Genomic DNA, 230686 nt, shown 5'->3' with positions numbered 1-230686 from the left:
TGGTGTTTTAATTACAGGTCAAAGTGGTGTTGGTAAAAGTGAGACAGCTCTTGAGCTTGTAAAGCGTGGTCATCGCCTTGTTGCGGATGATAGTGTAGAAATTCGTCAAGAAGATGAAGACATGTTAGTCGGAAGTTCACCAGATTTAATTGAGCATTTATTAGAAATTCGTGGTCTAGGTATTATTAACGTTATGACGTTATTCGGTGCAGGGGCAGTACGAAATTACAAGCGTATTACACTTGTTATTAATCTTGAAATTTGGGATCAAAAGAAAAATTACGATCGCTTAGGTCTTGATGAAGAGAAAATGAAAATTATTGATACAGAGCTTACGAAGATTACACTTCCAGTTCGTCCTGGTCGAAACTTGGCTGTTATTATTGAAGTAGCAGCGATGAACTTCCGTTTAAAACGTATGGGAGTCAATGCAGCACAGCAGTTCTCTGAACGATTAATGAGTGCAATTGAGTTAGGAAATCAGGAGTAAACTTTGGAGAGGGAGGTCATATACATATGCTGTTAGCTTCTGTACCACAGCTTGACCGTGTAGCTATCCAACTTGGGCCATTTCCTGTGTATTGGTACGGGATTATTATCGGTACAGGTGTGCTATTAGGTCTTTGGCTGGCAACTCGCGAGGGAGAAGGGCTAGGTATTCCAAAAGATACATTTGTTGACCTTGTATTAATTGCAGTACCGATCGCTATTCTTTTTGCGAGAATGTACTATGTTATTTTTGAATGGGAATATTACGCACAAAATCCGAGTCAAATTATTAATATTCGTCAAGGTGGTTTGGCGATTCATGGTGGTTTAATCGGGGCTGTTATTACAGGCGTTCTTTTTGCGAAACGACGCGGACTTTCTTTCTGGAAGTTGGCTGATATTGCTGCACCAAGTATTTTACTAGGACAAGCAATTGGCCGATGGGGAAACTTTATGAACCAAGAGGCGCATGGTGATGAAGTAACGAGACAGTTTTTAGAAGGTCTTCATTTACCGGATTTTATTATTAATCAAATGTATATTGAGGGTGTGTACTATCATCCGACGTTTTTATATGAATCATTATGGAATTTTGCAGGCGTAATTTTACTACTTGCATTAAGAAAAGTGAATTTACGTCGCGGGGAATTATTCTTCACATATTTAATTTGGTATTCAGTAGGACGCTTCTTCGTAGAAGGCTTACGTACAGATAGTTTAATGCTAGGACCACTTCGTATTGCACAAGTAATGTCAATTGGACTTGTTGTTATTTCTATTATTTTCATTATTGTGAGACGAAAAATGGGGCAAGCTGATAAAAGATATTTAGAAAATTAGAGACAAGTAGCATCTTATTATAAGATGCTGCTTCTTTCATATTCAGGAAGGCGAAAGGACTAAGGCGATGAGAATAAATACAGTGTTATTTGATTTAGATGGAACTTTAATTAATACAAACGAACTTATTATTTCTTCTTTTTTACATACTTTAAATACATATTATCCAAATCAATATAAGCGTGAAGATGTGTTGCCATTTATCGGTCCATCTTTGCATGATACTTTCAGTAAAATTGATGAAAGTAAGGTTGAAGAGATGATTACAAGTTATCGCGAATTTAACCATGATCATCATGATGAATTAGTAGAAGAATATGAAACTGTATATGAAACAGTTCGAGAGTTGAAGAAGCAAGGTTATAAAGTTGGTATTGTTACAACGAAAGCGAGACAAACCGTTGAGATGGGATTACAGTTGTCAAAGCTTGATGAATTTTTTGATGTTGTCGTGACAATTGATGATGTAGAGCATGTGAAACCACATCCAGAGCCACTTCAAAAAGCGCTTGAATTATTAGATGCAAAACCAGAAGAAGCATTGATGGTTGGGGATAATCATCATGATATTGTCGGTGGTCAAAATGCGGGGACGAAAACAGCTGCGGTTTCATGGACGTTGAAAGGTAGAGCGTATTTAGAGGCTTACAAGCCGGACTTTATGCTAGATAAAATGAGTGATTTGCTACCGATTTTGTCTAATATGAACCGTTCATAAAGGTCCAAGTAAGTTAGTAGAGGAGCGAGCTAAGTGCGACGGACAACGCGCTATCCTGTTTCAGGAGAAAATTCATTATGGAATGTGTATAAAACAGTGTCTTTTTGGAAGGTAATGAAAAACTTTATTATTATCCAAATTGCACGTTACACGCCATTTTTATCTGTGAAGAATTGGTTGTACCGCACTTTTTTACGGATGAAAGTAGGAAAGAAAACATCATTTGCGCTTATGGTAATGCCGGATATTATGTTCCCAGAAAAGATAACTGTGGGAGAGAATTCGATTATTGGCTATAACACAACGCTTTTAGCACATGAATATTTAATTCGTGAATATCGACTTGGGGAAATCGTCATTGGAAATGAAGTGATGATTGGAGCGAATGTAACAATATTACCAGGTGTGAAAATTGGAGACGGTGCGACTGTCTCAGCTGGCACACTTGTTCATAGAGATGTACCGAGCGGTGCTTTCGTAGGTGGAAATCCAATGCGTATTATTTATACGAAAGAGCAAATGACCGCCAGAGAAGGTTCATGGTGAAAATGTAACATTTCTCCTCTTTTTTTATGAATAAAAAGGAAATAATTGAGTATAATATACTGTTTTGTTTTTTACGGAATCGTTTATACTTATAGATAGAAGAATGTGTGAACGAAGAAAACAAAAAACTGGAGGATATATGGGGAAAAATCAAAGGATATATAAGGAGAACGGACAAGTTATCTCTTTTAATCAATTAGCGGACTTCTTTTATAAAAAAGGGATGAGAGCTTACAAAGGACAAAAATTGCAAGATGCAATTAAATATTTTCGAAGAGCGGCACAAAGTGAGAAGGAGCCGTTTATTTTATGTCAATTAGCAACAGTATTATCTGAGGCTGGTGAATATCAAGAGTCGAATCAAACCTTCTTAAAGTTAGTTAGATCTAATCCTGAACTTGAACAGTGCTATTATTTTATTGCAAATAATTATGCATATATGGGGTTATTTCAACAGGCGAAGAAATATGCGGATCGCTATTTAGAAGTTGCAAAAGAGAAGGAATTCGTAGAAGATACATTAGAACTTCTAGAGATTATGGAAGAAGAAGCAATGGGTGCGGAAGAGATTGAAGATGAAGATGATTTAATTGTTATGCAGGAAGAAGCGAATCGTTATATTCGTAATGGACAATTAGAAGAAGCAATTGCTACATTAGAAATTGTTACGAAAGATTATCCGGAATTTTGGTCAGGTCATAATAATTTAGCCATTGCACATTTTCAATCGGGTAATGTAGACAAAGCGCTGAAGTTAACAGAAATGATTTTAGAGAAAAATCCTGGTAATATACATGCGCTTTGTAATACACTTATTTTTCTATATTCAATTGGAGAGCATAAACAAGTAGAAGCATTAGCGGGACAGCTAGTTTCAGTATATCCAATTTCATTTGAACATCGTTTGAAACTGGGAACTACACTTGCAACAATTGGTTATTTCGAGCATGCATATAAATGGTTCAAACTATTAAAGCGTCAAGGATATGAGGGAGACGTTAGTTTTTATTATTGGTTTGCATATTCTGCTTATATGGTGAAAGATCAGCAACTAGCTGAAAAAATGTGGCAATATGTCGTGGAATTGCATCCTGATAAAAAGGGAAAAGAACCGTGGAATGCGCTGAATTTAGCAGATGAAGGACAAAACGTGTTATTTGAAGAATTACGAAAATCATTTCAGCAAAGTGCGACGCTAGAAGAACAAATGCTAGCTTTATATTTAATGAATGAATTGTCAACGCCGGAGAAGGTGGGATTCTTCTTTGATATAACGCAAGCGAAGAACGGTGTTCCCATCGTATCACAACTTGCAAAGTACTTCTTTTTACTTAATAGTCATAAGAGTATTCCAGCTGATTTACAGCAATTTGAGCAGTGCGCGAGAATCGCGGATGCATTATACAATTATACGAAAAAAGATGATGAATTAATTGAAGAGTGTTTACACTTTTGGTTTTGTACGTTCATACGTTTATATACATCTGGAGACATATTTACAAATGTGTACGGCTGGTCAGCTGCGATTGAATACATTGTACGCGGCGAACAAGGAAATAAAATGACACAGTCGGAGCTTGGAGATGTATATAATGTATCTGTAGCGACTGTCCGAAAGTATGTGCAAGCTGTTAAGCGTACGCACACATAAGATAAGCAAATCATTGGGAAAAAAATGATGCTAACAGTATAATGAGGGTAACTTAATTGTGTAGGAATGGATAGGAGTGAATAGTGTGTCAGAAGAAAAAATTTATGATGTCGTTATTATTGGTGCAGGACCAGCTGGTATGACAGCTGCAGTATATACATCTCGTGCAAATTTAAGCACATTAATGCTTGAGCGTGGTATTCCAGGTGGCCAAATGGCAAACACGGAAGATGTAGAAAACTACCCAGGTTATGAGTCTATTTTAGGACCAGATTTATCAAATAAAATGTTCGAGCATGCGAAGAAATTTGGTGCTGAATATGCATACGGTGATGTGAAAGAAGTCATCGATGGTAAGGAATACAAAACAATTATTGCTGGTAAAAAAGAATATAAAGCACGTGCAATTATCGTTGCAAGCGGTGCAGAGTATAAAAAAATTGGTGTACCGGGTGAAACAGAACTTGGCGGCCGCGGTGTATCATATTGTGCAGTATGTGACGGAGCATTCTTTAAAGGAAAAGAACTTATCGTAATTGGCGGCGGAGATTCTGCTGTTGAAGAGGGTGTGTTCTTAACGCGCTTCGCATCAAAAGTAACGATCGTTCACCGTCGTGACACGCTTCGTGCACAGAAAATTTTACAAGACCGTGCTTTCCAAAACGAAAAAGTAGATTTCATTTGGAACCACACGATAAAAGAAATCAACGAAGCAAGTGGTAAAGTAGGAAGTGTAACACTTGTGGACGTAAATAGTGGAGAAGAGAAAGAAGTCAAAACTGACGGCGTATTCGTATACATCGGTATGTTACCTTTATCAAAACCATTTGTTGAACTAGGTATTACAAATGAAAATGGTTACCTTGAAACGAACGAGCGTATGGAAACGAAAATTCCTGGTATTTTCGCAGCTGGTGATGTTCGTGAAAAAATGCTTCGTCAAATTGTAACTGCAACAGGTGACGGTAGTATTGCAGCGCAAAGTGCACAACATTACGTAGAAGAATTATTAGAGGAATTAAAAACTGTATCAGAAAAATAAGGGATAATATACCTTGTGAGAAGAAAGCTACCGACAGGAGCTTTCTTCTTTTTTTGTGTGAAAATGTCAAAGTTTTGTCAAAAAATATAAGGATTATAAGCTTTCTTATTGATATACTGGACTTTACGGAAAAAATCACTATAAGAAATGAGGAATTTATTCAGTATGGAATGGCGTAATATATATCGTGGATTTTGTATGGGCGTTAGTGATTTAATTCCTGGTGTGAGCGGCGGTACAATCGCTGTTGTGTTAGGGATTTATGAACAATTGCTTGCGGCAATTAGTGGATTCTTTAGTCGTGAATGGAAAAAACATTTAGGATTTTTAATTCCACTTGCAGCTGGTGTGGCAGCGGCATTTTTAACGTTAAGTCACGTTATTAAATATTTACTTGCAAATCATTATGAACCGACTCAATTTTTCTTCCTCGGTTTAATTATTAGTATATTACCGATGTTAATGAGGGAAGCTGATGCAAAGTCGTCGTTTAAAGGTAAGCACATCGTTTTATTAATAGTTGCAACAATTCTTGTTGCGATTACAGCTTTCTTTAAACCAGATAAGGCAGCAGATCCAATTACGACGTTAACAATTTTAAATGCAATTGGTTTATTTTTCGCAGGATGGATGGCTAGTATGGCCATGCTGCTTCCTGGAATTAGTGGATCGTTTATTTTATTAATTATTGGTGTGTATCCAACAGCAATTAACGCTTTAACTACACTTAACTTACCTTTAATCGTGGTTATCGGTGCTGGTGTTATGGTTGGATTTGTTGTAAGTAGTAAAGGCATTAGTTTTTTATTAGATCGTTATAAAAGTATGACATTTGCGGCAATTATTGGACTTGTAATCGGTTCGATTGTAATTGTATTCCCTGGGATTCCGACTGGCGGATTTTCAATTATAAGTTCAATTATTACCTTTGTTTTAGGATTTGCGATTGTTACTTATTTCGGTAAGAAATAAGTACTTTAATCCCCTTGGCGATAAAAAGCGTTAAGGGGATTTTTCATGCTATTCATTCAAAGGATAAGCATTTACATTGCTTGTTATAGAAAGCTTTTTTAAAATTGCTGAGTAGCATATGCTTAGCGAAAGAGGACTGGCTCCTTCGTTGTAGCAAACTGTTTTTGATAGTATAATGAAAGAAGTATGCAGTGAGGAATTTTACTGCAAGTAGCTGAGGTGAAGAAACATGCAAAGAGTGACAAACTGTGTGTTAATTAGAGATAATGAAGTACTCTTACTCCAAAAACCTCGCCGAAATTGGTGGGTTGCACCAGGCGGGAAAATGGAGCGTGGTGAGACTGTAAGAGATTCCGTTGTTCGCGAGTATCGTGAAGAAACAGGTATTTATTTGAAAAACCCAGCGTTAAAGGGGGTCTTCACCTTTGTCATCCAAGAAGGTGATAAAGTTGTTTCTGAATGGATGATGTTCTCCTTTTTAGCGACAGATTTTGCAGGAGAAAACAAACTAGAGAGCGAAGAAGGCATCATTGGTTGGCATACATTTGATAAAATTGATGATTTAGCAATGGCGCCAGGAGATTATCACATTATTGATTATTTAATTAAAGGAAATGGCATAATCTACGGTACATTTGTATATACCCCAGATTTTGAGTTGCTTTCATATCGATTAGATCCGAGTTAAACCGTCAAGGAGAGGATACAATGACAGAGAATAATGATATAAAAATGGTAATTATTACAGGGATGTCTGGAGCTGGAAAAACAGTAGCTTTACAAAGTTTTGAAGATTTAGGATATTTTTGTGTGGATAATTTACCACCGATGTTATTGCCAAAGTTTATTGAGCTTATGGCGGATTCAAAAGGGAAAATGAATAAAGTGGCACTTGGTATTGATTTACGTGGCCGCGAGTTTTTCGAACATTTATGGGGAGCACTTGATGATTTATCAGAACGTACATGGATTATTCCTCATATTTTATTTTTAGATGCGAAAGATAGTACGCTTGTAACTCGTTATAAAGAAACGAGACGTTCGCATCCACTTGCACCAACTGGTTTGCCGTTAAAGGGAATCGAAGCAGAGCGTAATTTATTAACAGATATGAAGGCACGAGCGAATATTGTGCTTGATACATCGGATTTAAAACCGAAAGAATTACGTGAAAAAATTGTTCACTTGTTCTCAACAGAAACTGAGCAAGCATTTCGTGTAAATGTTATGTCATTTGGATTTAAGTACGGTATTCCAATTGATGCAGATTTAGTATTTGATGTTCGTTTTTTACCAAATCCATATTACATTCCACACATGAAGCCATTAACAGGACTAGATGAAGAAGTTTCTTCGTATGTACTGAAATTTAATGAGACACATAAGTTTTTAGAGAAGTTGACGGATCTGATTACTTTCATGCTGCCTCATTATAAAAGAGAAGGCAAAAGTCAACTTGTAATTGCAATTGGATGTACAGGTGGACAGCATCGTTCTGTTACGCTTACAGAATACCTTGGGAAACATTTGAAACCAGAGTATAGTGTTCATGTATCTCATCGTGATGTGGAGAAGAGAAAGGGCCATTAAGGGATGAAAAAAGAGAGAAAGCCTAAAATTGTCATCATGGGAGGCGGAACTGGACTCTCTGTTTTATTAAGAGGATTAAAGCAATATCCTGTTGATATTACAGCAGTTGTTACAATTGCTGATGATGGTGGCAGTTCGGGTAGATTACGTGATGAGCTAGAAATTCCACCTCCAGGTGACATCCGTAACGTACTTGTTGCGTTATCGGATGTAGAGCCACTGGTGGAAGCTTTATTTCAGCACCGTTTCACAACAGGAGACGGACTGAAAGGTCATGCGTTAGGAAATCTATTGTTGGCAGGTATGACCTCGATTACAGGAGACTTTTTCCATGCAATTACAGAAACAAGTAAAGTATTAAATGTCAGAGGACGTGTATTACCAGCAGCGAATCAAAGTGCGGTACTTCATGCGGAACTTGAAGATGGGGAAATTGTAACAGGTGAATCAAAGATTCCTTATTACGGAAAGAAGATTAATCGTGTCTTTTTAACTCCAGAAGATGTAGAGCCATTGCATGAAACGTTGGCTGAGATTAAACGAGCTGATTTACTTGTTTTCGGTCCTGGAAGTTTGTATACGAGTATATTGCCCAATTTAGTTGTTAACAAAATTGGAGACGCTGTTCTTGCTGCAAAGGCGAAGAAGGTATATGTATGTAACGTTATGACACAAGCGGGTGAAACGATGGGATATACTGCTTTTGATCATGTGCAGGCGTTACACGATCATTTAGGGCAACCATTTATCAATACTGCAATTGTAAATAACCGTGAGATTCCTTGTGAATTACGCAAGTCATATGAGGAAGAAATGTCTACACCAGTTGTAGTGGATGAAGAACGTTTTGTTGAAAATAATATTGATGTTATTCAAGAGGGATTAGCGAAGTATGATGATCATGTTGTAAGGCATGATACGTTAAAGTTAGCGTCCATTTTATATTCATTGTTATAAATATGCGTTGCCTCGTTTGAGGTAGCGCTCCTCATTCATATAGGACAAGAATTTTGTTCCATAATAATCGTATAAGGAGGTGTTGACTGTGTCATTTGCATCAGAAACAAAGAAAGAGTTGACGAATCTTGAGATGAAGGAATGCTGTGAGAAAGCAGAATTATCAGCGTTACTTCGAATGAACGGGTCGCTTTCTTTTTCAAACCGTCGTCTATCTATCGATATTCAAACGGAAAATGCGGCAATTGCAAGAAGGATTTATACGCTTTTGAAAAAAGGATATGACGTGACGGTAGAATTGCTTGTCCGTAAAAAAATGCGCTTGAAGAAAAATAATGTATATATTGTGCGGCTTGTTGAGAAGTCTCGCGAAATATTAGCTGATCTTCATATCGTTCGAGATGACTTTTCATTTATTCGAAATATATCACAAGAATTGATTGAGAAGAAATGTTGTAAACGATCGTACTTACGTGGCGCATTTTTAGCAGGTGGTTCAGTAAATAACCCAGAAACATCATCTTATCATTTAGAAATCTTTTCGTTATATAAGGAACATAATGATGCTATATGTGAACTGATGAACGGATTTGATTTAAATAGTAAGACGTTGGAAAGAAGAAAAGGGTACATTACGTATTTGAAAGAAGCAGAAAAAATTACAGAGTTTTTAAATATTATAGGTGCTCATAATGCACTTTTAAGATTTGAAGATATTCGAATCGTACGTGATATGCGTAATTCTGTAAATCGTTTAGTGAACTGCGAAACAGCTAATTTAAATAAAACAATTGGTGCAGCACTAAGACAGATTGAAAATATTCGTTATATTGATGAGACAGTTGGTCTTGATATTTTGCCGGATAAATTACAAGAGATTGCACAATTACGAAGAGATTATCAAGATGTAACATTGAAAGAGTTAGGTGAGATGGTATCCGGGGGGAAGATTAGTAAGTCGGGTATTAATCATCGTTTGCGTAAAATCGATGAAATCGCAGAGAAATTACGCGCGGGGGAAACGTTAGTAAAAAAATAAGAGGTTAAAGGGGAAATGGAGCTGTGGTTCAAAAACGAGTTCAGGTTTCATTAAAAAACGGTTTACAAGCACGTCCGGCTGCGTTGTTTGTACAAGAGGCAAATCGCTTTCATGCAGATATCTTCATCGAGAAAGATGGAAAGACAGTAAATGCAAAGAGCATAATGGGGATTATGAGCTTAGCAATTGGAACTGGAAGCATGATAACAATTACAACAGAAGGTTCAGATGCAGAAGAGGCTTTAGAAGCATTAGCTGCATATGTACAATAAAAAGCTATCGCGTATATGCGATAGCTTTTTGTTTTTGCAGTTTACTTAAAGGGAGTTTTCGGGGTAGGGGGTATGTAGGTGGTTTGTCCTTGTCGTAGATTGTCGGTAAATCGATATGTTGTGTCGAACCGTTGATATATTAAAAAAATCGTTGATATAATTTAAGTTTTGTTCGATATAATTGAAAAATCGTTGATATATTTAGGTAAATACCAGGGTGGGTATCCAGACGGAGGTGCATGATAATAAAAAAGCGCCCTGTAATAGGGCGCTTTTTTTTATGTATCCAGCTCCAGCGGCTAGAATCTCCGGTCGCTTCGCCCCTTCATTCGAGGCAAAAAGCGCCTCGGAATCAGGTGCTCCATCGCCCTGCGATTCTAAACGAGCCGCTTCTGCTTTTAGTTATTAACGATTTGTAAAGATCTTATCGATTAAACCGTATTCTAAAGCTTTTTCTGCTGTCATGAAGTTGTCGCGGTCTGTGTCGCGTTGTAGTACTTCAAGTGGTTGACCAGTGCGGTCAGCAAGAATTTGGTTTAGTTTTTCACGTAAGAATAGGATACGTTTTGCAGCGATTTCGATTTCAGTCGCTTGACCTTGTGCTCCACCAAGTGGTTGGTGAATCATTACTTCACTGTTTGGAAGTGCATAACGTTTTCCTTTTTCACCTGCTGCAAGTAAGAATGCACCCATAGATGCAGCCATACCGATACAGATTGTTGATACTTGTGGTTTAATAAACTGCATTGTATCATAGATTGCCATACCCGCTGTGATAGAACCACCAGGGCTGTTGATGTAGATGTGAATATCTTTTTCTGGATCTTGAGATTCCAAGAATAAAAGCTGGGAAACGATTGAGTTAGCTACGTTGTCATCAATTGCACTACCAAGCATAATGATGCGGTCTTTTAATAGTCGAGAGTAAATATCGTAAGCGCGTTCTCCACGATTTGTTTGTTCAATTACTGTAGGAATTAAATTCATCTGTTATTTCCTCCTTATAAAGCTTTCTTAGTCTTATAATACAATTATGGTCAATAAAGGTCAAACGAAACCACTTTAAATCAAAAAAATATGTAGTTGTACCATGAAATATTCGCTATGTTTTCGAAATTCCCTGCTTATGTATCTTCAACATCATAACCGAATTACATAAATTTAAACGTTATGAAAACTGGAGAAAAAAGAAAAGAACGCCTTTTAACTGAAGCGTTCTTTCGATAATTAGTCTTTTAAAAGATAGGTTACTTTATTTAAAATCTTTTCGATTTGTTTCGCGTTTTTACTATACATTTCGCTTGCTGATTTCGACTTTGTTTCTAAGGAAAATAGTTCAAGATCAGCATGACATTTTTTTAAAGATGCTAATAATAAAGGTTTGTTTTGAGGAGAAGGCATCTGGAGTTTGTCATTGTAAATGTCGATAGTAAGTTGTCCGTATGAATCCACTTGACCGAGGAAGACATTTTCAATAACAACACCGAGTTTTTCTAATTCTGAATGTAGCCAAGCGCGGTTATGTCCGCTTGCTGAAAGAGGTTCATCTAGTACATTTCCATCCATAATAACAGTTTGTGGTTCTTTCTCGTTTGGTACTTTTAAACCGATGTCTTTTGCTGTAAGTGGCTGGGAATCTTTCTTTAATAATACATTTAATTCTCCGCTTGGTTCTAAGACAGCAAATTCGACTTCAGCTACGCTGAACGCACTTTTTCCACGGAGAAGTTCCAGTAATTCGTCACTCGTATATTTTTCTTTCTTCAAGTTATCTTCGAGTATCTTTCCGTCTTTTATTAATACGGTAGATTTCCCTTCAAAGAAGTCCCGAGCTGTTTTGTTCTTTAAAGAGAGGATTCCTGTTAAAAAAGGTACCACAGCGAAAATGAGTATCGCAAAGACGCCGTGAAAAAATTTTGAATCGAGCCCTGTAGATACTTGGGCAGCGATGTCACCAATCGTCATTCCGGCTATGTATTCAAAAAAGGAAAGCTGAGAGATTTGTCTTTTCCCTAACCATTTCGTAATAGCGAATAAAATAATTAATATGAATACAGAGCGAAGAATGACAAGTGTCCATTCCGGCAGGTGAGACATAGTCGTTTCCTCCAGTCTACTTAAAACCCTTTATATTGAGGTTCTTCACGTTCTAATACTGAAATTCTATCCTTTAAATCAGCGATGACGCTGTCCATTTCTAACATACATTCATGAAATACGCGTTTTGATTCTTCGTCTTGTGAATTTAATGAAAGGGAGCTTAAACTTGCTTGGGCGCCCCTTACACTAGCAAGGCAAGTTTTTACGCTAGCGATAACAGTCATATAAATACCTCTTATCCTTTCGGTTTGAATAATAATGCTCCAATGAAGCCGAAAATAATAGCTGCTGATACACCAGCGCTCGTTACTTTAAACATGCCGGTAATAACGCCAACGATGCCATGTTTTGCAGCTTCTTCCATTGCGCCATGAACGAGGGCATTACCAAAGCTTGTAATAGGTACAGTTGCCCCGGCTCCAGCGAAATCAATTAATGGCTCATACAAATTAAATCCATCTAATATAGCTCCAGCAACAACGAGTGTTGCCATTGTATGAGCGGGTGTTAGTTTGCCGACATCAAACATAAGTTGGCCGATTACACATATGAGTCCGCCAATGACGAAAGCCCAGAAAAAAATCATTGCGTTGCACCTCCAAATTCAATCGAAACGGCATGAGCGATACACGGAATCGTTTCTTCTTGTTGGAATGTAAGTGGAGATAGTAAAGCGCCTGTCGCAACGACAAGTATTTTTTTGAACTCTCCTCTTTTCATTCGGTTTAATAAATGACCGTACACGACTGTTGCGGAACATCCAGGCCCACTAGCACCAGCTATGACAGGTTGTCCTTCTCTATAAATGATAATTCCGCAATCTTGAAATTGTTCGCTCGTTACTTTCGTTCCGTGTTTATGTAGTAAGTCATAAGCAATTTCGCGTCCTACATGTCCGAGATCGCCTGTTACGATTAAATCGTAGTAAGAGGCATCAATTTGGCGTTCACGTAAATGGGCTTCAATTGTATCAACTGCAGCTGGAGCCATTGCGCCTCCCATATTAAACGGATCCGTTAATCCCATATCAACAACTCGCCCAATCGTTGCAGATGTTACTCTTGGACCATGGCCAGTATCGCTTAAAATAGCGGCTCCTGCTCCGGTTACTGTCCACTGTGCAGTAGGCGGCTTTTGTCCACCGTATTCGGTAGGGTAGCGGAATTGTTTTTCTACAGCAGTATTATGGCTTGAAGCTCCAGTTAATAAATATTTTGCACCTTTTGCATTTACGATACTTGCTCCAAGTGCTAAACCTTCCATAGAAGTAGAGCAAGCCCCGAATAATCCGAGATAAGGAGTGCCCAGTGTGCGGCAAGCAAAGCTTGTTGGAGTAATTTGATTAATTAAATCTCCTGCGAGTACGAATTGAATATCATCTTTACGAAGCTCTGCTTTTTCAGTAGCGCGACTACAAGCTTCTTCGAATAAAATTTTATGTGCTTTTTCATAGGAATCTTGTCCGAGCCATAAATCTTCATGAAGGATATCGAAGTCTTCTGGGATGTTCCCCTTTGCTTCAAATGGTCCACCGACAACCCCTGTTGAGATAATGACTGGTTTGTTTTCAAATACCCACGTTCGGTGTCCTTGTAACATTTATAGCCCTCCCCATTGAACGAGAATAGTTTTAATAAGTGCGATGACGAAAGCGGAAAATACACCAAATAAAATAACAGAACCAGCTAGTTTAAACATATTGCCGCCAACGCCAAGGACAAATCCTTCCGTTCGATGCTCAATACATGCGGCAATAACAGAGTTACCAAATCCAGTAACAGGTACAGCTGTACCTGCTCCGGCAAACTGTCCAAAACGATCGTATATACCAAATCCAGTTAGTAACATGGAGATGAAAATGAGAGTTGCGACTGTTGGATTGCCTGCTGAGCGTTCAGTGAAATCAAAATATGTGATGTAAAAAGTAGAAATGAGTTGTCCGATGAAGCAAATAAAACCACCGACGAAAAAGGCTTTTATACAATTTTTTAAGACAGGTCGTTTCGGTTCGCGTTCTTGTTCGAATTTTTTATACTCCTGTTGTACAGGGGTTAAGTTTTTATCTTTACTAGCCATTGCAATCCTTCCTTTTCTTTTAAAAAGCGTTAAGTGTTAGACTCCATTTTTTTACCAATGAATTTTAATTGTTTATTAATTTCATCTTTAGATACTTCTTTTTCCTTAATTTTTCTTTCGAGTTTTTCGAGTAACCTAAAGATTTTTTTATCTGTACTGACACGAACATCGAAAGTAGGGTGCTCATCACTTAGTTGCTTTTGAAGCTTTTTACGCAGCGGCTTTAATCCAAACCTTTCGTGATGCTCAGGTGTAACTGCTATGTAGAGATCTAAATTTGAATTCACTGCTGTGCTTTTTATAATTTCATCCATAGCGAGAGCTCTTTTTTTCGCTCCTTGTGATATAGATTGATTAAAGGATTCCGTACTCGTCTTTGTTAACTTTGGACCTTTTTCTTTCTCCGTTCGTTTTGCTTCTTCTTTCACTTTTTTATCTAAAGGACTATTATCACATCCGGTAAAAGAGCTAAATAGAAGTGCAAATAATGCGGTTATGAGGCCGAGTTTTCGCATAATTATCATTCCATTTCTATTGCAATATGTAATGTGATAGAAAAAGGATGACTGCATATCATCCTTTTTCTATTTCACAGCAAGACCGATTCGTTATTGCTGTGAGTATTGTGGTTCTTCTTGTTGGACTTCTTCAACGCGTGGGTTTAAAGAATCGATAATCGTTTGTGTTTGCTGCGCAGCTGTTTGGAAAAGTTGCTTCGCTTGTTGGTTATCCGTATCAAGAGCGAATCCCTCTAAGCTAGCTTGTGCACTTTTTAATCCAGAAACAGTTTGCTTTAATTTTGTAATTACAGTCATTGAATGAAGCCCCCTTTGGAATATCAATTCAAAGATTATAATTTGTGAGTTGGGGTGAATTTATGATTGGAAAATTTAGGGGTGGAATAGATTTTATATGCTTTTAGCTAAGGTGCATAAGGTATTATGGGGATATTTTTATTGATTTAGATGGATTTTATTGCTATTATTATGAGAAGAAAATGAAGTGTTTTCTATAATCATGCGCCCATAGCTCAGTCGGATAGAGCGGTGGTTTCCGGTACCACGTCTGCCGGGGGTTCGAATCCCTCTGGGCGCGTCAAAAAGTCCTAACTTACGTTTTGTAGGTTAGGACTTTTTTATTTATCTCATTATTTGAGGGTTAAACAAAACAAACTGATGGAAGTCTCATTTTATATGTGTACTTTCAAAATGCCTTGTCTCATTGCTTCTGTTAAAGCTTCGGAGCGTGATCCTACTTTTAATTTTTTGAAGATTTTTGTTAGGTTGTATTCTACAGCTCTTGAACTCATGTACAGTTCATCAGCAATTTGTTTATTGCTACTTCCTTTAGAGACGGATTCTAAGATTTCTAATTCTTTTTGTGTAAGAAGAGCGGTTTTATTTTCAAGTTGTTGAGTCGTTATATCGTCTGTACGTAGTTGACGTAATAACGAAATAGGAAGTAAAGTATATCCGTTTACAGCTGCACGAATTGCCATTAATAGCTCTTGCTGAGAAGCTGATTTACTAATAATTCCGCTGATACCAGAGTTTATTAATAAATTGAATTGGGATACGTATTCAAAACCTGTATATAAAATGATTTTCGCATCTGTTTGAATATGTAATATTTTCTGGGCGAGTTCAATACCACTACAATTGGGCATATTCATATCCAAGAGGTATACGTCAAAAGGTGTAGCATCACTTTTTATAAGTGCTTCCTGTTCATTTAAAATATATTCTGCTTGCATATCTTCTTCTAATTCAATCATGCTCTTTGTTCCTTCGCCTACAATTTGATGATCATCTACAATTAATACTCGAATCATTATTTACCACCTCGGAACTGTAATGTTTATTTGAAGTCCTTTTTTAGCTTCGGATACTATATGTATTTCTCCACCAATTGATTGAAGCCTTCCTTTTATACCGGAAAGCCCCATATGCTGCTTAGGAGAGTAGGGAGTGTCTATATTAAAACCTTTGCCGTTGTCTCGGTAGTCTAGGAAAATACAGTTATTCTCTTCCCATAAAAAAATCGATACGATGGTTGCCTCGGAATGTTTATCTGCGTTTGTTAGTAGTTCTTGAATGATACGATATAAAGATAAAATTTTGTCAAAATCGTAATGATGCTCTTGAATTGATTCATGATCAAATTGAATTTGAAACTGCACACGTAATTGTGTTTGGGCTAGCAATTCTCTTAATGCACCAATTAAACCAGCATCTGATAAAAGTGATGGACGCAATTCATTACATGTGTCGCGAATTTGTTGTATTACATCGTGCATACCGAAGTGGATTTTTTTTAGTTCATTTTTTAATTCTAGTGGAACGGATTTGTTTTTTAGTAAAGAGTCTAGTTTGCGGTACCATACAATTTGATCTTGTAATGCAGAGTCGTGTAAATCTGAAGCAAGTCGGCGCCTTTCTTGTTCAGAAATTTGAAAGAGTAGGCGTGATAAGCTTGCAGAATTTGTTTTGGATTCTAAACTCTCCTGCTCTAGAGAATGAATAATTTCATTAATGGTATACAAGTTTTCGTAAATAAGACGGACGTATGTCGTGACAGTGATGAACCATGATTTTTCATGCGTATTATATTTAATATTATTCACTTTTCTTCCAATCCAGATGTAGTGTTTTATATGTTTAGTAGAGTATAAGTAAATACCGATGCATCCATCATCCTCTAATAAATCATTAATTAGTAATGCTGCCATACTCCATTTTTTCTTTTTAGAAAGTGTGAAATCTTTCGTTTGTCCATATCCGTTGCATTGTGTATATGTGTTGTCTTTCATATCATATTGAACAAATTGAACAAAAGAAGGTTTCAACATCGAAACGATTTCATTAGTGAATTTTTTCTCTAACTCTTCTGTTTTCATAATAGATGATAGCTGTGCGGTAAACTGTTCAATGTTTACGTATAAGTTTGTTTTAGTCCGAAAGAGGTGATTACGGAATGTAAAATCTAATCTTTCTTTTAATATGAGAAATAGAATGTTTAACGGGAAAATAATAATAAAACTTTGCAGCAGTCGAGAGAGAAAATTGTCTTTGTAATAAATGCTCCAGCTCGTAATGATTGCAATTAATAGAGTTGGGATTAGTGACAGAAATGCGTAATATCGTAAACGATCAAATACAAAATCTATATCAAAAATCTGCTTAGTCGCTACTAAATAAAAATAACCGATTGGAAGAGCGATTAGGAACATAGCTCCAATATCTGCTGAGAGAATCGGTGTACTGAATATTGCATCTGGAAGAGCATAGAGTGTAACGAACGGAAAGAAGGCAATGGAATGGATCGTGAGCATTAATTTTAAAAATGGTTTATGTACTGTATTGTGATATTTGATATAGGCACGGATTAAAAAGTATATGCAAAAGATAATATTTATTGAAAGATAAATTAGTTCTAATCCATCGGTATTAACTACGGGAAATGGAATGAACATCATTAAAATAGAGAGTGATAGTAAAATGATGCCAATTGCAATGTCGATTTTTAGAAATCTCATAGAAATGACGTATAGTTGTTTTTTCTTGAATAATTCATTCAATAATAAAATGAGAGACATAGGTGTACCTTGAAATACAATACTTAAAATAATGAGGGCGATAAAATCACCTTTACCAGATTCAACTGCAATTAGAAGACTTGAGGAAGTCATGAATAGAAACGTGATCAAAAAGAATGTTTCTCGGTTCAAAGGCTTCTTGGTATAAAGAAAAATAGATAACCCTAAACAAATAAAAGCGAGTAGGAAGGGGAAGTATACAGAAATGATTTTGTCACGATAATCAATGAAATGTTCTGTTCCTTTATAAGTTTGAGTGATATCGTCTTTTTTAACTTGTATTTCAGATGCATTTAGTGATTGGTTTTGATATCCAGGAAGTATTCCTAAATGAGGTTTCTCTTTATTAATTGAATAGATTATATCTCCTTCTTTTAAGTCTGTATGAAAAGCCCAACCGGAGGATTTAATTTTTGCTATTGTGTATGTAGCTGAGTCTGTTTTAGAAATAAGAACGCCGCTATATGGTTGGTTTATTTTATATAAGATATAGCCTTGTAAACAAAAATACAGGATAGTTACACATGAAATGAAAACGAAGTTACGTTGTATCTGCAACGGTTTGGACACCTCTCTTTGTAGGTACATCATTTAATTTCTGAATATTTTTATAATAACATTTAAGAAGTTTTCATACAATCAACTTCATCTGTTGAAATTGCGGTGAACCACATAAGAGTGTTTCGCTTTTTTTACGGTAAATACAGTACGGATTGCGGGCAATAGCATCAGAAAGAAGTCTATGATAAAGATACAACTTAACAAGTCAATGAAGGAGGAAATAGTTATGAAAAAGTTTTTGTTGATGGTAGGCGGGATTGTATTAGGAATGGCGGTTATTTATTTCGTAAAAAGCTAAAAGGAGCTGTTATGGATGGCATTTGAAATTCAAGGATTAAATAAAACATTTGGTGAATATAAAGCCGTTAATGATTTAAATATACGTGTAGAAGAAGGTGGAATTTTAGGGATGCTGGGCCGAAATGGTGCTGGTAAGACGACAACGATTCGTATGATCTTAGATTTAATCAAACCGGATAGCGGCCAAATTCTATGGAATAATCGCCCTTTTTCAAAGAAAGACCTATCTATTGGCTATTTACCAGAAGAGCGTGGATTATACCCGAAAATGAATGTAGTGGAGCAATTGGTGTATTTCGGCAAGTTAGAAGGAATGCCAGCTAATCTTGCAAAAAGGCATGCGTTACAATGGCTAGAAAAATTAGAAATGACACCACATTTAAAGAAGAAAACAGAGGAATTGTCAAAGGGAAATCAACAAAAAATACAATTGATTTCAGCGATATTGCATAATCCGGAATTCATCATACTAGATGAACCATTTAGTGGATTGGATCCTGTAAATGCAGAGATGTTAAAAAATGTTGTGCTCGAGTTAATTGCGCAAAGAAAAACGATTATTTTTTGTAGTCATCAAATGGACAGTGTAGAAACGTTCTGTGAGGAAATTTGTATTATGAAAAACGGTCAACTTGTATTATCGGGTGCCTTGTCAGATATTAAGAAAAGTTATCAATATAAATATATGACGTTGCAAACGGAAGGGGATATTGAACCTATTCTTAAGGAGAAGAATTTCAATTTTGAAAAAGTTAATCGTACGTTCATGATTAAAGTTAATGATGGAGAGGATGCATTTTCGCTGCTTGAAGATATTAAAACTAAACAATATATCCGAGATGTTTCTATTAAAGAACCTTCTTTACATCAAATCTTTGTTGAAAAGGCGGGTGCATAAGTAATGAGGAATTTCTGGATTGTTTTAGGGCAAACGTACTGGGACCGTGTGAGAACGAAAATATTTATTGGGATGACATTGCTATTAATAGGAGGAGGGATATTCTTATTCTCTTTTCCAACTTTAGTACAAAAGTTTTCTGGAGAGAAAGAAAAAGCAAAGGTTGTATTTATTTCTGAAGTACCTAATGTTACGGTGGATCAATCTAATCTTAGTAAAGCTCTTCCAGAATGGGATTGGTCTTTGGGAGATAAAACAAAATTAAATCAATATAAGCAAGAATTGTTAGATAAGAAAGTCGAAGCGCTCTTTATATTAAAAGAGGGTGCGGGTGCTGAACCAGTATTAGATTACTTTATGAAGCTAGATAATCCTAAGTTGATTCAAAGTGCACAGGTATTTGTACAAAATCAGTATTTTCAAAGTGCGGTAGTTAAGCAGCAGTTATCAGAAGAGGCTGTGAAATCACTGACGATGAACGTGCAAGCGACAAAACAAAACTTAAATAATGAAGAAACAAGTTCATTTTTACTAGTATATTTATTAGTAGCGATTATGTACTTAGCAATCACTTCATATGGAAATGCTATCGCGACAGCAGTTGCATCAGAGAAGGCCTCACGTGTTATGGAAGTGATGGTCACAAAAGTATCTCCTGTCCATATGGTTTTCGGGAAAATTTTAGGAGTCGGTCTTGCTAGTTTGACACAGTTATTTATCTTCTTCTTTAGTATGGCGCTATATATTAAATCTGGAATTTTTAAAGTATCGGATTCGTTTTTTGGAGTGAATATTGATGTAAATATGATTACAGGTGAGCACGCTGCATATTTCTTGTTATATTTTGTTCTCGGTTACTTCGTTTATGCGGCACTTTTCGCAGTGTTTGGTTCTATGGTAAGCAGGCCAGAAGAATTATCTGGAACAACGATGCCAATTACTCTTATATTGATGGGGAGCTTAGTGGTGGAGTTATTAGTAGTGCTTGATAACCCTGAAGGGCTAGTATCAAGGGTGACATCATATGTACCGTTTACAGCTCCAATTAGTATGATAGTTAGGATTATTAATGGGTCTGTGAGTGGTATGGAAATTGCAGCGTCTATATTGGTTCTGTTAAGTAGTATTAGCCTGATTTCTTTATTTGCTGCGAAAGTATATCCAAAGGGTATTTTGCGAAGCGGTAAGAGCTTGAAGTTATTTCAGCTTTTGAAAAATAGTTGATTAGTGGAAGAGAAGATGGGATCTTCTCTTTTTTTATTGCCCATTTTAATATCTTGTATTAATATTTACTATTAGTACTTAGTGTTAAAAATAAACGTTATTATTTTCTTTCAATATTATTCAAATTTCGGTTGTAAGTTGTAAATCTCATTAATACATATAAATTAATAATATTTTGGAATGGGTGTCTGTGATAGCATTCTCCTTTTACCAAACTTATTGTACAATAGAAACAAGGGGGAGATTAGTTTGAAGGCAAGTCTTTTACAAGAACAAAGCTTACGTTTGGCAATGACACAAGAGTTAAGGCAAGCGATTACAATGCTCCAGTATAATGTACAAGAATTATCGGAGTTTTTGTATGAGCAATCGTTAGAGAATCCCCTTATTGAGTTAGGTGGTTTTGAGAGGGAGAAGAAAAAGAGCTCTAACAACAGTAAAAGTACCAGCAAACAAGTCGAGAATCAGATGGAGATCTACAGTGTGGATTCTACAACGATTCAGCAACATTTATTAAATCAAATACAGTATTATAAAATAGATGAAGAAGAGCGAAAAGTAGCTTCTTTCATTATTATGAACATGGATGGAAATGGATATTTACAAGAAACGAATGAAGAGTTAGCAGAGCTCCTTTCTGCACATATTCATGTAGTCGACCGTTCTGTAGAGCTTGTCCAATCACTGGAGCCAGCAGGGGTAGGGGCGCGTAATATTCAGGAATGTTTAACTTTGCAATTGAAGCGCTTACAAAGACGTAATGGATTAGCAGAAGAGGTTGTAGAAGATCATTTCGCTTATTTCGTGAAGAAAGATTGGCGAAAGCTCGTTCAAGTGTTGAAGTGTAGTAATGAGGAATTGCAGAGTGCGGTAAATTGTATAACGTCATTACAACCAAAACCAGGTCTTGCGTTTTCTTCAGATAAACCACTTTACATTGTACCTGATATGGCGGTGAAAAAAGATGGCGATCGCCTCGTCTTACAAATGAACGAGAGAAATATGCCGAGAATTGAAATTCATTCTGAATATAGTGCGCTTCTTAATAATAGTGAAAGTGAAGTAGCATCTTACGTATCAGAAAAGTATCAGCATGTGCAGTGGATTATGCGCAGTTTGAAGCAGAGAAAACAGACGCTGCTGCAAGTAATGACTATTATTATGGAAAAACAACGTGATTTCTTCTGGAAAGGTCCAGAGTATTTAAGACCTCTCGCTTTAAAAGAGGTAGCGGAAGAGTTAAGTGTGCATGAATCGACAATTAGTCGTGCGACGCGAAATAAATATGTGCAAACACCACACGGTTTATTTGAGATGAAATCGTTCTTTAGCAATGCCGTTTCGACGACTGAAGATGAAGCAGTTTCTACAAAACGTGTAAAACAATTTATTCAAACGCTAATTGGGGCAGAGGATAAGAAAAAGCCACTTTCAGATCAAAAGATTTCAAAATTATTAGAAGAAGAGCATGAAATTGTTATTTCTCGAAGAACAGTGGCGAAGTATAGAGAACAAATGCATATCCCAGCTTCGTCATTACGAAAAACGATCGGATAGGTGAAGAAGATGAAAGTTGTACTGTATACTAAAAAAGATTGTGGCCTTTGCGTGAAGGCGAAACAAGTTTTAAAGGAAGTACAATGTGAATATTCTTTTCAAATCGAGGAAATAGATATATATGAAGATAATGACCTTTTAGAAAAATATCACTTAATGATTCCGGTTGTAGAAATGGACGGAAAACAAGTAGAATATGGTAACATTCACAAAGGTGTCATAATAAACTATATAAAGAATGCAGTTAAGAGTTGAATAAGTTTCTATCTCCTGTTACAATAATACACGTAGCAGGGATTATTTTTTTAACCTATGTGGGACACAAAATGTCACTACGGGACGTAAAGTGACCATGAAGGAAAAATGAACCGATGTAGTGAGGAGAAAAGATATGCGCTCATGGATTCAGAACACAAAAAAATTATTACCTGATCTGCTACCTGTTATGCAAACGAGAATGCAAATTCTTCAATACATTAGGCTCATGCAGCCGATTGGAAGAAGAAACTTATCAGCAAGTCTCGGTATGACAGAACGAGTATTGCGAAGTGAAGTTCAAGTTTTGAAAGAACAAAACTTAGTTCACGTCGCTTCTTCTGGAATGACTTTGACAGAAGAAGGAACAGCTTTAGTTCTTGCTTTGGAAGACTTTATGAAAGAAATTTCCGGGTTAAAGGTTTTAGAAAAGCAACTTAAGGAAACATTAGACTTGGATGAAGTTTTCGTTGTCCCTGGTGATAGTGATGAATCACCTTGGGTCAAACTGGAGATGGGCCGTGCTTGTGTGACTTGTATAAAAGACCGTCTGACAGCGAATAATATCGTTGCTGTGGCTGGAGGAACTACGCTAGCTGCTGCTGCGGACATGATGCAACTTGATTGCAAAGATTTACATATGCTATTTGTCCCAGCACGTGGTGGAATTGGAGAAGGCGTCGAATTAGAAGCCAATACCATTTGTGCCAAGATGGCACAAAATACGATGAGTAATTATCGCTTATTGTATGTTCCAGACCATGTTAGTAGCGAAGCATATGCGTCTATTGTGACAGAGCCTTCCGTGAAAGAAGTTCTTGAGTTGATTCGATCTTCCAATATCGTCATTCATGGAATAGGTGATGCGTTAACAATGGCACGTCGCAGAAGTACTTCAGAAGCAGATTGGTTAAAGATTCAGGCAAGCGAAGCAGTTGGCGAAGCTTTCGGTTACTACTTTAATGAAGAAGGAAATGTTGTTCATAAAGTAAGAACAGTTGGTATGCAACTAGAGGATTTACAAAATGTATCTCACGTTGTTGCAGTCGCTGGAGGTTCTTCAAAGGCAAAAGCAATACAGGCTGTAATTAAACAAGGGCACACTTCAATTCTAATTACAGATGAAGGTGCAGCAAAACAGTTAACAAAGGGTTTTACCCTTTAATATAATCCCCCAAGGAGGAAATTCAAATGACTAAAATTGGTATTAATGGATTTGGACGTATCGGACGTAACGTATTCCGCGCAGCTCTTAACAACTCTGAGGTAGAAGTAGTAGCAATCAACGACTTAACAGATGCTAAAACATTAGCTCACCTTTTAAAATATGACACAGTTCACGGAACTTTAAATGCAGAAGTATCTGCTAACGAAAACAGCATCGTTGTTAACGGTAAAGAAATTAAAGTTATCGCTGAGCGTGACCCAGCTCAATTACCATGGAGCGACTACGGAGTAGAAGTAGTAGTAGAATCTACTGGCCGTTTCACTAAAAAATCAGACGCTGAGAAACACTTAGGTGGATCAGTTAAGAAAGTTATCATCTCAGCTCCAGCTTCTGACGAAGATATCACTGTAGTTATGGGTGTTAACCACGAACAATACGATGCAGCTAACCACAACGTAGTATCTAACGCTTCTTGTACTACAAACTGTCTAGCTCCATTCGCTAAAGTATTAAACGAAAAATTCGGCGTAAAACGCGGAATGATGACAACAATTCACTCTTACACTAACGACCAACAAATCTTAGACTTACCACACAAAGATTTACGTCGTGCTCGTGCAGCAGCTGAAAACATGATCCCAACATCTACTGGTGCAGCTAAAGCTGTAGCATTAGTATTACCAGAACTTAAAGGTAAATTAAACGGTGGCGCTGTACGTGTTCCAACTGCTAACGTTTCTCTAGTTGACCTAGTTGTTGAACTTGACAAAGAAGTAACAGTTGAAGAAGTAAATGCAGCATTCAAAGCAGCAGCTGAAGGCGAATTAAAAGGTATCCTTGGATACAGCGAAGAGCCATTAGTATCTATCGACTATAACGGATGTACAGCTTCTTCTACAATCGATGCATTATCTACAATGGTAATGGAAGGTAACATGGTTAAAGTACTTTCTTGGTACGATAACGAAACTGGTTACTCTAACCGCGTAGTAGACCTAGCAGCTTACATGACTTCAAAAGGTCTTTAATTCTTAATTATATAAGTTATCAATGACAAAACGAGGGAGAGGGTTTGTTCCCTCTCTCTCTTCTTTCGTTTTAAAAGCAAATGTGTTAAGCTTTTGAGTGGGTTTTGTCAATCCTAACTAGTAGTCGGAGGGAAATCCAATGAACAAAAAATCAATTCGTGACGTAGATTTAAAAGGTAAGCGTGTATTTTGCCGCGTTGATTTCAACGTACCTATGAAAGAAGGCAAAATTACAGATGAAACTCGTATCCGTGCAGCTCTTCCTACAATTCAATATTTAGTAGAGCAAGGTGCGAAAGTTATTTTAGCAAGTCACTTAGGCCGTCCAAAAGGTCAAGTAGTAGAAGAAATGCGTTTAACTCCAGTAGCAGCACGTTTAGGTGAGCTTCTTGGTAAAGACGTTAAAAAAGCGGACGAAGCATTCGGACCAGTTGCACAAGAAATGGTTGCAGCAATGAACGAAGGCGACGTATTAGTTCTTGAAAACGTACGTTTCTATGCGGGCGAAGAAAAGAACGATGCAGAACTTGCGAAAGAATTTGCAGCACTTGCTGACATCTTCGTAAACGATGCATTCGGTGCAGCTCACCGTGCTCACGCTTCTACAGCAGGTATCGCAGACTACCTACCAGCAGTATCTGGTCTATTAATGGAAAAAGAGTTAGATGTACTTGGTAAAGCACTTTCTAACCCAGAACGTCCATTTACAGCTATTATCGGTGGTGCGAAAGTAAAAGATAAAATCGGTGTAATTCGTCATCTATTAGACAAAGTAGATAACTTAATCATCGGTGGTGGACTTGCTTACACATTCGTTAAAGCTTTAGGTCATGAAATTGGTCTATCTCTATGTGAAGACGACAAGATCGAACTAGCTAAAGAATTTATGCAACTTGCAAAAGAAAAAGGCGTAAACTTCTACATGCCAGTTGATGTTGTAATCACTGAGGAATTCTCTGAAACTGCAACAACTAAAATCGTTGGTATCGACTCTATCCCTTCTAACTGGGAAGGCGTGGACATCGGTCCTAAAACACGTGAAATTTATGCAGATGTAATTAAAAATTCTAAGCTTGTTGTATGGAATGGACCAATGGGTGTATTCGAAATGACTCCATTCGCAGAAGGTACAAAAGCAGTAGGACAAGCATTAGCAGATGCAGAAGATACATACTCTGTTATCGGCGGTGGTGACTCTGCAGCAGCTGTTGAAAAATTCGGTATGGCTGATAAAATGAGCCACATTTCTACTGGCGGCGGTGCGTCATTAGAATTCATGGAAGGTAAAGAGCTTCCAGGTGTAGTTTGTCTTAACGACAAATAAGTAGCAGCCAAAGAAAAAGGACGGTGCAAAGCATGCGTAAACCAATTATCGCAGGTAACTGGAAAATGAATAAAACTCTATCAGAAGCAGTTAGCTTCGTAGAGGAAGTTAAAGGTCAAATCCCAGCAGCTTCAGCTGTTGATGCAGTAGTTTGCTCTCCAGCTCTATTCTTAGAGCGCCTTGTAGCAGCAACTGAAGGAACTGACTTACAAGTAGGTGCACAAAACATGCACTTCGAAAAAAATGGTGCATTCACTGGCGAAATTAGCCCAGTAGCACTTAGCGACTTAAAAGTTGGCTATGTAGTACTTGGCCACTCTGAGCGTCGTGAAATGTTTGCTGAAACAGATGAGTCAGTAAACAAAAAGACTATCGCAGCATTTGAACATGGTTTAACACCAATCGTATGTTGTGGTGAGACTTTAGAAGAGCGCGAAAGCGGAAAAACATTTGATTTAGTAGCAGGTCAAGTGACAAAAGCACTTGCAGGTTTAACAGAAGAGCAAGTTAAAGCAACTGTTATCGCTTATGAGCCAATCTGGGCTATCGGTACAGGTAAATCTTCTTCTTCTGCAGATGCAAACGAAGTATGTGCGCACATCCGTAAAGTTGTTGCAGAAGCTGTTTCTCCAGAAGCTGCAGAAGCTGTTCGTATCCAATACGGCGGTAGCGTAAAACCAGAAAACATTAAAGAGTATATGGCACAATCTGACATCGACGGCGCTTTAGTTGGCGGTGCTAGCTTAGAGCCAGCTTCGTTCTTAGGTCTTCTGGGGGCGGTAAAATGAGAAAGCCAACAGCTTTAATCATTCTTGACGGTTTCGGACTTCGTGAAGAAACTTACGGGAATGCTGTAGCACAAGCTAAGAAACCTAATTTTGATGGTTACTGGAACAAATTCCCTCACACAACGCTTACAGCTTGTGGCGAGGCAGTAGGTCTTCCAGAAGGTCAAATGGGTAACTCTGAGGTTGGTCACTTAAATATCGGTGCTGGCCGCATTGTATATCAAAGCTTAACACGCGTTAACGTTGCAATTCGTGAAGGTGAGTTCGATAAGAACGAAACGTTCCAAAGTGCAATTAAAAGCGTAAAAGAAAAAGGTACTGCACTTCATTTATTCGGTTTACTTTCTGACGGTGGTGTGCACAGTCACATGAATCACATGTTTGCTCTTCTTCGCTTAGCAGCTAAAGAAGGCGTTGAGAAAGTATACATTCATGCATTCTTAGATGGCCGCGATGTTGGACCAAAAACAGCACAAAGCTATATCGATGCAACAAATGAAGTAATTAAAGAAACAGGAGTAGGACAATTCGCGACTATCTCTGGTCGTTATTACTCCATGGACCGTGACAAGCGTTGGGATCGCGTAGAAAAATGTTACCGTGCTATGGTGAATGGTGAAGGCCCTACTTATAAATCAGCAGAAGAGTGTGTAGAAGACTCTTATGCGAACGGTATCTATGATGAATTCGTATTGCCGTCTGTAATTGTTAACGAAGATAACACGCCAGTTGCAACAATCAATGATGATGATGCAGTTATCTTCTATAACTTCCGTCCAGACCGTGCAATTCAAATTGCTCGTGTATTTACAAACGAAGACTTCCGTGAGTTCGATCGTGGTGAAAAAGTACCTCACATTCCAGAATTCGTATGTATGACACACTTCAGTGAAACTGTAGATGGTTACGTGGCATTCAAGCCAATGAACCTTGATAACACTTTAGGTGAAGTTGTTGCGCAAGCGGGATTAAAGCAACTTCGCATCGCGGAAACTGAAAAGTATCCGCACGTTACATTCTTCTTTAGCGGTGGTCGTGAGGCTGAATTCCCAGGAGAAGAGCGTATCTTAATTAACTCACCAAAGGTTGCAACGTATGACTTGAAACCTGAAATGAGCATTTACGAAGTAACGGACGCTTTAGTAAATGAAATCGAAAATGATAAACATGATGTTATCATTCTTAACTTTGCGAACTGTGATATGGTTGGCCATTCTGGGATGATGGAACCAACAATTAAAGCAGTAGAAGCAACTGACGAATGTTTAGGAAAAGTTGTAGAAGCGATTCTTGCAAAAGATGGTGTAGCACTTATTACTGCTGACCATGGTAATGCGGATGAAGAATTAACTTCTGAAGGAGAGCCAATGACAGCTCATACAACTAACCCGGTTCCTTTCATCGTTACTAAGAACGACGTAGAATTACGTGAAGATGGTATCTTAGGAGATATCGCTCCAACAATGCTTACACTTCTTGGTGTTGAGCAACCGAAAGAAATGACAGGTAAAACAATTATTAAATAATTTGCTTATATAAAAAGGAGAGAATTTATTATGTCAACAATTATTGATGTTTATGCTCGCGAAGTCCTTGACTCTCGTGGTAACCCAACTGTAGAAGTAGAAGTTTACACAGAAAGCGGCGCTTTCGGACGCGCTATCGTACCAAGTGGTGCATCTACTGGTGAGCACGAAGCAGTAGAATTACGTGACGGTGACAAATCTCGTTACCTTGGTAAAGGTGTTGTTAACGCAGTAAACAACGTTAACGAAATTATCGCTCCAGAAATCGCTGGTTTCGATGTAACTGACCAAGCTGGTATCGACCGTGCTATGATCGAATTAGATGGCACTCCAAACAAAGGTAAACTAGGCGCTAACGCTATCCTTGGTGTATCTATGGCAGTAGCTCACGCAGCAGCTGACTTCGTAGGTCTTCCATTATACCGTTACCTTGGTGGATTCAATGCAAAACAATTACCAACTCCAATGATGAACATCATCAACGGTGGTTCTCACGCTGATAACAACGTTGACTTCCAAGAGTTCATGATCTTACCAGTTGGTGCTCCAACATTCAAAGAATCAATCCGTATGGGTGCTGAAGTATTCCATGCACTTAAAGCTGTATTACATGACAAAGGTCTTAACACTGCAGTAGGTGACGAAGGTGGATTCGCTCCAAACCTTGGTTCTAACCGTGAAGCTTTAGAAGTAATCATCGAAGCTATCGAAAAAGCTGGTTACAAAGCTGGCGAGAACGTATTCTTAGGAATGGACGTTGCTTCTTCTGAGTTCTACAACAAAGAAACTGGTAAATATGACCTTGCAGGCGAAGGCCGTACTGGCTTAACTTCTGCAGAAATGGTTGATTTCTATGAAGAGCTTTGCAAAGACTTCCCAATCATCTCTATCGAAGATGGTTTAGACGAAAACGACTGGGATGGTCACAAATTATTAACTGAGCGTATCGGTGATAAAGTACAATTAGTTGGTGATGATTTATTCGTAACTAACACTCAAAAACTTGCTGAAGGTATCGAAAAAGGTATCTCTAACTCAATCTTAATTAAAGTTAACCAAATCGGTACTTTAACTGAGACTTTCGAAGCTATCGAAATGGCTAAACGTGCTGGTTACACAGCAGTTGTATCTCACCGTTCTGGTGAAACTGAAGATGCTACAATCGCTGACATCGCAGTTGCAACTAACGCTGGCCAAATCAAAACTGGTTCTATGAGCCGTACTGACCGTATTGCTAAGTACAACCAATTATTACGTATCGAAGACGAGCTAGGCGAAGTAGCTGTTTACGATGGTGTAAAATCTTTCTATAACATCAAACGATAATTGTAGAAAATAAACGACAGACCGTGAGAAATCACGGTCTGTTTTTTTATGCTAAAATTGTTCACCCGTCATAAGTGACATGAAATGTTTGAAGAAGCGGTTATAATCAAAATCAATTGCTATTTGATGACTCGGCCAATCAATAAATGGTTTAGATTCTCCTAAAGAGCGAAATTCTCCAATGCTTGCCCCCTGTGCATAAGATTCTGTCATGACAACGATAGGTGATTTGTGATAGGTAAACATAGAGTTATCAAGTAAAGCGAGTATTGGTATTGTGTCATGGAAGGGGCTCCCCTTTAAATGTGGTAGGGCGTCTTTATAATATCCGTAGTAATAATGATCGAATAAAGGTTTGAGAAGTGGGGCTTTTCCTTTTGCTTCAATATATTCTGCCATTTCTGGTGTAATGATGGAGTATTGAGTGACGTTTAATGGGTATATGTACATGTTAGCTGTGGATTGAAGGACTATATTAGCGGCAGTAGGATCGCCATAAAAGTTTGCTTCGGAAATAGGGGTAACATTACCAGGATGTAAAAAGGCACCGCCCATTACGTAGTAAGATTTAATTTGTTTCATTAACTGTTTGCACATGATAAACAAAATTGCTAGGGAGGTAAGTCTTCCTAAACTCACAATAATTAATTCATCCTTATACTGTTCAATAAGAGGAATAACTTCAAAAAAATTCTCCATTTCTCCGTTAGTCACATTCACCTTTGGAATAATTGGACCGAGCCCCTGTTTTCCATGTACATCCGTAAAAAACGCAGGTGGGGCACCAGTAAGGGGCCGTTCTGAACCACCGAATATCTTGATATTTCTATTCTTTGTTTCGTTATTAAAAAAATGAGCATTTTCTACGGCCATTTTTTTTGGAACATTGCCGTAATCAGCAACGATACCGACGATTTCTACTTCATCGATAAAGAATGCTAAGAGGAGAGCCATCGTATCATCAATCCCAGGATCACAAAAAATGAGAACTTTTTTGGGCATATGTTCACCACCTATCTTGTTTATCCCGTACAAACCAGCTTGGTGAGGGCTAATAATCAATAAGGATGAGGGGAATCTCATGGATTAAAGTTTCACTTTATATATATGTAAGTTTAAGAATAAAAAGATTATTTTATTGAAATAATAGTCTTTTAAATTCAGAAAATAAAAACTTTTTATATTAGGTCAAGGTTTTTGACGTAATTTTCGTTTAGAAATGCAGTCGTATCAAGGTTGTAAGCGTATAACATAGGCTGTTTTTGCTGTCAAGTTGATAAATTGCAGCTTTTTACAATTTATACTATGATAAAGATATTAACAGAAGATCGTATAAACATGAGGGATGATGAACATGAAATTTACAAAGATTCTTGTCCAAATTGCTGCTCTTTACGTGTTTTATATGGTTGGAACTTGGGTGCAAGAAATGTTAAATATTCCGATTCCAGGAAGTTTGATTGGAATGTTCCTCTTACTTGTTTTACTTAGCCTAAAAGTTCTTCCAGTGAAATGGTTCGATTTAGGAGCAGAAACACTCGTTGCTATTATGCCGTTTTTATTAATTCCGCCAACGCTTGGCCTAATGAATTACGGTGCTTTTTTTATGAGTAAAGGAATTTCTCTTTTCATTACAGTTGTAGCGAGTACATTTTTAATTATTATTGTCGCAGGACATACAGGACAATATCTTGCGAATAGGAAGGAAAGAGAGTCGCGATGAGCCAAATATTAATCGGAGTCGGTTGGGTTCTTTTTACGGTGCTATTATATCAATTATCTAAAAAAATCTATAAATTATTTCCAACACCATTCACCATTCCAATGCTTGTAGCAACTGGATTAATGGCTTTCCTATTTATCGTGCTTGATATACCATATCAACATTATATGGAAAGTGGTGGTGGCTGGATTGCAAAGCTACTTGGACCCGGTGTTGTAGCATTTGCAATTCCTCTTTATAAACAACGTCATGTTCTGCAAAAATATGTTGTACCGATTGCTGGTGGCGTATTAGTAGGTACAACAGTTGCAATCGCTAGTGATTTTGCGATTGCTTCACTTATGGGAACGGATAAAAGCTTAATCTTATCGTCTTTACCAAAATCGGTGACAATGCCAGTTGCGATGAGTGTTTCAGAGCAAGTTGGTGGTGTACCTTCCTTAACAGCAGCTTTCGTTGTTATCGCAGGTATTACTGGAACGATTACAGGACCCCTTTTATTAAAATGGAGCCGTGTTACAAACTCAGTTGGTAAAGGTATAGGATTTGGATGTGCTTCTCATATTATGGGTGTTATGAGAGCAATGAAAAATAATGAGCATGAAGGTGTTATTGGATCGGTAACAATGACATTAACAGCAATTTTGACATGTTTACTTGGACCGTTATTTGCGATGATGTTTATGTAATAGAAGAAAAGCGAGAGCGCCTCTATAGCTCTCGCTTTTCTATAGAATTTATGCTACAGTTACAATAACTGAATCTTTGTAGGAGGTACGCCAAGTGCATACGTTATTATCAGTTTTACTTATTATTGTATCGATTTTAATGATTGTTATGGTACTTATGCAGTCTAGTAATAGCTCAGGCCTTTCAGGTGCAATTTCAGGCGGTGCAGAGCAATTATTTGGTAAGCAAAAGGCACGTGGAATTGAAGCGGTATTAAACCGTATTACAATTGTTTTAGCTGTATTGTTCTTTGTATTAACAATTGGTGTTACGTACTTCAATTTATAGAATTGAAAGAAGAAGCGTTAGTGAATGGTACTAATGGTTCTTCTTTTTTTGTTTTGCTATTTGAAAGATGTTTCTAATTAGATTATAGAAATACAAATATGGTACACTAGATATAGAAAGAATACGACTAGATTACAGAAGAGAAAGAGGAGAAATACATGATGAAATTAGCATCTCCGAAACCATTTACATTTGAGGGTGGAGACCGCGCTGTTTTATTACTACATGGATTCACAGGGAACTCAGCTGATGTACGTATGTTAGGGCGTTTCTTAGAAAAGAAGGGCTATACTTGTCATGCGCCAATTTATAAAGGGCACGGTGTACCACCAGAAGAGCTTGTTCATACAGGGCCTACAGATTGGTGGCAAGATGTAACGGAGGCATATCAGCTTTTAAAAGATAAAGGTTTTGAGAAAATTGCTGTTGTTGGATTGTCACTTGGCGGCGTATTTTCTTTAAAATTAGGTTATACAGTACCGGTTTTAGGTGTAGTACCAATGTGTGCACCGATGTATATTAAGAGCGAAGAAACGATGTACCAAGGTATATTGGCATATGCCCGCGAATATAAAAAACGTGAGCAAAAATCACCTGAACAAATTGAACAAGAAATGTTGGAATTCCAAAAGACACCGATGAATACATTAAAAGCATTACAACAATTAATTGCTGACGTACGTAACAATGTGGATATGATTTATGCACCAACATTTGTTGTACAAGCACGTCATGACGAAATGATTAATACAGATAGTGCTAACATTATTTATAACGGTGTAGAATCTACGTTAAAAGACATTAAATGGTATGAAGACTCTACGCATGTCATTACACTTGATAAACAACGTGACGAGCTACATGAGGATGTATATAACTTCTTGGAGCAACTAGATTGGTAAGATCTAGTTGCCTCTTTTTTTCATAAGGAATTTTTTGTGAAAACTGTAAAAATCATAAGGGGAGTATTGAAGTTTCACTTTATACATCCCCTATCTTTCGGATACACTAAATAATATAAGGTTTTAAAGGAGGTATTTTTGCTTGGAAGAAATCATACAAGAACATATTGATAAGTTGTTATTATTTATGAGAGAAGAAGCGTATAAACCGCTAACGATACAAGAGTTAGAAGAGGCATTTGGGATTGAAGGTTCTGAGGGCTTTAAAGATTTCGTAAAGGCACTTGTAACGATGGAAGAAAAGGGACTTGTTATTCGTACTCGTAGCAACCGTTACGGTCTTCCTGAAAAGATGAATTTAATACGCGGTAAGTTAATTGGACATGCACGTGGTTTTGCATTCGTTGTACCAGACGAGAAGAAAACTGGAGATGATGATCTTTTCATCCCGCCTACAGAGTTAAACGGTGCACTTCATGGCGATACGGTATTAGCACGCCTTAGTTCCCAATCGAGTGGTTCACGTCAAGAAGGGTCTATTGTACGCATTTTAGAACGTGGAACGAAAGAACTAGTTGGTACATATACAGAATCGAAAAACTTTGGATTTGTTATACCTGACAATAAACGCTGGACAAGTGACATTTTCGTATTGAAAAGCGCATCAATGGGTGCTGTAGAAGGCCATAAAGTAGTTGTAAAAATTACGAGCTATCCAGAGAATCGTTTAAGTGCGGAAGGTGAAGTTATTCAAATTCTAGGTCATAAAAATGATCCAGGAGTAGATATTTTATCTGTCATCCATAAACATCACTTGCCTTTAGCGTTCCCTGAAGAAGTGATGGAACATGCCAACAGTGTACCAGAAACGATTTCAGAAGAAGATTTAAAAGATCGCCGTGATCTACGTGACCAAATGATCGTAACGATTGACGGTGCAGACGCAAAAGATTTAGATGATGCTGTTACAGTAACGAAACTTGAGAACGGTAACTACAAGCTAGGCGTTCACATTGCGGATGTAAGTCATTACGTTCAAGAAGGTTCTCCAATTGATGTAGAAGCAGCGGAAAGAGCGACGAGTGTGTATCTTGTTGACCGTGTAATTCCGATGATTCCACACCGTCTATCTAACGGTATTTGTTCATTAAATCCGAAAGTAGACCGTCTGACATTATCTTGTGAAATGGAAATCAACAACTTAGGTGATGTTGTTAAACACGAGATTTTCCAAAGTGTAATTAAAACGACAGAGCGTATGACTTATGCTGACGTAAGAAGCATTTTAGAAGATGAGGACGAAGAGTTAATTAAGCGTTATGAGCCGCTCGTACCGATGTTTAAAGAGATGGGTCAATTGGCACAAATTTTACGTGAAAAACGTATGCGCCGTGGTGCAATTGACTTTGACTTTAAAGAAGCGAAAGTATTAGTGGATGAAGAAGGAAAACCGACAGACGTTGTCATGCGCGATCGTTCTGTATCAGAGAAGTTAATTGAAGAATTTATGCTTGTTGCGAATGAAACAGTAGCAGAGCACTTCCACTGGATGAACGTACCATTCATGTACCGTGTCCATGAAGATCCGAAAGAAGATAAGTTAGAGCGTTTCTTCGAGTTTGTAACGAACTTCGGATATGCGGTAAAAGGACGTGCGAATGAAGTACATCCTCGTGCGCTGCAACAAATTCTTGAAATGGTTCAAGGGCAGCCAGAAGAAGTAGTTATTTCAACAGTAATGCTTCGTTCTATGAAGCAAGCGCGTTACGATGCGGATAGCTTAGGACATTTCGGTTTATCAACTGAGTTCTACACGCATTTCACATCACCAATTCGTCGTTACCCGGATACAATCGTTCATAGATTAATTCGTGAATACATTATTAACGGTAAAGTCGACAACGAAACGCAAGCAAAATGGCGTGAAAAATTACCTGAGATTGCAGAGCATTCTTCTAATATGGAACGTCGTGCTGTTGAAGCAGAGCGTGAAACAGATGAGATGAAAAAAGCAGAGTATATGGTTGATAAGATCGGTGAAGAGTATGACGGTATGATTAGCTCTGTAACAAACTTCGGTTTATTCGTAGAGCTTCCAAATACAATTGAAGGTCTTGTACACGTTAGTTATTTAACGGATGATTACTACCGTTATGACGAGCAACATTTCGCTATGATCGGAGAACGTACAGGAAACGTATTCCGCATCGGTGACGAAATTACAATTCGCGTTATTAACGTAAACAAAGACGAGCGTGCAATCGACTTTGAAATCGTTGGCATGAAAGGCACACCTCGCCGTAAGTTCAAAGATCGTCCAGTCGTTATCGAGCAGCCAAGAACAGGCAGAAAGAAACGCGGTGGACGTAGCGAGCGCAGTAATGAGCGCGGCGGTGAACGTGGCACAGGTAGAAAATTTGACCGTGGTGGTAAAGGAAAAGGAAGAGGATCTGCATCTGCATCCGCTTCTGCTAGCCAGCCGGGAAAAAAAGATGGTAACGGTAAGAAGAAAAAAGCATTCTTCGAAAACGTACCAGGATTCAAGAAGAAAAAGAAAAAGCGTAAGTAAGAAAAGGATGGCTTCGCTTTGATGAAAAGCGAGGCTTTTTCTTTTTTATTGGTGGCTCGAGAGCGAGCCACTTTCGCTTTTTGTATAATCCAGCTACAGTGGCTAGAATCTGTTGGCCATTTCAATCCCTCGGACGAAGCAAAAAGCGCTTCTCTGTCGGGAGTTCCAATGTCCAAAGATTCTGAGCGAGCCACTTTCGCTTTTTATTAACATTTGTTACAATAATAAAAATAGAGGAGGGACGTTATATGCCAAAGGGTACAGGTAAGGTTATTGCACAGAACAAAAAAGCATTTCATGATTATTTCATCGAAGAAACATACGAAGCAGGGCTTGTCCTTCAAGGAACGGAAATTAAGTCGATTCGCGCTGGACGCGTAAACTTGAAAGATGCGTTTGCACGTGTACATAATGGTGAAGTATGGGTTCATAATATGCACATTAATACGTACGAACAAGGGAATCGTTTCAACCATGATCCACTTCGTACGAGAAAATTACTTCTGCATAAAAAAGAAATTGATAAACTAGCGGGCGCTGCAAAAGAAACAGGTTACGCATTAGTTCCACTTAGAATTTATTTGAAAAATGGATTTGCAAAGATGGCACTTGGTTTAGCAAAAGGTAAAAAGCAATACGATAAACGTCACGATTTAAAAGAGAAAGAAGCTAAACGTGAAATTGCACGCGCGTTCCGTGATCGCCAAAAGATGTAATACAGATATTTACATTTGTAAAATGGAGCGCGTATGTTATAATAACTTATGTAAGATTGTTGCACATTGAAAAACAGCTCTTAGTAGCTATCACGATATTTTCTTCGTATGCTCCATTTTTATCATGGGGACGTTACGGATTCGACAGGGATAGTTCGAGCTTAGGTTGCGAGTCGAGGGGATCGGCCTCGTTAAAACGTCAAAGCCTATAATTGGCAAACAAAACAATCTTTCTTTAGCTGCTTAATTGCACTAAAGGTTCCTCCCTCCATCGTCCATGTGGTAGGGTAAGGGACTCAAACTAAGTGGACTACGCCGGAGTTCGCCGTCTGAGGACAAAGGAAGAGAACAACCAGACTAGCAACTTGGAAGCCTGTCGATAGGCCGAAGAGTTCGCGAAATGCTAATATATCGACTACACTCGTAGAAGCTTAAGTGCCGATATTTTTGGACGTGGGTTCGACTCCCACCGTCTCCACCAATACATATTTGGTGGTTTTTTATTTTGTATGATATGAACCATAACTTTGCCAGGTTGGCGAGGTTATGGTTCTTTTTGTTTGTGGTTTTATAGAATGCTGAAGTTGATGGGACGATATCTCTGAAATAGAAAATAAAGAAATGGTTATTGACGATAAGCAGGTAGATAATATAGCTGCTAGTAAACGCCCAATTGTTGAGTTCTTATTATTTTTTCACTTTATTCGAATCTTCATATGTTTTGTGTTTTTATCCATACCTATTGTAAGATTATATAGAGTTCTCCTAATAAACTGTTTTAATGGATTATTTAGGAGTTTTAAATTTATAAATCTTAAATTGTTTTTTGGGGATAATTTTTTATCTAACTAAGTTATATTGAAGTAGAGGTGAACCATCGGTGAAGCAGGTTTTAGTAATTAAGAATGAACGGTCTTTAGCGAAGAAAATCGTAAGCGGTCTAACGCAAGAAGGCTATTTCATTTTAAAACTTCACAATGAAAACGAAGGTTTAAATATAATATATGAACAAGATTGGGATATTATCATATTGGATTGGGATTCATTAAGTATATCCGGACCAGAAATTTGTAGACAAATACGATTAGTTAAAACGACACCGATCATTATTGTGACCGACAATGTTTCTAGCAAGGATTGCGTAGCAGGGTTACAAGCAGGAGCAGATGATTATATCAGAAAACCATTTGCGAAAGAAGAATTAGTAGCAAGGGTTCAAGCAATTTTAAGGAGAAGTGATTGTAACCAGCAAAAGGAGATAAACTTTTTTCAGTTTAAAGATCTCTTTGTTGATGCATCAAGCAATGTTGTGAAAAAAGGTAGCGAAAACCTGTCGCTTACTAAGCGAGAGTACGATTTACTTGTATTTTTAATCAAGAATAAAAACACAATATTGAGCCGTGAAATGCTTTTGAATCAAGTATGGGGATATAACGTAGTAGTAAATCCAAATGTAGTAGACTTATATATTGGGTATGTAAGAAAAAAGTTAAAGTGCGAGAAGAAAGACAGATATATTCAAACGATACATGGCAGAGGCTATTCAATGATTGACTGATAAAAATAAGATAATAAAAAATGAGTAAAATTATTTCATTCGGTTTTACTCATTTTTTTATTAAATATGATAATCAAATAGTTTCTTAGAAGTATTAAAAGACGTGAAAAAATGGATTACGAAAATATTAGCTATTAATGAGCGTGTTTTGTAGAGGAAATCATGGTTAATCAACACGCCTGACGTCACATATTACTTTTTATGCCTGATTTTATGAATTCGCACCATTCACAAGATTTTCACAGAATTAATGACTATACTAATTAACAGGATGTTCAAATGAAAATGATTATCAATAGCGATTCAATTGAATAAAAGTTACCTTCTAATTCAATCTATGGATGTCATCATTTTCGAAATAAATCACACTATAAGGAGTATACATATGAAAAAATCTATGCTTTTAAAATTAGTGAGTATTCTAGCAGTTTTCACTTTAATGTTAGTAGCTTGCTCAGATTCAAGTAAAGAAACTTCGAAGGCTAATAATAAAGATAATGGTAGTGATAAGCCAAAAACGGTTGAAATCACTGATGCTCATGGAACTGTTAAAGTACCTGTAAACCCAAAGAATGTAGTTGCTTTGGATAACAGAACTTTTGAAACTTTATCTGATTGGGGAATTAAATTAGCGGCTGCTCCAAAGGATATCATGCCTGCTGATTCAGCATATAAAAAGGATGAAAAAGTTCAAAATATTGGGAATCACCGTGAACCAAATCTAGAAATTATTGCAGCGGCAAACCCTGACCTTGTAATCGTTGGTCAAAGATTTGCTGACCATTACGAAGAAATCAAAAAATTAGTACCAAATGCAGCAGTTATTGATCTTAATTTTGATGTTTCTGAGAAAGCTACTAAGCCTGGCGAAAACTTAGTAAAAGGACTTAAAGATTCTACAATTACTTTAGGAAAAATCTTTAATAAAGATAAAGAAGCTAAACAATTAGTAGCTGATTTTGATAAATCTATTGAAAAAGCAAAATCTGCTTATAACGGAAAAGATAAAGTTATGAGTGTTATTGTTACTGGTGGTAATATTGGCTTTGCTGCGCCGCACTCTGGTCGCGTTTGGGGACCAATGTATGAAATTTTCGGTTGGACTCCAGCATTAGAAGTTTCGAATTCTACTGCAGGTCATAAAGGTGATGACGTTTCTGTTGAAGCTATTGCACAAACAAATCCTGATTGGCTTTTCGTATTAGATCGTGATGCTGCAACATCTGATGCAGCTAAGTCAACACCTGCTAAGGATGTTATTTCTAAATCACCTGCTCTTCAAAACACAACTGCTGTTTCTAAAAAACAAGTTATTTATGCACCAGAAGATACTTACACAAATGAATCAATTCAAACTTATATAGAGTTATTTGGAAATATGGCAAAAACTTTAGCTAAGTAGTGTAAAGGGGTACGAAACAGTGTCAAAAAATATGATTTCTAGGGTTGAGAATATTTCTCAACCCCAGTTTTATAATCGAAATAAAATATGGACAAAACCTTTTATAATAGCAGTTATAGTTGTTATAATTTTAGGGATTATATCACTGTTTACTGGAGTTTATGATATACGTGGACAAGAGGACGGGACAGAGATGTTTTTCATAACTCGTGTTCCGAGAACAGCTGCATTAATGCTTACTGGAGCTGCGATGGCGATGGCAGGGCTCGTAATGCAACTCATTACACAGAATCGCTTTGTTGAACCTACTACAACGGGGACTATTGAATGGTCAGGCTTAGGCCTGCTTTTTGTGTATTTATTATTTCCTGCCCCGACTTTAGTTCAAAGAATGACTGGTGCAATCATTTTTTCTTTTATAGGAACTATGATTTTCTTTCTATTTTTAAGAAGAGTTAAGCTTCGTTCGTCTTTAATTGTTCCGATTATTGGATTGATGCTTGGAGCAGTAATTTCTGCAGTGTCTACTTTTTTAGGACTCCTTTTTCAAAAGACGCAAAGTATTGAAACTTGGTTTGTAGGTTCATTTGCTAACATTCAGGTGGGAAGATATGAATATTTATGGCTGATTGTTATCATTACTTTTCTTATTTTTATGTATGCTAATAGATTGACTTTAGCTGGACTAGGAGAAGATGTCGCAACAAGTCTTGGAGTTAATTACAATAGAATTGTTCTTTTTGGGACTGCTCTTATCTCTGTTGCAGTTGGAATTGTTGCAGCAGTTATTGGACACTTACCTTTCTTAGGATTAATTGTGCCAAATATCGTTTCAATGTTTAAAGGTGATGATCTTAGGAGTAATTTACCTTGGGTTTGTGTGATCGGAATGGGATCAATAACTGCCTGTGACATCATTTCTCGAACAATTATACAGCCTTTTGAATTACCTGTTTCTTTAATACTTGCAACAGTGGGAGCAGTCGTGTTTATTACTATTTTATTGAGACAAAGAAAACCAAGGAGGCTACGATGATCACATTAGAATATAGAAAAAAAGAAAATGTCGAAATCGATTCTAGCCTTCATAATGAAAGTAGATCAGCTAGCGCTTTTCGGTCTAAGAAGGAAGCAAGACGTTATTGGATTTTACTGATAACATTGATTGCTTTAGGTCTTCTTTCTTCATATGGACTTTTAGTGTATAACAATCCAGTTCCGATAGATTCACCTTCTTTTATCCCAGTTGTTAAGAGAAGGATAGTAGCTATTGTTGCAATGATTATTGCTGCGGTTTGCCATAGCTTGTCGACAGTTGCTTTCCAATCTATTACGAATAATAAAATTATTACTCCTTCACTTTTAGGTTTCGAATCACTTTATTCAGCAATTCAAACGAGTACAGTATTCTTCTTTGGTGCTAGTGCGTTAATAAATTTTAATGGAATTGGCTCATTTTTATTCCAAGTTGTTGTTATGGTCTTCATGAGTTTGATACTTTATGGATGGTTACTTTCCGGTAAATACGGGAATTTACAACTTATGCTTTTAGTTGGAATTATTATTGGTACCGGGCTAAATTCTGTGTCAACTTTCATGAGAAAACTACTTGCGCCTTCAGAATTTGATATTTTACAAGCAAGACTATTTGGTTCTGTTAATCATGCAGATCCTGCATATTTTCCTATTGTAATTCCTATGATCATAATTGTAGCGGTATTAATTTTTGCTCATTCTAAGAATTTGAATGTTTTATCACTAGGAAAAGATGTCGCTACTTCTTTTGGAGTTAAATACCAACCTAGTGTAATTTATACGCTTGTATTAGTAGCTATTTTAATGTCCATTTCAACAGCTCTAATTGGGCCACTTACTTTCTACGGCTTTTTAGTGGCAACTTTGAGTTATCAGGCAGCGTCAACTTATGATCATAGATATATTTTTCCGATGGCTTTTGCTATAGGATTTTTAATAATGACGAGTGCATACTTTTTAATGTATCATGTATTCCATGCTCAAGGTGTAGTTTCAGTTATTATTGAATTATTTGGTGGAATCATATTCTTAACTATAGTTTTAAGGAAGAGGGCTTTATGATAAAAATTGATAATGTTAAAAAGTTCTATACTGATAAGGTAAAAATAGGACCTTTGGATATTGAAATACCAAAAGCAGGCTTTACTTCTTTAATTGGACCAAATGGTGCTGGAAAGTCAACGACACTTTTGATGATTGGCAGACTTTTAGATATGGATGAAGGCCAAATTCAGGTAGCAAATATGGATGTTTCTGAATCCAAATCAAAAGACTTAGCAAAAGTTTTGACTATATTGCGACAAGAAAATCATTTTGTAACTAGGCTTACAGTTAGACAATTAGTTGGATTTGGGCGCTTTCCTTATTCAAAGGGAAGGTTGACTAAAGAAGATGAGGTTATCATTTCTAAATATATCGATTTCTTAGATTTAACTAGTTTAGAGAATAGATATTTAGATGAGCTTTCTGGTGGTCAAAGACAAAGGGCATATGTAGCGATGGTACTGTGCCAAGAGACGGAATATGTACTTTTGGACGAACCTTTGAACAACCTTGATGTTGCTCGTTCTGTTCAAATGATGGAGCATTTAAGACGTGCAGCTAATGAATTTGGAAGAACAATTTTGACTGTTATGCATGACATAAATTTTGCAGCTAAATACTCGGATAAAATTTGTGCTATGAAAGATGGACAAATTGCTGCTTTTGGAACAGTAGAAGAGGTTATGGACTCAACACTTTTGACAGATATTTTTGAAACAAAAATAGAAATTATTAATGGTCCTTATGGGCCAATAGCAGTTTATTAGTTATAAAATGTCTTGCGTAGATTATGCAAGACACTCTAGTTGAAGTTGCTGTCTGTATTTTATAGGCAGCAGCTTTTTTTATGTGATTACTCATAAAATGCAAAAGAATGCTTCACCTTTTCAAGTATGTACCAAACGAAAAAATATCTCTGTATAATTTTTCAAAAGAATTCAGCTTGTTTTTTTATATGTAATATTGCATATCAGAGTGTATTGATAAAAGTGTAAGGGGTCACTATAATGAGGGCATAAAGATAAATCATATTTTCGTAGCAATAAAAAGGAGGAAATAATATGGAAATCGCAATGGCAGTTTTAAAATTTGTAGGTGGCGTAATCCCGTTAATTCAAGAACTTTTAAAAGCATTTATGTAAATTTATTAGTTAGCAATCATTTATCAATCATTATCATATTTTACTAAAAAAAGAACGGGGTGATTTTTCTGAATATTAAGAAAAACACTAAAAGAAGAAAGTTCCTTGCATGTTTATTAGTTAGTCTATGCACTATTAATTATTCATCTATTTCCTTCGCAGAAACACAAGCAAGTAATGCAACTGATGTAACCAAAAATGCTAGTGGCATTGATACTGGTATAGCAAATCTTAAATATAATAATCAAGAGGTTTTAGCTGTAAATGGTGATAAAGTAGAAAGTTTTGTTCCGAAAGAAAGTATCAATTCAAATGGTAAATTTGTAGTAGTGGAACGCGAGAAAAAATCACTTACAACGTCACCAGTCGATATTTCAATTATTGATTCTGTAGTGAATCGCACGTATCCAGGAGCTGTACAACTTGCAAATAAAGCTTTTGCAGACAATCAACCAAGTTTATTAGTGGCTAAGAGAAAGCCTTTGAATATTAGTATAGACTTACCGGGCATGAGAAAAGAAAATACAATCACTGTCCAAAATCCGACATATGGTAATGTAGCTGGAGCAGTAGACGATTTAGTATCTACTTGGAATGAAAAGTATTCTACAACACATACGTTACCTGCAAGAATGCAGTATACGGAATCTATGGTTTATAGTAAATCACAAATAGCAAGTGCTCTTAATGTTAACGCTAAATATCTTGATAACAGTCTAAACATTGATTTTAATGCGGTTGCAAATGGAGAGAAAAAAGTGATGGTAGCGGCGTATAAGCAAATATTTTATACGGTAAGTGCTGAACTACCTAACAATCCATCCGACCTTTTTGATAATAGCGTTACTTTTGACGAGTTAACTCGAAAAGGCGTAAGTAATTCGGCTCCACCTGTTATGGTTTCAAATGTAGCTTATGGTAGAACGATTTATGTAAAATTAGAAACAACATCTAAGAGCAAAGATGTACAAGCTGCTTTTAAAGCCTTACTTAAGAATAACAGCGTTGAAACAAGTGGACAGTATAAAGATATTTTTGAAGAAAGTACCTTTACTGCTGTAGTATTAGGCGGAGATGCGAAAGAGCATAACAAGGTTGTTACTAAAGATTTCAATGAAATCCGAAATATCATTAAAGATAATGCTGAATTAAGTCTTAAAAATCCAGCATACCCAATTTCATATACAAGCACTTTCTTAAAAGATAATGCAACTGCTGCTGTTCATAACAATACAGATTATATTGAGACGACAACTACAGAATATTCAAGTGCTAAAATGACACTTGATCATTACGGTGCTTACGTTGCTCAATTTGATGTATCTTGGGATGAATTCACATTTGACCAAAAGGGTAACGAAGTATTAACACATAAAACATGGGATGGTAGCGGAAAAGACAAAACGGCTCATTACTCTACAGTTATCCCTCTTCCACCGAACTCAAAAAATATAAAAATTGTAGCAAGAGAATGTACAGGTCTTGCATGGGAATGGTGGAGAACAATTATTAATGAACAAAATGTTCCATTAACAAATGAAATAAAAGTTTCAATTGGAGGAACAACATTATACCCAACAGCTAGTATTAGTCATTAAGTATAAAACAAGCGCCCTATAAGTAGGGCGCTTTTTACTCTTTCCAAAATTGTTCTAATAGAATGACAAGTATGGTACCCACAAGTAAGCCATTACTTAAAACATATTGTAAGGAAGAAGTAATACCGCTAAATGCACTTTCTGGAAGAAACATTATTCCTAAACTGATTAGTAATGAAATTCCTAATATAGTTAATCGGCGTTGATTTACTTCTTCGCGTAAAATGGATTGAAATGAAATTCCTATTACTTGGACAAGTGTTGCTAAAAGTGCAGCATTAGCAATAGGTCCTGGTAGCAAGGATATAAAGTTTACAATTGAGGGAATAAAAGAAATTCCTGCTAATATAAGACTTGCTATAAGGAACGACTTCACTTTTCTTTGTCCTGTTAGTTGGATAAATCCTGCTGATGCAGGTAATGGTACAATTCCAATTGTAGAGAACAACGACGAGATAATATGTGATATACCTCCGACCCAGACACCACGGTTCAGTGTTTGCCTTTCATTTTCTTTAGATAATGGGGCCACTTGTTTTACAGCCGAAATAGCAGCAATTGTATTTGCAACTAAAAGAAATGTAAATAAAGTTGCAGTTAGAGTCATTCCAATATCGAATCTAGGTGTGCCCCAAGCAAATATTTCTGGTAACTTAACTAGCGTTGTGTGCGAAGGCATATGAGATGATTTTCCTAATACTGCATACAAAAGCCAACCGCATGAAATTCCAAGTAATACAGCGTAACTTTTCATCCATCCTCTCCCTTTAATTGATAAGAAAGTAATAAGGGCAAAAATAAAGAGAGCAATAGTAGCTGTTGTATAGTCAGGATGAGTTGCAGATCCTTGTAATCCCATCATTCCTTTTAGTAACACACCACTAAGCTGAAGTGCTAAGATTAAAAGAAAAGTTCCTGTAACTAAAGGGGTAAATAAACGTAAGATTCGATGAACAAGCCCTGTTATACCAAGAACGAAGAGTAATATGCCTGAAATAATTAATCCACCTTCTAAAAGTTGCAAAACGTCTTTTGCACTTTGTCCCTGATGCATAGCGACTTGTCCCAATATGACAAATATACTTACCCATGAACCGGCTGGCCCATCCGCAATGGGATAGCGATGCCCAAACCATGATTGTATAAATGAACTTACTCCTACAACTAAAAAAGTTCGCTGCATTAATGTTGAGACATCTTCTATTGGTAAATGAAATATGCCACCAATAATTATAGGTAATGCAATTGCATTTGCTAATAGAAACACAAACCATTGTAGAATATTAAAGCTCGTATTAAAGTATTTTTTATTCATATTATTCTCCTTTGCCGAAAAAGAATTTCATAGTAAAAATCCATCCTTTCTACACAGTTAGATTAAAAAGGATGGATTTTGTAAATCTATAAAATTAATTTAATTATATAGATAGATTTTAAATTAATTACCATGCACGGAATGGTAAGAATTTACCGTTAAGTGTAATCACGATACGAGGATCGCCACCTTTTGGATCTTCTTGTGTATCTACACCCAAGTTGAAGTTAATTGCACTCATTACACCTTCGCCAGCTTTTTCTAAGATTAATTCTCTAATAGTTGGTGCATATTGTAACATCATTTCATATAAACGATATGCAATCGGGTCCGTAGGAGGCATCTCCATTATTTGGCCACGAAGTGGAACTACTGTTAATGCTTGAACTACTTCTTCATCTAATTCTAATAGTTTACCGATTTTTTCTGCTTCTGGACGTGTCATTGTAGCTTGTCCTAATAATGCTGTTACAACCCAAGTCTCAGAGTTTTCACTTACTTTTGCAATTTCTTCCCAAGTTAACCCTTTTTTAATTTTTGCCGCTAGAATTTTTTGCGTAGCTTCTTGTCTATTCATATCTAATACTTGTTTTTTCATATCTCATAACTTCCTTTCATATACGTGATAATTATTATTTTGTTTCACTATTTAACGCTTTATAGCCATCAACCACTACATCTAATTTACCTGTGTGAGGGTCAATAACTAAACCATGTACAGGAACATCTTTTGGGATAAGTGGATGATTTCTTACTAAATCAACATTAGCTTGCGTTGAGTCGCAAACATCATCAAATCCGAATAACCATTTTTCAAGATCAATACCAGCATATTCAATCGCTGATAAAATTTCTGGTGAAACTACTCCGCGATCTAATATTTTTTGAAGTGTTCCTTTTGGATTCGTTTGGCTCGCGCCACATCTATGGTGTCCAATAAGGAAAATCTCATCTGCATTTAAATCGTATACTGACGCTACAACACCTTGCATAACACTATCAAAAGCAGAAGCAATTTTACCACCTGCATTTCTGATAACTTTTGCATCACCATCGTGTATATCTAAAGCTTTTGGAAGTAGCTCAATTAAACGAGCATCCATGCAAGAAACAACAACCATACGTTTTTTAGGCATCTTTGTCGCTTCACGATGAGCGTATTCCTTATTTTCTACAAAGTGTTCATTGAACGCTAGAATTTCTTGTAATAACATATTTGTAACCTCCTTTAAATCTAGATGTATTTTTTTGTTGTGTCCTCTGTGTTATAAGTAAATATAGCTGATAAATAATGTGATGTAAGAGGATAAACTAAGTATAGTGAATTGTATCGATAAGCAGAATAAGTTGGCGAAATACTTTCGGGCTTTCTACTTTCACGGTGAAAGGATTGGTTTATATCATTGATCAAACAGATTTTGAGATACTGAAATTATTAGGAGAAAACTCAAGAATACAATGGAAAGAACTTGGCCAAAAAATACATATGACGGGGCAAGCTGTGGGAAATCGAATTCGAAGATTAGAGGATCTAGGGATTATTGAACAGTATACAATTGCAATAAACCGAATTAAATTAGGGCAAGTAGTGACTGCATTTGTTACTTTGTTCGTAACAACAGCCAATCACCAAGAGTTTATGAATTTCTTTCAAGGAGAAGAAGGGGTTTCTGAAGTACACCGTATAAGTGGTGAGGGGTGTTATTTATTAAAAACACATTTTGCTTCCAATGAAGACTTAGATAACTTTCTAGGACGACTATTAAAATACGGGAATTATCGTGTTAACTTATCAATAGGAAAGTTGAAATAAGGTTTCTTTTCCTTGGAGGGGATGATAATATCAGTTGTTAAACTTTATTTGTATAGATGGAATGAAGTCTTTTAATTTTTATCTTAAATAGTCAGAGCCTTACTACAATTTATGTGTAGTAAGGCTTTTTAAAGTTTTCATATTCAACAATCAAGCTGAAGTGTTGAGGGTGGATATGAGATGATTTTTTAAAGAGAATCAAACGTTTTTAAAAGCTAAATTGTGGTTTCATATCACCTTTATAAGGTTCATGTTCAACGAATATAGTTATATCGTTACCAGCTTGGTCTTTACCAGTTCTTTTATACGTAAATTTATTTTTATTTAGTTCAGTAAGTTCAAGAGCAGCACCGTATTTGTTATTTCCAATTGAAACATGGGCTCTTATTTTATTTTCGTGTACAACATCGAAGTAGCCATAATCACCGCGGCTTTGACCTGTTTCGCTATTGAAGAACTCATATTTATTAGATTTGTCATCAAATTTTGCTAGACTTATAAAATTCGAATTAAACTGTGTTACATCGTTACCAGTTTCGTCTAATACCTTTGTTCCGTGCCAAAGGGTACCGCCTAAAATTTTATCTCCATCAACGTTTTTAACAATATCTCCTGTAGTCGTGTTCAGCTGCTTGTCCGGATCAGTGAAAGAAAGTTCTTTTTCTTTATATGGAACATGTTCAACGAAAACTTCTACATCTTTACCGTTAGCGTCTTTCCCCATTCGTTTATAAGTAAATAGATTTTTATTTAGTTTTGTCATGTCAACGACAGCTTGATACTTCATTGATTCTGAAATTAATATTCTCTTTTTCCCATCATTTGTGATAAAGAAAGTTCCTTTATCGCCACGACTTGCACCTGTTTTAGCATCAAAAAATTCATATCTGCCTGACTTCGCATCATATTTTGCAAGACCGATGAAGTTTGCATTCTCTTTTGTTAAGTCATTCTTATCTTTGTCATACACTCGTGTACCTTGCCAATTTGTCTCGCTAAGAATATTAGCCATTTTTTGCCCTTTAGTTAATTTATTTTCCTTTTTTGTTTCTTTAGCAACTTGTTCTTGCTTTTGTTTCCCATGATTTTCTTCAGCTTTAGTACCAGCACACCCTGTTAATGCTAATGTGAATCCGAGCAGTATGGATGATAGTGTTTTTGTTTTTTTGTTCATGTTTTATCGTCTCCTTATTTTATGATTTTAGGTAGTACGGTTAGCGATTATAGTAGCAGTGCGTCATATACGAGCTTAGTTGCTACGTTTCTTATGTTAATACTCGACTATAAACTGCCTCTAAATAAAACATTAAAAAAAGATAAACTAATTCCTAAATTTTTTTCATACTTATAAAAAGGTTTTTTACATGGGGTGAATGTGAATTTCTTATTTTGAAACTGGCGTAATCACATTGGGGTATACACATTATGCTTACATTGCGATTTTAGATGTGATGTTATACTGTGTATAAAATTTTATGTGTGTATGTTGTGTCGTTTTTTGTCGATAAGTCGATATATTTCGAAAATCGCTGATATATTTGGAGTTGCGCCGATATATTTCGAAAATCGCCGATATATTTGGAGTTGCGCTGATATATTTGAAAAATCGCTGATATATTTTGGAGGGGGATAAAAATGATTGTGAAAGAGCGGAAAATGCCCGTATATTTGCTGCAATTAGAAGCTTTACTTAGAAGATTGCCTGCTCATCATCCAAAAAGGAATGTGGTGGTTGAAAGTCTAGCGAAATTTATGGCCGGCTATAAAGGAGAGCAGGCGATTGAGTATCCACTTAGTTTTTTACCCGAAACAGAATACAGTATTTTACATGATATTAGGTTATTTGATCAAAAACATTATTTCCAAATTGATACCCTCATAGTTTCATCTTATTTTCTTCTTTTTCTTGAAATAAAAAATATTATTGGTACATTAATTTTTGATACAAAGTTCAATCAACTTATTCGAATAGTAGATGGTAATACGGAAGAAGGATTCCCAGATCCGCTTTTACAACTGAAACGGCAAGAGATGCAACTGAGAAAATGGCTGAATCTACATGATTTACATAATATTCCGATTGAAGCCCTCGTTGTAATTAGTTCCCCTCGTACAATTATTAAAACTTCAGATGAAATACTGTCTAGTAAAATTATCCACAGTGCAAATTTACCTAATAGAATAAAACAGATTAAAAATCAATATAAAGAAAAAGTGATTGATAATATAAATGGACTTATAGGCCAGATTATGAATGAGCACATTCCGCAACGTCAAAATGTTCTTGCGCAATATAAAATTAAAAAAGAGGAATTGCTAAAGGGTGTACAGTGTGAGGAATGTTTTACAATGGCAATGTTAAAAGAAAGACAGGGATGGCGTTGTTCAAATTGCAATAGTATGTCTAAACATGCTCATTTACGTGCTGTACAAGATTACACACTTCTGTTTAGTATGATAACTACTAATAGCGAATTGAGGGAATTTCTTAATATGGAATCTAGTTCTGCGGTTAAAAGACTCCTCCAAACAATGAATATCCCCTACACTGGCAACAACAAAGGACGAATATATGATTTAACTTCTTTCCAATCGTAATTTTGCTATAATAAATAAGTACTTATACGAAGGGGAGTCTAAAGAGAAAATGAAGTCATTTAATATCGATCATGTTATAGCTAGTGTTTTGCAATGGATATTAAATATAGCCTTAATTATATTATCCATTGTGTTATCAATTTTCTTAGTGAATGAGACAATTACGTTCGTGCAGTATATTTTTTCGGCAAAAGAGTATACGTCTTATAAATTGGTTGAAAGTATCATCGTCTATTTCTTATACTTCGAGTTCATTGCATTAATTATTAAGTATTTTAAATCGAATTATCATTTCCCGTTACGCTATTTTATTTATATCGGAATTACGGCCTTAATTCGATTAATTATTGTGTCTCATGAGGAACCGATGGAGACGTTATTATACGCAGGAGCAATTCTTGTTTTAGTTATTGCTTTATACATATCAAATATGAGAGATTTGAGAAAAGAGTAGTAGTGCAGACATAAGTCAGCACTACTTTTTTACATCTTGACCTTCAAGTTGCTTGAAAGTTTACAATGAAATTAGGGCGTTTGAAATCGAAAAAAATTGAGAAATTAAGTGAAGAGGTTTCTTTTACTTGGAGGTTATAGAAATGAATCAAGAATTGAAGTTACGTCCATTAGAACGAGAAGATTTAAAGTTTGTACACGAACTGAATAATAATGCGCATATTATGTCGTATTGGTTTGAAGAGCCGTATGAGGCATTTGTGGAGCTGCAAGACTTATATGATAAACATATACATGATCAAAGCGAACGCCGATTTATCGTTGAGAAAGACAATGAAATGGTTGGATTAGTTGAGTTAGTAGAAATCGATTATATTCACCGTAGAACAGAATTCCAAATCATTATTGATCCGAATTATCAAGGATATGGTTATGCAGTGGATGCGACGCGTTTAGCGATGGATTACGCTTTTTCCGTACTAAATATGCATAAGATTTATTTAGTTGTGGATAAGGAAAATGAAAAGGCAGTACATGTTTATAAAAAAGTTGGGTTTATGGTAGAAGGTGAGCTTATCGATGAGTTTTTCGTTGATGGTAACTATCATAATGCGATAAGAATGTGTATGTTTCAGAAGCAATATTTTGAAAACAAGTAGTTGAAAGATTCGGAAGTAATGTTGACGCTTCGTAAAACCGTATGCTAAAATCCTTTTTAAGTATTAAGGAAGGTGCATAATATGCTTTATATAAAATTTGTAAAACTCATTAGAAAACTTTGCTCCGCACAAATGTATACGGTGAAGCGTTGTACGGAGCTTAATCAAGGGGGATAAATCCCCTATATTCATCGGCTGAATAACTTTTCTAAAAAAGTATAGTTTATCTATGCTTATTTCGTTATGGTTTTTCAGCTGGTGTATAAAATAGATTAAGGGGCCATAGACAATGCTTTGTCTATGGCCCTTTGTGTATATTATTCCGATGAGTCTTTACTATAAATTGGAGTAGTATAGGAAAAACCACGAAGCAGAGGGCTAGTGTCGAATGACGCTATCTCTCTGCTTTTTTTAATTTCAGGAAAAGAGGAATAAAAATGAGTTTACTTAAAGTGGAAAGTTTATCACATAGTTTTATAGATAAAGTATTATACGAAAATGCTTCTTTTGATTTGCATAAAGGAGAGCATATGGGAATTGTTGGACAGAATGGTGCAGGAAAAAGCACATTAATGAAAATATTGGTGGGGGAAATTATTCCTGATAAGGGAGACATAAAGTGGCAACCTAATATTCAAATTGGACATCTTGATCAATACGCAGAAATTGATGAGGGTTACACCATTTCACAATATTTAAAGAGAGCCTTTTATGATTTGTATGAAATGGAAAAGAGAATGAACAAGTTATATGAAGAAAGTGCGATGACTGGAGATGAAAATCAACTATTGAAAGCGGCAGAAATTCAAGGACTGCTCGAGGCTCATGATTTTTATTCAGTAGATAGTATTACGAATAAGGTGGCAGCCGGTTTAGGTATTGATGTGATTGGGATGAATCGTGTGATTGGTGAATTAAGCGGAGGGCAGCGTGCAAAGGTAATTTTAGCGAAGCTCTTATTAGAAGAGCCTAATATTTTATTGCTAGATGAACCGACGAATTTTCTCGATAAGGAGCATGTGGAGTGGCTTGCTAATTATTTAATGAATTTTGAAGGAGCATTTATTGTCGTATCACATGATTTTGATTTTCTGGAAAAGGTAACTTCTTGCATATGTGATGTAGAGTTCGGGACAGTTAAGAAGTATTACGGCAAATACTCAGATTTTGTAAGGCAGAAGGAGCATTTGCGAAAAGATTATATTCGCCAATATTATGCACAGCAAAAGAAAATTGAAAAAACGGAAGAGTATATTCGTAGAAATATTGCTGGGGTGAATTCAAAAATAGCGCAAGGTCGTAGAAAACAATTACAGCGTATGGAAAGAATTGCGCCACCAAGTTTTACTCATAAACCTTCTATTCATTTTCAGGAACTTCCCATTTCAGTTCAGACAGTTCTTGAAGTAAATAACCTTGAAGTTGGTTACGACTTCGCTCTCTTACCAAAGTTGAATTTTTCAGTAATGGGTAGGCAAAAACTTGTTATTACAGGTTTCAATGGAGTAGGAAAATCTACTTTATTAAAAACAATCGTTGGAAATATTGCTAGTATTTCTGGAGAGTTTCACTTTTCAGAGCAAATAAAGATTGGATATTATGAGCAAGATTTAAATTGGAGCAATGATTCTTTAACGCCGCTTCAAATTATTTCAGAACAGTTTCCTAAACTGAATATGAAGGAAATACGCCATCATTTAGCTGCGTGTGGAGTGAAGGATACGCACGTTTCGCAAGAAATTCGTACGTTAAGTGGTGGTGAACAATCGAAGGTGAAACTGTGCGGATTATTATTATCACCTTGTAACTTATTAATTTTAGATGAGCCGACAAATCATTTGGATGCAGAAGCGAAGGAAGCTTTGCAAAAGGCGTTAATTAAGTTTAAGGGCAGTATTATACTCGTATCTCACGAAGCAAGTTTTTATCTTGATTGGGCAGATAGCATCTTTCATATAGAGACGGGATTAGTTAAGGGGGTGTGAAACATATGAGTGAAAACAATTGGAAAACGAAAATTATATTATTTTTGACCGCTCAAACTATTTCGTTGTTCGGCTCCTCTCTCGTGCAATACGCGATTATATGGTATATCACCCTTACAACATCATCAGGAGTGATGTTGACTATTTCAACTGTTTGCGGTTTTCTACCACAAATTGCGATATCTTTGTTTGCAGGTGTTTGGATTGATCGTTATGACCGTAAAAAGATGATTATGTTATCGGATGGAATTATAGCGATTGCGACGTTAGTTTTAGCAATTTTATTTTTAACAGGATATAAAAGTATTTGGTTACTTTTTATTGTGTTACTCATTCGTTCAGCCGGAACAGGAGTACAAACGCCAGCTGTGAATGCATTAATTCCGCAAATCGTTCCGAAAGAGTATCTTATGAAAGTAAATGGAATAAATAGCAGTATTACATCTTTAATTATGTTTCTTTCTCCAGCAGCAAGTGCTGCGATTCTTTCTATTGCCAGCATTGAAACAACATTTTTTATTGATGTTATTACAGCTATGATTGGAATTAGTATTATGTTTGTCATTCATGTGGAAGGACATGTGAATGTAGAAAGTAAGCAAAAATCTAATCTACAAGGAATTAAAGAAGGGTTCACTTATTTAAAAGAAAATGTATTTATTAAAAGGCTAATCGTTTTATTGATTATCGTCATGATTTTAATAAGTCCAGCTGCTTTTTTAACACCTTTAATGGTAACTCGTTCTTTCGGGGCCGAAATGTGGAGACTTACTGCTAGTGAGATGACCTTTAGTGCGGGTGCGGCAGCTGGTGGCGTATTGATTGCAGCGTGGGGTGGTTTTCGTAATCGTATGCATACAACAGCGCTAGCTTGTGCATTATATGGACTGCTTATGATTGGACTCGGAATAGCACCGATATTTATTATGTATTTAGTCTTTAATTTTTTAATTGGTATAACAATGCCGTGCTTCAATACACCAGTTACTGTGTTATTGCAGGAGAAAGTAGAACCATCAATGCACGGACGGATGTTTAGCCTTGTACAAATTGCGAATTCATGCGCGCTTCCTTTAGGAATGATAATATTTGGTCCGTTGTCGGATATGTTTAGTGTAGAGATTTTGTTAATTTATGCTGGGATATTCGTGCTATTTTGCGCAATGTATATTGTATTAAGCAAGAGGTTTGAAGTGTAAATATTTATAATTTAGAAGGTTTGCGAAGTGATTTAAGATGCTTTGCAAACCTTTTTGTTGTTTGTTTAGTCAATAATTATTTATTGTTTAACAATAAATAATTATTGACTGTTAATTCTTTTTTAGATAATATGATGGTAAGAATCTAAGGGGAATTACATAAGTAGAGGAGAATGTGAAATGAAAAATAAATACGTAGTAGCTATTTCTTTCATGATTTTAGCGATTATTTCTTTAACTATACATGCTTCAAACAGTAAAGTAGGAGCGGATGGATTCCTTGAAGAACCTTTCTTTTTCCTAGTACCGATAAGTTATGTATTATTCCTTAGTGGTATTGGTGTATTATTATTTGGATTTATTACTTCAAAGTTGAAAAAGGGCAATAAATAGGGGTTACCAATAGGGACGAAACACTCACTATGAAATAGAAACATACCATATGGAAGAAAAAGAATAAGTGAGATGAATCATGATGAACCATCATTTTTATAATGGAAGACAAGTAGGAGCAGCTATTACGCTGGCTGGGGCACAGGGAACAATTCATGCTATGAATCAAGCTATTCAAATGCAACAACAAGTATATTTTGCACAAATGATGCAAAATCAGTATATGCCGTATTCACAGCTTCCGATGCAAATTGTACATTACGATGTACATCCAGCCGGTATATTTTCCATTCCATATGGCGGAACATACTTCTTATGAAAAAAAGCGACTCAATAGAGTCGCTTTTTTTTTTATATTCCGCCTAGCTTTATTCCAAGGAATGCGAAGAGGATACCAATTATGTAAGTAGCGCTTAAGTATAAAAGGAAAGTGCTAATATTTTTTCGATTGAGAAGTTGAACGGCTTCTAGTTTAAACGTAGAAAATGTAGTGAATGCGCCCATAAATCCAGTACCTAATAATAGTTGCCAGCCTGTAGTAACTCCGTTGCCGATTATATATCCAAGTAAAAATGCTCCTGTTATATTAATAAGGAATGTAGCAATTGGAAATTGTGTTTTATTTCTTTTCTTAAACCAATTGCTAATTGCAAATCGTGTAATCGCACCGAAAAATCCTCCTGTTGCGACTAATAAAGCTTCTATCATGAGTAATCACCTTCTGTAAGAGATTTCTTAATTAAGAAATCTCCAAGTGTATAGCCAAGGCCAGACATAATGAGGCCACCAAGTATGCTGCATGATACATATAAGAAGGCTATGCTCCACTCAGAATGATTGATCAATTGCACAGTTTCTACACTAAATGTTGAAAAAGTCGTAAAGGAACCGATGAATCCAGTTCCGATGCCTGTGATAACCTCTGAAGGTAAGATGTTTAGCCGAGCGATATAAGTAGTTAGCCACGCTAAGAAAAAGCAACCGATTAAGTTAATGAGTAATGTTGCCAATGGAAATGAATGATGCCAAAATGTGTTGATATTAAGACCTAAATAATAACGAGAAAGAGCTCCTAATATACCAGCAATGCCAACGATAATATAAATCAATTTTCTCACCTCTTTAAATAGCTTGCTCAAAAAAATAGACTCCTACCAGTATCCATACTGGTAGGAGTCATTAGCTAAGCAGCGTTTATGGCGAACTCCATCGCCTATGATTATTACATATAGTGTACTAAATATACCGTTTAATTTCCAGTGAGGAGGAGGGTGTAACTTTTCTTTTTTTGATGTCTGAAGGTTTTTCAAGTAATTAAAATGGGATCGATTACTTATCAACTAAATATAGTGATATAAGGTTTTAATTATGATAAAATGTTTCTTATGTGTGTCGTTTTGTTTTATTTGACTGAAAATAAAGAAAAATAAATTTGCGTGAAAAGGAGTCATTTATTTGAAGAAATTTTTAAAAATCGTATTTACATGTGTTTTAGTAGTAGCGGGCATTGTAGGAGGATTTCTAGCTTATATGACACTTACTAAAGAACAGCCTGCTGATGTTATAAGCTTGAAGGTAGAGAATAATAAGGAGCGCGTATTAGCGACTGGAAATGAGTTTAAAGTTACAACATTTAATATTGGATATGCTGGGTTAGATAAGGATCAAGATTTCTTTATGGATGGTGGAAAGGGATCTGGTTCAAGTAGTAAAGAGCAAACGGAAACTAATTTAAAGAATATGCTTTCGTTTTTACAAAATGAGAATAGTGATTTTGCGCTATTACAAGAAGTTGATATAAAGTCACTTCGTTCATTTGATGTAAATGAACATGAATTTTTGAAAAAAGGATTACCTGATTATGTTTCGTCATTTGGCAAGAACTACGATACGAAATGGGTTCCAGTGCCAATAACAAATCCAATGGGATATGCGGAGGCTGGATTAAGTACGTTTTCTAAATACACTGTTCAAGAAGCGAAGAGGTTCCAGCTGCCTGGAATGGAGCCTTGGCCAAAGCGTTTGTTTGATTTAGATCGAGCAATTGTGGAATATAAAATTCCTGTTAATAATGGGAAACATGTTAGACTCGTAAATTTACATTTGTCTGCTTATGATGAAGGCGGGAAAATTAGAAAACAGCAAGTAGAGTACTTAAAAGAATATATGAACAAGCATTATGAAAATGGTGATTACGTAATAATGGGCGGAGATTGGAATCAATTAGTTTCAAACGCTCAATTAAGTGATCCGAAGTTCGTGAAAGAGCGTCCTGAGTGGTTAGTAGAGTTACCGAAGGACTTTACAGACGGTGGCTTTAAGTGGGCTGTAGATCCGTCTGTTATGACTGTGAGAGATGATGTAAAGAAATATGTAGAAGGTGAAAATTTCGTCACTATTATTGATGGCTTTATCGTTTCACCGAATGTAGAGATTGTAAATGTACAAGGGAAAGATTTAAAGTTTGAAAATAGCGATCATAACCCAGTAAGTGCGGTATTTAAACTGAAGTAATTGATATGTATAAGTAGAAGGTGGGGCTTCATATGGATTGGTTAAAGAGGACTTGTTTTTCTAACCTTGAGAAAGAATCACAGAAAAATCATTTATTACTGTTTATAACGATTTGTAGTTTCTTTCTTGGGATAATCGCAATTGGGTATTATGGATATATTTTTACAGAGAGAGCCATAGCGTTTTGGATTTGTGGTATTTCTGTCGTTGCATTTGGAACGCTGTTTACTTTTATAAAAAGTATGGAATCAGCGTATAAATATATCATGACATTTATGTTGCTTACAATGTCTTACATTATGGTACAAGCTTTTAATGAAAGCCCGGCTGTATTTCAAATGGTCTATTTTACATTAGCTGTTTCACTTATTTACTTAAGTGAGCGCCTCATTTTAATTCTTGGCGGGGTAGCTGTTGTGATCACATTTATCCTTTGTAGCTATTGGCCGGAGCAATTTTTTGCTTATACAGCCTCGTCTGAAGCTGCTAATTTCGCAAGTTTGTTAGCGATTGTAACAATCGCTATGTGGGGCGTCACGAAAATCGGTTCTAATCTGCTCCTTCGTTTAAGTGATGAGAAGCAAGAAGTAATGAGAAAAGCTCAGGAGTTAGAAGAGACGCAAAGACTTATTGAAGAAACAGTTGTGAAACTAGATAGTAATTTCAATCATTTAAGACAAAATATGAACACGTCGATGGAATCGATGAGTGAAATTAATTTTGCCTTTGAAGAGGTGGCAGTTGGTACGCAATCACAATCAGAGATGATGTATCGTTCGGTAGAAGTATTGAATGATATGGAGGGAAATATTGAACAAATCATCTCTCAAGTAAGAACTGCATCGGCTCGTGTGGATGAAAGCTTAGAAATTTCAAAAGGTAGTGTACATACTCTAAGAAATTTTGAAACTAACATGAGAAGTTTAAATGATGTTGTTTCACAGTCTGGAATTATATTTAGAGATTTAATGATGCAATCGAAACAAATTAATGAAATTGTAGATGTAATAACGAATATTTCAAGTCAGACGAGTTTGCTAGCTTTAAATGCAAATATTGAAGCTGCGAGGGCAGGCGAGCATGGAAAAGGTTTTGCTATTGTAGCGAGTGAAGTGTTAAAGCTTGCTGAAGAATCAAATCGTTCTGCGGGAAGAATTCAAGGGATTTTGAAGGAGTTTAGTAATCAAGCAAGTAAGGTAGAAGTGCAGGTAGAGAAGTCAGAAAGAGTACAAGAAGAATGTAACGAGATGTTAGCAAGCGTTTTAACAAATGTAACTGATTTAGGGAAGTTTATTGATGCGATTAATGGAGTAATGCGAGAGGTTGTTGTTCATCAAGAAAGTTTCCAAGTTAAAACCACGAATATCGTAAAGGATGTTACGCATGCTTCTAACGTAATTCAGCAAACTTCTACAGCTACAGAAGAAGTGCTAGCGAGTGTGGAAGAAGAAAAACATCGAAATGATACGTCAGTGAAGACGTTACAAACTGTTAGCGAGCAAGTGAAGTTGTTAGAAGATATTTTAGAAAAGTAATATTACTTGGAAAGAGCACGAATGATGTGCTCTTTTTTCATTGAAACGAATACTTGATAGGAATTTAATTGCTTTTCTGCGCGTTTTCTGCCAAGCTTAAGGAGATAAAATTCAGCTAATAGCGGAATTAAAATACTTCAAAGAAAGAATTAAATAGGTGACGCATATGATCGAAGTTAAGACTTCTGAACTTAGTGATGGAGAATTTAATAGAGGTGTATTTGCAACTCGTGATATTAAAAAAGGTGAGTTGATACACGCAGCACCAGTTATCTCTTATCCGAATGAACAGCATGAACACATTGAGAAAACATTACTTGCTGACTACGCATTTGAGTATGGAATCAATCATACGGCAATCCTTTTAGGATACGGTATGTTATTCAATCATTCATATACACCGAATGCAACGTATGATATTGTCTTCGAGAACCATACGTTTAACTTCTATGCTTATAAGGATATAAAAGCAGGAGAAGAAATTTTAATCAATTATAATGGTGAAGTTGATAACGATGAGCTGTTATGGTTTGATAAAGAAAAAGAAGAGAACGAAAAGTAATATAAAGAGTATAGAAAGAGCGCATTCTGTGGGATGTGCTCTTTTTTTATTGATGTAAATAAAGTAAAAAGTACAAAAAAATACCACTTTCTTTTTGTGTGGTATAGTAAGATACTGAGGGATAGTGTTTTGAAAAAGTCACATATTTTACAAATTGTTGTCTTTCTGATGACATGTCAAGTTTAGTAGTCCATTTGGGTTGCTTTATTATGCAATATATATTTTAATATGAGTGGCACCTCTTATAAATTAAGAGGTTTATAGGTGTCTCGAATTGATTTTGGGTACACTGTATCCACCACTTTAGGTTCTTTCATGTACGTGGGGATATTATGGGCCCGTATAACGGGATAAAATGAATATAGAAATAGAGGAATCGTAAAATGAATATGCAAGAGGTTTATAAATATTTAAGTACGGTATTGCCTGAAGGACATGTTAAACAAGATGAAATGTTAAAGAATCATACGCATATTAAAGTTGGCGGAAAAGCAGATGTTTTTGTTGCGCCTACAAATTATGATGAAATTCAAGAAGTTATCAAATATGCGAACGAATATAATATTCCAGTTACGTTTTTAGGAAATGGATCGAATGTCATTATTAAAGATGGTGGAATTCGCGGGATTACAGTAAGTTTAATTCATATTACAGGTGTTACTGTAACAGGAACGACGATTGTAGCACAGTGTGGTGCAGCAATTATTGACGTATCACGTATTGCCTTAGACCATAACTTAACGGGTCTTGAGTTTGCTTGTGGTATTCCAGGTTCAGTTGGCGGAGCATTATATATGAATGCTGGTGCATACGGCGGTGAAATTTCGTTTGTATTAACAGAAGCTGTCGTAATGACAGGTGATGGAGAGCTACGTACTTTGACGAAAGAAGCATTTGAATTTGGATATCGTAAGAGTGTATTTGCGAACAACCATTACATTATTCTTGAAGCGAGATTTGAACTTGAAGAAGGTGTACATGAAGAAATTAAAGCAAAAATGGATGATTTAACGTTTAAACGTGAGTCAAAACAGCCTCTAGAATATCCTTCATGTGGTAGCGTATTTAAGCGCCCACCAAATAACTTTGCTGGTAAGTTAATTCAAGACTCAGGACTACAAGGTAAGCGAATTGGTGGAGTAGAAGTTTCTTTAAAACACGCTGGGTTTATGGTGAATGTTGATAACGGAACAGCACAAGATTACATCGATTTAATTCACTTCGTACAAAAGACAGTTGAAGAGAAATTTGGCGTGAAGTTGGAGCGAGAAGTAAGGATTATTGGAGAAGATAAGGAATAACAAAATACGTATGAAGATATGAATTATTTCAAAATAATATTTGGGTATTGTTGACAATTTGTTTTCAATTCAATATAATGGCTAATAATTTAACAAATAACATACGTTGAAAGAGCCCAGTAGCAGTTTGTCACTGTTAACGAGAGAGCTAGGGGTTGCTGGAACCTAGCACAAACAAACTTGCGAATTACACTCTGGAGTATCTTAGGTAATGCTAAGCGGACTAGCAATCGATATTATTGCTAAGAGTGGTATGAGTAGCTATGCTATTTATGCAAACTGGGTGGTAACACGGTGAATAATCGTCCCTATGTCTATCGTAGACATAGGGGCTTTTTGTTTTTAAAAAATAAAGGGGATGACAAAAGATGAATATTATTGATGAATTAGAATGGCGCGGCGCCGTTAATCAGCAGACTGACGAAGAAGGTTTACGTAAGCTAGTAGAAGAGAAAAAGATTTCGCTATACTGCGGAGTTGATCCGACTGGTGATAGTATGCATATTGGACATTTGATTCCGTTTATGATGATGAAGAGATTCCAATTAGCTGGTCATCATCCTGTTATTTTAATTGGCGGGGCAACAGGAACAATTGGTGATCCGAGTGGACGACAATCAGAGCGTCAACTTCAAACGTTAGAAGTGGTTCAGCATAATGTAGATGCGTTAACAGCACAAATGAAAAAGCTATTTGATTTTGGTGGAAATAGCGAAGTGAAGATGGTAAATAACTATGATTGGACACATGAAATAAATATTATTGAGTTTTTACGTGATTACGGGAAAAACTTTAGCATCAATAGCATGTTAGCGAAGGATATTGTAGCAAGCCGTTTAGATACAGGTATTTCTTTCACGGAATTCACGTACCAAATTTTGCAAGCGATGGACTTCCATCATTTATACACGAAAGAGGATGTTCAACTTCAAATTGGTGGTAGTGACCAATGGGGAAATATTACGAGTGGTTTAGATTTAATTCGTAAGTTAGAAGGTCATGAGGCGAAAGTATTCGGATTAACGATTCCGTTATTATTAAAATCGGACGGTACGAAGTTTGGTAAATCAGCAGGTGGTGCGGTTTGGCTTGATCCTGAAAAAACGACACCGTTTGAATTTTACCAGTTCTGGGTAAATACAGATGACCGTGACGTAATTAAATACTTGAAATACTTTACGTTCTTAACGAAAGAGCGTATTGATGAATTAGCAACGAAGGTAGAAGCGGAACCTCATAAACGTGAAGCGCAAAAAGTGTTAGCAGAAGAAATGACGAAATTTGTTCATGGAGAAGAGGCGTTCCTGCAAGCTGAGAAAATTACAGCAGCGTTATTTAGCGGAGATATTAAATCGTTAACAGCTGATGAAATTGAACAAGGCTTTAAAGAAATGCCAACATTCCAGTCTTCAAAAGAGACGAAAAACATCGTAGAGTGGCTAGTCGATTTAGGAATTGAACCATCTAGACGACAAGCACGTGAAGACATTAATAATGGTGCGATTTCTATGAATGGTGAGAAAGTAACAGATGTGGGTACGGATGTTACTGTAGAAAATTCATTTGATGGAAGATTTATTATTATTCGTAAAGGGAAGAAGAACTACAGCCTTGTGAAGTTAGGCGAATAGTTTGTGTGAAAGGATGGGAGTAGGAAGAATACTTCCATCTTTTCGTATACACAATTTGGACATAAAATAATCAGTAAATTTAGATAATTAAAAGGGTTATATTATTCTTCTGACGAATAAATAAGTTAGAGAAAATTACGGATAAAAATAGCCCGAACCATGCAGGGCATGATTCGGGCTTATATTCAGATTAGTAAGCTAAGCTGAATAGACCTTTAATGTGTGATAAGTAACGAACGTTACTTGCTTCTTTCATTAATGATGCTGGTAAGCCTTTAAGTGGAGTATTGCTTGCTCCGATTGTAGCAACCGCATCTTTACGTCCTAGACTAGCAAGTGTTCCAGAGTTTACAGGTGCGAACTCTTCTAATGCTTTGCCTTCTAGTGCTGCGTATAAGTTGTATCCAATTAACTCACCCATTTGCCAAGCAATTTGTGCAGTTGGTGGGTATGGACGTCCGTCTGGAGCGAAGACAACAGCGCTGTCTCCAGCAACGAATACGTCTTTGTGAGAAGTAGATTGTAGGTATGCATCAACTGTTGCACGTCCACGGTTAACTTCAAGACCTGATTCACCGATTAATGGGTTACCTTGTACGCCGCCCGTCCAAACGAATGTGTTAGCAACAAGTTTTTGACCGTCTTTTAAGTCGATTTCGTTGCCAGCAACGTTTGTTACAGGAAGACCAGTTAAGAATGTAACGCCGCGCGCTTCTAGGCTAGTAGTTGCACGTTCGATTAAGTGGTCTGGTAATACTGGAAGGATTTTTGGACCTGCTTCAACAAGAAGAAGTTTCACTTCTTTTGGATTTACGCCGTGGCTTTTTGCAAGTTTAGGCATAATGTCAGCAAGCTCACCAACTAGCTCAACGCCAGTTAATCCGCCACCACCGATTACGATTGTAGCATCAGCTTCGTTTTTCGTTTTCGCGTATTCACGAATACGGTCTTCAACGTGTTTGTAGATTTTATTTGCATCAGCAGCAGATTTTAATACCATGCTGTTTTCTTCTAGTCCTGGAATACCGAAGTAAGCAGTTTTACTTCCTAAAGCAACTACAAGTGCATCGTAAGATAAAGTAGTGCCGCCAGCTAATTTGATTTCTTTGCTATCAACTGAGAATGACTCAACTGTTGCAATTTTAAGGTCGATGTCTTGTCCTTTGAAAAGCTTTGTAAGTGGCATTGCAACTGCTTGCTCAGACACGTTACCAGCTGCAAGGCGGTGTAGTTCAGTGATGATTTGGTGTGTTGGGTATTGGTTAATCACTGTAACTTGTGCTTCTGATTTGCTGTAATATTTACGTACGTTTAAAGCGGCAAGAAGACCGCCATAACCAGCGCCTAAGATGACAATTTGTTTTGACATAGTATGATATCCCCCGTCTTTACTAATTGTTGTTATAAGTTAAATTATTTATTGTTACGTTCTGCACTAATTTGAAGATATGCGTTCACAAAGCGGAACATTTTTTGTGCTTGTGGATCTTTTAGTAATTTTAACAGACCGAATAGGCCGATAACTTCGTTGCTTTCTTCAGCACGATCTTTCGCTTCGATTGCAGTTGCAGCCATGCTTTTCACTGTATCTTTTACAGGTTCTACAAGCTCTGTAATTGCACCAACAGTGTCGCTTTTTAATACTTCATCAGTAGCAACAGTTTGAGCGAAGTCATAAGACTTAGTTAAAATGTTAACAAGCTCAGTTAATTTTGGAAGCTGTTCTACTAGTGTTGTTAATGATTCTTGTACCTCAGGTTTTAACAACTGATCAAGTACATCAAGTTGTCCTTGGCTAGCAGAAATTTGTACAGTTTCTTGTTCTGGCTTTGTTTGAGTCATAGTTTCTGGCATCTCCAATTCTCCTTTACGATAGCAATACTCTTATTTTTTATAAGTAAGATAGTAAACGTTTACGAAACTTTATACAAAGTTTCACAAAACACAATAAAATGCCTTTAAATTTATGACAGCAAGTAAGCTGCAAACATAAATCTAAAACCATAACGTCTTACTTATTATTTATGAACTGTCCGATACATGGCTTGTCCGCATAATGGAAAAGCTCCGTTACCGGAAAGTGTATATAATATATATCCTATATTATATACTATATACACCTATGTTAACATAAAAATGATTCCTAATTATTTGATATTGAGTGTATAACGTAGTGCTGACAAGGTATGAAAGCGTATAAAATATTTTGTTCCAGTTAGAAATGTATATACATATAAAGAAAAAAAGGAAAAAATGAACAAATTCATGTTCGTTTTTTCCTTTTTCCTATTATTCACCTTCTACAATTAGCATCGATGTGTTACCGCTTTTTTCAAGATGGCATTCGCCCCAAGTACAAAGAGAATCAAGAATGGACTCTAAAGACCAACCGTATTCTGTAAGTGAATATTCTACTTTTGGTGGTACTTGATTGTATACCTTTCTTTGAATAACCCCATCGTCTTCTAATTCACGTAATTGCTGAGTTAACATTTTTTGTGTAATCCCAGGCATTAAACGTTTTAGTTCACTCGTTCTTTTTGTGCCTTTCGTTAGATGACAAAGGATAACAACCTTCCATTTTCCACCGATAACCTCTAAAGTCGCTTCAACGGGAATATTATATTTCTTCATATAAAAATCTCCTTTGATGAATGTAGATTTAAGTTCTCCAACAAAAGAAGCTAAATAATTAAATGTTACTAAAAAGTGCCTATAGCACTTTAAAGTACGTACTTTTTATCATGTTGAATATGTTCCATAATAGCATACGTAAGAGGGAAATGAGTAGTACGGTACTAAAAAGTGCCTATGTTACTTTTAGGTACCTATCGTACTTTTAAGTGCGTTCTTCAAAAAAAGAGTAAAGCCATTCATAATAGCATATATCAACAGTAAAGTTATTTTTGTAGAAGATAAAAAGGCCTTTTTATCATACTATTATGATTGGATTTCTCGCATTAAGGAGGAGTTCAATTGAATTCATATACAGTATCTTCTTCGGTTATGCAGACGAATCGGAGAAGTATGTTTGCTTTATTAGCACTAGCAATTAGTGCGTTTGGAATTGGTACAACTGAATTTATTAGTGTCGGCTTATTACCATCTATCTCAGAGGATTTACATGTTTCTGTTACAACAGCGGGGTTAACTGTTTCTTTATATGCATTAGGAGTAGCGTTTGGTGCTCCAGTATTAACGTCATTAACAGCTAGTATGTCGCGAAAGACGTTATTAATGTGGATTATGATTATTTTCATTATTGGTAATGGAATTGCGGCGGTAGCAACAAGTTTTACTGTGTTACTTATTGCGAGGGTTGTATCTGCATTTGCGCATGGTGTTTTTATGTCAATTGGAGCTACAATTGCGGCTGCGCTTGTACCTGAGAATAAACGTGCAAGTGCAATAGCATTTATGTTTACTGGTTTAACGGTTGCGACTATTACAGGTGTACCAATTGGAACATTTATCGGTCAACAATTTGGCTGGAGGGCCTCGTTTATTGTTATTGTGGCCATTGGAATCGTTGCTTTAATCGCCAATAGTATGCTAATTCCTTCTAATTTAAAAAAAGGTACGTCTGTATCATTTCGCGATCAATTTAAGCTGATTACGAATGGAAGACTGTTACTTGTATTTATTATTACTGCATTAGGATACGGGGGAACGTTCGTAACATTTACGTATTTATCTCCGTTATTACAAGAAGTAACAGGATTTAAAGCAAGTACCGTTACAATTATTTTGTTAGTATACGGAATTGCAATTGCGATTGGGAATATGGTCGGGGGAAAATTATCAAATCATAATCCGATTCGAGCGTTATTTTACATGTTCTTTATTCAAGCGATTGTATTATTTGTTTTAACATTTACAGCGCCATTTAAAGTCGCTGGATTCATCACAATTATTTTCATGGGACTATTCGCATTTATGAATGTTCCAGGGCTACAAGTGTATGTTGTTATATTAGCTGAGAGGTTTGTACCTAGCGCTGTTGATGTAGCATCGGCGATTAACATTGCAGCATTTAACGCAGGAATTGCTCTTGGTGCTTACTTGGGCGGTATTGTAACGAACTCGTTAGGATTAATTCATACGGCTTGGGTAGGTGGAATTATGGTAGTAGGTGCTGTTGTTTTAACTGCGTGGAGTATGACATTAGAAAAAAGAGATCAAGTAAAATAAAAGGAGAGAAAATAAAATGAAAAACTTACAAAGTAAAACAGTATTAAATAATGGTGTAGAAATGCCTTGGTTCGGTTTAGGTGTATTTAAAGTAGAGGATGGACCAGAACTTGTAGAAGCAGTGAAATCGGCGATTAAAGCAGGATACCGCAGCATTGATACAGCTGCAATTTACGGAAATGAAAAAGCTGTAGGTGAAGGAATTCGCGCGGGTATAAAAGAAGCAGGCATTTCTCGTGAAGATTTATTCATTACTTCAAAAGTGTGGAATTCGGATCAAGGATATGAAACGACACTTGCTGCATATGAAGAAAGCTTAAAAAAATTAGAGCTGGATTATTTAGATTTATACCTTGTTCATTGGCCTGTAGAAGGGAAATACAAAGATACGTGGAGAGCGTTAGAAACACTTTATAAAGAAAAACGCGTACGTGCAATTGGGGTAAGTAATTTCCAAATTCATCACTTACAAGATGTAATGAAAGATGCAGAAATTAAACCAATGATTAACCAAGTAGAATACCACCCTCGTTTAACACAAAAAGAATTACAAGCTTTCTGTAAAGAACAAGGTATTCAAATGGAAGCATGGTCACCACTAATGCAAGGTCAATTATTAGATAACGAAACATTACAAGAGATTGCTGAGAAACACGGTAAAACAACAGCTCAAGTTATTTTACGTTGGGATCTTCAAAATGGAGTAATCACAATTCCAAAATCAACGAAAGAACACCGTATTATTGCAAACGCTGATGTATTTAACTTTGAATTAACAAAAGAAGATATGGAAAAAATCGATGCGTTAAATCAAAATCATCGCGTTGGTCCAGATCCTGATAACTTCGATTTCTAAGATTAAAGTAAGAAAAAAGAGTGCGTAAAAGCACTCTTTTTTTGTGCATAAAAATAGTTTCTAAATAAATACTACTTAGTATTAAGTTTGTGATAAGGGGCTGTAAACATGAATATAAAGCAATCGTTCAAGATTTTAGCTATGTTTTTAAGTGTTTTATTTGTGTTATTCCCGCTTCAAAAAGCATTTGCAGAAGTTATGGATCATACAAAGTATGAAATGAATTGGAGTTATAGTAAGTCAAAGAAGAAACCAATTCGAACAGAGCTTATTAAAACCGCAGATGGCAAAATTGCTTTTTGCTTAAATGTAGATTTGAAATCTCCAAGCGGTCAAGATTTACCGGAAATGGGGAAAGTGGATATTAACGTATACCGTGTACTATTGAATGGATATCCACAAAAGAGTCCGCAAGAATTAGGTGTTTCTGATTGGAGAGAAGCACATTACGCAACGCAGCTTGCAGTGTGGAATGCGTTAAAACAAATCGATATTAATGATTTAGATTTCCGCAATAAAAATGTAGAGAAAGTAACGAAAGACATCGTTGCAAAAGCAAGCGCTAGTGAAGAGTTACAAGAAATTACAATGAGTGTAACTCCTACAGAAGAACAAGAAGCAGTATTAAAAAATGATTTCTTTGAAACAGGTTTATATACAGTAGAAACAAATGCAAAAAGCGGAACGTATAAAGTGCAAGCAACAGGTGCACCAGCGGGCGTGAAATTTGCAAATGAAAAAGGCGAAACAAAAACAGAATTTAATGTAGGAGAAAAGTTCCGCATTTTAATTCCGAAACAAACACCAGCTGGTGGATTTAGCTTTAAAGTATCAGGAAATTTAACGAAATTACAAGGGATTGCGCATAAAGGTACACCGACTATTCAAAATGCAGTAGTATTACTTGAGCGTAGTGAAGAAAAAACAAGTCCAGAGTTAGCGGTAAGTTGGAAAAAGGCCGAGGCTCCAAATAAACCAAATAAGCCATATACTCCAAATGAACCGCATAAACCGAATCAAAAGAGATAATGAAAAAGCATTGGCGTATGCCAATGCTTTTTTATATGAATTCTTTAAAAGTATATCAAGATAATAATTAATCAAGTGAAACACTATTTTAACGTTTGAAGAAGTATTTAAAAATAATAAAATATGTAGAAATCTAAACGTTACAATAAATGGGTTTTATTCACGGAATTGTAACATTATTCTAATTAGAGAGGCTATCAAACAAAGTGTAAAGCGTGTACAATTCAGTTGGAAAAACTACCTATAGATGGTCATATATGAAGAAAATGTAAGGTTTTATTTTTAGATGTATAGATGACGAGACTAAAATATATCTTTTACTATGTTCCTTTTATGTAAGAAGAGAACTCATCACAAGTAGAGTGAAGTGAGGAGGGCATAATACATGAAAAATTTTACAATATAAGAAAGCGAATACATTTAGAGAAATGCGGAAGTAATTGATATAGGTGCGAGAGGCGTTAGTCTATTCGTTAAATGTTTTTATAAAAATAATAGGATTTCTTATTAAATGAATATATAGGATGGTTTGTCTAAAAAAAGGACAGGGGACACAGATTATGTCAAAGCAGAAAAAGAGTAGGGTATTAGTAGCTGGTATTTGTATATCTACATTATTATCACCAGTAGCTTTCGAAGCATCGAAAGGATATGCAGCACCTTTGGAAGAAAATAAAGGTGGGAAATTAGAAGAGGTAAAAGAGAATAAGTTTGAGCAGAGAGTATTTCAGTTGCCGGGGAAAGGTAGCGTAGAAGAAGAAAATAATCGTTTAAGAGTTACTTGGAAACTTTCCGCTAATGAACCGACTGGAATTTATGCAGAGCCAAATGAAGAGATTACAATTGACATAAAAGGAACGCAGTCTATCCAAGCTTTTATTGGAACGAGATCTTATGATGAAAAGGACCCAGAGGAGTTTGATTTAAAACCAGGGAAAAATGTTATTTCATCTTCAAGAGGCGGTATTTTATATTTTTATAATATGAATAACAAAGGAGAAGTAACAGCTTCCGTTACAAATGGTGGTAGTCACTTTCCTTTATTTATTTTAGGTAAGCATACAAAAAAAGATTGGGATGAAATGTTAAAAAAATATAAGGATCCTTATGCAGTTGAATTAAAAGGTGAGAGAAGCTTAATTACTACTACTTACGATTCTGTGCAGAAATATATGAAGAATACGGATCCAACAGATTTAATGAAATTGCATGATAAGATTATCCGTTTAGAAAACGCAGTGGCAGGATTATCTGAGGACAGTGTTGGGGTTGCAAAATCTCCAACTCATTATGTTCAGTTTGTTGAAAAACGGAAGCCTGCTAAAGGGGACTTTATGTTTGCAAAACATTATCATACAGGATATATTCCAACTGCAATGAATAGAGTTTTAGATATAGAGGTACTTGAGAAGGATGGATGGGGACCGTGGCATGAAGTTGGTCATTTACATCAGCAAGAACCGTGGAAGTGGTCTAAAGTAAGGGAAGTAACAGTAAATATTTACTCATTAGCTGTTCAAAAGGCGTTAGGGAATCAATTAGAAATGGATGAGCACTATAAAAACTCATTTGAGTATTTAGAGAAGCCTAAAGCAGAAAGATTCATTGATGACATTAATCCTCTTACAATGTTTTGGCAATTAAATGTAGTGTATGGAGAACATTTTTATCCTAGGTTACATCAAGCTTATCGTTTGTTACCTCAGAGTGAAATGCCTCATTCTGATGAAGAGAAAAAGCAGCTATTTATTTATATGACATCGCAAGTGGCAGGGCAAAATTTAATTCCTTTCTTTGAGGAATGGGGATTAACACCAAATGATGATATTAGAGAGAAAATAGAAAAATCAAAGTTACCTAAATTAGAAAAGGAAATCTGGAAAGCTACAGATAGTAATGATATTCGTGAGAAGCAAGTTGAACCGTATAAGGTTCCATATGGTGAACCTGCTAATGAAGTACAAAATCTTTTAGTTGGTACAGATTCTGACGAGAATGAAGCAAGTAAACTTGTTCGAAATTTAGGTGAGAATGTAAAAGTAACAGGAAAGATTGTATGGCCTAAACTAGAGAATGGTAAACAGGAAGTGTTAGTAGAAATTGGGGATGAGAAAGGAAATAAAAATTCAATTCCTGTCCAAGTTAACGGATTTTATGATGACAGTATAGTTTTTCAAGGACTTTCAGATGATGTAATGTCGACAGTGACACTTCACCACAATAAGAAGAAATTAAATGTAAACTTTACTAATAATGAAATACATTACCGTTTTGAAAAAGAAGAATATATGGGCTTAACGCTATATGATCGAAATGGGATTGAAAAGAAACGCGTATCTGCAGAAGGACAAGAAACGGGAAAAAGATTTGCGATGGAACTAAATGAATTGGATTTTGAATATGGTGATGTAGTAAAAGTATTCCATGCAGAACCGGATCGTCTGAAGTGGTACCAAAATAATACACTTGTAGATCAAGGGAAGGCTAAAAATAAAAAAGAGAAATTATTCCAAATCACTGAGCAAGGGTTCGAATTAAAAGATAGTTTACAAGAAGTGACGGCGAAACCGCAAAAAGTAGTAGTCGGAATGGATGTAGACAAACTAGATCCGAAAGAATTTGTACAAGTAAAAAATGGAGAAGTGGTTGGTTTTGCAGAAAAACCAAATACATCAAAAATCGGAGAACAAAAAGTAAAAGTAGAAACGAAAGATCGATTTGGAAATAAGAAAGTGACAGAAGTTCCTCTAACAGTAACATATGGAGATAGCCTACTTGTATATGGGCTAAGCTATAGAGATGGTGACTTAAAATCAATTGTAACTTTGCATCATGATACGAAAAAACTGAGTGCGACAGATACAAAGAACCTAATTCATGATTACTTTAAAGATGAAAAGTATTTTGAATTCACATTGTACGATAAAGAAGGAAGAGTGAAGAAAAATATAGCAGTAAAAGGTTTAGAGAATACGCAAGAATTTGCTAAGGAAGTAAATGGAATTGCATTTGAGTATGGAGATGTAGTGAAAGTATATCATGCGGAATCTTCTCGTTTACATTGGTATCAAAAAGATGTATATGTGGGCGAAGGAAAAAGTAAAGAGATAAAGGAATTAGTCTTCAAAATAACTGAAAATGGATTTGAAAGATTAGACGGTGAGCAAACAGTAAAAGCAAATCCGCAGCAAGTAGTAATCGGAACAAATAGCGAAACGCTAGACGTGAAGAACTTTGTTGAAGTACAGGGTGGAGAAGTAGTAGATTTTGTAGGGAAAATAGATATGACAAAAATTGGTCAGCAAACAGTGAAAGTAGAAACGAAAGATCGTTTTGGAAATAAGAAAGTGACGGAAGTTCCTGTAGAAGTGACATATGGGGATAGTCTAGTCTATCAAGGTGTGTCCGATGTTACACGTTCAATTATTACGTTAAACCACGCTGAAAAGAAATTACATGCAACATTTACAAATGATGAGATTCATTATCGCTTTGTAAATGAACAGTATATAGGCCTTACGATTTATGATCAAAATGGAACTGAGAAAAAGCATGTAACCGCAGAAGGACAAGAAACTTCAAAGAATTTTGCTGAGCAAGTAAATGGTATGATGTTCGAGTATGGTGATGTAGTAAAAGTGTATCATGCAGAATCTGATCGTTTAAGTTGGTATAAAACTGGTGAGTTAATTGGAAAAGGGGATGCGAAAAAATTTAAAGAGATTTCCTTCAAGATTACTCAAAATGGCTTAGAGCAAGTACAATAATAAGAAAAAGCTCGTAAAACATTATGTTTTACGAGCTTTTTCTTATTATTCAGCTTCAGAAACTACTGTGAAGCGTTCGTTTACATGTTTTGGATTTTCGATTTCATCAAGTGCTGCAACTGCGAAATCTTCGTAACTTACGTAGCTATCACCTTTTGCGTTAACAAGAAGGTTGTCTTTACCAGCTTTGTAAGAACCAGTACGTTTTCCTAATGCAAATAGTGCAGAAGGGCTGATGAATGTCCAAGTGATGTCATTTGTTTGTTGCAGAATTTCTAAGTTTTTACCTTGGTTTTGAGCTGTTGCAAGGTATTCTTTCGGGAAACCTGGTGTCTCAAATACACGTGTTGTTTTCTCTTCGTCTACAAATAAGCTTCCAGCGCCTCCAACTACAAGTAATTTTGTATTTGGTGCACCTTTCATCGCTTCAATAAGTACGTTTCCTGCATCTACGTGAAGGTGTTCTTCGCCTGCTGGAGCACCGAATGCATTTACAACTACGTCAAATGCCTGCAAGTCGTTAGATGTAAGAGAAAATACGTCTTTCTCTAAAACTTTTACATTGTCTTCTGTAATTTTTGCAGCGTTTCTTACGATTGCAGTTACTTCATGTCCGCGATCCAATGCTTCTTTTAAAATACGACTTCCTGCTTTACCAGTTGCTCCGATAATTCCGATTTTCATAATAAATCCCTCCAAAGTGTTTTGTTAAAGTGTATATCTGAAAGTAAATGAATTCGTTGTAATTAGGTTTGTTACAACCTGTTGTAATCATTATAGTTACAGGTTGGTATTTTTGTCAATAGGGTTGTTTGTGAATTTATTTTTTGTTTTAGTATGCACAGTTAGAGGGAGGGTAGTCAGTCATAAAGATATTGTTACTGTGAACCTGGCTAATATTTGGAAATTGCAAATTGTCGAAAAATGTTGATTTTTGAATGTTTTTTAAATATAATTCGTTTTATGGAGAAAAGGAGGGGTTAATTGTATGAATATTTTAGAGCAATTTATTTCATCAACAAATACGATTCTTTGGTCATATATTCTTATTGCAATGTTAATTGGTTTAGGGCTTTATTTTTCTATTAAATTAAAATTCGTACAACTTACTCATTTAGGGGAAATGATTCGTTTAATGAGTGATGGACTAACTGGCAAGACACGTAAAAAGGGCAGCGTATCATCGTTCCAAGCATTTTGTATGAGTTCTGCAGCTCGTATTGGTATCGGGAACTTAGCTGGTGTAGCGTTAGCTATTTCTATGGGAGGACCTGGGGCTGTATTTTGGATGTGGGTTATTGCGATTATCGGTGCGTCTTCAAGTTTCGTAGAAAGTACGCTTGCGCAAATTTATAAAATAAAAGATGGCAGTGGCTTCCGTGGTGGTCCTGCTTATTATATGGAAAAAGGTTTAAATAAACGTTGGATGGGGATTTGGTTCTCTATTCTGATTACAATTAGTTACGGTTTAATTTTCAACTCAGTACAAGCAAATACAGTAACATTAGCGTTTGAAAATGCATTTGGCTTAGAGCGTTATATTGTTGGTATTGTATTAGCTGCATTAGTTGGGGTTATTATTTTTGGTGGTGTAAAAAGTATTGCACGTATGTCGGAAATGATTGTTCCGCCAATGGCACTTATTTATATTGCAGTAGCTATTTTTGTTGTCATTAAAAACTTCTATTTAATACCAGATGTGTTTACGGAAATCTTTAAAGGTGCATTCGGTTTAGATTCAGCTGTAGGTGGTGGTATCGGTGCTGCGATGAAATATGGTATCCAGCGCGGATTATTTGCGAACGAAGCAGGTATGGGTAGTGCGCCGAACGCGGCAGCAACAGCTGATGTAACGCATCCAGCAAAACAAGGTTTTATTCAAACGATTGGAGTATTAGTAGATACATTCTTAGTATGTACATCAACAGCATTTATCGTACTATGTTCTGGTGCGTATAAAGCAACGAATTTAGAAGGTATTGAATTAACACAAAATGCATTAAGTTCACAAATTGGCCCATGGGCGAGCAGTTTCTTAGCGATTATTATTTTCTTATTTGCATTTAGTTCACTTCTAGGAAACTACTATTATGGTGAAACAAATATTGAATTCATTAAGCAAAGCAAAACGTGGTTAACAATTTACCGTATTGCGGTAGTTGGAATGGTATTATTCGGTTCTGTTGCGACGCTTCAAGTTGTATGGAATATGGCAGACTTATTTATGGGTCTAATGGTAATCACGAACTTAATTGCGATTACACTTCTTGGCCGATTTGCGTATGCAGCATTAGCAGACTATGTAAGGCAAAAGAAACAAGGGAAAGATCCAGTCTTCAGTGCAGATTCTATTCCTGGTTTAACGAATACAGAGTGTTGGGATAAGTCAGCGGTAACAGATAAAGAAAAAGCAGTGTAAATGAAAAGGCGAGCATCGAGTTGAATTCGATGCTCGCCTTTTTTGTTATAGTAAATGATGAAAAGGGTGAGAGGTAGTTATTAATATAACTTTTTTTATTTGTTCCTCTCGTTATTTTTGGGGAACGTGCTGTTTTAAAAGTATGACTGGTTGAAGAGGATAAGTGATTGAGTATTGGATAAATGCATGTAATAGCTATATTTTTATGAAAAAAAACACGTATGTTAAGATAGTTAACATACTGATGTCATAAAACCTTACATAAAGTTCTTGATTACTTAAAGTTTTTAGAATATAATTTTCTTATTGTTAGGAAGAGGGGGCAATACAAATATGGATTTTTTAGCTAGGGTAATTGGGGATGTAAATAATATCCTTTGGTCATATGTCATTATTGCGATGTTAATTGGGTTAGGGCTCTATTTTTCATTTCGTGTGAAATTTGTCCAAGTTCGTTACTTCGGTGAAATGATTCGTTTGCTTGGGGATGGAGCAAGCTCGAAAACGAGGAAAGCGCAAAAAGAGAAGAGCGGCGTATCATCATTCCAAGCGTTTTGTATGAGTACAGCTTCTCGTGTAGGTACTGGTAACTTAGCTGGTGTAGCTATTGCGATTTCAGCAGGTGGTCCAGGAGCAGTATTTTGGATGTGGTTAATTGCGGTAATTGGGGGTGCTTCTGCATTTGTAGAGAGCACATTAGCGCAAATTTATAAAGTAAAAGATGGGAATGCATTCCGTGGGGGCCCAGCGTATTATATGGAAAAGGGTTTAAATAAACGCTGGTTAGGTGTTGTGTTCTCTGTTCTAATAACAGTAAGTTTCGGATTGATTTTTAACGCTGTACAGTCTAATACTGTAGCAGCTGCCTTTGATGGTGCATTTAAAACAGATAGCAGATTAGTAGGTCTTGTTATGGCTGGTTTACTTGCGGTTATTATTTTCGGCGGAGTAAAACGAATTGCTCGCGCGGTTGAAATGATAGTTCCAGTAATGGCAATTATTTATGTAGCAGTGGCATTATTCGTTGTTGTAACAAACATTACGGCAATTCCATATGTATTTAAAGAAATTTTCTTACATGCTTTCGGAATTAAAGAAGTAGTAGGCGGAGGATTAGGAGCTGCGATTTTATTAGGGGTAAAACGTGGGTTATTCTCAAATGAAGCAGGTATGGGTAGTGCGCCGAACGCAGCAGCGACTGCAAACGTAACGCACCCAGTTAAACAAGGTTTCATTCAAACTTTAGGGGTATTTACTGATACATTATTAATTTGTAGTTGTACAGCATTTATTATTCTTTTATCAGATGTGCATAATGCAGCTGATTTAAATGGAATTCAATTAACGCAGCAGGCGTTAAGTCAACATATCGGTCCATGGGCTTCTATATTTGTAGCAGTTGCGATCTTCTTGTTTGCGTTCAGTTCATTAGTAGGTAACTACTACTATGGTGAAACAAATATTGAATTCTTAAATGGAAGTAAAGTGCTATTAAATGCATACCGCATTGCTGTACTTGGTATGGTTATGCTAGGGTCTGTAGCGACAATTCAAATCGTTTGGGATTTAGCAGATTTATTTATGGGAATTATGGCTGTTATTAACTTAGTAGCAATTGTATTCCTTTCTAAGTACGCTTTCGCAGCGTTATCAGATTATATTAAGCAAAAGAAACAAGGGAAAGATCCAGTCTTTTATGTGGAGTCTATTCCAGGTTTGAACAATACAGAGTGTTGGGATAAGCCAGCGGTAGCTGATAAAGAAAAAGCAGTATAATGAGGTGAGCATCAAGTGAAACTTGATGCTCATTTTTTGTTGGTTCAGCTATTTGTGTGAAGTGAAACTCCTGCTCATTAAAGTTTCGCTTTATAATGAAAAAGACGAACATTCATGAATGGTTCATAATAAAATGTATTTTTTTAAGAAAAGTGCGGATATGAGTTGTGATTTATGTTAGAATGGAAAATGCCTTTGAAATAAGAGGTTTTATGATCTTTTCTATCCGATTGAAGATTTTGGAGGAGAAATGGAAAGTTCGGATTATTTCTTGTTTTGAATGGTCAGACGTTCAACGTTAATGAAGAGTTAAATGGAGGATTTTATTAATGAAGTTTGTTATGTTCCTTGTAGGATTACTCGTTGTATTTGTACTCGGTTTTCTTATAAGTGCCGATCGAAAGAAGATTAAGTATAAACCAATCGCAATTATGCTTATTATTCAGCTAGCATTATCTTATTTCTTATTAAATACGCAAGTTGGTTATATTTTAGTAAAAGGAATTTCAGATGGATTTGGCGCACTTCTTGGATATGCGGAAGCTGGAATCGTTTTCGTATTTGGTGGTCTTGTTAATAAAGGAGAGGTTTCATTTTTCTTAACAGCGTTATTACCAATCGTATTCTTTGCGGTTTTAATCGGAATTCTGCAACACTTTAAAATTTTACCGATATTTATTCGTGCTATTGGTACGTTGTTAAGTAAAGTGAATGGTCTAGGAAAACTAGAATCATATAACGCAGTAGCAGCTGCTATTGTTGGACAAGCAGAAGTATTTATTACAGTAAAAGATCAATTAAGTAAAATCCCAAAACATCGTTTATATACATTATGTGCATCTTCTATGTCGACAGTATCGATGTCAATTGTCGGTTCTTACATGAAAATGATCGAACCAAAATATGTAGTAACAGCACTTGTATTAAATTTATTTAGTGGTTTCATTATTATTCATATTATTAACCCGTATGATATTACAGAAGAAGAAGATACACTGAAATTAGAAAATAAGAAAAAACAATCATTCTTTGAAATGCTGAGCGAGTACATTATGCTTGGTTTCACGATTGCGATTACAGTAGCAGCTATGTTACTCGGTTTCGTAGCATTAATTACAGCAATCAATAGCTTGTTTGATTCCATGTTCGGTATTACATTCCAAGCTATTTTAGGATATATTTTCTCACCATTAGCATTCGTAATGGGAATCCCGCAAGCTGAGATGGTAACAGCGGGACAAATTATGGCAACAAAATTAGTATCAAACGAGTTTGTTGCGATGCTTGATCTTGGAAAAGTAGCTGGTGATTTATCGGCTCGTACAGTTGGTATTCTTTCTGTATTCCTTGTATCATTTGCGAACTTCTCATCTATCGGAATTATCGCAGGTGCAACGAAAGGTATCGATGAAAATCAATCAAATGTTGTATCATCATTCGGTCTACGCCTTGTGTACGGTGCGACATTAGTAAGTATTCTATCAGCGATTATCGTTGGTGTTATGTTATAAAGTGAAACTTTAATCAGTGGGGGCTTTATTCCCGCTCATTATTAGCCCTCACCAATCGGGGTAAAAAGGATGGTCCTAGCTCATAGCTAGGGCTATTTTTATGGTAAATTTACATGAAAAAACCAATTAATTAGGAATATATTAACATATAAAAATCTTTTAAAATTTATATTGCATTTCATCTAGATAACGCTTACAATTTGATTTGTAGGTGGTATCAATTTCAGACTTTCAAGTATGGTAGGAGAGAAGAAGCTACCTTTTATAAATTGCAATTTATGTAAACGCTTACTGATTTTAGATGACAGTTGAATAGTTCTAGGGGTTTTAAATTTTTTTAACAACAATGGTCAGACGTCATTCGTTATACGTTATACGACCAATAACTCGTGGGAGAAGTGGAGGATTCACATATGAAGTTCGTAATGTTTCTAGTCGGTTTACTTGTAGTGTTTGTACTAGGTTTCCTTATTAGTTCAGATCGTAAGAAAATTAAATATAAACCAATTGCACTTATGCTTGTCATTCAATTGGTACTTGCGTATTTCTTACTAAATACAAAGGTCGGATTCGTATTAGTAAAAGGGATCGCAGATGGATTTGGCGCTATTTTAAAATTTGCGGAAGCTGGGGTTAATTTCGTATTTGGTGGTCTAGCAAACGATGGACAAGCACCATTCTTCTTAACAGTATTATTACCGATTATTTTCTTAGCAGTATTAATCGGGATCCTGCAACATATTAAAGTTTTACCGATTATCATTCGTGCAGTCGGTTTCCTATTAAGTAAAGTTAACGGTTTAGGAAAACTAGAATCATATAATGCGGTAGCAGCTGCAATCGTTGGTCAAGGGGAAGTATTCATTACAGTAAAAGATCAACTAAGCAAATTACCGAAAAATCGTTTATACACACTTTGTGCATCTTCAATGTCTACAGTATCGATGTCAATCGTCGGTTCTTATATGAAAATGATTGATCCAAAATATGTAGTAACAGCACTTGTATTAAACTTATTCAGTGGATTCATTATCGTTCATATCATTAATCCATATGAAGTAAAAGAAGAAGACGATATTTTAGAATTACAAGAAGACAAGAAACAAACATTCTTTGAAATGTTAGGCGAATATATTATGCTTGGTTTTTCAATCGCTGTAACAGTAGCGGCGATGTTAATCGGTTTCGTAGCATTAATTACAGCAATTAACGGTGTATTTGATTCAATTTTCGGAATCACATTCCAAAGCATTTTAGGATACATCTTCTCACCATTAGCATTTGTAATGGGTATTCCAACATCAGAGATGCTACAAGCAGGACAAATTATGGCAACAAAATTAGTAACGAACGAATTCGTTGCAATGCTTGATCTTGGTAAAGTAGCTGGTGATTTATCAGCTCGTACAGTAGGTATTTTATCTATCTTCCTTGTATCATTTGCGAACTTCTCATCTATCGGAATTATCGCAGGTGCAACGAAGAGTATCGATGGCAAACAAGCAAACGTTGTATCATCATTCGGTTTAAAACTTGTATACGGTGCAACGTTAGTAAGTATATTATCAGCGATTATCGTTGGGGTTATGCTTTAATAAATAATAAAGAAGTCGTTTATCTCTCGCTTAGAGGGATGAACGACTTTTTTGTTTTTGTATGATAAATAATATAGAGAGGAGGAATTAGGTTGAAAGAACAGGGTATTTTAAAGGAACTTGATGAGGTTATAGATAACATTAATCATTTAACTGGAGAAGATGCTAGAGCATTTTTGAAATTTACACATGGGTACTTAAACATAGTAGAAGAGGGAGAGGGTACTTTTACTCATAGTGATTTTGTTGAAAAGGTTGCAGGGCTTTATAAGAAGGATATGGCTAAGGTTATTGAGCTTAGAAAAGAACAAATTAAAAAATCACCTTAATCCATTCATTAAGGTGATTAAAAGTATTATTCAGCTGGAGGCGTAAATGTACGTTTCTCTAATTCAGCATCTAGCATAAACAGTGCGTTTGAATCGCTTGTAATACGTTTTAATTTTTGAATGATGCTATCGAATGAAGCTTCTTCTTCAACTTGTTCGTCAACGAACCATTTTAAGAATGTAATTGTTGCATGTTCACGCTCGTCCCAAGCGATATCAGATAAGTTATAAATACGTTTCGTTACTTCACGCTCGTGCTCAAGTGCGACTTCAAAAGCGTTTAATACAGATTCGTATTCGTTATTCGGATTATCAAATCCAGTAATAATAGCGCGCTCTCCGCGGTCATTAATATAGTTGTAAAGCTTCATTGCGTGGAAACGTTCTTCTTCAGCTTGTACAAGGAAAAAGTTAGCGAATCCATCATAGCTCTCAGCTGTACAGTAAGCAGCCATTGCCATATAAGCATGGGCAGAATAAAATTCAAAGTTCATTTGTTCATTTAATGCGTCGTGCAATTTTTTTGATAACATAAAATCCCCCTTGGTATTGTGACAAGAATATTATACCATAATTGATAATGTTCTCATTTAGATACTTCGAACCTTTTCGAAAGCTTTGTGACGTGTGCGTCCATAATGTCTTGTAAGTCTAAATCATATTTTTGCGAAAGAATAATAAGGTTAGATAGTACATCGCCAAGTTCTTCTTTTAGTTCTTGTTTTAGCTCTTCTTCTGTTTTCGCCTCTTCATCAGGGCGATCGCGGCCAATTTCAATAGCACGAACGACTCGTGAAACTTCCCCAACTTCCTCGGTTAAGAAATTTAAGCGAATAAAGGCATTATACTGTGACCAGCTTCGTTTTTCGTAAAATTCCTCAACCCATCTTTGAAATGCAACGATATCCATTTCTTCCTCATCTCCTCAATATGTTGTACAATGTTCATTGTATCATAACAATATATAGTTTCGGGGTGTAGGAATGAGAAAGATTTGTGTGTTTGCAGGTTCTAATTTAGGGGAGAGACCAGAATTCAAAGAGCAGGCAATTCAGTTAGGTAAAATGTTTGTTGAGAACGACTATGAGCTCGTATACGGTGGTTCATGTGTCGGATTAATGGGAGAAGTAGCAAACGAAGTTCTTCGTTTAGGTGGACGTGTAACAGGTGTTATGCCGCGCGGTCTATTTCGAGGAGAAATTGTACATACAGGATTAACAGAATTAATTGAAGTAGAAACAATGCACGAACGTAAAGCGAAAATGGCAGAGCTTGCGGATGCTTTTATCGCGCTTCCAGGCGGATACGGAACGTTTGAAGAACTATTTGAAGTTGTATGTTGGTCACAAATTGGTATACATAATAAGCCGGTTGGTTTATTAAACATAAAAGGTTTTTACGGACCAATTTTGCAAATGGTTGAACGTGCAGCGGAAGAAGGATTTATGAATTCATCGAATAAAGAATTGATCGTTTCAGCTGAGACAGCAGATAAACTAATTCATGCAATCCAAAATTATGAGCGTCCTGTTTTGGGAACGAAGTGGAAGCAACTATCATAGCAAATACGGAAACACATGTCGTTTTAATGTAAGACGGCATGTGTTTTTAATTTGGTTAAATATGTTAATGTTTAGATGTAATGTTTTTGGGAAAGGAGAAATAGATGGAGGAATTCGTATATTTACGTCCGGTTTTTAAAAGTATTTTAGCAGCATCTATTCTTGTTATGCTAATTGTTTTGAGACAGAAGAAAGAGTTGATTAATGAATTTTCGCTTTGGTTTATCTCGGTATTGTGTATCGGTGTTTCCGCAATAACGTTGTTTATGTCCGGATTTATCGTTGATGATTATAATCTAGGTGGAGATCCACAATCGTTTTGTATGTTTATTGCGATTGGTTGTATTAGCGGTCTGAATTTCATTATTTATTACAGAAGGCAATAAAAGAGGCATTCCATATTACTTTGGAATGCCTTTATCATTTTGATTGCTTTGTTTTTTATACAGGTACCAGCCACCCCAGCCGCCACCAATTGCTACGACAACGAGGAAAGCATAGTCCTTAACCTCGACACGTATATTGAAAATATTAGCTATAAGTAAGAGAATCCCAACTGTTATTAACGCAAAAAATGCTCTAATTAAGTAGTCTTTCAACTGAACCACTCCCGTCATTTAAGTAGTAAATGATGAATTTGGAAAAGCTAAAGGGTGTTTCCTATATTTTAACATAGATGAGATTGTAATATATTGATAAAAGTAGGGGAGAGGGGCGCTGATATTGTCGTGATTTGTCGGCAAATCGATATAATGAAAAAATCGTTAATATATTGCGGGTAATGATCGATATAATGAAAAAATCGTTGATATATTGCGAGTTATGATCGATATATTTGAAAAATCGTTGATATAATTTCGTGTACCGTTAAGTGCGACCATTACATAAAAAAGCGACTCTAAACGAGCCGCTTCCGCTTTTAATTATTATTGATTCAAGAACGCACGTAGCATCCAAGCGTGTTTTTCTAGTTCTGTGTAGATGCCTAGTAGTAGGTCAGATGTCATTTCATCGTCAGAGTCTTGAGCGATTTCCATGCCTTTTTTCAGTTCGACTAGCATCATTTCGTAGTCTTTCATGATTGCTTCGACCATCCCTTCTGCAGTTTCTCCGTATGCTGCTTCTTGAATAGAAGATAGTTCTAAGTATTCTTTCATTGTTGCTACTGGTTTGCCGCCAATTGCTAAAATACGTTCTGCAATTTCATCGATGTGAGTAGCTGATTCTGTGTAAAGTTCTTCGAATTTCTCGTGTAATGTGAAGAATTGAGGTCCTTTTACGTACCAATGGAAGTTGTGAAGTTTTGTGAATAAAACGCTCCAGTCTGCTACTTGTTTGTTTAATACTTCGATTACTTGTTTGTTCATTATGATCAATCTCCTTTTGAGTTGTTATGTGATATCAATTACTAATTTATAATCATTATAATCTAGTAATCTCTATAAATCAACCCTTTTGCTGGAATTAATTTGAACAAATTATGAACTCTTGTAAATAAAAGGCCCTATTACGGTGAAGTAATAGGGCCTTTGTTTGAGATATGGCTCTTGTTCTAAACGAGCCGCTTGTGCTTTTAGTGATATCCAGCTCCGGTGACTAGACCAGTCGGTCATTTCGCGCCTTCCTGTGAGGCAAAGAACGCCTCTTCGTCAGGAGCTCCAATGCCCTCCTGTTCTGAGCAAGTCACCTCCGCTTTTAATTAATATCCAGCTCCGGTGACTAGACCAGTCGGTTGTTTCACTCCTTCATTTGAGGCAAAAAGCGCCTCAAATGAAGGAGTTCCAACACCCTCCTGTTCTGAACGAGCCACTTCCGCTTTTATTTATTAAACGGCTTTTTGTTTTTCTTCTACATCCTGCCCATCCCAGCACTCTGTATTCTTTAAGCCAGGGATAGAGTTTGCAACGAAGACAGGATCTTTTCCTTGTTTCTTTTGCTTCAAATAGTCTACTAATGCAGCGTAAGCAAATTTGCTAAGGAATGAGATGGCAATTAAGTTTGTGAATACCATTAGTCCCATGAATAAATCAGCTAAACTCCAAACTGTTTTAAGAGCAGCGATTGATCCGAAGAATACCATTCCGACAACTGCAACGCGATAAATCATTAGCCATGTTTTGCTTTCTTTAATGAATGCGATATTTGTTTCACCATAATAGTAGTTTCCTAGAAGTGAACTGAAAGCGAATAGGAAAATAATAATCGCTAAGAAAGTGCTTGCCCACGGTCCAATTTGTGAACTTAATGCATTTTGTGTTAATTCGATACCTTCTAAATTTGATCCTTTGTAAAGCCCAGAACATAATACGATAAATGCTGTTGATGTACATACTAAGAATGTATCTACGAAAACGCCTAACGCTTGAACAAGCCCTTGTTTTACAGGGTGAGATACATCAGATGTTGCGGCTGCATTAGGAGAACTACCCATTCCCGCTTCTGTAGCGAATAAACCGCGCTGAATTCCGAACTTGATTGCTGCTCCAATACCACCAGCTATAGCTTGGTCTAAACCGAATGCACCGTTAAAGATTTCCATGAAAATGCTTGGTAACATACTGAAGTTGTTAATAACGACAAAAATAGCCACGCCGATATAAACGATTGCCATTGGCGGAACAATCATTTCTGTAATACGTGAAATGCTCTTAATGCCACCAAAAATAATAACTGCAACTAATAAGGCTAATAGAGCTCCTACGATTGTTCGCTCTAGTCCAAAAGCATTTTCAAACGCTATTGTTACTGTATTTGCTTGCACTGAATTGAAAATTAATCCGTACGCAACTGTAATAAGAAGTGAAAACCAGACGCCCATCCAGCGTTTGTTTAACCCTTTTTCCATGTAATATGCTGGTCCACCACGGAACCTACTTCCATCTTTTACTTTATAAATTTGCGCAAGTGTACATTCTACAAAACTAGTAGCTGCTCCGATAATTGCGATAAACCACATCCAAAATATTGCGCCAGGTCCACCCATTGAAATTGCTAATGCTACACCAGCTAAGTTTCCGATACCGATACGTGCTGCTGCACTTAAGCAAAATGCTTGGAATGGTGAGATGCTATCTTTCTTTTTTTCTTTTCGATTAAACCCTTTACTAATTAAGCTGACCATCTCACTGAAATGAGTAATTTGGACAAATTTTAATTTAAAAGAGAAGTAAAGACCGAAGCCGATTAGCATTGCAATAAGAATATATGACCATAAAATATTATTCGTTACCTCAAGGAATCTGCTAAAGATATCAACCATATAATACACTTCCTTTTTTTCGTAATAAGAAAATTATATGCAAAAAATATACGAGAATCAATTTTTCTAAAAAATTATGTTACTTAAGTCATTTTTGTGTTATGATTATGTTACATCGTAATATTTTTAGAATTATTTACATTTTAAAAAACTAAATTTAAAGCGAGAAGGTGGGGATAATTTGAAAGAAGATTCTTTATGGAAAGTAAGCCTTGAGAGTTTGAAAATGAGAAGTAATATATTTTTTATCATTACATCTTTAAGTATCTTTTTAGGGTCCACTTATTATTACAATAAAAGATTTCCAAATCACAAATATCCTGAGTGGTTAGAATTTCTAAAGTTGATTGGATGAATAAAAGGCAGAAAAACAGAAAATTAAAATAAATAAGTTATGGAGGAGCTAAAAATGAATATTAGAGAAAGTGAACTTCCAGGTATTGGTTATAAGTTTCAAATCGTTACGAAAGGTAACGAAAAGATGGTAATTGTCATTCATGATGATGGTCGTAGAGAAATGTATCATTTTGATTCAGATCATGAAGAAAGCATCTCAAGTATTTCACTACGTGACTCAGAGGCGAGACAAATCGCTGCAATATTAGGTGGAATGGTATATAAGCCTAGGGCGTTAGAAAATGTTGAGATGGTTTTTGAAGGTTTAGCGATTGAGTGGTTCAAAGTGGAGAATACAGCTCCAGCAATCGGAAAAACAATTGGCGATCTTGAAATAAGAAAAACATATAGCGTAACAATAATCGCGGTTATGAAGAAGAACATGAAGAAGCTATTTAATCCAGGACCAGAAACAGTAATTGAAGAAGGAGATATGCTTGTAGTTTCAGGTGAGAGAGAAGAAATTAAAAAAATCATTAATGAATTACTTTCAAATAGGGGGGACTGATTAGATGGATACGTTAATTTTTGAAGTTGGTACAGCTTTAGTTTTAGTGGCAATTGCAGCAGTAATTGCTGGAAAATTTAAATTCTCAGTAATTCCTTTTCTAATCGTTCTTGGAATGTTAGTAGGACCGCATGCACCGACAATAGGTGTTATCGATCTCAAATTTATTGAAAGTGCAAGTGTAATTTCCTTCCTTGGACGGATTGGGGTTCTATTCCTTCTATTCTATCTAGGATTAGAATTTTCAATGAAAAAACTAATTAAATCTGGACGCTCTATTGCGATTGGCGGAACGATTTATATTTTAATTAACTTTTCACTTGGTTTGTTATACGGATTTATAATGGGATTCCCATTACTAGAAATCTTAATTATTGCGGGTATTATTACGATTTCTTCTAGCGCTATCGTTGCTAAAGTGTTAGTGGACTTAAGAAGAACTGGTAATAATGAAACCGAATTAATTTTAGGAATTATTATGTTTGAAGATATATTCCTTGCTGTATATTTATCAGTTGTTTCTGGTTTAGTACTTGGAGATCACGCTTCCTTCTTAGGTGCCCTTACTTCAATTGGAATTGCTTTAGGATATATGCTTCTATTCTTTATAGTAGCTAGAAAGGCTACGCCGCTATTAAATAAATTGCTCAATATTAGCTCAGATGAAATCTTTATTATTGTAGTATTTGCTTCATTATTCTTCATTGCTGGTTTTTCAGAAACAATTCACGTTGCAGAAGCAATTGGAGCACTTCTTCTAGGATTAGTTTTCTCTGAGACAGAGCATAGTGACCGAATTGAACATCTTGTTGTTCCATTTAGAGACTTTTTCGGAGCTATTTTTTTCTTCAGCTTCGGGTTAAGTATTGATCCGTTCTCATTAGGCGGAGCGATATGGTTAACGTTAGGTGCTGTCCTTCTTACGATAATCGGTAACTTTGTAGCAGGAATGATTGCAGGAAGACAAGCTGGATTATCTCATAAAGCATCAACAAATATCGGATTAACAATCGTTTCAAGAGGAGAGTTCTCCATCATTATGGCTAATATCGGTATCGCCGGTGGTTTAATGTCAGTACTGAAACCATTCTCAGCACTATACGTGCTTATACTATCCATTTTAGGCCCACTTTTGACAAAAGAGTCGAAGAATGTATATAAATTCTTAAATAAAATCTTTAAGTGGGATATGAAGAAGAGCTGAATTTTTTAAAATCAAAGTACAAGATATTTATGAAAAAAGGGATTTATGTCGACATAGATCCCTTCTTTATTGGCATTTTTTCAAGGATGAAAGAATACGTTTAATATTTACCATATTGTGGCATACATATAGAAAAAGGGAGTTTGGAAAGGGGAATAAAGAAAAATGGAACTCCAGTTTCAAAATGTATATCAACAGGTAGAGAATTGGTATGTGTTGGATTCGGAGCTTCCTTGGGATGTCAAAAAGCTGAGAGAGGATTTGTGTTCTCTTATTGAAGTATGTAAAACGCCCGTTATTTTTTGTGATACGTGCGATGCAAATGATGTACTTCTATCATTAGGGGAAGAGGAAGAAGAGTTCCTATTCCCAGTAGGTGGTTTTTATCATAAAGAAAAGCAATTAATTTTCGTTTGTATGTGGGAAGAGTATGAGCAAGTTCTCAAAACGCTACTGCATGAATTCCGCCATGCGATGCAGCATAAGAGAGATATATTGTATGTGGGAAGTGAACGGTACGAAGAGCGGTGGATTGAAAAAGATGCGAGGAAGTTCGCGGAGAGGAAATTAGATGAATATAAGAGTAGAAAGTTAATGTAAAGCATAGTGGAGAAATAGCGCTGTGCTTTTTATGCTTATTAAAAATAAGTATTTGACTTTTATTAAGTTTAGTTCTAAACTAATGATATGAAACGAGCGAGGTGATGAAATGAAAACAGAAGATAGACTAGGGCTACTATTATGGTTTCGTTTGTCACGCTTTTATAATAAGAGTATTCGTGAGACGAATCAGCATTTGAAAAAATGGAATATATCTGCCGCCCAGTTTGATGTGTTAGCTCAAGTTGGAGGACATAATCGTTTAACGCAGCAAGAACTTGGGAATAAGCTATTTGTTACGAAAGGAAATGTAACGCAGCTTTTAAATAAAATGGAGCAGCTTGAGTGGATTTTGCGTGAACAAGAGGGTACTACGAAATATATTTCTTTAACAGAAAAGGGAAGAGCTTTATATGAGGAAATCGTCCCACCTCAAGAAACGTTCCAAGCAGAGAAGTTTCATAATTTAAATATAGAGGAACAAAAGCAGTTATTAACACTATTAAAAAAGTTACAGTAAGAAAAAATTTTAAAATAAATCTCGAATTCGAGATAGTATGAGGTGAAGGATATGTTTAGAAAAGTTGATCATAAAAATATGGGCAGAGCAAATCATGGTTGGTTAAATACACATTTTCATTTTTCTTTTGCCAATTACTACAATCCAAATAACATGAACTTCGGAGCGTTACGTGTTATTAATGATGATCTAGTAGCGGCGCAAACTGGTTTTGATATGCATCCGCACCGTGATATGGAGATTATTTCTTACGTTGTGGATGGTGCTTTAACACATGAAGACAGCATGGGAAATCGTGGAACGATTGAGCGTGGACATGTTCAATATATGAGTGCTGGCACGGGTGTATTTCATAGCGAGCATAATTTAGGCGATGAAACGCTGCGTTTATTACAAATTTGGATTTTACCAGACCGCGCAGATCATAAACCAAACTATGGTGAGTTTAAATTTGATTGGAGCAAGCGTGAAGATGAATGGTTCCATATGGTATCTTCAGTAGAAGGAAATGCACCAATTCAAATTCACCAAGATGCGAATTTATATTCTTTATCATTAGAGGCTGGAAAAGAAATTCATTTTCCAGTGAAAGAAGGCCGTCAATTGTACCTTGTACAAATTGAAGGAAGCAGTGTAATAAATGGTGAAACGTTTGTTATGCGGGATGCAGCAGAATCTGTAGAAGAAGATATTCACATTCAAGCGAAAGAGCAATCACACTATTTAGCAATTGAATTAAAAAAACAATAAAAGGTTTATAAAAAAGAGGACATCCGATAGATGTCCTCTTTTTTTGATTGGAATTATCTGAAAAATGTTTCTCAAATTTTTGGTAGAGGTATCGGGTGAAAAAATAAGAATTGTATAAAAGTGTCAAAAATCTTTATGGGAATGGGGAATGTTATAGTGAAAAAGCAAGTCATTTCATCAGCATTAGCGTTAACTGTTATCGCCGGGGGATTTGGAGCGTTTGGGGCAACGACAACGAAAGCGGAAGAACAAAAAATTCAATATCATCAAGAATTTAAAACACCTGCATACATAGGTGAAGAATGGAAAGCACCGGAAGGACTAGATAAAAAAGAGACGGTCTTTCAATACTTAGAGAGTAAGAAAGATATGTTTAAATTAGCAGGAAATATTGAAAAGCATTTTAATATCGTTGGGGAAGAAAAAGACGCTGAATCTGATACGACACATGTGAAGCTAGTTGAGAAACATAATAACATTCCTGTGTACGGTTCTGATCAAACTGTTACACTTGATAAAGAGAATAATGTAAAAGCATTCTTCGGACAAGTTATTCCGAATTTAGATGATAAAAATATTCCTGCAGCTGCAAGCATTACTGCGGAACAAGCAGAAACAATTGCAAAGGCAGATATTGAGAAAGAAATTGGTAAAGTAAAGAGTTATGACGGTGTGAAAAAAGATTTATTTGTATATGAAAAGGACGGTAATTACTACCTTGCATACTTAGTTAAGGCATCGATTTCAAAACCAGCTCCAGGATATTGGCATTATTTTGTTGATGCAACGAATGGAAATGTTATTGAGAAATATAACGCTGTAGATAACATTACTGGATTTGGTTACGGAGTATTAGGTGCTAGACAATCATTTGAAATTGCTCAAGATACGAAAACAGGACAATTCAACTTGTTTGATGGTAAACGAGGACAAGGTGTTCATACATTTGATGCAGAAAATATGGACGAGAACTGGTTTAATTTATTCTCACAATGGCTTGGATATACAGGAGAAGAAGTTGAAAGTAAATCTAAGTTCTTCGAAGATAAAGCTGCAGTTGATGCGCATGTAAATGCAGGAAAAGTATATGATTACTACAAAAAGACATTTAATCGTAACTCTTTCGATGATAAAGGTGCGAAGCTTATTTCAACTGTTCACGTAGGGGAGAGCTGGAATAACGCAGCTTGGAATGGTGTGCAAATGATGTACGGTGATGGCGATGGAAAAACGTTCATTCCATTATCTGCTGGACTTGATGTTATCGGTCACGAATTAACGCATGCTGTAACTGAACATACAGCAAACCTTGTTTACAAAAATGAGTCAGGGGCGTTAAATGAATCGTTATCTGATATTATGGGTGTTATGGTTGAGAAGAAGAGCTGGGATTTAGGTGCTGATATTTATACACCTGATAAACCTGGTGATGCACTTCGCTCTCTTAAAGATCCAGCGTCTATTCCAAATCCATTAAAACCAAGTGAAGGTTACCCAGATCACTATAGTAAACGTTATACTGGAACAGCTGATAATGGTGGTGTTCATATTAACAGCAGTATTAACAATAAAGCTGCATATTTAGTATCTGAAGGCGGAGATCATTACGGCGTGAAAGTAACTGGAGTGGGCCGTGAAGCGACAGAAAAAATTTACTACCGTGCTCTTACGAAATATTTAACTGCAAACTCTGACTTCAAAATGATGCGTCAAGCTGCTCTTCAGTCAGCTGAAGATTTATATGGTAAAAACTCTAAAGCTGTACAAGCTGTAACGAAAGCTTATGATGCAGTAGGTGTAAAATAATAAGAGAAAAGACCTGACATCCTAGTCAGGTCTTTTCTTTATCCCGCTATCCGCAAATGATGAAATTTCCACTTTATTTAGTCGCGAATACCTAATGCGATTTTCGCCATACGTGACATACGTTCTTTCGACCACGGTGGATTCCAAACGACATTTACTTCTATTTCATTAACTTCAGGTACGTTTGTTGATAATACTTTTTTAACGTCTGATACGATTTGCCCAGCCATTGGACAACCGATAGAAGTCATAGTCATCGTAATGACAGCATTATTATTTTCATCTGCTGTAACATCATAAACTAATCCAAGATTAACGATATCAACACCTAGTTCAGGGTCAATAACAGCCTCTAAATTGGCAAGTAATTTATTTTCAAATGCTTCTTGTGACATAAGCAGCCCCTCCTACACTTTAATGATATCGATTCTCATTATAACGGAAATGAGCATAATGTGCAGGAAATGAGCTCAAAAAAATATCCCTCTTTCAAAGAAGGGATATTTTTTGAACATCTATTCTGTTTTAAAATGAGATACGAGTTGATCTAACTCTTCAACTGTTTGTTTCATTTTTCTAGCAGTTACTGTCATTTCATTCATAACAATAACTTTCTGTTCAGCAGATTGTGCCGTTGCGGCAGTTTCGCTCGATACTTCAGTAGAGATAGAAGCGATGTTATTAAGTGAAGCATTCATTTCTTCAGCACTTGCAGCCATTTCTTCAGCAGTTGCTGATATATCTTGCATTTGAGTAGATACTTTATTTACTTGTTCCACAATTGTTGTGAAAGAAGTACCAGCTTCACGAATAACATTGATACCTTCAAATGCTTCAGAACGGCCTTGAGACATCATAGAGCTAGCAGTTTCTGTATCATTTTGAATTTGATGTAGTAATTGATTAATGTCTGTTGCAGCTGTTTTAGATTGTTCAGCAAGCTTTCGAACTTCGTCAGCTACGACAGCAAATCCTTTTCCTTGCTCACCAGCACGAGCTGCCTCAATAGAAGCATTTAAAGCAAGTAAGTTTGTTTGCTCAGCAATATTAGAAATAGATTGTACAGCAGTATCAATATATTTCGTATGAGTGATTAGACGTTCAACCACTTCTGACGTAGCATTTACAGCTTCGTGTATTGTTGTCATTTGTGAAACAGATTTTTGGATAACGGTACTTCCATCGCTAGCATGTTCAGATGTGGCAACAGCAAGTTCCGCTACAGATGAAGCAGATTCAGCAATGCGCTGAACACTTACTGCCATATCATCCATTGCAGTTGAACTTTCTTCCATACTAGAAGTTTGTGATTGAATACTTGCATTTAAGTTGGACATCGAGCTTTGGACTCTTAATGTCGCCTCACGTGATGTATTCGTTTTTTCTAGCATATTTTCAGAAGCAGTTTGTACTTCCACTGATGTTTTTTGAACACGATTAATAATATGTTGTAGGTTTTCTAACATTTTATTAAATGATGTTGCGATAGCACCTATTTCATCATTGCTATTTACTTGTAGACGTGCCGTTAAGTCACCTTCTTGAGAGGCCAATTCTTTTAGTTTCGTGTCAATTTGTTGAATTGGTTTCACCAGTTTACCAGAGAACCACCATGCAAGAATAATTGCAACGACAATACAAATAACAAGTGATAGAAAGACTGCATATTCAATTCCTAGTGAAGATTGATCAATTTGTTCAATAGATTGTTCACGTAATTTAGCTTGTTCATTACTGTAATTTGTGAAGTCACCAATTACTTTATAGACCGTTCCGTTTTCTGAAGAAGCTACTTGTAAAGCTTCTTCCCATTTTTGTTCTTTTGCAAGAGTGAATACTTTTTCCTCAACGAACTTTCTCCAAGTAGACCCTAATTCCATTGTGCTTTTTACGGACGAAGAAGCATTTGGATTAGAAAGAAGTTTATCTTTTGAATCCTCAAGACGTTTACTCATCTCATTAAACTTGTCTAATTCGACTTGATCATGTTGTAGTAAATAACCTCTTAGAGCAGAGAGCTGTACTTGATAAGCGTCTCCACGCTCTTTTAATTCTGTTGCCAGTGGAGAAATTTCTTTTTGTAATGTTTCAGCTTTACGAGATTGGTCAATAGCAAAAAATAAAATAAATGCTAAGGCGATACCGAATAAAGCGCAAATCGTTCCCATCATGAACATAAGTTTTTTTCTGATACTTACAAAATTCATATGATAAAAAGCCTCCTTTGTGAAATCTTAGTATTAGAATTAATAAATGTAAAAAAATTGAAAGAAAGCTTTACTCCAGTTGGAATAAAGCTTTCTTATTTCCTTTAGGAATTATAGCAGACGGAATGAGAGATAGAAAGAGATATTTTAAAGTGAAAAAAGAGAGACTGTAAAACTTGCTTTCCTATACCTTTGAGTTCGTGTCATTTTCACTTTAAGCGTTTGTTTTGAAATGAGAAACGAGAACTTCAAGTTCTTGTACAATTGTTTTCATTTCAGATGATTTGTTAGCCACGATACTCATTTTGTTTACTTGATCACCAGCCGAATGTGCTGTTTGTGATGTTTCTGCAGCAACTTCGTTTGAAATAGAAGCGATATTATTTAAAGCTGCATTCATTTCTTCAGAGCTTGCAGCCATCTCTTCAGCAGTTGCAGACATTTCTTGCATTTGCGTAGAGACTTTGTTAATGTGGTTAACAATTTCTGAGAATGAAGATCCGGCGGTACGAATAACCGTAATTCCTTCAGAAGCCTCTGCTTGACCTTGTGTCATCATGTCATTTGCTATTTTTGTATCAGCTTGAATTTGATGCAGTAAATGGTTAATGTCAGTTGCGGCTAGTTGAGATTGTTCAGCAAGTTTTCTAACTTCATCGGCAACAACAGCGAATCCTTTGCCGTGTTCACCAGCACGAGCTGCTTCAATAGAAGCATTTAAAGCGAGTAAATTTGTTTGCTCGGCGATATTCGAAATAGATTGAAGTGCAGTATCGATATGATTTGTATGTGTAATGAGTCGCTCAACTACTTGTGATGTAGCGTTAACGGCTTCGTTAATTGTATGCATTTGTGTAATAGATTTCTCAATGACTTTATTCCCATTATCTGCTTTTTCTGAAGTTGTGACAGCTAAACTAGTAACAGAAGACGCGGACTCAGCGATACGCTGAACACTCGTTGCCATGTCATCCATTGCGGTTGAACTTTCTTCAATGCTAGAAACTTGTGAACGAATATTGTGTTCAAGAGCATTCATAGTTTCTTGGGTCCTTGCGGTATTTTCCATAGAAGCGGTTGTTTCGATAAATACATTTTCGGAAGCTTCTTTTACACTTGTTGATGTTTGTTGAACTTGTTTTATTATATGCTGTAAGTTAGTGATCATTTGATTAAAGGAATTTGCAATGTCACCAATTTCATCTTTACTCGTTACGTGTAATCTAGCCGTTAAATCTCCATCTTGAGAAGCTAATTCTTTTAACTTCTCATCAATTTGTCGAATTGGTTTAACGAGTTTACCAGAGAACCACCATGCTAATAAAATAGACGTTAATGTACATGTAATGAGTGAGAAGAAAATAATATATTGAATAAGTGATGAAGAAGACTCGACATCAGCAATTAATGCGTCACGTTTCTCATTCTCTTCATTTGTATATTTATTAAAACGACCTAAAAGATCATTTACATAATCTGTTTGTGCTAAAGCAATTTTGGATGCTTCGTCCCATTTTCCTTCACGCGCAAGAGGTAGTACCTCATTATCTATGACGCTACGCCATTTTCCCCCCATTAAAATAGCTTCTTTCATTCCTTCTGGGAGCTTCTTGTCACTTGTTACTTTCTCTCTAGTATCAGCTAATTTTTTCCCTTCTCGATTGAACTTATCTAATCCTTTTTGATCATGTGATAGCAAATATTCTTGTAAACCAGCAACTTGTGCTTGGAACCAATCGCCACGTTCTTTTAAAATCGTCGCTCTTTTTGATACATCATTTTTTAACGTTTTGATTTCACTTGCTTGATTCATGGCGAATGAAAGAATAACAATAAGAGCAATGCTAAATAAAGAAGAAATGCTTAAGAGTGTGAACAGTAGTTTTTTTCGAATACTAACATATTTCATCGTTACCCCTACCCTCATTTAAACTGTTTATTATGATTTATAGATATTTAAAACAAAATTAATAAAAACATTATTATGAAGTTATTAATCTGTTCAATGAAAATTATAGCAGATAATGGAAGGAGTCAGATTGATATTAGAAAAAGTTCTTAAAATGTATACATTTGCATATCATAAAATTCATAAATAAATATTAGAAATGCTATTGAAATTTGAAATGACATCATGTATACTTCTAATTAGTTGATAACGATTATCAGTATCAACTAAAAACATTACTCTTCGTTATGTTGGTCATACCCCTTTTTGACGACGTAAGTCAGAGACGAAATGTTGAAATATCTTGTGTCCTATTCTACAGAATTATGGTAATCTCCAACCTCAACTTATATGCGTGAGCATGCAAAAAGGATCCTATCCGTGAAGGGATCCTTTTTTGCATGCTGTCGCAATTATTGTATATAGACCAGGGATACGTTCTTCGATTCCTTCTGGTGCAGTAGAAGGGAAGACCCATCTTTGATGAGATCCATGTTCTTCAACTAGTTTTTCAATTTTAAAACGTTCTTCCGCAAGTGTTGTAATGATTTCTCCTAGCGTCCAGCGACGGATGGTTGTTTTAGGTAGCGATTCTTTCTGTGCTTCTGTAAGAAGGATGCTATAAGCAACATCATCTTCAATTAATTCTTCATCGAAATAATTTCCACTTGCTCGAAATGATGGATGGTCTACTCCTAATAGCTTTGTGTATATTGGATGGTAATCGCGAAGGATAAGTATCCCACCTGGCTTTAGTAGTTGAGAAATTTTTTTGAAAAGTGGTTTTAAATCTAGAAAGTAATGAAGTACACCAAGCTCCAGTAATACGATATCAAATGATTTGGAGAGATTTACATCTAGTACATCAGAAACGATGTAATGAATAGAGACGTCTGCGGCGGCAGCAAGTTCATTTGCATATTTTGCATTACTTGCTGAAATATCAACAACTGTTACGTCAGAGCCTAAAAGGGCGAGAGCAACAGCTTTATTTCCTTTTGAGCCGAGTAAATTAATAATACATTTTCCTTTTGGAGATTGTATGTAAGGTAAATAATGTGCTACTTCGCGTGTGGGATCTTCCATGATTTTTTTCGCATAATCAGCTGGTGCCCCATGGCGATTCGTCCAAGCTTCATAAGCAGCTGTATTCCAGCTTTTTTCATTTATAATGCTTAGTTGTTTTTGGTTCAATGTTATCACTCCTTTTGTGAACGTATAGGTATTCGGCGGGAGGATGGGATTTCCTTTTCGTTCTGGATAAAAGTTTGATTTTTCTGTGATTAAGTCGTAAAATACTTGTTATACGTAAAAGCGTTGAAAAGGAAAAGTAGGATGAACACATTCTTTCCAGAGAGCTTCGGTAGCTGAGAAGAAGCAAGAATATTCATTTGAACAATGGCCTTTGAGCTTCGTCCTGAACTTATCAAATGATAATAGTAGGCGGCGACGAGAGTTGGTACTCGTTATCAAAACCACAGTATAAGAGCATAGAGCTCCGTACTTGTTAAGGCTAATTATGTGAGTGATTGGCGAAATAAGGTGGTACCGCGACTGTTTATACAGCCCCGCCCTTATCTTTTTTAAGATAGGGGCGGGGCTTTTTATATTTTAAAGGAGGAATATAAGATGAGTATTTTTATTGGAGGCGCTTGGCCGTATGCAAATGGTTCGTTACACCTTGGCCATATTGCGAGTTTATTACCTGGAGATATTTTAGCGCGTTATTACAGGGCAAAAGGTGAGAATGTGCTGTATGTTTCAGGGAGTGACTGCAATGGAACACCGATTGCAATTAGAGCAAAACAAGAAGGTGTGACAGCAAAAGAAATTGCTAATAAGTATCATGAAGAATTTCAGCGATGTTTTCGTGATCTCGGTTTTACGTATGATTGCTATACACGTACCGATAGCGAGCATCATCATGAAACTGTTCAAAAAGTTTTTTTACGTTTATTAGAAGAAGGCTATATTTATAAAAAAACAGTGGAACAAGCGTATTGTGAAACGTGTACGCAGTTTTTACCGGATCGTTATGTTGAAGGAATATGTCCATATTGCCATGAAGCAGCAAGAGGAGATCAATGCGATGCTTGTTCTGCTATTTTAGATCCTCTTGATTTGTTAGAAAAGAAATGTAAGTTATGTGGTAGTACGCCATCTGTAGAGGAAACAGAGCATTTCTATTTTGCATTGCATACATTTCAGGAGCAAATTAAAAAAGTTGTAGAAATCGCAAAAGAAAAAGGAACATGGCGTGATAATGCAATTCAATTAACGGAAAGATACGTAAAGGAAGGGTTACAAGATAGGGCTGTATCAAGAGATTTACCAATCGGGGTATCAATTCCAGTGAAAGGGTATGAAGATAAAAAAATTTACGTATGGATTGAAGCAGTGGCAGGATATTATTCAGCGAGTAAACATTGGGCTGAAGAAACAGGAAAAGATGATCAAGAGTTTTGGAATAGCGATGCGCAAACATATTATGTACACGGCAAGGATAATATTCCATTTCACTCCGTCATTTGGCCAGCGGTATTACTTGGAATAGGGGAAGAAGCAATCCCGCGTCATATCGTTTCGAATGAATATTTAACAGTTGAAAAAAGAAAATTATCTACAAGTAAAAACTGGGCAGTATGGGTACCTGACATATTAGAACGCTATGATCCAGATTCTATTCGTTACTTTTTAACCGTCAACGCACCAGAAAATCGCGATACTGATTTTTCATGGCGGGAATTTATTTACAGTCATAATAGTGAATTGTTAGGTGCATACGGGAACTTTGTGAACCGGACATTAAAGTTTATTGAAAAATATTATGGTGGTATCGTGCCGAAGGGAAGTATTGAGGTAGAGCTGAAAGATAAAGTAGAAGGATTATATAAACATGTAGGAGAGGCGATTGAGCAAACTAAATTTAAGGTGGCGTTAGAAACAATATTTGATGCAGTACGTTTTGCAAATAAATATTTTGATGAAAAGCAGCCTTGGAAACAAAGAGAAGATGATCCAGTTTCGTGTGAAGAAACGATTTATAACTGTGTGTATCTTATCGCTAATTTTGCAAATCTCCTTGAACCGTTTTTACCATTTTTAAGTGAAAGAGTTAGAAGCACATTGTCGATTATTAAACGAAATTGGGAACCGCAAAATACGTTGCCAAGTAGAATTGATAGCGTGCAGCCACTATTTGAGCGAATCGATGTAAAACAAATTGAGCATGAGGTAGGGAAGCTATATGGAGCGGTAAAGTGAAATATAGAAAAAGACCTTTCAAGTAAATGAAAGGTCTTTTGTTATGCAGTATGATTCTCTTTCTTATCTTTCAAAAAGAAAAGTACGGCAAGGATTACAAGAATAATAGCTGCGATATCATACGTTATTTTAAATGTAGTATTAAAGTTTAAGTATTCTACGAAAGGAGTTTTCACTGCTCCTGCATATATACAAACGGGAATGAGAAGTAAATCGTAAAATTTCTTTTCTTTCATATATCTTATTAGGAAGAAGATACACATAATAGCAAAAAATACGATGCTTAAAATAGTCATTTATACCTCCAGATAAATTTACTTATTTTAATTGCAGTTATATCTTTTATATAAATTCTGTATTTTTTCAAGCGCTATGCACGCGATTGTGTTTCCTTTCTTTCCTAGCTGTAAGCAGCTGAGGAGTGAAAATCCCAACCAATATAAAAATAATACCAATCCACTGCATGAATGTTACGACTTCATGTACAAGTGTAATAGAAGCGATAATAGCAGTTGGTAATTCAGCTGCACCTAGTATTGTACCAAGTCCGGTTCCTACTTTCGGTACGCCAATTGAAAAACAAATGACAGGTACAACAACGCCGAATAATCCGAGGAAGAAAGCATATTTCCATAGACCGGCTTGGAGGGCACCATCTGTTAAAAAGGTTGGTGGGAAGAATAGACATACGATAAGAGTCGCACTTGTTGTCATGAGAAAGCTTTTCGTATAAGGGGGAACATCTGTAGCAACGCGTCCGCTTGCAAAAACATAGAATGAAAAAGAGACTGCAGCTAATAGTCCAAAGATAATCCCTTTCGTAGAAAAACTTTGTCCGAGGCCTTCAAATACACCACCTGCAAACAATGTACCAGCAAATAAAATAAGGATAGATATGATCTTATCGCGGCTTGGAAAGGTTCGATTTGCAATCGCTTCGATAATGACACCAATCCAAGTGAACTGAAAGAGTAGGACGACAGCGATAGATGCGGGTAGTTCTTCTACAGAAATAGCGTAGAAAATCCCAGTCATACTCATTGTTGTTCCGACGGTTAGTAATGAAAAGAATTGTTTTTTTGTTACCTTATGACGTGAAAAGAAAAGAACGAGTAGAAATAGTCCAATCCATCCGAAGACATATTGTCCCCCTAATAGTTGATGTGCTGAAAATCCATTTATGAATCCGAGTTTGAAAATAGTTGAAAGTATGCCATAGCTGCAAGCACCGAATAAAACGAGCAATGAATATTTAAACTTCTCCATAAAAAATCCTCCTTTTAAGTAATAAAAAACGCCCGCTATCCAAATAAGGATAACGGGCGAACGAAACAGAGTAAGACACTCTACAAAATTCCGCCACTCACACATGAAGTATAAGTTTGGGGTATGTAATTATAGTAAATGTTACATTGCTTTTGGGAATACAATAGAACATTTTACACCTTGAGGCGTGTTTTGTATCCCGTAAGGAAACTGATGTTTATCTAATATTTGTTTCACGATATATAATCCAAGACCACTACCTTGTACTAAACCGTGTTTATCAGGGTTTGCGCGATAGAACGGTTCAAATAAATGAGCAAGTTTATCTTCATCAATTTGTGAACCTGTATTTAATACTTCTAATGCGTAACCATTTGGTTTTTCATAAAGCTTTATATATACGTGCTGATGGTCAATTGTATAATGAATTGCATTTGAAATAATGTTAAAAATAGCAGTTTGAATAAATTTAGGATCAGCTAAAATTTGTACGTCGTGTTTAATATTAGATTGTACATTTAATTGTTTTACAGATACAAAGTAATCTACTTTCTTCATAACATCCTCAATAATATTAGATAAAGAAATGACTTCTAAATTCGGTTTAAATTGAGGGTTTTGTATTTTGGATAATTCCGACATTTTTTCCGTTAATATGTTAATGTCTTGCATCATCTCGTAGGAACGTTTCAAATACTTATCTCTATCTTTATAAGCTCCAATTCCGTGAATCATGCCATCTAGTTGTCCCATAACGGCTGCGATTGGTGTTTTTAATTCATGGGATACCATAGACATAAATTCTTTACGAGATTGTTCTAATTGTTGTTCCTTCTTGAGCTCGTTTCTTAAATCTTGATTGCTTGCATGTAAATTCTTCACAATATTTGGTACTTGTGAAGCAGCTACTTGCAAATTAAAATCTGTTTGATCTGCATTTTTGTTAAGTAGCTTTTTATCTGAGAAATCAAGATTCATAATATCTTTTAAAGCATCACTCATATATTGAAAAGGTTTGGCAATTAGTTTTGTATAAATTAATGATCCGAGTAGTGATAATGCAAGCATTGTCGCGCCAATATGTGGAGCTAATTGTTGCAACGCATCTGCTAACTTTGGATTATCATTTGTATCATTTGTTTTACTTGCTGCATTTTGTGTATGTAAGGCATCATTATTAGCGGCTTTCTTTTCTGCTTCTGTAGGCGGATTAGAAGTGCTATTTTTCCCCGAAAGATTTTGTGTATGTTCTTTTGCCTTTACAGTTTGGCTAGGCTGCAAAAGGTGATTGATAGCTGTAGAAAGAGATTTATAATCTATAATAGAAGATTGGAAATTAGAAATGCTCCCCTCTGACACAGCTTTATTTTGCTTCGTTTTACTTCCGTCGTTTTGCTTATCTGAATCGGCCTGTTCTGTAGTCGGCGTTCCATTTTCTTTCGCAAAACGTTCTTTATCGTAGTTTGAAGCTAGAAAGTAAATAATTTGATAAAGGCAAAGTGATAAAAGAATACAAAATAATAAGGTTTTGATGAAAATATTTTTGGTGATGTTGTCTTTGCTACGATTCGATTTTGTAGCCAATGCCTTTCACCGTTTTGATATAAGGAATTCCTAATTTTTTTCTTAAGTTTTTAATATGTGTATCTATAACTCTTACATCACCATAATGTTCATAGCCCCATACCTTATTCAACAAATCACTTCTTGATAATACTTTTCCTCGATTTTGCAGTAAAGTATAAATAATTTCAAATTCTTTTGTTGTCAATTCAATTTGATTACCATGAACATAAGCTGCATATGCTGTAGAGTTTAACATCAACTCATGGAATTGTAGTATAGTTGCAGCTTCTGCTTCCTTCGTTGCTGCCCTTCTTAATACAGCCTCTACACGCTTAATAAATACAGTGTAATGGAACGGTTTCGTAATATAGTCATCAATACCTAACTCAAATCCTTTAATTTCACTTTCTTCATTATGTAAGCCTGTTAACATAATGATTGGTACATCAGATTGTCCTCGCATAATTTTACAAATACTATAGCCATCTATATCTGGTAACATTACATCGAGGAGGACAAGATCGTATGAATTTTTTTGGAAAAGAAGAATACCTTCTGTTCCAGCACCAACTACATCAACTGTAAAGTTTTGTGCCATTAGAAATTCACGAATAAGTTCTTGTATATCTGGGTTGTCTTCAATCACCAGTATATGCGTCATAGTAACACCTCCTAAATAACGCTTTTTACTGCAATATTCGAATTCATCATTTTTCGAGTGACTCAGATTGTTTATACATATAATAAGCCCCCGCTATAAAATAATCATGAAGGTAGCAAGGGGAATAGTTTAGTGTTACTGAATGGTTCAGAATTACAGTAGTTCTATTATAGTATGTATTATAAAATTTATAAAACATTATAACTGTATAATTTTAATATCTACGTTTATCAATGTTTAAATATTAGCTAATCAAATCTATTCCTATTATATATGTAAATACAGTTGTTTTGCTACTGTAAATGAATAAATAAAATAAGCCAAGACATAAAATTCTTGGCTACACATAAATCTTGTTTTTAGGCTATTTTACAGTGACAGTAGCTTGCTGCTGAACGCGCTCAAATAACCAGTGTATATCATTGTTATACATACGAATACAACCAAGTGTTGTCCATTTGCCGATTGCTTGATTATTGTTAGTTCCGTGAATCGCATAAGTTGTTCCGTAAGTTCCTGCCATATTTAATCCGAGCCAACGGTCACCAAGTGGATTACGTGGATCGCCGCCTTTAATTTTGCCTGTATAATAAGGGCGATTTTTAATTTTATTTACGATTTGAAAAGTGCCTTTAGGTGTAGGTGTTGTAGCTTTTCCAGTAGCGACAGTAAAACTTTTTATAAATTTTCCATCCTGATAATAATCCATTTTATTTAACTGAGTGTCTACGATTAATTGATCTTTCGTTGTAGCTGCCTCTGCGCTAGCGAATGGAAGAGTTAAAAATCCTAATGATAATAGTGCGCTTAATAATAATTTTTTCATTGTTATTCTCCTTTTACTATCGTAAGAGTCTTACATACAATGAAGTTGTAATCCTCGTAATGCTTTATTTACATTTTCATCTAATGTTTCAAAGAATGTAGTGATTTTGCTATTGTGTTTGTTGTTGTTATCAATAAGTAATCTTTCATTTAATAAAAGCTCACCACGTAGTCCAAAACTTTGAACTTGAATATTTAGCTCATCTTCATTTTCAGAGATGATTGGTAAGAAATAATGAAAAGCTTTTGTTGGAATGATGTAGCTTTTGCCAATCATGCTTTCTTGATTTGAATTAATCCATTTTTTCGTGACAATTTTAATATTCTTTTTTGAAACGATAAAAGATAGTGTTGTAGATTTTGTTAAACTTACGTCAAATTCACTTGTTTCACATATTTGTAAATTAAAAACGGTTTCATTTTGATGAGATTCAACATTTGTATTAATAAAATCATGCATTTTATATGCTTCCATTTCGTATTCACCCTTTTTTCAATTTCGAAAAACGACTTATATTTATTCAAATTAATGCTTAGTCATATATTGGTTAAATTTTTCAACAAATTCCGATATAATCTTACAATACGTATATGAAGCTAATATGAAGTTAGCATGAGTTTGTGATGGTTTTTTATTGAGAACAAAATAAGAGAGGTTTTTTAGTGCTAAAAAATGGATAAAATTTGCATGTTATTAATGCGCCTTTTCGCTATTTCGACTTGAAAAATGATTTTTACTATTTAATAAAGAACGAAAATCATTAGTGTGACCCTTACAAAAATGTAATAAAAATGTAAGCTATTGTGATAGTTATTTCGACAATTTTTTTATACAATAATAGTAAGAAGTTGTACGTGATTGAAAGGAGAGATGACATGGAATGGATTCATGAATTATTTCAGCAATACGGGTACTATGTTGTACTTGTCGGCTTGCTGTTAGAATATATTGCACTTCCGTTTCCGGGAGAGCCAACGTTAGCATATGCGGGATTTTTAGCACATAAGGGTGATTTAAGTTTACCGATTTTAATTATTCTATCCTTTATTGGGACAAGTGTAGGAATGACGATTCAATACTTTTTAGGAAATAAATTAGGTATGCCTTTCATTCAAAAGTATGGGAAATACGTATTTTTAACGCAAAGAAAAATCGACTTAACGAGAATGTGGTTTGATAAGTATGGGTACTTCCTGATTTTTATTGGTTTCTTTATTCCTGGTGTACGTCATTTCACAGGATACTTTGCAGGAATTATTAATTTACCATTCCGTCGTTTTGCCATTACAATTTATTCAGGCGCTCTATTTTGGGTATCATTCTTCTTAATCGGTGGTTACTGGTTAGGTGGAAACTTACATGATATCTTTGGAGTGCTAGAAGGTCATATCGGTAAAATCATTTTTGGAGTTATTGTGATTGTAGCGGTTACGTTAGGTATTCGTTTCCGTAAGCAGTTAAAACGAGTATTACTACAAAACGCAAGTTAATATGAAATCCATTCTATGTCAGAATTTAGGAAGTCAGTGCAAAAGCACTGACTTTTTTATTTTTAAGACTATGTTTAATGCACATTTTACATTCTTTATAGGAATTTGATACAGGATAAGAAATAAGTATCTTGTCAATTATTATAGTCGTAATGACAATTATAATTGACAAAGATAAGGATATTATTTACAATTTTAATTAAATAAATGAAAAAGAGGGAAGACATGAAGCTTCAAAATCGAGTGAGGGAATTGCGAGCAAAGCATCGTTTATCACAAGGGGATTTAGGGAAAGCGATTGGATCATCACGGCAAACGATTAGTTTAATTGAGCGCGGGGATTATGCACCATCTATCGTATTGTCGTTAAAAATCGCACAAATTTTCAATGTACCGGTGGAGGAAATATTTACGTTAGTAGAGGGGGAAGAGGACGATGAAGAGTAAACGAAAAAAACAATTTGATTCTGTGGGGAAAATAGCATTAAGTATGATGGGTGGCTTTTTAACGTCTTATATAGCTTTAAATTTACTCTCGGATGAACCGAGAAAATTATCATCCAATACATTTATAGGTATATGTACTATTTTTGGAATCTTAATGATGTACTATACTTGGAAGAATACACGTATGTTAGCAGAGGCACGCGATGAAGAAGAGAGCGTACAAGGCAGAAAATTAGGCATTATAAGTATATATTTACGTGTAGGCGATATAGTTACGCAGGCATGGTTTGTATATGCAGTTATTACATGTAGACGTGCACTGTTGCAGGATACAAATGTTTCATTTGCGGTGTGGAATTTAGTAGCTTCTATTGTTTGTTTAACTACTGTAGTAATTATCGGACTTATAACAAAAAATCGTTATAATAAGCTATATCCTGAACAAGGTGTAACGTATATGGAATCTATGAAAATGTGGACGAAAAACGCAGATGAAGGATTAAAGCACATTGTGCATGAGGCTGGATATAAAGCGTATGAATTTACGAATACAATATTGGCATATGTATGGTGGGCTGCCGTTATATATACAGCTGCTAGTGATATCGATTTTGTATTAATTGGCTTAATCTCATTTATTTGGATATTGCATCTCGGGAAGTTCATGTACGAAATGCAGAGGAAAATGATTTATTAAGGGGAGAAAAAGGTGGATATTTTAAGAAGGCCAGCTGGCTCAATGACAGTGGCGCTAATTCTGTCCATTTTATACGGAGTAATCCGAACTGGGAAATTAGAAGTAATTTTGAACCTATGGGCAATAGTTGGAATTTCATTATTAGTGTTAGCCATTCATGAGCTAGGACATGTAGTATTTGGTGTAATAGGTGGTTTAACATTTAAATTTATGACAGTAGGACCCATTACTATTCAAAAAGAAAAGGGAAAATTACGCATTCGAGCAAATAAATTATGGGCTTACTTTGGAGGCGTTGCAACACTAGTACCACCTTCTATAGAGACACCGAATCTTTCGAAAAAATGGGCGTGGCTCACTTTAGGTGGACCAATTACGAGTTTACTGTTTGGTATTACTTCCGGTTACATATACATGGTGAGTTATTATCAATATCTTTTATATTTTTCCTTTTTCCATTTTGCAATCTTTGCGGTTACAATTGTGCCGATAAAAGGAACGCTTATGAGTGATGGGATGCAATTTCTTATTTTAATTAAAGATGATGAAAGAGCTAGAAATCATTTATATGAGATTCAAATATCGAGTGAGTTATTTAGTTATAAAAGACCGAAAGATTGGGATGAAAGATTAGTAGAATTGAGTGAGGAGAAAATAAAAGAGAATAAAGGGATAAGAGAGATAATGAGTAGACTTATGCTTGTCTTTTTTGCTCGTGCAGATCAAGAGGGAATGGAAAGAGCGATACCGTATATAGAAAGAATTGTTCAACTACCTGTAACGAAAGAAAATAAGTTTTTCGTTAGTAGTTTTCATAGTTGGTATCTTTTATATAAAGCCCTTTATGAGATGGATAGTCTTTCTTTGCAAGAAGCAAAGGAACATGCAAAGGCTATTACAAAAATGGACTTAAACGGATATTATCGTACACAAGGAATTATCAAATATTTAGAGAATGATCTAGAAGCTTCCCATACTTATATGAAGAAAGCTGATAAAGAATTGGAGAGCGCCGAGAAGAGTGAGATGGGATATTTACAATTAGAAAGAAAATGGTTTGAGCAGCTGAAAGAGAGGGTATCTTACGATGGGTGAGGTATCCTCTTTTTTCTATGTCATCTTATGCCGTTCCATAAACAGCCTAGGACGAGTAAAATGAGATAAGAAGAGCAAAGCTTGGAGGAATTCTAGATGGAAATTTTAACGATTATTTTAATCGTCTTGCTCATTTATGTTGTTTTTAAAGTGGCATATGTAGCATTAAAGATACTCGCGATCTTATTAATTATCTTTTTAATCGTAGAGTTCGGCAGTAAGTTGCTTGGTGGATAGGGTATGTTGTGCGTTTTGAGTGTCGAAGGTTGTCGGTAAATCGATATCTTGTGTCGAACCGTCGATATAATGAAAAAATCGTTGATATAAGTGGAGAAACGATCGATATATTTGAAAAATCGTTGATATATTTTAGTGAATACGAAGTGGGGTATATGGAAAAGAAGTTGCCGTGAGGGCAACTTCTTTTTATCGTGATGCGGGGTATGCAAACCAACATAAAAAAGCTGGAAGAGTATCTTCCAGCTTAAGAGTTACTTTCAATTTGGCGACCGCTATCTTCTTCATTGTCTTGTAATAGGTTGAATACGTCTGCTAAGCAGAATGCAATGAACCAAGTCCATAGACCGTGGAAGAAAGCTGAGCTTAATTGAAGTGGTAATGTATAGTTTGTCATTGAGTAGGAAATACATCCACCAACGATTCCGATCATTGTTAATAACATTGTTTTTTGAGCGTTTTCTTCTGGATTGAAGAGGAAGTAAATGTATCCGCCTAAAATTGAAGCGCTTACAAGTGTTTCGATTCCATTAAAGATGATATTCTCTCCAAGCTGAGTGTTTGTCCAGAAGCAGATTGTTCCGCCGATAATAGCAAACAGGACAGCTATTGTATATCGTATATATTGATTCATATGTTCATCTCCCTATGTAATAAGATGATTTGGAAGTCAAAAAGGTAGGTATAGTATATTGAAGTGAGTTTTAATTGTACGTATCTTTTTATAAAAAGATCATTGAAGAGTAACTAAGATGATCGGTTGTTTAAACCGTTACGTGTATGGTGTCTGAAATATACCCGACTGCTCGTTTCTTTTTGCTTGTAAAATAAGAGAAACTTCCAAGTCTATATACTCTTTTTTTGTGAGTCTGCTTTCATTATAACACATTTAGGGACATAATAATAGAATTATCTGATTTTGTAATAAGTGTAAAAAATAAAAAGCGCAAGGAAATACCATTAACGGTGCAGTTTAGTGGAAGAAGGATTTTAATTTATTATGATGAAATATGTAATCAAGGTGAGATCTAAGAATGAGGCCTAAATACTATAAAAAATGTTTTATAGCATGAATGTAAGGGAGGAGAGCTAACTTGGAGTTCACAACAGAAAGATTAATAATTAGACCTTTTAAGAGTACTGATTTACAGGATGTATTTGCTATTTATAATAGTGATGATACATGTAAGTTCCTATTACATAACAAGTGGACTCATGAAGACATGCAGAAAAGATTTAATAAGAAGATAGCAAATCATGTACTTACTAAAGAAACAATATTAAGTTTGGCAGTTATATACAAAAATAAAGTAGTTGGTGATTTATCCGTATGGTACACAAATATGAAAGACACTGTTGAGATTGGTTATAGTTTTTCAAATGAAGTAGCTGGGAGAGGTTTGGCGACAGAAGCAGTAAGTAGTTTGGTATTGAAATTATTTAATGAATTCAATGTACATCGTATACAGGCTAATCTTGATGCACGTAATACAGCTTCACAAAAATTGTGTGAACGAATAGGCATGAGAAAGGAAGCCCATTTCATACAAGATTTTTGGAATAAAGATGAATGGACAGACAGTATTGTATATGGAATGCTATCCTCCGATTTGTAGTAATAAACTTAGTGATTTTATTATGCTAAAAGGTACGTTAGTTGAATAACAAAGGGCATAACATATTATATATGACTAATATGTTATGCCCTTTAATTTATTAACCTTTTTATATGCGTTTGAAACGGCCGACAATTTCAACTGTTTCAGTAATGTTCATAAATGCTTTGTTATCCACTTGACGGATAATACGTTTCATTTCGCCTAACTCATAGCGAGTCACGACAGTGTAAATCATTTTTTTCTTATGGTTTGTATAGCCGCCGACAGCGTCTACCATTGTCACCCCGCGTATGCCGTGATGTAGTAGTGCGCTTTTTATTTCCTCGCCTTTTTCTGTAATAGTCATTATCGTTAATTTAATATGTTTCGTATGCACAGCGTCGATAACTTTGCTGACTACAAATCGACTAATTAACGTATAAAGTGTAATATCCCATCCGAAAATAAAACCTGCTGCTACAAGTAAGATTAAGTTGAATACAAATATGATTGCTCCAATTGAAACATCTCGATATTTCGCTACAATCAATCCAACAACATCAAAACCACCTGTTGAAGAAGCAAATCGGAATATAATTCCTGAAGCTGCTCCGCAGATAACACCACCGAATACAGAAGAAAGTAAAATATCGTCTGAAACTTGGTGTACCGGGATAATGTTCATCGCTAACGATGACACAGCTACAAAGTAAGCTGTTAAAAAGGTTGTCTTCTTGCCTAAGTAAAAGTGACTTAAAATAAGAAGAGGAATGTTTAGTAAAAAGATAAGTGCACCGATATTGTAGTGCATTAAATAACCGATAATCATCCCTACACCAGCGAATCCACCGCTAATCATATTATGCGGGATAAAAAACATATTCATAGAAATTGCATACAAAATAGAAGCTATAAAAATAACAACCAACTGTATCATAAATTCTAAGTGAAATGTTTTAGCTGCTGGGAAGGATAAAAAGGCGGTGTCGGGAACGTAATCGGCGTCTCCTAGTTGACCCATAGTATGTTTCATCTCCATATTCATTTTTGATTACAAGAAGAGAATAAAGGTTTTTTCAAAAACTGGCAATAGTTTTATTATAATGCAAAAATTTTATAAATTTCTAATAAATCAAGCCTATTCATTGATGTGTGTGAATATGCTAAAGAAAGCGAATACAACGTTTCTTAATTATTGTTTTCTTGAGAAAATATGCAAAATACTTTTTTTGAAAATAAAAGGAAATAGAGAATATTTGCCCGATGTGCTAAAATGACCTTATTAAGGATGTGAAGCGATGGAATTTTTATTGCAGGATGCAATTCTATATATATCGTTTGTAACGACGGCACTTTGTTTATTAGAAGTTTTCTTCCTTGCTAATGTTTCTCGCTTTGTGCGTCAACAAGCATCAAGCGGTAGACAAAGAGCTTTTGCGTTAGTTGATACATGTGAAGATAGTGCGGGAAATGTACCGCTATTTTCTATTTTTTATAAATATGGAATGATTCGTTCTGTACGCAGACAAGAATCAAGTGAAGAGAATGACGAGGTCGGTCCGTATACGCCAATGTTTCGCTAAATAATTACGAAACATTGGAGGAATGAACATGTTAAAATCATACCGAGCTGTGCTCGTTAGTTTATCATTATTATTTGTTTTTGTTTTATCTGGTTGCAGTAATGCGGCCCCAATTGATGCACATAGTACTGGGATTTGGGATCATTATTTTGTATATCCAATCTCGTTTATGATTCAATTTGTTGCTCATCATATACCTGGAGCTAGCTTTGGGATTGCTATCATTATTATGACGCTCGTTATTCGTTCAGCGATGATTCCATTAGCTGTTTCGCAATATCGCAGCCAAGCGAAAATGAAGAAAATGCAACCTGAATTGCAGAAGCTAAAGAAAAAGTACGGTGATGTAAGCAAAGACCTTGAAAAACAAAAGCAGTATCAAAAAGAAATGTCAGAACTAATGAAATCAGGCGGTTGGAATCCACTTGCTGGTTGCTGGCCAATTTTTATACAAATGCCGATTTTCTCTGCTTTGTATTATGCGATTAGCAGAACTGAAGAGATTCGCACATCTTCGTTTTTATGGGTGAACCTAGGACATGCAGATCCATATCATATATTACCGATTATTGCAGCGTTAACGACATTTATTCAGATGAAAGTTTTCCAATCGAATATTACACCTGGAGAACAAGTGCAGATGCTGAAAATGCAGCAAATTATGATGCCAGCAATGATTCTATTTATGGGGTTTGCGGCGCCATCAGGACTTGTGTTGTATTGGATAACAGGTAACTTATTTACAATGACACAAACAATTGTATTAAGAAAAATAATGGAACGTGAAGAATTACAATTACAAAAGGCTTAGTGAAACACCGCTCATTACGAGCGGTGTTTTTTTTTGTTAAGTCGTTAAGGAAATGTTAAGAAACCGACATTACTATAGGCATTGTATACGAAAGTGTACATGCATTAGAAATATGAAGGAGGAAATTTCCTATGAAGAAGAAAACAGTTGGGTATTTAGCGATTGCAGGTGCGTTATCATTCGGAATCATTGGAGGAGTCGGCATTCCGGCATTCGCGGCAACGAATACTCCAACAGCTGAGCAAGCGACAAAAACAGCGAAAAAAGATTTAGATGCCGCTACAAAACAAAAAGTAAAAACGATTATGGACGATACAAAGAAACAGTTACAGGAGCTAGGTGTAAAGCTTCCAGAAAAAGAAAAACGTAAAGAAATGTTTGCGGGATTAGATGAACAGGCGAAAGAAAAAGCGAAGTCAATTTTAGAGCAAGAGAAGTCTGGTAAATTAACACGAGAACAAGCAAAAGAAGAATTAACAAAATTAGGCGTGAAGTTCCCGGAAAAGGGTAAGCACAAAGAAATGTTTGCGGGATTAGATGAACAGGCGAAAGAAAAAGCGAAATCCATTTTAGAGCAAGAAAAGTCCGGGAAATTAACACGAGAACAAACAAAAGAGGAATTAACAAAGCTAGGCGTGAAAATGCCGGAGAAAGGTAAGCATGGAGATATGTTTGCTAACTTAGATGAACAGACAAAAGAGAAAGCAAAGTCAATTTTAGAGCAAAAGAAATCCGGAAAATTAACGCATGAGCAAGCAAAAGAAGAATTAACAAAATTAGGTGTGAAACTTCCAGAGAAAGAGAAGCATGAAGACATCTTTGCTGGATTAGATGAAGCAACAAAAACAAAAGCAAAAGCGATTTTAGACAACGAAAAGAAACAATTAGAGGCATTGAATGTTGATTTACCGCACCATAAGTTTTTTATGAAAAAAGAAGATAAATAATTGATTTATGTATCTTTCGTGTGGGCAACCGGAAGGTACGTGCGAGGACCGATTTCTGTCAGCAGAAATCGGTCCCTTTTAATGATTCAATAAAATTCTTTTCATTGTTAGTATGTATCCGAAGATGCAGTAGAAGATTGCAAAACTGATAAACACTTCCGTATATTGATATTTACCCAATACGTAGAAGGAAACAGCTGGTATAATAGCTACCGCTAAAATGCTATAACCAGGATACTTGTGCCGATGCATGATAGCGAATAGAATAGAGAGAAACGTAGCAATGATACAAAAGACAGCAATCATTATTGGTGCACCTCCTAAACGGATTATACCATTTTTAGGGAAATGGAGAAGTGTCGTACCTTCTGTTATAATATAAGAAGAGAAATATTTCCTATGTTATATAAAAAATATATTGATTTTTTCTAACAATTCAATATAATGAACAATAACTACAAAATTCGACATCAAGAAGTGATGATGAGGACACGATCAATTTTTTACGATTTTCAGAGAGGGAAGCCTTTGGCTGTGAGCTTCCTAATACGGAAAAATGGATTACCACCTCTGAACTGCAGCAGTGAACGAGCATCTAGTAATTGCTTGCCGGCAAAAACCGTTATTTAGACTTGAGAAATTGGTGAAGTGTGTTACTTTACGAATTGAAACAAGGGTGGAACCACGAATACAACACTCGTCCCTTTTTTAGGGAGGAGTGTTTTTTTATTTCATTTTTGCATCACACTAGGATTGGAAGGAGGATACGCAGCATGCATCATGATGAGAAGAACAAAATTGGTTTAACAGTAGCACTTTCTATCGTAGTAGGAACGATTATTGGATCTGGTGTGTTTATGAAACCAGGGAGCGTATTAGATTACTCGGGGAGTTCTAATATGGCCATTCTTGCTTGGGTAATTGGTGGTCTGTTGACGCTAGCAAGTGGTTTAACAGTAGCTGAAATTGGAGCGCAAATCCCGAAAAATGGTGGGTTGTATACGTATTTAGAGGAGATTTACGGAAGTTTTTGGGGATATTTATCAGGTTGGATGCAAACAATTGTTTATGGACCTGCTATTATCGGAACATTAGGTTTATACTTTAGTTCTTTAATGATTAATTTTTTCTATTTAGATAAAGTGTGGAATTTACCAATCGCAATTGGAACGGTTGTGTTCCTTGGCGTTGTAAATAGTATGGGAACAAAATACGGAGGTATCGTTCAAACAATCACGACAATTGGGAAGATGATTCCGATTGTGTTAATTGTTGTGCTAGGTTTCTGGAAAGGGAATAGCGATATCTTTAACGTAGTTGTGCCAATATCGGAAAATCAAAGTATCGGTATGGCAATTTTAGCAACGTTATTTGCTTATGACGGCTGGATTTTACTTGCTTCGATTGGTGGAGAAATGAAGAATCCAACAAAGTTATTACCGAAAGCAATGACAGTAGGGATTTTAATCGTAACGGCTGCTTACGTATTAATTAACTTGGCGTTATTAAATGTATTACCAGCAGCGAAAATTGTAGACCTTGGAGAAAATGCAACAGCAACAGCTGCAGGCATGTTACTTGGAGAATATGGCGGAAAAATTATTAGTATCGGTATTATCGTTTCCATTTTCGGCTGTTTAAATGGAAAGATTTTAACGTTCCCACGTATCCCAATGTCTATGGCAGAGCGTGGACAACTTCCATTTTCTAAGTTTATTGCAAAGGAAAGTCCGAGATTTAAAACACCAGCAAATGCGATTACTGTTGAAATCATTTTAGGAATTATTTTAATGATTATTAGTGATCCAAATAAGCTATCTGAGATTTCCGTATTCATTATTTATATTTTCTATGTAATGACGTTTATTGGTGTCTTCATTTTAAGAAAACGTAATAAGAATAAAGAGCGTGCATATAGTGTGCCGTTATTCCCAATCGTACCAATCGTAGCGATTTTAGGTTCGCTCTTTGTAATTGGTAGTGCAATTATCAATGATCCGGTAAGTTGTTTCTTATCAATTGGAATTGTCTTTACGGGACTTCCGGTGTATTGGTATTTAAATAAGAAGAAAGAAACAGAATGATGGAAGGGTAGGCGTATAATACGCCTACCTTTTTTACTGTAAAAAAATTATACTTGCGTCCACTTTCTATTTTGGTTACTATAGTCGTAGTAACCAAAAAGAAAGCGTGGGGAAAGACTTGAATTTTCGTGTTTATATTTTAGCTATCGCGGCTTTCGTAGTCGGAACGGTTGAGTTAATTATAGGAGGAACGCTCGATTTAGTTGCCAATGATTTAGGAGTATCTATTAGCGCAGCTGGTCAGCTTATAACAATATTTTCGGTAGTATTTGCTTTGTCAGGTCCAGTTTTATTAGCTGTGACAGGGAAGTTTGAAAGAAAAACATTGTATGTTGGAGCATTATCGATTTTCTTAATCGGAAATATTATTTCCGCATTTAGTGTGAATTACGGAATGCTAATGTTCTCAAGGGTTATTTGTGCGGCGAGTGGTTCATTAATTATTGCACTATCGGTAACACTTGCTTCTAGTGTTGTAGAACCGCATTTTCGTGCGCGTGCAATTGGAATCATTTTCATGGGAATTAGCGGATCACTCGTACTTGGAGTACCGCTCGGTCTTGTGCTCGGAAATGCATACGGATGGCGTGCACCATTTGTATTAATTTCTGTATTAACAGTTATGGCAATAGCTTGTATTTCATTGTTCTTAACGAAAGTACCACCGACATCGGTATTATCAATAAAAGAACAACTTGCTACTTTAAAAGATAAAAAAATTGTAAGTGCACAGTTAACATCATTTTTGTTTTTAACGGGGCATTTAACATTGTATGCATATTTAACACCGTTTTTAAAAGATGTCATGCATGTTGAAGCGAACTGGATTAGTGTGTTTTACTTTATTTTCGGAATCGCAGCAGTAATTGGCGGCGGATTCGGTGGATGGCTTGCTGATAAATGGGGGTCGAAGAAAAGTATTATCTCGATTATTATCGTATTTGCATGTGCAATCTTCATGTTGCCATTAATGACATTCTCATTCCCGCTCTTCATCATTATGATGGGACTTTGGAGTATGCTGAGCTGGGCGATTTCACCAGCACAGCAAAATTATTTAATTGAAATTGCACCGGAATCAGCTGGTATTCAGCAAGGTTTAAATAACTCTGCGCTTCATTTAGGAATTGCACTGGGTTCAACAGTAGGGGGAGTTGTTATTGAAAAATCATCTGTTATATATAATGCTTGGGTAGGCGGTGGCTTTATTATATTAGCACTGCTTTGCGCGATTTTCTCAATTACGAGAGGACGCTCTACTCAGTTCGTGAAAGAAGAATCTATCGTTTGATAGGTTCTTTTTTATTTGTAAAAAATTGCAGGTTTTAGTAGGTAAATGGAGAAAAGGGTATATGGCGAGGTGATAGTATATGGATTATTCAATTATTGGTTTTATATTCACAGTATTGCCGTTATTTGTAGTTATCATTGTTTTTAGATGGATTCGTTTCATCTATCAAAATTCAGAGAAACAGGTAGAGCAAAATGAGAAAATCATTGAGCTGTTGATGGAGATAAAGGAACAAAATAAAAAGGAGTCTAAGTGAAAAACTAGACTCCTTTTTATTATTTAATTAGTACCTCAATTTCATCAACAAACTCTTAATTTCCTCATCTTCCATAAAGAGATCGTGGTGCTTCTGGGTAATCTTTGCAAGTGCAACGTCGTGATAGAAAAATTCTGTAAAGAACTTTACGAAAGGTTGTGACATTGTTTTCATCGCTTGCCATGACTCTTGTTCTACGCCAGCAAATAAAATTTCACGATCGTCAACGATGAGTAGCAAGTAGCGCTCTAATGCATTAGGTTCTTCAGCTGGGATTAGAAAATGCATGTTTTCTAAGTCTGTTTCTACTTCTCCAACAATAAGGGACTCAATTTGAACACCTTGTTTTGCTTTTTGTTCTAGTAAAGGAAGATATTCTAAAAGAGTATCATTCCAAGCTGAAATACGGATTGATTCTTGTGCACTTTCAATGAGTTCTTTACTTTGAACTCGAATAGAAGATTGCATCTTTAAGCTCCACACACGGTCATCTGTAAATGATTTTTTTGATATATTTGTTTCCAGTTCTTTAATATTTGATTGGAATTCTGTCGTTAATTTTTCAATTGCTAGCTTTAGTGGTAATGCTGTATACAATTTTTTCTTTTCTGAAACAGAATCCATTACCATTCCTTTATCGATTAGGCGTGCTAGCACTTCATATATTTTTGCTTTTGGAACACCTGAATGCTTCACAATCGTTGTAGCATCTAATGGTTCATTGCTTGATACGACAACTTCATAAGCCTGGCTTTCATATTGTGAGAAACCGAATTTTTGTAACATAGTTCCCTCCGAACGAATGAGATTATATTTTAAGGATAATGAACTATTTGTTTTTGCACAAGTGGTAGTCCTTTTTCTAATTGTATTAAGGTGAGAATTAATTTCAATTTTTTAATTTTATCTATTATACTTAATATAATGATTAATAAGTTTTTTAATTTAATACGAAGGGGATGCTGGGGGAAGATGTTAAGAAGTTTACGTTTAAAAATTGCGGTAGTGTTTTCAGTACTTATTTCTATGATGTTCGTAATATTGGGTACAGCTGTGTATCAATTACAGAAAGAAAAGGAAGTGCGTTCCTTAGACGAGTATTCTCAAAATGCGATGGATCTTGTGACAGAGCAACTTACGACATTTGTTCAAAGAACGGATGAAGATATGGGGTATTACGCGAACAGTGAGATGATTCGTAATATACTTCAAGGTGGGGTTACTCCAGAAGAGGAAGCGTTTTTAACGAAAGAGTTTGCGGAGTATAAAAAGAATCATCCTGGTATTTTAGATTTATATATTGGTACGAAAGATAAAAAAACATTAAGTGCCAATCTTGCTGAAGGTGGGCAAGTGCCAGAAGGATATGACCCAACGACAAGACCATGGTATAAAGATTCAGAGGCTGATGTAAAAAAGGTCCATTGGGGACAACCTTCTTATGAAATTGCAACAGGAAAGTTAAGTGTAGGTGTTTCTAAAGCAATTACAGCTCAAGATGGGTCTGTATTAGGCGTTGTTGCGATGGATGTATCGCTTGGTACGATTCAGAAGTTGCTTCACAATATTCAATACAATAATGACGGAGAAATGTTTATTATAAATGATAAAAATATGGCTCTTGTTTATCCAGAAAAGATAGGGAAAGATGTTTCTAAAGAGCCACTTATAAAGAGCTTAAATAAAGAGGTAACAAAATATGCGGTCACTACAATAAAAGGTGAAGATGTAGTTGTTTATAGTCAATCATTTGACACGATGAAATGGACGATAGGAATCTTTTATCCGAAAGAAACGATCGATGGGCTATTAAATAGTACGAGAAATACAGTTATTATAATGGCATGTATTAGTTTATTAGTTGGAATCGTAGCTTCCTACTTGTTCTCAAGAAGATTAGCAAGACCACTGCAACTATTAAAGAATCACGTGCAAAAAGTAGCAGAAGGCGATTTAACGCTGCGAATGAAAGTGACAAGTAAAGATGAAGTTGGAGAGTTGACTAAGCACTTTAATGATATGGTTGAACAAATGAATGAAATGGTAAGTAAAATTAAAAACAGCGTATCAACGGTGCAACAATCAACGAATAGTTTACATTATTTAACGAACGAAACAGTAGCGGCTAGTAGAGAAGTTTCAGGAGCGATGGATGATGTGAGCGGAGGAGCTTCTACTCTTGCGAATAGTGTGGATGAAGTTTCAGCTCAGCTCGAGAATATGGCGGAGTCAGTAGAACAAATGAATAGCTCCGTTGGTGAAATAAAAGGAGTGGCTGGCAAAGCGGAAGAGGCATCTAAGCAAGGATTAAATACAATGAGGAATTTAATCCGTACGAGGGGACAATCATCTTCGATTGTTGTTCATACAGAAGAAGCATCGGATAAGTTAGAACAAAGAGTTGGATCGATTCAAAATGTTGTTGAGCTTATAAAAGGTATTTCGGATCAAACAAATTTACTTGCTTTAAATGCATCGATTGAAGCTGCCCGTGCAGGTGAGCAAGGTAAGGGATTTGCGGTTGTTGCTGAAGAGGTTCGGAAATTAGCGGAACAATCAAAAGAGGCAACCGGAGAAATCACAATGATGATTGGTGATGTACAATTAGAAGTAAAAAGGGTTGTAGAAGTTGTAAGTAAATTGAAAGACATTGCAGATGTGCAAAATAAAGTGACGACAGAGGCGGAAATGGAGTTCCGTACAATTATGTCAGTTGTAAATACGATTAGTACTTCAGTTGAAAAAATTGTAGAAGAGGTACATAACATAGGTTATGAGCAAGGGGAAATTACAGCGGTAATGCATACAATTGCTGGTACGAGTCAAGAAAGTGCAGCTGTTTCTGAAGAGGTACATGCTGCAACGGAATCACAGGTGAATCATTTAGAAAAGGTAGCTCACACGATGGAAAGTTTGACAGAACATATGAGAGATTTAGAAAGATTAGTCGAGCAGTTTAAAGTGGAAGAGTAACATATTAGTAAAATGATGAGGATTTCGGTAAAATAGACAATGGATATATAAGAAACGATTATAGGAGGAAGACTACTATGGCAATTGTTGATGTATCGATTATTCCAGTAGGAACAGGTAATCCAAGTGTTAGTGAATATGTAGCAGAAGTACAAAAGGTGCTAGAGAAAAATGCAGATCGCGTGAAGTATCAATTAACACCGATGAATACAATTATTGAAGGAGATCTTCCTGTCATTCTAGAAGTAATTCAACAAATGCATGAAGTTCCATATACGAAAGGTGCACAGCGTGTTGCAACAACTATTCGTATTGATGATCGTCGTGATAAAGTAAGCACAATGGAGAAAAAATTAAACTCTGTTCGATCAAAATTATAAGAAAAAGCAGCGATCTTCGCTGCTTTTTTCATATAGGAGGTAAATAAGATGAGTGAAAAGTTTAATGAACAATTTGACGGGTTGTTAGAGAAATACACGGAATTATTACTTGGAGAGAGCAATGAAGAGAGAAAAGAACAGGTACAGAAGTGGGCACTGTATTCTTACATAGCTAAGACGATGCCAGCTTTAGTAAAGCATTGGAATGAAACTTATCCAGATGCGAAAGAAGAGATGGTACAGTTAATTACAGATATTAAAAGGCTGAATGAAGAGAAGCGAAATGAGCAATAAAAAAACTTGAGGTAAATATAATCGCAAGTTTTCTGTATTAATATCCTTATATAATTTACATGGAATATAAAGGATTTTATAGGCATGTCGAATATTTTCGACATGCCTATTTTATGCCTATTAAACTCCATTTTTCTAAATGTCGAAAAATATTTCAGGTATATTTATAAGCAGAAATATAGGTTTTTAAATGTTTTTATAGTATTTTATAAATTATCTAAATAATTATTTGTATCCAATAATTTTAAACAATGATATAATTTTGAAGAGGGGTAAAAAACAGATAAATTACAGTCATAGGGGTGAATTACATGGAACAATTAATGCGAAATTCGTTTCTTTTCTTATCTAAAAATAAAGCGCTAACAAAACTGGCTAAAAAGTACGGTTTACGCTTTGGTGCAGGTCGCTTCGTCGCAGGGGAGACGATTGAATTAGCGACAGCTGCCATTCAACAATTAAATAAGCAAGGTCTTTGTGTAACAATCGATTATTTAGGTGAATTCGTTGATAATGAAGCGGAAGCAAATGAAATGGCTAACCAATCGATTGAAGCGATCCGTGCAATTGGAAGAGAAGGTCTTGATTCGCAGCTTTCTTTAAAGATGACTTCTATGGGATTAGATATCTCTGATGAAATCGTAATGAACAATATGCGCCGTATTTTAGAAGCTGCAAAAGAAAATGGTGTGTTCGTTACAATTGATATGGAAGATTATACACGCTGCGGAAAGACAATTGATATCTTTAAACAGTTAAAATCTGAGTACGATAATATTGGTACTGTTATTCAAGCTTACCTATATCGTACAGAAAAAGATATTGAGGATTTAAATGCTTATAAACCTAATTTACGTCTTGTAAAAGGAGCTTATAAAGAACCTGAAGAAGTGGCGTTCCCGGACAAGAAAGATGTAGATGACAATTATAAAAAGATTATTAAAATGCACTTATTAAATGGAAATTATACTGCAATTGCTTCACATGACGAAGCGATTATTGAATATACAAAAAAACTTGCTGAAGAACATAATATTCCAAGGGATCAATTTGAATTCCAAATGTTATATGGTATTCGTAATGAGCGTCAACTTGAGCTAGTAAAAGAAGGTTACAAAATGCGTGTTTACGTACCTTATGGAAACGATTGGTATGGATATTTCATGCGCCGTCTAGCAGAGCGTCCAGCAAACGTTGCGTTCGTATTAAAAGGTATGGTTAAAAAATAACCAAGGAGAAAATACTCCTTGGTTATTTTAATTGCTGAAATGCGTAATGTGCCATTTTTTTCGTATCAGGATATAGTTGCGCGCGAGTAGAAGATAATACGACGTTAATGACGCGTTTACCGTCTTTTTCATCCACTGTTACGACTGTATATTTTCCGAGTGCTGATAGACCGCTTTTACTTCCAATCGCATATGGATCGTCATATAGTTCTTCTCGTCCGTAGTTTGCGATGTTTGGAGAGCGTTCTGAAGTATGTAGAGTTGTACGTGTTGAATTCATATATTCTAAAACAACTGGATACTTTAATGCTTCTTTCGTAATAATAGCAATGTCATATGGCGATACTTTATTTCCAAGTGCATCAGCACCACTTGCGTTCTTGAAAGTCGCATGCTTTGTACCGAGTTCCTTCGCTCTAGCATTCATCATTTTTACAAATTCATTTTTTGATCCTGCAATATGTTCTGCAATTGATTCAGCTATTGGATCTGCACTAATGATAAGCATAAGTTTTAATGCCTCATCACGCTTTAATTTTTCTCCAGCACGAAGTTTAATTTTCTTACTTTGACTTTCTGTTTTAATTGCGTTTTCTGTAACTGTAATTTCTTCATCCTCTTTTACATTCTCTAGTAAAAGAAGGGTTGTCATCATTTTGGCTATACTAGCCGGATAAGAGCGTTCGTCTTCGCGTTTTCCATACAAAACTTCACCTGTGTCTGCATCGATTGTAACTCCATATTGCCCAGTAATATTAGGTTGATCAGCTCTTACAGCTTGTTGCCTTTGTGCATAAGAGAAGAAAATCATCCCTGTAAATAGTGTGGCAATCATTACAATCATAACTATTGTTCGTTTCATTATAATTCCCTCATTTGTTACAAATAAATTGGGCAGAAAAAGCAGCCATTAATCATTATGCCACGTTCTCTGCCCAAAAATATAGCGTTATTTTTCGCCCATATTATGCTTTTTATATTGTTGGTTATTACCTTGACGTCCTTTTTCCACGCCGTGGTTATGCGGACCTGCGTTTCCAGTTACACTAGCTGCACTAATTCCAGCCTTTGAAGGGTTCTTCTTAAGTTTTGCCATATATATTCCTCCAGTTTCGTCAGATTATAAAAAGGGAAAGTGTATTTTAGTGAAGAAAATACATATATAGCATGGGCAAATAAAAGAAAAATATTTATTTCAGAAAATTTTATCAATAAATATATTGCGAAAATTTAAACAGTATCATATATTTATTAGTAGAGGCTCACTCATTGATTGCGACTTATGTCGAAAAATTGAATGAGCATTCATTCAAGAATAGGGGGAGAATTGGATGTTCCAAATTAAAAAGGCTGCTGTTCTAGGTTCAGGCGTAATGGGTTCGGGAATTGCGGCACACTTAGCTAATATTGGTATTCCGACATTATTGCTTGATATTGTACCACCTGCGCTTACGAAAGAAGAAGAAGCGAAGGGACTTACATTAGAACATAAAAGTGTGAGAAATCGTTTTAGTAATACGGCTGTGCAAAAACTATTAAAGCAAAAACCAGCTCCTCTGACAGTGAAAGGAAATTTAGCACTGATTGAAGCAGGTAACTTAGAAGATGACCTTGAGCGTCTAGCTGATGTAGATTGGATTATTGAAGTAGTAGTTGAAAACTTAGATATTAAAAAGAAACTATTTGAAAAAGTAGATGCGGTTCGTAAACCGGGTTCTATCGTAAGCTCGAATACGTCAGGTATTTCAGTTGAAAAAATGGCAGAAGGTCGTTCAGACGACTTCCAGAAACACTTCTTAGGCACACACTTTTTTAACCCACCACGATATTTAAAACTTCTAGAGGTAATACCGACGAAAGAAACAGATCCACAAGTATTAAGCTTCATGAAACTATTTGGCGAAGACGTTCTTGGAAAAGGCGTTGTTATCGCAAAAGATACACCAAACTTTATTGGAAACCGCATCGGTACGTACGGTTTACTTGTTACTCTTCAAGAGATGGTAAAACGCGGCTATAGCATTGGGGAAGTTGATTCTGTAACAGGCCCACTTATTGGTCGTCCGAAGAGCGCAACGTTCCGCACATTAGATGTTGTCGGTTTAGATACATTCGTACACGTTGCAAATAACGTATATGAAAATGTGCAAGAAGAAGAGCGTGATGTATTTAAAGTACCAGCTTTCATGCATGACATGCTTGAGAAAAAATGGCTTGGAAGTAAAACGGGTCAAGGCTTCTTCTTAAAACAAGGAAAAGAAATTTTAGAATTAAATCCTGAAACGATGGAATACGAAGCGCGTAAAAAATTAAAAGCTGCATCCGTAGAGTTAAGTAAACAAGAAAAAGGATTAGCGAATAAATTGAAAGCGCTTGTATACGCGAAAGACCGTGCAGGAGAGTTATTATGGAACATCATTACACCAACTCTTTTATACTCTGCAAAACTTCATAAAGAAATTGCTGACGATATCGTTGCAATTGATCAAGCGATGAAGTGGGGCTTCGGCTGGGAGCAAGGACCATTTGAAGTGTGGGATGCAATCGGCGTTGAAAAATCTGTTCAAAAGATGGAAGAAAACGGCGTAGTTGTTCCTACTTGGGTGAAAGAAATGTTAGAGAAAGGTTTCACTACTTTCTATAAACATGATAACGGCGATAGCTACTATTACGATAATGGCGAATATAAGCTAATTGAGCGTAATAAAAAAGCAATTTCTCTTAAGCAATTAAAAGCGAAAAATGGTGTATTAAAGAAAAATAGCGGAGCGAGCTTAATTGATTTAGGCGACGGCATCCTTTGCTTAGAGTTCCATTCGAAGAGCAATGCAATCGGTATGGATATTACGCAAATGATTAACTACGCTGTTGATGAAGTAGAAAAGAATTATAAAGGTCTTGTTATCGGTAACCAATCGAAGAACTTCTGCGTTGGTGCGAACCTAGCAATGATCTTAATGGAAGCACAAGACGACAACTACTTTGAAATTGAGTGGGTTGTGAAAAACTTCCAAGATGCAATGACGAAAATTAAGTACTCTTCTAAGCCAGTTGTAGCAGCACCATATGGTATGACGCTTGGCGGAGGTACAGAAGTTTGCTTACCAGCAGCGAGCATTCAAGCTTCTAGTGAAACGTATATGGGCTTAGTAGAAGTTGGTGTTGGCTTAATCCCTGGCGGAGGCGGTAATAAAGAGCTATACATTAAACACTTAAACAAAATGGCAAACGGTGTAGAGTTTGATCTGCAAAAAGTTGCAAATAAAGTGTTCGAAACAGTCGCAATGGCGAAAGTTTCAACTTCAGGACAAGAAGCAGTTTCTCATAACTTCTTAGGTGATAAAGATGGTATTAGTGTGAATGGTGATCACTTACTATACGATGCGAAACAGAAAGCACTTGCTTTATATGAAGCTGGTTATAAAGCGCCGATCCGCAAAAAGATACCAGTTGTTGGGGAAACAGGATATGCAACTCTTGCACTTGGTGCGGAAGCAATGCATTTATCTGGTTACATTTCAGAGTACGATCTTCACATTGCTAAGAAACTTGCATATGTCATTGCGGGCGGAAAAGTACCGTACGGAACAGAAGTTGATGAGCAATATTTATTAGATGTAGAACGTGAAGCATTTATTAGCTTAGTAAGTGAGATGAAATCACAAGCAAGAATGCAGCACATGCTTGTAAAAGGAAAGCCATTACGTAACTAATAACGAGGGGAGATATCGTTCATGAGAGAAGCTGTCATTGTTGCGGGAGCAAGAACACCAATTGGAAAAGCAAAGAGGGGTTCATTAAAAACAGTTCGTCCTGACGATCTAGGGGCGTTAGTAGTAAAGGAAACGTTAAAGCGTGCGAATTATGAAGGACCAATCGATGATTTAATTTTCGGTTGTGCGATGCCAGAAGCAGAGCAAGGTTTAAATATGGCTCGTAATATCGGCGGATTAGCAGGACTTTCTTACGATGTTCCAGCTATTACGATTAACCGTTACTGTTCTTCAGGTTTACAAAGTATCGCTTACGGAGCAGAGCGTATTATGCTTGGTCACTCTGAAGCTGTATTATCAGGCGGAGCAGAATCAATGAGTTTAGTTCCAATGATGGGACACGTTGTTCGTCCGAATAGTCGCCTTGTAGAAGCGGCTCCAGAATATTATATGGGTATGGGACATACAGCAGAGCAAGTTGCTGTGAAATATGGAATTTCTCGTGAAGAGCAAGATGCATTTGCAGTAAGAAGTCATCAACGTGCTGCGAAAGCATTAGCTGCAGGAAACTTTGCTGATGAAACAGTATCTGTAGATGTAACGTTACGTACTGTTGGATCAAATAACAAACTGCAAGAAGAAACAATCACTTTCGCACAAGACGAAGGTGTAAGAGCAGAAACAACGCTAGACATTTTAGGTAAATTACGTCCAGCATTTAACGTTCGCGGTTCTGTAACAGCTGGTAACTCTTCACAAATGAGTGACGGTGCAGCATCTGTACTATTAATGGATCGCGAAAAAGCAGTGAGCGATGGCATGAAGCCACTTGCGAAATTCCGTTCATTTGCAGTAGCTGGCGTACCACCAGAAGTAATGGGAATCGGCCCAATCGCTGCAATTCCAAAAGCGTTAAAACTAGCTGGCTTAGAGCTATCTGATATTGGCTTATTTGAACTAAATGAAGCATTCGCTTCTCAATCAATTCAAGTTATTCGTGAACTTGGTTTAGATGAAGAAAAAGTAAACGTAAACGGTGGTGCAATCGCACTTGGACATCCACTTGGCTGTACAGGAGCAAAACTAACACTATCTCTTATTCACGAAATGAAACGCCGCAACGAACAATTCGGTATCGTAACAATGTGTATCGGCGGCGGAATGGGAGCAGCGGGAGTATTTGAATTACTTTAAAAAAAGTGGAAGCGGCTCGCTCAGAATGAGAGGGGGATGGAGCTTCAGACGTAGAGGCGTTCTTTGCCTCGCAGGAAGAAGCGAAGCCACCGAACATTCTAGCCGCTGGAACTGGATTAGATAAAAAGTGCAGGTGGCTCGTTTAGAACAGGAGGGCGTTGGAAGCCCTGACGAAGAGGCGCTTTTTGCCTCAAAGGAAGGGGTGAAACGACCGACTGTTTTAGCCACTGGAACTGGATTATAAAAAAAGTGGAAGCGGTTCGCTCAGAACGAGACGACGCTAAAGCAAAGAATGGAAGCAACAAAGGTTTATAAAAAAAGGGAGAGCCAGCTTCTTTCAAAAAGAGAGAAGCGGCTCATGAAAATATGAAGGAGGAAATTTTCATGGAAAAAACAGTAGGAAATGCGGTTAAAGGCGGTAGCTTTTTAGTAGATGAGATTACGATTGATCAAGTGTTTACGCCAGAAGATTTTTCATCTGAGCATAAAATGATTGCAAAAACGACAGAGGACTTTATTGTAAATGAAGTTCTTCCAGAGCTTGAATATTTAGAGCAACATGAGTTTGATCGTTCAGTTCGTCTTTTAAAAGAAGCTGGGGAACTTGGTTTATTAGGCGCTGACGTACCAGAAGAGTACGGCGGAATTGGTCTTGATAAAGTAAGCTCAGCGTTAATCGCAGAGAAATTCTCTCGCGCTGGTGGCTTTGCAATTACTCACGGTGCTCACGTAGGTATCGGATCTTTACCAATCGTATTATTCGGTAACGAAGAGCAAAAGAAAAAGTATTTACCATTACTTGCAACTGGTGAAAAATTAGCTGCATACGCATTAACAGAGCCAGGTTCAGGATCTGACGCATTAGGTGCAAAAACAACTGCACGTTTAAATGCAGAAGGTACACATTACGTATTAAATGGTGAAAAACAGTGGATTACAAACTCTGCATTCGCTGACGTATTCGTTGTATATGCAAAAATCGATGGAGAGCACTTCTCAGCATTTATCGTAGAGAAAGACTACGCTGGCGTATCTACAAGCCCAGAAGAAAAGAAAATGGGTATTAAATGTTCTTCAACTCGTACGTTAATTTTAGAAGATGCGTTAGTACCGAAAGAAAACTTACTTGGTGAAATCGGTAAAGGTCATATTATCGCATTCAACATTTTAAATATCGGTCGTTATAAATTAGGTGTTGGTACAGTTGGATCTGCGAAACGTGCAGTAGAAATTTCAGCACAATATGCAAACCAACGTCAACAGTTCAAACAACCAATCGCTCGCTTCCCATTAATTCAAGAGAAACTTGCGAATATGGCAGCAAAAACATATGCAGCTGAAAGCTCTGTATATCGTACAGTAGGTTTATTCGAAAGCCGCATGAGCACATTATCTGAAGAAGAAGTAAAAGACGGTAAAGCAGTAGCAGCTTCTATCGCTGAATATGCAATCGAGTGCTCTTTAAACAAAGTATTCGGTTCTGAAGTATTAGACTATACAGTAGATGAAGGTGTTCAAATTCACGGTGGTTACGGATTCATGGCAGAGTACGAGATTGAAAGAATGTACCGTGATTCTCGTATTAACCGTATTTTCGAAGGAACGAACGAAATTAACCGCCTAATTGTACCAGGTACGTTCTTACGTAAAGCGATGAAAGGTGAATTACCACTTCTTCAAAAAGCACAAAAATTACAAGAAGAGTTAATGATGATGATGCCAGAAGAAGTAGGCGATGAGCCATTAGCACTTCAAAAGTATTTAGTAACTAATGCGAAGAAAATCGGCTTAATGGTAGCTGGATTAGCGGCTCAAAAATACGGTAAAGCATTAGATAAAGAGCAAGAAATTCTTGTGAATATCGCTGACATCGTAAGCAATCTATACGCAATGGAATCAGCTGTTCTTCGTACAGAAAAAGCAATCAAAACAACTGGTCTTGAAAAGAATAAACAAAAAGTGTTATACACTGAAGTATTCTGCCAAGAAGCATTTAACGAAATCGAAGCAGATGCGAAAGAAACACTTATCGCAGTTGAAAACGGCGACATGCTGCGCATGATGTTATCATCATTACGTAAATTAACTCGCCACACACCACTTAACGTAATTCCGAAGAAACGTGAAATCGCTGCGAAAATTTTAGAAGATGAGCGTTACACAGTTTAATATCTTTAAAGAACAGTAGTCGTTTATACGGCTACTGTTCTTTTTTTGAAAAAAGAAATTTTTAGTGACATAAAACTAATACCATTAGTATAATAAAACTAATGGTATTAGTTTTCGTGAAAAGGGAGATGGGACTATGAGGATGATACATGAAAAAACGTTATATCAATTGTCATTTTTGCCAAGAGCGTTTCCTGTAAATTGTTACTTTGTAGAGGAAGAAGATGGTTTAACTTTAATTGATGCGGCTTTGCCATATAGCGCAAAAGGTATTTTACAGGCGGCTGAGAAAATAGGAAAAACAATTACTAAAATTGTATTAACACATGCGCATGATGATCACATTGGTGCATTAGACGCATTAAAGGAAGTACTTCCTCATGTTCCAGTCTATATTTCTAAGCGGGACGGAAAGCTGTTAGAAGGAGATACGACGTTACAAAAGGATGAACCGAATATACCGATAAAAGGCGGTGTACCTAAAAAATTAAAAACGGTACCTGATGTTTTATTGGAAGATGGCGACCGAGTTGGATCGCTTCTTGCGATTATGACACCGGGACATACGCCGGGCTCCATGTCGTTTCTTGATGTAAGAAATAAAGCTCTTATTGTTGGGGATGCATTCCAAACAAGAGGAGGTATGGCCGTTTCGGGACAAATAAAATTTTGGTTTCCGTTTCCGGCGATGGCAACGTGGAGCAAAGAAATATCATTACAAAGTGCACAGAAGCTAAGCGAATATGAGCCTTCCTTGCTTGCAGCAGGGCACGGAAAAATGATAAAGGATCCAGGGGCTGTCATAGAGCTTGCTATTAAGGAAGCGAAGCGGAATATAGAAAGTAAGAAAGAGGGTTAATTTATGTCACCGAGAATCGGACTTACATTACAGAAAATTGTAGAAACAGCTGCAGAAATTGCAGATACAAATGGAATACAAGAAGTAACGTTAGCTTCATTAGCGCAAAGATTAGGGATACGTTCGCCCTCACTATATAATCATGTAAAAGGGTTACAAGATGTACGGAAACATCTTGGTATTTACGGAATAAAACAGCTGCATAACAAACTGGAAGAAGCAGCCGAGGATAAACGTATGGATGAAGCAATTCATGCATTAGGAGAAGCATATGTAGCATTTGTCCGAAAACATCCTGGACTATATGAAGCAACTTTTTTACGAGATGAAGAAGTAAGAAAAGCAGGTGACGGAATTGTAAAGCTTTGTCTTCGAGTTTTACAACAGTATGGCTTAGAAGGAGAGAATGCACTTCATGCGACACGCGGATTCAGAAGTATTTGTCATGGATTTGCTTCGATTGAACAACAGGGCGGATTTGGTTTGCCGTTAGATTTAGATATAAGTTTACATGTATTGTTGGAAACGTTTATTAAAGGGTTACGTGAATAAGAAGCGAGGCAAACAAAAACCTTAGAAGTGATTCTAAGGTTTTTTAGTGCATATAATTCGAAAAGAGCGGTAGGCTTTTTCTCATTACATGATATTATTTAGCAGGTTTGAAAAATGTGTATATGGCTAAGAAAAAGCAAACGAAACTGAATACGGTAGGATCTTGATATGGACTAGGCTCAGAGCCCTTCTGGATTTCTGTAAGGAAGTCATGTGTTTTCATGTTCATTGCTCCTTTAACTAATAAAATTTATATGATGCGAGGGTTATGGTGGATAGATAAGAAATTTTTGGAATTTCATCTAATAATTATTCTATAGTAATCTAATTCCAAAAACTATATAATACAAAGCTTTCATGATATGTAAAATTGCATATTATTCTTTTTGAAAAATTTGTTATATTATCTATATATTTGTATTAAAGGGTTTTTGTTAAGGTAATGAAAACAAATGGAGGAATAGTATGAGAAAAACAGTATTAGACGCGTATAATGCAGAAAGAGAAGTAGATAACATAACATATAAAAATCTAGTTGTAACGATTGCAAGCATTCTAGGGTTCTCACTCTTAGGGGGATTATTCCTTGCTTTAGCCCTTGGAATTTTTGGAGAAGAGGTATTACGTGCTAATTTAGAGGGATATTATTTACTTCTATTTGATGCAGCTGTTGTTACTATTGTTTTATTTGCGTATAAACCAGTGCTTCATTTTATTAAGAACATATGGGATGTATCTATTTTAAAAAATGGGAAAACCTACTTGTATTTATTAATAGGTTTTATCATCATTGCATTAACTCAGTATGTAATGTTAGAGTTGTTTAGCTTTGAAAGTGCAGAGCAGCAACGAGATCAATTAGGGAGCTTAGGACTTCAAGATAGTCTACAAAGTATTATATATGTGTTAAGTGTTGCTATAATTACACCAATTAAAGAAGAAATTTTATATAGAGGTATTTTGTATCGATTTTTTGAAAAGAAATATAGTTTTCTAGTTGGTATCATTATTTCTTCCTTTATCTTTGGGATTCTTCATGGTGGTTTTCCAGTTACGGCAATGATTATGGGGATTGTATTTGCTATGTTATATAAGAAAACACAATCTATTTTACCTAGCATCATTTTACATATTGTATGGAACCTACTTGTGAGTATAAGTATGATTGTTTCTTTATAAAATTGAATGAATATTTAGCATAAAAGATGAATGGCCTAGCTATTCATCTTTTATTTTGTTTATATGTGGGAAAAGTTGATGAATACAATCCAAAAAGAACCAAATACTAATGATGAATGAACAAAGAAAGGCGGGTATGTTATATGCAAAACTTAACAGAGCTTGAAGTAGAAAATTTACGTCATTTAATTGGTGGACACGCAACAATTATTAACAAGTTGGAGCAGTATGCACAGACGTGTACAGATCCACAACTGAAACAAATGCTACAAAAAGATGCGCAAGATGCACGAAATACGAAACAGCAATTAATGACTTTCCTAGGATAGGAGGAAGCGGAAAATGAATGAAAAAGATATGGTAAATGATTATTTAGCAGGATTAAATGCAAGTTTAACAAGCTATGCAAATTATATTGCTCAGTCTGATAATGAACAGTTACATCAAACGTTAATTCAAATTCGTAATCAAGACGAGGCGCGCCAACGTAATATGTATGAGTATGCAAAGCAAAAGAGTTATTACAAACCGGCAGCACCTGCTAATCCAATGATTGTACAGCAATTAAAAAGTCAATTAAGTGCGGAATAACAGGAAAAAGAAGACGAGCGAATTTATTGGCTCGTTTTCTTTTTGTATATGTCAATAAATACATAATAAATATTTTTCCAGTTGTAACAAATATGACGAAAATGGAATATAACAATTCACAAAAAGGACAAAAACTTTGTTCAATATTTCACAAAGTATCCATGGTTTCTATCGTGAGAACCTCTATAATTAGGATTGTAAAGAACAAAAGAAATAGATTATATGATCAATTAGGAGAGATTGCTATGAAAAGACATACAAGAAAAATTGCAATTATCGGTACTGGATTAGTTGGATCAAGTTGTGCGTATTCTATTGTGAATCAAGGTATTTGCGAAGAGCTATTATTAATTGATATAAATCATGAACGTGCAGTTGGGGAAGCAATGGATTTATCACATTGCATTAACTTTACAAATACAAGAACAAAAGTATATGCAGGAAGCTATGAAGACTGCAAAGATATGGACATTGTTATTATTACAGCAGGGCCAGCACCAAAACCTGGACAAAGTCGCTTAGATACTTTAGGAGCGAGTGCGAAGATTATGGAAAGTGTTGTTGGTGGTGTAATGGCAAGTGGATTTGATGGTATTTTCTTACTTGCATCGAACCCAGTTGATATTATTACATATCAAGTGTGGAAATTATCTGGATTACCTAGAAATCGCGTAATCGGTACTGGTACATCACTAGATTCTTCTCGCTTAAGAACAATTTTATCTGAAATGCTACATGTAGATCCTCGTAGTATTCATGGGTATTCATTAGGAGAACATGGTGATTCTCAAATGGTTGCTTGGTCTCATGTAACTGTTGGTGGAAAGCCAATTCTGCAAATTTTAGAAGAACAAAAAGAACGATTTGGTGAAATAGATTTAGATGAAATTGTTGAGAAGACTGCAAAAGCTGGCTGGGAAATTTATAAACGTAAAGGAACTACTTATTACGGGATTGGAAATTCTCTAGCATATATTGCGAGTTCAATCTTTAATGATGATCACCGTGTCATTGCTGTTTCAGCCATTTTAGATGGTGAGTACGGTGAATATGATATTTGTACAGGAGTACCAGCTATTATTACTAGAGACGGTATAAGAGAAGTTGTAGAACTCAATTTAACAGAGGATGAAGAATCTCGATTCGCAAAATCAAACGATATTTTACGTGATTATATGAAAACAATTGGTTACTAACTTATAGGAGAAGGTGAAACAAATGAAGGAATATATAATGTCTCGTGTATTTAAAGCATCTGCTGGAATCGCACAAGGTATTTTCGTATCCCTCGGAATTGGTTTACTGATCGAAAATATAGGAAGAATTGTTGATATACCATTACTTATTACAATCGGAGTTGTTGCAAAATCACTAATGGCACCGGCAATTGGTGCCGGCATTGCTTTTATGCTCGGTGCAAACGGTCTTGTAATCTTCTCGGCGATGGTAGCCGGAGCGATTGGTGCCGGATCCATTTCAATTACTGAAGCTGGTCTAATTATTAAAACAGGTGAGCCAATCGGTGCATTATTAACAGCAACTTTAGCTGTATATATTGGTAAACGTTTAAGTGGAAAAACTGCGTTAGATATGATGCTCGTTCCATTTGCGGCCATATTAGGTTCTGGTTTAGTAGGCATTTGGTTATCTCATAATATTACTCCTGTTTTAAATGCAGTTGGAGCGTTTATTAAAGATAGCTCAGCTGGTAGCCCATTCATCGCTTCTATCGTCATTGCAGTAGTTTGGGGACTATTACTTATCTCTCCAGCTTCATCAGCTGCGTTAGCAATTGCACTTAGCTTAGACGGTGTTGCAGGTGGTGCTGCTCTTGCCGGATGCGTTGCTCAGTTTATCGGATTCTCTGTCATCTCAGCGAAAGAAAACAATTTAGGTGGCATATTAGCTCAAGCACTTTGTACTCCGAAAGTACAATTGCCAAATATCACTAAAAATCCAATGATTCTCGTCCCAACTGTCGTCGCCAGTGCTATAGTCGGTCCAGTATCAGCATTAATTTTCCAACTGGAAGCAGGAAAGGAAATTGCAGGTCTTGGATTAAGTTCTCTTATCGCACCAATTAATTTAATTTCCAGCCAAGGATGGGAAGTTATCCCGGCGATGGTAATTACTTATATCGTCATTCCAGTAGCTGTTTCTTATATACTTTACATTGCTCTTAAAAAAGCAGGTCGTATTCATTCTGGTGATATGACTGTACCGCAATCTTAAATTGAAAATCTCCTTAATAATAGATAAAAGCAGACTGAAGCCACAGTCTGCTTTTTTGTCATGCTACATTCTATGATTTTGTTTTACTGGAACTCTTATTGGTTCTTTGGCCAATAAGAGCTGAACGCCGAAGTAAAGTATGCTTGCAAGCGTCATTCCAGAAACGGCATCTACAAAGGCATGCTGCTTCGTAAATAGCGTTGATAAAATAATAAGTGTACCGAAGAAAGTAAGGATGTAATATTCAAAAACATGCTGTTCTCTACGCTTAAAGGCAGCTAACATAATTACAAATGTAGTAAGAACGTGAATGCTAGGGAAACAGTTTACTGGCTGGTCGATACTATAAATATAGCGAACTAGTTCAGAAAATACATCTGTTCCAACGACAGTCGGACGTGGTACCGTTGTTTGCCAAAAATAATAAATAGAAAAACAAGCAAGCTTTCCAAAAATAACACTACTTAAAGTAACATAATATTGCTTTCGGTCAGCAAAACAGTAATAAATAAGTGCGCCGTATAAGTATGGAAACCAAAGTAAATAAGGAATAATAAATGCTTTTACAAATGGAATCCAATCATCCACTACAGTTGTAACGTCTACTGCGTGAACAGTCGATTTATTTAATACGTCGTAAAGGGGACTTACGAGCACGAGTAGAAGTATATAACTTAACGGAAGAAAAGATGAAAGTTTAAATTTCTTCATGTTGATCTCCTATGTTTAGTAATGTAAGTAAATTCAATTGATTATAATATAGAAACGTGAATTGGGCTATCGATTTTACTTACATTTTCTTGAATTAACCTTACGTTTTTGTCACTTGACTAAAAAGAAGGGGAGGGTGCTAAATGAAGCGTTTATCGTATTTCTTATTTTTTATATTGATATGCCTAGTCGGTGCTGGGTGTGCAAAGGATAAAGAAGGAGAGAAATTAGAATATAACGGAAGAGCACTCGTAATTGGAGTTGTTGGAGAAAAAACGAAAGATACGTTTAGGAATATAAAGTTTGAGGAAATGAAGTTAGAGGAACTGGAAAAGAAATCTAAGGAAGTAGATGGTTTTCTAATAATGAAAGATCACTTTCAAGAAGCCTCAACAGAGCAATATAAAAATGTATTTTCATCACTAAAGAAACCAGTGTTTTTTATCGGTTTACAAGATAAATCATATTCGATTTTTATTACAAAAGGGATAGAGTATAACAGTGCCCGAAAAGATGTAAATGCTATGTATACGCAAGGGTTTGCGAATATCGGAAGTGGTGAAGGACAACAATGGGCAGTTGGTTTATCGAATGGTGGAAATACAGAAGAAAGTATTCATAATATGTATATCGTCGTATTTCAAACAATTGCAGATTATTTAAATAGATAATGAAGGAGCCTGCAAAAGAGGCTTCTTATTTTTTTAATCAAACGTTTGTTTAAGCTGTATGTTCGGTAGGAAGAAACCGATGTAACTCAAGGGTTGACAAAGAAAAATAGAGAATTAATCAAACGTTTGTTTAAGCTGTATGTTCGGTAGAAAGAAACTCCTGTAGTTCAAAGGTTAAGAAAGAAAATGGAGAATTAATCAAACGCTTGTTTAAGATATATGTTTGGTGCAGAATCTAAAAAATTTATATATTTATTTTTTTCTTAACAAATGGCGGAAAAATAAGAAAAATTCGCAGGATTATTAAAAATTATCACGAAATAAGTAAAAGTTTAGCGAATAATGGTTTGAAATAATAAAACGTTTTCTATATGATAAAGGTAAAGGTTAGTAAAAAAGTAGGTGAATTTATGACAGTAACATTTTATTCATATCCAAAGTGTGGCACATGTCAAAAGGCAAAGAAATGGTTTGAGGCAAACGATGTAGCATATGAGATGATTCATATTGTTGAAAATCCACCATCAAAAGAAGATTTACGTAATTTACATGAAAAAAGTGAATTACCATTAAAAAAATTCTTTAATACAAGTGGAATGCGTTACCGTGAACTTGGTCTAAAAGATAAGTTGAAAGATGCAAGCGAAGACGAAATGTATGAGCTTTTAGCATCTGATGGCATGTTGATTAAACGTCCAATTGTAACAGATGGAACGAATGTAACACTTGGTTTTAACGAAGAGCAGTTTGAAAGTGTGTGGAAAAAGTACCAATAAGGTATTTTTACATAATTAATACATTCACTGGAGGTACAGTCATGAGCATTCCAAATAATTTACGTTACTCTGAAGAACACGAATGGGTAAAAACTGAAGGTAATGAAGTTGTTATCGGTATCACTCACTTTGCACAAGGTGAGCTAGGCGATATCGTATTCGTTGAACTTCCTGAAGTAGGTGCAACAATCGAAGCTAACGAGCCATTCGGAAGCGTAGAATCTGTTAAAACAGTTTCTGAGTTATACGCACCTGTAAGCGGTAAAGTTGTAGCAGTAAACGAAGAATTAAGTGACCAACCAGAACTTGTTAACGAATCTCCATACGAGGGTGCATGGATGGTTAAAGTTGAACTTTCTGATGCAAGCCAAGTTGAGAAGTTATTAACTGCAGAAAAATATGCAGAAATGACAAACCAAGACTAATTATAGTCGACTAAAGGACAGCCTTTGTGCTGTCCTTTTTTATTTTTTGTGAAATAATGAAATTCAAGTTATATGTAAATAAATAAGCTATTATGAGAAAAACTGTTTTGTGGTAAGGTTTCATAAGTCTTCACAATCTAAACGAGCCGCTTGCGCTTTTCATTGTCTAGCTCCAGCGGCTAGATTGTTCGGTGGCTTCGCTTCTTCCTGCAAGGCCAAAAGCGCCTTTACGTCAGAAGCTCCATCCCCCTCACAATCTGAATGAGCCGCTTGCGCTTTTCTTTTGCAAAAATAAACAGGAAACAACATGAAAATAACGAATATACTATATACTAAGTTCAAGGTTATATAGTATATGGTGATCGGGTGATGACATATGATTTATGTAGAAAAAGTCATTATTGTAGAAGGTACATCAGATAGAAGAAAGATTGAATCTATTATTCGTGAACCGGTGGAAATTGTTTGTACAAATGGTACAATTGGTTTGTCGAAAATGGATGAGCTCGTTGATCAGTTTTTTGATAAGGAAGTGTATGTGCTAGTGGATGCTGATGATGCTGGAGAAAAGTTAAGGAAACAATTTCGAAAAGAATTCCCGCAAGCCGAGCATATCTATATTGATCGCTCGTACCGAGAAGTGGCAACTGCGCCATCTACACACTTAGCAAATGTATTATGGGGAGCCGACATTGATGTTTATACAGAATATTTACGGTAAGGAATGATAGAAGTGATTGATTGGACAGGAGCCGAAGCTACAGCCCTAATAGAGAACGAAGAAAAAACAGTATTATATGTATATACTCCAATGTGTGGAACATGCCAATTAGCAAAAAAGATGTTAACAGTCGTTGAGATGACAATTGAAGGCCTCAAAATTGGGATGTTAGATTTAAATTATGCTCCGCATTTAGCGAAAGAGTATGGGATTGAAAGTGTACCTTGTTTACTTGTTTTTGAAAATGGGACACTGATGAAGAAGATATACGCATTTCATTCGGTTGAATATTTATATACGGAATTAAAGTAGGCGGCAAAATTTTTGCCGCCTCGACATATTTCTTGGGAAATATGTCGAGATGCAGGGTGGCTACAGTATTTGTCGAGCGAAAATAACAGGATTGCTCTTTAGTGAGAGGGAATGGTATGTAATAGAAAGTGATATGAAGGATGTGATTTAGGGTGAGATTATATTCTTTGCTTCAATCATTTGTAAATTACGCTAATGGTCAATATCATTTAGAACCGCTTTTAAGACAAGAAGAAAAAACTGTTAATTTTCGCTTCGGAGATGAAAGTTGTTCGTTACAAATTTCAAGAGATTATATAGAGCTACTACATGAGGAAAGAGGAACGGAACAAATCATTTGCTTAGATGAAAAGGATATAGAACAATTGGTGAATGGAAATGTACGATTGCAAATGCTAATGAATGATGGACGTGTACAATATTCGGGAACGTACCGAACGATGTTATTAGTGGAATCGATGTTTCATATATGTAAACCGATGTCAGTAGGTGCTTAAAATTCTGAAGTTTCATTTTTTGCGAAAATTTCTGTTGACATGGTGAGTGTATATTGATACAATTCAAGTCATAAAATATAGACAATTTCATAAATTTCAAATCAGACGAAAATTGAATCTGATTTCTCTTATCAAGAGAGGTGGAGGGACTGTGCCCTGTGAAGCCCGGCAACCGTCAACTTATGTTGAAATGGTGCCAATTCCTGCAAAGCAAATGCTTTGAGAGATGAGAGAGAGGGATAATGTTGTTATATACGCATAAAAACCTTTCTGCTTCTCTAAAGCAGAAAGGTTTTTTTATTGTTTGAATGTGGAGGACATTCAAACAATAAAAGTAATGATAACAGTGGACTACACGCATTAAAAATAAAAAATTGCGGAGTCGACCTAAACAAAAAAGGGGTGAACATCATGATTCTATTAGAGAATGTAAGGAAAATATATAAGGCGAAAAGCGGTGATGTCACTGCTGTAGATAACGCCAATTTAAAAATAGAAAAAGGCGAAATATTTGGTGTTATTGGATATAGCGGCGCTGGGAAAAGTTCTTTAATCAGATTGTTTAATCAGTTAGAGAAACCGACTTCTGGCCAAATTACAATTGCAAATCGTGTTATATCAGCAATTACAGGAAGTGAACTTCGTAAGGCAAGGCAAGAAATTGGAATGATTTTTCAGCACTTCAACTTACTTTGGTCACGAACTGTACGTGAAAATATAGAGTTTCCACTTGAAATTGCAGGTGTTGATAAAGCGAAGAGAAGAAAACGTGTGGATGAATTAATTCATCTTGTTGGATTAGAAGGAAGAGGAGACGCGTACCCATCTCAGCTGAGCGGGGGACAAAAGCAACGCGTCGGGATTGCAAGAGCATTAGCTAACAATCCACAAGTGCTTTTATGTGACGAAGCAACGTCAGCTCTTGATCCGGAAACGACAGATCAAATTTTGGATTTACTATTAGACATTAATAAGCGCCTTGGTTTAACAATTGTACTCATTACACATGAGATGCACGTAATTCGAAAGATTTGTAATCGTGTTGCGGTAATGGAGAAAGGAAAGATTGTAGAAACAGGTCCAGTACTTGATGTATTCCGTAATCCGAAGCAAGATATTACGAAACGATTTGTACAGCAGTTAACGGATTCTGAAGATACAAATGAAACGATTGAAAGTTTAATTGAAAAATATCCAGATGGAAAAGTAATTCGTTTGCAGTTTATCGGTGAGGCTGTAGAAAGACCAGTGCTTCAACGATTGATGCAACGCAGTGACATAGAAGTTAGCATTTTGCAAGGAAATATCGCACAAACGAATAACGGTTCTTACGGTAGTTTAGTTGTTCATTTAAATGGTGAGGAAACAGCGATCCAGCAAGCAATAGAAGGAATTCATCAAGATCAAGTAGAGCTGGAGGTGATTGCACATGGATAAGTTACTCACAAATGTTGATTGGAATCAAATGTTAGAAGCAACTGGTGAAACGTTATATATGACGGCAATCGCAGCTCTTGCGACATTTGTTTTAGGACTCATTTTAGGATTGTTACTCTTCATGACAGCAAAAGATAATTTATGGGAAAACAAATCAATTAATACGGTGATTGGAGCATTCGTAAATATATTCCGTTCTATACCATTCATCATTTTAATTATTTTATTAATCCCATTCACAAAGATTCTTCTTGGAACAATTCTTGGAGCAAGTGCAGCTTTGCCGGCTTTAATTATTGGAGCGGCACCATTCTACGCGAGAATGGTTGAAATCGCACTTCGCGAAATTGATAAAGGTGTAATTGAAGCTTCAAAAGCAATGGGAGCAAAAACAAGCACAATTATTTTGAAAGTGTTAATTCCAGAATCGTTACCAGCATTAGTATCTGGTATTACGGTTACGACAATTGCTTTAGTAGGCTATACAGCAATGGCAGGAGTTGTTGGTGCTGGTGGCCTTGGAACACTTGCTTACTTAGAAGGATTCCAAAGAGGGAATAACGATGTAACAATCGTTGCGACAATTTGTGTATTACTAGTTGTATTTTTAATTCAGTGGATTGGTGATAGTTTAACGACTCGAATAGATAAACGATAATGAAAAACGGGAGGATGTTTCAAATGAAAAAATTATTACTTACGGCACTTATTTCAACTTCAATTTTTGGATTAGCTGCTTGTGGCGGGAAAGATAAAGATGAAAAGAAACTTGTTGTTGGTGCTTCTAACGTACCGCACGCTGTTATTTTAGAAAAGGCAAAACCTTTACTTGAGAAAAAAGGAATTGAATTAGAAATTAAAAAATTCCAAGACTACGTATTACCAAATAAATCGTTAGCGGATAAGGAATTAGATGCAAACTACTTCCAGCATATTCCGTATTTAGAAAAAGAAATTAAAGATAAAAAGTATGACTTTGAAGTAGCAGGAAAGATTCATTTAGAACCAATTGGTGTGTACTCTCAAAAGTATAAGAGTTTAAAAGAGCTTCCAGATGGTGCGACAATTATTATGAGTAATTCAGTTGCTGACCACGGACGTGGTTTAGCAATTTTACAAAAAGAAGGTATTTTAAAAATTAAAGACGGAATAGATCCAGTTAAAGCAACTACAAAAGATATTGCAGATAATCCGAAAAATCTAAAATTCAAAACGGATATCGAGCCTGGTTTATTGCCACAAGTGTATAACAATAAAGAAGGCGACGCTGTTTTAATTAACTCTAACTATGCAATTGATGCAAAGTTAAATCCGGAAAAAGATGCAATTGCAATTGAAGGAAATGATTCACCATACGCAAACATAGTAGCTGTTCGTAAAGGCGATAAAGATAAGAAAGAGATTAAAGCTCTTGTAGAAGTATTGCATTCTAAAGAAATTGAAGACTTCATTAATAAAGAATATAAAGGGGCAGTTGTTCCTGTAAAAGAATAATTGCTGAAGAGGGCTGGTGTATGCCGGCTCTTTTTATAACTACATAACCATTGGGGAGAAGGGGAAATCATATGAAAAAGGTTCTACTGTCAGTTGTTACAGCGTTGTCTGTATTTACATTAGCTGCTTGCGGGAGCAAAGAGGAGAATAAGCTTGTTGTGGGAGCTTCTAACGTGCCACACGCTGTTATTTTAGAAAAGGCACAGCCGATTTTAGAGAAAAAGGGTATTAAATTAGAAATTAAAAAATTCCAAGATTATGTGTTGCCGAATAAGGCTTTAGCGGATAAAGAAATTGATGCGAACTACTTCCAGCACATTCCTTACTTAGATAAAGAAATTCAAGAAAAGGGATATAAAATTGTAAACGCAGGAAAAATCCATTTAGAACCAATGGGTATTTATTCTAAGAAATATAAAAGCTTAAAAGACTTACCAGATGGCGGGACAGTGATTATGAGTAATAACGTAGCGGAGCGTGGCCGTATGTTAGCATTGTTACAAAAAGGTGGCGTTATTAAATTAAAAGGCGGAGTAGATGTTGTTAAAGCAACAGTAAAAGATGTTGTAGAAAACCCGAAAAACTTAAAATTTAAAACAGATGTTGAACCTGGACTTTCACCGAAATTGTATGAAAATAATGAGGGAGATGCTTTATTTATTAATTCAAACTATGCAATTGATGCAAAATTAAATCCAACAAAGGATGCAATTGCGATTGAAGGATCAGACTCTCCGTATGCAAACATCATTGCAGTTCGTAAAGGTGATGAGAAGAAAAAAGAAATTAAAGAGCTAGTAGAAGTGCTACATTCAAAAGAAATTCAAGATTTTATTAATAAAGAATATAAAGGTGCTGTACTTCCGGTAAGTGAATAAATATAAGGAAAGGGCTGGAAAATTACCAGTCCTTTTTTCTTTATATAAATAAGAAGAAAGGTGTATCATAGAAAGATGTGAAGGAAATACTTATATACATTTGTGAAAAAACGGTTACTTTTTTTCGTCGTTTGCGATATCATTTTATTTGATATAAAATTAGAATGAGAATAAAATGAGAATATGAACGTTTTAGGAATTTTTAAAATGTATATATAGGATTAATGGAGGTATTGAGATGGCTGGTTCTACATTAACGGTTAAAGACTTACACGTATCAATTGATGGCAAAGAAATTTTAAAGGGTGTAAACCTTGAAGTAAAAGGTGGAGAAATCCACGCAATTATGGGACCTAACGGAACAGGTAAATCAACTTTATCTTCTGCAATTATGGGTCACCCAAAGTATGAAGTAACAGAAGGTAGCATCATCATCGACGGTGAAGATGTATTAGAAATGGAAGTAGACGAGCGCGCACAAGCGGGTCTATTCCTAGCAATGCAATATCCAAGTGAAATTAGCGGAGTAACAAACGCTGACTTCTTACGTTCTGCAATTAATGCACGTCGTGAAGAAGGCGATGAAATTTCTCTTATGAAATTTATCCGTACATTAGATAAAAACATGGAATTCCTAGAAATGGATCCAGAAATGGCACAACGTTACTTAAACGAAGGTTTCTCTGGTGGAGAGAAAAAACGTAACGAAATTCTTCAATTAATGATGATTGAGCCAAAAATCGCAATCTTAGATGAAATTGACTCAGGTCTTGATATCGATGCATTAAAAGTTGTATCTAAAGGTATTAACGAAATGCGCGGCGAAGAGTTCGGTTGCCTAATGATTACGCATTACCAACGTTTATTAAACTACATCACTCCAGACTTCGTTCACGTTATGATGAACGGTCGTATCGTTAAATCTGGTGGCCCTGAGCTTGCACAACGTCTAGAAGCTGAAGGTTACGACTGGATTAAAAAAGAATTAGGTATTGAAGACGAAACAACAGAGCAAGAAGCGTAAGAGAGGAGCATAAACATGACAATCGGTACATTACCTTTCGATCAAGAAACAATCCGTCAACGCGCAAGCGAAGTAAACGAAGCAGCTTGGTTGACTGAGTTCCGCTTACAAGCTCTTGCACAAGCAACTGAACTTCCAATGCCAACGCCTGATAAAACGAAAATTGACAAATGGGACTTTATCGGAAAAGGCGACGCTGCTAAGCAAGAGCCTGTAAGTTCTTTAACTGAACTTCCAGAAGCAGTGAAAAACTTAATCGATGAAAATAACAGCGTATTAGTGCAACGTACTGGTACAACTGCGTTCGTTTCTTTAGCAGACGAAGCAAAAGAAAAAGGTGTTATTTTCACAGACATCGTAACAGCTGCAACTGAGCATGCTGAACTAGTACAAAAGTACTTAATGAAAGACGGCGTGAAAGTAGACGAGCATCGTCTAACTGCACTTCATGCTGCATTAATCAACGGCGGTGCATTCGTATATGTTCCGAAAAACGTTGTTCTTGAAACTCCACTTCAAGCTGTATTCTTAGTAGATGGCGAAGAAGCTAATGTATATAATCACGTGCTATTCGTAGCTGATGCGAACAGTACTGCAACTTATGTAGAAAACTATGTTGCAAATGAAAATGCTAAAGGTATTGCAAATATCGTGGCAGAAGTAATCGTGGAACAAGGCGCACAAGTGAAATTCGGTGCGGTTGATCTATTAGCAAAAGACGTAACAACTTACGTTAACCGCCGCGGCGTTGTAGGACGCGACGGCCGTATTGATTGGGCTCTAGGCCTTATGAATGACGGAAACACAATTTCAGAGAACGTTACGAACTTAATGGGCGACGGTTCATATGCTGATACGAAAACAGTAACAATTGGCCGTGGTAACCAAACACAAAACTTTACAACTAAAGTTGTTCACTTCGGTAAACACTCTGAAGGTTGGATTTTAAAACACGGTGTACAAAAAGATAGTGCAACATCTATCTTTAACGGAATTGGTAAGATTGAACACGGTGCATCTAAATCAAATGCACAACAATCTTCTCGCGTTCTTATGTTAGATGAAAAAGCACGCGGTGATGCAAACCCAATTCTTTTAATCGACGAAGATGATGTAATGGCAGGTCACGCAGCTTCAGTAGGTCGCGTAGATCCAGTCCAACTATACTACTTGATGAGCCGTGGTATTCCAAAACGCGAAGCAGAACGTTTAGTCATCCATGGATTCTTAGCACCTGTAGTTAATGAGCTTCCAATTGAAGGAGTAAAGGCACAGCTTGTTGAGGTAATTGAAAGGAAAGTTCGCTAATGAATATTCATGAAATACGCAAACAGTTTCCAATTCTTGATCAAAAAGTGAACGGCAAACAACTTGTTTATTTCGATAGTGCAGCAACTTCTCAAAAACCAATTCAAGTCATTGAAACGTTAGAACGTTACTATAAAGAATATAATTCTAACGTGCATCGCGGTGTTCATACGCTCGGTACGAAAGCTACCGACGCGTATGAAGGTGCACGTGAGAAAGTTCGCAAGTTTATCAACGCGAAATCAATGGAAGAGATTATTTTCACGCGCGGAACGACAACTGCATTAAATACAGTAGCAGCTAGCTATGGTCTTGAAAATGTAAAAGAGGGCGATGAAATCGTTATTTCTTACATGGAGCACCATAGTAATATCATTCCGTGGCAACAAGTTGCGAAGAAAACCGGTGCAACTTTAAAATACCTTCCGCTTCAACCAGACGGTACAATTTCTTTAGAAGATGTTCGTCAAACAGTTACACCGAATACAAAAATCGTTTCTATTATGCAAGTATCAAACGTACTTGGAACGATTAACCCTGTAAAAGAAATCGGAGCAATTGCACACGAAAATGGCGCAATTATGGTCGTTGATGGTGCACAAAGTACACCTCACATGAAAGTGGATGTACAAGATTTAAACTGTGATTTCTACGCATTATCTGCTCATAAGATGTGCGGACCTACAGGTATCGGCGTATTATATGGTAAAAAAGAATTGCTGAACAATATGGAGCCAATTGAATTTGGCGGTGAAATGATTGATTTCGTAGATTTACAAGAATCTACGTGGAAAGAGCTTCCGTGGAAGTTTGAAGCAGGTACACCGATTATCGGTAATGCAATCGGACTTGGTGCGGCAATTGATTTCCTAGAAGAAATCGGTCTTGATAATATTGAAAAGCATGAGCATGAATTAGCGCAATACGCTTTAGAAAGACTATCAGAAGTAGATGGCGTTACAATTTATGGTCCAAAGCATCGCGCTGGTCTTGTTACATTTAATATTGAAGACGTACATCCTCACGATGTAGCGACTGTATTAGATGTAGAAGGCATTGCAGTTCGCGCAGGACATCACTGTGCACAACCGCTTATGAAGTGGCTAAAAGCTTCTTCAACAGCACGTGCGAGCTTCTATTTATATAATACAAAAGAAGAAATTGATACATTTGTTGAATCGCTAATCAAGACAAAGGAGTATTTCACAAATGTCATTTAATAATTTAGATACGTTATATCGTCAAGTTATTATGGATCATTACAAAAATCCTCGTAACCATGGCGTGTTAGAAGATAGTGTCACCGTTAACTTGAACAATCCAACTTGCGGCGATCGTATTCAACTTACGATGAAAGTAGAAGAAGGTATTGTGCAAGAGGCGAAGTTTGAAGGTGAAGGATGTTCAATCTCAATGTCTTCAGCTTCAATGATGACACAAGCAGTAAAAGGTAAGAAAATTGAAGAAGCACTTCAGCTTTCGAAAATTTTCTCTGACATGATGCTAGGAAAAGAGTACGATGACAGCATCGATTTAGGAGATATTGAAGCATTACAAGGCGTATGCAAGTTCCCTGCACGTATTAAATGTGCAACATTAGCGTGGAAAGCGTTAGAAAAGGGCTTAAACGAAGATAAGTAATGTTAAAGGTTCCTAAAAACGAGGTTATCTAAGGAGGGACACACCAACATGGCGAAGCAACTGCCAGATATCGGCGATTATAAATATGGTTTCAAAGACAAAGACGTTTCGATTTTCCGTGCTGGACGCGGTTTAACAAAAGAAATCGTTGAAGAAATTTCACGTATGAAAGAAGAACCACAGTGGATGTTAGACTTCCGTTTAAAATCACTGGATAAGTTCTACGAAATGCCAATGCCACAATGGGGCGGCGACTTAAACGACTTAGATTTCGATGAAATTACGTACTACGTAAAACCATCTGAGAAATCTGAGAAGTCTTGGGATGAAGTACCTGATGAAATTAAAGCAACATTTGATAAATTAGGTATTCCAGAAGCTGAGCAAAAATATTTAGCTGGTGTATCTGCACAGTACGAATCTGAAGTTGTATACCACAACATGAAAGAAGACCTAGAAGCTCTAGGAATCGTCTTCAAAGATACAGATAGCGCATTAAAAGAGAACGAAGATATTTTCCGTGAGCATTTCGGAAAAGTAATCCCACCAACAGACAACAAATTCTCTGCATTAAACTCTGCAGTTTGGTCTGGTGGATCATTCATCTACGTTCCAAAAGGTGTTAAAGTTGATACACCACTTCAAGCGTATTTCCGTATTAACTCTGAAAATATGGGACAATTCGAGCGTACGCTTATCATCGTAGACGAAGGCGCACACGTACACTACGTAGAAGGTTGTACAGCACCTGTTTACACGACTAACTCACTTCACAGTGCGGTAGTAGAAATCATCATTAAGAAAGATGCATATTGCCGTTATACAACAATCCAAAACTGGGCGAACAACGTATACAACCTAGTTACAAAACGTGCGGTTTGTGAAGAAAACGCAACGATGGAATGGATTGACGGTAACATCGGATCTAAATTAACGATGAAATACCCAGCAGTTATCTTAAAAGGCGAAGGCGCTCGTGGTTTAACATTATCTATCGCGATTGCTGGTAAAGGCCAACACCAAGATGCTGGTGCGAAAATGATTCACTTAGCACCAAACACGTCTTCAACAATCGTTTCTAAATCGATTGCGAAGCATGGTGGTAAAGTAACTTACCGTGGTATCGTACACTTCGGACCAAAAGCGAAAAACTCTCGCTCTAACATCGAGTGTGACACGTTAATCATGGATAACCAATCTACATCTGATACAATTCCTTACAACGAAATCAAAAACGATTACGTTTCACTTGAGCACGAAGCGAAAGTATCGAAAGTATCAGAAGAACAATTATTCTACCTAATGAGCCGCGGTATTTCTGAGCAAGAAGCTACAGAAATGATCGTAATGGGCTTCATCGAGCCATTCACTCGCGAACTTCCAATGGAATACGCAGTTGAAATGAACCGCCTAATCAAGTTTGAGATGGAAGGTTCTATTGGTTAAATAGAAATGCGGAGCCGACTGTTCAGACCCGTTGGCTAAGGTTCTTTCGCACAGAAGATGCTTTTTATCTTCTCGTGCGGAAGGTTCTTAGACATGAAGGTCTAGGAGGCGAAGCTGGACAATATTTAAAAGTGGCAGCGGCTTATTCTAGCCGCTGGAACTGGATAATATATGTATGAAGAAAGCGTCCTGCTGTGCAGGGCGCTTTTTTGTTTTGCGGATTTGGCTTGGCTCGGGAGAGGATACCCGGGTGGGTGTTCAGCTAAATATATCAACGATTTTTCAAATATATCGATCATAAACGGGAATATATCAACGTTTCGACAAGGAATATCGATTTGTCGACAAGATAAGACAAAAGAAAATCCTCACATACCCCAAATATTTTATAAGAACAGAGAACGACTAGCTTTAAGACAAAGATACTGACAAATCCACTTGAACAACCACCCACTGAATTCTCTATTAAACTTTTTGACAAATCCACCCCTCCCTCCACTATCTGGAATTTTTTCCTGCATTAGCAAAAGTTTCTCATATAAAAAGGACAATCTTTTGCTTTTTCTCACAATGCGAGTACAATGTAAAATAGCAAGAAAAGACGAAAAGTATTTACAGGATTATTGTGTGCGCATAGCGTAAATGGCAGTAAGGAACTGAGAGGAGGTTTTTTCTCTGAATACAAATAAAGAAACAATCATCCACCTTTATCATACAAACGATATACATAGTCATTTTGAAAATTGGCCGCAAATTTCTCGGTTTGTTCTAGGGGAGAAAAAGCGAAGACAGGAAGCGGGAGAGACTGTTTTGACGATTGATATCGGCGATCATGTGGATCGTTTTCATAGTATTTCGGAAGCGACAAATGGGCTTGGGAATACGAAGCTTTTAAATGAGGCGTTATATGATTATGTAACGATCGGAAATAATGAAGGAATTACGTTAGCGAAAGAGCATTTAAATCGGCTCTATGATGATGCTGGATTTGAAGTACTTGTTGCAAATTTATTTGAAAAAGAAGGTGTACGTCCATCATGGGCAAAGCCTTATAAATTACATACAACGACAGATGGGATTACGATTGCTTTTATCGGGTTAACTGTTGCGTATCCAGAGTTTTATCAAATGCTCGATTGGCATATTGAAGATCCGCTTATCCATTTAGAGTCTATTTTAGAAGAAGTGAGAGATGAGGCTCATATAACAGTTGTCCTTTCTCACCTTGGAAAAAGTATGGATGAGTATATGGCAGAGCATTATGATATAGATGTTATTTTAGGGGCACATACGCATCATTTATTTGAGCGTGGTGTTCTAATGAATAATACTTTACTTTGTTGCTGTGAAAAGTGGGGACGTTACGTTGGGCACGTGCAGCTTACTGTGGATAAAGAGACGAAGAAGCTGTTGAAAAAGGACGGTAGAGCGATTAAGACGGAACGGTTAGGTGCTTATAGCGAGCCGTTATCCACAATTGAAATACTGCAGGAAGAAAGTAAGCATATAATGGCAGAGCCTGTCGTTCATTTAAAAGAGTCATTACAGGTTGATTGGTTTCATGAGACGCCGTTTTCTCATATGTTAGCAAGTGCGCTGAAAACATGGTGCGGTGCAGAAGTTGGCATGGTGAATGTTGGTGTACTTCTTGAAGGGTTAGAAGAGGGTGTCGTAACGCGCGGAGATATTCACAGAATTTGTCCACATCCAATTAATCCGTGTGCTTTGAAAGTTCCAGGAAAGATATTAAGAGAAGTTATTTTGAAAGCACGTAAGCCGAATATGGAGAATCTTGAGGTGAAAGGATTCGGATTTCGTGGGAAAGTGATGGGGAAAATGATTTACGCGGGTGTAGAAGTAATTCCAGATACGATTCCTGGGAATAAAATTTTACTCGAAGATGTATTAATTAACGGGGAATCGCTGGAATTAGATCGTATATATACAGTAGGAACAATTGATATGTTTACATTTGGCTACTTATACCCAGAGCTATCCACACTTTCTGACAAACAATATTATATGCCAGAACTACTTAGAGATGTGTTAACAGATATGTTAATAACTTATACATCTTCCGTTAAACTATAGGCTAGTTAACTTGTAACACTCATTTTTCTCTTGTCATACAGATAAGAAAGAGAGGAGTGTGAACTATGGTTAATGTGGAGCCAATTATAATTGATAATTATACGTTTATTGCGGTTAGCGTGAAACTTCCAAAGACAAATTTGCTAGCTGTAATGAGCGATAAAGGATATATTATGTGTGGTGCATTAGATGTAGGTCTTTTAAATGAGAAGTTAGGTGATCGAGGAATTATTGCTGGCCGTGCGGTTGGTGTAAGAACGATTGAACAACTTCTTGAAGCGCCGCTAGAATCGGTAACGACTGGAGCTGAAGCATTAGGCATTCCAGCAGGAACGATTGGAAAAGAAGCATTATTAAAAATGAGATAAGCATATATCGTCCCTCCTTCTTGCATAGAAATGATATAAGAAGGAGGTTTTTTTATGAGTATATTTCGCTCGAAAAACTCGCGGTTTCGAAGGGGACCTATTGCCTTTCGGTATATACTGCTTATGTCGTTTATTCTTTTTATTATATTACTTACGCAAGGGTTGTGGATTGTGAATAATAATATTCAGCCAACCTTAATTAAATATGGGGAAGTAGAGACGCATAAAATGGCGACGGCAATTATGACGAAGGCAGTAAAGGATCGAATTAATGAAGGATTCGATGTAGATTCATTAATGAAAGTACAGAATGATAAAAACGGAAAAGTATCTACAATTAATTTAAATACAAAGCAAGTAAATGAAATCGTAACGTCAACGACCACGTACATAGAAAAATATTTGCAGCAAGTAGAACAAGGGAAGTTGAAGGAGCTAGGTATTTCTGAAAAAAACGGGGCGACTATGGCAGTTCCTTTTGGGCGTGTAACTGATAATGCACTTCTTGGTAATATAGGACCGGATATTCCGATTCATTTCACGCCAATTGGGCATGTGAATACAAATATTAAACAAAAAATTGAGCCGCATGGGATTAATACTACAGCAATTCAAATTGTTATGGAAATGGAAGTAACATTGCAAGTAATTATTCCATTTCATACGAAAGAGATAACGGTGAAACAAAATGTTCCGATTGCGACGCGTATCGTTCAAGGGGAAGTGCCTACGTATTATGGAAGTGGAAGTGTTGCTGTACCTGATAAAAAGAAAACAGATAGTTAGTTGCATATAAAGTGATACTCGGTTGAGCCGGGCTTTTACTGGATAAAAAATAACCGTAGCAATGCAGCTACGGTTATCTTTTTGTATTTGCTCGTTCTTTGCGTTCCCAAAGGCTTAAATGCATGTATGGATCGAAGGCCCATTCTGTATAGCCATTGTCTTTATATATGCCAAAATGTAAGTGGGGTGGGAATTTTCCGGCTGTACCAGGAGGTCCATAACCAGTGCTACCAACAAATCCAATTACTTTTCCTGGCTCAACAATTTGTCCAAGCTGTATTTCTTTTGAGAACCCGCCTAAATGAGCGTAATAATGGTAATTGTTATGAAGGTCTCGAATACCAATGCGCCATCCACCAAGGCGGTTCCAGCCTTTTGTTTCAATAATGCCATAGCAAGTCGATCTTACTGGCACGCCATATCCAGCGAAAATATCGGTGCCTTCATGAATTCGTCTTCCGCCAAAACTTCTTCCAGCGCCGAAAGTACTACGGTAGCTATGGTCACTACGAATCGGAAGAGGAAAAGCATTTCCTTCTAAATTAATACGTCCATAATGTTTATAAATTTGGGCGTACTCGCTAATTAAATCAACTGTTTTTGCACGTCTATAATATTCCCAAAGCATAATTTTAATACGGTCTTCTGACGTTCCTTGTTTCCTTAAAATAGTCGCTGCGGTATGCAGAAGATCACGGTCGCTATTTGCATTTGCAAATCCATCTTTGTCACCATCTAAACCTATTCCGCCAAATAGAGAAATTGTATGGGGGAGAGTATCGTTACTATTAACAGGTCCAGCCCATATTTCTGGTTTGAAATAAAGGGAAATGATGGCATCTGGTTTTTTTGGAATATCTTTTCTTACGCTCCGTATATTTCTTTCATATTGATCCATTGCAGCTAAGTAATACCATGGAATGCCTGAAGACTGCTCGGTTTCTTTATATAGTGCCATGCGCTTTTCGTATATGCTTTGCTGATTATCTTCACCGTAAGCGATGTTTTGGTGGAGAAGAAAACAAATAGAAAGCAAAAGAGAAATTTTTCGAAGCATGAAATAGACTCCTTTCACAACATCACTCTTTTTAGTGTGGGATATACGGAGTATTTCATTATAGGGAACGATTGGAAAAAATCTTAGAATCTTCATTTGAGCAAATCGCTTTCATACGTTAGAATAGATATGTTACATTGAAAGAAGCGAACACGGTAAACTATTTCATATTGTGCGGAGTTGATAACCATGACAAAACAAACAGAATATAAGCGCAAGCCCGAATGGTTGAAAATTAAGTTAAACACGAATGAAAACTATACAGGCTTAAAGAAAATGATGCGTTCTAAGAATCTTCATACCGTTTGTGAAGAGGCAAAATGTCCGAATATTCATGAATGCTGGGCTGTAAGAAAAACAGCAACATTTATGATTTTAGGTGCGGTTTGTACACGTGCTTGTCGTTTTTGTGCGGTTAAAACAGGCTTACCAACTGAGCTTGATTTACAAGAACCAGAACGCGTAGCAGATTCAGTAGTACAAATGGGCTTAAAGCACGTTGTTATAACAGCGGTTGCACGTGATGATTTAAAGGACGGGGGAGCAGCTGTTTTTGCTGAAACAGTACGCGCAGTACGTCGTAAAAACCCATTCACGTCTATCGAAGTATTACCATCTGATATGGGTGGAGTAGAAGAAAACTTAAAAATGTTAATGGATGCAAAACCAGATATTTTAAACCATAACATTGAAACAGTACGTCGATTATCTGACCGAGTTCGCGCTAGAGCAAAATATGAACGTTCATTAGAGTTTTTACGTCGAGCGAAAGAAATGCAGCCTGATATTCCAACTAAATCGAGCATTATGGTGGGCTTAGGTGAAACGAGAGAAGATTTAATTGAAGCAATGGATGACTTACGTGCAAACAATGTGGATATTTTAACTCTTGGGCAATACCTACAACCATCTAAGAAGCATTTACCAGTTCTTAAATATTACCCACCAGCAGAATTTGCAGAGCTTAAAGAAATTGCACTTAGCAAAGGATTTAGCCACTGTGAAGCTGGCCCACTTGTGCGTTCTTCTTACCATGCGGACGAGCAAGTACGTTCTGCAAAAGAAAAAACAGCAGAAGCTAAATAATGAAAAAAGAGAGCTAATGATTAGCTCTCTTTTTGTTTGTACTCTAAAATGGTATTTGGACATGTTAATAAAATCTTTTTTAATTCTTCTGTGGATAATTCAATTGTAAATTCAGGAACACCAGGTGTAATTAAAATTTTATCGTACGTATAAATAGCGTTATCCACAATAATTGTTACATCGTGTGAATATCCGAAAGGAGCCACACATCCCGGCGTACAACCAGTTTTGTCTCGCAGTTCATCAGGAGAACAGAGAGATAAGCGTTCTCCTGATAGTTCTTTCATCTCGCCCCGGTTGAGCCTTGTGCCCTCTAACGTAAAAAATACGTAATAATCTCCAGACTTTGATTTTAAAAATAAGCTTTTACTTGGAGTGCCTTGTAAGCCAAGTCTCTCACGTACGATCCGATCGGTCTCATAATCGAGTACTGGTTCGTGTTCGAATTTTTCATAAGAAACATTTGTTTTATGTAGTAAAGCAAGTACGTCTTCGTACATATGAAATGATACCCCTTTCTATTGTTAGAACAGTCTCTTCTCGTGGCGTCAACTGAATGTTTTGGAAAGGGATATTACTTGGACGATGCTTCCCATAAGCGTTTTATGATACATTGTTCGTCGATTGTAATTTCGTAAATATCAGGATTCGTTAAAGTTCTCCATTCATTAAAGCCAATCGTATGATCAAAATGCTTTAAAATGAGTGTAAGTAAATTGCCATGTGTAACAAGTAGTGTTGTCGTATGGTTTAATTGTAAAACGTCTTGAATAAGCGATAGGGCCCGGTCTGTTGCTTGTTTTGTTGACTCTCCGCCTGAAAAGGCAATATCTATATTTGTAAAAGTAGATTCTAGTTTTTGCATCCAATCATCCATTGGAATGTTGCTCAATATGCGTTCAGTTAATCGTTCATCTTCTTGGATAGATAAGTTAGCTTGGAGCGCATAGGGCCGAATGGAATCGATAGCTCGGACAAATGGGCTTGAAATAATATGATCGATTTGTAGATGATTTTCTAAGAGGAATGTAGCAAGGGTGTTTGCTTGGTCTTTTCCATCGGTCGTTAATTCATCATCACGTTTTTGCCCAATTGCTGAACAATGTCGTATTACAATAATTTTCTTCATAATTCATCCCCATCTTTCAAGTTGACGCTATATACTTCGACAAATGTAGAAATAATTCCTTTTTATTGGAAACAGCATATTGATTTAAATATGTGGAAAAGTAATGTGGATAATGAACATTTGAGGTGCAATGATGAAAAAAATGATATGTATCGTATTCATTATTTGTTTTCTTGCGCAATTGTCCACAACATATGCAGAATCCAACCGAAAACTAAATTATCCAAGCAATCAAAATAAGTCATTTGTGAGTGAGGATGTTTTTTATAAACAGTTAGATAAGAAAATCTATAAAGAGTACAAAAATGCAGCATATAGTGTTCGTAAAAAAATTTCATTTAAAGAAGTGGCTGATGAGGAATTTTCTTTCCTGCAAAAAACAGCTGTCGGTTGTCGAAGTAGAGTGGTGCTTCAAGATTTTTTTGTTCACCCTGATCGCCAAGTTTATTTTTTCGCTTCTTTTACTCAAAATGAAGTAGAAGAGTTCCATAAGTACATCGTTATAGATGCAGAAACAAAGAGGGAGCTGCAAGAAGGAAAAAGCTATCACCATTGCGACAATCCATAAAAAATAACCCACCAATCGGTGGGTTATTTTTTACTCCGGCACACTCATTAATTTCGCTTTCATCTTGCGAATAAGAACGACAGCCCCAATTGTGAAGAGAAGGGTAATTCCTTCGGCAACAAAGATATTGATTGTTTTTGTTTGGTAAAGTGCCGCGAAAAAGTCTACAAATGCGTGGAATAGTATAGCGTATACTAGGAAGATATATTTCTTCTGTTTGACTGCGTATAAAACAAGCATTGTAAAGGCGATTTGAAGCACGAGTGCCATAATTCTTTCTAAGCTACCAAGGAAGTATAAGTAGGCAGGTTGCTGAATTAACATGTCCTGTAAAATGCTGAGCTCGGGTTTTTGTTCAATCAGTCGAGCGAAGCTACCATCGTTAATAGAATTAGCAAAGATTAATGCTTGTAATGCAGAAAAACCGCCAATTAAAATAGATTCAATTCCGCCGTGACCAATTCCATAAGCGAAGCCATCTTTATATTCTAGATATTTTTTTAGTAAGAAGAAGAAGGCAACGAAGCGTCCTAATTCTTCAAAAATACCAGCAGTCAATCCGCCATAAATTGCGAAGACAAACGGATTTTCTAAAAATGGAGCGATTGTTGGATTACCGCGCATAAATAGGTGGAATGGTGTTTCAAGAATTTGGGTGAATCCGATAAAGATAAGAACACCAACGCCGACCACTTTCCAATTCATATTATATTTTTTACGGAAATAAACGAGTACGATAATTGGGACCAGAATCGAGACAATAAGTTGAAAAATGATGCTGGCAATTACAGTATTTGAAACCATACTTTCACCGCTTTCTAATATATGTACATATCTATTATGCATGAAATAGGGGAGAGATGAAACTTTTAGAAAGAAAATGAATTTACTTATTGACTCTAACGTTGCGTCATACTTTATCGTATGTACTAAGGGGGAGATACAAATGACAATGAGAGTAAAAGAAGTAGCTGATTTAGTTGGAATTAGTGTGCGCACACTGCATCATTACGATGAAATTGGGTTGTTAACCCCAGACGAGACGACAGAGTCTGGATATCGTCTGTATTCCAATGAAAATTTAGAGACATTGCAGCAAATTTTGTTTTTTAAAGAGCTTGGCTTCCCTTTGAAGAAAATTAAAGAGATTATCATGAGTCCATCATTTGATCGCGAAGAGGCACTACAGCTTCATAAGAAGATGCTTCTTGAAAAGCGTGCCAGATTAGATAAGGTGATTGCGACGATTGATAAAACAATTCAGCATACAAAAGGAGAGATTGAAATGACGAATAAAGAGAAATTTGAAGGATTCGATTTCAGCCATAACCCATATGAAGAAGAAGCACGTGAAAAATGGGGAGACGCAGCTGTAGATAAAGCGAACGAATATGCAAAAGGTATGTCAAAAGAGAACCAAGAGGAGTTTAATGCTATTTATAGAAATTTAGCAACGCTTAGACACGATGCACCAGATTCTAAAGAGGCGCAGGCAGCTATTAAAGTATGGTACGATTACTTGCAAAACTTCGGTGAATATTCGTTAGATGCTTTTAAAGGACTCGGTCAAATGTACGTCGCTGATGAGCGTTTTACGAAAAATATTGATAAGTTTGGTGAGGGATTAGCGCAGTTTATGTGTGATGCGATGGAGGTTTATGCGGATCGTAATAAAAAATAAAAAGTAAAACAGGTGGAGATTTTCTCCACCTGTTTTACTTTTTAATCATATCATTCAAAGTCTGATCTCCCGTATTGTTCAAATGAGGATTTTTACTCATTTCTCGTTTTAACATATCGAGGCTTTGTGTATATTCTGTATCATTTAATGCGCCAGATTGAAGCCCTTGAATTTGAGAAATCAACTTTTGGTCTGTTGATACATATGCTTTATAATAGCGAGGAACGATAGACAAAGCAGCTCTATATACTTGATCCGCTACGAGTTTTGGATCCGTTGTGTTTGCACGGTATACAACGAACACTTCATCATCAGTAACGAGTGTAGCAGCGTTTGTAACGTCAGGAAGTTTGACTGTCATGCTTGTAATCATTTCAGCGACCTTCTCGCGATTAATGGCCCCTACTTGTTTGTTAGATACTTCATGCTTTTGTTTAGAAGAATAACCGACTCTTGTGAGTCTTGTATTTGTATTTTCCGTATGATACATGTCGTTTTTATTGGAAACAAGAACACGGCTTCCTTCTTCACGTTCCATTTCAGCTTTGTTCGCTGATTGGCAGCCTGCAAATAAGGAAAGAGTGAGAAGGGAAAGTAAAATTTGTTTTTTCACGATGTATCACCTCCTTCTCCATAGCATGTACTAATTTGCAATTTTTTGTATTTGAAATTGTTGGTTGTTATGCTTTGTGATACGATAAAAAGAAGAATGCTTAGAGAGGAAGTTAATGATGGAGCAAAAGCAAGAGATTCATGCTACGGTGAGCATTAATAATGTTCAGTACGAAGTAATTAAAAACTTTCGTGACGGTTTTAGTGAAGAAGCATTTAAAGAGCGCTATGCAGAAATTTTAAATAAATATGATTACATCGTTGGGGACTGGGGATATGAGCAACTTAGATTGCGCGGATTCTTTGATGATAGTAACCAACGTGCGACATATGATACGAAAATTAGTACGTTAACGGAGTATTTATACGAGTACTGTAACTTCGGTTGCGCACATTTTGTATTACGAAAAGTGAAGAAATAAAAAAATCCTCTTACAATTGTAAGAGGATTTTTTCATAGCAGTTATACCAATTGTGAGGAGGCTGTTTACTTGAAAAGTAAACAGCACCTCGGCAAATATAATGATTCTTTTCATACAAACGTAATGAGACAGGATTGCCAGTGAAAGCATCTAATCGTATGCCGGTATAGTTTTTTCGTTTCGCTTCACTTTCCCAAAAGGATAAAAGTACTTTGCTATATCCTTTTCCTTGGGCGAAAGGATGGATGACGAAAGAGTGGACGATAAGAAAACATCCATCTGTTTCTGACCAATCAATTAGCTCATATTCTGGAGATTGCCACTCATTCAACACAACAGCACCAACAAGCGAATCATGCTCAAATAGGCAATAGAGTTCACCTTGTTCTAAGTGATAGGAAATATGTTCTCGAGTCGGATATGAATCATCCCATTGATAAATTTTCTTTTGTAAGAGTGCTTTTTTACATTCTGTATACATTGCATCTAATTCGTCTAATAAATTCATCGTACCTTTTCTCACATTTAGCATGAAACTCCCCCTTATAAACAAATTGAAATAGAATCGCCTTCAGAAAGTATTGTATTTGGTTTCATTTGTCGTCCGTTCAATTGAATATCCCCATTTTTAATTTTATCCACAATGAGTGTACGGCTCCAATCAGAGATATATGTGGATAATGCTTTATCCATTCGGTGGGAACCGAAAACGATGTCTAATACAACCGTGATTTCGGCTATGCCACTTTCTTTATGCTGTGTAATGGAAATAGTAGTACTTGTTTCTGTTTGGTCTTCCTGCGTCATATCGATTGTTTCTACATGATCAGTAAATGCTTTGTAAATACGTAGTTTTTGATTCCACGTATGATCTCTCGGACATTTATAAATAGCAAAGCGATATATATTTTTTCCATTAGCGTTATGCCTGCGAATATTTGTATCGGTAAATAGGGTAGTACGTCTGCAATTTTTACAATACTTTTCGATTGTGTTTTGCTCATTTTCATATAAACTCCAAGAAAGTTGTACTTTCTGCATTTTCCTTCACCTCTTATAGTAGTGGTAAAGGAACGTAATACAGCTATTTGGATGTCTTGTAGTATGAAGACATGATAAAAAGACAAAAATAAAAGGAGCTTCCCTTAGGAAGCTCCGTAAACATCATACTACAGATGCGTTACGCTCCTTTGTAATGGGAATGGGCAGACTACTCCCTTGTAAAAAGCACGGAGCTTTTTTGAGAGTAATGCTATCCAATTGCTGGTCCATTACAAAGTAAATGTCGGCATACGTAGATAACGTCCTTTCTATCCAAATAGATTTATTCTTAATTATAACATAGAAGATTGAAAATTCAAAACTCTTATAATGAAAAAACACCAGCTAAAATAGCTGGTGCATACGATAAATTATATAAGTTCAAATAAAAATGAGCGTAATTCTTCTGCAATTTCTTCAGTCATAGAAAATGCGTGCTCTAAGTAGCCTGGTTCGTTTAAATCGTCAGGACCGATGATTGCAAATTTATTACTTTGCATATCAAGGACAATTGTTTTACCGTAATGACGATCGGAGTATAAAAGCGCTAAATCGTGACGCTCATTTTCTCCCATAAAGCTAACGAAACGAGTTTTTGTAGCGACAGTATCGTCGTACAGAAAGAAACGTTCTTCCATACACATGGCTCCTTTATTAAATATCTAAGTTTAAGTGTGGTTTATGATCTAAATGGTGATGCGTTTTAATGAATCGTACTGTTCTTGTTTTGTAACGCATTACGATAGAGTATGTTTCAGCTAAATCTCCGCCAAGGAATTTAACACCGTCTAATAACTCACCAGCAGATACACCAGTTGCTGAGAAGATTGCATCATCCCCGGATACTAAGTCATCTAACATAAGAAGTTGACGAGGGTCTTCTAATCCCATTTCACGACAACGAGCTTCTTCTTCTTCGTTCATTGGAACTAAGCGAGCTTGCATTTCACCTTCAAGGCATTTTAATGCTGCTGCAGAAATAACACCTTCTGGAGCTCCGCCAATACCTACGAATAAGTCGATACCCGTTCCAGGTAGTGCTGTTGCGATTGACGCACCAACATCACCGTCACCAAATAATTTTACGCGTGCACCTTTTGCACGAACACGGTCAATAATATCTTGATGACGTTCACGTTCTTGAACGATAACTGTTAGATCGCGAATCTTTTTATTGTTAGCTTCTGCTACAATTTCAATTGTTTTTTCAATTGGATCATCTAAGCTAATTTTACCAGCTGCTTTTGGACCAACCGCGATTTTTTCCATGTACATATCAGGAGCATGAAGAAGGTTCCCTTTGTCTGCGATTGCAATAACTGCCATTGCATTTGCAAGACCTTTTGCAACGATGTTTGTACCTTCTAATGGATCAACGGCGATATCTACTTCTGGACCGTTACCTGTTCCTAGTTCTTCACCAATATACAACATCGGTGCTTCATCAAGTTCTCCTTCACCAATTACAACTGTACCTGCCATGTTTACTGAATCGAACATATCACGCATTGCTGTAGTTGCTGCATCATCTGCTTCATTTTTCTTTCCGCGGCCCATCCACTGTGCGGATGCTAAGGCTGCTGCTTCTGTTACACGGACAATTTCTAGTGCGAGTTCACGTTCCAAGATTCCATTCCTCCAATTTCAAAAATCATACAAATATAACTATAACAAATAACGGAGAAAAGGTGAATTCGAAAAATTGTCGATTTTTTCAGAAGAAAGCGTTACAATTAAAATGTAAATGCTTTAATTTCCAGGTAGGTGACATTCATGTATTTTGTAGACAGAAAGAAAATAGAACAAATGCTAGTATGTTTAGAACGAGCAACAAGTACATTTCAAGAGAAAAAGATATATGAAACCGAGTTTGAATTTTACGCATTAGAGCGCATAGCCCATCTTATTATTGATTGTGTATTAGATGTAGGAAATGCGATGATTGATGGATTTATTATGCGTGATCCAGGAAGCTATGAAGATATTATTGATATTTTAATGGACGAGCGAGTGATAAGTGAAGAAGATGGACAAGGGATGAAAGAAATTATCCTTCTTCGAAAAATGCTTACGCAAGATTATATTCAAATGAATCATGATGAATTATATAAGACGATTCAAAAACATATTGCAGTGGTAGAGAAATACCCAGCAAATATTCGCAGTTATTTAGAAAAGGAATTAGGACCTGTATCTGCATTTGTACCAGAATAATTATGCTTATAAGATCCCCAGAGAATGCCTTTTGGGGATCTTATATTGTATGTGAGAAAGAAAAGGGAGAAGGGTGAAGTATGGGGGAAGCACGTACTACGAAAGACGAGATTGTACAATTGTTGAAAGTAAAGGGAGAGCACACGGTAGCGGAACTAGCTGACGTTTTAGAGATTACAGAAATGGCGATTCGAAGACATTTAAGTAATCTTGAGAAAGACGGACTCATTTATTCTAAGATGGTAAGGCAACATGTCGGAAGACCAACTTATTTGTATGGATTAAGCGAAAAGGGAGAAGATACATTCCCGAAAGAGTATAAGCAATTTGCGATTGATATGCTAGAAGATTTAGCTCGAATGGGCGATGAAAAAATACTTCGTTACGTTTTAAAAGAGAGAACGAAGCGAATGGAAGAACAGTTACAAAAGAGAGTGAGTAATCAAAAGAATTTAGCATATAAAGTGCAAGAGATAGCAGCTATGCAAGAGAAAAATGGTTATATGGTTCAAATAAAGAGAGATGGAGAGAAATCTTTCGTAATTGAAAAACAAAACTGTCCGTTAAAGGAAATTGCCGAGAGATTCCCGCAAGTGTGTGAAGATGAAAAAGAAATGTATAAGCGTTTATTTACGAACGCAGAAGTGAAAACGCTAGCAAATATGTGCGAGGGCGATTGTAGTTGTTCTTACCAAATAAACGAGAAAAAATGAACGTTATGGGGCGCTTTAAGGTAAAGCGTTTTTTTCTTTTGGAAAAGCGGGTAATATAAGAGTGGTATGATAAGGTGAGAACGTTAGCATAGAAGGAGAGACATAATCGATGTATAAAGGTTACTTAATTGACTTAGACGGTACGATGTATCGCGGAGAAGAACAAATTGAAGAAGCAAGCGACTTCGTAAAAGCATTAGGAGAGCGCGGCATTCCATATTTATTCGTTACGAATAACTCAACTCGCAAACCAGAACAAGTGGCAGAAAAGCTTGTTCGTTTCGATATTCCAGCGAAAGCGGAGCAAGTATTCACAACGAGTATGGCGACTGCGAACTTCATTTATGAACGTAAACAAGACGCAACTGTATATATGATTGGTGAAGAAGGCTTACACGATGCACTTGTGGAAAAAGGATTTGAACTTGTGGATGAAAATCCTGATTTCGTTGTTGTGGGTTTAGATCGTGACATCACATATGAAAAATTAGCAAAAGCGTGTCTTGCTGTGCGTAATGGCGCGACGTTTATTTCTACAAATGGGGATATTGCCATTCCAACTGAGCGAGGATTATTACCAGGTAACGGCTCATTAACATCAGTTGTAGCAGTATCAACAGGTGTGGATCCAATCTTTATCGGAAAACCAGAATCAATCATTATGGAACAAGCTTTAAAAGTGCTTGGCATAGAAAAAAATGAAGCATTAATGGTTGGGGATAACTACGATACAGACATTTTAGCAGGAATAAATGCTGGTATGCATACCCTTCTTGTCCACACTGGAGTCACAACTGTGGAGAAGTTAACAGAATATGAAGTACAACCAACGCAAGTTGTGCATAACTTGACGGAGTGGATTGAGAAGATGTAATGAAATGCAGGTAGCCGGAAGAGGTTACCTGTTTTTTTATGCATAATTGCATATGTACTATAGGTATACGGAATGTAAAATTTAAATGTATTGATATAAGGGAGGAATAAGAATGTACTGGATGTCATGTATTATGCTTGTTTTTACATTATGCGTTTTGTTCTTTGTTCTATGGAAAATATATAAAATAAATGAAATGAAAAAAAGCGCAGGAAAACTTATTGCAATGTATCCTCGGGTGAAAAGACGTTGGATTGCATTACTTGGACCAACATATTTCATTGGACAATGTATGTATATATATGCTCAGTACGTAAGTGGCGATATTGATACAGTTGAACAGTTTTTTATTCAGCTAGGTATTCATGCTGTAGCAAGTTGTTTTATGACTTTAATAGCTATACATCTTATTAAAAGTGTACAAATATATGAAAAAGGTGTAATAGATGGATTAAACTTTTATTCATATGAAGAATTGAAAGGCTATAAAACATCAACATGGGAAAATCCAAAAGAAAATATATTTTTATATCGCGGGAGAGAAAAAATGAATGACAATGTGAATTTACTTATTAGAAAGGAAGATATGAATGAATTAGAAAGCATTCTTCAAAGATATATTCCGAAATTAATGGTGAAATAAAAAAACTCCGGTTTTAACAACCGGAGTTTTTTATTAGAATGCACGATTCACAACGTCTTTAACCTCTTCAAGATATTGTTTACGCACACTGTCATCCACAGAAGGAACACTTGTATAGAATGTATGCTCAATTGTTTCAATGCCTGTAAATTCAAAAATACCAACATCCGCTGTTTTCTTCATTGCATCAAACATGCCGCCTGCTGTGTATGCTTCTTTCGTATTTCCCATTGTAGATAATAACAATCCTTTTTTACCGCTTAATAACTTTTCAATACCGTTTTCACCGTAAGCATAAGCGAATCCGTGGCTAAATACACGGTCAACGTATCCTTTTAAAATAGCAGGAAGTCCCGCCCACCACACTGGATAAATGAATGTAATGCTATCAGCCCAAGAGATATGCTCTTGTTCTTCTTTAATATCTTCTGGTGTATTTCCTTGAGAAAATGAGATGAAATCGGAAGCGCCTAATACTGGATTAAAGTTTAATTCGTATAGATCGCGAACGCGTACTTCGTGACCTTTTCCTTCTAATTCACTTTTTACCGTTTCTAAAATCGCATGGTTGAAGCTTTCTGTATTCGGGTGTGCATAAACGATTACATGTTTCATTTTTCTTCCTCCTATTTGTGGATATGTGAATAGCTTTTATGTATTCGTGTAACTATTATGGTTACTTTTTTTACGAGAGTCAATTTTTCTGACATGAGAAATATTAGTATGTTACAAAAAAATACAAAATAGTAGGAAGTTTGTATTTTGAATAGAATATATAGATTGATAAATAGAGAGAGAAGGGGATATGGGGATGAATATTATTGAGATTGAAAGGTTAGAAAAATCATTTGATATTGGAGATAGTAAAGTCAAGATATTAAAAGGCATTAATCTTCAAATTCAAAAAGGAGATTTCGTTTGTATTATGGGAGCAAGTGGCTCGGGTAAAACGACCTTACTTCAGTTGTTAGGTGGATTAGATATTCCATCGGTAGGTAGTATTCGAGTTGATGGTACAGAGATTTCCACATTAAAAGAAAAAGAGCTCGCTTTATTTAGAAGGCATAAAATCGGTTTTATTTTTCAGCAGTTTAATTTGATTCCAGTGTTTAGTGCAGAAGAGAATGTAGGGTTACCGTTACTGTTAGATAATGTCTCGCAAAAGAATGCAACGGTGACAGCAACTCGTTTATTAGAACTTGTTGGATTGAAGGAAAAAGAAAAACATTTACCAGCACAGTTATCAGGCGGGCAACAGCAAAGGGTTGCGATAGCAAGAGCTTTTGCAAATGAACCGGCAATTATATTAGCGGATGAGCCAACAGGGGCATTAGATTCGGAAAATAGCAAAAACATAATTGCGGCACTTCGCAATGCGTGTGATGAGTTAGGGCAAACAGCTGTTATTGTAACGCACGACCCGTTCGTAGCGGCTCATGCGGATAAAGTTGTTTTCTTATTTGATGGTGAAGTGATTCATGAACATGCTGAAAGTAAAGGGTGGAAGTTTCGAAATATCCCACAACAAGTTACTCACATTCAAGAGATTATGAATCGCCACTTTAAAGTAGGGGGTAAAGGTGATGCGATGGGTAATTAAGTATGCAGTAAAATCGATGAAACAAAATTGGCTGCGAAATATGTTGATTGCTCTCGGTGCAGCTTTAGGTGTTATGTTAGCGACGATGTTATTGCTAGGAAATCAATCAGTAGAGAAGAGTGTGAAGGAACAAGTAGTAAGCCGATATGGAGATTATAATTTACAATTTGGCTATATAAAAAACGATATGTATTTAAATAATGAAAGTTTAAAGGGAATAGATGGCTTAGAAAATGCTAAGAAAATATCAAAAGCACTTATACCATATCCTTTTCCGCATTATAAAGAGTTATCGGGAAAACCGTCCTATTGGGGTGTTGAGCAAGATTCTCCAGAAATGCATTCTTATAAAATAGTAGAAGGGCGATATCCGAAAAAAGGTGCTGAAGTAGCGCTGACAAAAGGGTATACAGAACGTGAAAATATACGATTGGGAGATACGATTAAACTGCCATTCCCACAACATGGAGAAAAGAATGTGAAAGTCGTCGGCATTTTAAATCCGCCGTTAATGGCGGCAATGGGGCATGGGGCTTATTTTCCAATCCAGTGGCTTCAAAAAGAATTAAATCTACCAAATCAGTTTAATCTCGTTCAAGTGAAAACAGCCGATGTAAATGTGAAAAGGGCGATTGCTCTTGATGTAAATAAGAAGATAGAAAATATAAAGGTGGATCAACGTACTTATGTCGATAAGGCATTTGAACGACTAAATGTAATGAAGCCTTTAATTTTTAGTTTAGGTGGTATTGCCTTATTTGTAGTAGCCCTTTTAATAATGGGAAGTTTCTTCTTATCTGTCAGAAGTCGATTTAAGCAATGGGCATTATTACGTGCACTCGGTAGTAACCCAAATCAAATTATAGTAGTCGTTTTATTAGAGGCTTTATGCATCGGAGCGATCGGATCGTTAGCAGGGGTTATTCTTGGGGCAGGTACGCAAACAATTGCAGCATCATTCATTAACAAATGGGTGAATATTGAGGGGGCAGGGGAAGCATCATTCTCGATTTTAAGTGAGATTTTACTCATTACTTTTTTACTAGGGATTGTTATGTCTATCATAGGGGCTATTATACCAGCTTTCATGGTTAGAAAGATTCCACCAGTTCAAGCACTCCGCCCAGGTCTTCCTAGTAATGAGAAGAAAGAAAAAAGATGGAGTGCTTTTAGCCTTAGCATTTTAATTATTGGTACTGTTATTGGGCTAGCAGGTAGCGTATTAGAGGAGTATATCGGTTTTAATCCAAGTGCGATAGGAGCGCTTTTATTCGCGGTCGGTTTGTTATTTGCGATCCCGTTATTTATTCGCGTGATAGCACCAGTGATTGCAAAACCGATTCAAATGATATTACGAATTGAAACGACGATTAGTAGCCGGAATGTCATTCGTTATCGAAATAAGGCAGCTGTGTCGGTTGCTATACTAGCATTTGGTTTTATGTTAGCACTTGGTGGAACGATGTATGTAAACTCTATGTATGAAGGTATGAAAAAAGGATTACAAAAACATTTACCAGCGGACTTAGTAGTAAGAATTCCAGTAGAGTCGCAAGGAATAGAAACATTACCGTTTAGTTGGATGGAGAAGGTTAAAAAAATTGATGGTGTAGAGACGAGTGTTGGGAATGCTACTGACTTTACAGCAAAGCTTGTGAATTATGACTTTAAAAAAGCGAATCAAGAATGGTATGAATTTATGAAAAAAAACAATTTGAACTCTGATTCAATGGAAGTTGTAGGTAATGATATTGTAGCGTATCAGAAAGTAACAAAGGCGAAAGTGATTGCAGGACAAACTTTAAATAAGCCATTAGAAGATGGTGAGGGAGTCATTACGAAGGAAGTGGCTAAAAATTTAGGGATTCAGTTGCAAGATACGTTTGAAGTACAAGGAAAGGGAAAAGAAAAACAAACGATTAAAGTCGTTTCAATTATTGAGCAAGGATTAAGGTTAAGAGGGTTAGATGTTTTTGTAAATGAACAATGGGCTCGCGATAAGTTTCACGTACAAGGATATGAAGCGATTCAAATTATGACAAACTCTAATCAGTCATTTGAAGCAATTAAGAAGCAAGTAAAAGAAATTACAAAGAATAAAGAGAATATAGAAGTTATAAACAGTTATGATTTATTGAAAGAACAAGAGCAGTTATTATCGCAAATGATGATGTTAATTAGCTTGTTAGTTGTAATTGTTTTCATTATTTCTGGTATAGGATTAATGAATGCGATAGTAGCAAGTTTACATGAAAGACGTGCTGAAATTAGTATGATTCGTGCGGTAGGAGCTATCCCAAAGCAAATGAGAAGGATCGTTTTATTAGAGGGAACTTTACTTGGAGCGATAGCTGGTTGCATTGGCATTTTTGGTGGGATTTTGTTTAGTTATATAGTGTTATCAAGCTTAGAGTTAACGGTTATTATTATTCCGTATAATCAAGTGGTCATACTGGCTTTAGCTAGCGTGATGCTTGGAGCGGGGGCAGCATTGATTGCGTCATTACAATTAAGAAAGTTCAAATTAAGTGATACTTTAAAAGAGTTATCAGCATAAAAGACTGTTACACACCACTCATACAAAGTACAAAGAAAACAAATAAAATGATAACAATACCAATACCGAAGTTAAATACGAGGGTACTATCCATATATGTAGCCTCCTTATTTGAAAGTAAAAAGCACTCTAGTTAAGAGTGCTTTTTATTTTGAATCTACTTTATAACTTTTAGAAAGTGATTCATGCGTGTCATGATTTACATTATTTTATGTATTTATGCTTTGAAATGAGTAAGTCCTTGTGAGATATAGAAAAAAAGACACTCGTTGGAGTGTCTTTTAAGATGACAAAATGTGCCAATTGCTTGAGGTTGATAAGACGCTAATTTCCGTGTTAACGCCTTTTCTCTAATCAAGAAGTGTAGCAACAGCGATTCAAATAAATTGTACCATCTGTTTAACCGCGGTGCGTATGCAATTGTGCATATGATGATCATGAGGTAGGTAATGAACTGTGAATAATTTGAAGTGATTTATTTACGATTTCTTCTGCGGCATATATGCCGATTGCGTCTGTTTTTAAAATATGGGGTTGTAAGTTATCATGCATTGCCCCTAACTCACCATGAAGTGGTGCGAAGGCATGGTTCGCCTTTTCAAGCATGCATAAATCAAGTAAAGAATCCCCAGCTGTAATAATCGTATCTATTTGCAAAATTTCTTTTATATATTGCACGGCGTCCCATTTATTAATTGGTTTTGGTACAAAGTATAGCTTTCTACCTTGAAGTGAATGATTCCAGCCTTGTTTGTCTAACCAGGAAGTGAAGGATGATAATTCATCATAAGGAATGTTCTCCCGTTTAATAATGCAATAATGGAATAGATCATCAGCTGTTTTTTGCGATATAACCCAATCCTTATGAGCTATTTGTCCAAATTCCTTTAGTATGTCGTTTCTCTCTATACATTCAACCGATAGTCTTTCTTTTACTTTCCTGTTCCAAGTACCATCTTGTTTCCCGTTATGAAGGATATTGCCGCCGTTACTTGTAATGGCGTATTCGGGAATGATTTCGTTTTGGAATAAAGCAATACGCTGAAACTGCTTAATAGTTCTTGTTGTAACTGGGATGAAATGTGAGTGCAGTTGTAATTTTTTTAGTAGTGAAATGGTTTTATGTGATATGAAAGAAATTTCTTTCCCATCTAAAGTTTCAATGAGTTGAATTGATTTATCTTCTATAGGGGCACGAAACGATTTCCGGGAATAAATAAGCGTCTGATCAAGATCACTGGCGAAAATCATATTGTTTCCTTCCTAAGAGGCTTAATGAGCCCGCAACATGAATAAGCCATATTCTCATAGATTTCAATTGGGACATTCTTTTCTTTAGCGAGAAGTAAAATATGCTTTAAATCGGGATTGTTTTGCTTACGTATTAAAATTTTCCACGGTATTCTCCGGAGTAATACACGAGTTGTTTCACCGACTCCTGGTTTAATTAAGTTAATATCGTCAATTTCAAAGTGATTTTGGATAGACTGTATATCTTTTAATCCTTGCCAAGAGGGATCAGTGTAAGTTGAAGTAATATAACGTAATTGATTATCTATATGAGAATGAACAGAAGGGAATAACTCTGTTACCTCATCAACGAAGAAATTTGATAAGTCTTCTTGTTCTAGCTCTTTATAATATTTAACACCATGAAAATCATTTGGACCGATATAGGTGTCATTTAGTACAGTGCGGCTAATTAGTCCAGAGACTGTTGCATTTAAGCAAGCGCTAGGAATAAGAAAATCTTCACGTGTACCGTAAATTGAAGTACAGTAACCGGGATCAGCAAGCACAGCCATACAATGAGAAATGTGTGTATTATTTCGTTCGTTAAATGTGTGTACGGCATATTCTAATTCTTTTTTTATTGCACCTTTTCCAGTCCACCCATCAATGAATTGAATTGTTTCTTTAGGGTGATGTTCCAAAATAAAATGGAGTGCATTTTCATCAATACCGCGTCCGCGAACAATAGAAATACAATAGTGAGGTACATCAAGGTCGTATTGATAGCGTATGTAGCGTTTGATAAGAATGCCAATAGGTGTACCAGCACGAGCTAATGAAACGAGGACAAGGTTAGTTCCTTTAGTTTGTATAATCTGTTCGGCGACAACTCCAACAGCGATGGCTAGTTTGTGTTTGTATTGTTGCAGGGAAGAAAAGAATAAATCCATATACGCTTTAGAGGGTTTATATTCCATTGGTAACATTTCGGAATAATGTGTGCCAGCTTGAATTGCTTGTTCTCTAGTTTCCGTGGAACTTTCTTTCATTAAATCACTAATATCTTTTAATAGAAAAATAGCATCATTTGGATTGTAACTACTAATATGAGAATTTAATTTTACCATAATTATCAACCTTCCTTTTCTATGCTATTTGAAAATGAGACGATATGAATAAAAGGAATAACTGTTTGTAACTGCTGTAGAAGAGGAAACAGGGCTTCTTCTCCTAAATCACGCTCAATAAAAACAAATACTTCATCGTAATCATGAGGTGAAATATTATAAAAGTAATTTGTAATAGTAGAATCTTCAGGACTTGGATATGAGAAATGATTATGAATGGCATAGTTCACATCATTTGAAACAGGATGGATAGGGCTTCTTGTTGTAGATTGATATAAAATATTTTCACCCATTTCAGCAGCAATTTTCATTGGGATATACATAAATTCACCCGTTCCGAGACAGAGTGTTCGTTTTCCCATTCTTTCTCTTTTTAAAGTTTTTCCTGCTTCTTGGGCGAAAGAATGAATGTGCTTTTGTTCATATGCTGAAATGCCAAATCGCCCAGTATATTTTATATAATTTGATGTATAGGGTGATTTTAGGCAGGTAAGGGTATGTTTTTTGAAATCAGGTTTTGTTTCTTCAATTTGAATCTCTTTTTTTGCAATATTTAATGGTTGGCCAGTTGTATGAATACTGCCTTCTAATAAAGAAATAACATGAACCTTAATTTGAAGTTCTTCTTCTAATTGTTTAAATTGTTTTCTATTAGTATGAGAACGCCAGTCTAATAAAGAAGCAATTATATATTCTTCTCGTGGGAATTTATTTTGAATAGATCTAATAATATTTAATGCTGTTTTTCCTGTTGTCATCTCATCATCTACGAGAACAATTGGATTGTTGTTTTGAAAAAAGCTTTCATCTACATAACAACGGTGTGATGTTGCATGAGAATGTTCTTCCTCAAATGTAATGACAGATTCTAGGTGGGGTATCGATTCCCTAGTTGTATGTACATACTTTGCATTTTGAAAGCATTGAAACATAGAATGACCAAGTGATGTCGCTGTTTCAGCGAATCCGATGAACAAAACTTCTTCTTGCAGAGGATATTGATAACGAAATACTTCCTCTGGGATTTCATCAATTTCTAATGAAATGAGATTTAAAATTTCTTTTTGAAATGGATGAGAAATATTATGTAGTATTTCCATATATCTTGCAGCGAGAGCAACTCCACTTGATAGAGAGACTGTAGGTTTAATAGGAAGATGCTTTCCAAGGATTGTACTCACAAATAAAAAACTACGTTTCTTATTTATTCTCGCAGCCATTTGAAAAAGATTGTCTAGCGCTAAATTATATGGATTATCACGTACTTCTACATGAACTTGTATAGTATTTAAAACGTTATACGTGTTGCTTTGCGTTTGTAATAAGGAGATCGGTGAATTGTTTGTTTTCATGTAGCACCCCGTAAATATTAGATTTTAAAATGGTTTTGCGAGCCCACCCATAATGAGGTTTTACTTCATTCATTTTGTTAGAAAAACTGCTTTTTAGCACTCCATTATACGTATCTGCATTTTGTAAAATTAATCTCGCATCTAAATAATCTTCCATTGTGACAATGTGCATTGCCTGTACAACTTTAATATGAGATGGGTGAATAACTGTCTTTCCGATTAAGCCATTTGCATGGTCAAGTGATACCTCTTGAATAAGCCCTTCTTCATGATCATTAGAAAAATATTCCCATACACATCCTGAAATAATATATTCATTTGTTGCCCTTGAGAAAACGTTAATAATGTCTGAAATACAATCACGGACAACAGTAATATGATAGATAGGTGTGTATTTATTACGCCGAATACTAAATATACTTGAAAAATCAGTAGCACCAATACGTACATTTAAGATGTAATCGTGATAAGAATCTAGTAAATCCTTTATTTGTAATAATGATTCTGCCCGTGTTTCCTTATACATAATTTCGGGTGATTCTAAAATCGGCATGCCATATAGCGATAATGAGTATAACTCGTTTATATATGCAAGCTGATCGATATAAGTCTTTCCGTTAATCGGTGTGAATTTTGGAAAGACAAAACCACATAAACAATGAACGGCACTACCTAATTCAGTAACAATTTTCTTCATTTGACTTGGCTGTCGAACTCTAATAAAAAGGAGTGGGATGTCTGCTTGATTTAGTATGTTGGCACTGACTAAGTTAGCGATTTGCTGTATTTGAACGACGATGTTTTGCTCTGCAAGTTTTACCTCCTCATCGCTGATAGCGTCCTCTAGACAAAGAATAATTGAGGTAGCATCCACATGTTTCTTTCTAATTATATCTTCCGCAATCGTTTCTTTCGTGCCGGGAGTATATAGTGTGGCACCTAGTGCGTAAGCTAGTTGTTCTTTCCCTATATTTTTTGAAAAACTAAGGGGTTCTTTATAGAAAAAATTTTGCCGTTCTTCCGAGGAGAGATAAGAAAAGTAATTCAAATTGTCACCACCTTATTTGTAATGATTCTGTTTAATCGTAACATAATAAGAAAAATCTTCCATAAAAATAAAGCGAGAAATTAAAAAATATATTGAGAAAGATGAATTATAAGATGAATTATAAGATGAATTATAAGATGAATATCGAATATTGTTAATAGAAATATAATAGAGGGAAAGAGAAAGTGGATATACATAAGTTAACAGAGGAAGAAGCAAATGAGATAAATACTTGGACGTACGAGGAACCTTATAGTTTATATAGTTTTTCAGGCGAGAAAGAAGTAATAGAAGAGCTATTAGATGGAACGTATTATGGCTGTTGTGACGATCAAGGAGACCTCATCGGTTATTTTTGTTTTGGAGGAAATGCACAAGTGCCAGGTGGAAGAGATGCTAATTTATATGGTGGAGAAGATGTGATTGATATCGGACTTGGCATGAAGCCGGCGTTAACTGGGAAGGGAATAGGGAAAGAATTCTTCCAAGCTGGAATAGCGTTTGCCACGAAAGAGTTTAATGCAAAAATGTTTCGATTAAGCGTAGCAACATTTAATACAAGAGCGATTACGGTATATAAAAATATCGGATTTAAACAAGGGACTATTTTTTTGAGTCGCGGAAGAGAATTTATGCTTATGGAATACGAAAGGCCATCAGCATGAAACTGACGGCCTAGAAAACATTATTATTCTGAGTGCTCAGCTCGGTGCGCTAAACGGCTTGAAGCTGCGGCAGCAATTCCGCCAACGATATCGTCAAGGAATGTGTGCACTTTTCCAGTTGATTTATCATTTAAGTATTCTAAAATACCAGGTTTTAATTTATCAATATATCCAAAGTTCGTGAAACCGATAGAGCCGTACACGTTTACGATAGAAAGTGCGATAACTTCATCAATTCCGTATAAGCCTTCATCACGTTTTACAATATCTTGTAACGGTTCACTTAGCATTCCCTTTTCAGCAAGGACATCGAGTTCGATACCAGTAATCAGTGCGTTTTGTACTTCCCGTTTTGATAGTACACGTTCTACATTGTAACGGCATTCTGACATCTCTAAATTTGGATGATATTTTTTTTGAAGAAAATGAACAAGTTCAGCAATATCGTCAATTGTTACACCACGTTCTTGTAATAGTTGTAATGCTCTTTCTTGTAGTTGATTTGATTCTTTCATGTTTATCACCTTTTTTTCTTTTTAGTATTTGTATACGTTTCGTTGCTTTATCCTGTGCATAGGAATGAAAGGCGAGCACAAGCTCATATATATAAAGAAAAACCATAGGTGGCGACTGCGATGATTCAGCATATTTATGAGCATTATCACATGCATGTTAAAGAATTAATCCCCCTTGGCCCCTATAAAAGCTTTTGGATTCGCAACAAAATTTATGTACTTGTTCCAATTGGAGAAATGGAGGAAGAAGTACTTGTAGAGATGAAAAAGCTCAGTGACTATATGAACCAGCAAGGGGATATAACTGTAGCGACTTTCGTTCCAACTATACACGGCTACTATGTAAGTGAGATAGAAGAACAAAATTACTGCTTATTAAAAGGTATGCGAGCGTTAGAACGACATGCTACGTCATTAGGAAGTGAACTTTCTATATTCCATAAACGAGGTGCATTCTTTCCAGAAGAAATCGAGCAATTAAGCCGCATTGGTGAATGGAAAGCGTTATGGGAAAAGAGACTCGATCAGTTAGAAAAGTTTTGGCAATCACAAGTGATGAACCACCCTACAGACGTATTCGATCAATTGTTTATTGAATCCTTCCCGTATTACTTAGGAGTTGCAGAAAATGCCATTCAATATGTTGTTGATACAGAAATGGATGATACGCCGCAACTAACGGATGCAGCGACAATTTGCCAAGAACGATTCACACCTTTATTATGGCATCAAACGAAGCGTCTCAAACTTCCTTTTGATTGGGTGTATGATCACCCAACTCGAGATATAGCAGAATGGATTCGCTATATGATGATTGAAAAAAAGAAAGACTGGGATCAAACAATCGTTCAATTTGTTACAGATTATGAACGGAATTACTCGCTGTCCTCATTTGGTTGGCGTTTATTATTTGCAAGGCTCCTGTTCCCGCTTCACTATTTTGAAACGGTCGAACGATATTACCAAACTGGAAACGAAGAACAAAAAAGCATATATAGAGATCGCTTAGAAGCCATTTTACACGATGTAAACCGCTCAGAGCAATTTATGAAGCACTTTTATGGCTCACTTCGTTTACCAGTAGATAAGCTCGGGATTAGAAAATTAGATTGGTTATCTTAAAAATATAAAAAAGAGACCGAGTGAGGTCTCTTTTTTATATACCACAATTTTATGTAATACATTATGCCCCTACCTGCTGATCTGTACATATATTTAAAACGAATTGATGCCTTTCGAGCTTTTCATTTACTTTACCCAATAATTCTTGCTGGATTTCTTTAAATAAAAATTGATAGCTTGTATTCCATGTTGGTATAACGGATGAAAGGCCTAATAAATACTCTTTTTTCTTTTCTAGTTCTTGAATTGTTACAAAAGTGTTCCCCATTTTTGGCATCTGTCGTCCCCCTATGTTTTTTTACTGTATATGTGTGAACGATTCACTATATAGTATTAATTATCGCATTTTTTGAGAAGGATTTCCAATTTTGTTTTATGATGTTAACGGATAAATGTGATTTGAATAAAAAAAGGAGACCAAATTTGGTCTCCTTTTAGCAAGTGACTTTGAACGAGCCGCTTCCGCTTTTAGATTAAAATACTTGTTCTACTTCGATAACGCCTGGTACTTCTTCAAGTAACGCGCGCTCGATACCAGCTTTTAGTGTGATTGTAGAACTTGGGCAGCTTCCGCATGCACCCATAAGGCGTAGTTTTACGATACCTTCTTCAATGTCTACTAATTCAACGTCTCCGCCATCGCGAAGTAAGAATGGACGTAATTTATCTAATACTTCTAATACTTGTTCTTGCATATGTGGGTTTTCCATTTTTATCGACTCCTTTCATCAGTTTTATTATAATCAAGATAGAGGGGAAAATCTATTTTTTCTCTTCTTGTTTTATTGTCGAAATATTGTATCGTGTTTTTTCAGTATAGGGGTATGGAATAAGTTTGTAAAATGATGTGCTTATGTAATAAGACATCTGAATATACTGTTGGAACAAGAAGTGGGGGAGAAGAAATGGTTAATGTTCAAGTGTATGGGACGAAAGTAATTTGTGCGAGCTGCGTCGGAATGCCATCTTCAACAGAAACGTTTGAATGGTTACAAGCGGCAATTGGTCGTAAATATGAAGGACAAGAAAATAAATTTAATTTCGAGTATATTGATTTCCAAGAAGAACAAGAAGATGCGGATAAAAAAGCATTCGCAGAGCGCGTAGTGGAAGAAGATTTATTTTATCCGGTCGTTCTTGTAAATGGAGAAATTGTTGGAGAAGGAAATCCTCGTTTGAAGGATGTTTACGAAGAAATCGAGAAATATTTATAAAACAAGAAGTCTTTGCGAATTTGCAAAGGCTTTTTTATTGGAGGGATAGATATGAAAAATGGAGTGAAGCATGCGTTACCAACGGAAGTACAACGGTTAATGGAGCGGTACACAGTAGAATTAAAAGAAATTTTTTTGGATGAAAAAATAGTCGGGGTATATATTTACGGATCTATCGCACTAGGTGCATTTCATAAGGAAACGAGCGATGTTGATTTTGTTACAGTGATAAATGATTCCGTGAATGAAGCTGAAAAACAGCAGCTTGTGGAACTACATAAGAAACTTAGTGACAATACGCTAGGTAAAAGAATGGACGGTATGTATATTCCGCTTGCTGACTTAGGGAAATACAATGATGAAATGAACGAGTACGTGTATTGTGCAGACGGTAAAGCTAATGTTGGTCATTGGGACATTAATGCGGTCACATGGTGGACGTTGAAAAATCAAGGCATTACAGTTACAGGAAAAGAAGCAGAAGATCTTCCGCTGCAAATACAATGGAATGATGTAGTAAATACAATGAAATATAACGTAGAACAGTACTGGAGTGAAAAGGCGAAGAAGCCATATTTATTTTTTATAGAAGAGTGGGTAGAATCAGCTGTCGTTACGATGGGACGTATTTTATATACACTAGATCATAAAACAATCGTTTCAAAAGATAGAGGGTTGCAATACTTGTCAGAACGTTCAGCGGAAGAGTGGGAGCTCTTATTAAAAGAAGTAGCGAGAATACGGCACAATCCAAAAGAAACGCGAATGCTCTCAAGGTGGAGAAGAGCAGATATGACGAAGAGGTATTTACTGCATTTAATTGAGACGTGTAGAGAGAAATGGTAGGGAAGAAAATGGACAATACAGTGGGGTGTATTGTCTTTTTTATTTTGTAGTAGATAGAAAAGTATTTACAAGCATTGTGTAGAGGAAAGATAATAGAAAAAAATATGCGCATGGGGGAAGATGATGAGTAAATATAAATTACATATAGATAAAGAACAACTATGGAAAGGCTGCGTTTTAAATTCGATTGCCCATGCAATTAATGTAGCGCATTGTCCAGATTTCTCACATGAAAGTTCATGGGATGGATTTAACTATAGTATGCAAGATAGCCAAGGGGGACAAGGGACAATTACGTTTCATCCGAATTACACGATTGTATGTCTTCAAGATGTGAATAGCGAGAGAATTGATGAGTGGATTGATGCGAAAAATTATTTTGAAGGGGCACCTTCGGAAGTAATAGATATTGCGAAAGAAGAAGCACTTCAATACGTATTAGAAGAAGTAGAAGGCGAAACAGTTCCTTTTAGTACAACTGCATTTTGGATTGAGGATAGCGGTGCGTATTCAATTGATTCATTTGAAGAGATGGAAGAGCACGGCGGATTCTTATTAGAAATTCCATTACTTGATACAGAATCAGCAATGGAAAGACTAGAAGAAGAGTATGAACTGACAGAGGAACAAATAGAGCTTTTACAACTCGTGTATGAGAAAAAAATCCAAAGGCCAAATGAGGAAATTAAGTTGTCTAAAGAAGAAGTAGCAATGATTGGAACGGAAGATAGCGAAGGATTGGAAGTTAGTAAGGACTCATTTGAAGAAATGAATATTACTTGGGAGTTGTAGGGGGGATAACATGTTTCCGATTGGTGATCAGCCGAAGATTATGAAAGACTTAGCAAGTATAGCTGGTGATTTAGAAGAAGTAGCGATTGAGGGGAAAACAAAAAATATAGAACGACTAGCATCTTTGAAAGTTAAAAAATTATGGGTGTTCACAGTAAATCAAAAGCAGTTTGATCATATTCTTACGTATGTTTGTCCCGATATATTATACGTTTACAAAATGAGGGTCGAGGATTTAAGTAGCCTTCAGAAATTGTCCAATTTACAACAGTTGTATATGTGCTGGAATACAAAAGCGAAGACGTTATGGGATATTGATTATAATAAAAAACTCAAATCCTTACTAATTGATGATTTTTCTAAGTTAGAAGATTTAAGTGCTTTAAGTAAGTGCACACAACTCAATACCTTCTATATGGGTGGTGGAATAAATACAGCGATGAAAGTACAAACTTTAAAACCACTCGCTGAATTACAGCAGTTGCAAAAGCTTACTTTGATGAATTTAAAGGTTAAAGATGATTCATTAGAACCGTTAATGCAATTGAAAAATTTAAAGGAGTTAAGCTTATCTAATCAATTTAAAGTGGAAGAGTATGCAAAACTCTCTGTAGCATTGCCATATACGGTATGCGAGTCTTTTAAACCTTACGTATATATGAACGATGCAATAGATGGGAAAAATATAATGGTGACTGGGAGAAGAAGGCCAGTCCTTAATTCAAAAACGGATACTGTGAAGATGCAAAAGTATGAAGAACGATTTAAAAAGTTACAAGAGGAATATAAAGCACTAGTAGAAAGTACAATGTGAAATTACATTGTACTTTCTACTAGTTTTTTCATATACATATCAACTTCGTGAAAGAATATGGGCTCTTTTTCCTCGGTATTCAGATGCACGGTGCAATGTAAATATTGCTGTAAGTAGCGATTAGCTTGTTCGTACTGTTTTAATTTGTAGAAAGAAAAACAGGTAAGAAGTAGAAACGCTTTTTCTTCTAATATTGGAACGACAGCTAGTACCGGAGTAATGGAATGTATATTTATTTCCACTGAATTTTCATAAGATGCCCACGTTTGAAACCAGTCGAAAATAGTAGAAAGGTAATTCGGAATGTTGATAGTTTCATGTGAAACATTGTGCAATAGCTGGTTCTGTTTGATATGTATAGGCTCTATTCTTGTTTGTAGAATGCAAGCGAATATTGAAATGTTTTCTTTTATTTGTAATTGGTTCGTAATAAGCTGCGGGAGACCGATAGGGTGAACTCCTATATTTATATAAAAATCATCTCCAAACTGGCTTTTTTGTATGTTAATGAGCTTATAAAATCCGTTTTCAGCTTTGAAAAATGTATGTCTTTTTTTCTTAAAGCCGAGTGGTTTTAAAGTGGCGTGTAAATTTGTAATAAAATCTTGCTCCTTTTTAGAGCCAGGCTTATTCTTCGTCATATTCATAAGAGCGGTCAAAAGTTATATGAAGTAAATATGTCTTTTGAAATTGAATTGCCTCCATTTCTTATCGGAGAGATGATGGTATTGTCCTTAGGAGAAGGCAGAATTTGTGGTATTAATATTCAAACAGGTAAAGTGCTTTGGAACAATACTACTCTACATGATATTACAGAGGTTCTGTTATATAAAGATGGAGAAATTTACATTGCAACTTCAAATTTAGAATTGATAATACTTGATGCTGAATGTGGTGAAGTAAAAGATATAATTAAACTCCCTAAAAATGTTGTTGTAATAGATTTTATTGTATCAATTGAGGAAGGTAATAATGGACTATTCATTAGTTGTGTAAGTGGAAATATGTTTGAAATAGTAGAAGGCTAATTTGTGAGCGCTCTTAAGTCGAGATGTTTGTTTTAAAATAGTAGTATATATTCACTAAAAAGGATGTATAAAAATGATTTTGATGCATCCTTTTTAGTGAATATATAAAATAATTAACTTAGTGTATTAAAGGTATGATACACGATTATTTTAATATATTTAAAAGTAAAATGAAATAAGAAACGGATAATTGTCGGAATATATTCGATTTCCGTTCACTTTTATGAAATATGTGTACTTTTTGTTAGATTCCTTCATTTTGTCCATATACAATAAATGTATATAGAAATAAGAAAAGGATGATGTACGTGAAGGACACGGTTTTACAAGAAACGATTTCTCCACAAGAATTACATAAAGTTGTTCAAAAGAATACAGCTTATTATGACTTTAAGTGGGGTAAAGTAGAAAATCCAGCGCAAGGGAATACATGGAATTGGGTAGCCTTTTTCTTCCCAACTTTTTGGTTAGCTTATCGTAAAATGTATAAGTTATTTATTATATTTGCGTTATTGGCTATACCTAGTATAGTTATACCCCCTTTTATAGATATTCCAGATGGGATTTATGTAACATTTAGTTTAGCTCTTCAATTAGGAATGATGATATTTACTGGATGGCAAGGAAACCGTTTATATTATAAGCAGGCTGTTCGTGTTTTTCGTAAGGGAGAAGATGCGTCTGATCATGAGAAGGCGTATTTCTTACAATCAAAGGGCGGCGTGAGTATTGCTGGTATGATTGGTTTACAGATTATAGTCGGGATTGTGTATGGATTAGCTGCGTTCGGGCTGTCCTTTTTACCAACTGAGCCGAATATTAAAAACGTTGTTCGTTCAAGTGGAGAAGGGGTTACTTTAGAGATTATGACTGATAATCCAACTTGGAAGTTTGTGAAGAAAGAAAAAGATTATGACGTAGTAGAGTTTACTGGTTATGATTATACAGAGAAGAAAAACGTGAAAATTAAATTTGCTGTTTATTTCGATGAAGATGATTTCGAGTGGCAAGAGGTATATGAAAATAATAAGAAGTTAAGTGAAGAAGAAGTGGAAGAATATCAAATTTACATTGAAGAAAATAATTTGGGTTTCTAGAGGGAACTCGTTCATTTTGAAAAGAAGAATCTTGTGAAGGTTCTTCTTTTGTTTATTAGGGGGGAGAGAAATAATTTCAGCATTAATAGAAGCTCTAATAGGATCGATTAGTTTAAGTACGGGTTTACACACGAAAAAGATTGATGCTAACATACGTTACTTGCAGCAGTATGAATGGTTTCGAATGATATATGAAGACGAAAAGTATCGAAAGTTATTTATTACGAACTACAAAGTTCGCTCATATTTACAAAGTAAGCTAAGAGTTCGATTGCTTGTAAAAAATAAAAATGCACAACGAAGATTTTTAAAATTAGTAGAAGAGCAAATAGAAAAACGGCATACAAATTGAAATTTTGTAAAATACAATAAAAAATGAGAATTTGAGGTAGGCTTGTCAATAACGTGAGACTATGGCACTATAAAGAAATGCTATACAAATTTTATTTATCGAGATGTAAACATCAATTTTGATTTTTACGTATAAATAATGAACGGAGGAAATGAATTTATGGCTACTTTACCAAATTGTCCAAAATGTAATTCAGAATATACGTATGAGGATGGCGTTCTTTTCGTATGTCCAGAATGTGCTCATGAGTGGGGCCAAGAAGCAGAAGCTGAAAATAATGATGGTGCGAAAGTTGTAAAAGATGCGAACGGAAACGTTCTTCAAGACGGCGATGCAGTTACTGTTATTAAAGATTTAAAAGTAAAAGGAACTTCTTCAGTTGTGAAGATCGGTACGAAAGTAAAGAGTATCCGTCTAGTTGATGGCGATCACGATATCGATTGCAAAATCGACGGCTTCGGAGCTATGAAGTTAAAATCACAGTTCGTTAAGAAGGCGTAAGTAAATAGAAGAGGAGGCGAATAGCCTCCTCTTTTTATTATGTCACTTTTTGTCGGTAAATCGATATTTCGTACAAAATCGTTGATATATTCTGAGTTATGATAGATATATTTGAAAAATCGTTGATATATTGCAAGTTATGATAGATATATTGAAAAAATCGTTAATATAATTTCATTCATCGTGAACTACGCACGATTCACCGTGCACCATAGTCAATTTCTTTCAATTGACATCGCTTATTAAAGAACGTTTTATATCCAAGCTGTAAAAAGATAATGACAGCAAAGGCAGTACTTCCAGAAATACCGAGTATGATGGCGATTTGATATTGAATGGCTGTGAATGGTGATACACCGGATAATATTTGACCAGTCATCATGCCTGGTAAGCTTATAATCCCCATTCCGACCATAGAATTGATTGTCGGTAAAATAGCAGAGTCAAAAGCGTCTCGAATGAGCGGAGCAGCTGCTTCTTTCGGTGTTGCGCCGAGCATAAGTGCACCTTCAATTTGACCTCTTTGCGATTTCATATTGTTTAAGAACGTATTTGCGCCGAGAGAAACGCCAGTCATGGCATTCCCAACTAACATTCCTGTAATAGGGACGATATATTGCGGAGCATACCACGGATCATGTCCGATAATAACAAAGATAAATAGTAGAAGTGGCCCAATTGACCCGGCGACCATGGAAAGGGCGGCTATTCGTTTTAATTCTTTAGACATTGGGATGTTAACTCGTTTATAAATATTAAAAATTGCAAAGGTAGTAATAGAAGTAATGAGAGCAATTGTATAAAATGGATTACTGTTTTCAAATACGTATGTAAGGACATATGCAACAAGTACGAGCTGAATCGTCATACGGAATGTTGCGAGCGCGATTTGTTTTTCGCGAGGTATTCCTTTTAATTTTACAAGTCCAATTAAAATAAGAATGAAAATATAGGCAGCTGCAAGTTGCCAAATTTGGAGTTCAATAACGCCCTTCAACAGAGAGCACTTCCTTTCTAGTTGCACCGTTTGCTTTACTAATCTCAATAATGTCGTCTGCAATTTCTTCTGGAAGTTGTTGTGAGTGTGTGATGAAGATAATTGTTTTTTTCTTTTTTCGTGCTAGTTCAGTAAATTGTTTCATAACGCGGCGTTCTGTATCACTGTCTAATGCTGAAGTAGGTTCATCTAATAAATAGACAGGCGGATCCATAAGTACGATACGTGCAAAGGCAAGTCTTTGTTTTTCACCGCCAGATAGTGAGGAGGCGCTATTTTCTAATTGCTTGTCTAAGCTAACGGTTTGTAATGCACTCCGCAGGGCATCATCATTTGGAAATGGTTTTTCAGAAAGACGAAGTCCCATTAATAGGTTGTCTTTAACGGTTCCATCAAAAATAGGTGGAGTTTGCCCAAGCATAACTACGTCACGACGTAATTGAATAGGGTGATAATCAGAAATTAATTTTCCGTTATATTCAATTGTGCCGGATGTTGGAGATTGTAAATCGTTTAACATGCGAAGCAACGTGCTTTTTCCGCTTCCGCTTTCACCGATAATGCAAGTAATCTTTTCTTTTTGAATCTGTAAATAAGGAATGTATAGTATATCTTTATATATAACGTTTTTTAATATAAACATAAATCGCTCCTTTCTGATTCTAGTTATATCGTATCAAAAAAGAGAAGATAACGGTTATAAAGAGCAACGTTTTTTCTTCGTCTTGAGTTTTATTAATAAGTTAAGTAAACGATCTAATTCTTGGCTGAAAGAAATCACTTTATCATGAGTCAATCCGTATCGTTCAACGAGATAGATTAACTCTTTCTTTTTCGCTTCTATTCGATTGTTTAGTTTCGATAAGTTCATAAGTGGAATGTAATGCCTCCTACAAAAGTATTTATCACATAAAAAATAAGACCGAATGAATTCGGTCTTCAAGGAAATAATAAAACAACTTACAAATAGCATACAATGTTTATCAATATTTTTTAATATAAAAATGAAAAATAAATCATTATAAATATTGAGAAAGATGTGTCTGATAATTTTTAAAAACTGATGCAAAGAGGCTGCCTACATAGTAGACAGCCTGTAAAGTATTAACCTTTATGATATTTGTACATCCAAAGAAGACCAGATTTTAATAATCTCGGTACACGTCCCATTAATGGTTGGTTTGCGAGTAAACCGAATCCATGCTTCTTACCAAGAGATCCTAGAACACCTTTTAATTTAATAACAGGTAGTTCATCCGGGAGTGGTTCATTATTCCAACGTTTTAATAATATTTGGACAATTTGTTCTCCTTGACCTTCAGCAAGTTGGGCAGATGGTGCATGTGGAAGTGCTGCGCAATCTCCTACAACATACACGTGCTCATTGTTTGGAATATTGTGATATTTCGTTAAGACAACCCGTCCGCTACCATCTTGTTCAACTGGAAGGTTTCGAACAACTTCATTTGCTTGAATACCAGCTGTCCAGACGATTGCATCACATTCAAGTGGTTCATCGTGGTTGTACACAATATTTGGTTCTACTTTTGTAATGTTAGAGTTTCGTATAATGTTAACTTTATGCTTTACAAACCATTCTTCTACATATCTACTTAATTTCTCTGGATATGGGAATAAAATTCTATCTTTTCGATCAAATAAATAGATTTTTAAATCAGAACGGCTTTCACGAAGTTCACTTGCTACTTCAACGCCACTTAAGCCAGCACCAACAACAGCTACTGTTGCATTTGGTTCTAGACTATTTAATTGTTCATATGTTTTACGTGTTTGTTCAATTGATTGTAGACTATGTGTATATTCCCTAGCCCCAGGAACGTTATGATATTTATCTTCACAGCCAAGTCCGATAATTAAGTCATCATATTGGATTGCTTCGCCGCCATCGAGATGAACAGCTTTTTCTTCGAGGTCAATATTTGTTACTGTGCCGTATTGAATATTGAGGCGTGGGTGTTCAGGAAACGGTATACGAATATGCGTTTCTGAAATAGTACCCGCAACTAATGCATAATATTCAGTTTTGAAGCAATGATATGGTACTTTGTCGATTAATGTCACTTGTACATCATCTGGAAGTTGGTTGCTTGGAAGTAGCCTTTGCAGAATTCTCATTCCACCGTAGCCGCCACCTAGTATTACGAGGTGTTTCATGATGGATTACCCCTTTTCTGTTGAAATATCCCCTAATCATAAAATTTTATATTAATAAAATATTTTGACTTTACTCAATCAAATTATATCGAATTTGTGAACAAATAACAATGCATGAATGAATACTCTGTTGTACAATAAGAAGAAAAGTAAAATAAACTGTTTTTCCTTTGTAGTTACTATTTCATTGGAAGTAGCATGTTATATAGAAGAAATCATCTACTTTGAAGTGAAGTAATGAAGTAACTAAATAGTTTAGACTGTGTAACGAAAACAACAAGAAACAGCTTAGTTTTCTTCTTATAGATAAAGTGAAAAGGTAATTTGTTTTGTAGTACAGGGGGGAGAATTTTGATTAAACCATTAATTGAATTTTGTGTAGGTAACCTTGCAAGTGGTTCACAAGCAGCTCTAGAAAAATTAGAAAAAGATCCGAATTTAGATGTAATGGAGTATGGTTGTCTAGGATATTGTGGTATTTGTTTTGAAGGACCGTTTGCACTTGTAAATGGTGAAGTTGTACAAGGTGCAACAGTAGAAGAGCTTGTTAATAATGTATATGAGTATTTGGATGAAAATCCAATGTTTTAAGGTGTTGCGAATTAGCAGCACCTTTTTCATTAGATAAAACTTTATTTCGTGGGGAAGACTAATACTCAGTATTAGTCTTCCCCAATCGAAAATAGTAGGATAAATAAAAAAAGGCCCTTTTTAGAAGGGCTTTTTTCTTACATAAATTGTGTAAGAGTGGCTCATCGCCAAACGTTGTCAAATATGAGAAACGGGGGACATTCATATTGTGTTCTAAAAGCATGCATTTTATACTTAACATAACAAATTATTTTTGGAGTGAATATAAATGAGCCAATTTTCTTTTACAAAAATGCATGGTCTTGGCAATAGTTATATATATGTAAATATGTTTGAAGAGCAAATTCCTGAAGAAGATTTAGCCCTTGTGGCCGAAAAGGTTTCAAATATTAATACTGGTATTGGAGCAGACGGGATGATTTTAATTTGCCCTTCAGACGTAGCTCCGGTGAAAATGCGCATGTTTAATAATGATGGTTCTGAAGGAAAGAGCTGTGGTAACGGTTTACGCTGCGTAGCGAAATATGCGTATGAGCATAAACTAGTAGAAGAAACAGTTTTTACAATTGAAACGTTGGCTGGTATTGTAACGGCTGAAGTAACAGTAGAAGATGGTGTCGTGACATTAGCGAAAATCGATATGGGAGCACCGCGTCTAACACGTGCAGAAATACCGATGCTTGGTGAAGGTGAAACACCATTTATTCGTGAAAACTTCTTATACAATAATCATCGTTATGCATTTACAGCTGTTTCAATGGGAAATCCACATGCGGTTATTTTTGTTGATGATGTAGAAAAAGCACCTCTTACAACACTTGGACCAGTTCTCGAGACACATGAAATGTTTCCAGAGCGAGTAAATGTTGAGTTTATCGAAATTTTGAATGATGACGAGATGAACTTCCGCGTTTGGGAACGTGGGTCTGGTGTAACGCAAGCTTGCGGAACAGGGGCGTGCGCTGCAGTTGTAGCTGCTATTTTAAATGGAAAGATGGAACGTGGTAAGGAAATTACAGTCCATTTAGCTGGTGGCGATTTAATGATTGCGTGGACTGAAGAAGGAAACGTGTTGATGAAAGGACCTGCGGAAGTAATTTGCCGCGGAGTGTATGAGTACAAGATAGAAGCGTAAAGATGTATAATGGACTAAGAACAGAAAGGAAGGTGTATTTCATGATTGAAGTAACAGAACAAGCAGCTTTTCAAATTAAAGATATGTTAAAAGATGCTGAAGATGGAGAGAAGTATGTGCGCCTTGCTGTACACGGCGGCGGATGTAGCGGTCTTTCTTACGGCTTAGGGTTTGAAGTAGAACCAAAAGAAGACGACACAGTTCTTGAGTTTTTCGGTGTTGAATTTGTTATCGATAAAGAAAGTGCTCCAATTGTTAAAGGAGTAAAAATTGACTATAAACAATCTATGCTTGGCGGCGGATTCACAATCGACAATCCAAACGCAATCGCATCATGCGGATGTGGATCATCTTTCCGTACAGCATCGAATGCTGGTAAGCCAGAAGAGTGCTAAGTTTTTAGCAGAAATAGAGAAAGACCTTTTCAGCGATAGAATAAAATCGTTAGAAAGGTCTTTTCTTTTGCCGTAAAAGCCCGATTACCAAGGCTAATCAATATTTCACTTTATTTTTGCATAGATGCAAGTATCAGTTAGTTGTTTGCCGTCAGCTGAAAAATCTTCATTACGTAATATCCCTTCAAGTTCAAAGCCTAGTTTTTCAGGGAGTGCACGACTTTTCGTGTTATTACATTCACATCGTATTTCAATCCTTCTAAATTTGAATAACTGAAATCCAAGGTTTGTTAACGCACTTACTGTTTCTGTCATATATCCACTGCCACTAAATTGCGTGTTAATCCAGTATCCAATTTCACATTTAGAAACCTTCCAATCAATTCGATGAAGGCTAGCTGTTCCAACAAAATCATTCGTCTCTTTATGATAGATAAGATAGCGAAAGCTTTCTCTTTTCAAAAAATCTATATGTGCATTTCTCAGAAGAATTTCCGTTTCTTCAACAGTAGGAATGGACTGAAATAAAGACAACCATTGCTTTAATTCATTAATGGAATCTTTAATAGCTTGTTGTACTATATCCCCTTCACCAGCTTGAAGTGGTGCTCGAAGAATGAGTCTGTCTGTTTCTATTTGTAACGGAACATCTAATAAAATAGAGTTCATATCATTTCTCCTCTCGAAAACTTTAAATTAGGACAGAATGAAACATATGTAAAAAACTTTCGTTCAAAAGTTAGAGAACAATAAATATATATTCAATTCATCATTTAGAAATCCTTTTTCATCTATTGACTTCTAATTTCTTTATCATTTATTTGAGCTTTAAGTTCTCTTTTTCTAGTTATAATGGAAGGATAGAAAGAGGGGGATATATGCTGGAAGATGTTTTTGAATTTGTATTGAGGTATGTTATAGGTTCTATTTTTAGATGTATAAGATACCTTGTGATAAATATTATAATGGAATGCATAATAGAAGGCGTAATAAACGGTATAAGGAAATTACGTGATAAGTGGGAAAATTGGCGTGAAAGACGTTATTGGCGGTAGTGTAGCTGATAAGCGTGCGAAACAAAAACGTTATACAGAAGTTTAATGAAATGATAGAAATCGACCCGCATTTACAATCTGTACTCGTTCCAATTGATGATGGAATGACGATTTCTAAAGTGAAGAAATAATTATTATCTTACAAAAGTGTAATGTTCATGTCATGTTTTTGAATTTCTTCTTTAAGCTCTGGGCTTTAAGATAAGAATATAAGAAAAAACATATGAGGTGAAGGAAATGAAAAAATACATTGCACTATTTAGTATTTTAGTTGTATTCGCAAGCTTGTTAGTTGGTTGTGATTTAAACCGTATGGGTAAAGATGAGTACTACGTTCAAATTACAACTGATGGAATTGAAAAAAATGAGAAGTTTGATAACGGAGAGCCACATAAATATTTCGAGTATAAATTAAAAGGATTCGATAAAGGTGGAGAAGTAAAAGAATTAGAATTCACAGCTCCAAAAAATCTTCGTAAAGATGCATTCTTACGCGTATACAATTCAGATAAAAAAGGTGTAACAGCTTGGGAAGAAGTGAAAAAAGACGAGCTTCCTGCGAAAGTGAAAGAAAAATTAAGTGTGAAATAAGACAGATAAAAAGGAATTGACGCACAGGGTCAATTCCTTTTTTGATTTTCAAAATCCTCTTCTGAAATGACTTTAAAGCCATGTCTTTTAAATAAAGCAGTAGATACCCCGTAACCAGTTTGCTTATTACCGTTAAATTCACCAGTGTAAATCGTAGAACTGCCACAAGATGGACTACGTTCTTTTAAAATAATATATTCTGGGTGTAAATCTTTAATTTGTTCTAATGCTTTATAAGCACCATTTACAAAAGCTTCTGTGACATCTTCACCATCTTTTGTCATCACTTTCGCTTTTCCGTCCAAAACGTCGTCGCCATTCCCGCCAATAATTTCAGCGGAAGGACGAGGTGTTGGCAGTCCTCCTAATACTTCAGGACAAATGAGGACTGTATCTTCTTTTTGTAGTAGCTCCTCTATTTTTAAAACGAGATTGTCATTCCCGTCATATCGACAAGCTATACCACCTAAACAAGCGCTAATTACGATCATATTTTCATCTCCATTAAAAAAATATTAACTATCACGCCAAATTCTCTTCCTGCCTCTTACTTATAAATGAGGTGATATAAATGGGAAGCTTATATAATTTAATGAAACCATATAGTGAATTTCGAAGTAAAGAAGAGTTTAATACATATCAAAAACAAGTTTTGAATTGCTATCGATTTCAATTGAATAAAACAGATGCTACCATTATTCATTTTTTAGGAAAATATGCGGTGAATGAGAAACAAAAAACAGTAGGGGTCGCCTGTCCGTTAATGGAGACGATTGCGAAGAATGTTGGAAAGAGTATTCGTACAGTACGCCGTTCAATTGCAAAGTTAGAGGAACTAGGAATTATAAAGCGTGTTGCAACAAAAGAAAGACATAAGCGCGGCGGGTATAGTGCGAACTTATATATTTTTCTTATATCTGCAATTGACCGCATGGATGACCGTATGAAAATGTCCGCATGTGAAAGTGAGGATTATACAGCTGGCTGTAGCGGAAAGGAGCAAAAAAACGAGAGGGAAACAATTCTTTCTAAAAACATTCCACAAATAAAAGAGAAAAGAAAAATAACGTACGAGCTTGATGAGACGTATTGCCGTCATGATATACCGAAGCCTTTTATATACGCACTTCTGCCGATGACGAGTAATCCGAAGAAAATTAATATATTTTGGAGTAAGGTGGAACTTGCATATAAAAAGAGCGGGTTACTAGAACAAGGTGTTTTACTAGAGCAAATATTAGCTGATGAAGAAGTGTATGGAAATTTCATTTGGCGAGTGAAGAGTGTTGTGAGAGCTTATAAATATGGGGAAATCCGTAAAAATGTGAAGGCACTTTTATATAGTACAGTACGAGATTTATTTTTAGAGGTGGGATTAGAATGGGGAGCAGCATTAAGGAGAAGTAAGGGAATATCACTATTTGATCCATTCAAAAAAGAGCCATGTGTATAATACATGACTCTAATTAGTTAATCGAACTTCCTTACAACTGGAACACGAATCGCTACAAATAGTACGAAGACGATAACAGCTATTGCACCACTTTTCATAACGGTTACGATTGGAATTCCTATTGCAAGTGCAATGGATGTGAATGCATAAGAGAGCGGGATAAAGCCCATTGATGATAGCATAAGTAAACTCATTACGCGTCCCATCATTTCTTCTTTGACTGTCGATTGAATCATTGCCATAAGCGGTACAATCGCCATTGCGATTGTAATACCGTAAAACATGCCAGCTAATAGTGCTTGCCAAAGTACGGTACTAAAGTTGATGGCTAAGAAGAATATACCAGACAATAGCATCATGATAATACAAAATAGACCGCGTCTACGATTAATATTTTTTAAACCGACAATGATAGCACCGATTGCCATTCCACCGCCTACAGATGCCTCTAAGTAACTAAACTGGAGCGAATCACCATGCAGCACGTTTTTAACAAAAAGCGGGAAACCAACTTGCATCGGACCGATTAAAAATAAGTTTAAAAAAGCGCTACAAATAAGGAAAGTTGAAAGGAATGGCGATTCCTTTACATATAAGATTCCTTCTTTAATGGAAGTGAACATACCTTTATCTGTATCTTTTTGTTCTGGCATCGTAAATTGTATTTTTTGAACGAGTATGGCAGCGACAATCAGTAATAAAATCGTAATGGAAAAGATTGTCTCATAGTTCGTAAATTTAATGAGAATTCCGCCAAGTACAGGGCCTAAGATGACCGATGCTTGGTTCGTCATTTGTGTAAGTGAATTCGCTTGTGTTAACCGGCTTTTTTCTACCAATTCCGGTAAGATAGATCCATCTGCTGACCAGAAGAAAGCATCAGCAAGTCCAAAGAATAAAGCGAATAAAGCAAATGTATATAGCGTTACATCACCAACGATAAACCATGTGAGAATGGTTGCGACAAGAATCGCTCGAATGATATTGGAGTAAAACATAATATTTTTTTTCGGGAATTTATCAGCTACAGCGCCGCCGACAATCATAAAAATAAGCCTTGGAACACTAAGGGCTACGAAAACAACACCGAGTGAAGCTTCAAGGTTTAACGTTTTTGCTATGTACCACGTTTGTGAAAAAGTAAAAAAGGCTAAAGCAAAGCTTGAAAAAAGAGTAGCTGCCCAAAGAAAAAGGAAATTCGTATTTTTTAATAACGGTTTTCCGCTTTCTTCTAAAGCAGTTTTATTTTGTTGTAGTTCCTCCATATTGCTTCCTTTCTATGTGACAAATTTAAACTAAAAAACCAGTAAACGCCCGATTGGTGAGGGCTAATACTTAATGGGAGATACCCCCACTGATTATAGTTTCACTTTATACAGTTTCTAATATTTCTATACTGCACTTTCTCATTGTAGACAATAATAATGAATTTGCCCAGTAGCTATTTAACGACAAAAAAAGATGCCGAATGGGCATCTTTTTTTAGGCTAACGCAATATAAATATCCAATTGTGCATGATTTGGGTCTAATGCTCTTTCATCGTAAAGCTCAAAGTCTGTTGTGAAGGCACGTTTATTTTCTTTCGACCATTGCCAAATATATTCCCAAGCTTCGCAAAAGACTTCAGCAACTGGTCCCTTTCTCGTTGTAAATACCGCATATGTAGCAGCAGGTATTGTTAAAGTTGTCATATTTTCAGGAACGTCTTCTAATGAAGAAACGGGCGTACCGATTGTGAATGTATATGTACCAGTTTCATCTGATTCGTAGTTTGAGTAGAAAGCAAATGTTGCTTTCGTTTTTTGGTTTGGGATGTGATGCATCATTTGTTCTTGGAAGTAGCGGTTCCAAAGCTCGGGGATTTTTCCTTTAGTAGATGCCTCTCTTTCGTTAGTCGTCGTAACTGAAACGCCGATTGCTTGGAAAGCTTCTTTTTTCATTATAATGGGCTCGTTAATCATGAAAATTCCTCCTTTAAAACAAGAACATTCGTTCTTGGTTTTAATATAACATATTTTTATATGTGAAGTTTTTTTTGAAAATTTTAATTATAAATAAAAAATAAGTAAAAAATGGTAAAATTTCTATTTCGTGTACAAATAGATTTGGGAGTATGTTAAGATTTTTATGTATCCTTTAACTGTTATATAAACCTATACAATAGGGCATTTTTTACTATGTTAAAAAATGGTGAAGGTTTGTATAAGTGTCCGATATATATATGCTATTTTTGATAAATTAAAATAGTAATATTCTATGAGATTTATATTGTTGACATTGGGATTTCAACGATACATTTTCGTAGGTCGGATTGTTGCGAGTGGATATATATTGCTATGTATACGGCTACGAAATTAAGTAGACGGATAGCAAGCATATAGAAAGGAGAAAGGTAGAAAATATGAAACAAGTATTGAAGTGTTTTAATGTCGTAACAATGATCACACTTCTCCTATCCATCATATTGCCTTCACCCAGTGCTTTTGCAGAGATAAATAAAAAAAGCTGGGATGAGTTACAAGGAAATGATGTGAAAATTAAGGCAGAGCAAGTAAATGCCGAAATATATAGGGGGGAAGTAGCTAAGAGGGAGCACGTATTTCAATATACGATTGAAAATACGGGAGATACACCAATTCAAGAATTGGTGCTTAAACAAAGTAATGAAAATAAAATTACGTTCCTCTCGCAATCTGTCAAAGTAAACGGAGAGAAGTTACCTGAAAATAAAGTAGCGGATTTCTATGTAGAAGAAAAAGATAAGGGAGGCAAACTTCTTTCTTCTAATCTTAAAATTCGAGATTTAAAATCACACGAAAAAATGACGGTGCTAATAAAGGCTAGCCGCACGCAGCATTTTAATAAAGAATACAAACAAAAGATTAGTGTGCAAAAAGATCAAGTACAAATAGGAAACATGTCTGTAGATGTTGAGGGAATCCCTTCTGAAGAAAAGGTAGCAGCTAATGCCGATGAGGAGGCTGACAGTAGTAAGAAAGAAGTTGGCCCATCAGCTAATAATACAATTAAAAAAGTTGATGAAAAGCTAAAAGTATCTGTAGAAGATGAAAATAACCCTACATCAAAAACAGAACCATCAAAACAAACAGTAACCGAAGCTGAGAAACAGCCAGAAAAAGAGGCAGTAAAGCAGAGTGTTGCAGAAGTACAAGCTGCGTCAGAAAATGCTTCGAAGGTTCAAATCCAAACAGGAGATAAACAAGGGTTTGGAGATCCACTGTATTCTACAATTGCTGCTGGTAATTTAGTACAGACTGGTAATGTGACGCTTGGTTTGACAACTGACCATTACGGCAGACAAAGTATGGGTTATAAAACGAACAAAATGACAGTGGACGTTGATAACGATAATAGTACTTTTAATTCGTCAACAGGCGCATTTCCTAACATTCCTGCTGGAAGTAAAGTAAAAAAGGCGTATTTGTTTTGGACAGCAGCTATGGGAACGCCAACTTATCCATCTAAAGAGTATAGAGTTAGCGATGCAGAGGTAAGAGAGCCCGTTAAAATGAAAATGGGGAATAAAGGATACGCTGAAGTAAGTGCTGATAGTATACGAAAAGCGGATTATTTACCGTATATTTCAAATTACTCGGGTGCTGGTGCCGGTTATGTTGCATATGCTGACGTAACAAATGTAATTGCAAAGCAAGGTATTTCTCAAACGGTGACAGTTGCGAATGTGCCACAAATTAAATTTGAAAAAGGCAGTGGTTACTACTGGGGCAACTGGAATCTTATATTAGTGTATGAAAACCATAAAGAAACCGTAAAAGATATGAAGATTTGGGAAGGGTTAGTTGCTCAAAAAAGTGCAGCCTGGACAACTATTGGTATTAATAAAATAAACACGCCAAAAGAAGGGGCTTTTAAGGCGAAATTTAGTTATTTCTCGTCACAAGGAGATCCTGCTGAAAATGATATATATGCCTATGATTTTGGGCAGTATGATTTTGGATTCGGTTATAAAGATTTAGAAAACATTAACGGTAAAAAAAATGATGTTAATGATTCATCTATGACAGAAGTGCAAGTGGATGGTACTAACGAGTTTGTTACGAAAAAATATCCAGGATATAATCCGGATTGGACAAATTCATTTAGTACTGATATTCATACGTATCATCTTGAAGGACCTGCTAAAGTAAAAAATGATTTAAAAGAAGGTAAAATGCAATTTAAAGCAAATGGTGCTACTGGTGATATTTACGTATTAAATAACGCTACATTTGTTACAGAACATAATGCGCCAAACTTACAAGTTGATAAAAAGGCGTTAGATAGTGCTGGGAAAGAAATTAAGGACGTTAAAGCTGGTGAAGAGTTTACGTATCAAATTGAAGTGAAAAATGATACGAAAAATAACCAAGCCCCTGTATCTAATGTAAAAGGTTTTGATAAATTAGATGATCGTTTAGAGTATGTTCCGGGATCTATTCAATATGTGTCTGGAAGTAATAAAGGAAATAAAACAGATAATGCAAGCGATGATGAAGCAGAGTTTGTAAATAATCAAATTGATTTCCGTATTGGTGAAGGTGCAAATGCTAAAGACGGCGGTGTTTTAAAGCCTGGTGAAAGTGCTGTTATTACATTCAAAGTAAAAGTGAAAGCTTCTGTACAATCAGATACAACAGTAAAAAATATCGTTGTTGTAAAGGGACAAGATAGTAGCGAGGTAAATTATGAAACTGCAGATGATGCAGATATTACGGTTACGACTCCAAAAGAGATCCCTGGAGAAATAGAAGCTAAAAAAATAGCATCTAATAAAACACCGAAGCTAGGTGACGAGGTAGAGTATCGTATTACATTTAAAAATAAGACAAAAGATGGACGTCTAGATGTATTGACCATTGAAGATGAATTACCAAGCAATCTTGAATACGTGAAAGATAGTTTGAAAGCAGAAGGTGCAAAACCAGAGCCAGTAGAGCTGAAGTTTGAAAATGGAAAAGTAATTGCAAAGTATCCAGAAATTATGGATATGGAAGAAAGAAGTATCGTCTTTAAAACAAAAGTAAAAGAAACTGCAAAAATTGGTGAAGAAATTGTTAATAAAGCAACCGTTAGTGATAAAACAAATCCACCAAAGAATCTAGAAGAGAAGATTACACCACAGCATAAGGCCGGTAAAATTGCTGCAAAGAAAAAAGCAACAAATAAGAAGCCAAAGCTAGGAGAAGAATTTGAATATCAAATTAGCTTCCAAAATACGGTGGAAAACGGAAAACTAGATGCAGTTACAATAGAAGATGAAATTCCAGCTAACTTAGAATTTGTTCAAGGCAGTGAGAGAGCTGAAGGTGCTGAACCAAATCCAGTAGAGTTAAAAGTAGAAAATGGTAAGGTAATCGCAAAATATCCAGAGATTACGGATACAAAAGAGCGAAGCATTGCCTTTAAAGTGAAAGTAAAAGAAGAGGCAAAAGCCGGAGAAACGATCGTTAATAAAGCGGTTGTGAGTGAGCCGAATGGACAAACTGAGCATCCAGAAGAAAAGATTACGCCGGATTATAAATACGGTAAAGTGGATGTTGAAAAAAGCGTAACGAATCAAACACCAAAACTAGGAGAAGAAGTGGAATACCGAATTACATTTTATAATACGGTAGAAAACGGAAAACTAGAAAAGGTGCTAGTAGAAGATACACTACCTAAAGGTGTTGAATACGTGAAAGATAGTTTGAAAGCTGAAGGTATAAAACCAGAGCCAGTAGAACTAAAAGTGGAAGACGGCAAAGTAATGGCAAAGTATCCAGAAATTACGGATACAGAAAAAAGAAGTATTGTTTTTAAAGTGAAAGTAAAAGATTCGGCAAAAGTAGGGGAGGCAATCGTAAATAAAGCAATTGCAAAAGATCCGAAAAATGAGCCTGTTGAATCAAAGGTTGTTATTACACCGCAAAGTAAAAAAGGTGAAATTGCTGCTACAAAGGTAGTTAATAATAAGAAGCCAAAGTTAGGCGAAGAAATCGAGTACCGTATTAGTTTTCATAATACGGTTGAGAACGGAAAACTTGAAGAGGTGCGAGTAGAAGATACAATTCCAAAAGGTCTTGAATATGTAGAAAATAGCATCAAGGCCGAAGGAGAAGCACCTGGACCAGTAGAATTAGCTGTTGAAAATGGGATAGTCAAAGCTAAGTATATCGATATTATGGATATGAAAGAAAGAAGTATCGTCTTTAAAGTAAAGGTGAAGGAAGAAGCAAAAGTAGATAAAGAGATTGTCAATAAAGCAATTGTTGATGATACGAAAAATCCACCGATTGAGCCGGAGGAAAGAATTACTCCGCAACATAAGGATGGAATAATTGATTCGAAGAAGACAGTAGATAATCCATCACCAAAACTAGGAGAAGAAGTAGAATACCGAATTAGCTTTAAGAACACGGTAGAAAACGGAAAACTAGAAAAGGTAATAATAGAGGATACAATTCCTAACGGTTTAGAGTATGTAAAAGGCAGTGAAAAGGCTGAAGGTGATAAACCAGCTCCATTAAAGTTAAGTGTGAAAGATGGAAAAGTCATTGCTGAATACGAAAATATTACGGATATGAAAGAAAGAAGTATTGTCTTTAAGGTAAAGGTGAAGGAAGAAGCGGAAGTAGGTAAGGAAATCATCAATAAGGCAATTGTGGATGATACGAAACATCCGAAAGAACCAGAAGCGAAAATTACACCATTACACAAAGATGGAAAAATTAAAGCGAAGAAAATCGTAAATAATGAAACACCGAAGTTAGAAGAAGAAGTAGAATACCGAATTAGTATGAAAAACACGGTTAAGTACGGAAAGCTAACAGACGTGATAATAGAGGATACTTTACCAGAAGGTTTAGAGTATGTAGAAAATAGTTTGAAAGCAGAAGGTGTCGGAACAGATTCAGTAGAGCTGAAATTTGAAAACGGTAAGGTAATGGCAAAATATCCAGAAATTATGGATACAGAAGAAAGAAGTATCGTTTTTAAAGTGAAAGTAAAAGAAGGAGTAACAGTCGGTAAAAAAATCATTAATAAAGCAACTATTGATGATTCGCAAAATAAGCCAGTTAATCCGACTGCGGAAATTATTCCTCAGTATAAAGATGGAAAACTTGAAGCGAAAAAGATGGTAAATAATGAAACGCCGAAGTTAGGAGAAGAAGTGGAATACCGAATCAGCTTTAAAAATACGGTAGAACATGGAAAGCTAAAAGAGGTAAAGATAGAAGATGATTTACCAAATGGATTAGAGTATGTGAAAGATAGTGTAAAAGTAGAAGGTTCTAAGCCAGATCCAGTGGAATTGAAATTTGAAAACGGTAAGGTAATGGCAAAGTATCCTGAGATTACAGATACAAAAGAGAGAAGTATTACCTTTAAAGTGAAAGTAAAAGGTAAAGTGAGCGATTCAATTGTTAATGAAGCGATTGTGAGCGATACGAAACATCCGCCAGAAACACCGACAGCAGAAATTATTCCGCAACATAAAGACGGAAAAGTGAAAGCGAAGAAGACGGTAAATAATGAAACGCCGAAGTTAGGAGAAGAAGTAGAATACCGAATTAGTATGAAAAACACGGTAGAAGACGGAAAACTAGCAGAGGTGAAAATAGAAGATACTTTACCCGAAGGTTTAGAGTACGTAGAAAACAGTGTGAAAGCAGAAGGTTCTAAGCCGGATCCAGTAGAATTGAAATTTGAAAATGGTAAGGTAATGGCGAAGTATCCAGAGATTACGGATACAGAAGAAAGAAGTATCACTTTTAAAGTGAAAGTAAAAGATGAAGTGAAAGTCGGTAAAAAAATCGTCAATAAAGCAATTATTGATGATACGAAAAATGAGCCAGAAACACCGACGGCAGAAATTACTCCACAGCATAAAGATGGAAAAGTGGAAGCGAAGAAAACGGTAAATAATGAAACACCGAAGTTAGGAGAAGAAGTGGAATACCGAATTAGCTTTAAAAATACGGTAGAAAACGGAAAGCTAGCAGAGGTAACAATAAAAGATGATTTACCAAATGGATTAGAGTATGTGAAAGATAGTTTACGAGCAGAAGGTTCTAAGCCAGATCCGGTAGAACTGAAAGTGAAAGATGGAAAAGTAATCGCAAAATATCCAGAAATTATGGATACAGAAGAAAGAAGTATCGTCTTTAAAGCGAAAGTAAAAGAAGAATTTAAGGTTGGTGAAGGCATTGTCAATAAAGTAGTTGTTGATGATACAAAAGATCCAACAACTTCAGAAGTAACAATTACGCCAGAATATAAAGACGGTAAGCTTAAAGCAGAGAAATTTGTAAACAATAAAAAACCGAAATTAGGAGAAGAAGTAGAATACCGAATTAGTTTTAAAAACACGGTAGAAAACGGAAAACTAGTAGAGGTTACAGTAGAAGATGAAATTCCAGCTGGATTAGAGTACGTGGAGAACAGTTTACAAGCAGAAGGTTCTAAACCAAGTCCGGTAGAATTGAAATTTGAAAACGGCAAGGTAATGGCAAAGTATCTAGAAATTGCGGATACAAAAGAAAGAAGTATTATTTTTAAAGTGAAAGTAAAAGAAGAGGCAGAAATAGGCAAGGAGATTGTTAATAAAGCAATCGTAGTAGATACAAAAAATGAGCCAGAAGAGCCTCGTGTGGAAATTACTCCGCAATATAAAGATGGTAAAATTGCTGCGCAGAAAGTAGCAAATAATCATAAACCGAAACTAGGAGAAGAAGTAGAATACCGAATTAGTTTTAAAAACACGGTAGAAAACGGAAAACTAGTAGAGGTAAATATAAAGGATACATTACCAAATGGTTTAGAGTATGTAGAAGGCAGCATCACAGCAGAAGGTTCTAAACCGAAACCAGTAGAGCTACAGGTGAAAAATAATAAGGTAATGGCAAAGTATCCAGAAATTACAGATACAGAGGAAAGAAGTATTGTCTTTAAAGCGAAGGTAAAAGAAAGCGTAAAAGTGGGAGAAGAAATCGTAAATGAGGCAATTATAGATGATACAAAGAATCTGCCAGAAGAGCCTTATGTACCGATTACACCACAATATAAAGATGGGAAAATTGAGGCAAGAAAAGAAGTAAGTAATCATGAACCGAAGTTAGGTGAGGAAATCGAATATCGAATTATTTTTAATAATACGGTGAAAGATGGAAAACTAGCAGAGGTAAAAATAGAAGATGAAATTCCAGCTGGATTAGAGTTTGTAGAAGGAAGCGAAAAGGCTGAAGGTGAAGGGCCAAAACCAGTGGAGTTGAAAGTAGAAAATGGTAAGGTAATGGCAAAGTATTCAGAGATTATGGATACGAAAGAAAGAAGTATCGTCTTTAAAGTGAAGGTGAAAGATTCAGTTGCAATAGGTAAAGACATTACAAATAAAGCGATTATCCATGTTGATGATCCGAACCATCCAGTAATTGATCCGACAGCAAAAATTACACCGCAATATAAAGACGGTAAAATTGCTGCTCATAAAAAGGTGAATAATCATAAACCGAAGCTAGGGGAAGAAATCGAATACCGAATTTCATTTAATAATACGGTGAAAGATGGAAAACTGGCAGAGGTGAAAATTGAGGATGAAATTCCGTCTGGTTTAGAATATGTGAAAGATAGTCTAAAAGCAGAAGGTGATAAGCCAGCACCGGTAGAGTTGAAAGAAGAAGCTGGTAAGGTTAGTGCGAAGTATGAAAATATCACTGATATGAAAGAAAGAAGCATTATCTTTAAAGTGAAGGTGAAAGATTTTGTTGAAGTGGACAAAGCAATTGTAAATAAAGCAATTGTTGATGATACAAAAAATCCACCAGAGCGACCAGAAGTAGAAATTACCCCGCAGCATAAAGACGGTAAAGTTAAAGCTGATAAAAAGGTAAATAAAAAAGAGCCAAAGCTAGGAGAAGAAGTAGAGTACCGAATTAGTTTTAAAAATACGGTAGAAAACGGAAAACTAGCAGAAGTGAAAATTGAGGATCAATTACCAACTGGTTTAGAGTATGTGAAGGATAGTTTAAAATCAGAAGGTAATGAGCCAGCGCCAGTAGAGTTAAAAGAAGAAGCTGGGAAAATTACAGCGAAGTATGAAAATATTACTGATACAGCTGAGCGTAGTATTATCTTTAAAGTGAAAGTAACGGAAGTAGCAAAAGTCGGTAAGAAAATCGTGAATACGGCAATTGTGGATGATGACAATCCGAAGAATCCACCGCAAAAACCAGAAGCGATTATTACGCCGGAGTATAAGGACGGAAAACTAAAAGCTGAGAAAACAGTAAATAATCCAGCTCCAAAATTAGGAGAAGAAGTAGAGTATCGAATTACTTTCCGTAACGTAGTAGAGCATGGAAAAGTAGCGAAGGTGAAGATTAAGGATGAATTACCAACTGGCTTAGAGTTTGTAGAAGGTAGTGAAAGAGCCGAGGGAGAGAATCCGAAACCGTTGTATGTGAAAGTGAAAAACGGAATCGTCCTTGCGGAATATCCAGAAATTACGGATATGAAAGAAAGAAGTATCGTCTTTAAAGTGAAAGTGAAAGAAAAAGCTAAAGTAGGCGAAGAGATTGTGAACAAGGCGATTGTGGAAGATACAATAAATCCACCAGAGCAACCGAATATCTCTATTCAGCCTCAATATAAAGATGGTGCATTACAAGCAGAAAAAACAGTAAGTAATCATGAACCAAAGTTAGGAGAAGAAGTAGAATATCGAATTAGCTTTGAAAATACGGTAGAGAACGGAAAACTAACTGAGGTAAAGGTAGAAGATGAAATTCCAGCCGGTTTAGAATACGTACAAGATAGTATAAAGTCTGATGGGCCGGAACCATATCCGGTGGAACTTAAAGTAGAGAATGGAAAAGTAACAGCAAAGTATCCAGAAATTACGGATACGAAAAAAAGAAGTATCATCTTTAAAGTGAGAGTACAAGAGACGGTACAAGTAGGAAAAGAGATTGTAAACAAGGCGATTGTTGATGATAATAATCCGACGACTCCGCCAGTTGAGTCGCTTATACCAATCACACCGCAATATAAAGATGGGAAACTAGAGGCAAGGAAAGAAGTAAGTAATCATGAACCAAAGCTAGGGGAAGAAATTGAATATCGAATTACTTTTAACGGCACAGTAGATGGCGGGAAGTTAGTTGATGTAAAGATTGAAGATGAAATTCCGTCTGGTTTAGAGTATGTGAAAGATAGTCTGGAGGCCGTAGGTGATAAGCCTGTGCCTACAGAACTTAAAGTAGAGAATGGAAAAGTAACAGTGAAGTATCCAGAAATTACGGATACGAAAGAAAGAAGTGTCATCTTTAAAGTAAAGGTAAAAGAAACAGCAAAAGTTGGAGGAGAAATAACAAATAAAGCGATTATTGAAGTGGATGATCCGAAACATCCAGTTATAGAACCGACAGCGAAAATAAAGCCAGAATATAAAGATGGTAAGTTAACAGCAGCGAAGACAGTAAGTAATAAAGAGCCAAAGCTAGGAGAAGAAGTAGAATACCGAATTAGCTTCAAAAATACGGTGGAAAACGGAAAACTAGATGTAGTTACAATAGAAGATGAAATTCCAGCCGGTTTAGAATACGTGCAAGGTAGTATTAGATTTGAAGGGGCTGAGCCAAATCCAATAGAGTTAAAAATGGAGTTTGGAAAAGTAATCGCCAAGTATCTAGAAATTACAGATACGAAAGAACGTAGTATTATTTTTAAAGCGAAGGTAAAAGAAGCGCCGAGTAAAGGGATAACAAATAAAGCAGTAGTGGACGATAAAATAAATCCGCCACTTGAGCCTACAGTTACAATTTTACCGAAAACAAAAGAAGATTTTAAGATACCAGAAGATCCGAAAGAGCCGAAGGAGCCAGAAGTGAAACCGGAGGATCCGAAAGAACCGAAGGAGCCAGAAGTGAAACCAGAAGATCCGAAAGAGCCGAAGGAGCCAGAAGTGAAACCGGAAGATCCGAAAGAACCGAAGGAGCCAGAAGTGAAACCGGAAGATCCGAAAGAGCCGAAGGAGCCAGAAGTGAAACCGGAAGATCCGAAAGAACCGAAGGAGCCAGAAGTGAAACCGGAGGATCCGAAAGAACCGAAGGAGCCAGAAGTGAAACCGGAGGATCCGAAAGAACCGAAGGAGCCAGAAGTGAAACCGGAAGATCCGAAAGAACCGAAGGAACCAGAAGTGAAACCGGAAGTAAGATTGGAAAAATTAATTAAAGAGCCGCAAGTAAAAACAGAAAGAGAATTACCGAAAACAGGGGCAGCGTCTCCATGGATGATGTCAGTTGGTGCTGGAATTTCATTCTTAGTTGGCGGAGTATTATTCGTATTAGGTAGAAGAAGAAAACAATAATTTTTTTAGACGAAAAGCACACTGAGTTCGATAGTTTATCGAATTCAGTGTGCCTTCGTGGTATATAAAATAAAAGCTCCTTCCACGTATGGAAGGAGCTTTTATTTTTACATATTAAAACATGCTTGAGCTATGCATTGGTTGAAGTTTTGCATTTGGATCGAAGTAAGCTTTTGCATTGTTTACTGCTGTTGGTGCTTCACCGAAGCCGCAAGCAATGAGTTTTACTTTTCCTTCATATGTACAAATGTCACCAGCAGCGTAAATGCCAGGAATATTTGTTTCCATTTTTGAATTTACAAGGATGCTGTTTTTTTGTATATCTAAGCCCCAGTTTTTAATTGGGCCAAGAGAAGAAACGAAGCCATAGTTTATAATTACGTCATCAACATCGATGATAACTTTTTCTTCAGTTTTTACGTGCTGAAGAACGACTTGTTCAATTTTGTCATCACCAATGAGTTCAACTGGAACATACGGTGTACTTACTTCTGCACGAGAATTCATTAAGTTTTCGACGCTATGTTCATGCGCACGGAATTTATCGCGGCGATGAACGATTGTAACTTTTTCAGCGATCGGTTCTAACATCATTGTCCAATCAACAGCTGAATCGCCGCCGCCAAATACTACGACGCGCTTACCGGCAAATTTATTCATATCATCAACGAAATAATGTAAGTTTTTCTTTTCGTATTTTGCTGTACCTTCTAATTCTAAGCGGCGTGGTTGGAAAGCACCATTGCCAGCAGTAATAATAACTGATTTAGAATAGTGAGTTTGCTTATTCGTAACAAGTTTAAATATACCGTCAGCTTGTTTTTCAAGCGTATCGACAGCTTCTTCTAAACAAACGGTTGGGTCAAATTTCTTCATTTGCTCTTTTAAGTTATCAACTAATTCTTGTGCGCGCACTTTTGGGAATCCAGCTACATCATAAATGTATTTTTCAGGGTAGAGTGCGGATAATTGTCCTCCAAGTTGAGGTAAGCTTTCAATGATTTTTACACTTGCTTGTCTCATACCGCCATAAAATGCTGTGAACAGCCCTGTTGGACCACCACCAATAATTGTTATGTCGTAAACTTTTTGATTTTCTGCCACTTTCATTCCCCCTATAGATGGAATTTTGATATTGATTTCATATATTGTTCATATGTACACGAAAATCCTGCAAATGATGACACTTTCAAATAAATGATAGCATATTTGAGTTCATAATACTTCTGAAAACGACTGAATTGTGTGTAAGTTTTCGCATAGGTTCTTTTTTATTGTATAAAATATACAGAAAGGAAAATACATGAAAAAAAGTCTAAAAAACCCTTGAAAACGCTATGTTATTTTAAAATATTGATAATTCTCCAGACGCTTGAATTCTGGAATAAAACCGACTAATATAGGGAAGTATTATGTTAAATTTCTATGACAAAATTCGTACGATTTTTTGACTGCGTTTTGTTATGATATAGAATGTGATAAATTCCACATTCTTGACAAATAGAGTTTTTAGTACTTGGTATTATTTCTCATTACTATTATATAAAGAAAAGGGTTGTGATTTGGTGAAGACTCCAAAAATCGTAGTTTTAGGTGCAGGTTATGGCGGGATGATTACGACTGTTCGTCTGCAAAAAGCATTATCTGTAAATGAAGCTGAAATTACGCTAGTAAACAACAACAGCTATCACTACCAAGCGACTTGGTTACACGAGAGCGCAGCTGGCACATTACAAGATGAAAAAATCTGTCTAGATATTCAAGACGTTATTGATACAAATAAAGTGAACTTTGTACAAGACACAGTAGTAGAAATTAAAGCTGCTGAAAAACGCATTATCTTAAAAGACGGCGAGTTAGAGTATGACTACTTAGTAATTGGTCTTGGTTTCGAATCAGAAACATTCGGAATTACAGGATTAAAAGAGCATGCATTCTCAATCGCTAACATTAATGCAACTCGTGAAATTCGTGAGCATATGGAAGCTAGTTTCTCTAAATATGCAACTGAACAACGCGATGAGTTAGTAACAATCGTTGTTGGTGGTGCTGGATTTACTGGTATCGAGTACGTAGGTGAGCTTGCAAACCGTGTTCCTGAACTTTGCAAAGAGTACAATGTACCACGTGAAAAAGCACGTATCATCTGTGTAGAAGCTGCTCCAACAGCACTTCCAGGTTTCGATCCAGCGTTAGTAGAATACGCTGTAAAACAACTTGAGAAAAAAGGTGTAGAATTCCGCATCGGTACAGCAATTAAAGAAGCAACTGAAGAAGGTATTATCGTTGCGAATGGCGATGACACTGAATTAATTAAGTCTGAAACAGTAGTTTGGGCTGCAGGTGTTCGTGGTAACGGTATTGTGGAAGAGTCTGGATTTGAAGCAATGCGCGGACGTGTAAAAGTTGATGAGTACATGCATGCTCCAGGATACGAAGATGTATTCATGGTTGGTGACGCAGCGTTAATCATTAATGAAGAAATTAACCGTCCATACCCACCAACAGCACAAATCGCAATTCAACAAGGTTACAATATTGCACACAACTTAACTGTATTAGTTCGTGGTAAAGGCGAAATGAAGAAATTCGCATTTGATAATAAAGGATCTGTATGTTCTTTAGGTCATGACGATGCAATGGGCGTTGTTATGGGTAAAAAGTTAACAGGTTGGAAAGCTTCCTTCATGAAGAAAGTAATCGATAACCGTTACCTATTCTTATTAGGTGGACCTTTATTAGTTCTTAAAAAAGGTAAATTAAAGTTCTTTTAATATATATTAGAAAAAGCAGAAACGGCTAAGAGCTGTTTCTGCTTTTTTCATATTAAAAATATAGTATAATATAAAAAGAAAGAATATTCTGTCCGTTCTGAAAGAGGAGGTTATTACATCATGGAGAAACGAGGGAAGGTATGGCTAGCTGTTAGTGGTTTAGTAGCTACAAAAGATGGTAGGTGGCTATTTGTTAAGAAGAAATACAGTGGATTAAAAGGGAAATGGTCTTTACCGGCTGGTTTTGTAAATGAAGGTGAGACGGTTGATGAAGCTGTGAAACGCGAAGTGTTAGAAGAGACAGGCATTGTCGCTCATGTGAAGGGGATCATTGGTGTTCGATCGGGTGTTATTCGTAATGAGATTAGTGATAATATGATTATTTTTCTTTTGGAGCCTGAAGGAGAAAATATTATTATACAGGAGAAAGAATTGTCTGAAGTGGCGTTCTTACATCCGGATAAGATTGTAGACGATCCGAATACGTCTGTGCTTATTAAATATTTGTTAGAAGGAAGATCAGAACTACATCTTGAAGTGGACAAAACATTAAATCCAGGCGAACCATTTGGTTATACAGCTTATCACGTATTTACGGCACGTGCGAAGGAGAGGGGAAAAGAGTGAGTATACCGGTACTACTTATTTCAATGATGTTATTCTTTATTTTGTTCTTTGGAATTGGATTTTTACTCAACATGATTTTGCGAGCTACTTGGGTAATGGTTATTGTGTATCCGATTGTTTGTATGCTTATTATTAATAAAGCGAGTATGTGGGATTATTTTTCAAAACCGAAAGAAACATTTTCTTCATTTGGGACAAGTGTATCGCACTTAGGACAAGCAGACGTATTTATTCTATCTACTGGATTAGTAGGGGCTGCTTTAGCAGGAGTCGTAATCAAGAAACTTCGGAAAAGCGGATATCAAATGTTTTAATCTCCAATTAAGTTGGAGATTATTTTTTTGCATATTCCTTCATGGTATAGGGAATGATTAACGATGAAGGAGTGTGGAATATAAAAATGTTAAAACGATATTGTATTCGCATTATGATGACTTGTTTACTTGCAATTGCATTATGCGTAACATGGAATGCTTTCACAGGAGTTTCTTTATTAGAGATTGTAAAGAAGTATGAGGGAACGAGTGCAAAAGAAGTACATGCAGCAGAAGTTAAGAGAAATGTTGCTCCGAGTAAAGAAGTGATAAATGCTTTAGAGCAGGCAAACGACTGGTCTAAATATCGTTCAATTGAAATGACTGCAACAGGTTATACGTCGGGAATTGAGTCAACTGGTAAGAGGCCGGGACATCCGGAGTATGGTATTACATATTCAGGTGTTAAGGCGAAAAGGGATTTATATTCCACAATCGCAGCGGACTTACGCGTATTCCCAATTGGAACAATTTTATTCGTACCAGGTTATGGGTATGGTGTAGTAGCTGATAAGGGCGGTGCAATAAAAGGAAACCGTCTTGATCTATATTATGATACGGTGAAAGATGTTTATAGCCAATGGGGTAAGAAAAAAGTAAATGTGTACGTAGTAAAAGTAGGAAATGGTAAGTTTACAGAAGAAGAGTTAACGATGTTAAATCAAGACGAAACGATGCAAGTGTTTCGTGGTCAATATTTAAAACAAAGATAGTCTAGTCGTAATTACGCTAGACTTTTTTTCTTGGCTTATTTCATAATGGAGGGGATTTTACACGACATATAACTGTAGTTAGAATTGTCGCATTTTATCGAAAATAAAGTTATAATGGTGTTAGAGAAATTTAGGGGGTCTGAACATGTTTCAAGTACAAAAAGAATTAGCAGGTCACGAAGCAGTAATTGTCGCTTTATTTGAAGAAGAGAAAATGAGTAGTTTTGTACAAGAACTGGACAAAGCGTTTGAAGGACAATTACAAGTTTTACTAGAAGAGAAAGAATTATCTACGAAGAAAAAGGCCATTTCGAAAGTACATAGCTTAGGAAAAACAAATGTGAAACGTTATTACTTTGTTGGTTTAGGCAAGAAAGAGTCTTACACGACAGAAACGTTACGTGCGGCTCTTGGTAAGGCATTTAAAACACTGCAAGTAGCAAAAGTACAAGATGCAGCAATCTTACTTGATTCTTTCGTAACAGAGAAATTAGAGGCGATTGATGTCGCTCATATTGCAGCAGAGGTACAAGGCCTTGGTACATATGAATTACAAACGTATAAATCAGATAAAAAGGATCGTGTAGAGTTAGAGAAGTTCACGGCTATTACAGCGGAAGATGCACAAGAAATTGAAGCCGCATTAACAGTTGGCTACGTACATGGACGTGCAACAAATTCAGCTCGTACACTTGTAAATATGCCGCCAAACGTATTAACAGCGACAAAGCTTGCTGAGTATGCTGTTGAATTAGCGGAGAAGTATGATATGGACTATAAAGTTCTTGAGAAAGAAGAGATGGAAGATCTTGGTATGGGTGCGTTGCTTGCAGTAAACCAAGGTAGTGTAGAGCCACCAAAAATGATTGCTCTTATTTATAAAGGAAAAGAAGAGTGGACAGATGTCATTGGATTCGTTGGAAAAGGTATTACATACGATACAGGTGGTTATTCTTTAAAACCACGTGAAGGCATGGTCGGTATGAAAGGTGATATGGGTGGTGCAGCTGCTGTATTAGGTGCGATGGAAATTATCGGTGAACTTCGCCCAGAACAAAATGTGATCGCTGTTATTCCTTCAACTGATAACGTTGTAAGTGGTACGGCATTTAAGCCAGACGATGTAATTACATCTATGAGCGGAAAAACAATTGAAGTATTAAATACGGATGCAGAAGGTCGTCTAGCTTTAGCTGACGGGATTACGTATGCGAAAAAACTTGGTGCAAACTACCTTGTTGATGTTGCAACATTAACAGGCGGTGTAATTGTTGCACTTGGAAACTATACGACAGGCGCAATGACAAATAATGAAGAGTTATTTGAGCAAGTGCTAGAGGCTTCTATGGAAACAGATGAGCCAATTTGGCAACTACCGATTTTTGATCGTGATAAAGAACGCGTTCGAAACAGTAAGTTTGCTGATTTAAATAACTCACCAGGCCGTGAAGGACATGCGATTATGGCAGGTACATTCTTAGGCGAATTCGCTGAAGATACACCGTGGGTACACTTAGATATCGCTGGAACATCAGAAACAAAAGGCGCGCACGACTTAGGTCCAGCTGGAGCAACTGGTGCAATGGTACGTACACTTGCAACACTTGTGGAGCGTTTTGGAGAAGAATAATTTTTTGAAGAAAAGGCTGTCTCAAATTTTTGAGGCAGCCTTTTTTATTGGTATTTAATAGTTGATTTTCAATGTTATACTTATGTGATATAATTTTCCCTGTATTAGAAGTAAATAACAATTGAATAGGGAGGGAAAGAAGAGAGTGACAAAAATAGAAGCACTCTTATTATTATGAGGGAAGGGACTTTATCTCAACAAAATATAGTTGTATTGTTTTTTAAACAGTTACGCCCGAAACAGTGGACTAAAAACTTGCTTGTATTTGCAGCGTTAGTCTTTTCAATAAAACAAGTATCTTTAACTATGGTGGCACAAGCTGCAATTTGTTTTGCGCTATTTTGTGCAATATCTGGCTGTGTCTATATTTTAAATGATTTTATGGATATTGAGGCAGATCGACAACACCCTGTTAAGCGATATCGACCGATGGCATCGGGGGCATTAAATCCGTACTTTGCTATTACAGCAGGTTGTGTTATTTTAGTAGCGTCTTTAGTAGTTTCATATATATTAAATCCGTTATTGTGCTTAGTATTAGCAGCCTATTTTATTTTAAATGTAGCGTATTCAATTCGTTTAAAGCACGTTGTAATCATTGATATTTTAATTATTGCAGCTGGATTTGTTTTACGAGCATTGGCCGGTGGATTAGTTATTCAAGTGCCATTTACACCGTGGTTTTTATTATGTACATTATTACTGTCACTATTCTTGGCTATTAATAAAAGAAGACATGAATTAGTATTGTTACAGAATAATAAAGGTTCTCATAGAAAAGTATTAGAAAGTTATTCTCCTGCTTTGTTAGACCAATTAAGTACAATTGTTACATCGGCAACTATTGTAACTTATGCTATCTTTACTTTTAATGCAGGGAAAAGTATCTATTTAATGTGGACAATCCCATTTGTAATTTACGGGATTTTTCGTTATTTATATTTAGTTCACATGGAAGATAAAGGTGGAGAACCAGATAAAGTTTTATTAGAGGATCAGCATATTTTAATAACAGTGTTGTTATATGCGATAACAGTTATTATTATACTATTGAACTTTTAATTACTCTATTCGGGTTTGTTAAAACGTTTAAGAGGAGTGTCTTAAACGTTTTTTATTTGGAATAAAACATTTTTTGAATATAAACGGTTAAGGAGTATAGAGATGCAACAATTTTTAATGATTATTTTATCAGTTGGTATGGGAGTTGTAGGGCAAATTTTATTAAAGTTTGGCGCAATGAAATCACAAAGTTCAGCGGCTGTAGGTATTATGAATTTCATTAACGTACCGAACTTTTTCGGACTAGCTTTTTACGGTTTAAGTGCATTATTATGGATGATTGTGCTGAGAAAGGTGGATTTAAGTTATGCATACCCAATGGTGAGTTTCGGATATGTATTTGTTATTATTGCGTCAGCATTATTATTTGGTGAAACAATCAATTTCATGAAAATTGCTGGAATGGTATGTATAGTAGCTGGCATTTTATTTATTGCAAAATCATAGGAGGTAAAGCAATGGGAACATATTTATATTGTATACTTCCATTTATAGCTTGGGTAGCTTCGGGAGTATTGAAATTTTTAGTGAATTATCTTCGTTCTGGAAAAGATGCTTTTCGTTTAGTTGGAAATGGTGGATTTCCTAGTACGCATACAACGATTTTATCAAGTATGGTCATGACAATAGGGTTTCATGAAGGGTTTAATACACCGATGTTTGGAATCGGGATAGCAATTTTAACAATTGTTATCATTGATGCCACAGGACTTCGCCGTACAGTTGGTAAACATGCAAGAATGTTGAATAAACATATAAGTTCGGAAGAAGAAAAATTAAGAGAGCGTCAAGGACATCATTGGCATGAGATTTTTGGTGGGCTTGTGTTAGGAACAGTTATTGGGTACGTGGCACATCTAATTATGTTATTTCTACCGTAGAGAGGAGAAGAAGTATTGAATATTTGGAATGATTATAAAGGAAAGGGGATATTAGCCCTTGTCCTTTTCATTTTTTATTGGTCATTTTATTTTTTTATCGGTTGGAAAATGGATACTCACTCTAAGCTTTTTATTGAAGCTTGGGTGGTTGATACCTATTTTTCTTTTGATCAAGGATATTATATCATCTCCTTTTTCCTTGAAAAAGTAGATGTAGCAGCGGCGACCTGGTTCCGACATCCATTCCTTTATTATTTTATTCAACAATTCATGTGGATGCTGGAGACAGTAAAAGTAGGGAATATTGTACATGGTATTATATTCATTCAAACGTTTTTAAGCGCGCTCAGTGTAGTGATGATTTATACATTATGCTGTAAAATTTGTAAGAATACGATTGTTTCTTTTTTACTAGCGGTCATGTATGGATTTTCAGCTACAATGTTAGTTATTACGTGGACACCAGAATCTTTTAGCTATGCAAATTTCACATTGGTACTTATGTGCTTTGTATGCTATCCATTTATTACAGGGGAAAAAGAAGCGAAAATAGGATTTAGTATTGCGAATGTATTGTTGGCAATAGTAATAACAGGGGTTACATTAACCAATTCGTTTATGTGGTTTTTAGGTAGTCTGATGAGTTATAAGAAACTACGGAAAAAAATTATTTGGACTGGTATTTCGATTGTTATTGTCGTGGTCCTGTTTGTATTAGCAATGAACGCAAATAATGTCGTTCTTATCGAAGGATTAAAGGGTAGTATGGACTTTGCTGCGCAAGGACAGAGTTTTTCATCAGAATACGTTAAGCCATCAGGTATATTAGTATTTCATCTATTATTAGGATCTTCATTCATCTTTGGACCATTCTCGGAAGTTACTTTAAGACAAGGTGAGCAATTCGCACAATTAAATATACTTCCATCGCATACTATGATCGGGTGGATTGTGATTGTATCTGTGTATGCTTTTATAATAGTAGCTGTATGGAAAAACTTTAGAAAAGAGCCTTTCGTAAGGTTTTTAAGTTTCTGTTTACTATTTAATATTGTTTTACATGGAATTATTGGTTTTGGGGCATCTGAAGCATTTATTTATGGCGCACATATGCTGTTTACAATACCGTTATTATTGGCATATGGTTTTAAAGTGATGAGACGTGTAAAAGTAGTTGCTTTATGTTTAATATTAATATTAATAATTATAAATAATTTTGAAAGTATGCTATATTTTTATCATTTTGCAGTCTCCAATTATTCTTTATAATAAAATAGATTTTTAATAAAAGGGTACTTTAGATAGGATTTCTAAAGTACCCTTTTTTACTATTTCTTAAAAATAGATAAAAAATAATAGCTAGAAGTGAAGCATTTTAGAAAACATATAGTTGTTATGAAAGAGGTCTAAACATGTTTTGAGTACAAAAAGAGTAGCAAGTGTACTTAGACATCCCTGTGAGCAAATAATTTATGGTCAGCTCGAGCAATGGTGTAGGTAATTCGTATACTTTTCGAGCATTTTGTAGAAGAATAATTTTTTTGAAGAAAAAGCTGTCTCAAATTTTGGAGACAGCCTTTTTTATTGATATAGTAGGTATATTTGTTGGTAATTCGATATAACTTCATTTACTACTGCGCTGTTCAAAAAAGTGTTTATAAAGAAATCGTATACAAAATCCCGTTTAAAGCAAAAGAAGTACGGCCCGTTTCTTCAGAGACAACTAATATAAGTGCATCACTCTTTTCTGATAAGCCAATTGCAGCTCTGTGACGTGTTCCTAGCTCAGGATCAACTTCTGTACTTTTCGTTAAAGGAAGAATATTAGCAGCTGAGACAATATGATTATTTTTTACGAGAACAGCACCGTCATGAAGAGGGTTACCTGGATAAAATATTGATTCGAGTAATGGTGCAGTTAAATGAGCGTTTAATGTCGTTCCAGTTTGAATGAGAGCTTCAAGCGTCTCGTTTCGTTCCACAACGATAAGAGCACCATGTTTTCTGGCGCTTAAATGTTGGATAGCTGTCGTAATAAAAGATGAACTTTCCGTATAAGGTGATAAATATGCCTGAATGTAGTATGTAGCTGCCAATGTTTGTACATTTGCTAACATATGATGAATATCTTCCATTTTGCATAAAATACATTCGTCTTCTTTATCGATTGCGTTCCTCATAATCGATAGTTCTTTTTCAGCAATTTCAATCATTTGCTTTGTTTGTATTTTGAGCTCTTCTGACAAGCCCCATTCGTGCATAATCCTCATTCCCTTTAGTGGAGTATTTAACAATAGTGTATACAAATATTCCTAGTAAAATCCTACTAGATTTTATAAAATATTGAGATACAGCATGTTTTTTTCATATAATAAAGGTATGACGAGCGAGAGGAGAGAGAAGAATGAATTGGAAACAAGAATTTAGTCGCTGGCTTTCTTACGCACAATTAGATGCAGAATTAAAAGAACAGCTAGAAAATATGAAGCAAGATGAGAAGAAAATCGAGGATAGCTTTTATAAAAATCTAGAGTTTGGTACAGGTGGTATGCGTGGTGAACTTGGTGCTGGTACGAACCGTTTAAACGTATATACAGTTCGTAAAGCAACAAAAGGATTAGCAAGCTTTATTGAAAAATTAGGTGAGGAAGCGAAAAAACGCGGTGTTGTTGTAGCCTATGATTCTCGTCATAAATCACCTGAGTTCGCAATGGAAGTTGCTGCTACACTTGGGGCACGCGGTATCACAACATATGTGTTTGAAAGCTTACGTCCAACGCCAGTACTTTCTTTCGCAGTTCGTCATTTACATACAGTAAGTGGAATCGTTCTTACGGCAAGCCATAATCCACCTGAATATAACGGATACAAAGTATACGGTGAAGATGGTGGACAGTTACCTCCAAAAGAAGCAGATGAGTTAATTAGCTACGTAAATGCAGTAGAAGATGAATTAACAGTTGAAGTCGCTAATGTAGAGCAATTAAAAGCTGACGGTTTATTACATATTATTGGACAAGAAGTAGATGATGCATATGCTGCAGAATTGAACAATGTCATCATTAATAAAGAAATGGTGCAAAAGGTTGGTAAAGACTTAAAAATCGTCTTTACACCATTACACGGAACATCAAATATTTCTGTACGCCGTGGTTTAAAAGAAGTTGGATTTACAGATGTAACAGTTGTAAAAGAGCAAGAGTTACCAGATCCAAACTTCTCTACAGTAAAATCACCGAACCCAGAAGAGCACGCAGCGTTTGAGTATGCCATTCGTGACGGTGAAAAGGTAGGCGCAGATGTATTAATCGCAACTGATCCTGACGCAGATCGTCTAGGTGTAGCGGTGCGCAATCATAATGGTGAGTTCCAAGTATTAACAGGAAACCAAACAGGTGCATTAATGCTTGATTACTTACTATCTCAAAAGAAAGAAAACGGAACGCTTCCGGAGAACGGTGTCGTATTAAAAACAATCGTAACGTCTGAGATTGGTCGTACAATTGCGAAAGCATACGGTTTAGATACAGTTGATACGTTAACTGGATTTAAATTTATCGGTGAGAAAATTAGGCAGTATGAAGAAAGCGGACAATATGAATTCCAATTCGGTTATGAGGAAAGCTATGGTTATTTAATCCGCCCATTCTGCCGTGATAAAGATGCAGTACAATCTGTCCTATTTGCATGTGAAGTAGCTGCATACTACAAATCACAAGGGAAAACGTTATATGACGGTCTATTAGAAGTATTTGAGAAATACGGCTTCTTCCGTGAAGACCTTGTATCGTTAACGTTAAAAGGAAAAGATGGAGCGGAAAAAATCCAAGAGATGATGGCAACGTTCCGTGAGAATCCTCCGAAAGAAGTAGCGGGCTTAACAGTCGTAGCAGTGGAAGACTATAAAGCAAGCATCGTTACATCTTTACAAGATGGACATAAAGAAGAGATTCACTTACCGAAATCAAATGTGTTAAAATATCAATTAGAGGATGGTTCATGGTTCTGCCTACGTCCATCTGGAACTGAGCCGAAGATTAAGTTTTACTTTGGTGTAAAAGATAGTTCTTTACAAAATAGTGAACAAAAGTTACTTACTATTAAAGAAGACATTATGAATCGTTTATAATACAAAGTAATTTTAAGTAGTAAGGAACAAAAGGGAGCGAAATCTCCCTTTTGTTTTATGTAGGAAATAATTGCTATTGATTCCGACAGGAGAGAGGGTATTTTGTGATGAAAAAAGTAAGAAAAGCGATAATCCCAGCAGCTGGATTAGGAACACGTTTTTTACCAGCAACGAAAGCAATGCCGAAAGAAATGTTACCGATAGTAGATAAACCAACGATTCAATACATTGTAGAAGAAGCAGTGAAATCGGGAATCGAAGATATTATTATTGTTACTGGTAAAACAAAGCGCTCTATCGAAGATCATTTTGATAACGCATTTGAACTAGAACAAAACTTATTAGAGAAGAAAAAATATGAGTTGCTTGAAAAAGTACAAGCTTCTTCAAAAATGGTAGATATTCATTACATCCGTCAAAAAGAGCCGAAGGGACTAGGACATGCTGTTTGGTGTGCACGTAAATTCATTGGTGATGAGCCATTTGCAGTGTTACTAGGTGATGATATTGTCCAAGCTGAGAAACCGTGTTTACGTCAATTAATGGATGAGTATGAAAAAACACTTTCTTCTGTTATTGGTGTACAAACTGTTCCGGAGTCGGAAACACATCGCTATGGAATTATCGATCCATTAGAACAAGAAGGTCGTCGTTACCAAGTTCGCAATTTCGTTGAAAAACCAGCACAAGGTACAGCTCCTTCAAACTTAGCGATTATGGGGCGCTACATTTTAACGCCTGAAATCTTTATGTTCTTAGAACAGCAACATGTCGGTGCTGGTGGTGAAATTCAGTTAACAGATGCAATCCAAAGCTTAAATGAAATCCAACGTGTATTTGCCTACGATTTCGAAGGAAAGCGCTACGACGTAGGTGAAAAGCTAGGATTCGTTCAAACGACAATTGAAATGGCCCTGCAACACCCAGAATTACGTGATGACATGGTTGCAATGATGAAGAAAATTTTAGAAGAACAAGCGAATCAAGAGTCATAATAAAAAATGAGTTATTTCAGTATACTGAAATAACTCATTTTTTTATTATGAAATCGTCGAATGAGAATGCTGATAAGCAGAACGACGCACAGCATAATATATGCGAGGTGCGATAATAGCACCGATAATTGTAAATGCAATATCTTTTACTGCAAACCACATCATAATCATCCAAGCAGCTTTATAGCTCATATTACCGCCCATAAAGAGATTGACTGCCCCGTACATGTAAGTAGTACCGATTATATAAGTTAAAATAATTCCTGTGAAAGAGGCAATTGCAAATGTAATGAATGTTGGTCTTTCTTTTTGTTCTACTAGTTTTCCGGATACGTAAGCAACGATAATAAATGCGATAATAAAACCACCAGTAGGATCTAAAAGTGCTCCAAATCCAGCTTTGAAGTTAGCGAAGATTGGTGCGCCGGCTACGCCAACGAGCATATATACAGTCATGGATAAGGCACCAAGTCTACTTCCAAGAAGAAGACCTGCTAAAATTGCGAAAAATGGTTGCATAGATAATGGGATGCCTGCTACTTGAAGGAATGGTGCCCAAGATACAATATTTGCACCGATTGCCATAAGAGCAACGAACATGGCAGCTAATGCTAAATCTAAAACATGAAATCTTCTCATAATGTTAACCTCCTGTTGTTTTTAGGTTAACATTATCGTAGCGAAAATATTTACTTGTTGTCAATCAAAATATTTTGATAAGAAGGCTTTAAATAGTCTCTTAGCAACGTATATGGAATACGAAATTGCGGAATTCCACTTGAATAGGGAGCAATCTCATATAAAGGGAAATAAATGACGAGATTGTCTGGCTCTAAAAAGAAGTGGAATTTTTTCATACTCATTACTTTTTCAGTTGCATCAGGAAAATAAATGCTTTCATTTTGTTTAATTTGTCGTACAATCTCCGCACGGATTACATCTTTATATTTATCCTTTTGTTCAAATAAATCGTCTAAGTGCAGTACCTTTTTTTCGTTTAAATCGAATGTATTTGCCTTCCACGTATAAAGACCGTGTGCTCCGCCAGTATATTGATAGTAATTCACATATAGGCTAAGAAAAGGTGGTTTGTTTAAAGAGACTTTATAATCAACATTTGCTACGTACGGATGAAAGGGTGTACTAGATCCTTCTGTCTCTTTATAATATTTTTTTGCTTCTTTTTCTAATTTGTTTTTAAATTTGTCAGTGGATTTTTTGTAGTATAAATTGAGTTTATTTTGAAATTTAGAATCAGAAAAGTTGTGAAAAGAAGGCCTATTTATTTGATATTCTATATAAGGTTTCTTACCTTTTTGCGTTACAGTCTTAACATCGATTGTCAGGTTAGATGCTTTGGCTGTTATTGTACAATTTGGTACAATAGTCAGCAAGGAGAACATAAGCAGTAATATACAAAATTTCTGTTTCATTTAGGTGAAGCCTCCTTATATAAGTGTTATAAGTAGTTTGAAAATAAATAGGTAAAATTATACATTTAATTAAAGTAAGAGAAGGGGGAAGCGATATGGCAAAAACTTTAATGGATTCACTTGGAATTGAGTTGTTAGAGATGACAGAAGATAAGGTGGTTGCTACGATGCCTGTTGATGAGCGTACGCATCAGCCATTTGGATTTTTACATGGTGGTGCATCGGTTGCATTAGCAGAAACAGTGGCAAGTGTTGGTTCATATAATTTAATTGATCAAGAAAAATGTATTTGTTTCGGATTAGAAATTAATGCGAACCACATTCGCTCAAAGAAAGATGGAATTGTAACAGCGATTGGAACACCGATACATAGAGGACAATCGACAATGGTTTGGGATGTTCGTATTATTGATGAAAATGATGATTTACTATGTATATCAAGATGTACAGTAGCAATTAAAGAAAAACGTGAAAAGTAAAAAAGAGGCGCTCTTATGAGCAGCCTCTTTTTCTTATAATTAGAACTGGATTTTCTTCTCTAAGAAACCTTTTAGTTCGCTAATTGGCATACGAACTTGTTCCATTGTGTCACGGTCACGTACTGTAACAGCTTTGTCTTCAACTGAGTCGAAGTCGTATGTGATACAGAATGGTGTACCGATTTCGTCTTGACGACGGTAACGTTTACCGATAGAACCAGTTTCATCAAAGTCTACCATGAAGTCTTTAGCTAATTCTGCGAATACTTCAGTAGCACCTTCAGATAGCTTCTTAGATAATGGTAAGATAGCTGCTTTGTATGGTGCTAAAGCAGGGTGGAAACGAAGAACTGTACGAGAATCGTTTTCTAATTGCTCTTCTTCATATGCATCACATAAGAATGCTAATGTTACGCGGTCTGCGCCTAAAGATGGCTCGATGCAGTATGGCACGTAACGCTCATTCGTTTGTGGATCAATATAGTTAAAGTCTTCGTTTGAATGTTCCATGTGACGTTTTAAGTCGAAGTCTGTACGAGATGCAACGCCCCAAAGTTCGCCCCAACCGAATGGGAATTTGAATTCAATGTCAGTTGTTGCATTACTGTAGTGAGATAACTCTTCTTCACCGTGGTCACGAAGACGCATGCTCTCTTCAGACATACCAAGTGAAAGTAACCAGTTTTTACAAGTTTCACGCCAGAATGCAAACCACTCTAAATCTTCACCAGGCTTACAGAAGAATTCAAGTTCCATTTGTTCGAATTCACGTGTACGGAATGTGAAGTTACCAGGCGTGATTTCGTTACGGAAACTCTTACCGATTTGGCCGATACCAAATGGAAGCTTTTTACGCATAGAGCGTTGAACGTTTTTGAAGTTTACGAAAATACCTTGTGCTGTTTCAGGACGAAGGAAGATTTCGTTTGTGCTAGACTCTGTAACACCTTGGAATGTTTTGAACATTAAGTTGAACTGACGGATTTCAGTGAATTCTTCACTACCGCAATCAGGACATTTTACTTCATGTTCTTTCATTAAGTCAGCCATTTGGTCGAAAGTAAGACCGTCAACAACCATTTCGATGCCTTTTGCATCTAAAGCATCCTCAATTAATTTGTCAGCACGGTGACGAGCTTTACATTTTTTACAGTCAATCATTGGATCGTTGAAGTTACCAACGTGACCAGAAGCGATCCAAGTTTTAGGGTTCATTAAAATAGCTGCGTCTAAACCAACGTTGTGTGGAGATTCTTGAATGAATTTTTTCCACCAAGCTTTTTTAACGTTATTTTTTAATTCGATTCCAAGTGGACCGTAATCCCAAGTGTTTGCAAGACCACCGTAAATTTCAGAACCAGGGAAAACAAAACCGCGATGTTTCGCTAAGTTTACAACTTGTTCCATTGAATACATAAGAAAATCCTCCTTTTGAAAGTTAACGTATTGGCGATGACATACTCTGATACTTTGGAAACGAGCAGTATATGCTAAAAAGAACATAAAAAAACGCTCATCCCAAGGCTTATTTGCCTAGGGACGAGCGTTTGCCCGCGGTTCCACCCTAGTTGATACACAAAAGGTGCATCCACTTTATCATGTATTGCTCGGGACTGCCGTTTCCTTGCGGCTTCAGGCTTTCACTATCCCTGAATCGCTTTTTATGCAAGTACTTATAAGTCCGTCATCGCTACTTATATTAATAATAATGAACATATTCTAACACGTTCTTTTTTAAATCTCAATAGAGGAACGCGTCTATCTATGATAGAGTCTCGCCTATTTTTTCATTATTTATTCCGTAATTTTCTTTAATATGCTTAATTGCTTCACGCTTACTTAATGGAGCGAGCTCATTGTTTTGAACGTATTCCCAAACTACATCCGGATTTGTTTTTGCATATTCACGAAGGACCCAGCCAATCGCTTTTTGAATGAAAAATTCTTTTGAAGAGTGTAGTTGTCCAATAATCCAGAAAAGAAGTTCTTCATCCATCTTTTGTTTATATTTTAGTTGGAATAAAATAGCGGCACGTTGTAACCATATGTTATCTGATGCAATCCATTTTGGAATATAGGCAGAAATTAATTCTGGATGTTTTAAAAAGATATCGCCTAAAAATGTAGGGACGATGCTATCGACAGAGTCCCACCAAGATTTTGTGACAATCAGTTCTTCTAAGAAGGGGATATGAGTTTCGTTTATATGCTTTTTATATTTTTGCATAATATCAAGTGCGGCCGCTTGGAATTCACGTTCTGGCAAGTCCCAAAGCTCACGTACGATAATTTGGAAGTCTTTTTGATCTGGGAGAGTATGTATTTGAATGATGTCTTTTAATAATTGGCGTCTTTCCGGTGTTTGAATACCTAGAAATGGGAAGTGATTTTTCATATAACGAGCCATAGGTTCTGCTTTTTCAGGATTTTGATGAGCTGTGAAATGCTCTTGTAATGCTTTTACAAATGGATGCATAAGTGTTGCTCCTCTCTTATTCTCTTTCTTCTCTTATTATACAAAGAGTTTGGATAAATTTTAAAACATAACTTGCAATGTAATGAAATATGTTGAAAGTAGAGAGGAGAGGATAAGATGGAGGATCAAGGCGTATTAGCAGGTTTCTTTGCTCTTAGTTTTGCGTTTATTCTTGTTATATTGATTTGGGCAATTATTTCATATTTGTTAACGGCTTTTGCACTTTATTCGATGGCGAAAAATGATGGTGCAACGGACGGGGTGCTTGCGTTTATTCCGTTTTTGAATAGTAAGACATGGGGTGACTTAGCGAAAGATAAATTACCAGATTTTTTGAAAGAAGAGGCAGGGTGGAAAGTATTCGGCATATATGTTGCATGTTTTATTTTTAATTTCGTACCAATTATAAGTTTACTAGCAACAGCTGTATCGATTGTATTGTCCATTTATCTTATCTACGCTATTTTAGACAGATACGGAACGAACTCTATATTATTTACGATTATTCATGTAATCACATTTTCGGTGTTCTTACCGATTCATTTATTTATTATTCGGAATGAACCGGTGAGATATAAAGAGTAGATTTTTCGTTTTGTTGATAAGTCGATATATTTTAGATATAAGTAAAAAAGCGCCCTGATTATCAGAGCGCTTTTTTTACTACATAAGGTAGCGTAAATAAATATAAATGTGAGAAATGATTAATGAAACGATCATAATTGGGAAACCGACTTTTAGGAAGTCCATGTAACTAAATTTATGTCCTTCGCGGCTCGCTATACCTGCAACGATTACGTTAGCAGAAGCTCCGATTAATGTTCCGTTTCCGCCCAGACAAGCACCTAGTGCTAATGCCCACCATAATACATCGATTTGTGCGTCAGATGGTGATAAGCCTAGCCCAACTGCCATATCGTTAATAAGTGGAATCATTGTTGCAACGAATGGGATGTTATCAATTGTTGCAGAGGCGATACCAGATACCCATAAAATAAGGATGGATGCGTAAGAAATATCTCCGCCTGTTATACCAATTACTTTTTGAGCTAACATTTTGATAAGACCGATATCGATAAGTCCTCCAACAAGTACGAATAGCCCTGCGAAGAAGAAGATTGTTACCCATTCTACGCTTGCAAATACTTCTTCAATTTCATGCTCTTTCACACCAATTAACATAAGTACAGTAGCACCAGTTAAGGCGATAATAGCGGCATCGATATGGAAAATAGAATGAGTCATGAAACCTACAATTGTAAGTCCAAGTACCGTTAAAGATTTTTTCATTAATACTGGATCTTTAATGTATTGTTTTTCATCTAAGCTCATTAATTTTTTAACTTGTACAGGATCGGCAATTAATTGTTTGCGATACATGAAGTAAAGTATTATCGCTGTAACTGCAATAATAATAATTACGATTGGTGCTAGATTCAATAGGAAAGCATTGAAGTCTAAATGCTTATTTGCAGAACCAATCATAATATTAGGTGGATCACCAATTAATGTTGCTGTTCCTCCTATATTTGAAAAAATAATTTCAGAAAGTAAATAAGGAACAGGATTTACTTGCAGTATGCGCGTAATAGATAAAGTAACTGGAACAACAAGAAGTACAGTTGTAACGTTATCTAAAAATGCGGAGCCAAGCGCGGTAAGTAGGGAAAGGGAAATTAAAATTTTAATTGGATTTCCTTGTGCCCCTTTTGCTGCTTTAATGGCAACGTATTGGAAAACACCTGATTTACTCGTAATGTTCACCAAAATCATCATACCGATGAGTAGCGTAATCGTTCCCCATTCAATATGTTTCGTAAAGGCGTTATGTAAATCGACGACCCCCACAATTACCATGAATGCTGCACCGAGAAGTGCGATGACAGCGCGATTAATTTTTTCAGAAATAATAATGGCATATGTAATTAAAAAGACTGCGATAGCAAAATAATACTGCCAGTTAGCGAGTTCTTGCGTTGTTTCGTGCAAAGATCTCATCTCCTTTCATTCATTTTTCTTAGTGTGTCAAATATTAACTAGATGAAACACACATAACGTCATTATAAAGTAGAAAAACTGCGGATGTAAATGAAAGGAGAGATTTTGTCATATTTTCTGCATAGGTCATTTTTTCTTATTTTTTAAAATATTTGTGGGCATTTGACATATATATAAGATACATCCAATCTGAATATTTAAAATGGAATTAGCATTCGAGCTTGTTCGTGTAGGAGTGTCAAATAGAAAGGAATGACAAAAATGATAAGGAAGGGATCGTATGGATGAACAACGATTTTTATTTTTAGACTTTGAGTTTACGATGCCCCAGCATAGAAAGAAACCGAAAGGATTTTTTCCAGAGATTATTGAGGTAGGACTCGTTTCAGTTGCTGGCTGTAAGGTAGAAGATACGTATTCATCACATGTCAGGCCGAAAACATTTCCCTCTTTAACGGATCGATGTAAGAAGTTTTTGGGAATAAAACAAGAAGTCGTAGATAAAGGGATTTCATTTCCTGAACTCGTTAAGAAGCTTGCAGAATACGAAACGAAATGTAAACCGACAATTGTAACGTGGGGAAATATGGATATGAAAGTGCTGAAGCATAATTGTGAGATGGCAGGGATAGCTTTTCCATTCTTCGGACAGTGTCGTGATTTATCGCTTGAGTATAAGAAGTTTTTTGGAGAAAGAAATCAAACAGGATTATGGAAAGCAATTGAGGCGTATGGAAAAGTAGGGACAGGGAAGCATCATTGTGCGCTTGATGATGCGATGACGACGTACAATATTTTTAAACTAGTAGAAAAAGATAAAGAGTATTTAGTAAAGCCAGCACCTCCAACATTAGGAGAACTCGTTGATTTTTCAAAAGTGTTAAAGAAAGTGAGCACACAGTAACGACCAAATTGCACATTATGTAATTTGGTCGTTTTGTTTTTTAGAGTTTGTAGTCTTTCTTTAACTGTTGTAATGTTTCTAGACTACGCTCTGCAAAAGGTGAATCATCTTCAAAAAATGAATTCATTTGAGTTTCTAATGCTAATTTTAGTGACTCGGTATAATCCGGAATTTCTCCTTCATATTTTTTCACCATTTGCTCTGGAATGTTCGTCTGTTCACGGAAAGCTAAAGCGCGTCTTTCATGGAAAAATGGTACGTCAGCCTGTTTTACGTTATGTAAGTCACCTTGCACCGGATGTTTTAAAACAGCTAATACTTTTACGACGTAACTGCCAGGGCGGCTATTTGTAACTTCGCCAATGTATTTTCCTGTTTTATAAATACCAGTAACGATTTCGCCAATTTCAAATGTTTCTCTCATATTTTTCACCTCAAGTTTATAGTAAGGAAAGTAGGAGAAGGAGTCAAAGAAATCATTTGCTTTCAGAACGCCCCTTGAGAATATGGATAGGTTCCACTATAATTTAAAATGATATAACAGAAAATTCTGGTGTTTTATAAATCCTATAATAAGGAGTGTTCTATATGATGCCTTTATATTTTCCGGAAGATAAAACAGAATATATTATTCCAGGGATTGTTTGCGTTCTATTTATTATCGGTGCTATTGCCACGTGGCGCATGTTTATTCGTGTATCAAAAAGAGAAGCAGAGCGATTGCAGAAAGTTGAAGAAAAACTATTAGCTGAAAAGAAACAGTAATGCATTTTTGTATGTTTCCCTCTATGCTCGGACAATCTAAGGGCAGAATATATTTTGGAGGGAATAGAATGAAGAAACGGCTTTTTTTCAGTTGTTGTTTATTATTTCTGATGGCAGGTTGTGACCAAGGAAAGCCGAAAGAAATTGAAGTGAAATTACATAATGCTTCAGGAGATGAAGTAGGGACTGCGAAAGTAGTTCAGCAAACAAGTGGAGTGAAAATTACGATTAAAGGGGAAGGTTTCACGCCAGGCCCGCATGGACTACATGTACACGAAATTGGAGAGTGTAAAGCACCTCGTTTTGAATCAGCTGGAAATCATTTTAATCCAGATGATAAAAAACATGGTCTTCTTAATCCGAAGGGTGCAGAAAACGGTGATTTACCGAACGTAGTTGCAGATGGTTCTGGAAAGATTAAGGCGGAAATTAATGCCCCACACATCACACTTGAAGAAGGAAAAACGACGATTCATAGAAAAGATGGAGCGTCTATTATTATTACAGAAAACCCTGATGATGGTATGACTCAACCGACAGGTAAATCAGGGGATCGAATTGCTTGTGGCGTAATTGTAAAAAAAGCATCGGATATGAAGAAAAAGTAAAAGCTACCGTGAATGGTAGCTTTCTTTGTGAAATGTAATTGAAAATATATTAGCGATTATTGGAATATATCGACCGTAACTTGAAATATATCGACTTACTGACAAAATATGACAAAGGAGTCTGTCCAAGAATGATTAGGGGGACAGACTCCTTTCTTATTATGAAACCGTATGACGCAGTCTGTTTAAAATTTCTTCTAAAACAGATCGTGGACAGCCGATATTAATTCGAATATGTTCTTCGCCATCTAACCCGTATTTCTCACCAGGTTCAACAATGATTTTTCCTTTTTCCTCAAGTAATGCAGTACGCTCGTTTTGAGAAAGCTTTAGACGAGAACAATCAATCCATAATAAAAAGCTACCTTCTGGCTTCGTTACGGAAAGAGCAGGTATGTGAGTTTTAATATATTCACAAGCAAATTGAGCATTATCTTCTATATATAATCGAATTTCGTTTAGCCAATCATTACATTCTGTATAGGCACTTTGCATCGCTGTATAAGCGAAGATATTTAATCCGTGGAAGCCTTGTCTATATTGGATAGATGTAAAGGCTTGACGGAGTTTTTCATTTGGAATGATAATAATCGATGCTTGTAATCCAGCGATATTAAATGTTTTACTTGGAGCCATACAAGTGATAGTGCGCTCTGCTAATTCTTCAGATAAGGAAGCGAACGGTGTATGTGTATGATCTGCATAAATAATATCGGAATGAATTTCATCCGCCACAACGATTACGTTATATTTAGTACATAACGATCCGAGCTGCAAAAGTTCCTCTTTCGTCCAAACGCGCCCGATTGGGTTATGAGGGCTACAAAGAAGCATGAGTTTGATGCCTTGCTGAAACTGCTTTTCTAAATGCTTGAAGTCTATCACATATGTATCATTTTGTTTCTGTAATGGACTCACGCATAACTGCCTGTTGTTTGTTGTGACCATTTCGAAAAATGGAGGATAAATAGGTGGTTGTACGAGAACAGATTCGTTTTCTTTGGTGAAAGCCTGTATGCTCGTACTAAGAGCTGGAACGATTCCGGCGCTAAAGACAATCCATTCTTTTTGAATATCCCAGTTGTATTGTTGTTTTGTCCAGTTACAAATAATATCTCCAATATTTTCGGGAGGAAGTGTATAGCCAAAAATCGGATGTTCGATTCGTTGTTTTAAGGCAGTTTGAATTGGTTTTGGTACTTCAAAATCCATATCAGCAATCCAAGCATGGATAAGTTCTTCGTTTTTATATGTATCCCATTTTATACTATGCGTTCCACGTCGATTGATTGCTTTATGAAATAGTTGCATAAGTTTGCTCCCTTCTTCTGTAAAACCAATAAGTTATGAAAGTTCTCTCTCTTCTTATAGAATAGCTGATGTGATAGGATAAAGAAAACTATTAAAAAGTGAAAAGGCGGGAAGCGAATGGGTACATATGAAAAGATGATAGAGGTTGTGAAGAATTGGGATCCGTTTCAAATGGGACCGGAGTTTTATGAAACAGAAGCGAGCGATGTTGTGAACGTCATAAGTGTGTTTGACGATCCAAAATACATCGCAAAGAAGATTCAACATATATACTTTATGTCTTTTGAGGAAGTACCTGCGCTTGAAAAATGTGAGAAATTAGCTATGGAATTACTTATAATAAAAGAAGGTGGAAGCTGTTCATTATAGGCTGTCAGAATTTCCGACAGCCTTTTTTATATTATCCCGCTATTTGCTGGGTAGTAAGACCCTCACCTCAAAATTCAGCGGAAGCAAAGAAGTTAGGTGGGGGCTGATTAAAGTTTCATTTTATTGCGCGGAAAAAGCGATAATTTCTTCATAAACATGTTCAGGCTTTTCTTCAGGTAGTAAATGTCCTGTATTTTCATAAGAAATAAATTTTGAATTCGGTAAATCTTTGTGTAGACGATGACCTACATGTACAGGGACGACGCGGTCTTTTTCACCCCAAATGAGTAGGATAGGTGTTTCGATTTTTTGTAATTCAGTTGAAGATAAGTCACCTTCACGGTCTCGTATCATGCGAGTTAAAGCGGGAAATATACGGTTGTCATAAAAAGGAGCGGAGTAACCTTTTTTCATTTCATCGTCAATTAATGAGTGATCATGAACGACATTCATTAAGTTATGAACAATGCCGCGTCTAATAATCCAGTTCTTTACGTATAAATGAAAGAACGGTAAATAAGAAGAGTATAGTAAAGGTAAGGTTGCGCGCGCTAAATAGCTCGAGCTACATAGTAAAATCGTCTTTGAAATGAGTTCAGGACGTATACGGTTTACATAGAGAGAAATTTGCCCACCCATAGAATGCCCAACTAATACAATGTTTGAGAGAGATAAATGTTCAATTAAATCAATAATAATCGTTGCTAAATTGTGATAAGAATACTTAAACAGATGAGACTTATCACTTTTTCCGAACGGTGGTAAATCAAGAGCAATGACTGTTCCTTCCTTCGCTAGTAAAGGAATGAGACGGCGGTAACTGAATGAGGAAGATAAAAAGCCGTGAACGAGTACGAAAGTAGGGCGTTCTGTTTTATTATCATGTTCATACAATTCGTAATGAACAGTAGTGCCGCGAGTGGAAAAAGTGAAATAAGGACAAGTATATTTATGATTCATTTTTTGTCACTCCATTGATTTTTGTTCATATCATCTCCAAGGAAGAAGAAAATATGTTAACAAAAAAAGGCAAGATGACGATGTCATCTTGCCTTTCGTTTATTCAGTATTACCCGCGCACAATATTAGGCGGTGTTTTTCCTTGTAATCCTGCAACTAAATTTTCAGCGGCGGTCATGGCCATTTGCTGACGAGTTTTTAATGTTGCAGATCCGATATGTGGTAAAGTCACAACATTTTGTAATGATAAGAGTGGATTATCTTTTTGAATTGGCTCTTGTGTAAAAGTATCGATGCCTGCTGCAAAGATTTTCTTTTCTGTTAAAGCATGGATTAACGCTTCTTCATCTACTGTTTTCCCCCGAGAAGCATTAATGAAGATTGCTGTTTCTTTCATTAATGAAAATTCCTTTTCTCCGATAAGGTGATATGTTTCATCTGTTAATGGAGTAAGAAGAACAATAAAGTCAGACTGCTTCAGTAGCGTCTGTAAATCACAATATGTAGCATCGAATTTTTGTTCAGCTTCTTCTTTACGACGGCGGTTATAGTAAAGAACATTCATATCAAATCCGAATTTTGCTCGTTTTGCAACGGCTTCTCCAATTCGGCCCATACCGATAATACCAATTGTGCTATGGTGTACATCTAGTCCGAAGTGTTCTTTTCCGATTTCAGCGTTCCATTCACCATTTTTTACGTAAGAATCGAGTTCGCAAACGCGGCGCCCAGCTGATAGCATAAGGGCGAAAACGAGATCAGCTACTGTATCATCTAATACGTATGGTGTATTCGTTCCGATAACATTTCGGTTTTTCATCGCTTGTAAATCAAAATTATCGTAACCAACAGAAATATTGCTCACTACTTTTAAGTTAGGAGCCACTGTCAGTAATTCTTCATTAATAGCAGATCCGAAATTTAATAACCCATCTTTATCTTGTATTTTCTCTAATAGAACATCACGAGGCACTTTCTCATTTTGATCCCATTTTTCGTAATCACAGTGTTCTGATAAATAGTTTTCTACAAATGTCGGAACTGGTTCAGCAATATAAATTTTTGGTTTCACGGTTCCATCCCCTTTCGCTTTATCACGCATTTTTCCGCTGATTAAAGTTTCACTTTATTTTGACATAATTCAATAGAAAAATCTTCTTTTCAAACTGGAAAGGGTATTTGTATAATTTAGACACAAACGAAAAGGAAGGATGATTTATATGGTGACAGAAAAAGAATTAGAATTATTAGCTTGTCTTGAAAAGAGTAGTCGATTATCTGTAGATACATTAGCGAAGCTGTTAAATATAGAAGTAGAAGAAGTAAAGAAGATGGTTGCGAGATTAGAAAATGAAAAGATTATTGTGGATTATGTAACACATATCGATTGGACGAAAGTGAAAGAACATACAGGTTTAACGGCAATGATCGATGTGAAAGTTACGCCAAAGCACGGCGTTGGGTTTGATGCGGTTGCTGAGCAAATTTATCGTTATTCAGAAGTGAAATCCGTTTATTTAATGTCAGGGACATATGATCTTTCTATTACATTAGAAGGGAAAACGATGGGGGAAGTAGCGATGTTTGTTTCTGAGAAATTAGCAACAATTGAATCTGTCGTTTCTACAACTACTCATTTCATTTTGAAGAAGTATAAACATGAGGGCGTTATTTATGAAAAAGACGATGATGATAAGCGAATTGTGGTGACACCATGAAGCAATTTGAACTATCTAGATCAGCAGAATCTTTAAAACCATCTGGTATTCGAAAATTTTTTGATTTAGCAGCAAATATGAAAGGTGTTATTTCCCTCGGGGTAGGAGAGCCGGATTTTGTTACCCCTTGGAATGTAAGGCAAGCATGTATTCGTTCTTTGGAACAAGGGTATACGTCATATACAGCAAATGCAGGATTATTGGAGCTCCGTCAAGAAATAGCAAAGTATCTAAAAAAACAATTTGCAGTATCTTATGATCCAAGTGATGAAATCATTGTTACAGTTGGAGCGAGCCAGGCGTTAGATGTAGCGATGCGTGCCATTATAAATCCTGATGATGAAGTGCTCATTGTTGAACCAAGCTTCGTTTCTTATGCACCACTTGTGACATTAGCTGGAGGAGTTCCGGTTCCTGTGGCGACTAAGCTAGAAAACGAGTTTAAAGTACAACCAGAACAAATTGAAGCAGCTATTACAGCGAAAACAAAGGCGATTTTACTTTGTTCACCAAATAACCCGACAGGTGCAATGCTAAATAAATTCGAGCTTGAAGAAATAGCAGTGATTGTTGAGAAGTACAATCTAATTGTATTATCTGATGAAATTTATGCAGAGCTTGTATACGACGAAGCATATACAAGTTTCGCGAGTATTAAAAATATGCGCGAGCATACGATTTTAATTTCAGGATTTTCAAAAGGATTTGCGATGACAGGATGGCGTCTCGGTATGATTGCAGCTCCTGTTCAGTTTTCAGAATTGATGCTCAAAATTCACCAATATTCCATGATGTGTGCACCGACGATGTCTCAGTTCGCAGCACTTGAAGCGTTACGTGCGGGGAATGATGAAGTAATTCGGATGAGAGATAGTTATAAGAAGCGTCGTAATTTTATGACGACATCTTTCAATGAAATGGGCTTAACGTGTCATGTGCCGGGCGGAGCATTTTATGTTTTCCCTTCTATATCTTCAACAGGATTATCTTCAGCGGAATTTGCAGAACAGTTATTGCTGGAAGAAAAAGTAGCTGTTGTCCCTGGTAGCGTATTTGGCGAAAGTGGTGAAGGGTTTATTCGTTGTTCTTATGCGACGTCGCTTGAACAACTTATGGAAGCAATGAAGAGAATGGAACGGTTTGTTGAAAATAAAAAAAGGACAAAACGTAATACGTTTTGTCCATAAAAGGGGGGGAATACTAGAAAGCCATGTGTTAGTAGTCTATCCCAATATTGGAGAATTATACTTCTTTAAGGGAAATTTTTCATGAATTTTGAATGAGTTCTGTCATAGTGGTATAATTTACTAATATAAGGTATGCGCATTCTAGATATTGTTATCTAGAATGTGTACTAACCAATCGGATATTTAAAATAAATATATCTGCTTTGCTCTCTATAATTGTAGAGAGAATGGTAAACGTATGGGAGTGTTTCATATGTCAGAACAATATACAACAGGAGTGGTTGTAACAGGGAAAGTGACTGGAATTCAAGATTACGGTGCGTTTGTAGCGTTAGATGCAGAAACACAAGGACTTGTGCATATATCTGAAATTACAAATGGATATGTAAAGGATATTCATGACTTTTTAAAGGTCGGCGATACAGTAGAAGTAAAGGTACTTTCAATTGATGAAGAGCACAGAAAAATGAGTTTATCGTTAAAAGCGGCGAAAAGAAAACAAGGAAGGATTCTTATACCGAACCCATCTGAAAACGGATTTAATACGCTGCGAGAAAAGTTGGCAGAATGGATTGAAGAGTCCGAGTTAACAAAGTAAAAGAGGAACGCATATGAGCGTTCCTCTTTTACTTTATCTTATGATATATATTTGCAAATATGATTGCATGCAATCATATTCGTATGTCGGAGGTGAAAGGACATACTGATTATCGAATTTCGTTTGTTTCTGGGTGCGTACCAAGATTTTCAGATGGTTTAAACAGTAAACCAAGGTTGATAAGCCCAGATATACCAACGATGCCGTAAATAATACGTGCAAGAGCTGAATTTTGTCCACCGAAAATGGCTGCTACTAAGTCAAACTGGAAAAAACCGATTAGTCCCCAGTTCACAGCGCCAATTACAGTAAAGACTAATGCGATACGTTGTAAAGTACTCATGAAAAAGCCCCCCTTAATTGTGAAGCATGAGCAAGCGATGAGTTAATTAACTCTTTTATAGAATGGGGTAGTTATGTTGTTTTTATACATAAAAAATGTTTGAAAGAAGATGTATATACATCTATACCGAAAAATGCGAATTTTTATGCAAAAAATGAACTTTTTCTAAAAAATATATATTGGTTACGTTTACAATGTTTGAATCGCTTGATTTACAACTTCAGTTTCGCTAAAGTGAATACAGAAATACATATCCATAATTGGAGGGAAAAAGATGAGTACACATGTAACGTTCGACTATTCTAAAGCGTTATCCTTCATCGGTGAACATGAAATCACTTATTTACGTGATGCAGTGAAAGTAACACATCACGCAATCCACGAAAAAACTGGAGCTGGGAACGATTTCCTTGGGTGGGTAGACCTTCCGCTTCAATATGACAAAGAAGAATTCGCTCGCATTCAAAAATGCGCAGAAAAAATTAAAAATGACTCTGACATTTTACTTGTTGTAGGTATTGGTGGTTCTTACCTAGGAGCACGCGCAGCAATCGAAATGTTAAACCATTCTTTCTACAATACGCTTTCTAAAGAACAACGTAAAACTCCACAAGTGCTATTTGTTGGACAAAACATTAGCTCCACTTACATGAAAGATTTAATGGACGTATTAGAAGGTAAAGACTTCTCTATTAACGTTATTTCCAAATCAGGTACAACAACAGAGCCAGCACTAGCATTCCGTATCTTCCGTAAGTTATTAGAAGAAAAGTATGGAAAAGAAGAAGCTCGCAAACGTATTTATGCAACTACAGATAAAGCGCGTGGTGCATTAAAAACATTAGCTGATAACGAAGGTTACGAAACATTTGTTATTCCAGATGATGTTGGAGGTCGTTTCTCTGTATTAACGCCAGTTGGTTTATTACCAATCGCAGTAAGTGGCTTAAATATTGAAGAGATGATGAAAGGTGCAGCTGCTGGTCATGATGACTTCGGAACATCAGAACTAGAAGAAAATCCAGCTTACCAATACGCAGTAGTTCGTAACGCTTTATACAATAAAGGAAAAACAATTGAAATGCTTGTTAACTATGAGCCAGCACTTCAATACTTCGCTGAGTGGTGGAAACAGTTATTTGGTGAAAGTGAAGGAAAAGATCAAAAAGGTATTTTCCCATCTTCAGCAAACTTCTCAACTGATTTACACTCATTAGGTCAATACGTTCAAGAAGGGCGTCGTGACTTATTTGAAACAGTTCTTAAAGTAGGTAAATCTACACATGAACTAACAATCGAATCAGAAGAAAACGATTTAGACGGATTAAACTACCTTGCTGGTGAAACTGTAGACTTCGTAAACACAAAAGCATACGAAGGTACATTACTTGCACATAGCGACGGGGGAGTACCAAACTTAATCGTAAATATTCCTGAATTAAATGAGTACACATTCGGTTACCTTGTATACTTCTTCGAAAAAGCATGTGCGATGAGCGGCTACTTATTAGGCGTGAATCCATTTGACCAACCTGGAGTAGAAGCATACAAGAAAAACATGTTTGCTTTACTTGGTAAACCAGGATTTGAAGAATTAAAAGCAGAATTAGAAGAGCGTTTAAAATAATAAAAAGCGACCGGATTCCGGTCGCTTTTTATTATTTTATCGAAAAGTTCATCAGTATATTCAAACTAAAGTGGGTATGCTAAAGGAAAAGTCTAGGAGGGATGGGCTTGATTCCGATTCAATCAAATTTAGAAGGACGTACATATGCGTTATATAAGTTAGAAGAGATTATGAAACCACTTGGATATAGCATTGGTGGTAATTGGGATTATGATAAAGGATGCTTCGATTACAAAATTGATGAAGAAGATGGGTATCAATTTTTACGAGTTCCATTTACAGCCATTGATGGAGAACTAGATGTACCAGGCGTAATAGTTCGTCTTGGAACGCCGTATATTCTTTCGCACGTATATCAAGACGAACTAGATGATAATGTGAATACTTTAACAGCTGGAACAAGTGGAATGGATCAATTTGCTGAGCCGAAAGATCCAGATGGAGATGTGAAAAGAAAATATATCAATATTGGGAAAGTGCTCATGCAAGAATTAGAGCGTCATTTTACTAATGGTGAATAACAATGAGTATGTCGCTTTCAATGAGAACAAAGGAATGAACTGGATTAATCATATATTGTTCGTCGCGCTTTATACCTAGTAAGAGAATGTTTTGCTTTAAAAGAGTATAGCTACAATTGGCAAAAGTTTGTCCGGTGCAGGACGATGGAAGCTCCATCAGTTGTAATTTATTATCAGAGATTTCGTCGTAAAGTGAAAATAGTACACCTGAAATGGAAGGGAATAAAAGAGAAGCGGTAAATACATAGCTCGTTAATTTATTTCCTTCTATAATTTCTGACACGCCAGCTCTCGTTGCATTTTGTATTTGTTCAGAAGTAAGAAGTTCAGCGATGCAGTGAATGTTTGGGTTGAGCCCTTTTGCAGTTAAAATATTTAAAATGGACTGTGTATCCGCTAAGCTTTCGTTTTTTTCTTTATCAGCTGTTATTAATATGGTGTGTGCCGTTGCAATATTGGCCTTTAATAAAGTTTGATCGTGATGCGGACAACCTTTTATAAATTCTAAATGATGAAATGGTTTTGGGAGTAAAGAAAGTGTTTCATCAATTAAAACGATATCAAGGTTTGGTTGTAATACGTGCATTTGCTTTACAACATGTTTTGCGCGCTCATTCCAGCCAACGATAATCATATGACCGTTAGAAGTAGCGGCTTCTTCACCTTTAATTTTCATATATTGTTTATTAATCATTTCAGTAGCAAACAGCACCATATAATAAGAACAAAAGCCAGTTCCTAATAAAATAATACTTATACCTATTAGTTTTCCTATCGTTGTATGGGGAGCAA

The 230686-nt window shown here is 36.2% G+C and carries 238 protein-coding genes, 1 tRNA gene, 1 other RNA gene, 2 pseudogenes, 2 riboswitches and 3 other annotated features (2 of these 247 only partly in view); of the genes and pseudogenes, 160 read left to right on the top strand and 82 right to left on the bottom strand.

The window, feature by feature from the left end; translation table 11 throughout:
- The 12 genes from hprK to NST90_RS24405 all read left to right on the top strand — a co-directional run.
- Positions 1-490: the 3' portion of an HPr(Ser) kinase/phosphatase gene (gene hprK, locus NST90_RS24460; RefSeq protein WP_001127250.1), read on the top strand. The gene continues 440 nt to the left of window position 1, outside the view; only the last 490 of its 930 coding nucleotides appear in the window; its start codon lies beyond the left edge, outside the window; it ends in the stop codon at positions 488-490.
- 26 nt (positions 491-516) lie between these two features.
- Positions 517-1329, top strand: a complete 813-nt coding sequence (lgt, locus tag NST90_RS24455; RefSeq protein ID WP_046393077.1) for a prolipoprotein diacylglyceryl transferase — start codon at positions 517-519, stop codon at positions 1327-1329.
- 67 nt (positions 1330-1396) lie between these two features.
- Complete coding sequence (gene ppaX, locus NST90_RS24450) at positions 1397-2047, top strand: pyrophosphatase PpaX (protein WP_001222403.1); 651 nt, start codon at positions 1397-1399, stop codon at positions 2045-2047.
- 33 nt (positions 2048-2080) lie between these two features.
- On the top strand, positions 2081-2593 hold the full coding sequence (locus NST90_RS24445; protein ID WP_001255070.1) for a DapH/DapD/GlmU-related protein: 513 nt from the start codon (positions 2081-2083) through the stop codon (positions 2591-2593).
- Positions 2594-2732: 139 nt separating this feature from the next.
- Positions 2733-4244: a tetratricopeptide repeat protein gene (locus NST90_RS24440; protein ID WP_000517741.1), complete on the top strand. Its 1512-nt coding sequence runs from the start codon at positions 2733-2735 to the stop codon at positions 4242-4244.
- 85 nt (positions 4245-4329) lie between these two features.
- Positions 4330-5286: a thioredoxin-disulfide reductase gene (gene trxB, locus NST90_RS24435; protein ID WP_001288078.1), complete on the top strand. Its 957-nt coding sequence runs from the start codon at positions 4330-4332 to the stop codon at positions 5284-5286.
- A gap of 165 nt (positions 5287-5451) precedes the next feature.
- Positions 5452-6258, top strand: a complete 807-nt coding sequence (locus NST90_RS24430) for a DUF368 domain-containing protein (RefSeq protein WP_069604505.1) — start codon at positions 5452-5454, stop codon at positions 6256-6258.
- A 229-nt stretch (positions 6259-6487) separates the two neighbouring features.
- A complete protein-coding gene (locus tag NST90_RS24425; protein WP_001190080.1) occupies positions 6488-6946 on the top strand; it encodes an 8-oxo-dGTP diphosphatase in 459 nt (152 codons plus the stop codon).
- Between the two features lie 20 nt (positions 6947-6966).
- Positions 6967-7848 (top strand): RNase adapter RapZ, encoded by an 882-nt coding sequence (gene rapZ / locus NST90_RS24420; RefSeq protein ID WP_000138459.1) that lies wholly within the window; start codon positions 6967-6969, stop codon positions 7846-7848.
- 3 nt (positions 7849-7851) lie between these two features.
- Positions 7852-8805, top strand: a complete 954-nt coding sequence (locus NST90_RS24415; protein WP_000712188.1) for a YvcK family protein — start codon at positions 7852-7854, stop codon at positions 8803-8805.
- 88 nt (positions 8806-8893) lie between these two features.
- Complete coding sequence (gene whiA, locus NST90_RS24410; RefSeq protein ID WP_000006558.1) at positions 8894-9844, top strand: DNA-binding protein WhiA; 951 nt, start codon at positions 8894-8896, stop codon at positions 9842-9844.
- 23 nt (positions 9845-9867) lie between these two features.
- The gene (locus NST90_RS24405; RefSeq protein WP_000250307.1) at positions 9868-10116 is read left to right on the top strand and encodes an HPr family phosphocarrier protein; all 249 of its coding nucleotides are present in this window, start codon (positions 9868-9870) and stop codon (positions 10114-10116) included.
- A 405-nt stretch (positions 10117-10521) separates the two neighbouring features.
- On the opposite strand, the gene clpP is transcribed toward NST90_RS24405, so the two are convergent.
- The 8 genes from clpP to NST90_RS24365 all read right to left on the bottom strand — a co-directional run bounded on the left by clpP (position 10522) and on the right by NST90_RS24365 (position 15107).
- Entirely contained in the window at positions 10522-11103 is a 582-nt protein-coding gene (clpP, locus tag NST90_RS24400) for an ATP-dependent Clp endopeptidase proteolytic subunit ClpP (RefSeq protein ID WP_001049162.1), read from the bottom strand.
- A 240-nt stretch (positions 11104-11343) separates the two neighbouring features.
- Entirely contained in the window at positions 11344-12213 is an 870-nt protein-coding gene (locus tag NST90_RS24395) for a DUF421 domain-containing protein (protein WP_000018924.1), read from the bottom strand.
- A gap of 20 nt (positions 12214-12233) precedes the next feature.
- Positions 12234-12440, bottom strand: coding sequence for a DUF1657 domain-containing protein (locus NST90_RS24390; RefSeq protein WP_000215909.1), 207 nt, complete (start codon positions 12438-12440; stop codon positions 12234-12236).
- 11 nt (positions 12441-12451) lie between these two features.
- Positions 12452-12802, bottom strand: a complete 351-nt coding sequence (gene spoVAE / locus NST90_RS24385) for a stage V sporulation protein AE (RefSeq protein WP_000575919.1) — start codon at positions 12800-12802, stop codon at positions 12452-12454.
- Positions 12799-13815 carry a stage V sporulation protein AD gene (spoVAD, locus tag NST90_RS24380; protein WP_000938972.1) on the bottom strand — a complete coding sequence of 339 codons (1017 nt, stop codon included), beginning with the start codon at positions 13813-13815 and terminating at the stop codon, positions 12799-12801. The genes spoVAE and spoVAD overlap by 4 nt, the downstream gene beginning before the upstream one ends.
- The gene (spoVAC, locus tag NST90_RS24375) at positions 13816-14292 is read right to left on the bottom strand and encodes a stage V sporulation protein AC (protein WP_000146953.1); all 477 of its coding nucleotides are present in this window, start codon (positions 14290-14292) and stop codon (positions 13816-13818) included.
- A gap of 29 nt (positions 14293-14321) precedes the next feature.
- A complete protein-coding gene (locus NST90_RS24370) occupies positions 14322-14807 on the bottom strand; it encodes a YhcN/YlaJ family sporulation lipoprotein (RefSeq protein WP_069604293.1) in 486 nt (161 codons plus the stop codon).
- 93 nt (positions 14808-14900) lie between these two features.
- Positions 14901-15107, bottom strand: coding sequence for a DUF1657 domain-containing protein (locus NST90_RS24365; protein WP_000216166.1), 207 nt, complete (start codon positions 15105-15107; stop codon positions 14901-14903).
- A gap of 204 nt (positions 15108-15311) precedes the next feature.
- Here NST90_RS24365 and NST90_RS24360 point away from each other — a divergent pair.
- A tRNA-Arg gene (locus NST90_RS24360) sits at positions 15312-15387 on the top strand.
- 94 nt (positions 15388-15481) lie between these two features.
- On the opposite strand, the gene NST90_RS24355 is transcribed toward NST90_RS24360, so the two are convergent.
- On the bottom strand, positions 15482-16123 hold the full coding sequence (locus NST90_RS24355) for a response regulator transcription factor (protein WP_000621765.1): 642 nt from the start codon (positions 16121-16123) through the stop codon (positions 15482-15484).
- 3 nt (positions 16124-16126) lie between these two features.
- The gene (locus NST90_RS24350; protein ID WP_001166941.1) at positions 16127-18445 is read right to left on the bottom strand and encodes a sensor histidine kinase; all 2319 of its coding nucleotides are present in this window, start codon (positions 18443-18445) and stop codon (positions 16127-16129) included.
- A 316-nt stretch (positions 18446-18761) separates the two neighbouring features.
- On the opposite strand from NST90_RS24350, the gene NST90_RS24345 reads away from it, so the two are divergent.
- The 10 genes from NST90_RS24345 to eno all read left to right on the top strand — a co-directional run bounded on the left by NST90_RS24345 (position 18762) and on the right by eno (position 29842).
- On the top strand, positions 18762-19646 hold the full coding sequence (locus NST90_RS24345) for an ATP-binding cassette domain-containing protein (RefSeq protein ID WP_000863491.1): 885 nt from the start codon (positions 18762-18764) through the stop codon (positions 19644-19646).
- A gap of 3 nt (positions 19647-19649) precedes the next feature.
- Positions 19650-20870: an ABC transporter permease gene (locus NST90_RS24340; RefSeq protein WP_001243610.1), complete on the top strand. Its 1221-nt coding sequence runs from the start codon at positions 19650-19652 to the stop codon at positions 20868-20870.
- Between the two features lie 249 nt (positions 20871-21119).
- Positions 21120-22427 (top strand): RNA polymerase factor sigma-54, encoded by a 1308-nt coding sequence (rpoN, locus tag NST90_RS24335; protein WP_000647955.1) that lies wholly within the window; start codon positions 21120-21122, stop codon positions 22425-22427.
- A gap of 9 nt (positions 22428-22436) precedes the next feature.
- Positions 22437-22682, top strand: coding sequence for a glutaredoxin family protein (locus NST90_RS24330; RefSeq protein ID WP_000869726.1), 246 nt, complete (start codon positions 22437-22439; stop codon positions 22680-22682).
- 136 nt (positions 22683-22818) lie between these two features.
- Positions 22819-23847, top strand: a complete 1029-nt coding sequence (gene cggR / locus NST90_RS24325; RefSeq protein ID WP_001258185.1) for a gapA transcriptional regulator CggR — start codon at positions 22819-22821, stop codon at positions 23845-23847.
- Between the two features lie 26 nt (positions 23848-23873).
- A complete protein-coding gene (gap, locus tag NST90_RS24320) occupies positions 23874-24878 on the top strand; it encodes a type I glyceraldehyde-3-phosphate dehydrogenase (RefSeq protein ID WP_000161236.1) in 1005 nt (334 codons plus the stop codon).
- Positions 24879-25017: 139 nt separating this feature from the next.
- The gene (locus NST90_RS24315; RefSeq protein WP_001036350.1) at positions 25018-26202 is read left to right on the top strand and encodes a phosphoglycerate kinase; all 1185 of its coding nucleotides are present in this window, start codon (positions 25018-25020) and stop codon (positions 26200-26202) included.
- Positions 26203-26234: 32 nt separating this feature from the next.
- Positions 26235-26990, top strand: a complete 756-nt coding sequence (gene tpiA / locus NST90_RS24310; RefSeq protein ID WP_001231038.1) for a triose-phosphate isomerase — start codon at positions 26235-26237, stop codon at positions 26988-26990.
- Positions 26987-28516 (top strand): 2,3-bisphosphoglycerate-independent phosphoglycerate mutase, encoded by a 1530-nt coding sequence (gene gpmI / locus NST90_RS24305; protein WP_001231152.1) that lies wholly within the window; start codon positions 26987-26989, stop codon positions 28514-28516. Before tpiA ends, gpmI begins: the two co-directional genes overlap by 4 nt.
- Before the next feature lie 30 nt (positions 28517-28546).
- Positions 28547-29842 (top strand): phosphopyruvate hydratase, encoded by a 1296-nt coding sequence (gene eno / locus NST90_RS24300; RefSeq protein ID WP_000103955.1) that lies wholly within the window; start codon positions 28547-28549, stop codon positions 29840-29842.
- A gap of 51 nt (positions 29843-29893) precedes the next feature.
- Here the strand turns inward: eno and NST90_RS24295 are convergent, their stop codons facing one another.
- On the bottom strand, positions 29894-30844 hold the full coding sequence (locus NST90_RS24295; RefSeq protein ID WP_048534578.1) for a nucleoside hydrolase: 951 nt from the start codon (positions 30842-30844) through the stop codon (positions 29894-29896).
- 352 nt (positions 30845-31196) lie between these two features.
- On the opposite strand from NST90_RS24295, the gene NST90_RS24290 reads away from it, so the two are divergent.
- From NST90_RS24290 to alo, 13 genes are all read left to right on the top strand, one after another.
- Positions 31197-31565 carry a CidA/LrgA family holin-like protein gene (locus tag NST90_RS24290; RefSeq protein WP_000673222.1) on the top strand — a complete coding sequence of 123 codons (369 nt, stop codon included), beginning with the start codon at positions 31197-31199 and terminating at the stop codon, positions 31563-31565.
- Positions 31562-32254: an LrgB family protein gene (locus NST90_RS24285; RefSeq protein ID WP_000078309.1), complete on the top strand. Its 693-nt coding sequence runs from the start codon at positions 31562-31564 to the stop codon at positions 32252-32254. Before NST90_RS24290 ends, NST90_RS24285 begins: the two co-directional genes overlap by 4 nt.
- A gap of 94 nt (positions 32255-32348) precedes the next feature.
- Positions 32349-32582 (top strand): preprotein translocase subunit SecG, encoded by a 234-nt coding sequence (gene secG, locus NST90_RS24280; protein ID WP_000557264.1) that lies wholly within the window; start codon positions 32349-32351, stop codon positions 32580-32582.
- A gap of 161 nt (positions 32583-32743) precedes the next feature.
- Positions 32744-33484 (top strand): carboxylesterase, encoded by a 741-nt coding sequence (gene estA, locus NST90_RS24275; protein WP_000761986.1) that lies wholly within the window; start codon positions 32744-32746, stop codon positions 33482-33484.
- A gap of 142 nt (positions 33485-33626) precedes the next feature.
- Entirely contained in the window at positions 33627-36053 is a 2427-nt protein-coding gene (gene rnr, locus NST90_RS24270; protein ID WP_000391087.1) for a ribonuclease R, read from the top strand.
- Positions 36054-36301: 248 nt separating this feature from the next.
- Positions 36302-36769: an SsrA-binding protein gene (gene smpB, locus NST90_RS24265; protein WP_001123919.1), complete on the top strand. Its 468-nt coding sequence runs from the start codon at positions 36302-36304 to the stop codon at positions 36767-36769.
- Positions 36770-36895: 126 nt separating this feature from the next.
- Positions 36896-37250, top strand: a transfer-messenger RNA (tmRNA) gene (gene ssrA / locus NST90_RS24260).
- Between the two features lie 399 nt (positions 37251-37649).
- The gene (locus tag NST90_RS24255; RefSeq protein ID WP_283748277.1) at positions 37650-38327 is read left to right on the top strand and encodes a response regulator transcription factor; all 678 of its coding nucleotides are present in this window, start codon (positions 37650-37652) and stop codon (positions 38325-38327) included.
- A gap of 385 nt (positions 38328-38712) precedes the next feature.
- Positions 38713-39729: a siderophore ABC transporter substrate-binding protein gene (locus NST90_RS24250; RefSeq protein ID WP_000749446.1), complete on the top strand. Its 1017-nt coding sequence runs from the start codon at positions 38713-38715 to the stop codon at positions 39727-39729.
- Positions 39730-39748: 19 nt separating this feature from the next.
- The gene (locus tag NST90_RS24245; protein WP_048534585.1) at positions 39749-40765 is read left to right on the top strand and encodes an iron chelate uptake ABC transporter family permease subunit; all 1017 of its coding nucleotides are present in this window, start codon (positions 39749-39751) and stop codon (positions 40763-40765) included.
- Positions 40762-41826: an iron chelate uptake ABC transporter family permease subunit gene (locus NST90_RS24240; RefSeq protein WP_000631245.1), complete on the top strand. Its 1065-nt coding sequence runs from the start codon at positions 40762-40764 to the stop codon at positions 41824-41826. The genes NST90_RS24245 and NST90_RS24240 overlap by 4 nt, the downstream gene beginning before the upstream one ends.
- Positions 41823-42575 (top strand): ATP-binding cassette domain-containing protein, encoded by a 753-nt coding sequence (locus NST90_RS24235; protein ID WP_000590071.1) that lies wholly within the window; start codon positions 41823-41825, stop codon positions 42573-42575. The genes NST90_RS24240 and NST90_RS24235 overlap by 4 nt, the downstream gene beginning before the upstream one ends.
- 434 nt (positions 42576-43009) lie before the next feature.
- Complete coding sequence (gene alo / locus NST90_RS24230; RefSeq protein WP_000576728.1) at positions 43010-44548, top strand: anthrolysin O/cereolysin O family cholesterol-dependent cytolysin Alo; 1539 nt, start codon at positions 43010-43012, stop codon at positions 44546-44548.
- A 34-nt stretch (positions 44549-44582) separates the two neighbouring features.
- On the opposite strand, the gene NST90_RS24225 is transcribed toward alo, so the two are convergent.
- The 3 genes from NST90_RS24225 to NST90_RS24215 all read right to left on the bottom strand — a co-directional run bounded on the left by NST90_RS24225 (position 44583) and on the right by NST90_RS24215 (position 47077).
- On the bottom strand, positions 44583-45863 hold the full coding sequence (locus NST90_RS24225) for a purine/pyrimidine permease (RefSeq protein ID WP_025709809.1): 1281 nt from the start codon (positions 45861-45863) through the stop codon (positions 44583-44585).
- 127 nt (positions 45864-45990) lie between these two features.
- On the bottom strand, positions 45991-46440 hold the full coding sequence (gene cynS / locus NST90_RS24220) for a cyanase (protein ID WP_025709810.1): 450 nt from the start codon (positions 46438-46440) through the stop codon (positions 45991-45993).
- Positions 46441-46495: 55 nt separating this feature from the next.
- Positions 46496-47077 (bottom strand): carbonic anhydrase, encoded by a 582-nt coding sequence (locus tag NST90_RS24215; protein ID WP_025709811.1) that lies wholly within the window; start codon positions 47075-47077, stop codon positions 46496-46498.
- 167 nt (positions 47078-47244) lie between these two features.
- Between NST90_RS24215 and NST90_RS24210 the strand changes: the two genes are divergently transcribed.
- Positions 47245-47676: an Lrp/AsnC family transcriptional regulator gene (locus tag NST90_RS24210; RefSeq protein WP_025709812.1), complete on the top strand. Its 432-nt coding sequence runs from the start codon at positions 47245-47247 to the stop codon at positions 47674-47676.
- A 208-nt stretch (positions 47677-47884) separates the two neighbouring features.
- Here the strand turns inward: NST90_RS24210 and NST90_RS24205 are convergent, their stop codons facing one another.
- Positions 47885-48850 carry a DUF4822 domain-containing protein gene (locus NST90_RS24205; protein ID WP_025709813.1) on the bottom strand — a complete coding sequence of 322 codons (966 nt, stop codon included), beginning with the start codon at positions 48848-48850 and terminating at the stop codon, positions 47885-47887.
- Between the two features lie 461 nt (positions 48851-49311).
- Between NST90_RS24205 and NST90_RS24200 the strand changes: the two genes are divergently transcribed.
- The 7 genes from NST90_RS24200 (at position 49312) to NST90_RS24170 (ending at position 55282) form a co-directional block, all read left to right on the top strand.
- Entirely contained in the window at positions 49312-50274 is a 963-nt protein-coding gene (locus tag NST90_RS24200; protein ID WP_044584973.1) for a nuclease-related domain-containing protein, read from the top strand.
- 49 nt (positions 50275-50323) lie between these two features.
- Entirely contained in the window at positions 50324-50728 is a 405-nt protein-coding gene (psiE, locus tag NST90_RS24195) for a phosphate-starvation-inducible protein PsiE (protein WP_000834708.1), read from the top strand.
- A gap of 142 nt (positions 50729-50870) precedes the next feature.
- Positions 50871-51386: a spermidine N1-acetyltransferase gene (gene speG / locus NST90_RS24190; protein ID WP_001071092.1), complete on the top strand. Its 516-nt coding sequence runs from the start codon at positions 50871-50873 to the stop codon at positions 51384-51386.
- Positions 51387-51823: 437 nt separating this feature from the next.
- On the top strand, positions 51824-53371 hold the full coding sequence (locus NST90_RS24185) for an ABC-F family ATP-binding cassette domain-containing protein (RefSeq protein ID WP_048534592.1): 1548 nt from the start codon (positions 51824-51826) through the stop codon (positions 53369-53371).
- Between the two features lie 5 nt (positions 53372-53376).
- Complete coding sequence (locus tag NST90_RS24180) at positions 53377-54570, top strand: MFS transporter (RefSeq protein WP_001293750.1); 1194 nt, start codon at positions 53377-53379, stop codon at positions 54568-54570.
- A 180-nt stretch (positions 54571-54750) separates the two neighbouring features.
- Complete coding sequence (locus NST90_RS24175) at positions 54751-54963, top strand: DUF3955 domain-containing protein (RefSeq protein ID WP_025118109.1); 213 nt, start codon at positions 54751-54753, stop codon at positions 54961-54963.
- A 79-nt stretch (positions 54964-55042) separates the two neighbouring features.
- On the top strand, positions 55043-55282 hold the full coding sequence (locus NST90_RS24170; protein ID WP_025709820.1) for a DUF3947 family protein: 240 nt from the start codon (positions 55043-55045) through the stop codon (positions 55280-55282).
- Between the two features lie 32 nt (positions 55283-55314).
- On the opposite strand, the gene crcB (NST90_RS24165) is transcribed toward NST90_RS24170, so the two are convergent.
- Both crcB (NST90_RS24165) and crcB (NST90_RS24160) read right to left on the bottom strand, forming a co-directional pair.
- On the bottom strand, positions 55315-55671 hold the full coding sequence (crcB, locus tag NST90_RS24165; protein WP_025709821.1) for a fluoride efflux transporter CrcB: 357 nt from the start codon (positions 55669-55671) through the stop codon (positions 55315-55317).
- Entirely contained in the window at positions 55668-56072 is a 405-nt protein-coding gene (gene crcB / locus NST90_RS24160) for a fluoride efflux transporter CrcB (protein ID WP_000639312.1), read from the bottom strand. Before crcB (NST90_RS24160) ends, crcB (NST90_RS24165) begins: the two co-directional genes overlap by 4 nt.
- A 54-nt stretch (positions 56073-56126) precedes the next feature.
- Positions 56127-56186: riboswitch (Fluoride riboswitch) on the bottom strand.
- 232 nt (positions 56187-56418) lie between these two features.
- Here crcB (NST90_RS24160) and NST90_RS24155 point away from each other — a divergent pair.
- From NST90_RS24155 to tyrS, 5 genes are all read left to right on the top strand, one after another.
- Entirely contained in the window at positions 56419-57477 is a 1059-nt protein-coding gene (locus tag NST90_RS24155) for an endonuclease/exonuclease/phosphatase family protein (RefSeq protein ID WP_000714051.1), read from the top strand.
- A gap of 32 nt (positions 57478-57509) precedes the next feature.
- Complete coding sequence (locus tag NST90_RS24150) at positions 57510-59012, top strand: DUF4077 domain-containing protein (RefSeq protein WP_000383891.1); 1503 nt, start codon at positions 57510-57512, stop codon at positions 59010-59012.
- 166 nt (positions 59013-59178) lie between these two features.
- Positions 59179-59574, top strand: coding sequence for an SET domain-containing protein (locus NST90_RS24145; protein ID WP_000573649.1), 396 nt, complete (start codon positions 59179-59181; stop codon positions 59572-59574).
- A gap of 383 nt (positions 59575-59957) precedes the next feature.
- The gene (gene murB, locus NST90_RS24140; RefSeq protein WP_001057102.1) at positions 59958-60875 is read left to right on the top strand and encodes a UDP-N-acetylmuramate dehydrogenase; all 918 of its coding nucleotides are present in this window, start codon (positions 59958-59960) and stop codon (positions 60873-60875) included.
- Between the two features lie 97 nt (positions 60876-60972).
- Positions 60973-61188 (top strand) — a binding site (T-box leader).
- 55 nt (positions 61189-61243) lie between these two features.
- Entirely contained in the window at positions 61244-62506 is a 1263-nt protein-coding gene (gene tyrS / locus NST90_RS24135; protein ID WP_001021096.1) for a tyrosine--tRNA ligase, read from the top strand.
- 190 nt (positions 62507-62696) lie between these two features.
- Here the strand turns inward: tyrS and NST90_RS24130 are convergent, their stop codons facing one another.
- The 3 genes from NST90_RS24130 to NST90_RS24120 form a co-directional block, all read right to left on the bottom strand.
- Positions 62697-63875: an NAD(P)/FAD-dependent oxidoreductase gene (locus tag NST90_RS24130; protein ID WP_006918768.1), complete on the bottom strand. Its 1179-nt coding sequence runs from the start codon at positions 63873-63875 to the stop codon at positions 62697-62699.
- 44 nt (positions 63876-63919) lie between these two features.
- Positions 63920-64360 carry a DUF1641 domain-containing protein gene (locus NST90_RS24125; protein ID WP_001115311.1) on the bottom strand — a complete coding sequence of 147 codons (441 nt, stop codon included), beginning with the start codon at positions 64358-64360 and terminating at the stop codon, positions 63920-63922.
- Between the two features lie 435 nt (positions 64361-64795).
- The gene (locus tag NST90_RS24120) at positions 64796-65140 is read right to left on the bottom strand and encodes a helix-turn-helix domain-containing protein (RefSeq protein WP_000760475.1); all 345 of its coding nucleotides are present in this window, start codon (positions 65138-65140) and stop codon (positions 64796-64798) included.
- A 372-nt stretch (positions 65141-65512) separates the two neighbouring features.
- Here NST90_RS24120 and NST90_RS24115 point away from each other — a divergent pair, with 372 nt between their 5' ends.
- From NST90_RS24115 to NST90_RS24100, 4 genes are all read left to right on the top strand, one after another.
- Positions 65513-66697 (top strand): MFS transporter, encoded by a 1185-nt coding sequence (locus NST90_RS24115; protein WP_170965414.1) that lies wholly within the window; start codon positions 65513-65515, stop codon positions 66695-66697.
- A 16-nt stretch (positions 66698-66713) separates the two neighbouring features.
- Positions 66714-67553 (top strand): aldo/keto reductase, encoded by an 840-nt coding sequence (locus tag NST90_RS24110; RefSeq protein ID WP_065224371.1) that lies wholly within the window; start codon positions 66714-66716, stop codon positions 67551-67553.
- A 108-nt stretch (positions 67554-67661) separates the two neighbouring features.
- A complete protein-coding gene (locus NST90_RS24105; RefSeq protein ID WP_001022514.1) occupies positions 67662-68582 on the top strand; it encodes a thioester domain-containing protein in 921 nt (306 codons plus the stop codon).
- A gap of 560 nt (positions 68583-69142) precedes the next feature.
- Positions 69143-72349: a putative mucin/carbohydrate-binding domain-containing protein gene (locus tag NST90_RS24100; RefSeq protein ID WP_048558122.1), complete on the top strand. Its 3207-nt coding sequence runs from the start codon at positions 69143-69145 to the stop codon at positions 72347-72349.
- 45 nt (positions 72350-72394) lie between these two features.
- Here the strand turns inward: NST90_RS24100 and NST90_RS24095 are convergent, their stop codons facing one another.
- A complete protein-coding gene (locus tag NST90_RS24095) occupies positions 72395-73033 on the bottom strand; it encodes an NAD(P)-dependent oxidoreductase (RefSeq protein WP_000689881.1) in 639 nt (212 codons plus the stop codon).
- A 304-nt stretch (positions 73034-73337) separates the two neighbouring features.
- Here NST90_RS24095 and NST90_RS24090 point away from each other — a divergent pair, with 304 nt between their 5' ends.
- The 5 genes from NST90_RS24090 (at position 73338) to NST90_RS24070 (ending at position 79979) form a co-directional block, all read left to right on the top strand.
- Positions 73338-74768 (top strand): alanine/glycine:cation symporter family protein, encoded by a 1431-nt coding sequence (locus NST90_RS24090; protein WP_016123726.1) that lies wholly within the window; start codon positions 73338-73340, stop codon positions 74766-74768.
- 333 nt (positions 74769-75101) lie between these two features.
- The gene (locus NST90_RS24085) at positions 75102-76544 is read left to right on the top strand and encodes an alanine/glycine:cation symporter family protein (RefSeq protein WP_044306636.1); all 1443 of its coding nucleotides are present in this window, start codon (positions 75102-75104) and stop codon (positions 76542-76544) included.
- Between the two features lie 329 nt (positions 76545-76873).
- Positions 76874-78055, top strand: coding sequence for a nucleoside transporter C-terminal domain-containing protein (locus NST90_RS24080; RefSeq protein ID WP_000673839.1), 1182 nt, complete (start codon positions 76874-76876; stop codon positions 78053-78055).
- A gap of 413 nt (positions 78056-78468) precedes the next feature.
- On the top strand, positions 78469-79650 hold the full coding sequence (locus NST90_RS24075; RefSeq protein ID WP_000673874.1) for a nucleoside transporter C-terminal domain-containing protein: 1182 nt from the start codon (positions 78469-78471) through the stop codon (positions 79648-79650).
- 92 nt (positions 79651-79742) lie between these two features.
- Positions 79743-79979, top strand: a complete 237-nt coding sequence (locus tag NST90_RS24070; RefSeq protein WP_000662911.1) for a hypothetical protein — start codon at positions 79743-79745, stop codon at positions 79977-79979.
- Between the two features lie 26 nt (positions 79980-80005).
- Here the strand turns inward: NST90_RS24070 and NST90_RS24065 are convergent, their stop codons facing one another.
- On the bottom strand, positions 80006-80512 hold the full coding sequence (locus NST90_RS24065; protein ID WP_000949403.1) for a ferritin: 507 nt from the start codon (positions 80510-80512) through the stop codon (positions 80006-80008).
- Positions 80513-80565: 53 nt separating this feature from the next.
- Positions 80566-80889 carry a MazG-like family protein gene (locus tag NST90_RS24060; protein WP_000355758.1) on the bottom strand — a complete coding sequence of 108 codons (324 nt, stop codon included), beginning with the start codon at positions 80887-80889 and terminating at the stop codon, positions 80566-80568.
- Between the two features lie 88 nt (positions 80890-80977).
- Here NST90_RS24060 and NST90_RS24055 point away from each other — a divergent pair, with 88 nt between their 5' ends.
- Positions 80978-81541: a TIGR00730 family Rossman fold protein gene (locus tag NST90_RS24055; RefSeq protein ID WP_025709826.1), complete on the top strand. Its 564-nt coding sequence runs from the start codon at positions 80978-80980 to the stop codon at positions 81539-81541.
- A gap of 104 nt (positions 81542-81645) precedes the next feature.
- Positions 81646-81927: a hypothetical protein gene (locus NST90_RS24050; protein ID WP_000390909.1), complete on the top strand. Its 282-nt coding sequence runs from the start codon at positions 81646-81648 to the stop codon at positions 81925-81927.
- A 15-nt stretch (positions 81928-81942) separates the two neighbouring features.
- On the opposite strand, the gene NST90_RS24045 is transcribed toward NST90_RS24050, so the two are convergent.
- The 3 genes from NST90_RS24045 to NST90_RS24035 all read right to left on the bottom strand — a co-directional run bounded on the left by NST90_RS24045 (position 81943) and on the right by NST90_RS24035 (position 84800).
- Positions 81943-82140: a hypothetical protein gene (locus NST90_RS24045; protein WP_000656312.1), complete on the bottom strand. Its 198-nt coding sequence runs from the start codon at positions 82138-82140 to the stop codon at positions 81943-81945.
- A gap of 327 nt (positions 82141-82467) precedes the next feature.
- Complete coding sequence (locus tag NST90_RS24040; RefSeq protein ID WP_001041895.1) at positions 82468-82908, bottom strand: Dps family protein; 441 nt, start codon at positions 82906-82908, stop codon at positions 82468-82470.
- A gap of 458 nt (positions 82909-83366) precedes the next feature.
- Complete coding sequence (locus NST90_RS24035; RefSeq protein ID WP_000227591.1) at positions 83367-84800, bottom strand: alanine/glycine:cation symporter family protein; 1434 nt, start codon at positions 84798-84800, stop codon at positions 83367-83369.
- 409 nt (positions 84801-85209) lie between these two features.
- On the opposite strand from NST90_RS24035, the gene NST90_RS24030 reads away from it, so the two are divergent.
- The 6 genes from NST90_RS24030 (at position 85210) to nprB (ending at position 90584) form a co-directional block, all read left to right on the top strand.
- The gene (locus tag NST90_RS24030) at positions 85210-85704 is read left to right on the top strand and encodes a cation:proton antiporter regulatory subunit (protein ID WP_001026075.1); all 495 of its coding nucleotides are present in this window, start codon (positions 85210-85212) and stop codon (positions 85702-85704) included.
- Between the two features lie 4 nt (positions 85705-85708).
- Positions 85709-86908 (top strand): cation:proton antiporter, encoded by a 1200-nt coding sequence (locus NST90_RS24025; protein WP_000380222.1) that lies wholly within the window; start codon positions 85709-85711, stop codon positions 86906-86908.
- Positions 86909-87073: 165 nt separating this feature from the next.
- Positions 87074-87508: a DUF3920 family protein gene (locus NST90_RS24020; protein WP_000422797.1), complete on the top strand. Its 435-nt coding sequence runs from the start codon at positions 87074-87076 to the stop codon at positions 87506-87508.
- 109 nt (positions 87509-87617) lie between these two features.
- Positions 87618-88028 carry a MarR family transcriptional regulator gene (locus NST90_RS24015; RefSeq protein ID WP_000845467.1) on the top strand — a complete coding sequence of 137 codons (411 nt, stop codon included), beginning with the start codon at positions 87618-87620 and terminating at the stop codon, positions 88026-88028.
- Between the two features lie 51 nt (positions 88029-88079).
- The gene (locus tag NST90_RS24010) at positions 88080-88778 is read left to right on the top strand and encodes a pirin family protein (protein WP_000488927.1); all 699 of its coding nucleotides are present in this window, start codon (positions 88080-88082) and stop codon (positions 88776-88778) included.
- Between the two features lie 156 nt (positions 88779-88934).
- Entirely contained in the window at positions 88935-90584 is a 1650-nt protein-coding gene (nprB, locus tag NST90_RS24005; protein WP_000745123.1) for a neutral protease NprB, read from the top strand.
- A gap of 77 nt (positions 90585-90661) precedes the next feature.
- Here nprB and NST90_RS24000 read toward each other — a convergent pair whose 3' ends face one another.
- The 4 genes from NST90_RS24000 to NST90_RS23985 form a co-directional block, all read right to left on the bottom strand.
- Positions 90662-90979, bottom strand: coding sequence for a metal-sulfur cluster assembly factor (locus NST90_RS24000; RefSeq protein ID WP_000076422.1), 318 nt, complete (start codon positions 90977-90979; stop codon positions 90662-90664).
- A 120-nt stretch (positions 90980-91099) separates the two neighbouring features.
- Positions 91100-92791 (bottom strand): methyl-accepting chemotaxis protein, encoded by a 1692-nt coding sequence (locus tag NST90_RS23995; RefSeq protein WP_069604070.1) that lies wholly within the window; start codon positions 92789-92791, stop codon positions 91100-91102.
- 214 nt (positions 92792-93005) lie between these two features.
- Complete coding sequence (locus tag NST90_RS23990) at positions 93006-94700, bottom strand: methyl-accepting chemotaxis protein (RefSeq protein ID WP_283748276.1); 1695 nt, start codon at positions 94698-94700, stop codon at positions 93006-93008.
- Positions 94701-95114: 414 nt separating this feature from the next.
- Entirely contained in the window at positions 95115-95933 is an 819-nt protein-coding gene (locus NST90_RS23985; protein ID WP_001072220.1) for a class I SAM-dependent methyltransferase, read from the bottom strand.
- Between the two features lie 114 nt (positions 95934-96047).
- Positions 96048-96318: a binding site (T-box leader), on the top strand.
- Positions 96319-96368: 50 nt separating this feature from the next.
- Here NST90_RS23985 and metG point away from each other — a divergent pair.
- Positions 96369-98003: a methionine--tRNA ligase gene (metG, locus tag NST90_RS23980; RefSeq protein WP_283748275.1), complete on the top strand. Its 1635-nt coding sequence runs from the start codon at positions 96369-96371 to the stop codon at positions 98001-98003.
- A gap of 41 nt (positions 98004-98044) precedes the next feature.
- On the opposite strand, the gene NST90_RS23975 is transcribed toward metG, so the two are convergent.
- The 6 genes from NST90_RS23975 to NST90_RS23950 all read right to left on the bottom strand — a co-directional run bounded on the left by NST90_RS23975 (position 98045) and on the right by NST90_RS23950 (position 102796).
- The gene (locus NST90_RS23975; protein WP_000154129.1) at positions 98045-98299 is read right to left on the bottom strand and encodes a hypothetical protein; all 255 of its coding nucleotides are present in this window, start codon (positions 98297-98299) and stop codon (positions 98045-98047) included.
- A gap of 67 nt (positions 98300-98366) precedes the next feature.
- The gene (locus tag NST90_RS23970; RefSeq protein WP_000410483.1) at positions 98367-99269 is read right to left on the bottom strand and encodes a DMT family transporter; all 903 of its coding nucleotides are present in this window, start codon (positions 99267-99269) and stop codon (positions 98367-98369) included.
- Between the two features lie 141 nt (positions 99270-99410).
- Positions 99411-100853, bottom strand: coding sequence for a HAMP domain-containing sensor histidine kinase (locus NST90_RS23965; protein ID WP_016123715.1), 1443 nt, complete (start codon positions 100851-100853; stop codon positions 99411-99413).
- Positions 100831-101496, bottom strand: a complete 666-nt coding sequence (locus NST90_RS23960) for a response regulator transcription factor (RefSeq protein ID WP_000148833.1) — start codon at positions 101494-101496, stop codon at positions 100831-100833. The genes NST90_RS23965 and NST90_RS23960 overlap by 23 nt, the downstream gene beginning before the upstream one ends.
- 364 nt (positions 101497-101860) lie before the next feature.
- Positions 101861-102322, bottom strand: coding sequence for a L,D-transpeptidase (locus tag NST90_RS23955; RefSeq protein WP_000735059.1), 462 nt, complete (start codon positions 102320-102322; stop codon positions 101861-101863).
- A 30-nt stretch (positions 102323-102352) separates the two neighbouring features.
- Entirely contained in the window at positions 102353-102796 is a 444-nt protein-coding gene (locus NST90_RS23950; protein WP_000388769.1) for a DUF3978 family protein, read from the bottom strand.
- Positions 102797-103197: 401 nt separating this feature from the next.
- Here NST90_RS23950 and NST90_RS23945 point away from each other — a divergent pair, with 401 nt between their 5' ends.
- The 5 genes from NST90_RS23945 to NST90_RS23925 all read left to right on the top strand — a co-directional run bounded on the left by NST90_RS23945 (position 103198) and on the right by NST90_RS23925 (position 106288).
- Positions 103198-103812, top strand: a complete 615-nt coding sequence (locus NST90_RS23945) for a DedA family protein (protein WP_000454754.1) — start codon at positions 103198-103200, stop codon at positions 103810-103812.
- 225 nt (positions 103813-104037) lie between these two features.
- Positions 104038-104259 carry a helix-turn-helix transcriptional regulator gene (locus NST90_RS23940; RefSeq protein WP_000776168.1) on the top strand — a complete coding sequence of 74 codons (222 nt, stop codon included), beginning with the start codon at positions 104038-104040 and terminating at the stop codon, positions 104257-104259.
- Positions 104249-104956: a DUF3169 family protein gene (locus NST90_RS23935; RefSeq protein ID WP_000837717.1), complete on the top strand. Its 708-nt coding sequence runs from the start codon at positions 104249-104251 to the stop codon at positions 104954-104956. Before NST90_RS23940 ends, NST90_RS23935 begins: the two co-directional genes overlap by 11 nt.
- Positions 104957-104998: 42 nt before the next feature.
- A complete protein-coding gene (locus tag NST90_RS23930) occupies positions 104999-106051 on the top strand; it encodes a site-2 protease family protein (protein ID WP_033687785.1) in 1053 nt (350 codons plus the stop codon).
- Between the two features lie 96 nt (positions 106052-106147).
- Entirely contained in the window at positions 106148-106288 is a 141-nt protein-coding gene (locus NST90_RS23925; protein WP_000404784.1) for a DUF3985 family protein, read from the top strand.
- 247 nt (positions 106289-106535) lie between these two features.
- Here NST90_RS23925 and NST90_RS23920 read toward each other — a convergent pair whose 3' ends face one another.
- Positions 106536-106922: a DUF3938 domain-containing protein gene (locus tag NST90_RS23920; RefSeq protein ID WP_001077773.1), complete on the bottom strand. Its 387-nt coding sequence runs from the start codon at positions 106920-106922 to the stop codon at positions 106536-106538.
- A gap of 460 nt (positions 106923-107382) precedes the next feature.
- Between NST90_RS23920 and NST90_RS23915 the strand changes: the two genes are divergently transcribed.
- On the top strand, positions 107383-107904 hold the full coding sequence (locus tag NST90_RS23915) for a GNAT family protein (protein WP_006918810.1): 522 nt from the start codon (positions 107383-107385) through the stop codon (positions 107902-107904).
- Between the two features lie 109 nt (positions 107905-108013).
- Here NST90_RS23915 and NST90_RS23910 read toward each other — a convergent pair whose 3' ends face one another.
- Positions 108014-108907 (bottom strand): YitT family protein, encoded by an 894-nt coding sequence (locus NST90_RS23910; protein WP_000530044.1) that lies wholly within the window; start codon positions 108905-108907, stop codon positions 108014-108016.
- A 277-nt stretch (positions 108908-109184) separates the two neighbouring features.
- Here NST90_RS23910 and NST90_RS23905 point away from each other — a divergent pair, with 277 nt between their 5' ends.
- From NST90_RS23905 to NST90_RS23895, 3 genes are all read left to right on the top strand, one after another.
- Positions 109185-109469, top strand: coding sequence for a hypothetical protein (locus NST90_RS23905; RefSeq protein WP_000394930.1), 285 nt, complete (start codon positions 109185-109187; stop codon positions 109467-109469).
- Positions 109470-109497: 28 nt separating this feature from the next.
- Positions 109498-110280 carry a membrane protein insertase YidC gene (gene yidC / locus NST90_RS23900; RefSeq protein ID WP_000920522.1) on the top strand — a complete coding sequence of 261 codons (783 nt, stop codon included), beginning with the start codon at positions 109498-109500 and terminating at the stop codon, positions 110278-110280.
- Positions 110281-110411: 131 nt separating this feature from the next.
- Positions 110412-111227 (top strand): hypothetical protein, encoded by an 816-nt coding sequence (locus NST90_RS23895; RefSeq protein WP_048534616.1) that lies wholly within the window; start codon positions 110412-110414, stop codon positions 111225-111227.
- Positions 111228-111305: 78 nt separating this feature from the next.
- Here the strand turns inward: NST90_RS23895 and NST90_RS23890 are convergent, their stop codons facing one another.
- Positions 111306-111533, bottom strand: coding sequence for a hypothetical protein (locus NST90_RS23890; RefSeq protein ID WP_025709833.1), 228 nt, complete (start codon positions 111531-111533; stop codon positions 111306-111308).
- Positions 111534-111698: 165 nt separating this feature from the next.
- Positions 111699-111935, top strand: a binding site (T-box leader).
- A gap of 65 nt (positions 111936-112000) precedes the next feature.
- Here NST90_RS23890 and NST90_RS23885 point away from each other — a divergent pair.
- From NST90_RS23885 to NST90_RS23875, 3 genes are all read left to right on the top strand, one after another.
- Positions 112001-113311 carry an amino acid permease gene (locus NST90_RS23885; protein ID WP_000546312.1) on the top strand — a complete coding sequence of 437 codons (1311 nt, stop codon included), beginning with the start codon at positions 112001-112003 and terminating at the stop codon, positions 113309-113311.
- 106 nt (positions 113312-113417) lie between these two features.
- On the top strand, positions 113418-114602 hold the full coding sequence (locus NST90_RS23880; RefSeq protein WP_003272319.1) for an MFS transporter: 1185 nt from the start codon (positions 113418-113420) through the stop codon (positions 114600-114602).
- Between the two features lie 79 nt (positions 114603-114681).
- On the top strand, positions 114682-114858 hold the full coding sequence (locus NST90_RS23875) for a hypothetical protein (RefSeq protein ID WP_000386584.1): 177 nt from the start codon (positions 114682-114684) through the stop codon (positions 114856-114858).
- A 27-nt stretch (positions 114859-114885) separates the two neighbouring features.
- On the opposite strand, the gene NST90_RS23870 is transcribed toward NST90_RS23875, so the two are convergent.
- Positions 114886-115644: a TrmB family transcriptional regulator gene (locus NST90_RS23870; RefSeq protein WP_000939481.1), complete on the bottom strand. Its 759-nt coding sequence runs from the start codon at positions 115642-115644 to the stop codon at positions 114886-114888.
- A gap of 186 nt (positions 115645-115830) precedes the next feature.
- Here NST90_RS23870 and NST90_RS23865 point away from each other — a divergent pair, with 186 nt between their 5' ends.
- The 4 genes from NST90_RS23865 to NST90_RS23850 all read left to right on the top strand — a co-directional run bounded on the left by NST90_RS23865 (position 115831) and on the right by NST90_RS23850 (position 119734).
- Complete coding sequence (locus NST90_RS23865; RefSeq protein WP_061666026.1) at positions 115831-117831, top strand: methyl-accepting chemotaxis protein; 2001 nt, start codon at positions 115831-115833, stop codon at positions 117829-117831.
- Between the two features lie 77 nt (positions 117832-117908).
- Complete coding sequence (locus NST90_RS23860; RefSeq protein WP_001018860.1) at positions 117909-118211, top strand: MTH1187 family thiamine-binding protein; 303 nt, start codon at positions 117909-117911, stop codon at positions 118209-118211.
- 48 nt (positions 118212-118259) lie between these two features.
- Entirely contained in the window at positions 118260-118505 is a 246-nt protein-coding gene (locus NST90_RS23855) for a YusU family protein (RefSeq protein ID WP_001290594.1), read from the top strand.
- Between the two features lie 311 nt (positions 118506-118816).
- Positions 118817-119734, top strand: coding sequence for a proline dehydrogenase (locus NST90_RS23850; protein ID WP_000436783.1), 918 nt, complete (start codon positions 118817-118819; stop codon positions 119732-119734).
- 22 nt (positions 119735-119756) lie between these two features.
- Here the strand turns inward: NST90_RS23850 and NST90_RS23845 are convergent, their stop codons facing one another.
- Positions 119757-120596: a serine hydrolase gene (locus tag NST90_RS23845; protein ID WP_000831462.1), complete on the bottom strand. Its 840-nt coding sequence runs from the start codon at positions 120594-120596 to the stop codon at positions 119757-119759.
- 87 nt (positions 120597-120683) lie between these two features.
- Positions 120684-120830 carry a YuzL family protein gene (locus tag NST90_RS23840; RefSeq protein ID WP_001096344.1) on the bottom strand — a complete coding sequence of 49 codons (147 nt, stop codon included), beginning with the start codon at positions 120828-120830 and terminating at the stop codon, positions 120684-120686.
- Between the two features lie 235 nt (positions 120831-121065).
- On the opposite strand from NST90_RS23840, the gene NST90_RS23835 reads away from it, so the two are divergent.
- The 10 genes from NST90_RS23835 (at position 121066) to NST90_RS23790 (ending at position 132223) form a co-directional block, all read left to right on the top strand.
- The gene (locus NST90_RS23835; protein WP_000486378.1) at positions 121066-123447 is read left to right on the top strand and encodes a 3-hydroxyacyl-CoA dehydrogenase/enoyl-CoA hydratase family protein; all 2382 of its coding nucleotides are present in this window, start codon (positions 121066-121068) and stop codon (positions 123445-123447) included.
- A 21-nt stretch (positions 123448-123468) separates the two neighbouring features.
- Positions 123469-124641, top strand: coding sequence for an acetyl-CoA C-acetyltransferase (locus NST90_RS23830; RefSeq protein ID WP_001206345.1), 1173 nt, complete (start codon positions 123469-123471; stop codon positions 124639-124641).
- A gap of 384 nt (positions 124642-125025) precedes the next feature.
- Positions 125026-126810: an acyl-CoA dehydrogenase family protein gene (locus tag NST90_RS23825; RefSeq protein WP_000416291.1), complete on the top strand. Its 1785-nt coding sequence runs from the start codon at positions 125026-125028 to the stop codon at positions 126808-126810.
- A gap of 136 nt (positions 126811-126946) precedes the next feature.
- A complete protein-coding gene (locus tag NST90_RS23820) occupies positions 126947-127669 on the top strand; it encodes an MBL fold metallo-hydrolase (protein WP_069604479.1) in 723 nt (240 codons plus the stop codon).
- A gap of 3 nt (positions 127670-127672) precedes the next feature.
- Positions 127673-128221 carry a TetR/AcrR family transcriptional regulator gene (locus NST90_RS23815; protein ID WP_000074934.1) on the top strand — a complete coding sequence of 183 codons (549 nt, stop codon included), beginning with the start codon at positions 127673-127675 and terminating at the stop codon, positions 128219-128221.
- Positions 128222-128686: 465 nt separating this feature from the next.
- Positions 128687-129400, top strand: a complete 714-nt coding sequence (locus tag NST90_RS23810; RefSeq protein ID WP_001232990.1) for a type II CAAX endopeptidase family protein — start codon at positions 128687-128689, stop codon at positions 129398-129400.
- A gap of 143 nt (positions 129401-129543) precedes the next feature.
- Positions 129544-129729: a hypothetical protein gene (locus tag NST90_RS23805; RefSeq protein ID WP_001180555.1), complete on the top strand. Its 186-nt coding sequence runs from the start codon at positions 129544-129546 to the stop codon at positions 129727-129729.
- A gap of 13 nt (positions 129730-129742) precedes the next feature.
- Positions 129743-129991 (top strand): spore coat protein, encoded by a 249-nt coding sequence (locus NST90_RS23800; protein ID WP_001002981.1) that lies wholly within the window; start codon positions 129743-129745, stop codon positions 129989-129991.
- Positions 129992-130083: 92 nt separating this feature from the next.
- A complete protein-coding gene (locus NST90_RS23795; protein WP_153595646.1) occupies positions 130084-131187 on the top strand; it encodes an L-lactate dehydrogenase in 1104 nt (367 codons plus the stop codon).
- A gap of 22 nt (positions 131188-131209) precedes the next feature.
- Complete coding sequence (locus NST90_RS23790) at positions 131210-132223, top strand: PTS sugar transporter subunit IIC (RefSeq protein ID WP_000666171.1); 1014 nt, start codon at positions 131210-131212, stop codon at positions 132221-132223.
- A gap of 63 nt (positions 132224-132286) precedes the next feature.
- On the opposite strand, the gene NST90_RS23785 is transcribed toward NST90_RS23790, so the two are convergent.
- Positions 132287-132934 (bottom strand): phosphatase PAP2 family protein, encoded by a 648-nt coding sequence (locus tag NST90_RS23785; protein ID WP_000713775.1) that lies wholly within the window; start codon positions 132932-132934, stop codon positions 132287-132289.
- 143 nt (positions 132935-133077) lie between these two features.
- Here NST90_RS23785 and NST90_RS23780 point away from each other — a divergent pair, with 143 nt between their 5' ends.
- The 18 genes from NST90_RS23780 to yunB all read left to right on the top strand — a co-directional run bounded on the left by NST90_RS23780 (position 133078) and on the right by yunB (position 148809).
- On the top strand, positions 133078-133605 hold the full coding sequence (locus NST90_RS23780) for a hypothetical protein (protein WP_283748274.1): 528 nt from the start codon (positions 133078-133080) through the stop codon (positions 133603-133605).
- A 410-nt stretch (positions 133606-134015) separates the two neighbouring features.
- Positions 134016-134381: a Spx/MgsR family RNA polymerase-binding regulatory protein gene (locus NST90_RS23775; RefSeq protein ID WP_000218968.1), complete on the top strand. Its 366-nt coding sequence runs from the start codon at positions 134016-134018 to the stop codon at positions 134379-134381.
- A gap of 41 nt (positions 134382-134422) precedes the next feature.
- The gene (gcvH, locus tag NST90_RS23770) at positions 134423-134806 is read left to right on the top strand and encodes a glycine cleavage system protein GcvH (RefSeq protein WP_000026897.1); all 384 of its coding nucleotides are present in this window, start codon (positions 134423-134425) and stop codon (positions 134804-134806) included.
- A 376-nt stretch (positions 134807-135182) separates the two neighbouring features.
- Positions 135183-135527: a toprim domain-containing protein gene (locus NST90_RS23765; protein WP_000640870.1), complete on the top strand. Its 345-nt coding sequence runs from the start codon at positions 135183-135185 to the stop codon at positions 135525-135527.
- 3 nt (positions 135528-135530) lie between these two features.
- Complete coding sequence (locus NST90_RS23760) at positions 135531-135839, top strand: thioredoxin family protein (protein ID WP_002025020.1); 309 nt, start codon at positions 135531-135533, stop codon at positions 135837-135839.
- Between the two features lie 152 nt (positions 135840-135991).
- Positions 135992-136336 (top strand): hypothetical protein, encoded by a 345-nt coding sequence (locus NST90_RS23755; RefSeq protein ID WP_001242138.1) that lies wholly within the window; start codon positions 135992-135994, stop codon positions 136334-136336.
- A gap of 125 nt (positions 136337-136461) precedes the next feature.
- A riboswitch (SAM riboswitch) is annotated at positions 136462-136569 on the top strand.
- A gap of 178 nt (positions 136570-136747) precedes the next feature.
- Positions 136748-137773, top strand: a complete 1026-nt coding sequence (locus tag NST90_RS23750) for a methionine ABC transporter ATP-binding protein (protein ID WP_000601790.1) — start codon at positions 136748-136750, stop codon at positions 137771-137773.
- Entirely contained in the window at positions 137766-138431 is a 666-nt protein-coding gene (locus NST90_RS23745) for a methionine ABC transporter permease (RefSeq protein ID WP_000359557.1), read from the top strand. Before NST90_RS23750 ends, NST90_RS23745 begins: the two co-directional genes overlap by 8 nt.
- Before the next feature lie 23 nt (positions 138432-138454).
- Positions 138455-139267, top strand: coding sequence for a methionine ABC transporter substrate-binding lipoprotein MetQ (gene metQ, locus NST90_RS23740; protein ID WP_000735102.1), 813 nt, complete (start codon positions 138455-138457; stop codon positions 139265-139267).
- A gap of 71 nt (positions 139268-139338) precedes the next feature.
- Complete coding sequence (metQ, locus tag NST90_RS23735) at positions 139339-140145, top strand: methionine ABC transporter substrate-binding lipoprotein MetQ (RefSeq protein WP_000757014.1); 807 nt, start codon at positions 139339-139341, stop codon at positions 140143-140145.
- Positions 140146-140383: 238 nt separating this feature from the next.
- On the top strand, positions 140384-141169 hold the full coding sequence (gene sufC / locus NST90_RS23730) for a Fe-S cluster assembly ATPase SufC (RefSeq protein ID WP_000929160.1): 786 nt from the start codon (positions 140384-140386) through the stop codon (positions 141167-141169).
- A gap of 15 nt (positions 141170-141184) precedes the next feature.
- Positions 141185-142477 (top strand): Fe-S cluster assembly protein SufD, encoded by a 1293-nt coding sequence (sufD, locus tag NST90_RS23725; RefSeq protein ID WP_000152167.1) that lies wholly within the window; start codon positions 141185-141187, stop codon positions 142475-142477.
- On the top strand, positions 142477-143697 hold the full coding sequence (sufS, locus tag NST90_RS23720) for a cysteine desulfurase SufS (RefSeq protein ID WP_001020767.1): 1221 nt from the start codon (positions 142477-142479) through the stop codon (positions 143695-143697). The genes sufD and sufS overlap by 1 nt, the downstream gene beginning before the upstream one ends.
- Positions 143687-144118 carry a Fe-S cluster assembly sulfur transfer protein SufU gene (sufU, locus tag NST90_RS23715; protein WP_000009523.1) on the top strand — a complete coding sequence of 144 codons (432 nt, stop codon included), beginning with the start codon at positions 143687-143689 and terminating at the stop codon, positions 144116-144118. Before sufS ends, sufU begins: the two co-directional genes overlap by 11 nt.
- A gap of 48 nt (positions 144119-144166) precedes the next feature.
- The gene (gene sufB, locus NST90_RS23710; protein ID WP_001118827.1) at positions 144167-145564 is read left to right on the top strand and encodes a Fe-S cluster assembly protein SufB; all 1398 of its coding nucleotides are present in this window, start codon (positions 144167-144169) and stop codon (positions 145562-145564) included.
- A 675-nt stretch (positions 145565-146239) separates the two neighbouring features.
- Positions 146240-147655 carry a bifunctional UDP-sugar hydrolase/5'-nucleotidase gene (locus NST90_RS23705; protein WP_153601152.1) on the top strand — a complete coding sequence of 472 codons (1416 nt, stop codon included), beginning with the start codon at positions 146240-146242 and terminating at the stop codon, positions 147653-147655.
- Positions 147656-147720: 65 nt separating this feature from the next.
- The gene (locus NST90_RS23700; RefSeq protein WP_000248466.1) at positions 147721-148023 is read left to right on the top strand and encodes a DUF1805 domain-containing protein; all 303 of its coding nucleotides are present in this window, start codon (positions 147721-147723) and stop codon (positions 148021-148023) included.
- A 54-nt stretch (positions 148024-148077) separates the two neighbouring features.
- On the top strand, positions 148078-148809 hold the full coding sequence (gene yunB / locus NST90_RS23695; protein ID WP_012593364.1) for a sporulation protein YunB: 732 nt from the start codon (positions 148078-148080) through the stop codon (positions 148807-148809).
- Positions 148810-148882: 73 nt separating this feature from the next.
- Here yunB and NST90_RS23690 read toward each other — a convergent pair whose 3' ends face one another.
- On the bottom strand, positions 148883-149866 hold the full coding sequence (locus NST90_RS23690) for a M23 family metallopeptidase (RefSeq protein ID WP_000944681.1): 984 nt from the start codon (positions 149864-149866) through the stop codon (positions 148883-148885).
- 189 nt (positions 149867-150055) lie between these two features.
- Between NST90_RS23690 and lipA the strand changes: the two genes are divergently transcribed.
- Positions 150056-150952 (top strand): lipoyl synthase, encoded by an 897-nt coding sequence (lipA, locus tag NST90_RS23685; protein WP_000166372.1) that lies wholly within the window; start codon positions 150056-150058, stop codon positions 150950-150952.
- Between the two features lie 20 nt (positions 150953-150972).
- Here the strand turns inward: lipA and NST90_RS23680 are convergent, their stop codons facing one another.
- Both NST90_RS23680 and NST90_RS23675 read right to left on the bottom strand, forming a co-directional pair.
- Positions 150973-151452, bottom strand: a complete 480-nt coding sequence (locus NST90_RS23680; protein WP_000272745.1) for a YbaK/EbsC family protein — start codon at positions 151450-151452, stop codon at positions 150973-150975.
- A 74-nt stretch (positions 151453-151526) separates the two neighbouring features.
- On the bottom strand, positions 151527-152081 hold the full coding sequence (locus NST90_RS23675) for a histidine phosphatase family protein (RefSeq protein ID WP_000721022.1): 555 nt from the start codon (positions 152079-152081) through the stop codon (positions 151527-151529).
- A gap of 133 nt (positions 152082-152214) precedes the next feature.
- Here NST90_RS23675 and NST90_RS23670 point away from each other — a divergent pair, with 133 nt between their 5' ends.
- Entirely contained in the window at positions 152215-152649 is a 435-nt protein-coding gene (locus NST90_RS23670; protein WP_000738181.1) for a hypothetical protein, read from the top strand.
- A 30-nt stretch (positions 152650-152679) separates the two neighbouring features.
- Here NST90_RS23670 and NST90_RS23665 read toward each other — a convergent pair whose 3' ends face one another.
- Positions 152680-153495, bottom strand: a complete 816-nt coding sequence (locus tag NST90_RS23665; protein ID WP_002164635.1) for a YhfC family intramembrane metalloprotease — start codon at positions 153493-153495, stop codon at positions 152680-152682.
- Between the two features lie 100 nt (positions 153496-153595).
- Between NST90_RS23665 and NST90_RS23660 the strand changes: the two genes are divergently transcribed.
- Positions 153596-154330 carry a MerR family transcriptional regulator gene (locus tag NST90_RS23660; protein WP_000178775.1) on the top strand — a complete coding sequence of 245 codons (735 nt, stop codon included), beginning with the start codon at positions 153596-153598 and terminating at the stop codon, positions 154328-154330.
- Between the two features lie 34 nt (positions 154331-154364).
- On the opposite strand, the gene NST90_RS23655 is transcribed toward NST90_RS23660, so the two are convergent.
- Entirely contained in the window at positions 154365-154943 is a 579-nt protein-coding gene (locus NST90_RS23655) for a YhcN/YlaJ family sporulation lipoprotein (protein ID WP_000744132.1), read from the bottom strand.
- Positions 154944-155061: 118 nt separating this feature from the next.
- On the opposite strand from NST90_RS23655, the gene NST90_RS23650 reads away from it, so the two are divergent.
- The gene (locus NST90_RS23650) at positions 155062-155364 is read left to right on the top strand and encodes a YutD family protein (RefSeq protein ID WP_000435943.1); all 303 of its coding nucleotides are present in this window, start codon (positions 155062-155064) and stop codon (positions 155362-155364) included.
- A gap of 10 nt (positions 155365-155374) precedes the next feature.
- Here NST90_RS23650 and NST90_RS23645 read toward each other — a convergent pair whose 3' ends face one another.
- From NST90_RS23645 to glpX, 4 genes are all read right to left on the bottom strand, one after another.
- Positions 155375-155896 carry a GNAT family N-acetyltransferase gene (locus NST90_RS23645; RefSeq protein WP_000935795.1) on the bottom strand — a complete coding sequence of 174 codons (522 nt, stop codon included), beginning with the start codon at positions 155894-155896 and terminating at the stop codon, positions 155375-155377.
- Positions 155897-155907: 11 nt separating this feature from the next.
- A complete protein-coding gene (locus tag NST90_RS23640; RefSeq protein ID WP_001174580.1) occupies positions 155908-156405 on the bottom strand; it encodes a hypothetical protein in 498 nt (165 codons plus the stop codon).
- 371 nt (positions 156406-156776) lie between these two features.
- Positions 156777-157043, bottom strand: a complete 267-nt coding sequence (locus NST90_RS23635) for a DUF3055 domain-containing protein (RefSeq protein ID WP_000392613.1) — start codon at positions 157041-157043, stop codon at positions 156777-156779.
- Between the two features lie 16 nt (positions 157044-157059).
- On the bottom strand, positions 157060-158031 hold the full coding sequence (gene glpX, locus NST90_RS23630) for a class II fructose-bisphosphatase (RefSeq protein WP_000439090.1): 972 nt from the start codon (positions 158029-158031) through the stop codon (positions 157060-157062).
- A gap of 147 nt (positions 158032-158178) precedes the next feature.
- On the opposite strand from glpX, the gene NST90_RS23625 reads away from it, so the two are divergent.
- From NST90_RS23625 to NST90_RS23610, 4 genes are all read left to right on the top strand, one after another.
- The gene (locus NST90_RS23625) at positions 158179-158619 is read left to right on the top strand and encodes a DUF86 domain-containing protein (protein ID WP_000274006.1); all 441 of its coding nucleotides are present in this window, start codon (positions 158179-158181) and stop codon (positions 158617-158619) included.
- Positions 158620-158699: 80 nt separating this feature from the next.
- Positions 158700-159332, top strand: a complete 633-nt coding sequence (locus NST90_RS23620) for a metalloregulator ArsR/SmtB family transcription factor (RefSeq protein ID WP_046393067.1) — start codon at positions 158700-158702, stop codon at positions 159330-159332.
- 109 nt (positions 159333-159441) lie between these two features.
- Positions 159442-160206 (top strand): TIGR01457 family HAD-type hydrolase, encoded by a 765-nt coding sequence (locus NST90_RS23615; protein WP_000276467.1) that lies wholly within the window; start codon positions 159442-159444, stop codon positions 160204-160206.
- A gap of 112 nt (positions 160207-160318) precedes the next feature.
- Positions 160319-160849, top strand: coding sequence for a hypothetical protein (locus NST90_RS23610; protein WP_000289911.1), 531 nt, complete (start codon positions 160319-160321; stop codon positions 160847-160849).
- Positions 160850-160882: 33 nt separating this feature from the next.
- Here NST90_RS23610 and NST90_RS23605 read toward each other — a convergent pair whose 3' ends face one another.
- Positions 160883-161464 carry an NAD(P)H-dependent oxidoreductase gene (locus NST90_RS23605; protein WP_000683439.1) on the bottom strand — a complete coding sequence of 194 codons (582 nt, stop codon included), beginning with the start codon at positions 161462-161464 and terminating at the stop codon, positions 160883-160885.
- 196 nt (positions 161465-161660) lie between these two features.
- On the opposite strand from NST90_RS23605, the gene NST90_RS23600 reads away from it, so the two are divergent.
- A complete protein-coding gene (locus NST90_RS23600) occupies positions 161661-162449 on the top strand; it encodes an ABC transporter ATP-binding protein (RefSeq protein WP_046393066.1) in 789 nt (262 codons plus the stop codon).
- Positions 162433-165006: an FtsX-like permease family protein gene (locus NST90_RS23595; RefSeq protein WP_046393065.1), complete on the top strand. Its 2574-nt coding sequence runs from the start codon at positions 162433-162435 to the stop codon at positions 165004-165006. Before NST90_RS23600 ends, NST90_RS23595 begins: the two co-directional genes overlap by 17 nt.
- Positions 165007-165441: 435 nt before the next feature.
- Here NST90_RS23595 and NST90_RS23590 read toward each other — a convergent pair whose 3' ends face one another.
- The 4 genes from NST90_RS23590 to NST90_RS23575 are packed head-to-tail and all read right to left on the bottom strand — an operon-like array spanning position 165442 to position 169766.
- The gene (locus NST90_RS23590; RefSeq protein WP_025709845.1) at positions 165442-166257 is read right to left on the bottom strand and encodes an HAD hydrolase family protein; all 816 of its coding nucleotides are present in this window, start codon (positions 166255-166257) and stop codon (positions 165442-165444) included.
- Positions 166254-167366, bottom strand: a complete 1113-nt coding sequence (locus NST90_RS23585; protein WP_025709846.1) for a cysteine protease StiP family protein — start codon at positions 167364-167366, stop codon at positions 166254-166256. Before NST90_RS23585 ends, NST90_RS23590 begins: the two co-directional genes overlap by 4 nt.
- Positions 167367-167371: 5 nt before the next feature.
- Complete coding sequence (locus NST90_RS23580; RefSeq protein WP_046393064.1) at positions 167372-168718, bottom strand: phosphoribosyltransferase family protein; 1347 nt, start codon at positions 168716-168718, stop codon at positions 167372-167374.
- Complete coding sequence (locus tag NST90_RS23575; protein WP_046393063.1) at positions 168663-169766, bottom strand: HpcH/HpaI aldolase/citrate lyase family protein; 1104 nt, start codon at positions 169764-169766, stop codon at positions 168663-168665. The genes NST90_RS23580 and NST90_RS23575 overlap by 56 nt, the downstream gene beginning before the upstream one ends.
- A gap of 185 nt (positions 169767-169951) precedes the next feature.
- Between NST90_RS23575 and NST90_RS23570 the strand changes: the two genes are divergently transcribed.
- Positions 169952-170431 carry a GNAT family protein gene (locus NST90_RS23570; protein ID WP_000351151.1) on the top strand — a complete coding sequence of 160 codons (480 nt, stop codon included), beginning with the start codon at positions 169952-169954 and terminating at the stop codon, positions 170429-170431.
- A 23-nt stretch (positions 170432-170454) separates the two neighbouring features.
- Here NST90_RS23570 and NST90_RS23565 read toward each other — a convergent pair whose 3' ends face one another.
- On the bottom strand, positions 170455-170946 hold the full coding sequence (locus NST90_RS23565; protein WP_000665103.1) for a phosphatidylglycerophosphatase A: 492 nt from the start codon (positions 170944-170946) through the stop codon (positions 170455-170457).
- Between the two features lie 120 nt (positions 170947-171066).
- Here NST90_RS23565 and yutH point away from each other — a divergent pair, with 120 nt between their 5' ends.
- Positions 171067-172068 carry a spore coat putative kinase YutH gene (gene yutH / locus NST90_RS23560; protein WP_000614215.1) on the top strand — a complete coding sequence of 334 codons (1002 nt, stop codon included), beginning with the start codon at positions 171067-171069 and terminating at the stop codon, positions 172066-172068.
- Between the two features lie 61 nt (positions 172069-172129).
- Here the strand turns inward: yutH and NST90_RS23555 are convergent, their stop codons facing one another.
- Both NST90_RS23555 and NST90_RS23550 read right to left on the bottom strand, forming a co-directional pair.
- Entirely contained in the window at positions 172130-172345 is a 216-nt protein-coding gene (locus NST90_RS23555; protein WP_001125507.1) for a hypothetical protein, read from the bottom strand.
- Positions 172346-172541: 196 nt separating this feature from the next.
- A complete protein-coding gene (locus NST90_RS23550) occupies positions 172542-172778 on the bottom strand; it encodes a NifU family protein (RefSeq protein ID WP_000431159.1) in 237 nt (78 codons plus the stop codon).
- Positions 172779-172973: 195 nt separating this feature from the next.
- On the opposite strand from NST90_RS23550, the gene NST90_RS23545 reads away from it, so the two are divergent.
- The 4 genes from NST90_RS23545 to NST90_RS23530 all read left to right on the top strand — a co-directional run bounded on the left by NST90_RS23545 (position 172974) and on the right by NST90_RS23530 (position 175734).
- Entirely contained in the window at positions 172974-173282 is a 309-nt protein-coding gene (locus tag NST90_RS23545) for a YuzD family protein (protein ID WP_000248588.1), read from the top strand.
- Positions 173283-173333: 51 nt separating this feature from the next.
- Positions 173334-174128, top strand: a complete 795-nt coding sequence (locus tag NST90_RS23540) for a nucleotidyltransferase domain-containing protein (RefSeq protein ID WP_025709851.1) — start codon at positions 173334-173336, stop codon at positions 174126-174128.
- Positions 174129-174251: 123 nt separating this feature from the next.
- On the top strand, positions 174252-174920 hold the full coding sequence (locus tag NST90_RS23535) for a hypothetical protein (protein WP_283748273.1): 669 nt from the start codon (positions 174252-174254) through the stop codon (positions 174918-174920).
- Positions 174921-174930: 10 nt separating this feature from the next.
- Complete coding sequence (locus tag NST90_RS23530; protein WP_000483946.1) at positions 174931-175734, top strand: hypothetical protein; 804 nt, start codon at positions 174931-174933, stop codon at positions 175732-175734.
- 2 nt (positions 175735-175736) lie between these two features.
- Here NST90_RS23530 and NST90_RS23525 read toward each other — a convergent pair whose 3' ends face one another.
- Positions 175737-176375 (bottom strand): DUF4304 domain-containing protein, encoded by a 639-nt coding sequence (locus NST90_RS23525; protein ID WP_069604585.1) that lies wholly within the window; start codon positions 176373-176375, stop codon positions 175737-175739.
- A 3-nt stretch (positions 176376-176378) separates the two neighbouring features.
- On the opposite strand from NST90_RS23525, the pseudogene NST90_RS23520 reads away from it, so the two are divergent.
- The 4 genes and pseudogenes from NST90_RS23520 to phnA form a co-directional block, all read left to right on the top strand.
- A pseudogene (locus NST90_RS23520) lies at positions 176379-176762 on the top strand (PQQ-binding-like beta-propeller repeat protein); the annotation flags it as partial.
- 299 nt (positions 176763-177061) lie between these two features.
- Positions 177062-177859, top strand: coding sequence for a DUF2628 domain-containing protein (locus NST90_RS23515; RefSeq protein ID WP_114555937.1), 798 nt, complete (start codon positions 177062-177064; stop codon positions 177857-177859).
- A gap of 70 nt (positions 177860-177929) precedes the next feature.
- The gene (locus NST90_RS23510) at positions 177930-178211 is read left to right on the top strand and encodes a hypothetical protein (protein ID WP_033687535.1); all 282 of its coding nucleotides are present in this window, start codon (positions 177930-177932) and stop codon (positions 178209-178211) included.
- A gap of 159 nt (positions 178212-178370) precedes the next feature.
- Positions 178371-178712 (top strand): alkylphosphonate utilization operon protein PhnA, encoded by a 342-nt coding sequence (phnA, locus tag NST90_RS23505; RefSeq protein ID WP_000212737.1) that lies wholly within the window; start codon positions 178371-178373, stop codon positions 178710-178712.
- A gap of 199 nt (positions 178713-178911) precedes the next feature.
- Here the strand turns inward: phnA and fetB are convergent, their stop codons facing one another.
- From fetB to NST90_RS23485, 4 genes are all read right to left on the bottom strand, one after another.
- Positions 178912-179709, bottom strand: coding sequence for an iron export ABC transporter permease subunit FetB (gene fetB, locus NST90_RS23500; protein ID WP_025709848.1), 798 nt, complete (start codon positions 179707-179709; stop codon positions 178912-178914).
- Positions 179693-180352 carry an ABC transporter ATP-binding protein gene (locus NST90_RS23495; RefSeq protein ID WP_000470316.1) on the bottom strand — a complete coding sequence of 220 codons (660 nt, stop codon included), beginning with the start codon at positions 180350-180352 and terminating at the stop codon, positions 179693-179695. Before NST90_RS23495 ends, fetB begins: the two co-directional genes overlap by 17 nt.
- Positions 180353-180406: 54 nt before the next feature.
- A complete protein-coding gene (locus NST90_RS23490; protein WP_001054091.1) occupies positions 180407-180580 on the bottom strand; it encodes an aspartyl-phosphate phosphatase Spo0E family protein in 174 nt (57 codons plus the stop codon).
- A gap of 233 nt (positions 180581-180813) precedes the next feature.
- Positions 180814-181884, bottom strand: coding sequence for an NAD(P)/FAD-dependent oxidoreductase (locus NST90_RS23485; RefSeq protein ID WP_000682079.1), 1071 nt, complete (start codon positions 181882-181884; stop codon positions 180814-180816).
- Between the two features lie 351 nt (positions 181885-182235).
- Between NST90_RS23485 and NST90_RS23480 the strand changes: the two genes are divergently transcribed.
- The 3 genes from NST90_RS23480 (at position 182236) to NST90_RS23470 (ending at position 184005) form a co-directional block, all read left to right on the top strand.
- Positions 182236-182475 carry a YuzB family protein gene (locus tag NST90_RS23480; protein ID WP_000595026.1) on the top strand — a complete coding sequence of 80 codons (240 nt, stop codon included), beginning with the start codon at positions 182236-182238 and terminating at the stop codon, positions 182473-182475.
- A gap of 268 nt (positions 182476-182743) precedes the next feature.
- Positions 182744-183610, top strand: coding sequence for a diaminopimelate epimerase (dapF, locus tag NST90_RS23475; RefSeq protein WP_000077396.1), 867 nt, complete (start codon positions 182744-182746; stop codon positions 183608-183610).
- 41 nt (positions 183611-183651) lie between these two features.
- A complete protein-coding gene (locus NST90_RS23470; RefSeq protein WP_000573821.1) occupies positions 183652-184005 on the top strand; it encodes an iron-sulfur cluster assembly accessory protein in 354 nt (117 codons plus the stop codon).
- 105 nt (positions 184006-184110) lie between these two features.
- Here NST90_RS23470 and NST90_RS23465 read toward each other — a convergent pair whose 3' ends face one another.
- Positions 184111-184674, bottom strand: a complete 564-nt coding sequence (locus tag NST90_RS23465) for a GNAT family N-acetyltransferase (protein ID WP_001084691.1) — start codon at positions 184672-184674, stop codon at positions 184111-184113.
- Positions 184675-185016: 342 nt separating this feature from the next.
- Here NST90_RS23465 and NST90_RS23460 point away from each other — a divergent pair.
- Positions 185017-185191, top strand: a pseudogene (locus NST90_RS23460) (methyltransferase).
- A 106-nt stretch (positions 185192-185297) separates the two neighbouring features.
- Positions 185298-185651 (top strand): YxeA family protein, encoded by a 354-nt coding sequence (locus tag NST90_RS23455; RefSeq protein WP_000759860.1) that lies wholly within the window; start codon positions 185298-185300, stop codon positions 185649-185651.
- A gap of 29 nt (positions 185652-185680) precedes the next feature.
- On the opposite strand, the gene NST90_RS23450 is transcribed toward NST90_RS23455, so the two are convergent.
- Positions 185681-186142: a DUF523 domain-containing protein gene (locus NST90_RS23450; protein ID WP_283748272.1), complete on the bottom strand. Its 462-nt coding sequence runs from the start codon at positions 186140-186142 to the stop codon at positions 185681-185683.
- 80 nt (positions 186143-186222) lie between these two features.
- Between NST90_RS23450 and NST90_RS23445 the strand changes: the two genes are divergently transcribed.
- Positions 186223-187104 carry a helix-turn-helix domain-containing protein gene (locus tag NST90_RS23445; RefSeq protein ID WP_000535280.1) on the top strand — a complete coding sequence of 294 codons (882 nt, stop codon included), beginning with the start codon at positions 186223-186225 and terminating at the stop codon, positions 187102-187104.
- A 17-nt stretch (positions 187105-187121) separates the two neighbouring features.
- On the opposite strand, the gene NST90_RS23440 is transcribed toward NST90_RS23445, so the two are convergent.
- A complete protein-coding gene (locus tag NST90_RS23440) occupies positions 187122-188369 on the bottom strand; it encodes an MFS transporter (RefSeq protein ID WP_006925887.1) in 1248 nt (415 codons plus the stop codon).
- Positions 188370-188586: 217 nt separating this feature from the next.
- A complete protein-coding gene (locus NST90_RS23435) occupies positions 188587-189066 on the bottom strand; it encodes a GyrI-like domain-containing protein (RefSeq protein WP_231009325.1) in 480 nt (159 codons plus the stop codon).
- Positions 189067-189506: 440 nt separating this feature from the next.
- Here NST90_RS23435 and NST90_RS23430 point away from each other — a divergent pair, with 440 nt between their 5' ends.
- The gene (locus NST90_RS23430) at positions 189507-199472 is read left to right on the top strand and encodes an isopeptide-forming domain-containing fimbrial protein (RefSeq protein ID WP_339200741.1); all 9966 of its coding nucleotides are present in this window, start codon (positions 189507-189509) and stop codon (positions 199470-199472) included.
- Positions 199473-199586: 114 nt separating this feature from the next.
- Here NST90_RS23430 and NST90_RS23425 read toward each other — a convergent pair whose 3' ends face one another.
- Positions 199587-200576 carry an NAD(P)/FAD-dependent oxidoreductase gene (locus NST90_RS23425; protein ID WP_000829784.1) on the bottom strand — a complete coding sequence of 330 codons (990 nt, stop codon included), beginning with the start codon at positions 200574-200576 and terminating at the stop codon, positions 199587-199589.
- A 461-nt stretch (positions 200577-201037) separates the two neighbouring features.
- Here NST90_RS23425 and NST90_RS23420 point away from each other — a divergent pair, with 461 nt between their 5' ends.
- The 9 genes from NST90_RS23420 to NST90_RS23380 all read left to right on the top strand — a co-directional run bounded on the left by NST90_RS23420 (position 201038) and on the right by NST90_RS23380 (position 208742).
- A complete protein-coding gene (locus NST90_RS23420) occupies positions 201038-202246 on the top strand; it encodes an NAD(P)/FAD-dependent oxidoreductase (RefSeq protein WP_000856612.1) in 1209 nt (402 codons plus the stop codon).
- A 120-nt stretch (positions 202247-202366) separates the two neighbouring features.
- Positions 202367-202873 (top strand): NUDIX hydrolase, encoded by a 507-nt coding sequence (locus NST90_RS23415; protein ID WP_000415315.1) that lies wholly within the window; start codon positions 202367-202369, stop codon positions 202871-202873.
- Entirely contained in the window at positions 202870-203187 is a 318-nt protein-coding gene (locus NST90_RS23410; protein WP_000027016.1) for a YuiB family protein, read from the top strand. Before NST90_RS23415 ends, NST90_RS23410 begins: the two co-directional genes overlap by 4 nt.
- Before the next feature lie 86 nt (positions 203188-203273).
- Entirely contained in the window at positions 203274-203900 is a 627-nt protein-coding gene (locus NST90_RS23405; protein WP_006922360.1) for a 3D domain-containing protein, read from the top strand.
- A 145-nt stretch (positions 203901-204045) separates the two neighbouring features.
- Complete coding sequence (gene pepA / locus NST90_RS23400) at positions 204046-205530, top strand: cytosol aminopeptidase (RefSeq protein WP_283748270.1); 1485 nt, start codon at positions 204046-204048, stop codon at positions 205528-205530.
- Between the two features lie 174 nt (positions 205531-205704).
- Positions 205705-206592: a decaprenyl-phosphate phosphoribosyltransferase gene (locus NST90_RS23395; protein WP_016123674.1), complete on the top strand. Its 888-nt coding sequence runs from the start codon at positions 205705-205707 to the stop codon at positions 206590-206592.
- A gap of 102 nt (positions 206593-206694) precedes the next feature.
- Positions 206695-207039, top strand: coding sequence for an EamA family transporter (locus tag NST90_RS23390; RefSeq protein WP_001183889.1), 345 nt, complete (start codon positions 206695-206697; stop codon positions 207037-207039).
- 11 nt (positions 207040-207050) lie between these two features.
- The gene (locus NST90_RS23385) at positions 207051-207473 is read left to right on the top strand and encodes a divergent PAP2 family protein (RefSeq protein ID WP_016123673.1); all 423 of its coding nucleotides are present in this window, start codon (positions 207051-207053) and stop codon (positions 207471-207473) included.
- Between the two features lie 15 nt (positions 207474-207488).
- A complete protein-coding gene (locus NST90_RS23380) occupies positions 207489-208742 on the top strand; it encodes a DUF6080 domain-containing protein (protein ID WP_046393058.1) in 1254 nt (417 codons plus the stop codon).
- Positions 208743-209128: 386 nt separating this feature from the next.
- Here the strand turns inward: NST90_RS23380 and cdaS are convergent, their stop codons facing one another.
- Positions 209129-209734: a sporulation-specific diadenylate cyclase CdaS gene (gene cdaS / locus NST90_RS23375; RefSeq protein ID WP_000545252.1), complete on the bottom strand. Its 606-nt coding sequence runs from the start codon at positions 209732-209734 to the stop codon at positions 209129-209131.
- Positions 209735-209877: 143 nt separating this feature from the next.
- Here cdaS and NST90_RS23370 point away from each other — a divergent pair, with 143 nt between their 5' ends.
- Positions 209878-211602, top strand: a complete 1725-nt coding sequence (locus NST90_RS23370) for a phospho-sugar mutase (protein ID WP_001104227.1) — start codon at positions 209878-209880, stop codon at positions 211600-211602.
- Between the two features lie 107 nt (positions 211603-211709).
- Positions 211710-212597 (top strand): UTP--glucose-1-phosphate uridylyltransferase GalU, encoded by an 888-nt coding sequence (galU, locus tag NST90_RS23365; protein WP_002097988.1) that lies wholly within the window; start codon positions 211710-211712, stop codon positions 212595-212597.
- Positions 212598-212642: 45 nt separating this feature from the next.
- Here galU and NST90_RS23360 read toward each other — a convergent pair whose 3' ends face one another.
- Both NST90_RS23360 and NST90_RS23355 read right to left on the bottom strand, forming a co-directional pair.
- Positions 212643-213236 carry a biotin transporter BioY gene (locus NST90_RS23360; RefSeq protein WP_001252163.1) on the bottom strand — a complete coding sequence of 198 codons (594 nt, stop codon included), beginning with the start codon at positions 213234-213236 and terminating at the stop codon, positions 212643-212645.
- A 50-nt stretch (positions 213237-213286) separates the two neighbouring features.
- Entirely contained in the window at positions 213287-214030 is a 744-nt protein-coding gene (locus tag NST90_RS23355) for a DUF3298 and DUF4163 domain-containing protein (RefSeq protein ID WP_283748269.1), read from the bottom strand.
- A gap of 95 nt (positions 214031-214125) precedes the next feature.
- Here NST90_RS23355 and NST90_RS23350 point away from each other — a divergent pair, with 95 nt between their 5' ends.
- Positions 214126-214509: a hotdog fold thioesterase gene (locus tag NST90_RS23350; RefSeq protein WP_001140612.1), complete on the top strand. Its 384-nt coding sequence runs from the start codon at positions 214126-214128 to the stop codon at positions 214507-214509.
- A gap of 39 nt (positions 214510-214548) precedes the next feature.
- Here the strand turns inward: NST90_RS23350 and NST90_RS23345 are convergent, their stop codons facing one another.
- Together NST90_RS23345 and NST90_RS23340 are read right to left on the bottom strand one after the other, a co-directional pair.
- Complete coding sequence (locus NST90_RS23345) at positions 214549-215925, bottom strand: glycine--tRNA ligase (protein WP_000287147.1); 1377 nt, start codon at positions 215923-215925, stop codon at positions 214549-214551.
- A 346-nt stretch (positions 215926-216271) separates the two neighbouring features.
- Positions 216272-216985 (bottom strand): DNA alkylation repair protein, encoded by a 714-nt coding sequence (locus NST90_RS23340; protein ID WP_025710386.1) that lies wholly within the window; start codon positions 216983-216985, stop codon positions 216272-216274.
- 117 nt (positions 216986-217102) lie between these two features.
- Between NST90_RS23340 and NST90_RS23335 the strand changes: the two genes are divergently transcribed.
- The gene (locus NST90_RS23335) at positions 217103-217570 is read left to right on the top strand and encodes a hypothetical protein (protein ID WP_000390061.1); all 468 of its coding nucleotides are present in this window, start codon (positions 217103-217105) and stop codon (positions 217568-217570) included.
- Between the two features lie 78 nt (positions 217571-217648).
- Here NST90_RS23335 and NST90_RS23330 read toward each other — a convergent pair whose 3' ends face one another.
- Positions 217649-218974 carry an ArsB/NhaD family transporter gene (locus NST90_RS23330; protein ID WP_000545207.1) on the bottom strand — a complete coding sequence of 442 codons (1326 nt, stop codon included), beginning with the start codon at positions 218972-218974 and terminating at the stop codon, positions 217649-217651.
- A 289-nt stretch (positions 218975-219263) separates the two neighbouring features.
- Here NST90_RS23330 and kapD point away from each other — a divergent pair, with 289 nt between their 5' ends.
- Positions 219264-219887, top strand: a complete 624-nt coding sequence (gene kapD / locus NST90_RS23325; protein ID WP_000344356.1) for a 3'-5' exonuclease KapD — start codon at positions 219264-219266, stop codon at positions 219885-219887.
- A 40-nt stretch (positions 219888-219927) separates the two neighbouring features.
- Here kapD and NST90_RS23320 read toward each other — a convergent pair whose 3' ends face one another.
- A complete protein-coding gene (locus NST90_RS23320) occupies positions 219928-220311 on the bottom strand; it encodes a kinase-associated lipoprotein B (RefSeq protein WP_001209342.1) in 384 nt (127 codons plus the stop codon).
- Between the two features lie 164 nt (positions 220312-220475).
- Here NST90_RS23320 and NST90_RS23315 point away from each other — a divergent pair, with 164 nt between their 5' ends.
- Positions 220476-220652, top strand: a complete 177-nt coding sequence (locus NST90_RS23315) for a hypothetical protein (protein ID WP_000982757.1) — start codon at positions 220476-220478, stop codon at positions 220650-220652.
- Positions 220653-220720: 68 nt separating this feature from the next.
- Entirely contained in the window at positions 220721-221260 is a 540-nt protein-coding gene (gene sodC, locus NST90_RS23310) for a superoxide dismutase [Cu-Zn] (protein WP_006922350.1), read from the top strand.
- A gap of 159 nt (positions 221261-221419) precedes the next feature.
- Here sodC and NST90_RS23305 read toward each other — a convergent pair whose 3' ends face one another.
- A complete protein-coding gene (locus NST90_RS23305) occupies positions 221420-222571 on the bottom strand; it encodes a MalY/PatB family protein (protein WP_283748268.1) in 1152 nt (383 codons plus the stop codon).
- Positions 222572-222688: 117 nt separating this feature from the next.
- On the opposite strand from NST90_RS23305, the gene NST90_RS23300 reads away from it, so the two are divergent.
- Positions 222689-222940 (top strand): YugE family protein, encoded by a 252-nt coding sequence (locus NST90_RS23300; protein WP_000537637.1) that lies wholly within the window; start codon positions 222689-222691, stop codon positions 222938-222940.
- A 120-nt stretch (positions 222941-223060) separates the two neighbouring features.
- On the opposite strand, the gene NST90_RS23295 is transcribed toward NST90_RS23300, so the two are convergent.
- Positions 223061-223900: an alpha/beta hydrolase gene (locus tag NST90_RS23295; RefSeq protein WP_001015860.1), complete on the bottom strand. Its 840-nt coding sequence runs from the start codon at positions 223898-223900 to the stop codon at positions 223061-223063.
- Between the two features lie 109 nt (positions 223901-224009).
- Positions 224010-225002: a D-glycerate dehydrogenase gene (locus NST90_RS23290; protein ID WP_002024995.1), complete on the bottom strand. Its 993-nt coding sequence runs from the start codon at positions 225000-225002 to the stop codon at positions 224010-224012.
- A 118-nt stretch (positions 225003-225120) separates the two neighbouring features.
- Between NST90_RS23290 and NST90_RS23285 the strand changes: the two genes are divergently transcribed.
- From NST90_RS23285 to yugI, 3 genes are all read left to right on the top strand, one after another.
- Positions 225121-225618, top strand: a complete 498-nt coding sequence (locus NST90_RS23285) for an Lrp/AsnC family transcriptional regulator (protein WP_000255696.1) — start codon at positions 225121-225123, stop codon at positions 225616-225618.
- The gene (locus tag NST90_RS23280; RefSeq protein WP_000808534.1) at positions 225615-226805 is read left to right on the top strand and encodes an aminotransferase; all 1191 of its coding nucleotides are present in this window, start codon (positions 225615-225617) and stop codon (positions 226803-226805) included. The genes NST90_RS23285 and NST90_RS23280 overlap by 4 nt, the downstream gene beginning before the upstream one ends.
- Before the next feature lie 253 nt (positions 226806-227058).
- A complete protein-coding gene (yugI, locus tag NST90_RS23275) occupies positions 227059-227403 on the top strand; it encodes a S1 domain-containing post-transcriptional regulator GSP13 (protein WP_000003764.1) in 345 nt (114 codons plus the stop codon).
- Positions 227404-227512: 109 nt separating this feature from the next.
- On the opposite strand, the gene NST90_RS23270 is transcribed toward yugI, so the two are convergent.
- Positions 227513-227746 carry a DUF378 domain-containing protein gene (locus NST90_RS23270; protein WP_000105788.1) on the bottom strand — a complete coding sequence of 78 codons (234 nt, stop codon included), beginning with the start codon at positions 227744-227746 and terminating at the stop codon, positions 227513-227515.
- A 274-nt stretch (positions 227747-228020) separates the two neighbouring features.
- Between NST90_RS23270 and NST90_RS23265 the strand changes: the two genes are divergently transcribed.
- Both NST90_RS23265 and NST90_RS23260 read left to right on the top strand, forming a co-directional pair.
- On the top strand, positions 228021-229373 hold the full coding sequence (locus NST90_RS23265; protein ID WP_000103654.1) for a glucose-6-phosphate isomerase: 1353 nt from the start codon (positions 228021-228023) through the stop codon (positions 229371-229373).
- Positions 229374-229480: 107 nt separating this feature from the next.
- Positions 229481-229894 carry a YugN-like family protein gene (locus tag NST90_RS23260; RefSeq protein ID WP_000612334.1) on the top strand — a complete coding sequence of 138 codons (414 nt, stop codon included), beginning with the start codon at positions 229481-229483 and terminating at the stop codon, positions 229892-229894.
- On the opposite strand, the gene NST90_RS23255 is transcribed toward NST90_RS23260, so the two are convergent.
- On the bottom strand, positions 229881-230686 hold the 3' portion of the coding sequence (locus NST90_RS23255) for a potassium channel family protein (protein WP_000842320.1). 190 nt of this gene lie beyond the right edge of the window; 806 of the gene's 996 nt are visible here — the last part of the coding sequence; its start codon lies off the right edge, out of view; the stop codon is at positions 229881-229883. The genes NST90_RS23260 and NST90_RS23255 overlap by 14 nt on opposite strands.

Origin of the sequence: Bacillus sp. FSL E2-8900, from assembly GCF_037966225.1 — a bacterium.
In the GTDB taxonomy this organism is placed as follows: domain Bacteria; phylum Bacillota; class Bacilli; order Bacillales; family Bacillaceae_G; genus Bacillus_A; species Bacillus_A cereus.
This window is presented reverse-complemented; position numbering and strand designations above follow the sequence as displayed.

Excerpts from the sequence above, each read along its gene's own strand:
- lgt (WP_046393077.1), top strand. The coding sequence starts at position 517 with ATGCTGTTAGCTTCTGTACCACAGCTTGACCGTGTAGCTATCCAACTT.
- ppaX (WP_001222403.1), top strand. The coding sequence starts at position 1,397 with ATGAGAATAAATACAGTGTTATTTGATTTAGATGGAACTTTAATTAAT.
- NST90_RS24440 (WP_000517741.1), top strand. The coding sequence starts at position 2,733 with ATGGGGAAAAATCAAAGGATATATAAGGAGAACGGACAAGTTATCTCT.
- NST90_RS24430 (WP_069604505.1), top strand. The coding sequence starts at position 5,452 with ATGGAATGGCGTAATATATATCGTGGATTTTGTATGGGCGTTAGTGAT.
- NST90_RS24425 (WP_001190080.1), top strand. The coding sequence starts at position 6,488 with ATGCAAAGAGTGACAAACTGTGTGTTAATTAGAGATAATGAAGTACTC.
- rapZ (WP_000138459.1), top strand. The coding sequence starts at position 6,967 with ATGACAGAGAATAATGATATAAAAATGGTAATTATTACAGGGATGTCT.
- NST90_RS24415 (WP_000712188.1), top strand. The coding sequence starts at position 7,852 with ATGAAAAAAGAGAGAAAGCCTAAAATTGTCATCATGGGAGGCGGAACT.
- clpP (WP_001049162.1), bottom strand. The coding sequence starts at position 11,103 with ATGAATTTAATTCCTACAGTAATTGAACAAACAAATCGTGGAGAACGC.
- NST90_RS24395 (WP_000018924.1), bottom strand. The coding sequence starts at position 12,213 with ATGTCTCACCTGCCGGAATGGACACTTGTCATTCTTCGCTCTGTATTC.
- NST90_RS24390 (WP_000215909.1), bottom strand. The coding sequence starts at position 12,440 with ATGACTGTTATCGCTAGCGTAAAAACTTGCCTTGCTAGTGTAAGGGGC.
- spoVAE (WP_000575919.1), bottom strand. The coding sequence starts at position 12,802 with ATGATTTTTTTCTGGGCTTTCGTCATTGGCGGACTCATATGTGTAATC.
- spoVAD (WP_000938972.1), bottom strand. The coding sequence starts at position 13,815 with ATGTTACAAGGACACCGAACGTGGGTATTTGAAAACAAACCAGTCATT.
- spoVAC (WP_000146953.1), bottom strand. The coding sequence starts at position 14,292 with ATGGCTAGTAAAGATAAAAACTTAACCCCTGTACAACAGGAGTATAAA.
- NST90_RS24370 (WP_069604293.1), bottom strand. The coding sequence starts at position 14,807 with ATGCGAAAACTCGGCCTCATAACCGCATTATTTGCACTTCTATTTAGC.
- NST90_RS24365 (WP_000216166.1), bottom strand. The coding sequence starts at position 15,107 with ATGACTGTAATTACAAAATTAAAGCAAACTGTTTCTGGATTAAAAAGT.
- NST90_RS24355 (WP_000621765.1), bottom strand. The coding sequence starts at position 16,123 with ATGATTCGAGTATTAATTGTAGATGATCATCAAATTGTAGGCGAAGGA.
- NST90_RS24345 (WP_000863491.1), top strand. The coding sequence starts at position 18,762 with ATGGCATTTGAAATTCAAGGATTAAATAAAACATTTGGTGAATATAAA.
- NST90_RS24340 (WP_001243610.1), top strand. The coding sequence starts at position 19,650 with ATGAGGAATTTCTGGATTGTTTTAGGGCAAACGTACTGGGACCGTGTG.
- NST90_RS24330 (WP_000869726.1), top strand. The coding sequence starts at position 22,437 with ATGAAAGTTGTACTGTATACTAAAAAAGATTGTGGCCTTTGCGTGAAG.
- cggR (WP_001258185.1), top strand. The coding sequence starts at position 22,819 with ATGCGCTCATGGATTCAGAACACAAAAAAATTATTACCTGATCTGCTA.
- gap (WP_000161236.1), top strand. The coding sequence starts at position 23,874 with ATGACTAAAATTGGTATTAATGGATTTGGACGTATCGGACGTAACGTA.
- NST90_RS24315 (WP_001036350.1), top strand. The coding sequence starts at position 25,018 with ATGAACAAAAAATCAATTCGTGACGTAGATTTAAAAGGTAAGCGTGTA.
- tpiA (WP_001231038.1), top strand. The coding sequence starts at position 26,235 with ATGCGTAAACCAATTATCGCAGGTAACTGGAAAATGAATAAAACTCTA.
- gpmI (WP_001231152.1), top strand. The coding sequence starts at position 26,987 with ATGAGAAAGCCAACAGCTTTAATCATTCTTGACGGTTTCGGACTTCGT.
- eno (WP_000103955.1), top strand. The coding sequence starts at position 28,547 with ATGTCAACAATTATTGATGTTTATGCTCGCGAAGTCCTTGACTCTCGT.
- NST90_RS24295 (WP_048534578.1), bottom strand. The coding sequence starts at position 30,844 with ATGCCCAAAAAAGTTCTCATTTTTTGTGATCCTGGGATTGATGATACG.
- NST90_RS24290 (WP_000673222.1), top strand. The coding sequence starts at position 31,197 with ATGAAATTTACAAAGATTCTTGTCCAAATTGCTGCTCTTTACGTGTTT.
- NST90_RS24285 (WP_000078309.1), top strand. The coding sequence starts at position 31,562 with ATGAGCCAAATATTAATCGGAGTCGGTTGGGTTCTTTTTACGGTGCTA.
- estA (WP_000761986.1), top strand. The coding sequence starts at position 32,744 with ATGAAATTAGCATCTCCGAAACCATTTACATTTGAGGGTGGAGACCGC.
- smpB (WP_001123919.1), top strand. The coding sequence starts at position 36,302 with ATGCCAAAGGGTACAGGTAAGGTTATTGCACAGAACAAAAAAGCATTT.
- NST90_RS24250 (WP_000749446.1), top strand. The coding sequence starts at position 38,713 with ATGAAAAAATCTATGCTTTTAAAATTAGTGAGTATTCTAGCAGTTTTC.
- NST90_RS24240 (WP_000631245.1), top strand. The coding sequence starts at position 40,762 with ATGATCACATTAGAATATAGAAAAAAAGAAAATGTCGAAATCGATTCT.
- NST90_RS24235 (WP_000590071.1), top strand. The coding sequence starts at position 41,823 with ATGATAAAAATTGATAATGTTAAAAAGTTCTATACTGATAAGGTAAAA.
- NST90_RS24225 (WP_025709809.1), bottom strand. The coding sequence starts at position 45,863 with ATGAATAAAAAATACTTTAATACGAGCTTTAATATTCTACAATGGTTT.
- cynS (WP_025709810.1), bottom strand. The coding sequence starts at position 46,440 with ATGAATAGACAAGAAGCTACGCAAAAAATTCTAGCGGCAAAAATTAAA.
- NST90_RS24215 (WP_025709811.1), bottom strand. The coding sequence starts at position 47,077 with ATGTTATTACAAGAAATTCTAGCGTTCAATGAACACTTTGTAGAAAAT.
- NST90_RS24205 (WP_025709813.1), bottom strand. The coding sequence starts at position 48,850 with ATGAACAAAAAAACAAAAACACTATCATCCATACTGCTCGGATTCACA.
- NST90_RS24200 (WP_044584973.1), top strand. The coding sequence starts at position 49,312 with ATGATTGTGAAAGAGCGGAAAATGCCCGTATATTTGCTGCAATTAGAA.
- psiE (WP_000834708.1), top strand. The coding sequence starts at position 50,324 with ATGAAGTCATTTAATATCGATCATGTTATAGCTAGTGTTTTGCAATGG.
- speG (WP_001071092.1), top strand. The coding sequence starts at position 50,871 with ATGAATCAAGAATTGAAGTTACGTCCATTAGAACGAGAAGATTTAAAG.
- NST90_RS24185 (WP_048534592.1), top strand. The coding sequence starts at position 51,824 with ATGAGTTTACTTAAAGTGGAAAGTTTATCACATAGTTTTATAGATAAA.
- NST90_RS24180 (WP_001293750.1), top strand. The coding sequence starts at position 53,377 with ATGAGTGAAAACAATTGGAAAACGAAAATTATATTATTTTTGACCGCT.
- NST90_RS24175 (WP_025118109.1), top strand. The coding sequence starts at position 54,751 with ATGAAAAATAAATACGTAGTAGCTATTTCTTTCATGATTTTAGCGATT.
- NST90_RS24170 (WP_025709820.1), top strand. The coding sequence starts at position 55,043 with ATGATGAACCATCATTTTTATAATGGAAGACAAGTAGGAGCAGCTATT.
- crcB (WP_025709821.1), bottom strand. The coding sequence starts at position 55,671 with ATGATAGAAGCTTTATTAGTCGCAACAGGAGGATTTTTCGGTGCGATT.
- NST90_RS24150 (WP_000383891.1), top strand. The coding sequence starts at position 57,510 with ATGGATTGGTTAAAGAGGACTTGTTTTTCTAACCTTGAGAAAGAATCA.
- NST90_RS24145 (WP_000573649.1), top strand. The coding sequence starts at position 59,179 with ATGATCGAAGTTAAGACTTCTGAACTTAGTGATGGAGAATTTAATAGA.
- murB (WP_001057102.1), top strand. The coding sequence starts at position 59,958 with ATGAATATGCAAGAGGTTTATAAATATTTAAGTACGGTATTGCCTGAA.
- tyrS (WP_001021096.1), top strand. The coding sequence starts at position 61,244 with ATGAATATTATTGATGAATTAGAATGGCGCGGCGCCGTTAATCAGCAG.
- NST90_RS24130 (WP_006918768.1), bottom strand. The coding sequence starts at position 63,875 with ATGTCAAAACAAATTGTCATCTTAGGCGCTGGTTATGGCGGTCTTCTT.
- NST90_RS24125 (WP_001115311.1), bottom strand. The coding sequence starts at position 64,360 with ATGCCAGAAACTATGACTCAAACAAAGCCAGAACAAGAAACTGTACAA.
- NST90_RS24120 (WP_000760475.1), bottom strand. The coding sequence starts at position 65,140 with ATGAAGAAATATAATATTCCCGTTGAAGCGACTTTAGAGGTTATCGGT.
- NST90_RS24115 (WP_170965414.1), top strand. The coding sequence starts at position 65,513 with ATGCAGACGAATCGGAGAAGTATGTTTGCTTTATTAGCACTAGCAATT.
- NST90_RS24110 (WP_065224371.1), top strand. The coding sequence starts at position 66,714 with ATGAAAAACTTACAAAGTAAAACAGTATTAAATAATGGTGTAGAAATG.
- NST90_RS24105 (WP_001022514.1), top strand. The coding sequence starts at position 67,662 with ATGAATATAAAGCAATCGTTCAAGATTTTAGCTATGTTTTTAAGTGTT.
- NST90_RS24100 (WP_048558122.1), top strand. The coding sequence starts at position 69,143 with ATGTCAAAGCAGAAAAAGAGTAGGGTATTAGTAGCTGGTATTTGTATA.
- NST90_RS24095 (WP_000689881.1), bottom strand. The coding sequence starts at position 73,033 with ATGAAAATCGGAATTATCGGAGCAACTGGTAAAGCAGGAAGTCGTATT.
- NST90_RS24090 (WP_016123726.1), top strand. The coding sequence starts at position 73,338 with ATGAATATTTTAGAGCAATTTATTTCATCAACAAATACGATTCTTTGG.
- NST90_RS24085 (WP_044306636.1), top strand. The coding sequence starts at position 75,102 with ATGGATTTTTTAGCTAGGGTAATTGGGGATGTAAATAATATCCTTTGG.
- NST90_RS24080 (WP_000673839.1), top strand. The coding sequence starts at position 76,874 with ATGAAGTTTGTTATGTTCCTTGTAGGATTACTCGTTGTATTTGTACTC.
- NST90_RS24075 (WP_000673874.1), top strand. The coding sequence starts at position 78,469 with ATGAAGTTCGTAATGTTTCTAGTCGGTTTACTTGTAGTGTTTGTACTA.
- NST90_RS24065 (WP_000949403.1), bottom strand. The coding sequence starts at position 80,512 with ATGTTATCAAAAAAATTGCACGACGCATTAAATGAACAAATGAACTTT.
- NST90_RS24060 (WP_000355758.1), bottom strand. The coding sequence starts at position 80,889 with ATGGATATCGTTGCATTTCAAAGATGGGTTGAGGAATTTTACGAAAAA.
- NST90_RS24050 (WP_000390909.1), top strand. The coding sequence starts at position 81,646 with ATGGAGGAATTCGTATATTTACGTCCGGTTTTTAAAAGTATTTTAGCA.
- NST90_RS24040 (WP_001041895.1), bottom strand. The coding sequence starts at position 82,908 with ATGAACAAACAAGTAATCGAAGTATTAAACAAACAAGTAGCAGACTGG.
- NST90_RS24035 (WP_000227591.1), bottom strand. The coding sequence starts at position 84,800 with ATGGTTGATATCTTTAGCAGATTCCTTGAGGTAACGAATAATATTTTA.
- NST90_RS24030 (WP_001026075.1), top strand. The coding sequence starts at position 85,210 with ATGAATATTAGAGAAAGTGAACTTCCAGGTATTGGTTATAAGTTTCAA.
- NST90_RS24025 (WP_000380222.1), top strand. The coding sequence starts at position 85,709 with ATGGATACGTTAATTTTTGAAGTTGGTACAGCTTTAGTTTTAGTGGCA.
- NST90_RS24020 (WP_000422797.1), top strand. The coding sequence starts at position 87,074 with ATGGAACTCCAGTTTCAAAATGTATATCAACAGGTAGAGAATTGGTAT.
- NST90_RS24015 (WP_000845467.1), top strand. The coding sequence starts at position 87,618 with ATGAAAACAGAAGATAGACTAGGGCTACTATTATGGTTTCGTTTGTCA.
- NST90_RS24010 (WP_000488927.1), top strand. The coding sequence starts at position 88,080 with ATGTTTAGAAAAGTTGATCATAAAAATATGGGCAGAGCAAATCATGGT.
- NST90_RS24000 (WP_000076422.1), bottom strand. The coding sequence starts at position 90,979 with ATGTCACAAGAAGCATTTGAAAATAAATTACTTGCCAATTTAGAGGCT.
- NST90_RS23995 (WP_069604070.1), bottom strand. The coding sequence starts at position 92,791 with ATGAATTTTGTAAGTATCAGAAAAAAACTTATGTTCATGATGGGAACG.
- NST90_RS23990 (WP_283748276.1), bottom strand. The coding sequence starts at position 94,700 with ATGAAATATGTTAGTATTCGAAAAAAACTACTGTTCACACTCTTAAGC.
- metG (WP_283748275.1), top strand. The coding sequence starts at position 96,369 with ATGAGTATTTTTATTGGAGGCGCTTGGCCGTATGCAAATGGTTCGTTA.
- NST90_RS23975 (WP_000154129.1), bottom strand. The coding sequence starts at position 98,299 with ATGACTATTTTAAGCATCGTATTTTTTGCTATTATGTGTATCTTCTTC.
- NST90_RS23970 (WP_000410483.1), bottom strand. The coding sequence starts at position 99,269 with ATGGAGAAGTTTAAATATTCATTGCTCGTTTTATTCGGTGCTTGCAGC.
- NST90_RS23960 (WP_000148833.1), bottom strand. The coding sequence starts at position 101,496 with ATGACGCATATACTGGTGATTGAAGACAACCCAGATATACAAGAACTT.
- NST90_RS23955 (WP_000735059.1), bottom strand. The coding sequence starts at position 102,322 with ATGAAAAAATTATTATTAAGCGCACTATTATCATTAGGATTTTTAACT.
- NST90_RS23950 (WP_000388769.1), bottom strand. The coding sequence starts at position 102,796 with ATGGAAGCATATAAAATGCATGATTTTATTAATACAAATGTTGAATCT.
- NST90_RS23945 (WP_000454754.1), top strand. The coding sequence starts at position 103,198 with ATGGAATGGATTCATGAATTATTTCAGCAATACGGGTACTATGTTGTA.
- NST90_RS23940 (WP_000776168.1), top strand. The coding sequence starts at position 104,038 with ATGAAGCTTCAAAATCGAGTGAGGGAATTGCGAGCAAAGCATCGTTTA.
- NST90_RS23935 (WP_000837717.1), top strand. The coding sequence starts at position 104,249 with ATGAAGAGTAAACGAAAAAAACAATTTGATTCTGTGGGGAAAATAGCA.
- NST90_RS23930 (WP_033687785.1), top strand. The coding sequence starts at position 104,999 with ATGACAGTGGCGCTAATTCTGTCCATTTTATACGGAGTAATCCGAACT.
- NST90_RS23925 (WP_000404784.1), top strand. The coding sequence starts at position 106,148 with ATGGAAATTTTAACGATTATTTTAATCGTCTTGCTCATTTATGTTGTT.
- NST90_RS23920 (WP_001077773.1), bottom strand. The coding sequence starts at position 106,922 with ATGAATCAATATATACGATATACAATAGCTGTCCTGTTTGCTATTATC.
- NST90_RS23910 (WP_000530044.1), bottom strand. The coding sequence starts at position 108,907 with ATGGGTCAACTAGGAGACGCCGATTACGTTCCCGACACCGCCTTTTTA.
- NST90_RS23905 (WP_000394930.1), top strand. The coding sequence starts at position 109,185 with ATGGAATTTTTATTGCAGGATGCAATTCTATATATATCGTTTGTAACG.
- yidC (WP_000920522.1), top strand. The coding sequence starts at position 109,498 with ATGTTAAAATCATACCGAGCTGTGCTCGTTAGTTTATCATTATTATTT.
- NST90_RS23895 (WP_048534616.1), top strand. The coding sequence starts at position 110,412 with ATGAAGAAGAAAACAGTTGGGTATTTAGCGATTGCAGGTGCGTTATCA.
- NST90_RS23890 (WP_025709833.1), bottom strand. The coding sequence starts at position 111,533 with ATGATTGCTGTCTTTTGTATCATTGCTACGTTTCTCTCTATTCTATTC.
- NST90_RS23885 (WP_000546312.1), top strand. The coding sequence starts at position 112,001 with ATGCATCATGATGAGAAGAACAAAATTGGTTTAACAGTAGCACTTTCT.
- NST90_RS23875 (WP_000386584.1), top strand. The coding sequence starts at position 114,682 with ATGGATTATTCAATTATTGGTTTTATATTCACAGTATTGCCGTTATTT.
- NST90_RS23870 (WP_000939481.1), bottom strand. The coding sequence starts at position 115,644 with ATGTTACAAAAATTCGGTTTCTCACAATATGAAAGCCAGGCTTATGAA.
- NST90_RS23865 (WP_061666026.1), top strand. The coding sequence starts at position 115,831 with ATGTTAAGAAGTTTACGTTTAAAAATTGCGGTAGTGTTTTCAGTACTT.
- NST90_RS23860 (WP_001018860.1), top strand. The coding sequence starts at position 117,909 with ATGGCAATTGTTGATGTATCGATTATTCCAGTAGGAACAGGTAATCCA.
- NST90_RS23855 (WP_001290594.1), top strand. The coding sequence starts at position 118,260 with ATGAGTGAAAAGTTTAATGAACAATTTGACGGGTTGTTAGAGAAATAC.
- NST90_RS23850 (WP_000436783.1), top strand. The coding sequence starts at position 118,817 with ATGGAACAATTAATGCGAAATTCGTTTCTTTTCTTATCTAAAAATAAA.
- NST90_RS23845 (WP_000831462.1), bottom strand. The coding sequence starts at position 120,596 with ATGAAACGAACAATAGTTATGATTGTAATGATTGCCACACTATTTACA.
- NST90_RS23840 (WP_001096344.1), bottom strand. The coding sequence starts at position 120,830 with ATGGCAAAACTTAAGAAGAACCCTTCAAAGGCTGGAATTAGTGCAGCT.
- NST90_RS23835 (WP_000486378.1), top strand. The coding sequence starts at position 121,066 with ATGTTCCAAATTAAAAAGGCTGCTGTTCTAGGTTCAGGCGTAATGGGT.
- NST90_RS23830 (WP_001206345.1), top strand. The coding sequence starts at position 123,469 with ATGAGAGAAGCTGTCATTGTTGCGGGAGCAAGAACACCAATTGGAAAA.
- NST90_RS23825 (WP_000416291.1), top strand. The coding sequence starts at position 125,026 with ATGGAAAAAACAGTAGGAAATGCGGTTAAAGGCGGTAGCTTTTTAGTA.
- NST90_RS23820 (WP_069604479.1), top strand. The coding sequence starts at position 126,947 with ATGAGGATGATACATGAAAAAACGTTATATCAATTGTCATTTTTGCCA.
- NST90_RS23815 (WP_000074934.1), top strand. The coding sequence starts at position 127,673 with ATGTCACCGAGAATCGGACTTACATTACAGAAAATTGTAGAAACAGCT.
- NST90_RS23810 (WP_001232990.1), top strand. The coding sequence starts at position 128,687 with ATGAGAAAAACAGTATTAGACGCGTATAATGCAGAAAGAGAAGTAGAT.
- NST90_RS23805 (WP_001180555.1), top strand. The coding sequence starts at position 129,544 with ATGCAAAACTTAACAGAGCTTGAAGTAGAAAATTTACGTCATTTAATT.
- NST90_RS23800 (WP_001002981.1), top strand. The coding sequence starts at position 129,743 with ATGAATGAAAAAGATATGGTAAATGATTATTTAGCAGGATTAAATGCA.
- NST90_RS23795 (WP_153595646.1), top strand. The coding sequence starts at position 130,084 with ATGACGAAAATGGAATATAACAATTCACAAAAAGGACAAAAACTTTGT.
- NST90_RS23790 (WP_000666171.1), top strand. The coding sequence starts at position 131,210 with ATGAAGGAATATATAATGTCTCGTGTATTTAAAGCATCTGCTGGAATC.
- NST90_RS23785 (WP_000713775.1), bottom strand. The coding sequence starts at position 132,934 with ATGAAGAAATTTAAACTTTCATCTTTTCTTCCGTTAAGTTATATACTT.
- NST90_RS23780 (WP_283748274.1), top strand. The coding sequence starts at position 133,078 with ATGAAGCGTTTATCGTATTTCTTATTTTTTATATTGATATGCCTAGTC.
- NST90_RS23775 (WP_000218968.1), top strand. The coding sequence starts at position 134,016 with ATGACAGTAACATTTTATTCATATCCAAAGTGTGGCACATGTCAAAAG.
- gcvH (WP_000026897.1), top strand. The coding sequence starts at position 134,423 with ATGAGCATTCCAAATAATTTACGTTACTCTGAAGAACACGAATGGGTA.
- NST90_RS23765 (WP_000640870.1), top strand. The coding sequence starts at position 135,183 with ATGATTTATGTAGAAAAAGTCATTATTGTAGAAGGTACATCAGATAGA.
- NST90_RS23760 (WP_002025020.1), top strand. The coding sequence starts at position 135,531 with ATGATAGAAGTGATTGATTGGACAGGAGCCGAAGCTACAGCCCTAATA.
- NST90_RS23750 (WP_000601790.1), top strand. The coding sequence starts at position 136,748 with ATGATTCTATTAGAGAATGTAAGGAAAATATATAAGGCGAAAAGCGGT.
- NST90_RS23745 (WP_000359557.1), top strand. The coding sequence starts at position 137,766 with ATGGATAAGTTACTCACAAATGTTGATTGGAATCAAATGTTAGAAGCA.
- metQ (WP_000735102.1), top strand. The coding sequence starts at position 138,455 with ATGAAAAAATTATTACTTACGGCACTTATTTCAACTTCAATTTTTGGA.
- metQ (WP_000757014.1), top strand. The coding sequence starts at position 139,339 with ATGAAAAAGGTTCTACTGTCAGTTGTTACAGCGTTGTCTGTATTTACA.
- sufC (WP_000929160.1), top strand. The coding sequence starts at position 140,384 with ATGGCTGGTTCTACATTAACGGTTAAAGACTTACACGTATCAATTGAT.
- sufD (WP_000152167.1), top strand. The coding sequence starts at position 141,185 with ATGACAATCGGTACATTACCTTTCGATCAAGAAACAATCCGTCAACGC.
- sufS (WP_001020767.1), top strand. The coding sequence starts at position 142,477 with ATGAATATTCATGAAATACGCAAACAGTTTCCAATTCTTGATCAAAAA.
- sufU (WP_000009523.1), top strand. The coding sequence starts at position 143,687 with ATGTCATTTAATAATTTAGATACGTTATATCGTCAAGTTATTATGGAT.
- sufB (WP_001118827.1), top strand. The coding sequence starts at position 144,167 with ATGGCGAAGCAACTGCCAGATATCGGCGATTATAAATATGGTTTCAAA.
- NST90_RS23700 (WP_000248466.1), top strand. The coding sequence starts at position 147,721 with ATGGTTAATGTGGAGCCAATTATAATTGATAATTATACGTTTATTGCG.
- yunB (WP_012593364.1), top strand. The coding sequence starts at position 148,078 with ATGAGTATATTTCGCTCGAAAAACTCGCGGTTTCGAAGGGGACCTATT.
- NST90_RS23690 (WP_000944681.1), bottom strand. The coding sequence starts at position 149,866 with ATGCTTCGAAAAATTTCTCTTTTGCTTTCTATTTGTTTTCTTCTCCAC.
- lipA (WP_000166372.1), top strand. The coding sequence starts at position 150,056 with ATGACAAAACAAACAGAATATAAGCGCAAGCCCGAATGGTTGAAAATT.
- NST90_RS23680 (WP_000272745.1), bottom strand. The coding sequence starts at position 151,452 with ATGTACGAAGACGTACTTGCTTTACTACATAAAACAAATGTTTCTTAT.
- NST90_RS23675 (WP_000721022.1), bottom strand. The coding sequence starts at position 152,081 with ATGAAGAAAATTATTGTAATACGACATTGTTCAGCAATTGGGCAAAAA.
- NST90_RS23670 (WP_000738181.1), top strand. The coding sequence starts at position 152,215 with ATGAAAAAAATGATATGTATCGTATTCATTATTTGTTTTCTTGCGCAA.
- NST90_RS23665 (WP_002164635.1), bottom strand. The coding sequence starts at position 153,495 with ATGCATAATAGATATGTACATATATTAGAAAGCGGTGAAAGTATGGTT.
- NST90_RS23660 (WP_000178775.1), top strand. The coding sequence starts at position 153,596 with ATGACAATGAGAGTAAAAGAAGTAGCTGATTTAGTTGGAATTAGTGTG.
- NST90_RS23650 (WP_000435943.1), top strand. The coding sequence starts at position 155,062 with ATGGAGCAAAAGCAAGAGATTCATGCTACGGTGAGCATTAATAATGTT.
- NST90_RS23645 (WP_000935795.1), bottom strand. The coding sequence starts at position 155,896 with ATGCTAAATGTGAGAAAAGGTACGATGAATTTATTAGACGAATTAGAT.
- NST90_RS23640 (WP_001174580.1), bottom strand. The coding sequence starts at position 156,405 with ATGCAGAAAGTACAACTTTCTTGGAGTTTATATGAAAATGAGCAAAAC.
- NST90_RS23635 (WP_000392613.1), bottom strand. The coding sequence starts at position 157,043 with ATGGAAGAACGTTTCTTTCTGTACGACGATACTGTCGCTACAAAAACT.
- NST90_RS23625 (WP_000274006.1), top strand. The coding sequence starts at position 158,179 with ATGTATTTTGTAGACAGAAAGAAAATAGAACAAATGCTAGTATGTTTA.
- NST90_RS23620 (WP_046393067.1), top strand. The coding sequence starts at position 158,700 with ATGGGGGAAGCACGTACTACGAAAGACGAGATTGTACAATTGTTGAAA.
- NST90_RS23615 (WP_000276467.1), top strand. The coding sequence starts at position 159,442 with ATGTATAAAGGTTACTTAATTGACTTAGACGGTACGATGTATCGCGGA.
- NST90_RS23610 (WP_000289911.1), top strand. The coding sequence starts at position 160,319 with ATGTACTGGATGTCATGTATTATGCTTGTTTTTACATTATGCGTTTTG.
- NST90_RS23605 (WP_000683439.1), bottom strand. The coding sequence starts at position 161,464 with ATGAAACATGTAATCGTTTATGCACACCCGAATACAGAAAGCTTCAAC.
- NST90_RS23600 (WP_046393066.1), top strand. The coding sequence starts at position 161,661 with ATGAATATTATTGAGATTGAAAGGTTAGAAAAATCATTTGATATTGGA.
- NST90_RS23595 (WP_046393065.1), top strand. The coding sequence starts at position 162,433 with ATGCGATGGGTAATTAAGTATGCAGTAAAATCGATGAAACAAAATTGG.
- NST90_RS23590 (WP_025709845.1), bottom strand. The coding sequence starts at position 166,257 with ATGATTTTCGCCAGTGATCTTGATCAGACGCTTATTTATTCCCGGAAA.
- NST90_RS23585 (WP_025709846.1), bottom strand. The coding sequence starts at position 167,366 with ATGGTAAAATTAAATTCTCATATTAGTAGTTACAATCCAAATGATGCT.
- NST90_RS23580 (WP_046393064.1), bottom strand. The coding sequence starts at position 168,718 with ATGAAAACAAACAATTCACCGATCTCCTTATTACAAACGCAAAGCAAC.
- NST90_RS23565 (WP_000665103.1), bottom strand. The coding sequence starts at position 170,946 with ATGAAAGAATCAAATCAACTACAAGAAAGAGCATTACAACTATTACAA.
- yutH (WP_000614215.1), top strand. The coding sequence starts at position 171,067 with ATGATTCAGCATATTTATGAGCATTATCACATGCATGTTAAAGAATTA.
- NST90_RS23555 (WP_001125507.1), bottom strand. The coding sequence starts at position 172,345 with ATGCCAAAAATGGGGAACACTTTTGTAACAATTCAAGAACTAGAAAAG.
- NST90_RS23550 (WP_000431159.1), bottom strand. The coding sequence starts at position 172,778 with ATGGAAAACCCACATATGCAAGAACAAGTATTAGAAGTATTAGATAAA.
- NST90_RS23545 (WP_000248588.1), top strand. The coding sequence starts at position 172,974 with ATGGTTAATGTTCAAGTGTATGGGACGAAAGTAATTTGTGCGAGCTGC.
- NST90_RS23540 (WP_025709851.1), top strand. The coding sequence starts at position 173,334 with ATGAAAAATGGAGTGAAGCATGCGTTACCAACGGAAGTACAACGGTTA.
- NST90_RS23535 (WP_283748273.1), top strand. The coding sequence starts at position 174,252 with ATGAGTAAATATAAATTACATATAGATAAAGAACAACTATGGAAAGGC.
- NST90_RS23530 (WP_000483946.1), top strand. The coding sequence starts at position 174,931 with ATGTTTCCGATTGGTGATCAGCCGAAGATTATGAAAGACTTAGCAAGT.
- NST90_RS23525 (WP_069604585.1), bottom strand. The coding sequence starts at position 176,375 with ATGACGAAGAATAAGCCTGGCTCTAAAAAGGAGCAAGATTTTATTACA.
- NST90_RS23515 (WP_114555937.1), top strand. The coding sequence starts at position 177,062 with ATGATGTACGTGAAGGACACGGTTTTACAAGAAACGATTTCTCCACAA.
- phnA (WP_000212737.1), top strand. The coding sequence starts at position 178,371 with ATGGCTACTTTACCAAATTGTCCAAAATGTAATTCAGAATATACGTAT.
- NST90_RS23495 (WP_000470316.1), bottom strand. The coding sequence starts at position 180,352 with ATGTTTATATTAAAAAACGTTATATATAAAGATATACTATACATTCCT.
- NST90_RS23490 (WP_001054091.1), bottom strand. The coding sequence starts at position 180,580 with ATGAACTTATCGAAACTAAACAATCGAATAGAAGCGAAAAAGAAAGAG.
- NST90_RS23485 (WP_000682079.1), bottom strand. The coding sequence starts at position 181,884 with ATGAAACACCTCGTAATACTAGGTGGCGGCTACGGTGGAATGAGAATT.
- dapF (WP_000077396.1), top strand. The coding sequence starts at position 182,744 with ATGAGCCAATTTTCTTTTACAAAAATGCATGGTCTTGGCAATAGTTAT.
- NST90_RS23470 (WP_000573821.1), top strand. The coding sequence starts at position 183,652 with ATGATTGAAGTAACAGAACAAGCAGCTTTTCAAATTAAAGATATGTTA.
- NST90_RS23465 (WP_001084691.1), bottom strand. The coding sequence starts at position 184,674 with ATGAACTCTATTTTATTAGATGTTCCGTTACAAATAGAAACAGACAGA.
- NST90_RS23455 (WP_000759860.1), top strand. The coding sequence starts at position 185,298 with ATGAAAAAATACATTGCACTATTTAGTATTTTAGTTGTATTCGCAAGC.
- NST90_RS23450 (WP_283748272.1), bottom strand. The coding sequence starts at position 186,142 with ATGATCGTAATTAGCGCTTGTTTAGGTGGTATAGCTTGTCGATATGAC.
- NST90_RS23445 (WP_000535280.1), top strand. The coding sequence starts at position 186,223 with ATGGGAAGCTTATATAATTTAATGAAACCATATAGTGAATTTCGAAGT.
- NST90_RS23440 (WP_006925887.1), bottom strand. The coding sequence starts at position 188,369 with ATGGAGGAACTACAACAAAATAAAACTGCTTTAGAAGAAAGCGGAAAA.
- NST90_RS23435 (WP_231009325.1), bottom strand. The coding sequence starts at position 189,066 with ATGATTAACGAGCCCATTATAATGAAAAAAGAAGCTTTCCAAGCAATC.
- NST90_RS23430 (WP_339200741.1), top strand. The coding sequence starts at position 189,507 with ATGAAACAAGTATTGAAGTGTTTTAATGTCGTAACAATGATCACACTT.
- NST90_RS23415 (WP_000415315.1), top strand. The coding sequence starts at position 202,367 with ATGGAGAAACGAGGGAAGGTATGGCTAGCTGTTAGTGGTTTAGTAGCT.
- NST90_RS23405 (WP_006922360.1), top strand. The coding sequence starts at position 203,274 with ATGTTAAAACGATATTGTATTCGCATTATGATGACTTGTTTACTTGCA.
- pepA (WP_283748270.1), top strand. The coding sequence starts at position 204,046 with ATGTTTCAAGTACAAAAAGAATTAGCAGGTCACGAAGCAGTAATTGTC.
- NST90_RS23395 (WP_016123674.1), top strand. The coding sequence starts at position 205,705 with ATGAGGGAAGGGACTTTATCTCAACAAAATATAGTTGTATTGTTTTTT.
- NST90_RS23390 (WP_001183889.1), top strand. The coding sequence starts at position 206,695 with ATGCAACAATTTTTAATGATTATTTTATCAGTTGGTATGGGAGTTGTA.
- NST90_RS23385 (WP_016123673.1), top strand. The coding sequence starts at position 207,051 with ATGGGAACATATTTATATTGTATACTTCCATTTATAGCTTGGGTAGCT.
- cdaS (WP_000545252.1), bottom strand. The coding sequence starts at position 209,734 with ATGCACGAATGGGGCTTGTCAGAAGAGCTCAAAATACAAACAAAGCAA.
- NST90_RS23370 (WP_001104227.1), top strand. The coding sequence starts at position 209,878 with ATGAATTGGAAACAAGAATTTAGTCGCTGGCTTTCTTACGCACAATTA.
- galU (WP_002097988.1), top strand. The coding sequence starts at position 211,710 with ATGAAAAAAGTAAGAAAAGCGATAATCCCAGCAGCTGGATTAGGAACA.
- NST90_RS23360 (WP_001252163.1), bottom strand. The coding sequence starts at position 213,236 with ATGAGAAGATTTCATGTTTTAGATTTAGCATTAGCTGCCATGTTCGTT.
- NST90_RS23355 (WP_283748269.1), bottom strand. The coding sequence starts at position 214,030 with ATGAAACAGAAATTTTGTATATTACTGCTTATGTTCTCCTTGCTGACT.
- NST90_RS23350 (WP_001140612.1), top strand. The coding sequence starts at position 214,126 with ATGGCAAAAACTTTAATGGATTCACTTGGAATTGAGTTGTTAGAGATG.
- NST90_RS23345 (WP_000287147.1), bottom strand. The coding sequence starts at position 215,925 with ATGTATTCAATGGAACAAGTTGTAAACTTAGCGAAACATCGCGGTTTT.
- NST90_RS23340 (WP_025710386.1), bottom strand. The coding sequence starts at position 216,985 with ATGCATCCATTTGTAAAAGCATTACAAGAGCATTTCACAGCTCATCAA.
- NST90_RS23335 (WP_000390061.1), top strand. The coding sequence starts at position 217,103 with ATGGAGGATCAAGGCGTATTAGCAGGTTTCTTTGCTCTTAGTTTTGCG.
- kapD (WP_000344356.1), top strand. The coding sequence starts at position 219,264 with ATGGATGAACAACGATTTTTATTTTTAGACTTTGAGTTTACGATGCCC.
- NST90_RS23320 (WP_001209342.1), bottom strand. The coding sequence starts at position 220,311 with ATGAGAGAAACATTTGAAATTGGCGAAATCGTTACTGGTATTTATAAA.
- NST90_RS23315 (WP_000982757.1), top strand. The coding sequence starts at position 220,476 with ATGATGCCTTTATATTTTCCGGAAGATAAAACAGAATATATTATTCCA.
- sodC (WP_006922350.1), top strand. The coding sequence starts at position 220,721 with ATGAAGAAACGGCTTTTTTTCAGTTGTTGTTTATTATTTCTGATGGCA.
- NST90_RS23305 (WP_283748268.1), bottom strand. The coding sequence starts at position 222,571 with ATGCAACTATTTCATAAAGCAATCAATCGACGTGGAACGCATAGTATA.
- NST90_RS23300 (WP_000537637.1), top strand. The coding sequence starts at position 222,689 with ATGGGTACATATGAAAAGATGATAGAGGTTGTGAAGAATTGGGATCCG.
- NST90_RS23295 (WP_001015860.1), bottom strand. The coding sequence starts at position 223,900 with ATGAATCATAAATATACTTGTCCTTATTTCACTTTTTCCACTCGCGGC.
- NST90_RS23290 (WP_002024995.1), bottom strand. The coding sequence starts at position 225,002 with ATGCGTGATAAAGCGAAAGGGGATGGAACCGTGAAACCAAAAATTTAT.
- NST90_RS23285 (WP_000255696.1), top strand. The coding sequence starts at position 225,121 with ATGGTGACAGAAAAAGAATTAGAATTATTAGCTTGTCTTGAAAAGAGT.
- NST90_RS23280 (WP_000808534.1), top strand. The coding sequence starts at position 225,615 with ATGAAGCAATTTGAACTATCTAGATCAGCAGAATCTTTAAAACCATCT.
- yugI (WP_000003764.1), top strand. The coding sequence starts at position 227,059 with ATGTCAGAACAATATACAACAGGAGTGGTTGTAACAGGGAAAGTGACT.
- NST90_RS23270 (WP_000105788.1), bottom strand. The coding sequence starts at position 227,746 with ATGAGTACTTTACAACGTATCGCATTAGTCTTTACTGTAATTGGCGCT.
- NST90_RS23265 (WP_000103654.1), top strand. The coding sequence starts at position 228,021 with ATGAGTACACATGTAACGTTCGACTATTCTAAAGCGTTATCCTTCATC.